Source organism: Lachnoanaerobaculum sp. ICM7, assembly GCF_000287675.1.
Classification (GTDB): domain Bacteria; phylum Bacillota; class Clostridia; order Lachnospirales; family Lachnospiraceae; genus Lachnoanaerobaculum.
The window spans coordinates 57,672-288,357 of sequence record NZ_ALJL01000016.1 but is presented as its reverse complement, the minus strand read 5'-3'; the positions used below and the strand labels follow the sequence as shown (position 1 = coordinate 288,357).

Genomic DNA, 230,686 nt, shown 5'->3' with positions numbered 1-230,686 from the left:
TCTTCCGCTGAATACATCAAAGATTACACTTGAACAAGGTGTGGATTTGATACTGGAGTACTTAAGAATCAGAGGTAAGTTGTAGAATGAAGGATAATTATATTGACAGCTTTTTGGCACAGGAATTCGGAAAGAGCCAAAATTATAATGAAATTAAGAACGGACTTTTTAGCGAATTCAATGTAAAAAAAGGTCTCAGAAATGAAGACGGTACCGGAGTAAGAGTAGGTCTTACAAAAGTATCCGATGTAGTGGGCTATGATATAATAGACGGTGTAAAAACAAATGTAGACGGCAAGCTTTACTACAGAGGTTACAGCTTAAACGACCTTGTAGACGGAAGTGCTAAGTCTACAAGAGGATATGAGGAAGTAATGTTCTTACTTTTATTCGGATTTTTACCTAATAAGGTGGAACTTGACAATTTCTCAAAGGTATTCAGAAGTATGTATACACTGCCAAGCAACTTCTTTGAAAGTGTGCTTCTTAGAAATCCCGGAAAGAATTTGATGAATGTGCTTCAAAATGCTGTACTTACTTTATACAACTATGATGAAGAACCTGACAATGTGGATGTTTATTCCACTCTTGTAAAAGGTATAAGAATATCGGCATCACTTCCTGTTATCATGTGTTATGCATACCAGGCGAAGAGACATTATTTTAATAATGACAGTTTGATAATACATTATCCTGATGAGAAGCTTTCAATGGCTGAAAATATATTGCAGATGTTAAGAGTTGATCAGAAATTTTCAAAGAACGAAGCGGCTCTTCTTGATACAATACTTATTCTTCATGCAGACCATGGCGGCGGTAACAACTCCACATTTACCAATGTAGTTGTTTCATCCACAGGTACAGATATATACTCAACTATAGCGGCATCTATAGGATCGTTAAAAGGACCTAAGCATGGCGGTGCAAATATTTCAGTTGTACAGATGATGAAGGCAATAAAGGACGAAATAGGTATAACTACTGATGAAAAGAAGATAAGAAATATCGTAAACAGACTGCTTGATAAAGACTTCTTTAATTGCAGCGGTCTGATATACGGATTCGGTCATGCGGTATATACTATCACAGATCCAAGAGCTGAGCTTTTAAGAGAATACTGTGAGACTGTAGCAAAAGATAAGGACAGACTGGACGAGTATCATTTCTACGAGGAGTTTGAAAAGACTGTAAAGAAGGTGGTATTTGAAAGAAAGGGAACTACAATTTCTTCAAATGTAGACCTCTACTCAGGATTTGCATACAACATGCTTGGTATTCCTGAGGATCTTTATACACCTTTATTTGTTATATCAAGAAATATAGGTTGGGTTGCTCATAATGTGGAAAACAAGCTTTATGACGGAAGAATAATGAGACCTGCAACAAAGTATGTGGGAGAATTAAAAGAATATACACCTTTTAAGGACAGATAAAAAAGAGAGGCCTAAGGCCTCTTTTTTATTTCTTATCTGTACTGCTCTCTAAAATATCATCAATCTTTTGTGCCAAGTCTTTTTTGTCCTCGTCGGAGTCCATTTCATAGAATTCAACTTCCACATCGGAATCAAGGTCATTTTCAACAACTTCGGATTTTTTGGTATCCTTTCCGAATTTGTCAAGTTGCTTTTTAGCCTTGTCAACTACAGGCTCAACACTTGATTTAGCTTTTTCAAACAAAGGCTTTGCATTGTCCTTTGCCACATCACCGGCTGCAGAAACATTATCTGTGATAATATTTGCCACATCCTTTAACATTTCCTTGGCTGCACTTGCCATACCTTTTGCACTGTTTGCGGTATCCTTTGCTGCCGTAACGAATTCATCTGTAGTAGACTTTAATGCTGTATACTTTCTGTTTGCGGTAGCATCTTCTGTTTTATAATCTGAAAGTTCGTCTTCAAAATCATTGAATTCGCCCTCCAATTCTCTTTGATATTCTTTATACTTCAGTATATATGACACTCCGGCTGCCGCAGCACCTGCAACAGTTGCCCAAAACATTAATTTTTTAAATCCTGCCATAATATCCTCCTTTACAATAGTAGTAATTACAGTGTAATATCTATTTATAAAAAGTACAAGCATTATTTGGAGAGTTTATGAAAAAAGTTATGTATTTATTGGGCTGTATAGTGGGATTTATCGTAGTCGCTTATATTCAAAGCCTATATGTAAATTTAGGAGTATCACATACAAGTGATTACTTTTTAAGTAAGAGCTATATTATATTATCCGTTTCAGCTCTTTTACTGATACTCGTATCCGGAATATATTTGAATATTACAAAATTCAGTATAGTGAAGATATATCCGTTTGTAATGCTTATATTAGGACTTGGATATATGTATGTTTTTCCTGCCATGTCTGCGCCTGATGAGATAGCACATTTTATTTCTGCCTATAAAATATCAAATAAGATGCTTGGAAAACAGGCAACCGTTAAAGACGGACATGTAATAATAAGAGCACAGGATCTTTGGATAGAAGATGTGGATGGAGAGTACACTTTTGATAAAAGTAAAAGTGAAGAAGAGAAAGTTTTAATACCTGAGGAGGGAAGTCATGGGAAAATTATTTCAAGCAAACTTGAAGAAACATCTTATAAGGTTTTTTATGCAGAGGGGAATATTCGCGGTACTGATAATTATATCAGTTTTGGTGGCAAAGATTATGAAAAGGCCCAGTCGTTACACGCGCCTGTAAATACAATACCGAGTGTATATTTTTTACCTGCAACGGGTATCACTGTAGCCAGAATAATGGGGCTTAACAGCATTTATCTTGTACTCTTTGGAAGAATGGCAAATCTTATTTTATTTATATTATTTGGTACTTTGGGTATATATTTCCTGCCAAAGTTTAAAGAATTTATTTTTTTGGTAAGCCTTCTTCCTACTACAATTGAGCTTGCGGCATCATATTCATATGATGCGGTTATGATATCAAGTATGATTTTTTTTGTGTCATATGTGTTTTTTTTGTCGCATGAAAAAAAGGAGTTTGATATAAAAGACTTGGTTATAGTTTCCCTTATTGCGGGACTTGTTTTACCATGTAAAATGGTTTACTTCCCTATGCTTTTAATGCTTTTTAGTATACCGCTGTATAAGTTTAAGTTTAGAGGTAAGGTGGACGGCAAGATAAAAAAAGAAAATATAGCTTTTTTTCTTGCTTCTGCAGTAGTGGTACTTTTGTCATGGGTGTTTGCAATGTATCTTGTCAACAGATCTACAGTAGCAGGATATTCTACAAGCAATACTTCAAGTCTTGAGTGGGCAGGTGAGGAGAGCTACACTATAGGTTATTTATTGCACAATAAATTAAAGGCTGTAAAGCTGTTTTATAATACATTGCTTTTGCAACTTGAATACTATCATAAGACAATGTTCGGAGCATATCTTGGACATGCGGATGATGTGGTGGGGATTCCGTATATAGGATTTTTGGTACTTAATATAGGAATGATATTTTCTGTTTTCGGGGAGGCGAAAGAAAAGCAGCTGTTGGTAAAAGAAAGGGTGCTTACAGGTATCAGTATATTCTTTGTCATATTTTTGGTACTTTTATCAATGCTTATAGCATGGACTCCTATAAGTTCGGAATTTATAGAAGGCGTGAGCGGAAGATATTTTATTCCGGTACTGTTACCTCTTCTTATGATATGTAGGAATAATAAGATAGCGATAAAGGATGAGACCAAGAGAAATATCATATTCCTGTTTATACTTATAAATGCCATATCTTTGCTGAAAATATTTAGTACGGTATGTATAAGACTGTAATAAAAAGGGCAAACAGACTTACTTATGATATAACAAAAATGTAAAAAAAAATTAACAAAGCTTTTTGGTAAATAAGTTATAATATATAAAGAAGGAGGCAAGATGAAAAGAAATAATTTAATAAAACTTGCATCTGCATTAGCTATAGTAACAATGCTTGGACTTGGATTACATGGTAATGCATATGCTCTTAGTGCAACATCAAATATTGAATCGGTTGTAATAGGAGAAAATAAATCTACTGTAGATATCACTATGAATAATTCAGGTGATATGGCAGGTACAGACGGTAACTTTTATCTTTTTGAATTACAGCCGTATGAGGAAGGAATCGGAAACAGAACCGACTATCTTGAAAAGGTAAGTGCAGGTAATGTTACAAAATCATATCAGCTTAATAAAGGCAGTGAAAACAGCAGATTGTACAACAGTTATGCGGTTGCTGTTTATGACGGATCAAAATATGTTCAGGTAAGTTCACTTAAATATATTACAAATCCTGAGGCTGTTGCGGCAAATACGGATGCGTACAAGGCACAGGCATCAAAGAAAGGCTTGCAGATCGAGCTTAAGATGCTTGATGATGCTTTTAACCTCGGTGTAAAGCATGCATCTACAAATATTGCCTTCAACCAGATTTTAGGAAGCGGTATAGATTACAATTATAACGGCAAGACATATCATTTCAATAAGGCGCTTATAGAAAGCTATGATAAGACAATAAGTGCTTTTTCAGGAAAAGATATGACTGTTACAGCTATTATTTTGAACGGTTATAATGAGGCTCATCCTGAGCTTATGTATCCGAATATGCCGAGAAGAGACAGCATTTTCTACTATATGTTCAATGCGTCATCAAAAGAGGGCACTGAGACCACTGAGGCTATAGCATCATTCCTTGCGGAAAGATACAACGGAAAAAATACCGCACATGGTAAGGTATCAAACTGGATTATAGGAAATGAGATCAACAATCAGCAGTGGAACTATATCGGAGATATGGATGTAAGAAGTTATACAAGAAAATATGAGAAGGCATTTAGAGTTTTCTACAATGCAATCAAGTCTACTTCTTCTACAGACAGAGTATTCTATTCACTTGATTATAACTGGAATAATGAGATAAACAATAAGAATAAATATGGTGGAAAGCAGATAGTAGACAATTTCAATTCTCTTGTACTTGAGCATGGAGATATTGATTGGGGACTTGCATATCACCCATATCCGGCACCTATGACAGATCCTGAGTTCTGGGATGATGCTCAAAAGACCGGATGGATAAAAGACAGTTTTGATTCACCTGTAATAAACTTTGCAAACTTAAATAAGCTTACAGATTATTTTGCACAGGATGCACTTAAAAAGCATGACGGCTCCGTAAGACATATTATGCTTACAGAGGAAGGTTTTACAGCTACAAATCCTGCAAGAGGAAATCTTGAAAATGAACAGGCGGCTGCATTTGCATATTCATATTATCTCGTGGATTCAAATCCGTATATCGAAGCATATATCTTAAGTCGTCAGGTGGATGCACCGCTTGAGGTAAGACAGGGGCTTTCATTCGGACTTTGGACATGCAGCATGAATGTAGGAGATGAAATTCAGGCTATATCAAAGAGAAAACTTTGGACAGTATACAGATATATCGACAAGTCAAAGTACACTCTTGACAATACCGATTTTGCAAAGAGCATCTTAGGTATAAGTAAGTGGCAGGAATTGGTTCCGAACTTCAGATGGGCGGCACAGGAAAACAGAAGATAAATTCTTTTAATTTAAATCCATGAAGAAGTAAAATCTTTTTCATGGATTTTTTAAATGTCCGGACATAATGCAATGGCTGTGTTTTCATGGTATAATAAGGGACATTATAAAAAGAAAGTAGCAAAGACGGGGAAGTTATGAAACATACATTTGTTATTTGCGCATATAAAGAATCACCATATTTAGAAAGCTGTATAAAATCTTTAAAGGCACAGATTGTAAAATCAGATATAAAGATTGCCACATCCACACCGAACGATCATATATATAATATTGCAAAAAAATATAATATCGATGTGTTTGTAAATGACAAGAAGAAGCCGGAGAATGTGTCAAATATCGGATTTGATTGGCAGTTTGCTTATAATACGGCGCAAACCGAGCTTGTAACAATAGCGCATCAGGATGATATCTATTTAAAAAATTATACTAAGGATCTACTTAAGTATAAGAAAAAATACCCTGATATGACTCTTTTTACAACAGCATCAATCACATTAAAAAACGGCAAGATAAAGCAATTCGGTAGGGTGGAAATTGTAAAAAAAATACTCAGATTACCACTTAGAGTAAATGCTTTAAATAATATATCTCTTGTAAAAAGACTTGCAATCACATTCGGTAATCCTATAATTGCACCAAGCTGTGCATATGATAAGAGACTTTGTCCTAAGGATTTATTTATATCGGAGCTTAAATTTGCACTTGATTGGGAGTGCCTTCTTAAGCTCTCCAAACTTGAAGGAAGAATTGTATTGTCTGAAAGACCCGGTATTTGCTATAGAATACATGACGAGGCTACAACTAAAAAAAGCATAATGGATAATTCAAGGCAGATGGAGGAAAGTATAATGTTTGATATTTTGCTGCCAAAGCCTGTTGCGGATATTTATAAGAAAATTTATCAAAATTCATATAATGCTTACTTTTAGGAGGATTTATGGCAATTATTAAAATTGAAGAAAAGTATGAGTATCTGAAGGATGTTCTGCTTTCAATACTTCTTATACGCATCGCATTTGTGATAAACGCCGGAATGAGCATAAGAGGGCTATATCAGGATGATCTGTTTATGTGGTCAACCAGAAGAGGTGTGGGATTTTTTAAATATGTATTTCCGGATCAAACAAGAAAATTCAGGCCGGTATATTGGATAGTTGCATGGATATATCAGGGTATTTTAAAAAACAATATTTACCTTATAGTACCTATAAATATAATTATAGCTGCAATTATAGCAATAGGAGTGTATTTCTTTGCCAAAGAAATGGCAAAGTCAAGAGGTTTGGCATTTACACTGGCTTCAATGTTTTTGATATCCAGGTTTTCATATTATAATATAGGGCAATTTTTAGGTGTGATGGAGGCCATGGCCTTAGTATTTGCACTGCTTATGTTATATTTTTTATATCTTTATATAAAAAACGGAAAAGGTATTTATTTTTATTATGCATGTGGATTTTATTTTTTAAATTGCTTTACGCATGAAAGATTTATGGTTCTTTTACCCATGCTTATATTTGCTGCAATTGTCGGGAAAAGAAGAAAAATTTTAAATGCCTTAATATCGATATCATTATTTGTACTGATAACCCTTATAAGACTTCTTGCACTGAAGTCATTTATGCCTGAGGGTACAGGAGGTTCAAAAGTCAGTGAGACATTTAATATTGCAGACTTTTTCCATTCAATGAGAATTGAAATATTGTATCTCTTAGGTATCAATACAGGACCTGAACATCTTAACGGAATAAATTTTCATAATGTAAATACGGCGCTAAAGCTTGTTATTATAATAGGGATATTGGCTGCATTTGCTTTTATAATAAAATTTATTTATTCGATAGCGGTATACAGTAAAAAAATTGAACTGTCGTGGATAAAAAATATTTTACTTTTCACAGGATTTATAATAGGAAGTATGGTGTCATCTGCCGTTACTATAAGGGTTGAGATGAGATGGGTATATGCACCGTATTTATTTATGCTTTTATTGATTTCATATATTTACGGGGCGGATAAAAGTATCATAGTAAAAAGGGTTAAGAGTAAAAAGATAAAAGCTTCACCGGGAAAGATTTTCCATGTATCATTTACAGCGGTAGTGTTACTTTTCGTATGGGCATTTTGCATGATAACAGCGGATATATATTATAGAGGGTATTATGATAATATATATATATTCATAGGTCAAAACAGAGCAAATTCGCTGGCAGATGAAACATATTATAAGTATGGTAAGGACTTGAGGGATAAAAGAATTTTTATAATAAAAAATGATTTTAAACTCAGTAAATTTGATTCACTTGAGTTTTTCAGAAGCTATGATCAGAATATCAGAGAAGATATCGTTACATTTATTGAAAGCTACAGATCCATAGGTCAGATTGATGATGATATGATAGTTTTATCTGAAGATTTGAAAAATAATTCATATCAGGATGTAACGGATTTCCTTAGAAATTTAAAGATTGAAAATGTATACGGGCATTATTCTGACGGTTGGACCGACGAAGAAGCTAAACTTAATGTGATGTCAGGAGAAAAAGGAGAGATTCACTTTGAGATAATGTATCCGGGTGAGCTTGACGGAGATGAAGAGATAGAAATAGAAGTCAATGGAGAAAAGGAGACACTGTATCTTGTATCAAATATAACACAGTATGAAATAGATAGCACTCCGAATTCATTGACAGCTATACATTTGAAAAGCAATTTTTACTTGCCTGATGCTTCGGAACAAAGAGGTGAAGACAGATTGAGTTATATTTTAAATATAAAAATAGATTAGAGAGTGTGTGAATGAAGAAGTTTTTAGCGTTTTTCATGCCGATATTCGGAGCTATATATTTGAGTGCATATATAAGAAGTGCAATGCTTGATGTGGTCTATACGGATTATATTAGGATAATAAATACCTATCTTAAGGATCCTTTTTCACCGAAGCCTTATTTTGGCAAGGATATACTTACAAGATTGCCTATAACATATTTTGAAAGAATGATAAATATAGCTTTTTTTAAATATTCAACAATGTTTGATATGGCTTTGGGAGTTATATTCCTTTCGCTTATGGGAATCATAATAGGGATATTTATGGCTAGCAAAAATTTAAATCTCAGATATTTTATCATTGTAATGATGCTTGTTTTTTCACTTTCTCAATGGGAAATGATAACTAACGGAACCGGATGGGTGCATTTTTTCACTTTTTTTCTGTTTGTATTGCATTTTTACATACTTGATTCATATATACAAAGAGAAACAAAAGTAAAGTTTTGGTTAAATATTATTTTACCTGTGTTTACGATATTGTTTGCGGCAGGCTCATATTCACTTGCATATGGAGTCACATTAATAATTACTTATGTTTTATATGCAATTCTAAAAAAGAAGAAAAATGCATTTACTCTTGCAATACCTGTGATACTTTCTTTGACTGCATTTATGTATTCATATGCAAATTCATATACGGAACATGCAGGTGCAACAACAGAAAGTCTGACTGCTGTATTTGGAAGAAATCCGGTGTACTTTGTGTTGTTCGGATTGAATACTTTTGCTTCGGATATTATAAGTATAGGAATTGTGGAAAGATATGAGATAGGTATCATTATAACAAGTACTATAGGTGCTGCAGTTGTATTTTTTTACCTATATGCTCTATATTTGAATTTTAAATATAAAATATATGAGTCTACAGCATTCCCGATGCTTATGCTTGTATCGGGACTTTTCAGCCATGCTATGGTTATTTTGACAAGATGGATTTTTTTAAATCCTCTTTATGCCATGAGTTCAAGATATGCACTTCAATTCGGTGCGGGGCTGATAGGTGTGATATTGACATTCGGTTATGTGAAAATACATATAAATAGAGAGAAACAAAGTATGTCACCATGGGCAAAGGTGGCTGTCTCATTGTTTGTATTGTTTGTATTTTTAGGAAATATTTCTACTGCAGGAAATGAGATCAGAATGGCAAAGTATCGTTTGGAAAGCTTTGAAGTGAAGATGGAAGTGGCAAAGAATTTTGAGAATGAAAGTGATGAGACTTTAAAAAAAGTCTTGCAATATCATAATCCGAAGAAGACAAGAGAAGCGCTCGGTATTATCAAGTCAAAGAAACTTAATATTTTTGCAAAATAGTGATATAAATATTGTAGTTTCCTGTTGATTTGTAAGTGATAAAGAGTGTAGAATGATGTAGTTAATATTTAAATATAAATATTTTTGAAAAGAGGCCTATAGATGGATAATTCTTACGGAATGTTGGCTTTGCAGAAAGCAAATCTATATATTTTACAGGAAATAGATAGAATATGTACAAAATATAAAATAAATTATACATTGGACTCGGGTACATTGCTTGGAGCTATCAGACATGGAGGCTTTATACCTTGGGATGATGATGCCGATATTGCAATGACAAGAGCAAACTTTGAGGCTTTCAGAAAAATTGTAAAAAGAGAATTATCGGATAAACTGGAATTTATTATGCCTAATGAATTTCAGGGAGGAAAGGTCTTTTACGATTTTACTCCAAGAATCATATATAAGCCCAGTATAAGACATAAAAAACAGGATAAAAAAGATCCATACGAAGGTAAACTCAACCATCTTTGGGTTGATATATTTATAATAGATAAGTTGCCGAACAGGAAAACATTAAAAAGATTTACACTCTTTACTCAAAAGCTGATATATCTTTTTTCCATGGGACATAGAAAGAAGCTTGATTTCAAGAAGTACAAGGGTACGATGAAAATTGCCATATTGTTTTTCTCTATCTTCGGTAAAATAATACCTATGAAATTCTTATTCGGTATACAGGATAAGATTTCAAAATTATTTTACAAAGGCAGAAAAAATGATACCTGGTATTACAGCAATTATCAACCGGATTATATCGACATAGAGGTAAACAGCAGATGGTATGAGAAATATATCAAAATTCAGTTTGAAGATATTTCATTATCAATCATAGATGATTATGAAAATGTATTACAGCTGGTTTACGGAGACTATATGACACCTCCTCCAAAAGCTGACAGAGTACCGACGCATGGAAGTACGGAGATAGAAGTATATGAGTAAGAAGATTTCAATTATTGTATCTGTATATAATGAAGAGGAAGTTTTATTTGAATTTTACAGAGAGACAATAAAGGTTCTTCTATTAATTGATAATCCATATGAGATAATTTTTGTAAATGACGGAAGCACAGACGGGTCAAGAAGTACTTTGTTTAAACTGTCAAGAGATGATGAGAATGTGAAGGTTATACATTTTTCAAGAAACTTCGGACATGAGGCGGCTATGATTGCCGGTATAGATTATGCAAGCGGAGACTATATTGTCTGTATGGATTCAGATTTACAACATCCTCCTACACTACTGCCTGAGATAATCAGGAAATTTGATTCGGGTTTTGATATTATAAATATGGTCAGAACCGAGAATAAATCGGCAGGTATATTGAAAAATATAACTTCGGCGGGATTTTACAAAGTCATCAATAAAGTAAGCGATATGAAGCTTGTAAGTAACGCATCCGATTTTTTCGGAATATCAAAAAGGGTTGCAGATATTTTACGAAATAACTACAGAGAGAAGACAAGATTCCTTCGAGGTTATGTTCAGAATGTAGGTTTCAATACCACAAATATAGAGTATGAAGCAAGAAAAAGATTTGCAGGAGAAAGTAAGTATTCAATAAGAAAACTTTTCAGATTTTCTATGAATACAATAATGACATTCTCAAATCTTCCGCTTAAGCTGGGTATGTATGCAGGTGGAATGGCGGCATTCTTAGCTATAATAATGATGATCTATACGGTAGTATCTTTTTTAAGAGTAGGTACACCAAGCGGTTACGCAACAATTATATGTTTGATATGTTTTATGTTCTCGGTGCTTTTCTTTATAGTTGGAATAATAGGAGAATATTTGGGACTTATATTGGCTGAGCAAAAGGACCGTCCTTTATATATAGTTGAGGAAAAAATTAATTTTTAAAAATAAAGAGCTGTGAAAACGGCTCTTTTTTTGATAGAATAAAAGTATATTTCTAAATTTAATTACATTTCTAAAATCGGAGAGCATATGAATATATCACAGGCAATTTCTAAAAGAATTATATTACTATGTTATGAGAAAAATATTACAATCTATGAGTTATCCAAAAGATCGGGCGTTCCCAAAACTACTATAAAAGACATCGTTTCAGGCAGAAGTAAAAATCCAAGTGTTTTGAGTATAGAAAAACTCGCCATAGGATTTTCAATATCCATAGGCGAGTTTTGGAATCACGAAATTTTCAGTTACCGTTAAGATACATATTAGCATCCTTAAAAAAGGAAATTATAAGTAAAAGCATTATAATTCCTATAGGGAATGCCGCAATAATGGACACAGTCTGAAGGTTTGACATGGAGTTGTCCGAAAAAATAAGTCCTATAGGCAGCAGTATCAAAAGTATTGACCAGTAAAGTTTTATCTTTTTTGAAGGCTCTTTATTTTCAAGGTCCTTATATGAATAAGATGCGGCTACAAGTGTTATGGAATCAAATGTAGTGGCATAAAATGTAATCATGGTAAGAATCAAAAGTATCATTGCTATAAAAGGCAGTGGAAGAGAGGATATTACTTCACCTATGGTTTGGTATAGGTTCTGACTTTCATTGTATATCTTTAATAAGTCTACCTGACCGAACACATTAAGTGCAATACCGTAGTTTCCAAGTATTATAAAGGACATAAATGTACCTGAAAGGCCGAATATATATCCGCCGAGTATAACCTCCTTTATAGTTCTGCCCTTTGATATACTACCTATGAAAAATGGAGTGGCTACACACCATACCATCCAGTAGGCCCAGTAAAATACTGTCCAGTCCTGTGCAAAAGTTGTCTGTCCGGTAGGATCAATATAAGTGGACAGTGAAAAGAAATTATTAACAAGGTTTCCAAGTGAATCGAAACCGAGCTCAAGAATAAACTTCCCATGTCCTCCGCCGAAGAACACATATATCAAAAGTGCAAAGAACAGATAAGTACAGCAGGATGCAAGTTTTGAAACACCTTCAATGCCAAGATAAGCACAGGCGGAATAAATAACACAGGTTACAATTAAAATAACAATAGTAAGTATATTATTATTTGAAACACCGAAAAGCTTGGCAACGGTTTGTGACAGAAGCGGAGTGGCAAGTGAAAATGTAGTAGCCGTACCGGCTATAAGTGCAAATACCGCTATCAAGTCCACAATTTTTCCCCAAATACCGTCAACTTTAGAACCCAGAAGTACTCTAAGTCCTTCGGAATATTTTGCCCTTGTTCTTTTCCTTACATGCAGCATAAAGCCGAAGCATGAAGCAAGTACAACATAAAATCCCCATGGAATAGGTCCCCAGTGAAATAAAGGATAGGTAGCCGACCAAAGTGTAGTATCACCGAGTGAACTGATTCTGCCTTCATTTGCATAAAGCATCCATTCACACAGTGAATAAAATAATATATCAGCCGCAAGTCCTGCGGTAAACATCATAGTGCCCCATGCAAAGTTTGAATGTTCCTTTTTGCCGCTTCCAAGCTTTATACTGCCGTATTTTGAAAATGCAATATATATGGATAATAATAATATAAACAAACCGAATATAAGGTAAAATATTCCCAGGCTGTTGTTTAATAAGCTCCTTATTTGTGCGAGTATATTTCCGGCTTGAGCAGGAAATATGAAAAATAACATTACAAGTGATATCACAAGTAAAAAAGGAACTATAGTGACAAAATAATCAATATCAGATTTTTTCATAACGCCTCCAAATGTTCAAAATCAAAATATTTACTAAGATATTGAACATGATAACATTTTTATAGCGATAAATCAAGATATAAAAAATATCTTAAAAAAAATGGAATAATCAAAAAAACACTACACAAAACAAAACCCTTTGATATAATATAAAAGTTAGTAAATGTCTAAGGAAAGGTATTCATGTATGATTAAATTTAAAAGACATATTATAGGAATTGTTTCTATAATATTTGCCTTATCTTCAGGAGCCTGTGCTAATTCGGATATAGTCGTCAGAGATTCCTCGATGAATAAAGAGGTGGATGAGCCTGTATTTGAAACTCAAAAAAATATAACTTTGGATTGGACTCAAATAAGAAGTGACGCAGAAGAGCAATTCAATGACAAAACTCTATACCCGATGAGTGATTATATTGATATGGCTTTTAAGGCTGATGAAAATAGGGTATTGCTTATATGGTCACTGTCAAATGAAATCAGTGATGATGAAGCATTGGCATACGGAACTGAATATATTAAAGCAGTAAATGATTATGCCGCAACTCAGGATTTTTCTATAGAAAAATCAAGCGAAAACTCTTATGGCGGACTCTTTGATAAGTATGATCTTGAGGTACAGCTTTTTAGAGAAGATGATATCATGGAAAACTCCAGATATATTGTGAATCAGGTTATTGAAGCAGGGACTAATACTAACTTAGAATTACAGAATAAAAAGGGGGATAAATGAAAATTCTAAAGAAAATTCTGATGGCGTCATTATGTTCATTGATGGTACTTAGTACAAGTATGACATCATTTGCAGGTGTTATAGGTAAGAGTTCATCAAAGTATCCTAAGGTTGTAATGGGTGCACCGGCAGATGCGGATACTTATTTAAACGGTGCCGAAATCCATATGCTCACCTCATCTACAAAGAGTCAGATGATGAGCTTTGTCATTAAGACAAAGAACGGCAAGATTATTGTAGTAGACGGAGGTCTTCCGGAGGATGAGCCACACTTGGTAGAAACTATAAAGAGTTTCGGTAATGAAGTAAGTGCATGGATTTTATCACATCCTCACAGCGATCACGGAGGCGCATTTACAAAGCTTGCAGAGAACGGTTTTGAGGGATTGCAGATAGATGCATTCTACTACAATATAAGAGAGCAGGCATGGTATGACAAATATGAAAGCTATAGAGCCGAGATGGTAAATACTATCAGAAACTCAATAGCAAAATTACCTGCAGGTGTATCTCATATGACAAGCAAGGGTGAGGTTTACTATGTAGACGGTGTAGCCATACATGTACTCAATGATCCTTATTGGATAGAGTCAAACTCTATCAACAATTCATCCGTAGTTTTCAGATTAGACTTTGACAACGGTACCAGAGTATTATTCTTAGGAGATATGGGACCTGCAGCAGGTGAGAGACTTAAGGCGGATGTACCTGCTTCAGAGTTAAAGGCTGATATCGTACAGATGGCTCATCACGGTCAGTACGGTGTAAACAAGGATGTATATGAGCTCATCGCACCTAAGGTAGCTATGTGGAATGCTCCTGAGTGGCTTTGGGACAATGACGGAGGTTCAGGTTACAATACCGGAAATTATAAGACTCTTGAGGTTAGATCCTGGATGGAAGAGTTGGGAACAAAGAAGAACTTTGTTATAAAGGACGGAGACCAGACCATCAAATAATTTAATACCCAAAAATGATGAACCGGTACAGGTGTTGTGGATTCAATACTTGTACCGGTTTTTGTTTTAATGATAAATAATATAGTGAATTTATGAAAATTGATAGTATAATAAAGATGTTGAAATAGATAGAAGAATGTTGAGGTATTTATGGTAAAGAAAATAGGAATAGTAAGTTTATCAAGCGGTGTATTAGGAGAAAGTTTTATTAAGCATGAACTTAAAATAGGTGTGGAAAGATTAAATAAATACGGTATAGAGGTTGAATTTTTGCCTAATGCACTTAAAGGTATGGACTTTATAAAAGAACATCCCGAAAGTAGAGCTAAAGATTTGATAAAAGCCTTTAAGGATGACTCTATTGATATGATTTTATGTGCAATAGGAGGAGTAGATACATATAAACTTTTGCCATATCTGTTTGAAAACAATGAGCTTAAGGCGGCTGTTAAACAAAAAATATTCTTAGGCTTTTCAGATACCACCCAAAATCATTTTATGTTAAATAAAGTGGGAATCAAAACATTCTACGGTCAGGCTTTTTTACCTGATATATGTGAGCTCTCAAATGAAATGTTGCCATATACAAAAAAATACTTTGAAGAACTTATCAAAACAGGGAAAATAAAAGAAATACGTCCAAGTGAGTTTTGGTATAAGGAAAGAGAAGACTTCAGTGAGAATTCTATAGGAGTTGATATGGAAAAATATAAAAATACCGGATTTGAATTACTTAGCGGCAAGCCGGTATTCAAAGGTAAGATTTTGGGCGGTTGTATTGATTCAATATATGATATATTTGATAATTCAAGATTTGAAGATACGGTATCTCTTTGTAAAAAATATGATTTATTCCCAAGTCTTGATGATTGGAAGAATAAAATTTTATTGTTGGAAACAAGTGAGGAAAAGCCTGAACCGAAGCTATATAGAAAGATGATCGGAGCTTTAAAGGAGTACGGAATATTTGATGTGCTCTCAGGTGTTTTAGTCGGAAAGCCTCAAGATGAGGTATATTATGAGGAGTATAAGCAAATTTTACTTGAGGAGATTGGCGATAAAGACTTATCCATTGTTTATAATATAAATATTGGACATGCAACGCCGAGGTGCATTATGCCTTTCGGAGTTGAAGCCAAGGTAAATGTAGATAAGCAGGTGATTACTTTTGATAATTAAATCGGATGATTGTTGCCGAAATGACTTAAGGAGGTTATATGTTTTTAAAATATAATAAAAATGAGAAGTTGGAATTCAATTATAAGAGGGCATGTGGCTTATGGTTAATTTTGGTAGCAACAGTTATTTTAGTGGCTACTTTTGCAGGTGGAAAACAAATTATAAATATGCAAATATTTTGCATCGGATATATTGTCAGCTTTTTTACAGTCAATATGAATAAAAGAGTATTAAATAAGCTGTCTGACGGAAGCTCGTCTGAATTTCAAAGAAAAGTATCATTATATGCAATTATTTTATTGCTTGTTTTAATGTCATTACTTGGCGGACCGTTTTTTGCCGATGAGAATTGGAGATTGATTTGGTTGGGAGCATTGATGGCGACTGCAATACACTTCTTTATGTATTATTTTGTACATGGAAATTCAATGATTTATTTAGGGATTATTTGTACTGTGAATGTTGCAGTGGGATATATTTTTCCTGAGATTCCCATACCCATAATTGCATATATTGATGCGGCGATTAAGCTCATATTCGGAATTTACCTGTTATTTTTTTCAAAGCCGTCAAAACAGAAATGAATTTTAGGGTATAGAGGTAAGTAAGTTGAGATATATACTTTTATTGCGTGGTATAAATGTTGGTGGAAAGAATAAAGTCTCTATGAGTGACTTGAAAGTTTTGTTAACTGAATTGGGATTTGAGGATGTCGCTTCCTATATCAACAGTGGGAATTTGTTTTTTAGCAGTGTGGAAAGCTATGAAAGTTGTATCCCCAAGATAAAACATTTATTGGAAACGAACTTTGACTTTTCAATCCCTCTTACTTTAATAAATAAAGAGGATTATTTAAAAGAAAAGGAAAATCTTCCTGAATGGTGGTATCAAGAAATGGCAAGAAGAGATGTTTTATTCTTTTCCTGTGATTTTGATAGAAGTAAAATCTTAGACTTTATAGATAAATCCACATTTCATAATGAGATAGTGTATATTGGGGAAAATGCTGTATTTTGGGGAAAGTATGATGAATCGGAATATCTGAAAACCACCTATCACAAAAAGCTGATAAAACAGGATTTTTACAAGCAGATAACGATAAGGAATGGAAATACATTTGAAAAGATAGCGGAGATTCTTGAAAAATAAAGGCCAGGTTATATGAATAGCTAAGGCCTAATTTTTCCAGTATTTATATCATTTAGATAATACAAAATAAATCTTAAGAAAATAATTTGTTGATTAATTGAAAAGTTAAATGTAATATTTTTATATATGAAGTAGGGTATTTTGTTAATATAAATATTTAAAGTGATAAATATAATATTAAAAATTCTGTGTATATTTATTACACTGATGAATATTGTAGTGGAGGGCAACAAATGAAAAAAAGAATACCCGTCTTCCGTCGAAGTACTATGAAAGATCCGACGTTTTAAATTTCTAATAACCTATTTGATTTTGCACAAATCTTTTAAATACTTTATTTTAAAGGCTTTTCTGACATAAAAAATATTTCAAAAAATTCGAAAAAATTTTTAAAGCGTGTTATAATAATAGTACTTCATAGTACTTTACTTTTATAGGTGTTTATGGCTTATTTTTTGAGAAAAGAAAAGAAGAAAAAAGGTACTTATCTTCAGATGTATGAATCATTTTGGGATAAGGATAAAAAGCAACCAAGAACAAAAAATGTAAAATCTTTTGGTTATGTTGAGGATTTGATTTCAGGGGAGATTCCAGATCCTGTTAAATTTTACAGCGACTATGTAAAAAAGCAAAACGAGAACAGAATAAAAGTTCTTTCTGAAGAATACCGTCCTCGTGTATTTTCCACCCCTGTTGAACTTAATATAGGACACTTCTTGCTCTACTCATTAATTGATGAGCTTGATGTTAAGGAAACTATTGATATACTTGCTTCTCAAATGCGTTTTCAGTTCTCTGTATTTGACTTAATTACTCAACTTATTTATGCAAGGGTTATATCACCATGCTCTAAGTCAAAGACAGCCTCTCATGTCTTTCCATACCTTTATGGCAGCTCAACAATCTCTGAAGACCAAGTATATGACGGGTGTTCTTTCATAGGAGAGTCTTATAAAAAGTACATTGATTTATTTAATCGCTCTTATGAAAGCTATTCTAAAAGGGATCTAAGCAATGTATTTTTTGATTGCACTAATTATTACTTTGAAATTGATATCCCTAGTGATGACAAGCAAAAGGGACCTTCAAAAGAGAATAGGCACTCCCCGATAATAGGGCAAGCTTTACTTTTAGATGCTGATCTAGTACCTGTCTCCATGCAAATGTATCCAGGAAATGAATCGGAAAAGCCATATATTAGAAAAGTTATTGAAGAAATGGAGCAACGACACAACGTATCAGGCAAGACGATTCAGGTGGCTGATAAATGACTTAATTGTGCAAGAAATATTTATGCTGCAGTTAAAGAAGCTAATGACGGCTATATATTTTCAAAATCAATACATGGTAAGAATCTAAGTGAAAAGGGAAAGAAATGGGTTCTACTTGAGAATGATACAAATGTCTTTTTTAATTACACTGATGAAAGAGGTAATATATCTTTTCGTCTTAAATCCTGTATTGACAGCTTTGATTACAGTTTTAAAGAGATTGATCCGGAAACAGGAAAAGAAATGGTTACAAAGTTTACTGTAAAAGAAAAACGTATTGTATCTTATAATCCCAATCTTGCAAAAAAACAAAGGCTTGAAATAATGAAGATGGTTGATAAAGCTTCAAAGTTTTCTACATACAAAAATATAGCAAAAGATGAACTTGGAGATTGTGCTAAATATGTAGATATCATAACTAAAGATAGTTCAGGCAAAACAATAAAGCCTATAATAGGTCTAAACAAATCCAAGATTGATGAAGATCTTAAATATGCAGGATATAATCTTTTAGTGACATCCGAGATAGATATGGAGCCATTACAGGTATATAAAACATACCATAGCCTATGGAAAATCGAGGAATCTTTTAGACTTACAAAATCATACCTGGATGCTAGGCCTGTTTATTTACAGAAAAAAGAAACAATCTATGGGCATTTTTTGATATGCTACCTTAGCTTGTTTCTTTTAAGAGTATTAGAAATCAAGTGCTTCAAAAATAAAATAAACTCTTATGACTTGATTAACTTTATGCGTGATTTTAGGGTGGTAAATAAAGGTGATAATACATATATAAATATATCAAGAGACCAGGCCGTTAACGAAAAGGTTAAAAAACTGGTTGGATTTAGCAACCTTGATGCCCTCTATTTAACCAAAGCTGAAGTCGACAATTTCTTTCAAAACTGCATGCTCTTGGATACCTAGAGTACTAGGTTTTGAGAGAAACGACGGAAGTCAGGTAATATAAATATTTAAAGTGATAAATATAATATTAAAAATTCTGTGTATATTTATTACACTGATGAATATTGTAGTGGAGGGCAACAAATGAAAAAAAGAATATGGTGTATTGCTTTAGTGTTAGGAATTGCGACAATTTTTAGCGGCTGTGGAGTTAGTTCTAATAAGAAAGATGCGGAAACAAATAAAACTGAAACATCCACATCTGCGAAAACATCTAAGAAAAAGTCAGTGAAGAATGAAAAAGATTTGATATATCCTACAAGACTGGGTTCTCTTGGTTGGATTGATTCGTCAACTGTAGGTGAACGTATATGTTTTGGGCCTATTATAGGAGCATTTAGCAATTATCAACGAGGAAGTGTAACAAATAAGGAAGAAAATAAATCTAAAGCTAGTGAAAATGGGTGGATAGATCCTTTTAATGCGTTACTTATCAGAGAGAGCTTTACTGAAGAAAGAGCAAAGGATTATGAACTTAAATATGCTGAAAAGCTTGAAGAAGTGCCGGATATTCTTAGGATACAAAAGTTTTGGGGAGATGCTTTAAGTGATTATGCGGGACTAGGTTCCGGAGACGATGATAAAATTGATATAGTTGTTGATAAATCTGACAAGGTTAATATAAATGGATTTGATTTTATAAGAGAAGAGGGACATATTAACTTTTTGAAAGCGGATAATAATAACCAGGACGTAAATAATGCCGCTTATTATGTAGGATATTATTATACAACTAAAGGAGTAGATCCTTCACTTCTTCAAGAGAATTCTGAGGAAATGATGGGAATGGCTATATTCGTAACTTTTAGGGAAGGCGTATATAAGTTTTACACAGGAGAAGAAAAAGATCGTGGAAAGGATATTACAGAAGAGCAAATAAAAGCTCTGCATAGTGGAGCTGATGCGATGATGAGCACTCTAAGAAAAGAAAGAGGACATGCTACTTTTGATGTATACTAGTTTTGGAATAACTGTATCTATAAAAGTGGTTACTATAGTATCTTTTCATAGGTCGAATATTAAATTATAAAAAGCTGTTTATATAATAGTGTTGAATGGCCCCGTGATAAGGGGCTATTTGATTTTTATATGTATATATTTTATGAAATATACTTATTAAAAAACAAAAAGAAGTAAACTTGTTTATATACGGAAAAACAAATAAAAACAGTTATTTTAAGTATTGTTGTATTTATAAATTTGTCGCAGTTTTTATTTTTTTAGAAAAAGGGTACAAAGTGGACAATATAATTATAAAAGAAGCCTCCAAAGGATGCTTTGGCGAGAATAGAATATTCAAAGAAGATAGGAGCAGAGACGGATAATCTGTCATTTGGAGCGGAAGGTTTTCCGATTTCCGTTGAAGGAGAGGCGGAATATATTGAATCTGTTTTGAAAGATGAAAGGTCATGCTCATTTTTTTGCATGGAGAGATGGTGAAATCATCGGAGATGTAAGCCTGAGCGGATTGCCAAGGCGAATGAATCATAGGGCGGAACTTGGTATTACGGTTTTGAAATCCGAATGGAATAAAGGTCTTGGAAGCAGATTGCTTAAAATGGCGATAGAGTATGCCAAGTCACATGGTATTGAGATAATAAATCTTGAAGTCAGAAGCGATAATTTTAGAGCGATCCATGTCTATGAGAAGTTCGGATTCAGAAAAATCGGTACATCTTTCGCATATTTTAAAATAGGAGATTCATATATAGATTTTGATATAATATATCTGGATTTGAGATAGAAAAATGCAGATTTGGAAGGATAGTATAGATAGATATGACCAATAAAGATTTGAAGTGCTTCAAAGAAAGACTGGATTCATTAGATTGGGACAGTGACTTTGAAAAGGCTGAAAAAGAAAATTATGAAGTTTTGGACAGCTTATGTGAATTTATAGAATCTGAATTTAGAGAAAATAAAAGCCAAGAAATGATATCAAAAGCCCTATTACTCCTTGCAGGGAATGTCGGATGTGCAGAGGATTTTGAAAGATACGAAGAAAATTTTGTGAGTAGACTTGAAAAAGAAGGTAAACTTACAAAAGAGTTGGCAGAGTTATTTTACAATAATACGAACAGAAGGCAGGGATAGTGATATATAATTTATGAAGAATGGATTGAGGATGAAGATAGCAGTAAGTACCTGTTTACTTGGAGAAAATTGTAAATGTAATGTTGAGAATTTATTTGAAAAGACATCTAAGATTATTGAGAAGGGAAGATAAATGGACAATATAATTATAAAAGAGGCATCTCCTGAGGATGCTTTGGCGAGAATAGAATATTCAAAGAAGATAGGTGCAGAGACGGATAATCTGTCATTTGGAGCGGAAGGCTTTCCGATTTCCGTTGAAGGAGAGGAAGAATATATCCGTTCTGTTTTAAAAGATGAAAGGTCATGCTCATTTTTTGTATGGAGAGACGGTGAAATCATAGGAGATGTAAGCCTAAGCGGATTGCCAAGGCGAATGAATCATAGGGCGGAACTTGGTATTACAGTTTTGAAATCGGAATGGAATAAAGGGCTTGGAAGCAGACTGCTTAAAATGGCGATAGAGTATGCCAAATTACATGGTATTGAGATAATAAATCTTGAAGTCAGAAGTGATAATTTTAGGGCAATCCATGTTTATGAAAAGTTCGGATTCAGAAAAATCGGTACATCTCCGGCATATTTTAAAATAGGTGACTCATATATAGATTTTGATATAATGTATCTGGATTTGAGAAACAATTAGAAGCTGTGCAGGTGGTTAATAAATGAGAACGAAAAGTGTCATGATTGAAAAATGGAATCCGAAATGGAAAGATGAATTTGAAAAGATAGTAGCTTCATTAGGTAAAGATATTATTTACAATTCAATCAAAATTGAACATGTTGGAAGCACATCTGTCGAAGGCCTGTCTGCAAAACCAATTATTGATCTTGATATTGTTATTGAAAATGATAATTTTGAAATTATAAAGAGATTGCTTAATGATAAAGGATACAAACACGAGGGAGATTTGGGTATTGAAGGTAGAGAAGCTTTTTCATACTCCGGAAAAGAAGAATTGATGACACATCATTTATATGTATGTCCGAAAAATTCCAAGGAACTTTTTAAACATATTACATTTAGAAATTTTTTGAAAAACAATCCTGCTTTAGTAGCTGAATATTCAAAGGTGAAAGAACAGGCTGCAGTACTTTATCCGGATGATATAGATAAGTATATGGAATTCAAATCGGAAATTATTGAAAAGATTTATAAGAAGTGTAGGTTATTAGAATGAAAATAGCGGTAAGTGCCTGTTTACTTGGAGAAAATTGCAAATATAACGGTGGAAATAATTACAGCAAAAAAGTAAGAGATTATACTAAAGGACATGAGGTAATACCTGTTTGTCCGGAAGTTCTTGGAGGGCTGTCTATTCCAAGAGAACCTGCAGAAATAGTAAACGGTATAGTAAGTCTCAAGGACGGCATATCTGTTGATAAAGAATTTCGTGAAGGAGCAAGGAGAGCACTTGAGACAGTAAAAGAGCAAAATGTCGATATCGTTATATTACAGTCAAGAAGTCCGTCATGTGGAGTAAATGCAATATATGACGGTTCTTTTTCAGGCAAGATTATATCAGGGCAAGGTGTATTCGCAGATTTATTAAGGAGAAACGGAATAAAGGTGATAGATGTCGAGGATTTATAGATAGACAGGGGGCTGCCGGCTTTCTTAATCAAAATATAGAGGTAAACAAATGAATGATTTTGATATATTATTTGATGAGATAAAACAACTTTCTAAAGCTGTTACAGAATCGAATTATTCTGATTACAGTAAGCAGGCGTATGATATGTTAATCGCTATACATGATTTGGGAATTTCAAAAGATTCTGTATATAATATGTTTTTTGAATATTATAAAAGCTTAGAGGAAGGATTATCAAAAGAGTGGTTTGCGGATATGCTTGATTATATATGTGGATGGTGCAATCCTGAAAAATATATTTGGAAAGATGAGTAATTTAGAGGGCGGCTTTTGGCTGTCTTTTTTGATTGACAAAAAATTTCAAATATTATATACTCAAAAATGTAAACGCTTACATTATTAGAGGGCAAAAAAGAAAATAAAGTCTGAAGATATGAAGCAAATATATAGATGTATAAAGCTAAGATGTGGAAGTGGAAAGATAACATTGAAGTAGGTAAGATTATTTCAATGATAACAGATTACTGACGGCAATGGCTGCAGTAGTTAATAAAAAATATTAGGAGTATAATATGAAGGCTAAAGAGAGAATCATCCAATTTGGTGAAGGCGGTTTTTTGAGAGGATTTGTAGACTATTTCTTCCAGAAATTAAATGATAAGGGCTTATTTGAAGGCTCTGTAGTTGTAGTTCAGCCTATAAAAACTGGTATGTGTGAGATGCTTGAAGCACAAAACTGTGAATACAATCTTTTCTTAAGAGGAGTTGATAACGGTAAGGTGGTAGATGAACATACTCATATAGATGTTATCAGCAGATGTATCAATCCATATGAGGACTATGAAGGATATTTGAGTCTGGCAAAGAATCCTGATTTCAGATTTATTGTGTCAAATACTACAGAAGCAGGAATTGTGTATGAAGATGATAATAAACTCTCCGACTCACCCGCAAACAGCTTTCCGGCAAAACTAACAGCACTTCTTTATGAAAGATTTAAAGCAGGATTGTCCGGATTTATTATACTTTCATGCGAACTTATAGATCACAATGGTGAAGAGCTTTTAAAATGTTGTAAGCAGTATGCTTCCAAATGGGAGCTTGGAGCGGATTTTGCTTCATGGCTTGAAAAGGAAAACAGCTTCTGCTCTACATTGGTAGACAGAATAGTGACCGGCTTCCCGAGAGATGAACATAAGGCACTTGAGGAGAGAATCGGTCAAAAGGACAATATGATGGATACAGCCGAGATTTTCCACCTTTGGGTAATACAGGGAAATCATGAAGATGAACTTCCACTGCAAAAGGCAGGCTTTAATGTAGTTTGGACCGACAATGTGGATCCTTATAAGAAGAGAAAGGTTCGTATACTTAACGGAGCACATACTTCAATGGTTTTAGCAGCAAGACTATATGGACTTGAGACAGTAGGCGAGTGCATGAAGGATGAAAAGGTATCATCACTTCTTAGAAAATCTGTGTTTGAGGAAATAATACCTACAATAGGAGATACCGAGGATAACAGAAAATTCGGAGAAGCTGTATTTGAGAGATTTTCAAATCCTTTTATCAAGCATCAGCTTTTATCAATTGCACTTAATTCAGTGTCAAAGTTCAGAGCCAGGGTACTTCCTACGATATTGGAGTATAAGGCTGAAAACGGAAAATATCCTGAGATACTGAGTTTTTCATTGGCCGCACTTATCGCATTTTATAAGACAGATGAAGCAAATGACGGTGAAGAGATTGTAAAGTTTATGAAGAGCGCTTCGGTAGCGGATATCTTAAAGAGAGAAGATTACTGGGGTGAGGACCTTAGCAATATGTATGATATCGTAAACAGATGGTTTGAAAAGATAGAAAAAGACGGTGTAGCGGCTTGCTATGATGAGCTCTTAAAATAAGTTGTTTAAAGGTGGAGGAAACTTCGCCTTTTTATTTTGTTCTAAAGGCTTTAGTGTTGGCTGCACATTCTTATCTCCGGGAAAGATATCAATTGAAAAAAATATAAAGAGTGATATAATTCAGTCAAGATATATAGACTGTGAAAATTAATTAGAATTAGGAAGGAGTTAATGGCGGTTATTTTGTATTATCACATACAAATACAGCTATTGGACGTGAGATACAGTTTAATCAAGAGTCGGAAGAAATAAATGGGGAAAATGCCTATGCAAAAAAAGTCGATTGAGCGGATTATAGCATTTGCTATATGCAGTATAGAATTTATTATAATAATTCTTATATTGTGTATTAATGGATATAATTCTATAAAAAAGCCAATAGGTAGTACATATTGTGCAGATAAAATTTTTGATGTAGTGAATTCAGATGCTATTTCTTTTTTTGGAACTGATTTATATGGAGATGGGACATATATGGACACAAAGACCCGTGAATATAGAAACTATACAATAGATCCCGGTGAGAGTTTTTGTACGATTACATTGGACAACGGCTCATATGCCATATATGATTATAAGAATACAGTTTGTGTTATTACACCCGGAGTAGGGATAAAATATTATACAAGAGTGGGAAATTTAAGCGGAGCATTTGTTCTACAAAAACATGATTAGGAGTAATCAATATTATTTTCACAGTCTATTGATATGAAGGACTCCAACTGGGTTGTGACAGAACATAAGCCATCAAATGAATATTTTGAGAGAGTACTTTCGTATGATAAAAACGGTAAGCTCTTTGAAGCCGAAAATTTAATTTATGAGGACAAAAATTACACAACAATCGCTCTGATGTCTGAGCTTTTAGGCGAACAATATAATACAGGAATGACAAATATCCTCTTGCTTGGGGCAGACAGAGCCACCCCCTTCGGCTCAGTATTGTTGGTGAAAGTTTTTGATGATGATTCATTAAAAGTAGGGGTCTTGGTCGATATTGAGAGAGATAAGATTTCTATAAGTAAGGGCTGGTATAGCTTTGATGAAATAAAAAAATTTATAGCTTTATATAATTCAGATAAAATCAGTGTAGGAAATTCAATCATATTATTAACCGGGGGATTAATCGCTGTTTTATCGGTAGGATTTATTTTATATAAAAAATACAGTATAAGATTTATTTTATAAACAAGTAGATTTTTTAAGTGTATTTTGGTGTATTTATATGATAAACTGGCATCAGTACAGATGAAAGGAGAAACAGCAAAATGAGAGTTGTTGTTGCCATTGATTCATTTAAAGGAAGTATGTCTTCTTTGGAGGCAGGTGAGGCTATATCAATTGGAATAAAGAAAGCACATAAGGATGCAGAAGTTGAAATAAGACCGCTTGCAGACGGTGGTGAGGGTACTGTGGAAGCTCTTTCTATCGGTATGGGCGGAAGACTTGTAAATGTTGATGTAACAGGACCTGTAGGGAGAAAAGTAAGCGCTGTTTACGGGATAGTTGATTCAAGTAAAACTGCTATAATAGAAATGTCACAGGCTGCAGGAATTACCTTGGTAAGCGGTAATGAAAAAAATCCCTTATATACTACAACATTCGGAGTAGGAGAGCTTATAAAGGATGCCATAAATAAAGGCTGCAGACATTTTGTAGTTGGAATAGGCGGTTCCGCTACAAATGACTGTGGAATAGGAATGCTTCAGGCACTGGGGTATGAGTTCCTTGATAAAGAAGGTAATCAGGTAGGATTTGGAGCAAGCGGTGTCAGAGATATTGTAAGCATAAGAGATGAGAATGTGATAAAAGAGCTTTCGGAATGTTATTTCAGAGTGGCATGTGATGTAAACAATCCTCTCTGTGGAGAGCTTGGATGCTCCGCAATATACGGACCTCAAAAGGGTGCTACCAAGGAAATGGTAGCCGATATGGACGGATGGCTTAAGAACTATTCAAAAATTGTAAAGGAAAAATATCCGGATGCAGACAGTGAATATCCGGGAACCGGTGCGGCAGGCGGACTTGGATATGCATTCTTTAACTTTACAAATTCAAAGCTTGAATCGGGAATAAAAATAGTCCTTGATGAGACAAAGCTTGAGGAATATGTAAAGGATGCTGATATTGTAGTTACAGGAGAGGGCAGACTCGATCATCAAACCGTTATGGGAAAGGCTCCTGTAGGTGTAGCAAATATTGCAAAGAAGTATAACAAAAAAGTTATAGCATTCTCAGGAAGTGTAACAGAGGATGCAGGAGTTTGCAATGAGCACGGAATTGATGCCTTCTTCCCGATACTTAGAAGAATAGTTACACTGGAAGAAGCAATGCAAACAGATACTGCAAAGCAAAATCTTACAGATACTGCGGAGCAGGTATTCAGATTATTGTAAAAATAAAATCCTCGGGATTTTGGAACTTACCAAATCCCGAGGATTATTTTATAATTTAAGATCGCCTGTCTTTACCAGTCCCATCTTTTTCACAAACATATGAATAACAGGTGCGATAACAGCCGGAAGAACAAATGATATAAATATAAGCCCTATCCAGTCAAATGAAGTAATAGAAGCTTTGCTTCCGTTTGCAATATCGCTTACCCAGCCGGTGTATACACCGATCTGCCCTACAAGACCGCATGTACCCATACCTGATGATACAGCCGCTCCGTTCATTTGCAGCTTAAATATACATGTAGCAATAGGTCCTGTAATCATTGATGTAATACATGGTGCAATCCAGATGCGTGGATTCTTTACAATATTGCCCATTTGCAGCATTGATGTTCCTATACCTTGAGATATAAGTCCGGACCATTTATTCTCGGGAAATGAGATAACAGCAAATCCGACCATCTGAGCGCAACAGCCTGCCAAAGCGGCACCACCTGCAAGTCCTGTGAGTCCAAGAGCCGCACATATGGCTGCCGATGAAATAGGAAGTGTAAGTGCCACACCGACAAGAAGTGAAACCAGTATACCCATAAGGAAAGGTTGAAGGCTTGTAGCCCACATAATCACTGTTCCAAGTTTCATAGCGGCTTTTCCAAGAGTTGGAGCAAGTATAGCGGATAAGAAGATACCGACAGATATCGTTACAAGAGGTGTAACAAGAATATCTATCTTGGTTTCTTTTGAAACCATTTTTCCGACTTCAGACGCTATAATAGCAACAAATAATACTGCCAATGGTCCGCCTGCACCCCCTAGTGCATTGGAAGCGAAACCTACAGTAATCAAAGAAAATAGTACAAGTGGCGGAGTATTGAGTGCATAGCCGATAGCAACAGCCATTGCCGGACCGCTCATAGCACTTGCCAGAGATCCTACCGTATATTCAACCCCTGCAATAGTAGCAACCGTACTCGTAAGAAAAGAAATTTGAAACTGCTTACCTACAGTATTTATAATAGTACCTATAAGCAGTGAACAAAACAGTCCCTGTGCCATAGCGCCCAATGCATCAATACCGTAACGCTTGGCTGAAATTACAATATCTTTCCTTTTGAAAAATAATTTTAGCTTTTCCATAGAAGTCCTCCATAGACGTGTATTTTTGTTTCAATGTTTATTCTAGAATTAAATTGAAATTTGTCAAGAAAAAATATTTATATATTGACGGTTATACTTGTATATGATAGAATACTAAGGATTAAGGATGCAAAGTCCTTTTTTTTTGGATTTTCAAGTCTAATTCGAACAATGGAGGTGGAGATTGTGCGTACAAAGATAACACTTGCTTGTACAGAGTGCAAGCAGAGAAACTATAATACGACAAAGGATAAGAAAAATCATCCTGACCGTATGGAAATTAAAAAGTATTGTAGGTTCTGTAGAACTCATACAGTGCATAAGGAAACAAAATAGGAGTAATTATGGCTGAAGGAAAAAGCGGAAAGATATCTGACTTTTGGAAGGGAATAAAGACAGAGTTTAAAAAGATAGTATGGCCGACAAAGGATGATATTGTAAAGCAGACTATTGCTGTTATTTCATCATCTATTGTACTTGGTATTATAATATCAATACTTGACTTTATCTTCAAATTTTTACTAAACTTTGTTCTTAAATAGGTGAAAATATGGCAGAGGCACAATGGTTCGTAGCCCATACTTATTCAGGCTATGAGAATAAAGTAAAAGTAGATATTGAAAAGACAATTGAGAATCGCGGACTTCAAGATCAGATACTTGAGGTTACGGTTCCTATGGAGACCATACTTGAAGTAAAAAATGGTGTCGAAAAATCGTCAGATAAAAAACTTTTCCCCGGATATGTTCTTATACATATGTATATGAATGATGAAACCTGGTATGTTGTAAGGAATACCAGAGGCGTTACAGGTTTCGTAGGCCCGGGAAGCAAGCCGGTACCACTCACCGAAGATGAACTTGTAGCACTTGGCTACAGCGGCAATGCCGCAAAGCCTGAAGCAAGACTTGAGGTTGACCTTAAGGAAGGCGATATGGTTACAGTCATCAGCGGAGCATGGAAGGATACCGTGGGAGTGATTACCGCTGTCAACGAAAAGAGGAAAACTGTTTCTATTAATGTAGAAATGTTTGGACGAGAGACAAAAGTAGAGCTCGAGTTCACAGAAGTTAAGAAAATGTAATTTATTACATAGTTGCATTTATTTAAATGCGTGGGAGGGAAATCCCCGAAATTACCACAAGGAGGTGCCATATGGCAAAGAAAGTTACAGGATATATCAAATTGCAGATACCTGCAGGTAAAGCAACACCGGCTCCACCTGTCGGTCCGGCTCTCGGACAGCATGGTGTAAACATAGTTGAGTTTACAAAGCAGTTTAATGCAAGAACAGCAGATCAGGGAGACTTAATCATCCCTGTTGTTATCACAGTTTATGCAGATAGAAGCTTTAGTTTCATAACTAAGACTCCACCGGCTGCAGTTTTACTTAAGAAAGCATGTAAAATCGCTTCAGGTTCAGGCGTACCTAACAAGACAAAGGTAGCTAAGATTACAAGAGCACAGCTTGAGGAAATCGCTACTCTTAAGATGCCTGATCTTAACGCAGCAAATATTGATTCAGCTATCTCTATGATAGCAGGTACAGCCCGCTCAATGGGTATCACAGTAGAAGACTAATTTAGGAGGTAATATACATGAAACACGGAAAAAGATATGTTGAAGCTGCCAAATTAGTTGATCGTAGCGTACAGTATGATGCAAGCGAGGCAGTAGCTTTAATTAAGAGGACAGCAGTTGCTAAGTTCGATGAAACAATAGAATTACATATAAGAACAGGTCTTGACGGACGTCATGCAGACCAGCAGATTCGTGGTGCGGTAGTACTGCCACACGGAACAGGTAAGACTGTTAAAATCTTAGTATTTGCAAAGGGACCAAAGGCTGATGAGGCTTTGGCTGCCGGAGCTGACTATGTTGGAGCAGAGGAGCTTATTCCAAAGATCCAGAACGACGGCTGGTTAGATTTTGATGTTATCGTTGCAACACCTGATATGATGGGCGTTGTAGGACGCCTCGGTAAGGTACTCGGACCTAAGGGACTTATGCCAAACCCTAAGGCAGGTACAGTTACAATGGATGTTACAAAGGCTATCGCAGACATCAAAGCAGGTAAGGTAGAGTATCGTCTTGATAAGACAAACCTCGTTCACGTACCTGTAGGAAAGGCTTCATTCAGTGAGCAGCAGCTTTTGGAGAACTTCCAGAGCATTATGGATGCTATCAATAAGGCAAAACCAAGCACAGTTAAGGGTGCTTATCTTAAGAGTGTAGTTTTAACATCAACAATGGGTCCGGGAATCAGACTCAACGTTGCTAAAATTACAGGCTAATAGCTAATATAATAAAGACGCGCAGACTGCCATGTACTCGTAAAGAGTATGTGGCAGTTTTACTGTATAGACAAAAATTTCAGATTGGAGAATATAATGGAAAAAGTTTTAGGTGTTATACTTTTATTTGTGATAGGTTTCGGACTTTGCTATCTAATGCGCATGCTTATGAGAGGTGCATTCAGATTAACATGTAATGCTGTTAGAAAGATAGCTAATAAAGGGAACAACAATAGAGAAGATCAAAACGATTCTGATAAGCCGGCGGCAAGGTATGTAGATTAAGACGGGAGTAATAGAAACAATGATACCGTTATAAAGTCATTGTTGCCCAAATTATAGTTAAAATAGATAATATAGTAAATTATGTAGATTACCACATATTCATAAAGGATGTGTGGTATTTTTATTGTTCATTTTTTATTTTGTATTGTATAATGAATATACTTATTTACGAGGGGTGTGATACTATGAATATTTTTGATAAGCACAAAATGACCGAAGAAGAGATTAAGTTGTATTATATAACTCCGGCTATTGCTAGAGGTTGGAATAATTATATTGGAATGGAAAATAAGATTACTGATGGTAGGATAAATGTTAGTGGGAATATTGCAAATAGGGGCAGTGCAAAATCTGCCGACTACGTTCTATACCTTAATGACGGTAAACCTATAGCCATTGTGGAAGCAAAATCCAATAAATATCCTGTATCACATGGATTACAGCAGGCAATGGAATATGCTAAGATGATGGATATTCCATTTGCATATTCTTCAAATGGTGATGCCTTTTTTGAACACGATTTTTTGACAGGTGAAGAAAAAAGGATTGAACTTGATAAATTTCCGACTCAGGATGAACTTATAGCCAGGTATTATAGTGAGATAAATGATGGAAATGGAATATCTGATGATGAAAAAAAGATTGTATCACAGCCATATTACTCATCTCAAAACACATTCCCGCCAAGGTATTATCAAAGAAATGCTGTAAACAGAACTGTAGAAGCAATTGCAAGAGGTCAGCAGAGACTGTTGCTTGTAATGGCTACAGGTACAGGAAAGACATACACAGCTTTTCAAATAGTATATCGACTACTTCGTTCAGGACTAAGGAAAAGAGTTTTATATCTGGCAGATAGAAATATTCTTGTGGATCAAAGTATATTACAAGATTTCGCACCTCTTGAAAAGACAATTTACAAAGTGAATTTTTCAGATAAAGAATGCCTTAGGAAAATTGCGTCACATGAAGTTAACTTTGCACTATATCATCAAATGGTTGGTCAAAATGATGAGGAGAATTTTAGACAAATACCTAAAGACTACTTTGATCTTATTATAGTTGACGAATGTCATCGTGGAAGTGCCAAAGAAGACAGCAATTGGAGAAAAGTACTTGAATATTTTTATGATGCAATTCAGATAGGAATGACAGCAACGCCAAAGGAAAGTGAAAAAATTTCTAATATTGATTATTTTGGGGAACCTGTTTATATTTACAGCTTAAAGCAAGGAATTGAAGACGGATTTCTTGCACCGTTTAAGGTTATTAATATAACAACTAATATAGGTGACGGTTGGAGACCTAGAAAAGGTCAGGTAGATATTGAAGGTAATCTTATAGAAGACAGAATCTATAATAATAGAGACTATGATTACAATATAGTAATAGAAGACAGAATCAGAGCTGTAGCTGAGGAAATAACGGAATATTTAAAAAGTACTGACAGAATGCAAAAGACAATAGTATTCTGTGCATCTGAGGAACATGCCGAGCGTATGAGAATAGCTTTAAATAATCTAAACAAGGATTTAATAAAAGAAAATTCTGATTACTGTGTCAGAATAACCGGTTCAGATGTATATGGAAAGTCTAAACTTGACTATTTTATTTCTGTGTCAAGTAAGTATCCGGTTATCGCAACAACTTCCGAATTGCTTTCAACAGGCGCAGACTGTAAAATGACTAAGCTTATAGTACTTGATAAGATGATTGAAAGTATGACTACGTTTAAGCAGATTATAGGTCGTGGAACTCGTATAAGAGAAAAAGAAGGCAAAACGCATTTTGTTGTAATGGATTTTAGAAATGTAACAAAGTTGTTTGCAGATCCTGAATGGGATGGTCCTATTGAACAAGATGAAGGCTTTCAAAAGGGAAGTACTACAACAAAAAATAATAGAGTAATAAAAGAGGAAGGAAAATATAATGTATTACGTCCGGTTGTCAATGACAAAGGTTGTAATGTGAAAATTATAAACAGAATAGTTTCAGTGTACAATCCGGATGGCAAATTGTTAAGACAGGAAGATATTATTGACTACACAAGGACAAATATAAAGGGTGAATATGCCTCTTTATCTGACTTTATTAAAAAGTGGAAAGATTCAGATAAAAAAAGAACTATTGAAGAATTGTTTTTGGAAAAAGGTGTTGACATAAAGGTATTAAAAAAAGACCAAGAAATGGAAGATGTAGATGATTTCGATTTTATCTGTTATGTGGCGTATGGAAAGAAGCCGTTGACAAGAAAAGAGAGAGCAAATAATGTGAAAAAGAGGGATTTCTTTAGCAAGTATTCATCTGATGCGCAGGAGGTACTCAATATATTGCTTGACAGATATATGAATCAAGGTATTACAGATGTTGAGGACATTAAGGTATTATCTTTATCAGATTTTGAAAATATCGGTAAGCCCGCAAAAATTGTAAAGTTGTTTGGTGGTAAGTCAGGTTATGAAGCAGCATTAAAAGAACTTGAAGATAATATATATGAGGTCGAGGTGGTTTAAATATGGCGATGAAGTCGGGGTTTATAAAAAGAATAAGAGATATTATGCGTATGGATGCAGGTATTAATGGAGATGCTCAAAGAATTGAGCAAATGGTATGGATACTTTTCTTAAAAGCATATGATTCAAAGGAAGATGATTGGGAGGTAAGTGAAGATAATTACAAGTCGATAATACCTGAAGATTTGAGGTGGAGAAATTGGGCAAAAGTGGACAGCAGCGGTCATGCTATGACAGGAGATACACTACTTGATTTTGTCAATAATAAATTGTTTCCGGTGTTAAAGGGTAATGATGTAAAAGATGGAGATAAGATACTGTATAGCGGAATCAGAGTTACACCTGATACACCTATGAAAAAGGCAATTGTATATTCCACGTTTGAAGATGCCAATAACTATATGAAAGATGGAGTATATTTACGTCAAGTGATAGATATTATTGACGAGATTGAGTTTGATGATGTAAAGGAAAGTCATGCTTTTGGATTTGTGTATGAGGAAATTTTGAGGGAGTTGCAGTCTGCAGGCTCATCAGGTGAATTCTATACGCCTAGGGCAGTAACTGATTTTATGGCAAGAATGATACAGCCTAAGCTTGGTGAAAAAATGGCGGATTTTGCCTGTGGAACGGGAGGTTTTATTACATCGTGGCTTAATGTATTATCAGAACAGGTAAATGATACTTTAGATAAAAGGATGATTGACAGCAGTATTTACGGTATTGAGAAAAAACCGTTTCCATATTTATTATGTGTGACAAATATGCTGTTACATGATATAGAGACGCCAAATATTTATCACACAAATTCTCTTAAACATAATCTGCTTGACTACACAGATGATGATAAATTTGATGTTATACTTATGAATCCACCATATGGTGGGCATGAAGATAAATCTATTCAAGGGTTCTTCCCTGACGATTTGGCAAGTTCTGAAACAGCCGACCTGTTTATGTCAGTTATTATGTATCGTTTAAAGAAAAACGGCAGAGCAGCAGTGATTGTACCGGATGGGTTCTTGTTTGGCTTGGATAATACGAAAGTAAATATTAAGAAGAAATTATTAACCGAATTTAATTTGCACACTATTGTAAGACTGCCAAATTCAGTATTTAGCCCATATACTTCCATTTCCACCAATTTGCTGTTCTTTGACAACAAAGAACCTAACGGTAAAACTTGGTTCTATAGAATAGATATACCTTCAGATAGAAAGCATTTTTCAAAGACAAAGCCGATGGAACTCAAACATTTTGATGAATGTATTGAGTGGTGGAATAATAGAAAAAGTGTTTCAGATGGAGAAAATTTTAAGGCACAAGAGTTTAGTACAGATTATTTGGTTAACGAACAGGGATGTAACCTGGATTTATGTGGATACCCACGTGAAGAAGAGGAAGTACTTGATCCGTTAGATACAATAAGAGAATACCAGGAAAAGAGAGCTACCTTGAATGCAGAGATAGATAAGGTACTTGCAAAGTTGGAAGTATTATTACCGGGAGGTATCATAGAATGACACCTGAACAGTTAAGATCAAGCATCTTACAGTATGCAATACAAGGAAGGTTGGTAGAACAAAGAGCTGAGGAAGGAACCGGAGAGGAACTGTATAATAAGATACAGTCAGAAAAGCAAAGACTGATAAAAGAGGGAAAGATAAAAAAAGAAAAGATACTGCCTGAGATAAGTGAAGATGAGGTTCCGTTTGATATACCTGAAAGTTGGAAATGGTGTTACATTGGTGATATATTTTTGCATAATACAGGAAAAGCACAAAATTCATCAGGACATACAAATGGGGTAAAAAGAAAGTTTATAACAACATCAAATCTTTATTGGGGAAGATTTGAATTTACAAAAGTAAAAGAGATGTATTTTACCGATAAAGAGGCAGAAAGATGTAGTGTAAAAAAAGGGGATTTGCTTGTTTGTGAAGGAGGTGACTATGGTAGATCAGCAGTATGGACATATGATGAAGAAGTGTGTATTCAAAACCATGTACATAGATTAAGACCATACTGCGAGATTGATGTTTATTTTTTCTATTATATATTTTATTTTTATAAAAACAATGGAAGAATAATTGGAAAGGGGGTAGGAATAAAGGGATTATCAAGTGAAGCTATTCATAAAATAATCGTACCTCTACCACCATTAGCTGAGCAAAAACGTATAGTTAATAAAATAGAAGAACTTATTCCATATGTAGATAGATATGCATTATCATATGAAAAACTTGAAAAGCTTAATGCCGGATTTCCAGATGATATGAAAAAGTCTATTTTACAGTATGCTATTCAAGGTAAACTTGTGGAACAAAGAGCTGATGAAGGGACAGGAGAGGAGCTATATAAAAAGATACAGGACGAGAAACAAAGACTTATAAAAGAGGGAAAGCTAAAAAAAGAAAAGATACTGCCCGAGATAAGTGAAGATGAAGTCCCTTTTGATATTCCTGAAAGTTGGAAATGGGTAAGACTTGGAGATGCAGTCTATAATCATGGACAGAAGAAACCTAATAAAAAGTTTTCTTATATTGATATTGGTTCTATAGATAATAAAAGTCAAAAGATTAATGAAGTTGAAAATATTGTTGAAGCAGAAAATGCACCATCTAGAGCAAGAAAAATAGTTAAAGATGGTGATATAATTTACGCAACAGTTAGACCTTATCTTCATAATATGTGTATTGTGGATAGTAGTAAATTTACATGTGAACCTATAGCAAGTACAGGCTTTGCAGTAATGTCTTGTTATGATGGGATATACAATAAGTTCATATTTTATTATTTATTGTCACCTTTTTTTGATTCTTTTGCCAATGATACAAATAACTCAAAGGGAGTAGCTTATCCATCAATAAATGATGATAAATTATTTAGAGGCTTATTAATGCTCCCTCCTCTAGCAGAGCAAAAACGTATAGTTTCAAAGATTGAGGAGCTGCTACCCTATGTAGATAGATTGACGAGAAAATAAGTTCATGGATACTTATATATAAGTTTTTTGTTGTTAATATTTATAGATTTAGACTTGAAAATATATTATTTTATAGTTTAAGTACAATAAATATGTTATACTTTATAGAATAACATATGATGTTGTGTGCAATAAAAAGGGGGATATATGGCAAAACAGAAATTCTATGCTGTAAGAGTTGGAAGAGTACCGGGGATATATCAGACATGGGGACAAGCTGAGGAGCAGATAAAAGGATTTTCGAGTGCTGAGTTTAAAGCGTTTGATAGGGAAGAGGATGCTTTAAAATACATTTCTGATACAAAGAATGAAAAACTGGACGTATCTGATGATAAAGATGATATTAATAATAAAGTAAAAATGGAAATACAAGGTTTACAAGATGGAGAAGTAATTGCATTTGTAGATGGAAGTTACTCGGAAGATGTAGACGGTAGAGAAAAGTATAGCTTTGGAGTGGTGCTTATAACTAATGAATCTGAGGATATATTATATAAAGCCTTTGTAAATGATGCTTATATGGGATCAAGAAATATTGCAGGTGAGATAGAAGGTGTTAAGCAGGCAATATTATGGGCTATTCAAAGTAATAAAAATAGTATAAAAATTTACTATGACTATGAAGGAATAGAAAAGTGGGCAAAAAAAGAATGGAAGGCTCAAAAGGATATTTCGAAAGAATACAGTAAGTTCTTTGATGAAAAATCAAATTTAATAAAAATATATTTCCAACATGTAAAGGCACATAGTGGGATTTTATATAATGAAAAGGCAGATGGACTTGCTAAAATGGCATTATTGTCGCAAGGATATAAGACATATGAAGATGGTTCGGTATATTTTATAGGTTTTGGTAAGCAAGATTGGATTTGCATTGTTAATAAACTTAATAAAGATATTGAATCTAAGAACATAAATAAAAAAATTACTATTTCTGAATCAAAACCAAAAGAGTACTGTGACAGATTGGAGTTTACTTGTAAAAAAGAAAAAGTTGTAATAAATTGTTACAGGGGAGATAAGTCTTATGTACAAGGCAAGCCAAGTACATTACTGCAAAATATTATCTCATCAGCGATAGAAAATTTGAAAACAGACGATGCAGTTATTGAGATATTAAAATCGTATCACGCTTTAACAGTTGAGAAAGAAGAGGTCGAAAATGCTTTTTCTTTGATATTACCGGATTTTTCAATAAAAAATAAAGATATAAAGCTTAGAAATACATTATTATCGGCAGTTTTTAATACATTAGTTGTTGGTTATATGCCTGATTATACCTGTCTAGTTACACCATTGTTTAGAGCTATGGAATTCTATTTGCACAGAATTTTGAGTGACAAACTTGGGAATAATACAACGAGATCTAATGGTAGCAATAATTTTTCTTATTTCAGCAAAGACAGTACATCGGGTGAATATAAATATAATTCATCAACTCAAAGCCTTAGAGGTGATCAGATTGATTATTTAAATGAGTTGTATAATAAATATAATAAGTTGAGACATCCATATTCACATTGGTCTGAGGATTCAGCAGATACACATGTCATAACGGATATTAAGACTGCTCATGATTGGCTTAATGAGGGGTTGCAAATTATAAATAAATATTATATACTATTCTAACTTAATTCATAGAACATAAAATTGAGAAGAGGAGGTATTTTAATGAAACAGTATTTGATAAATGATTTGCGACAAGATGGAATTGACTATATTATTACTTTGTTAGACTATGAAACTCAGATATCAAAATGTTTAAAATCTATTACAGTATCTCCATGCAGAGTCGGTAAAGTTTTAATAGATACTGCAATATGCTCAGGGTTAAATGAGTATCGTTTTATAGAAACTTATTTAAGAGAAGATGGAACTTTGGATTTGGGTGAATGTGAGTATGTAAGTGTAAGAGGTGATATATTAAAAGAAGCGAATGATATCTTAAGATGTCATCCTACTTTTCTGAGAAATTCTATATTGCCTGAGTCCCAGATAAATAAAATTGCGCAAGGTTAAAACTAGTTATATTAGATAAAGCACTTAAAGTATTTTAGGTGCTTTTTTATATCTATCAATTCTCAATAATATACTTGTTTGAACTTTCCAAATGTTGTATACTATTTCTACAAAAACATAGCTTGGTAGGAGGTTTATATGCCTGTAGTAGAGAGTCTGATTTGCAAAGAGGCGGATGGTAAACTTAGTTTTGGAAATTATATTCTTGGTACAAAATCAAAAGTAGAAGATTTTGCACATGAGGGGGACGTATATAAGGTAAAGACATTTAAGGAGATAACAAAGCTTGAAAGAAATTCGGCTTTTGTGTATGAATCGGTTCCGGGTAGTACAGTAATGGAATTTGAAACCACCCCAAATTTAACTACATTTAATATATACGGTTTTGGGGATACTCAAATAACTATTGGTTTGGAAGAAGATACAGAATATGAGGTTTATGTCGATGATGTAAGTATCGGAGGCATGAAGACCAATCTATCAGGTAAGCTTATATTTAGTGTTGAGCTAAGTGAGAACGGATCAAAGGTTTTAATCAAAAAAAGATAGTTGCATGGGCATACCGCTAAGCCGGATATGCCCATTTTAAATAGAAAGGTTTTTATGGCAAAAGCAAAGTCCAGTGCATTCTTTTGTAAAGAATGTGGATATGAGTCACCAAAGTGGTTGGGACAATGCCCTATGTGTAAGGCATGGAACAGTCTTGTGGAAGAGCCGGTGGCAAAGACAAAGACGGTAAGCAGAGGAATATCTGCAAATACATATAAAAAGCCTGCTAAGCTTTCTGAAATACAGCTGGAAGATGAAGACAGGTTTAAGACAGGTTTTGAGGAACTTGACAGAGTACTTGGCGGTGGAGTGGTAAGAGGTTCACTTGTTTTGGTAGGTGGAGATCCGGGAATTGGAAAGTCCACATTATTGCTTCAGGTTTGTAAGAATATATCGGATGATAACAGAACAGTGCTTTATATCTCAGGTGAGGAGAGTTTAAAGCAGATAAAGATGAGAGCAAAGAGAGTGGGAGAAATCACAGGAAATTTAAGTTTTCTGTGTGAGACCAATCTCAATATAATAAAAGAAACCGTGCTGAGTGAAAAGCCGGATGTGGTAGTCATAGACTCTATACAGACTATGTTTAATGAAGAGGTGGCGTCGGCTCCGGGAAGTGTAAGTCAGGTAAGAGAATCCACAAATCTATTAATGCAGGTGGCAAAGGAAAATAATATTGCCATATTTATAGTCGGACATGTAACAAAAGAAGGACAGGTTGCAGGTCCGAGAGTGCTTGAGCATATGGTAGATACAGTGCTTTACTTTGAAGGTGACAGGTTTGCTTCATACAGAATACTGCGTGCTGTCAAGAACAGATTCGGATCTACAAATGAGATAGGTGTATTTGAAATGCAGCAGGTGGGACTTATAGAAGTGAAAAATCCTTCAGAGTTTATGCTATCCGGCAGACCGCAGAATGCTACAGGAGCGGCCGTAGCATGTTTAATGGAGGGTACAAGACCGATACTGGTAGAAGTACAAGCTTTGGTAGTTCCTACAGCATTCGGACTACCTAGGAGAACTTCTACCGGAACAGATGTGAACAGAATAAATCTTTTGATGGCGGTCATAGAAAAAAGATGTGCACTTGCAATGAGCAGATATGATGCATATATAAATATTGCGGGTGGACTTAGAATAAATGAGCCTGCACTGGATTTGTCAATTATTATGTCGCTTATCTCAAGTATGAAAAACAGGACAATAGATGAAAAGACGGTAATATTCGGAGAGGTGGGACTATCAGGCGAAGTAAGAGCTGTAAGTATGCCTGAGATTAGGATTAGAGAGGCTATGAAGCTTGGATTTGAGATTTGTATTTTACCGATGGTATGCCTTGAGAAGATTTCATTTAAGGGAAATATAAAGCTTATAGGTGTAAGAAATATAAATGAAGCGGTCTCACTTTTAAATTGATAAAAGTTAAAGGAAAGAGAAAAAATGGATGAGAAAACAAATGTAATGAGACTTTTGGATCAAAAGAAGATAAAGTATAATCATTATTCGTATATAGATACTCCGGCTACAAATGGTGTAGAAGTTGCAAATCTCTTAAATCAGGATGAGAGAACGGTTTTTAAGACATTGGTAACAGTTGGAAAGAGTAAGGCAAACTATGTATTTGTAATACCGGTGGCAGAGGAGCTTAACTTAAAGGAGGCGGCAAAAGCTGTAGGTGAAAAATCTATAGAAATGTTGAAGTCAAAGGATTTATTGCCTCTTACAGGATATATACATGGGGGTTGTTCTCCGATAGGTATGAAAAAGAGATTTACCACTGTAGTTGATTCAACAGCTTTGAATTATGAAAATATTATATTCAGTGCAGGTAAAATCGGTTATCAGGTTGAGATGGATCCAAAGGAGCTGGAAAAATTTGTGCCTGTAAGTTTTGCCGCATTGACATAGGTTAAGTCCATGATAAATGTTGGTGTGTTGGCACATGTAGATGCCGGAAAAACTACATTGATAGAGGCGATACTCTACAAGACAGGAAAGCTTAGAAAAACAGGAAGAGTGGATTTCGGTGACAGCTTTTTAGATAATGATGAATATGAAAGAAAAAGAGGAATAACCATATTCTCAAAGCTTGCCAGAACAAGTATAGATGATATAGATATAAATATAATTGATACCCCGGGACATGTGGATTTCAGTGCCGAAATGGAAAGGACCATATCCATACTTGATATGGCTATTTTGGTAATCAGCGGAAGTGAAGGCGTACAATCACATTCACATACACTTTTCAGATTATTAAGAGAAGCAAATATACCTACTGTAATATTTGTAAATAAAATAGACAGTGACAAGTTTGACAAGGACAAAATATTGGAAGGCCTTAAAAAATCTCTTTCAAAAAATATAGTGGATTTTTCAAAGGAAAATAAGATGCTTTTAGAAGAGGTTGCAGCCTGTGATGAGAATCTTATAGAAAAGTTTATCGAAGGGGAAGAAATAACAAAATCGGATATAAGCTTTTGTATAGAGAATTCAAAAGTATTTCCTACAATATTCGGTTCCGGTCTTAAACTTATAAATATAGAAGGAATACTTGAACTAATAAAAGAGTATGTACATGAAAAGACTTATTCGGATGAAATTTCCGGAATAATATATAAGATAAAATATGACGAAAACGGAAACAGACTTTCCTTTATAAAACTTCTTGGTGGAAGTTTACAGGTTAAGGATACGCTATTTGATGAAAAGATAAATCAGATAAGAGCTTATGACGGTGAAAAATATATTGCAATCGATAAAGGAATTGCGGGTGATATTATTGCAGTAACAGGGCTTTCAAAAGTTCATGCCGGAGATACATTTGGAGATATAAAAAGACCTGTACAAAAGCTGTTACCGGTTTTAAGCTACAATATGGTTTTTCCGGATGATATAAGTATAAATCAAATATATCCTAAACTTTTACAGATATTTGACGAGATACCTGAAATAAAAATGGAGTATGACGAAGAACTTGCTAAAATTAAGGTAAACTTGATGGGAGAAGTTCAGATAGATCTTATAAAAAATATTATCGGTGAGAGACTTGGGTTAAACTGCGATCTTATAGACGGCGGTATTATTTATAAGGAAACTATAACCGGATATATTGAGGGTGTAGGGCACTTTGAACCGTTAAGGCATTATGCCGAAGTGCATATACTTATCAGTGAAGGAGAGCGAGGAAGCGGCATAGTATTTGTGAATGAAGTGTCTGATGATGAGCTTCCTAAAAATTATCAGAGTCAGGTAAGAAATATTGTTGAGACCTCAAAATTCAGAGGTGTACTTACAGGCAGTGAGCTTACTGATGTGGTGCTTACCTTGGTAGCAGGCAGAGCACATGAAAAGCATACCGAAGGCGGAGATTTCCTTGAAGCGGTAAACCGAGCTGTAAGGCATGGATTGATGTATGCCAAATCGATTTTATTGGAGCCGTACTATGATTTTGAAATAAACATACCTATGACTTCACTTGGTAGGCTTTTAAATGATTTAAACAATATGAATGCAGAGGATATAAGCTATGAGGGTGGAGAGACTCTCAGAGTGACGGGATATGCGCCTACCGTCAATATACAAAACTATGGAAGTACGCTTTTATCATATACAAAAGGTCTTGGACAGATAGGCTTCGGTCTAAGAGGATTTTTACCATGCCATAATGCGGATAAGATTATAGAGAGCAGTTCGTATATTGCAGAGTTTGATACAAAGAATACTCCGGACTCCGTATTTTGTTCTCATGGTGAGAGCTTTATAGTGCCATGGAGTGAAGTATTTAACTATATGCATTTGCCTTTAAAGAAGTTTGAGCTTGTAAAAGAAGAGGAAAAAATAGAGACAGTACGTTCCACCTATGATGCCACAAAAGCCGACAGCGAAGAGCTTATGGCCATATTTGAAAGAACATACGGTAAGGTGACTCCAAGAATAGGAGACTGGGATGCACCTGTAAAGAGGGCACCTGAAAGAGAGTATGTTTATAAAGAAAGAGCAAAAAAGAAACATTACTTGCTGGTTGACGGATATAATATTATTTTTGCTTCAAAGTCGTTAAATGAACTTGCACAGATAAATATAGATGCGGCAAGAGACAGACTTATAGAGCTTTTGATAGATTACAAGGCTTATAAGGATTACGAAATAATTGCAGTATTTGATGCCTACAGACTTGTAAATCATCCTACGGAGGTACAGAATTTCTCGGGTGTATATGTGGTATATACAAAGACAGCTGAAACAGCCGATCAGTATATAGAAAAGACAACACATGAAATGATAAAAAGATATGATGTCACTGTAGCTACATCAGACGGTATAGAGCAGATCATTATAAGAGGTAAGGGGGCAATACTTATCTCTGCAAGGGAGTTTTTAAAGGATCTTGAGGATACCAAAGAGGCTTTCAGAAAAGAACATATAGAAAAAGCCTCAATCACAAACAGATTGTTTGATTCTTTAGAGGGAGAGTTAAAAGAGAAAATCGAAAACATCAGACTTGGTATAAAAGAAGAGCCCTAGCAAATGCCGGGGCTCTTTCTTTTAATTGGATTCAAATATTTGAATAAAGAATCAGGTATGACAGCTGCCTGAGCAACCGCCACATCCTCCACCACAAGAGGACTTCCCGTTTTTCTTATCTTTATAAATTGATCTTATAATAAGACCTACTACGCCGACCAATGCAGCTGAAATAACAACTGTTGCTGCCATAATGATCTCCTTTCTTTAATAAAACAATTTATGCGTAAGCTTTTAGAATATATTATTTTTCTTCAGAAGGCTTGCGCACAAGACCGTAAATAATAGCTGCGATTCCGATAAATCCGAAGATTGTACCGATACCGAACTTACCTGTAATTACAAGTGATCCTACCTGATATATAATCATAGCTACTATATATGCAAAAATACATTGATATCCTACAGCAGTCCAGAACCATTTTATACTGCTCATCTCTCTTCTGATAGCACTCATCGCTGCGATACAAGGAGCACACAGAAGGTTGAATACAAGGTATGAATATGCTGAAAGAGGTGTGTAGTCGGCACGTAAAAGCTGCCAGATACCCTCACCGGTATCCTTATTGAAATCGGAAACATGGTATAGAATACCGAATGTACCTACTACATTCTCTTTTGCCATAAGTCCTGTGATGGCTGCAACTGCAGGCTTCCATGTACCCCATCCGAGAGGAGCAAAGATCCAAGCAAAAGTATTACCGATATGTGCAAGTAGCGATAGATCCATCTGATCTTCAGCAAGATATGTAAATGAACCGTCTACAAATCCGAAATAGCTGAGGAACCATATAAGGATAGTTGCAAGTGTAATAACGGTACCTGCCTTCTTTACGAAGCTCCAACCTCTTTCAGCCATTGATCTGATGATTGAACCTGCTGTAGGAAGGTGATATGCAGGAAGCTCTATAACGAACGGTGAAGGATCGCCTGAAAACAGCTTGGTCTTCTTAAGCATGATACCTGAGACGACAATAGCGGCAATACCTACAAAGTAAGCTGATGAAGCAACCCACGCGTCATTATTAAACAATGCACCTGATATAAGTGCTATAACAGGAAGCTTTGCAGAACATGGAATAAATGTGGTTGTAATAATCGTCATTCTTCTGTCATGCTCACTCTCAATAGTTCTTGAAGCCATAATTCCCGGAACACCGCAACCTGTACCTATAAGAATAGGAATAAAGCTCTTTCCTGAAAGTCCGAATCTTCTGAATACTCTGTCCATAACGAATGCAATTCTCGCCATATATCCACAGCCCTCTAAGAAAGCGAGGAAGAAGAAGAGTGTAAGCATCTGAGGAAGGAATCCGAGTACGGCACCTACACCGGCAATAATACCGTTTACAATAAGACCGACAAGCCACTCGGCAACGCCGGCAGATTCAAGGAAACCTTGAACACCGGGCTGAATAATTTCTGCAACCAAAACATCATTTACCCAGTCGGTCATTGTTGTACCTACAGTAGTAATTGAAATATAATAAACGACAAACATGATAGCTGCGAATATCGGAAGACCCAAAATTCTGTTTGTAACTATTTTATCAATCCTATCTGAAAGACTTACATAGTCTTTATTTTTAACCTTATAAAAACTTGCAATAACTGTTGAGATATAATTGTATCTCTCAGATGTAATAATACTTTCGGCTTCATCATCCATAGTATCTTCACATTTTGTTATAATCTTTTCAATTTCAGCCAATGTGCTGTCTGAAAGATTTAACTGCTCCATAGCCTTGTCATCTCTTTGGAACAACTTAACACCGTACCATCTTCTTTGAAGCTCAGGTACACTGCTTGGAAGAAGAGCAATGATATCTTTGATAGCTTCTTCTACATTCTTATCAAACTCATGCTTTTCCTTTGGAAGAGTATGACTCTTAGCTATTTCAATAGCTTTTTCTGCAGCTTCCATAACACCTGTACCCTTAAGTGCGGATATTTCCACAACAGGACATCCAAGCTTTTCACTCATCTTATCAAGGTCAAGCTTGTTTCCGCTCTTTTCAAGTACATCGAGCATGTTTACCGCGATTACAACAGGTACACCTAACTCTGTAACCTGTGAAGTAAGATATAAGTTTCTCTCAAGGTTTGTACCGTCAATGATATTAAGTATCGCATCAGGCTTTTCATTGAGAACATAGTTTCTTGCTACAACTTCCTCCAATGTATATGGAGAGAGAGAATAAACACCCGGAAGGTCTGTAATAATAACATCTTTATGTCCTTTAAGCTTTCCTTCCTTCTTTTCAACAGTAACACCCGGCCAGTTTCCAACTGTCTGGTTTGAACCTGTCAAGGCATTAAATAAAGTAGTTTTACCGGTATTAGGATTTCCGGTAAGCGCAATTCTGATTGCCATATTAGCTCCTTATCTGTTTATTTCAATTTTTTCCGCATCTTCTTTTCTAATAGAAAGCTCGTATCCTCTAACTGTAACCTCGATAGGGTCACCAAGAGGAGCTACCTTACGAACATGAATTGATGTGCCTTTTGTAACACCCATATCCATGATTCTTCTCTTTACAGGACCTTCGCCATGAACTCTGGCAACAGTAACAGTCTCACCGATTTTTACATCTCTTAAAGTATCCATTCCATTCTCCTTTCCGCATTATAATAAGTGATTTCTGAAAACATACAATGGAAATTCCATTGGCGAATGTAAATAAGCTGCTTACATTCTACTACCTAAAATTGTCAGGCAACTTAGATCATTATTTTTGAGGCCAATTCCTTGCTGATTGCTACTCTTGAATCCTTGATATTAACTATCAAGTTTCCTGCCATAGCATTGACAACAGTGATTTTGCCGTCTACAACAAAGCCAAGGGTTGCTAAAAAAGTCTTATCTTTTTCACGACCTCCAATTTGCTTTATTGTGTATTCTTCACCTAAGTTAGCCATAAGTAATGGCATCATAACTCCTCCTTTTCATGAAACATGTCTAATACATTCTATAGGTTAGCATACACTAACATTAAATGCAAGATTTTTTTAAGGAAAAGTTAGAGTTTACTTACTGAATTTGCCAAATATTAGCAAAAACTAACTAAAAAGTATTTAATAAAATACAATATTCACGTGGAAAAGCCTTGTTTTGGGGTAAATTTTCTATTTACAAGAATTTAAGTTTATGCTATATTATTACCGTAATAAATTTTATAAAATATAATTGTTAAATTTAGTTAAAGCTAACTTAAGGAGGTTAATATGTTTTTACTTAATGGTTTTGGATGGAAGAAGTTCGGTTTGTTTGCAGCAGGTACACTCTTTGGTACAGCAGGAATTAAGTTGCTTTCAAGCAAGGATGCTAAGAAGGCATATGCACAGGGTACAGCAGCAGTGCTTCGTATGAAGGAATGTGTAATGGATACAGTTTCATGTGTACAGGAGAATGCAAGTGATATTTTAGCAGAGGCTAAGGATATCAACGAAGAGCGTGCAGCAAAGGAAGCTGAAGGTAACATCGAAGAGTAATTTCTCTTATCAGTAATATAAAGTTTTTAGTATAAGGAAGAGTCTGACTCTTCCTTAAGTTATAAGAAGATGTAGAGGGATAAAAAGTGAATTGTAGAATTTTGCATGAGTCAAACAGAAGAATGCGTGTGCGCATGGCTCAAAAAAGAATGTCGGTAAAAGAAGCGGATTTGCTTCAGTATTATTTGGAAGGCTTTGATTTTATCAGAAAAGCCGTTGTATATGAAAGAACCTGCGATGTCGCTATTTATTATAAGGATAATACAAGAGATGCAGTTATAAATAAACTTAAAAAATTTGATTATAATAATCCTAAGCTCCTTGAGAGTATGCCAAGTACTTCAGGAAGACAGATAACAAGAGATTTTCAGGAGAAGATGGTGGGAATGCTCATGTTTACAGGCGTGAGAAATATGTTTTTCCCAAATATAATCAACAATATTTATACAATTGTTAAGGCTGCTCCTTACATATATAAAGGACTTAAGTGTTTGTTTAAGTTAAAGTTTGAGGTTGATTTGCTTGATGCACTTTCAATAGGAATATCTATTGCACAGGGTAATTTCTCAACAGCAGGTTCACTTATGCTTTTGCTTGGTGTAGGTAATGAGCTTGAGGACTGGACACATAAGAAGTCTGTAGACGACCTTGCGAGAAGTATGTCATTAAATGTAGATAAGGTATGGCTTGTAACAGATGACGGCGAGGTTTCGGTTCCTATTTCACAGATTCAGTCAGGTGACATAATCAGAGTACATACAGGAAATGTAGTGCCTGTTGACGGAGAGATGGTAAGTGGTGAGGCTATGTTAAATCAGGCATCTCTTACAGGTGAATCCGTTCCTGTGGAAAAAAGAACAGGATCAAGAGTTTATGCAGGAACAGTAGTAGAAGAGGGAGAATGTCTGTTAAAGGTAACTGTTACTACAGGACAGAGCAGATATGATAAAATCGTATCTATGATTGAGGAGAGTGAAAAGCTTAAATCAAATACTGAAAATATGGCAAACAGACTTGCAGACAGACTTGTACCTTATTCATTACTTGCAACAGGACTTACATATCTGTTTACAAGAAATGTAACAAGAGCATTGTCTGTTCTTATGGTGGATTTCTCATGTGCATTGAAGCTTTCCATGCCTCTTGCGGTACTTTCTGCAATGAGAGAGGCCGGAAATAGTAAAATCACTGTAAAGGGTGGAAAGTTCATGGAGGCAATTGCAAATGCGGATACTATAGTATTTGACAAGACAGGTACTCTGACTTATGCTTGCCCAAAGGTAGAAAGAATTATCGGAATTGACGGAGATGATGAGAATCAGCTCTTAAAGATTGCTGCATGTCTTGAGGAGCACTATCCTCACTCTATTGCAAATGCTGTGGTAAAAGAGGCTAAAGAAAGAAAGATTCGTCATAAAGAGATGCATTCAGAGGTGCAGTATATAGTTGCACATGGTATTGCAAGTAAAATAGAAGGTGACAAAGTTGTAATAGGAAGTTATCATTTTGTAATTGAGGATGAAAAAGCTTTTCTTAGTGAAGATGCTAAGAAAAAGCTTTCAGAGCTTGATCACAGATATTCACATCTGTTTATGGCTATTGCAGGAAGACTTGCAGCTATTATTGAGATTGCAGATCCTCTAAGAGCTGAAGCAAAAGATGTTTTAAAGAAATTAAAAGCTCTCGGAATTAAAAAGACAGTTATGATGACAGGAGATAATATCCACACGGCCGAAGCTATTGCAAAAGAGGTAGGAGTAGATAAATTCTATGCGGAAGTATTGCCTGAGGATAAGGCAAGCTATGTGGAGAAAGAAAAGGCAAAGGGCAGAACCGTAATAATGATCGGTGACGGTATAAACGACTCACCTGCATTATCGGCTGCAGACTGCGGTATTGCAATCAGTGAAGGTGCGGCAATTGCCAGAGAGATAGCTGATGTATGTATATCAGCTGATGATTTAAATGATCTTGTAAGATTAAAAGAACTTTCAAATAAGCTTACAAGAAGAGTTCACTCAAACTTCAGATTTATTATGGGATTTAACGGTTCTCTGATAGGTCTTGGTATTTTGGGAATACTTGCTCCGGGAACATCATCACTGCTTCACAATTTGTCAACTGTAGGTATATCACTTTCAAGTATGACAAATCTCTTACCGGAGAATTAAGAAAAATGATTTTAATATATTCGGACATCTTTTGATGTCCGATTTTTACAAAGATAACCAAAAAAGTTGCAAATATTTGATAATTGTGACATTTTTATGTATAATATCAGTATAAACAGTAAGTGGGAATTCAATAAAGAAGGAGGTAATTATGGTTATACAGGAAGCTGCCGAGATGTATCTGGAGACAATTTTAAGTTTAAAGAAAAAGACAGGCGTGGTAAGGGCAGTTGACATTGCAAGAGAGATGGGATATTCAAAACCTACAATAAGTGAGCAAATGAAAAAGTTCAGAGAAAACGGATATATTGAAGTGGACGATGATGGACATATCACATTGACTGAAAAGGGATTGGAGATTGCAGAATCTACACTTGAAAGACATATAGCTTTGGGTGAGATTTTACAAAAGATGGGTGTAAGCAAGGAAACTGCAATAGAGGATGCATGTAGAATAGAGCATTATATCAGTGAAGAGACATTTGAATGCTTTAAGGAATATTTTAAAGATAAGTAATTTAAGTAAAGCCTATAAATCTGTTACAGATTTATAGGCTTTTGTCAAAAAAATATCTAAATGTATTTTATCAGATACTTTATTGAAAAATATTTATTTACACTGTAAACTTAACCCGATTTATATTAAGTTAGTTGGAAGTAAGAGGTAAAATATGGGATTACATATAGTAAATGAGGCCAATAAATGTCTGCAATGTAAAAAGCCGCTGTGCAGCAGTCATTGTCCTATAACAACATCAATACCACAGGTTATATCACTTTTTAAAGAAGGAAAGATAATGGAAGCCGGAGAAATTCTTTTTGAAAACAATCCTTTATCTTTGGTTTGCTCCATAGTTTGTGACCATGAAGCACAGTGCCTGGGCAATTGTATAATGAACAGAAAAAATAATCCGGTAAGATTTTGCGATATAGAAAAGTTTATATCGGACTTCTATCTGGACAGAATGGAATTTGTTAAAAAGCCGAGAAAGAATGTTATGGTCGCAGTCATAGGCGGTGGTCCTGCAGGTATGACTGTAGCGATTAAGATGATAAAAGAAGGCTATGATGTAACTATTTTTGATGAAAAAAATACAATAGGTGGAGTGCTTCAGTACGGTATTCCTGATTTCAGATTGCCTAAGTCTTTAATGCAAAGATACTATGACAGGATGGAAAAAATGGGGATAAAGATAAGGAATAATACTGCGGTAGGTGGGGCCTTGGAAATAAAGGATCTTTTCAGAGACGGTTACAAGGCCGTATTTGTAGGTACCGGAGTGTGGAGAGCCAAGACTCTTGGTATTGCAGGTGAGAGTATGCCGAATGTACATTTCAGTGTGGATTATCTGGCAAATCCTGACGGACATAAGCTTGGAGACAGTGTTGCTATAATCGGTATGGGAAATGCCGCAATGGATGTGGCAAGAACAGCTCTTAGGAGAGGTTCAAGAACGGTAAAGCTCTATGCCAGAAGTAAAAGAGTTGCAGCAAACTCTGTAGAGGTGGAGGCTGCCAAATACGAAGGTGCAGAATTTATCTTCGGTAAGGCGATTGAAGCCATTACATATGACGGTCCTGTATTTAAGACTGCAATATTTGATGAAGAAGACAATGTAATCGACTATGAAAAAGAACTCGACTATGTAGATGCCGATTCCACAATAATATCGGTAAGTAACGGACCTAAGAATAAGCTTGTTCTTACAACAGACGGACTTAGAGCATCTGATAAAGGGCTTTTGATAGTAGATGAAAACTGTATGACAACTGTTGAAGGTGTTTTTGCTGCAGGTGATGTGGTTCACGGCTCAAAAACTGTAGTTGATGCAGTCGCTCAGGCCAAGGTTGCCGTAGAAGGTATGCTCAATTATTTGGAGAATTTATAAATAAAATTTATAAATAAAATATACTGAGACCTTGACAAAGGTAAAATCAAGTAATATTATATTGTGCATAAACGAAGAAGAGAAAAGTAGCATATTTGGAAATTACAGAGAGAGTTGGAGGCTGAGAGCAACTTATGGAAATATATGTGAAGACCGTCTCGGAGTGGCTTTAATACAGCACGTTGATTACGTTATAATCAAATGAGGGGTATATTTATATATCTGAATTAAGGTGGAACCGCGTCAATCGCCCTTAAACGAAAGTTTAGGGGCGATTTTTTATTATTGGAAATGGAGGAAATATGAAGATAACATTAAAAGACGGCTCAGTAAAAGAATATGAGAGCAAAAAAAGTATTATTGATATTGCTAAGGACATCAGTGAGGGTTTGGCAAGAAATGTGGTTGCCGGTGAAGTAAACGGTGTTATGCATGATTTAAGAGATGAACTTGAAGCTGATTGTGAGCTCAATCTTATTACACTAAAGGATAAGGAAGGACTTTCAGTTATAAGACATTCAGCATCACATGTACTTGCAGAGGCTGTAAAAAGAGTTTTCCCGGATGCCAAGCTTGCTATCGGACCAAGCATTGCGGAAGGATTTTACTATGATTTTGATCATGAGCCTTTCTCAAGAGAAGATCTTGACAAGCTTGAGGCCGAAATGAAAAAGATTATAAAAGAAGGTGCTAGTATAGAAAAATTTGAGCTTCCAAGAGAAGAAGCTATCAAGTTTATGGAAGAAAAAAATGAGCCTTATAAGGTAGAGCTTATAAAAGATTTACCGGAGGGTGAGAAGATATCTTTCTATAAGCAGGGAGACTTCACTGATCTTTGTGCCGGACCTCATCTTCAAAGAACAAAGGATATAAAGGCATTTAAACTTATATCATCATCAATGGCATATTGGAGAGGAGATTCAAATAAGGCAAAGCTTCAAAGAATATACGCTACAGCTTATAATTCAAAAGAGGAGCTTGAGGCACATTTAAAACATCTTGAGGATATTAAGCTTAGAGATCACAACAAGCTTGGAAGAGAGATGGAACTCTTTACAACTGTAGATGTAGTGGGTCAGGGACTCCCTCTTATGCTACCGAAGGGTACAAAGATGATTCAGAAACTTCAAAGATGGATTGAAGATCTTGAGGACAATGAGTGGGGCTATGTAAGAACAAAGACTCCTCTTATGGCAAAGTCGGATCTTTATAAGATTTCAGGACACTGGGATCACTATCAGGACGGTATGTTTATTTTGGGAGATCCTCAGCATGACGGAGAAATCCTTGCACTCAGACCTATGACATGTCCGTTCCAGTACTATGTATACAAGAATACTCAAAAATCCTACAGAGACCTTCCATATCGTATGGGTGAGACTTCAACACTTTTCAGAAATGAAGATTCGGGAGAAATGCACGGACTTACAAGAGTAAGACAGTTTACTATTTCCGAAGGTCACAATGTAATAAGACCGGATCAGGCTGAAGAAGAGCTTCAAAGCTGTCTTAACCTTGCAATATATGTACTTGAAACACTTGGTCTTAGAGATGATGTAACATTCAGACTTTCAAAGTGGGATAAGAATAATAAGGAAAAATACCTTGGAGATGAGGCGTATTGGGAAGGAACACAGGCTGCACTTAGAAATATTCTGGTAGAAAAGGGACTTCCTTTTACAGAGGCTGACGGTGAGGCTGCATTCTACGGACCTAAGATTGATATTCAGGCAAAGAATGTTTACGGCAAAGAGGATACAATGATCACAATTCAGCTCGATGCCGCTATTGCAGAAAACTTTGACCTTTACTATATAGACCAAAACGGTGCAAAGGTAAGACCTTATATTGTACACAGAACATCTCTTGGATGCTATGAGAGAACACTTGCATGGCTTATAGAAAAATATGCGGGAAAGTTCCCTACATGGTTATGTCCTGAGCAGGTAAGAATTCTTCCTATATCAGACAAGTATGCAGACTATGCAAACTCCGTTTTGAAAGAACTTAAGAGAAACGGTATTGACGCTACTGTTGATACCAGAACGGAGAAGATAGGATTTAAGATAAGAGATGCAAGACTTTCAAGACTTCCATATATGCTTGTAGTAGGTGAAAAGGAAGAAGCTGAAGGAAGCGTATCTGTAAGAAGCAGATTTGCAGGAGATGAGGGAAGTAAAAAGCTTTCAGATTTCGTCGATATGATCTGCAAAGAGATAAGAACAAAAGAAATCAGAAAAGAAGAAGTAACTGAATAAAATGTGAATTTAAAAGATGGCAAAGACCTTTAAAAGATCTTTGCCATCTCTTTATTTTTGTTTATCAAGTGCATTTTTCAATAAATGAAGCGGGAAAGGCGGTGAGGCCAAAGGTTTTACGGCAATCGACATCAAAAGTACAGGATTGTCGTCCGCGGCGCTTCTGTTAGTGTTAAGCTTACCGCATTTTTTACATCTGTGAACTATTGCCCATTCACCCTTATCCTTAACCCAGATAGAAATAGGCTCCATAATGCCTTTGCAATCGCTTTTCCTATCGCCGGGTTCATTGTCCACATGAATGGAAGATAGGCAGTAGGGGCAATGGTTTCTGTGATGTGTACCTGCACCCTCAGGATTTATCATCTTACCGCAATTGGCACAGGGGAAAGAGTCGTTGCATGCTTCATATCTGTAGTCGGGTTCTATCTTTACGGCATTTTTCTTTTTGACTGTACCGGTTTTCTTGTGTGATGAAGGGGCGCTGTTAAGGTTTTTTAGAGCCTCTTCCAAATCAAATTTATCTTGACTCATATTTTCTTCTCCATTGTCTATTTCTTACAATATACTTCATTTGGTTTAATCAAACAGGCACTTTGAATTGCCTGATGTGTCTGATATAATTATATTGTATAAAAGTTATATAGATACTTGTTTTTGTATTATACCCAAGAAATTTACATATGTAAAATATATTTTTACAGTGTTGATTACTATATATTTTAATGGATTTCGGATGAGATGTAGGAGAAAAAATGAAGAAGAGATTAGTTGTTTTGGCGGCGGCTTTGTCAATGAGTATGGGACTTTCCATGGTCTCGTATGCAGGAAGTTGGCAGCATGATTCAAAGGGGACATGGTATTTGACGGATGATTACAAATATCCCGTATCACAGTGGAAAAATATCGACGGAAACTGGTATTATTTCAATACAAAGGGATATACTTTAACAGGCTGGCAGTGGGTGGACGGTAAAGCTTATTTCTTTAATGACGGAAGAAACAGCACTTTTCCGCAAAGTGCAATGCTAAGGAATACCAAATCACCTGACGGATATGATTTAAACGGAGAGGGTGCCTGGACGCAGAACGGAATTGTAATGACAAAATCCGGACAGGCAGGACTTGATGTGGCAATGCATATCACAGGAGAGAATACAGGTGAAAGAGCGGAGCTTTTCATTAAGTTAAATGAGTACAGAAAAAGCAAGGGATTGCCTGAAATGGTGATAAGCAGTGAACTTATGGCTGCGGCACAGCAAAGAGCAAAGGAGAGTGCGGTATCGTTTGCACATACCAGACCTGACGGACAGGCTTTTTATACTGTGAACAATATAACGAATAATTATATCGGAGTATCTGAGATATTGACAATGGACAATTCCTCATCTACAGATATAAAGATTACATCATTTAAGAATTCACCAAAGCATAATGAACTTATGCTTCAAAGTGAGGGGTTTATAGAAAATCTGCCGGCATCTACAATATATGCCGGAGTCGGATATTATTACAGCAACGGATTTTATTATGTAGCAATGCTTTTCGGACATCAGAAATAAAAAAAGCCGCCACAGGTATATACTTACAGCTATATATCGATGGCGGCTTTTTTTAAATATTTACTTTTCTTAAATCGTCAAAAAATCCCGGATATGATATTTCAACACAGTTTTTATTATCAAGTTTTATTTCACCGTCTGAAATAAGCCCGAGAATTGCAAATGTCATTGCGATTCTGTGATCGTCATGAGTAGATATGGTGACATTTCCCAAAAGCTTGTTTGTTCCCTCAATCTCCATACCGTCTTCGGTTTCAACTACATTTACACCGAGTTTTGAAAGTTCCTCACACATTACCTTTATTCTGTTGGATTCTTTTACTTTAAGCTCTGTAGCATCCTTTATAATCGTTTTACCTTCGGCCATTGAAGCTACGGCGGCAAGTAAAGGCAGTTCATCTATAAGAGTCGGTATAATATCTCCTCCTATAGTAGTTGCATGAAGCCTTGAATAAGATACTTTGATATCGGCTACAGGCTCAAACTCATCATTTGAATTGATTATTTCTATATTTGCACCCATATCTTTTAAAACTTTTATTACACCGTCTCTTGTAGGGTTTATACCTACATTCTCAAGTATAAGCTCGGAATCCGGAACCAAAGTGGCGGCAGCCATAAAAAATGCCGCTGATGATATATCGGAAGGAACGTCTATATCGGTCGCAAAAAGTTCCTTACATGGATTTATTGTAGCGGAAGTTTTTGTCGTATATAAATCTGCACCGAATTTTTTTAGCATCAATTCGGTATGGTCTCTTGATTTTGCAGGCTCAATCACAGTAGTCGGAGAATCTGCATATAATCCTGCAAGAAGTATGGCGGATTTTACCTGCGCACTTGCAACATGAGAGTTATATTCAATTCCGTGAAGTGAGCTTCCTGTGATGGTAAGAGGTGCAAAACCGTTATTACTTTTAATATCGGCTCCCATCAATGTCAGAGGAGCTATAATTCTGTTCATAGGCCTTTTTTGTATGGATTTGTCACCTGTAAGGACAGAAGTGAAATTTTGTGCGGATAAAATGCCGCTGACAAGTCTGGTTGTAGTACCGCTGTTGCCGCAGTCAAGTATTTCTCCCGGGTTACTTAGGCCGTAAAGCCCCTTCCCCTTTACTGTAACGGCAGTATTTTGTATTTCTATATCAATTCCAATTTTTTTAAAAATTGATATTGTTGAGATACAGTCGGCACCTGTTAAAAAACCTTTTATATTTGTAATACCCTTTGATATGGCTCCGAACATTACAGCTCTGTGAGATATTGATTTATCGCCGGGAACCCTTAATCTACCTTTTATCATATTTCCTCCGTTAAATAATTTTATAATTATATTCCTTCAATAATTTGCCTGCCATTTCACAGGAATCGGCATCATAGAAAGAAATATTTAATGCACCTTCGCCCTTTTCTCTGTTGTGATTGATACCGATATTTTTAATACTTATAGAATTTGCGGCCAGGATGGCGGAGATAACGGAAATTGCTCCGGGTTTATCCTGAATATGCACGCTTAAATCATGTTTTGAAATAATAAGTCCCTGAGAGTTTGTATCAAGAGAGTTTCTATACTCACCGGATTTTGCAAACATATTGTTGATATATGTACTTGACTTGGCAGACAAATGTGAGTATACATCCTCTAAAGTATCTATATATTTGCGAAGCATCATATTTATAGGCTCGGAATTAAGCATACATATCTGTTCCCACATGATTGGAGAGGCCGAGGCTATTCTTGTAATATCCTTAAATCCTCCTGCAGCAACTCTTTTCATTACTTCGTCATCATAGTCATTTTCACTTACCAGATTTACAAGTGTAGCCGCAATAATATGAGGTAAATGGCTTATAGTGGCAACAACTTTATCATGCTTTTGATAATCTATTACAAAGGGTATAGCCTTTATTGATTCGATTATTCCTGAAAATACCTTTAATTTTTCGACATTTATTTTTGAAGACGGAGTGATCATATAATAAGCGTTTTCCAAAAGGAGTGCATCCGAAGCGTCATATCCTGTTTTTTCAGAACCGGCCATAGGATGTCCGCCTATAAAGACATCCTCAAGTTCAAGTTCTTTTGCAAGACTGTGAATCGAGGACTTTGTAGAACCCACATCCGTTATGATCGCATCCTTCCTTATATAAGGCTTTATATCTTTGAGATATTTATCATTGAACTCTACCGGAGTACATAAAAACACTATATCACAGTCTGAAAGAGTATTGTCTATACCTTCAAGAATAATGTCTATAATCCCGTCGCTTTTACCTTTTAACAGCTCGGAACGGTTGTTTGTATAGGCATAAATTCTTGATTCGGGTCTGTATTTTCTTATTGCTTTGGCAATCGATCCCGCTATAAGTCCAAAGCCTATAAAAGCCATATTATTGTATTGCATAATTCTCCGTTCCGACATTACGTCAATTTTAAATATAAAAAGTCTAGTACATTTGGTGTCATTAGTCAATTACTTTTGCTTTAATAATTTAAAGCGACATAGTAATACGGCTTTATTATGACTATTTATCTTTACTAAAACAGTCTATTTATACAAAAACTTTATAAAAATATATTACGATTTAACTATAATAAAAGTGTAAATTACATTGTCTAAATTGAATATAAAACTTGAAATTTTATCGTATGTTTAGTAAAATATCTTTATCAGAAAAGTCTATTGACTAAAAAGGAGGGATACTCTTATGAAGGTTTATGAAACTAAACAGATTCGTAACGTCGTACTGCTTGGCCATGGAGGCTCGGGTAAGACTACAGTGGCAGAGGCCATGAGCTTTGTTGCAGGAAATATTTCAAAGATGGGAAGTATTTCAAGCGGAAATACCATCAGCGACTATGACAAAGAAGAAATTAAAAGAGGTTTTTCCATCAGTACATCTTTAGTTCCGGTAGAATATGAAGGAGATACCGGAAGTGTAAAGATAAATCTCTTGGACACTCCGGGATATTTCGACTTTGTAGGCGAGGTGGAAGAAGCCGTATCAGCTGCAGACGCTGCCATTATTGTAGTCAATTGCAAGGCCGGAATTGAAGTGGGTACGGTAAAAGCATGGGAGTTGTGCGAAGAATACGGTTTACCGAGAATATTCTTTGTAACAAATATGGACGATGACAAGGCAAGCTATCGTGAATTGCTTTTGAAGCTTGAAACACGCTTCGGAAGAAAAGTTGCACCTTTCCATCTTCCGATCAGAGAAAATGAAAAGTTCGTGGGATTTGTAAATGTTGTGAAGATGAAGGGTAGAAGATTTACAAACCTTTCAGACTATGTAGAGTGTGAGATACCTGATTATGTTGAAGCCAACTTAAAGATTGCAAGAGAGGCCTTGATGGAGGCCGTTGCCGAGACAAGCGAAGAATACATGGAAAGATATCTTTCAGGTGAGGAATTCAGCGATGATGAAATTTCAACAGCACTCAAAGAAAATATTTGCAACGGAGATATTGTGCCTGTAATGATGGGTTCAGGAGTGGACGCACAGGGATTTAAGGCACTTATGATGGCAATTGAAAAGTATTTCCCGTCACCTGATTATAAAGAGTGTGTGGGAGTGGACGTAAGCAACGGTGAGCATTTTACAGCAAAATATAATAAAGAGGTTTCATTATCTGCAAGAGTATTTAAGACAATCGTGGATCCTTTCATAGGAAAATACTCATTAGTTAAGATTTGTACAGGTACACTGAAGCCTGACAGTGCAATCTACAATGTAGGTAAGGAAACAGAGGAGAAATCCGGAAAGATTTATGTACTCAGAGGAAAGAACGCTATAGAAGTACCTGAGCTTGTTGCCGGTGATATCGGCGCTATGGCTAAGCTTAATGTAACAACTACAGGTGATACTATTGCGTTAAAGAATGCACCTATCCTTTATCATGGACCAAAAATCTCATCACCATATACATGTATGAGATATAAGATAGTAAACAAGGGAGAAGAGGATAAACTTTCATCAGGTCTGTCAAAGCTTATGGAAGAAGATTTGACATTAAAGCATATGAATGATACTTTAAACAGACAGACTCTCATTTACGGAATAGGTGATCAACAACTTGAAATCGTAGTTAGCAAACTTTTAGATAGATATAAAGTAAAGATAGAACTTTCAAGACCTAAGGTAGCTTTCAAAGAGACTATCAGACAAAAGGTTGAGGCTGCCGGAAGATATAAGAAGCAATCAGGTGGACACGGTCAGTTCGGTGATGTAAAGATGAGCTTTGAACCTTCAGGAGATCTTGAGAAGCCATATGTATTTGAAGAGACTGTTTTCGGAGGTTCTGTACCTAAGAATTATTTCCCTGCAGTTGAAAAAGGAGTGGCTGAGTGTTGTGTTAAGGGACCTTTGGCCGCATATCCTGTAGTAGGTGTAAAGGCAGTACTTTTGGACGGTTCATATCACCCTGTTGATTCTTCCGAAATGGCATTTAAGATGGCTGCCACAATCGCATTCAAGGACGGATTTATGAAGGCCGCTCCTGTACTCTTGGAGCCTATTTATACAGTAAGTGTAATAGTTCCCGATAAATTCACAGGTGATGTTATGGGAGATCTTAACAAGAGACGTGGTAGGGTTCTCGGTATGGAGTCAATCAATCACGGAAAACAGCTTATAAGAGCCGATGTTCCTATGTTGGAACTTTTCGGATACAATACCGAGCTTCGTTCAATGACCGGAGGTATGGGTGTATTCAGCTATGAATTTGCAAGATATGAGCAGACACCCGGAGATATCCAAAAGAAGGAAGTGGAAGCAAGAGCAAGTAAGCTTGAGAATGATACAGAGTAATAAATATATTATTAAGAAAATATGTTCAATTGTAAGAAATCTTACTATAGTTTTACATATTGACTAAAGTGCTTGAAAATTTTTTCATAAGGTTATATATTAGCTTCATCAAGAAACTTATATGAAAAAGGAGATATCATATCATGCATTTATCAATAATTAAAAAAACAGTTTTATCATTAACATTGGCTTTAGGTTTAGTTTCAGGTAGTATAGTTGCTTTTGCCGCACCTTCACAGATAATTGTTCCGGGAAAACCTGCAGATGCTGCAAGTGCACAGGTTATTAATGAGGGAAACGTAACTCGTATTATAGGAATAGAGGGAGAGAAGGCACCTTCAAAGATTATTATACCGGGTACTTCTACAGTTGTAGTAAGATCAACAGCATCTAATGCAACACCATCTATAGCTACTTATTCAAACTCTACAGCGTCAAGCAGCAGAGGCGGTTCATCTAGAGGCGGTTCATCAAGCAGCTCATCAAGAAGTGGAAGTTCAAGAGCTGTTACTGCAACAACAGTACCTACAAATACTCCTGCTTCAAACTACGGTCCTGCACCTTCAAACACATCTGCTCCTGCAACTAATGTAGGTCCTGCAGCAGGAAACACAAATGTTTCTACTAAGGGTGATGTGACAGCAGCTAAGCGCGGAAAATTAAATGTACCTAAGACAGCTGATGCTTCAGCAATGGGACTTTATGCAGCATTACTCGGTCTTTCAACTGTAGCAGGCGCATTTGTAATTGCAACAAAGAAGAAAGAGAACTAATCTTAAGTTAAATTAAATAAGACATTTTACGGCAGGCTGTACAGTCTGCCGTTTTTGCGCTTTTTTTAATGCAATTTTGTATGTTTCTTATAAAAAACAAGAAATTGATAAAAAAATAACAATATGCCTTTATTTTATTTTTTAAATATAGTATTATATCATTGCTCAGTATAGAAGACGGTTTTAGAAATACTGAAACTATTGTCACTATAAACGGAAAATTTTTTTAGTGGAGGAAAATTGTGAGAGGTGTTGAAACAAGAATTCAGGAAATAAGACATAGAATCTTTAGAGAAGTTGCCAGAATGGCTTATCACACAGAGTGGCCGGTAGATAAAAGAATAGAGGAGCTTCCTTATAAGATTATTCCCGGTGAAGTGGGAAATTTCAGAAACAACGTTTTCCTGGAAAGAGCTATAGTAGGTGAAAGACTCAGACTTGCTATGGGATTGCCTTACAGAAGTGCAGCTAATCATGCTCCCTTATCTGAGGGAATAGAACTTGCGGATAAGGCGGAGACATATTATACACCACCGTTAATCAATATAATTAAATTTGCATGCCATGGTTGTGTTGAAAAGAGAGTATATGTAACTAACGGTTGCCAGGGATGCCTGGCACATCCATGTTCGGAGGTTTGTCCTACAGGTGCTGTAAAGATAGATAAAGAGAGCGGATTCTCAAGTATTAATCAGGAAAAATGCATCAAATGTGGAAGATGTGCAAATGTTTGTGCATATAATGCAATCATTATTCAGACAAGACCTTGTGCGGCTTCATGCGGTATGGATGCAATATCTTCAGATGAAAACGGCAAAGCCGATATTGACTACGATAAATGTGTATCATGTGGACAGTGTCTTGTAAACTGTCCGTTCGGTGCTATTTCAGATAAATCACAGATCTTCCAGACTATAAGAGCTATTCAGTCTGGAGACAGAGTATATGCGGCTATTGCTCCTGCTTTCGTAGGTCAGTTCGGTCCTAAGGTTACTCCCGGAAAACTTCGTGCGGCAATGAAAGCGCTCGGATTTGCCGATGTATTTGAGGTTGCTATCGGTGCCGATCTTTGTGCCACACAAGAGGCGTTTGACTTCCTTGATGAAGTGCCTGAGAAATTACCTTTTATGGGTACATCATGTTGTCCTTCGTGGTCATTGATGGCAAAGAAAGTGTTCCCGGATCAGGCTGAATGTATATCAATGGCACTTACACCTATGACACTTACGGCAAGACTTATAAAGAAACAGCATCCGGACGGAAAAGTGGTATTTATCGGACCATGTTCCGCAAAGAAGCTTGAGGCTATGTGGACAGAGGTAAGAAGTGAAGTGGACTTTGTGCTTACATTTGAAGAGATGGCCGGAATATTTGATGCAAAACATATAGATATTGAAAACCTTGAAGAAGATCCGAACGGTGTCAACGATGCATCTACAGACGGAAGAAACTTTGCGGTATCCGGAGGAGTTGCAAAGGCGGTTGTAGGAGTTATTAAGAGTCAGTATCCTGACAGAGAAGTAAAGGTAATGAATGCGGAAGGCCTTGCAGATTGCAAAAAGATGATGACAATGGCTAAAGCAGGAAAGTATCCGGGATATCTTCTTGAGGGAATGGCATGTCCGGGAGGCTGCGTGGCAGGACCGGGAACAATGCAGAATATCAAGAAATCCCAAGGTGCGGTAAATCAGTATGCGGCTAAGGCAACACATGGTATTGCTATTGAGACTGAATCTGTAAAAGAGCTTGATAAGTTGGTTAAATAATACATATAAAAAAGATTGTTGGCACTCATATTAGGTGAGTGCCAATTTTTTATTGACTTTTATATTTTCATGGTTATAATAGTTATAGCAAAGCAAATAATATATTTGCAAATTTATTAGAGAGGTGATGAAATGAAAAAGGGAAACTTATCAATAAACAGTGAAAACATATTTCCGATTATAAAGAAATGGTTGTATTCAGATCATGATATATTTGTAAGAGAATTGATTTCAAATGCAACAGATGCTATAACAAAGTTGAAAAAATTAAGCCTTGCAGGAGAGTTTACAAAGCCTGAAGGAGATGAATATAAGATAAATGTGGAAGTCAGCCCTAAACAAAAACTTATACGTTTTATAGATAACGGTATAGGTATGACTGAAGAAGAGGTGGAAAAGTATATAAATCAGATTGCCTTTTCAGGTGCAGTTGATTTTATAGAAAAATATAAGGATAAGACAAATGAGGAGCAGATAATAGGTCATTTCGGTCTTGGATTTTACTCCGCATTTATGGTAGCGGATAAGGTAAGTATTGATACTCTTTCATACAAAGAAGGTGCAAAGCCTATACATTGGGTAAGTGACGGCGGTCTTGAGTTTGAGATGGGAGAAGGCAACAGAGCTTCAAGAGGAACTGCTATTACATTATACCTTAATGATAATTGTCATGAATTTGCAAACGAGTTCAGAGTAAGAGAAATACTTAACAAGTACTGTTCATTTATGCCGGTAGAGATATTCTTAAAGGATATAGATGCGGAGGAAGCGACTGAAATCATAGAAAAGGATGAGCTTTTAGAGAGCGATACCGTAATAGAGACTATAATTGAGCCTGCAAAGACAGAGGAAAAAGAAAAAGAAGACGGCACTAAGGAAGAAGTTGAAATAGAGCCTGCAAAGGAAAAGATAAAGATTAAAAAGCGTCCTGTAGCGATAAATGATATACATCCGCTTTGGACTAAGCATCCTAATGAGTGTAGTGATGAAGAATATATCGATTTCTACAGAAAAGTCTTTATGGATTATAAGGAACCGCTCTTCTGGATTCATTTAAATATGGATTATCCTTTTAACTTGAAAGGAATTTTATACTTCCCTAAGATAAACACGGAGTATGATTCTATAGAGGGAACTATAAAGCTTTACAATAATCAGGTATTTATAGCAGATAATATAAAAGAGGTTATTCCGGAGTTCTTATTACTGTTAAAGGGTGTAATAGACAGTGCGGATATTCCGCTTAATGTTTCAAGATCCGCATTACAGAATGACGGTTCTGTAAGAAAAATCTCAGAGTATATTGCAAAGAAAGTTGCAGACAAGCTTTCAGGAATGTGCAAGACAGAGAGAGATAAGTATGAGAAATATTGGGATGATATTGCTCCGTTTATAAAGTACGGTTATCTTAAAGATGAGAAGTTCGGTAAAAAGGTAGAGGATTATATATTATTTAAAAATATAAATGATAAATACCTTACATTAAACGAGCTTGTTGATGAAAGTAAAAATTCCGAGGATAAGGTTGAAACTTCTGCAGATGAGAATATTGAGAACTCTGAAGAGAAAAAAGAGGTTGAAAAAACTCAGATATTCTATGTAAATGATGTAAAAGAGCAGAGCCAGTATGTAAATATCTTTAAGTCTGCCGGAAAGGATGCTGTAGTATTGCCACACAGCATTGATGTACCTTTTATCTCAACTCTTGAGATGAAAAGAGATGATGTAAAATTCCTTAGAATAGATTCCGATATGACGGATGATATGAGAAGTGAGGAGGTAGCTGAAGATACAAAGGCTTCATATGATGAGTTGTCAAAAAAGGTAAAGACTGCTCTTCATAATGACAGATTAAAAGTTTCAGTACAGCTTTTAAAGAGTGATGAGATTTCATCGGTGATTACAATATCCGAAGAGAGCAGAAGAATGCAGGAGATGATGAAGCAGTACGGAATGATGGGTATGGATCCTTCAATGTTTGGAGGAGAGGGTGAGACTTTGGTTCTCAATGCAAATCATCTGCTTGTAAAGGAACTTCTTGAAAACAATCATGAAGAGTTGTTTGATATGATCTGTGAACAGTTGTATGATCTTGCTTCAATATCACATAGCCCGCTTTCACCTGAGAGAATGAGTGCATTTATAAAAAGAAGCAATGAGCTTATGCTTAAGTTAAAATAATAAAATAAAAACAGCCGACACTTAACGACTTAAAATCGTAAGTGCCGGCTTTTTAATATTTTACTCAATGCCTACCATTACTGAAGTAGCCTTGATGACAGCATAAGCTTCTTTACCTACGGCAAGTTCAAGCTCTTTTACAGCATTCTTTGAAATTGTGGCTGAAACTACACCAAGCTTTGTCTCAATAGCTACGATGTCATTAACAGCACCTTCATTAATGCTCTTTACAACACCTTGGAACTTGTTTCTTGCAGAAATCTTTGGAAGCTCTGTAGCAACCATAACCTCTGTAGCTTTGATAACAGCGATTGCGGCAGCTCCATCCTTTAAGCCGAGCTCCTTGATAGCATTAACTGAAATAGTAGCCGAAACAGCCTCTCCGTTTACTTCAATAGTAACGATGCCGTTAACAGCACCTTCATTAACATTCTTTACAATTCCTTTGAATTGATTTCTTGCACTTAATTTCATTGTGTAAAAACCTCCGGTCAAAAATATTTTGCTTAAAAAACTTAAGCAATACTATAGATTTTAGCATAAATTTTAATTATAGCAAGCGGTATTTATAGAGGAGGTGTAGGAGAAGGTTTGAGAGCTTGTAGTTAATTAGACTTTCAATAATAATATTTATTAAATGAAAATAATCACTTGTTCTATAAAAAACACTAAATGATAGTTATTACAATTATACCAAATATAAAAATATGTATTTTTATATTGACATTTATATAAAAATTTTAGAAAATATTTATAGTATATAATCGTGGTTAATTTTAAGTTGCAACTGAATAAAAGAGTTTAAATTGGGATAAAAATGAAGAATATTAAAAAATACTTAGTCATATTACTATTTTTTTTAGTGCTTTGGATTGCTTATCTTACATTTATTAATTGGAAGTGTAGGATAATAATTAAAGACAATGTTTTTATAGGTATAAAAAGTGGAATTACTGAAAAAAAAGAAGATTTAAAAGTAGTGGAAATACCGTATGGCGTGAGTGAAATTGGAGTTTTTGCTTTTGCAGACTGCGTGAATTTAGAGATGGTTACATTGTCCGACGGAATTAAAGAAATTGAAATGGGAGCTTTTTATAATTGCCCAAATTTAAAAGATATCAAATTACCTGAAAGATTAGAAGTTATACGAAATGGTGCATTTTTAAAATGTAAATCATTAACAGAAATAGATATTCCTAATGATGTTAGAGTAATAGAGGAAGGTGCATTTTCAGAATGTAGTTCTCTGACAAACGTACAGCTACCCAATACTATAACTGAAATAAAAGAAAAAACATTTAGTGATTGTATAAATCTAAAGAGCATATATTTACCGGATAGTTTAAAGATTGTCGGTGCCTCTGCCTTTTATAATTGCAGCAGTTTATCTACAGTGAGAATGTCAGAAGGAATTGAAAGAGTAGAAGAAAATGCGTTTTGGGGAACAGAATTCTTAAAAAGCGGAATGGCTGATGAATATGGATCGGTATACCTTGGAAAAGTGCTTTTATATAATAAAGGTTTAAATAGTACTGTCATAGTTAAAGATTCTACAAAGGTAATTGCAAATGCTGTATTTATAAATAATTCCAAGCTAAGAGAGATTGAACTGCCTGAAGGAATAATTGAAATTGGAGACAATTGTTTTGAGAATTGTATTGCATTGAAAAAGATAAATATTAAAGAAGGGCTGAAAAGAATCGGAATAAATGCCTTTTCTCATTCAGGTTTGGAAGAAGTTAAATTGCCTGAAAGTATAATTGAAATTGGCAATGGAGCATTTAATAATTGCAAGGACTTGTACGATATTAATTTACCGTCAGGAATAGAAAGTATTGCTGGGTACAGTTTTGAGAATACAAAGTATCTAAATAATATAAAACCTGACGAATGTGGATGTAAGTATGTAGATAATATACTTTTAGCTTCTGAAAATAATAATGGAAGTTCAATAATACATATTAAAGCAGGAACCAGATTAATTGCTGAACAGGTTTTTGAAAATAGAAAGGATATTGAAGAGATTTATATTCCTAAAAGTGTAGAAATAATCTGTTCAGAGGCATTTTTTCTATGTTCAAATTTAAGAAAAGTGGATTTTGAAGATGATATAAAATTGAAAGAAATTAATTATTTTACATTTGTCGGGTGTTCAAAGATAGAAAATATTGATTTACCCGACAGCTTAAAAGCAATATATGCATACTCGTTTGGAGATTGTTCTTTCACTAAAATAAAAATACCTGAAAATGTAGAATATCTGGATTCATTCGCTATCAGAGAATGCTATTCATTAAAGGAGATTGAATTGCCTGAGAGATTGAAGGGTGAATATCACTGGATTGAGACCGATGGAATTAAGACACCTAAACTTGTATTTTACTAGAAAACTATGTACAAGCTCTACGATCATAAAAAGGATGAACCTGAAAAATATATATTATTAAAAGAAGAGATATGTAAAATGAAAGAGCTGTGTGGGAATATATGAATAAGCGAAATGATGAAGGCATTATATATATTAATGAACTTGACATAGTTGGACATGACAGAACAGGTCGACCGGGAAAGTTTATATATGATTACGGAAATGGAAAAATTAAAAAAATATCAACTAATAGAATAGGCTGATTTGATTTATTTAAAGACAAGTATAAAGATTGGTCATAAGGAGAAGCTTATGGTCCGGATAAAGAGTAGACTAAAGTTTATGTGTAGTTTATCCAGTCATTTGAAGAAATTGTATGATGCTATGAAAAAGGAGATTATATACAAATGAGGAAAAAAAACAAGCTAAGGTTGTCAATATTATTCACATTATTTTTCATTATTATTTTTATAACAGTATTGATATTTTTTGTATTGCCTAAATTCGACTTTATGTATATATCCGCAGACAAGCATTGGCAGAAGGAAAAGATTGGGGACGTGGATGAAAAGACAGGTGGAACTGAAAAAGAAAAAGTAAAGCAGGGGACAAACGGCATATACTTTGTATATAAAGACAAACTAATGTATATGGATGAAGCGAATGAGCAGGTTAGAGAAATGTGCAAACTGCAAAGTGGAATTATAGGTATTATAGTAAAAGATGATACTGTTTTTTTTCGTAAACGGGATGAGTATGATTATGGCTTTTATAAAGTTGATTTAAGTGGGAAAATAGTAAAACTTTTTGATGCTTCAGGAACATCAAGTATTGAAGGGGAAAATATATATATATTGGATGGAGAACCCAGTTTAAGAAAATATGATTTTAATGGAAGAAAAATTTTTGAAAATAAAGTTAAATCCGGTTTTATATCAAGTGGAATGATATTTGATAATTATATTTTTTTCATAAGATATAATTTTGATATTAGTGATGATGGTGTAGAAGTTAGTATACCTAAGTATTATCTTTTTGATGCCAACAAAATAAATTATAAGACAAGGAAATTAAAACTTTCAAGATATTATATGCAACCTGAAGCCGGAAATACGTATTGGAAAGAGGATGTTATACCCTATGATTCTGTTGCTAAAGAAGTGGATAAAACAGTAAGGGAAGGGGAAATATTTGATGATACTACTGAGAAAAATTTGGATGATTATGAACTGCAAAGCGTAGAGCTGCTTCCTTGGTCTTTTTCAGAAGTACAAGATGGATATATTTATCTTTATGGAGAACAGAGAGTTACTTATAGAGATAAGAATTATAAAGAAAAAATGTCGGTTATTAAAGAAGGATGGGAAAGTGAAAAAATAAAAAAAGTAACATATACAACCATAGCAAGAGTACTATGCAGAATTAATATAGAGGATATAAAAGATACTTCTGAGGATACTTACATTAATTATGAATTGGTATGTTATGATCTGAATAAAAATTGGGGAGGATTTATTATTAACAATAAGAATGCATATGTATTAAAAGAAGACGAATATTTTGACAGTAGCAAAGAGGATAGAAATATATATGTGTATTCTATGGATGTTGATACAGGTTTATATAAGGAGATTTATAGAAAAGAAAGATTTTTTATCGGAAATTATTACAGTGAAATGTTTGTGACAGATAAATATATTTTCATTTATGAAGGTAGTGAATATGGCGTAAAGAAATGCATTACAAGGATTGACAGAGATGGTAACAACCCTATATTGGTAATGGATGAAAACGGTGAAGTAGTAATGCAAGCGTTGGAGAAATAGAATTATGAGAAAAATAATATTCACATGGGTAGTAGTGGTTGCTATAGTATTGCCTATATTTGTTTTAATATTTTACACATTGCCTAAAATTGACTCCATGTATATCTCATCAGATACATATAAACAGAAAAATAAATCAAATCAGGATGGAAAAAACGGTGTAAAAGTAATCAGTAAAGTGGAGCAGTCAGAAAACGGTATATATTTTGTATATAAAGGCAGACTTATGTATATGGAAAACTCTGATGGAAATATAAATGAAATCTGCAAAATACCAAGTGAAATTGTGGGTGTTTTAGCAAAAGATAATACTGTTTTTTTGCGTGAATGTGATGATATTGCGAGTATTTATAAGGTGAATTCAAATGGAGAAATAGTAAAAATTGCCAATGATTCAGGCAAGATGTATATGGAAGGTGAAAATATATATACATTAAATGTGAGACACGGATTAAGAAAATATGATTTCAGTGGAAAGATGATTTTTAGCAATAAAGAGGCATTGGATTTTACGACAAGTAATACTATATTTGATGATTACATTTTTTATAAATGGTATCAAAATGAACGTATAGCTCTTAGTGTTCCGCAATATTACAGACTTGATGTAAATAAGATAAAGTATCTTCTACATGAGGTAAAGTTTTCAAGGTACTATTTAGAACCGGAGGAATGGGACTCATATAATAGAGAAAATGTTATAGAATATGATGATTTGGCAAAAGAAGTGGATAAAGAAGTAAGAAGCGGAGGAATGTATGGACAAGTAAATGGGAAAGATCCGGATAATTATGACTTACAGAGTATAGAATTATCTGTTTGGAATTTTTCGGATGAGGTAGACGGATATATTTATCTTTATGGAAACCAGAAAATCACTTATCTGGACAAGGAATATAAAAGAAAGTCGGAAGAAATTACGTTGGAAGAACAAGATAATAACAGAGAGAAGTTTACCTACCAAATTAATGTAAAAGCGGTATTTAGAATCAGTATAGATGAAATAAAAAACAGCTCTAATGAAACTTATGTAAACTATGAGAGAGTAAGTGAAAGCCCGGATATATCGGGAGATTGGAGCAGATTTATTGTTGACAAAAACAATGTATATGTAATAAATGAGGATGAATATACAGATAAAGAAGCATATAGAAATCTATATATTTATTCTATAGATGTTGACACCGGCTTGAATAAGGAAGTTTATAAAAAGAAGAGGTTTTTCCTTGGGAATGACTCATCTGAAATATTTGCTACAGATAAATACATATTCATATATGAGTATGGTGATTATGGTGAAAAACAATGTATTACAAGGATAAATCGTGACGGAAGCAACCCTGTATTAGTAATGGATGAAAACGGTGAAGTTGTTATGAAACATGTTCAATAAATATATGGAAATTTTTATTTATTTTTTGAAAAAATTTTTCATCACAATTTATATTAACAACAGAATCGGATGGAATGGAGACTTTCAATATGAAAAAGAAATGGATTATATGTGTAAGTATAATTGCTATAGCATATTTTGTTCTTTCATTATGTGATTTTATGTATATCCCTGCTGACAAATATCCGGCGGTTATTAGGAAAAAATTTTTTACAGATAATAAAAATATTACTGTAAAGAGTATGGGTAATGTATGTCAGGTGGAAGACGGTATATATTTTGTGTATCATGGTAGACTAATGTATATGGATAATGAGGGCAAAGCAGTAGATGAGGTATATTCAGGCTCAAATTATATAGGCTCAATTATGGAAAATAATTCGGATATCTTTTTCCTTTGTAAAGATATATTCGGAATATGCAAGATGAGTAGAGATATAGATAAAAAGCAATTGGAAAATATAAATGGTGGGATAAAGCCTGTAATTAATGGAGAGGGAGACAGAAACTATATAGATGGCAAGTATATATACTTATTTAATGGAGATATACTTAGTAAATATACTTTAGATGGTATAAAGATTTATTCATCTAAGATTTATTATGATCAAATAAGATTGGGAGGAGTCGGCAGTGTTGTATTTAATGAATACAGCATGCGTATAATAAGAGAGGCAAGTTATGGGCCAGGTATAGGAGTAGATGTCCCATATCATTATCTGCTTGGATGGAATAAAGTAAAATATAAGCAAAAAGAGCTGACTACATTTAAGTATTATAAAGAAGCTTCAAGCTGGGATCGTAACAATACAACTAATATAGTAGAGACTTATGATATATGGGCAAAAAATCTGGATGATAAAATAAGGAGTAATTCAGACAAGTGGGATATAATGAAAGACAGAGATATGGGGGAATATGATTTAGTAAGTATAGGTTTATTTAGAGAAAATCCTAATTATTACAGAGTATTAAACGGATATATATACTTTTACCAACCTATGGAGTTTTTGTACAGAGATAAGAATTATATAGATAAAATTAAGTTTAACGATACAGGAAGCGTAAGTAGAGAAGAAAAAGATAAAGTAGAGTTTATGGTTCATATGTATGTGATGCTTAGGATAAAAGCAGAAGATATAGAAAAGGCGAAAGACGGCTCAAATATTGACTATGAAATAATCAATACGCCAAGGTATCCTATAGATTATGATGCTTATATAGAAAATTATGAAGTAAATGACAACTTTTTATATAGTGTATCTAATGGAGAGTCAATTATGGATGAAGAAGAAAGAACTAAGCTCTTTATTACAGATATGAACACAGGCACTATAAGATTGATATACAGTAGAATTAAGGATTCTGAAAGTGCCTACATACCACAATTATTTTGTAGTGATAACTATGTTTTTTTATATGAATATAGTTATATAGCAGGAGAAGATAAACAACGTATAACAAGATTTGATAAGGATGGTAAAAATCCGATGCTTGTTGTAGATTATACAGGAGAAGTCGTAATGAAACCGGTGGATCCGGTTCAATAATTGTATATGTAGATGTAAAAGCTGAGGATGTATTTATAAAGTTTTCCATGGACAGCGGTTTGGAAAAGAAAAGATATAGACTTGAGTGGCTACCCGTTACAGGCAACGTCATGTATTGTACACCTGAAGTAGGAGCAAAAGCAAAAGTATATTTTGGAGACAGGGATGAAAGTAAAAATGTATTTGCCATAGAGTGTGAAAATATATCAGTTTTTTTCAATGAAATAAAGGGTATAGTTACAAAAGACGGTAAAACAATGTATATAAAAGATAACGGAGTAGAATTAAAAGCGGATAATAAGGTGAGTACATCCGGCAAAAACATGACATTTAGTTCATCTGATTTATTGATAATGTCAGCAAGAAAGAAAGTAAAAATTAAATTCGAAATGGTGGAAATAAATGCAGACGGGGATGTAAGTATCCAAAAGAATTAAACAATTTACTAAAAGAGGTAATAGAACTTATGGAATATTATGATGAGCATATAGTTGAGGCACTTCAAATATAAAGGAGGGATACTTTCGGCAGTATAGATGAGGGTTTATATATAAATAATGAGTTAATTCATTTTAATAAAACCCTGCTTTTTAATGACAGAGTAAGTGTCATGTTACCGGAAAACTTTGTTCCAATGTTACCCGAGATAGTAGAGGTTAAGTATTTCTCAGGAAAAAGACCTGATGAGATTTATACAAGTCTTGATATGTCTGTAAACTTCACTTTTACAGATCTTGGAATTTATGGAAATGACCAAGATACAAGGCTGGCAACCGGACTTATAAAACAGATTATAAAAAATGCCAACCCAAGTTATGAGTTTTTTGAAGAAAATGAAGACGTGGAAAAAGATGTCATCATACACAGATTTGACTTTCAAAGTTATGGAATAGATGATGAGGCTTATAACATGATGGAAAGTGGTACTATTTTGACGGTAGTGGTTATATGTCAACAGGTTGGCGTTCTGTAGATGGAAAAATTCATTATTTCTATAGCAGCGGTAATATGGCAGAATCTGAATGGATACAGGATAAAACAAGTAAAAAATGGTATTACTTAAGAAGTAGTGGGGAATTGGCTGTATCTCAAATGAGAGTAACAAATGGAAATAGCTATTATCTTGGAAAAGACGGTGCTATGGTTACCAGAGGTGAGATTGAATGGGAAGGAAAATCATACTATGTAAAAAGTGATGGCATCTGTGGAGAAATTAAAAATATAATTACAAAGAAAAATTTAATAGATATAGGTTGGAGTGAAAATGTGATTACTGATAATATAATTCTTAAATTAAATTCAGCAATGACAGAATATGATATTACCAATATCAATAGTATACGACATTTTTTAGCTCAATGTAGTGTTGAAAGTGGTTGTGGAGAAATTTTAGTGGAAAGGTATGGTAGGGATTATTCATCGCCTGAAGAATATTATAGCTCAAGAGATTTTAAAGAAGGAAACAATGCTCCAGGAAGTCCTGCTAAGGAAAATGATGGTGCTAAATACAGAGGAGCAGGATATATACAATTAACATGGAAAGAGGACTATTATAAATTTGCAAAATATATAGGTGATGATGATATATTAAATCAAGGTTGTAGTTATGTGTCAAACAATTATCCATGGGAATCTGCAGGATGGTATTGGAGTAAACTCAAAAAAATAAATAATAAGATAAATGAAAATCCAGATTTTTCTGTTGAAGAAGTAACAAAAATTGTAAATGGAGGAGATAATGCCTTAGACGAAAGGAAAAAGGCTTATAAAAAGTGCTGTGAAAAGATTAAAGAGTAGGTTACTACAGATAACTGTGATATTTTTAGTGATAATAGTTAGTACATCTTGTAAGAATGGCAATATAAACAGAGATACATATATATCAAAAGAAGAACAGGCTATTAATAGTGTTTCCAAATATAGGATAATAAAAGATAAATTTATTTTAAACACTACTAATATGGAGATGCATATAGAATATCCTAGTATTTCTGATATGTCGGACATTGAAAAGCAGGAGCGGATCAATAAACTGATTTTTTTAACATCAGTGGGACTTTATTATAATACATATGTACATAATAAGCTTAAAACAAATAGTAATTATACAATTATTCATAATGATGATAAGTATATCAGTGTTAAGTATGAAGGTTTTACTACAGTAGAGGCGAGAAGACCTAATTATGATTGCTTTTGTTTAAATATAGATTTAATAAAGGGTGAAGTAATAGGATTGGAAGATGTAATAGACATAGAAAAATTGAGAGTTAAATTTAAAAAAGATAATTTTACAGTAGTAAAGGGGCTTGATGAAAATATTCCTTTAGATGAGAGTGGATGGGGAGAACTATTTGATCATTATTTGGAATATCATGTGATATCTGGTGATGAACTTCATAATTATGATTTTTATTTTACAGATAATAAGATAGGGTTAATTATAAGTGTTCCGATAGATGCAGGAGGGTCATATATTATTCTTGAAAGTAGTGATAATCTGAGGATGGATGATATAAAAAAGTAAAGTTTCGCAATGCCGTAATGAAATGGGAAGGAGGTAATAGGAATTAATGAGAATTAAAATTATGGTAATATAGATTTTATGTACCTTCAGGTTGTTGCCAAGGATGATGAGGATACGGATGAGATAGGTATCAGCTTTATGATGTTTTCACCTGAGATTTGGCAGATCACTATGGATGACAGCAACAGAGGATATTATCTTTGGGTAGACAATCCGTTTTGGGCAGACTATGTAGACCCAGATGATGTTATGACTACAGAAAGTGAAAAGTAATACTATTATTTAGAGCCACTATGTGAAAAGGCATGGGGGTTCTTTTAATATATAAAAATATTGAAATATTGCAAAAATATTTATAAAATAAATATATAATAATAACTGAAATGTACGTGATTTTAAACAGGAAGGAGAATTAAAATTATTATAGTTTGTTTAATAGTATGTTTGCTTACAGGATGTACCTCGGTAGTTGAGATTGCAAGGTATATACATGACTCTGATAAATTAGATAACTACATATATTATGAGGCTACAGTAGTAAATAAGTATGTAGAAAAAATAGTAGAAGCATTTAAAATAATATGGTAAGTCTGCAAGAGAAGTTTAACGGAAAGAAAATATGGAAATGAATTATACATTATCATTTTACTTGGGAATATTTACAATAATATGCATGATTGTGGTAAGCAGAATAGCTTTTTTTAAGGATGAGGAGTTTCTCAGAGCTGTAAGAGATACTATGGGTAAAAATCGTATGTCTCTGGCATATAAAAGAGAGAAGCCTATCAAGGGTATCATTTGGAAAAAGGATTTAAAGAATATGAACTTCTTATCAATCAATTTTAATGATTACCATGTTAAGGATGTAAGTGACCTTGAATATTTTAAGAATGTTGAGACAATTATCTTGACATATATTGGCGATAATGAGGAAGATATCGGTATGTATGATGAGGAACATGTCCTTGATAATCTAAATAAAGTAAGGGATTTTAATAAGCTTAGAAGGGTATAGTTATATCATCTGAACGCAGATAAGAGTGTGAAGAACGAATGTCCGAGAGCAATAGTTTTTATAGACTAGTTTTTACGGTTAGGAGAGACATAGATGAAATTAGAGTATAAAAAGCGTATATATTGGTTGCTTAGGTTTATACTTATTGTATGCGTAGTCAATGTGTTGACAGGATTCTATGAGATGTGTAGTACAAGCAAAAACGCAAATGCAAACCAAATCATATGGAAAGGCAAGAGATATAATAGGGACGAGACCGGATATAACAGTATAGATGAGATTAAATATTTGGTGGATATACCGACAGATTGTGATGTAAAAGATATTTGGGCGGTGGCAGGTTATTATGCAAAGGATGACAGTGAGTGTGATACAAGACTGAAAGAACTTAAGAATATATATGATGAAGGGGGAGTAAAGGCTATAGTAGATGAAAGAGTTATTTATAAATAGCAAAGGGGGTAATATTAAATATGATTATAAGGACAGAAGGGAAGGAGAGGCACAATTATTTACTAAATAGAAAAAAAATCTCACTTTTAATATTTGCTTTGTTTCTAATATTTTCTAGTACTATGGTATCAAATTTGATTAATAAAACAAATACTCAATGGGAGTGGGTAATCAAACCAAGTTTATATAAAGATATAAGTTTTTTAGAGGGGAACTTATTTAAATTTTATAAGAACAGTGGAGAAGTTTGTATTATTGATGCAAGTACCAAAGATATCTATGAGTATCCGCTTTTTGATGATATTGATTTTGATAGAGAAAATGTATTTATTGCGAATAAAAATTCTTCTTTTTTCTATGTTGACAAAGCAGGTAACAAGTTATCGGATAAAACTTATGAAAACATATATTCTTTTAAAGATGGTTTATCAGCAGTTAAGCTTAAGGGTTTGTGGGGATTCATAGATAAAAACTTCAATCAGGTTATTGATTTTAATTTTTATGATGTACATTTATTTTATGAAAATTATGCTGCGGTTATGGATAAGGATAATAAATGGGGGTTTATAGATATAAATGAAAATATAGTAATAGACTTTCAATATGATGAAGTAATGGATTTTCATGAGGGCTTGGCAGCTGTTAAGCAGGGGGATAAATGGACTTTTATAAACAATAAAGGAATTGTAGTAACAAATACTTTTTATGATGAAATTAGTGATTTACATGAAGGTTTTGCTGCTGTAAAAAGGCAAGATAAATGGGGCTATATAGACAAAAATGGTAAAGAGGTCATTGAGTGCAAATATGATGATGCACATAATTTTAGTGAAGGTCTTGCTGCTGTTGCAATTAATAATTATTTGGATGACGGTTATATTGCATGGGCCTACATAGATACTACGGGAGACATTGTGATTCCTTTTTACTCATACAGTGCTATAAGTGGAGTTTCTTTAATTATTGGTGAATTTCATGATGAAAAAGCCTTTGTAACAAAAGATTTAGTATCTGTTATAGGGAAGACTGGAGAAAATATTTTTCGAGGTAATTCCTTGTTTTTTGTTTCAAAAGCAAAATATTATAAAGAACATTCAGCAATGATTGGCTACATTTACTCAGATTCAAGTATGAAGATTAGAAAGTACGGTCTTTTGAATTTAGAGGGAGAGGAAGTATTAAAACCAATATTTGATTACATAGAAGATATATATGGAGAATATATGATAGTTGCTGACATAAAGAATGGAACAGATATGAACTATGGCATAGTTAGAATAAAATGAAATATATTATGGCTATCTATGACTACGGAAATGGAAAAGAAAAAGTAATAAAAGAATATGGGAAAATATATTTTAGAAAATTATTTGATGTATTTTAGTGTAAGTATTATCACTCGGGATATTATTTGAGAATTATCTTAAACAAACCTTGCCGGAGATGTAAATCTAGGCATTAACCTTCTTAAAGTCGGCAAAGACATGGAAATAATAAAGGATAGAGATCGATATGAAGAGTAATATTAAATTTCCGGGGTTATTTTTAGTATTATGTATATTAATATCAGGATGTATGGGCTCCTCATTTAATAAAAAAATAAATATCAATAATATAAAAAGTGATCTAAATGGATTTTATAAAAAATTTTCAACTGATTATTTAAATGAAGAGATAACAGTTGTTAATAAAGACATAATAGGCTGGGATGGGGAAGTAGTAAAATATATAGATGCAAATAATAAAGTGTCAAGATGTACTGTAATAATTTACGGAGAAGATGAAAAATTAACTTCAGAATATTATTTTATAGATGGTTATACATATGTAACAATATTAAAAGAATACTATGCATATCATATATATTATTCATATAACAGACCGATATATATAATGTACAGAACATTTGATGAGGTAGTTATTTATGATAGCATGCTTTATAAGCTTGTAAATGGAGAATTTATCAAAAAAATATAGAAGATATAAAAATGCCTTATACATCATTACAGGAGATAAATGAAGCGATAGGTGAGTGAGATGAGAAATGTATCAATACTTTCATAATCAGTATGTCAGCATACTTGACTTATAATAAGTATATTACTATAATGGATGTAGTTTTAAAAACTACATTAAACGGAGTTGAAAAATATGACATATAGATTAATTGGGGATAGTTGTACGGATTTGGATGAGAATCTAAAAAAGGATGAAAATATAAAAATTGTTCCGCTTACACTTGAAATCGGGGACTATCAGGTTATAGATGACGAGAAGTTTGATCAAAAAGACTTTATAAAGAGAATGGCCGAATCGAAAATAGGACCAAAAAGTGCCTGCCCGTCACCGGATGCTTTTAAAGAGGCCTTGGAATGTGATACGGATATGGCATTTATCGTTACTCTTTCAGAGCATCTTAGCGGAAGTTATCAGAGTGCCGAGATCGGAAAGAAACTTTACGAAGAGGAATATGAAAAAAAGAATATTTTAGTGCTTTCGTCAAGGTCGGCATCTGCAGGGCAGTATAGACTTATGCTTGAGCTTGATAAATTATGTAAAGAAGGTCTTAGCTTTGAAGAGATTTCAAAGAGAATGATTAAGCTTAGAGATGAGATGAAGACATATTTTGTTTTGGAGTCTCTTGATACACTTAGAAAAAACGGAAGGCTTTCGGCGGTGAGTGCATTTATAGCCTCAGCTTTAAATATCAAGCCTATTATGGGTGCCGTAGACGGTGTGATAGTAAAAAAAGACCAGCAAAGGGGTATGCAGAAAGCTTTAGCAAAAATGGTTGAGCTTGCTATATCTGAAGCGGGGGAAAACACATCTGAAAAGGTTGTATGCATTACTCATATAAATAATGAAGAAAGAGGCGAGAGTGTAGCTAAGCTTTTCCGTGACAGCAATAAATTTAAGGATGTTAAGGTTGTAAACGGTGCAGGAGTTGCCACTTTGTACGCAGGTGACGGCGGAATAGTTCTTGCAATCGGATAGGTCAAAAATAAACTGAAGTACACAATAATAAATTGTGTACTTTTTTTGGATTTATGATAAACTTACTTTATAATGTATAGATATTAGAACGATATGTATGCTTTAATTAAAATATTAAGCGAGGGGTATATGAATTTACTTGAGGCAAGGGATGTATTGGAGAAAAGAGGTCAAAAGTTATTAGAGGAACTTTACGGAAAATCCGGAGTTGATGATAATTTAAAGAGATATGAAGCTGTTTTAAATGGATTTTTAAAGGAATTTGGAGAAAAGGATGTTAAAATGTTTTCATCTCCCGGAAGAACCGAGATTTCAGGAAACCATACGGACCATAACAACGGCAAGGTACTTGGAGGAAGCATAAATCTTGACTGTGTAGCGGCGGCGGCAAAAAACGACTCCGACTTTGTTAATATAATAAGTGAGTCGTTTTCACAGAAGTTTAGAGTGAATATAAAGGATATTGAGCCGGGAACAGATAAGATAGGTACAATAGAACTTTTGAAGGGAATACTGGCAGGATTTGAACAAAGGGGTGCAAGTATCGGCGGTTTCGATGCCTATATTACAAGCAATGTAATTTCAAGTGCAGGGGTAAGTTCCTCAGCCGCATTTGAAACTTTGATTTGTCAAATAATAAATACTTTATTTAATGAAGGAAAACTTTCAAAAACAGATTATGCCTATATCGGAAAATATGCGGAGAACAATTATTGGGATAAGGCAAGCGGACTGCTTGATCAGATGTGTTGTGCTTATGGAGGGCTTATAAGCATAGACTTTGCAAATCCCGATTTACCGAAGGTTGAAGAGATTGATTTTGACTTTGCGGGAGCAAAGCATGATCTTATAATCGTACAGACAGGAAGAGGACATGCAGATCTTTCAGCCGACTATTCTTCAATACCTGCAGAAATGAAAAAGGTGGCGGAGTTTTTCGGAAAGTCTACATTATCTGAAGTGGATGAAAATGAATTTTATAAAAATCTTCCAAAAATAAGAGCTTTTGCAGGTGACAGAGCTGTACTTAGAAGTATTCATTTCTTTGATGAGAATAAGAGAGTCGATAATGAGATAAAAGCATTAAAGAGCAGTGATTTCGATTCTTTCTTAAAGAATATAACAGACAGCGGAAACTCGTCATGGAAATATCTTCAAAATGTATATACAAATGCCGCACCGAATGAACAGGGGATTACAGTGGCACTGGCTTTATCCGAGAGATTCCTTAAAGAAAAGAATGTTGGGGCAACCAGGGTTCACGGTGGAGGATTTGCAGGGGTTATTATGGCGATGGTTCCTGAAAATTACAGTGATGAGTATGTTTCATATATGGATAAATTCCTTGGGAAAGGATCAAGTTATAAGATGAAAATCAGACCTTACGGGTCTATATGTTTGGATGAAATGATTTAAAGGAGGATAAATGAACGAAGAACAATATTCGATAGCATGTCTTATTGTCGGAATACTGAGCTGTGTACTTTGTTGCATGTGTTTCGGACTTCCGCTTGGAATAGTAGGTATAGTACTTTTTGTTTTGTCGACAAGGAACGGACATGGAATAGATGTAAAGGCGGGTATAGGACTTGCTTTATCTATTCTGGGCTTTATACTTTCAATTGTTGCGGCATTTATAATAATAATAGGATTGTTATCCTCATATGATAACGACTACAGCAGCTATCGTGATAACAGTAATCCTTTTGAATATTTTATTGAAGAGTATGGTGATTCATTGGATTATGATGACAGTGATGAATATCAGAATCTTCCATACTATTTTGATGAAAATGAAGATGAACAAATAAATGAACTATAATATGGATAAGGAATAAACTTATGAAATGCCCTTTTTGCCAGGCGCAGGATACAAAGGTTATTGACTCTCGTCCTGCGGATGACAATTCTTCAATAAGAAGAAGAAGGCAGTGTGAGAGCTGCAATAAGAGATTTACCACATATGAAAAACTTGAGACTATTCCTCTTATGGTAATTAAAAAGGATGACAGTAGAGAAAACTTTGACAGGTCAAAGATAGAGTATGGCATCATCCAAAGTTGTCATAAGAGACCGGTCTCCACTGTTGTAATAAGAAAAACGGTGGATGATATAGAAAACCAAATCTATTCTATGGAAGTCAGTGAGATACCTACCAGAAAGATAGGTGAGCTTGTGATGGAAAAATTAAAGGAACTGGACGAGGTTGCATATGTAAGATTTGCATCTGTATACAGGGAGTTTAAGGATGTAAATACTTTTGTAGATGAGATATCAAAGCTTTTAAAGAAATGATTTTTATGAATAAACTTTTTCCGGATTTACACAAGAAAGATATATATGAGATAGACTATAGGGGGCTTTATAATAAGGGATTCAGAGCTGTTCTTTTTGATATAGACAATACCTTGACCACTCATGGAACAAAGGCTGACAGGTCAAATGTTGAGTTTTTTAAATCTCTTAGGGAAATAGGATTTAAGACCTGTCTTATTTCAAACAATAAAGAAAAAAGAGTTTCACCGTTTGCAAAGGCGGTCGGATCGCCTTATATATATAAGGCTGACAAACCTTCAAAAAAGGGCTATATAAAGGCAATAAATACTTTGAATGTAAAAAAAGAACAGACTTTTTTTGTTGGAGATCAGATTTTTACGGATATATGGGGAGCAAATAATGCAGGGGTTTACTCTGTTCTGGTGGATCCGATAAGCCCGAAAGAAGAGATACAGATAGTCATAAAAAGGTTCTTTGAAAGAATTGTACTTTTCTTTTATAAAATTAAGATAGATAAGGTGAAAAAGAATGATTAGTGCTGATACAAAAGTTTACGGCATCATAGGAAATCCCGTTTCACACAGCCTTTCTCCGATTTTACAAAATACTTTGGCTAAAGAAATGAATATAGATATGAGCTATTCGGCATTTCATGTGACTGAAAATATCAAAGAGGCCATAAAAGGCGCTTTTGCATTGGATATTAAGGGTTTTAATGTAACTATTCCATATAAAAAGGACATGCTTGATATAGTTAGCGATATTGATGAAAGGGCTAAAAAAATAGGTGCAATAAATACTCTTATAAAGACTGAAAAAGGTTATAAGGGATACAATACGGATATTATCGGGCTTGGAATGAGCCTTTATAATAATAGTCTCAGTATAAAGGGTAAGGACATAATTATTTTGGGTGCGGGAGGTGCCGCAAAGGCTGTACTTTATCTGGCAATAGAAGAGGGTGTAAAATCAATTACTCTTGTAAACAGAAATATTTCAAAGGCAAAGGAACTGAGGGCGGAGGTCGGTATTAAAGATATTTCCGTTATTTCTTTGGATGATTTGAAGTCAAATATAAATCTTTTGGATAAGGATAATTATTTTGTATTTCAGACCACGAATGTAGGTATGCATCCGAATGTTGAAGATTGTATAATAGAAGAAGAGGCATTTTATGAAAAATGCAACTCGGGTATCGATCTTATCTATACGCCTTTTGAGACTACATTTATTAAGAAGATGAAATCAAAAGGAAAGATTTGTATAAACGGTCTGGATATGCTTATTCTTCAAGGCGTTGCAAGCTTTGAGATATGGAATAATATTAAAGTGAAAAAAGATACTATAGAAAAAGTAAAAGTATTGTTGACAGAGAAACTTAGAGAGAGAATGCAATGAAAATTTTGGTGATAAACGGTGTGAATATGAATTTCCTCGGAATAAGAAATAAGGAGGTTTATGGAAACAAGGACTACAGCTATCTTTTGAAAATGATTGATAAAAAGGCAAAAGAACTTGGCGTAGATGTGGAATGCTTTCAGAGTAATCACGAGGGTGCCATAGTTGACAAGCTTCAAGAGGCATATTTTGAAAAACCTGCAGGAATAGTTATAAATCCTGCAGCATTTACGCATACAAGTGTAGCTATAAGAGATGCTCTTGAAAGTCTTGATTGTATTAAGGTAGAGGTACATATATCAAATATTTCAGAAAGAGAAGAGTTCAGGCATAAGTCACTTACACAGCCTGTATGCACAGGGCAAATAGCAGGACTTGGGCTAAGCGGATATACTCTTGCAATGGAGTACATAATAGAGCAAACTAAGTCTTGATTTGACATCAAAATTGTTATAAAATAGTTCAAGTATCGCATGAAAGTTTTTAGGAGGAAATATTAATGGTTTCAGCAGGTGATTTTAAAAATGGTTTGACATTGGAGATTGAGGAAGGACAGGTTTTTCAGATTCTTGAATTCCAGCATGTTAAGCCGGGAAAGGGAGCTGCATTCGTTCGTACAAAAATCAGGAATGTAATTACAGGTAGCGTTGTTGAAAGAACTTTCCGACCTACTGAGAAATTCCCACAGGCAAGAATAGACAGAGCCGATATGCAGTATTTATATGCAGACGGAGATATGTTCAACTTTATGAATGTTGAGACATATGATCAGATCGCACTTAATGCAGACAAGGTTGGAGATGCGTTGAAGTTCGTAAAAGAGAATGAGATGGTTAAGATATGTTCATTCAACGGTAATGTATTCTCTGTAGAGCCACCTTTATTTGTAGAGTTGGAGGTTACAGATACAGAGCCGGGATTTGCAGGAAATACAGCACAGGGCGCTACAAAGCCGGCAACAGTGGAGACAGGTGCAGTTGTTTATGTTCCATTGTTTGTAAATCTTGGTGATAAGATTAAGATTGATACAAGAACAGGTGAGTATTTATCAAGAGTTTAAAATTTTCAATGTTTGACGGTCATCTTGACCGTCTTTTTTGTAGTTGAGTTGCACAGTATAATGCATAAAAATAAATTATACAGACTGGAGATATATGAAGACAATTATTGAATTGATTTCCGATGAGCTTAAGTCTGCATTTGCAAAATTGTCATATGATGAAAAGTACGGAAAGGCCAATATTTCAAACAGACCTGACCTATGTGAGTATCAATGCAACGGCGCAATGGCGGCAGCTAAGGAATATAAGAAAAAACCTATTGATATAGCAAATGAGGTTGTTGAAATTCTAAAGGAAAGTGAGAGCTTTGAAAAAATTGAGGCTATTATGCCGGGATTTATCAATATAAATATAAGCAATACTTTTATAGAGAAGTATGTGAGAGAAATGTCAAACTCACAGAAGTATGGTATAGAACTTGATAATCCTGCAAAGAAAATAATAATCGACTACGGCGGTGCAAATGTTGCTAAGCCGCTTCATATCGGTCATTTACGTTCGGCTATAATCGGTGAGAGCTTAAAAAGAATGGGAAGATTCTTCGGTAATGAGGTAATTGCGGATGTGCACTTAGGTGACTGGGGTCTTCAAATGGGGCTTATAATAGAAGAGCTTAGAGAGAGAAAACCTGAGCTTGTTTATTTTAAGGAAAACTATGACGGAGAGTACCCAAAGGAAGCGCCTTTTGGTTTAAACGATTTGGAGGAAATATATCCTGCAGCTTCAAAAAAGTCAAAGGTTGATGATAATTTTAAGCAAAGAGCACAGGAAGCTACTTTGGAACTTCAAAAAGGTTACAGACCGTATAGGGAGATTTGGAAGCATATAATTAACGTATCTGTAGAAGACTTAAAGAAAAACTACAGCTCACTTTTGGTAGACTTTGATCTCTGGAAGGGTGAGTCTGATGCAGATCCTTATATACCGGATTTGATTAAAGATCTGGAAGACAGAAAAATTGCAAGAATTTCTGAAGGTGCCTTGGTAGTGGATATAGCTATGGAAGGCGATAAGAAGGAATTGCCGCCTTGTATAATAAGAAAATCAGACGGTGCGGCACTTTATGCCACATCGGATCTCGGTACTTTGGTGGAAAGAGAAAAGCTTTATTCACCTGATGAATATATCTATATTGCGGATAAGAGACAGGAACTTCACTATACACAGTTTTTCAGAGTATCAAGAATTGCAGGAATAGTTCCTCCAAATCACGAGCTTAAATATATAGGTTTCGGTACAATAAACGGTAAAGACGGAAAGCCTTTAAAGACCAGAGACGGCGGTGTGGTTCGTCTTGAGACTGTAATTAAGGATATTGAGGATGCAGTATTTGCAAAGATAAAGGAATCAAGAGACGTATCCGATGTGGAAGCAAGAAATACCGCCAAAATCGTAGGACTTGCGGCTATTAAATATGGAGATCTCAGCAATCAGGCTGCAAAGGATTATATATTTGATATCGACAGATTTATATCATTTGAAGGAAATACCGGACCTTATATTTTGTATACAATAGTCAGAATAAAGTCCATACTTGAAAAGTATTATGAAAGCGGTTCAAGGCAGGTCAGTCTTAATGACTTGAGTGTTCCGGTAGAAGATATACATAAAAAGCTTTATATGGAATTGTCGCAGTTTAATGAAGTTATGAAATCTGCATGGAATGAACTTGCACCACATAAAATATGTCAGTATATTTATGCGGTTTCAAATACATTTAACTCATTCTATCATGAAATAAAGATACTTTCTGAGGCTGATGAGAAAAAGAAAAAAGGATACCTTGCAACAATTCTTCTTACAAAAGAATTGTTGGAGTCCGCTATAAATTTGCTTGGAATAGAAGCACCGGATAAAATGTAACATTTGCTCCTACCGAATTCTGAATTTGGTAGGAGTTTTTTTATTTGGCAAAAAAAATATTTTTGCTATATTATTTTTATTTAGATTGAATTTTTCTGTATAAAATTATAGACTGGAAGTAACATATTAATGCAGAGATAGAGAGAATTTTATTAATAAATATTTGTAAAAAATCCTTGCTTTCCGTAATGCAAAAGGATGTATACAAAAAAATACAATATAAATTCTTGAAAATCGTCTGTAACTTTGTACAAATATGGTATAATAAAAGAAAATAAGGGTGGAAAAATGCTTCAAACGGCAGTATACCGAAAGACTAAGAATTGCTTTGGTTTCTTGGTTTATTTGTGCGTCAGGAGATTATGTATCGCTTTAAAATAATCTGAAAATTGACAATTGATTTGACTTGTTTTACACAAATTACTGCCTGGTTTCTTACATTTGTTTACCCGGATAGAAGAGGAGAAAAATATGGGATTAGCTACATTTATTGGTGGTGTACATCCATATGAGGGCAAGGAACTCTCAATGGAACATCCGATAACGGTACTACAACCAAATGGAGTTGAAATGGTGTTCCCGTTAAGCCAACATATCGGTGCACCTGCAAAACCCTTGGTGGCTGTCGGAGATGAAGTGCTGGTCGGACAAATCATCGCAGAGGCGGGGGGATTCATATCAGCCAATGTGGTAAGCTCGGTGTCCGGAAAAGTGAAAAAGATCGAACCCAGAAGAGTGGCAAACGGTTCAATGGTAAATTCTATTATCATTGAGAATGATAAGGAATATCGTGCCGTAGAAGGTTTTGGGAAAAAAAGAGACTATACAAAACTTTCTAAAGATGAAATCAGAAAAATAGTGAAAGATGCAGGTATTGTCGGACTCGGAGGAGCCGCTTTCCCTACGCATGTGAAGCTTTCACCAAAGAACGAAAATGAGATTGATTACATCATTGTAAACGGTGCGGAATGTGAGCCTTATCTTACAAGTGATTACAGACTTATGATGGAAGAACCTGAAAAACTGGTAGAAGGCTTAAAGATTATACTCAGGCTTTTCCCGAATGCAAAAGGTATTATAGGTATTGAAAATAACAAACCTGAAGCTATTGCAAAAATTAAAAAACTTGTACAAAACGAATCAAAAATAGAGGTTGTGGAGCTGTATACAAAGTATCCGCAGGGTGGTGAGCGTTCACTGATTTTTGCTTGTACAGGAAGAAAGCTAAACTCAAGTCTTTTGCCTGCAGATGTAGGCTGTATTGTCGACAATACGGATACGGTCATTTCGATATATAATGCGGTAGCCGAGTCTACACCTCTAATCAGAAGGATTGTAACTATAACAGGTGATGCCGTTACTACTCCACAGAACTTTAAAGTAAGAACCGGTACAAATTATCAGGAGCTTATTGAAGCGGCAGGAGGTTTTAAGACCGAGCCTAAAAAGGTGCTTTCAGGTGGTCCTATGATGGGACAGGCTTTGTTTACTCTTGATATTCCTGTTACCAAGTCATCATCTTCAATTACAACTTTTGTGGAAGATGAAGTTGAGGAAAATCCTGAAACACCATGTATCAAATGTGGAAGATGCATTGATGTGTGTCCAAGCTATCTTGTGCCTGTTCTTATGATGGATAAGGCGTTAAATGACGATACTGAAGGGTTTGAAAAGTTAAACGGTATGGAATGTGTTGAATGTGGCTCATGTGCTTATGTATGTCCTGCAAAGAGACCACTTACTCAAGGATTTAAATATATGCGTCAGGCTGTTGCAGCAAAGAGAAGAGCTGAAGCGGCAAAGAAGGAGGGGAAATAATGGCAGGCAAATTTAATGTTTCATCATCTCCTCATGTAAGGGATAATTCATCCACAGCAAATATCATGAAGGATGTTTGTATTGCAATGATACCTACTTTGGCATTCGGTTGCTTCCAGTTCGGTTTATCTGCGCTTATCGTGGTTATATGTACAGTTCTTGCATGTGTACTTGCTGAATATTTATACGAAAAAATAATGAATAAGCCTGTAACTATCGGAGATTTTTCCGCTGTGGTTACCGGACTTATATTGGCTCTTAATATGCCGCCTCAGATTCCTGTTTGGATGCCTATACTTGGCGGTGTATTTGCAATAATTGTTGTAAAGCAGCTTTACGGCGGACTTGGACAAAACTTTATGAACCCGGCTTTGGCTGCAAGATGCTTTATGCTTATATCATTTGCAGGAAGTATGACAAATTTCAGCTCTGTGGCTATGAAATATGATTCATCATCTACACCTACGCCTCTTGCTTTCTTAAAGGCAAAGGGAATTACAGATGCACTTGAGCAGTATAATCTTGTAAATATTTTTCTCGGTAGGATACCCGGAACAATAGGAGAGGTTTCAACTATCGCTTTACTTATCGGTGCAATTTATCTTGTGGTAAGAAAGGTTATTTCTCTTAGAATACCGCTTATATATATTGCGACAGTGGCTGTATTTGTATTCTTATTCGGTGATCATAATCCTACAACTGTTTTATACCATGTGCTCAGCGGAGGTCTTATATTCGGTGCGTTCTTTATGGCAACAGATTATGTAAGCAGTCCTGTTACAAAAATGGGACAGGTGTATTTTGCGATATTTATAGGTATACTTACAGGTTTATTCAGATTATTCGGCGGCAATGCGGAGGGAGTTTCCTACGCTATCATCATAGGTAATGTGGTGGCTCCGCTTATAGAGAAGGCAACATTGCCGAAGGCATTTGGAAGGGAGGCAAAGAAGGCATGAAAAAACAATCAGGATTTGTAAAAGATGCGATTATTTTATTTGCTATAACCCTTATTTCGGGCCTTGTACTGGGATTTGTATACGATATAACAAAGGCTCCTATAGCGGCTGCGGCAAAAGCGGCAAAGAATGAAGCTTATGCTGTTGTTTTCCCGGAAGCCAAAGACTTTGAAGAAAATGAGGCCGATACGGCAAAGATTGCAGAAACTGCAGATGAGATTGCAGGTAAGGGCTTCGGACATTCAAATATTGATGAGGTTGTTACCGCAAAGGATGAGTCCGGAAACAATATAGGCAGAGTTATAACATCAACATCAAAAGACGGATATAACGGTACAGTACAAATATCCGTAGGTATAAAGTCTGACGGTACTGTGGTCGGAATAACATTCCTCACACTGGAAGAGACACCGGGTCTTGGTATGAGAGCGGCGGAAAAGTCTTTCTACGGTCAGTATGCAAATAAAAACACAAAAGAATTCAAGCTTGTAAAGGGTGCTGCAAGTGCAGATGATGAGATATCGGCTATAAGCGGATCTACCATCACAAGTACAGCTGTTACCAATGCTGTCAATGCGGCACTTTACTTTAACTCAATATTGGAATAAGGAGGAAATATGAACAAGAGTTTAGAGCGTTTATATAACGGTATATTCAAAGAAAATCCTACCTTTGTTCTGATGTTAGGTATGTGTCCTACACTTGCGGTTACAACATCTGTAGTAAATGCTATTGGTATGGGACTTTCTACAACAGCCGTTTTGATGTTTTCAAATTTAATTATTTCTGCAATGAGAAATATAATTCCCGACAGAGTAAGAATCCCTGCGTTTATAGTTATCGTTGCATCTTTGGTTACGGTGGTACAGCTTTTGATGCAGGGTTACACACCTGAACTTTATAAATCACTCGGTATTTATATACCGCTTATAGTTGTTAACTGTATTATTCTTGGTAGAGCGGAGAGCTATGCTTCAAAGAATCCTGCAATTCCGTCTTTCTTTGACGGAATTGGAATGGGAATCGGATTTACGCTTTCACTTTCCTGCATAGCTTTTGTAAGAGAGCTTATCGGTGCCGGAACTATATTTAAGGGACTTATTGCTTTACCTAACAACAATCAGATAATACCTACCGATTTTACTATTTCAATACTTGTACTTGCTCCGGGTGCGTTCTTTGTACTTGCACTTTTATCTGCTTTACAAAATTACTTTAAGGCACCCAGTGCAACAAATACAGGTATGTCATCCGATATAGCTTGTGGCGGAAACTGTTCGGCATGCTTTGGTGAAAGTAAGGCACACAATCACAATGCTATTGATAAGGATATAGAAGAAAAGGAACTTGAGGCAAAGAGAAAGAAAGAAGAGGCTCTTGCTAAGGCAAAGACTGAGAAGGAAAATGCAGCTAATGCAGGGGAGGGTAAATAATGACTCAACTGATTTTACTTTTAATTAGTGCGGCACTGGTAAACAATGTGGTGCTTAGCAGATTTTTGGGACTTTGTCCTTTCCTCGGTGTATCAAAAAAGACTGAGACTTCTGTAGGTATGGGAGCAGCGGTTATATTCGTTATCACTCTCTCAAGTATGGCGGCCAGCCTTATTTATACACATATTTTGATTCCGCTTAAACTTGAGTATTTACAGACAATTGTATTTATTCTTGTTATAGCGGCTTTGGTACAGTTTGTTGAGATGGTATTAAAGAAAAATATGCCTTCACTTTATGAGGCTCTAGGTGTATACCTTCCTCTTATTACAACCAACTGTGCGGTTTTGGGTGTTGCTCTTGACAATGTTGCAAAGGAATACAATTTTGCACAAAGCCTTGTATACGGCGTAGGTACTGCAAGCGGTTTTGCTTTGGCGATAGTATTGCTTTCAGGTGTCAGAGAGAAAATTGAAAATAATGATATACCTCATGTAGTATCAGGTATGCCTATTGTACTTATTACAGCAGGTCTTATGGCAATTGCCTTTACCGGATTCTCGGGACTTATTTAGGAGGAAAGAATATGAATGGAGTAATTATTGCGGCGGCAGTAGTTGGTATAGTCGGTATTCTTATTGGTCTCCTACTTGGTGTTGCCAGTGAGAAGTTTAAAGTTGAAGTGGATGAAAAAGAAATAGCCGTAAGAGATGCATTGCCCGGAAACAACTGCGGTGGTTGCGGATATCCCGGTTGTGACGGTCTTGCAAAGGCTATTGCGGCAGGTGAAGCACCTGTAAATAAATGTCCTGTTGGAGGAGCGCCGGTTGCAGATATTATCGCAGAGATAATGGGTGTGAGTGCAGGTGAGTCTGTAAAGCAGGTTGCATTTGTAAAGTGTAAGGGAACATGCGATAAGGCAAAACAAAACTTTACATATTTCGGTATTACAGATTGTAATTCAGCTATGAACGTACCGGGACAGGGCGGTAAAGCCTGCAGCTACGGATGTATGGGATTCGGATCATGTGTAAAGGTGTGCGAATTTGATTCTATACATATAGTGGACGGTATTGCGTTGGTGGACAGAGAGAAATGTGTAGCATGTGGAAAATGTGTTGAAGCCTGTCCTAAGAAGCTTATAGACTTGGTACCGTATGAGACATTTACTTTTGTACAGTGTAATTCACAGGATAAGGGTAAAGCTGTAAAAGAGGTATGTGAGGTTGGTTGTATTGCATGTACAATGTGTGTAAAGGCATGTGAGGATGACGCAATACATATGAACGGAAATGTAGCACTCATAGACTATTCCAAATGTACAAATTGTGGAAAGTGTGCGGCAAAGTGCCCAACTAAGGTTATTCAAGTTGTTGACGGCAAAATTGCAATGACTGCATAATATTGATTTAAAAAGGGGAGTTTAGATATCTAAGCTCCTCTTTTTTAGTGCAGCATTAGAATTGTGAAAATACTTTCAATATTTTACTGCATTTAGTATATTAAAATAGCTTTATTTGATGCTTCAAACATAAAAAAACCACCTTGGGAATAGGTGGTTTTAACATTTTTAGGGGGGCCGGACAGTTAAACTGTCCGGTATGAGTATGAAAAAGCTTTGTAGTTCCAGTAATTCTGAAACCTGCACTAGCCATCGCTAATGCTCTTATAATATAAAAAATAATTGTGTCTATAATATGGAAAAAATATAAAAAAAATATAAAGAAAGGAAATAATAAATAAAAAACAAAGCTAATATATTTATAAAAAATTTAGGTTACAAAAACACGGATTTTAGACAAAAATTTCTGTTTATTATTCAGAAAAAATGGAATGGATGATATAACTAATATGCATAGCTATGCTGTCACAATGTTTTATAAATGAATTAGACATATATTTATATATGGATTATGATATGAAAGTATTAATTGAGAGGAGAATAAATATGCCGATAGGAATAATAACCGATTGCTTATGTGTATTTATTGGCGGAATTATCGGAACTGTTTTTGGAAAGCATATGAGCTTGGATTTTAAGGAAAAGCTCAATATGATCTTTGGAGCTTGTGCTTTTGCCATCAGTATTTCAAGTATCATACTGATGAAAAATATGCCTGCAGTTATACTGGCTGTAGTAATAGGAAGTATAATAGGTATATTGATGCATTTTGGTGATCTGGTAACGAAGCTTGGAATGGGTATGAAAAGTATTATTTTCAAGTTTATGAAGGAAAAGGAAAGTGATATATCCGATGAGGAATTTGACAGCACTTTACTTACTATTATATTATTGTTTTGTGCAGGAGGAACCGGTATTTACGGTGCAATGGTCTCAGGTATGAGCGGTGACCATACAATACTTATTGCTAAAGCAATACTGGATATCTTTACAGCAATGATTTTTGCATGTCTACTTGGTCCTGTGGTATCATTTATTGCAATACCTCAGTTTATTCTATATATTATTTTATTTATATGTGGCGGTCTGATTGTTCCATATACTACACCGGTAATGATAGATGACTTTAAGGCCGTAGGCGGAATAATACTTTTGGCTATAGGATTTCGAATGTTAAGACTTAAAGATTTCCCTACAGGAGATATGATACCTGCTTTGATCATAGCAATGCCGGTAAGTTATATCTGGACTAATTTTATTGTGCCATTACTCTGATTTAGCTTATTTAAAGCCTTTGTGCCATTGACATAATATATACAAGTGATTATAATATTAACCGGTTATAAAATAAAAACGAAGACGGAGAGAGTAATCCTTGGCAGAAGTTTCAGCGAGTCGGTGACGGTGTGAGACCGATACGGAGCGATGGATGAAAATCACTCCTGAGTTGCAATCTGAATTAAGAGTAGGATGTGCCGGTTTCCCCGTTATAGGAACACATATGATAGTATGTTGTAAAGGTGGTATATAAGTTTTGGCTTGTCCTGTTACAGGGCAGGCTTTTTTTATATAATCATCTTACAAAGAAAGGATTTTTTATGTATAAGAAAGTGCCTACAGACCTTAAATTTGTAGAGAGAGAAAGAGAAGTTGAAAAGTTTTGGCGTGAAAACCATATTTTTGAGAAGAGTATTGAAGACAGAAAAGATGCTCCTACATATATGTTCTATGACGGACCGCCAACAGCAAACGGAAAGCCGCATATAGGACATGCCTTAACCAGAGTTATCAAGGATATGATTCCAAGATACAGAACTATGAAGGGCTATAAGGTTCCAAGAAAAGCAGGTTGGGATACCCACGGACTTCCTGTAGAGATAGAAGTTGAAAAAGAGCTTGGAATTAACGGAAAAGAGCAGATAGAAAACTACGGTGTTGCACCTTTTATAGAGAAATGTAAAGAGTCGGTTTGGAAATATAAGGGCATGTGGGAGGAATTCTCAGATGTTATAGGTTTTTGGGCTGATATGAATGATCCATATGTTACATATCATGACTCATATATAGAGTCTGAGTGGTGGGCTCTAAAGCAGATTTGGGATAAGGGACTCCTTTATAAGGGATTTAAAGTAGTGCCGTACTGTCCAAGGTGTGGAACACCGCTTTCCAGCCATGAGGTAGCACAAGGCTATAAGGATGTAAAAGAAAGATCGGCAATAGTAAGATTTAAGAAAAAGGATGAGGATGTATACTTCCTTGCATGGACAACAACACCTTGGACATTACCAAGTAATGTGGCTCTCTGTGTAAATCCGGAAGAAGACTACGTTAAGGTAAAACATGGCGATTACACCTATGTTCTTGCAAGTGCATTGGTTGAAACTGTTTTAAAAGAGGACTATACTGTACTTGAAACTTACAAGGGTAAGGAACTTGAAGGTATTGAGTATGAGCCTCTTTGGAGTGGACTTAATGTAAAGGGTAAAGCATGGTTTGTAGTATGTGACAGCTATGTTACTCTTACAGACGGTACAGGTATAGTACATATAGCACCTGCATTCGGTGAGGACGACTCAAGAATAGGTAGAAACTATGATCTTCCTTTTGTTCAGCTTGTAGATGCACAGGGTAATCTTACAAAGGAAACAAAGTGGGAAGGCGTATTCGTAAAGGATGCCGATAAACTGGTATTAAAAGATCTTGAAGAGAACGGAAAACTCTTTGATGCACCTGTATTTGAGCACAGCTATCCACACTGCTGGAGATGTAATACACCGCTTATCTACTATGCAAGAGAGTCTTGGTATATCAAGATGACTGCGGTTAAAGAAGACATAATAAGAAATAATAATACAATTAACTGGATCCCTGAGAGTATCGGAAAGGGAAGATTTGGTGACTGGCTTGAGAATATTCAGGACTGGGCAGTATCAAGAAACAGATATTGGGGTACACCTCTTAACGTATGGATTTGTGAATGTGGACATATGCACAGTATCGGAAGTATTGAAGAGTTAAAGTCTATGTCAAAGAATTGTCCTGACAATATAGAGCTTCACAGACCTTATATTGACGCTGTGACAATCACCTGTCCGGAGTGCGGTAAGGAGATGAAAAGAACTCCTGAAGTACTTGATGCTTGGTTTGATTCAGGATCTATGCCTTTTGCACAGCATCATTATCCTTTTGAAAATCATGAGAAGTTTGAGGCGCAGTTCCCTGCCGACTTTATTTCAGAGGCTGTAGACCAGACAAGAGGTTGGTTCTATTCACTTCTTGCCATATCTACACTTATATTTAATAAGGCTCCGTACAAGAATGTTATTGTTATGGGACATGTACAGGATGAAGACGGTCAAAAGATGAGTAAGTCAAAGGGAAATGCCGTAGATCCTATGGATGCACTTAACAAGTTCGGTGCAGATGCTATCAGATGGTATTTCTATGTGAATTCGGCACCATGGCTTCCAAACAGATTCCATGACAAGGCCGTTGAGGAAGGACAGAGAAAATTCCTCGGTACACTTTGGAATACATATGCATTCTATGTGCTTTATGCAGATATCGACAGCTTTGACCCTACAAAGTACAGCTTGGAGTATGACAAGCTTAGTGTAATGGATAAGTGGCTTTTATCAAAGCTTAATACATTGGTAAAGACAGTTGATGACTATTTAAATAACTATAAGATAACAGAGACTGCAAGAGCACTACAAAGCTTCACAGATGATATGAGTAACTGGTATGTTAGAAGATGTAGAGAGAGATTCTGGGCAAAGGGAATGGAGCAGGATAAGGTAAATGCTTATATGACACTTTACACAGCTCTTATAACTCTTTCAAAGATAGCTGCACCTATGATACCTTTTATGACAGAAGAAATCTATCAAAATCTTGTAAGAAGCGTAGATAAGAATGCTCCTGAAAGTATCCACTTGACAGACTTCCCGACTGTCAATGAAGAGTTTATCGACAATGACCTTGAGATAAGCATGGACGAAGTACTTGACATAGTAGTACTTGGTAGAGCTGCAAGAAATTCAGCTAATATAAAGAACCGTCAGCCTATCGGAAATATGTATGTTAAGGCTGAGACTGTACTTGATCCGTTCTATGTAGAGATTATAGAGGATGAGTTAAATGTCAAGGCTGTAGAGTTTAAGGATGATGTTGAAGAATTTGTTAGCTACTCATTTAAGCCACAGTTAAAGACAGTAGGTCCTAAGTACGGTAAACTCTTAGGTAAGATAAAAGAGGCACTTGCTTCACTTGACGGACATGCGGCTATGAAGTCTTTGAATGAAACCGGAAGTGTAGACTTTGATTTTGACGGTGAAAAGGTAAGCCTTGGAAGAGAAGATTTGCTTATCGAAACTGCAAAGAATGATGACTTTGTAACTGAGGCAGACAATAAGACTACAGTTGTACTTGATATAAGACTTGATGAAGCACTTATTGAAGAAGGTTTTGTAAGAGAGCTTATTTCAAAAATTCAGACAATGAGAAAGGAAGCGGGATTTGAGGTAGTTGATCATATCGTGCTTTCACAGACAGGAAATGAGAGAATTGCTGAAATAATAAAGAAAAATGAAGCAGTAATCAAGAACGACACATTGGCAGATGAGATAGTATATAACAATGTAGAGGGATACACTAAGGATTGGAACTTGAACGGAGAAAATACATCCCTTGGAGTAAGTAAGAAAGGTTAGATATACTTACGATGATGAACGCTAAGGAATTAAAAAAAGCTATAGAGGATAATGTAAAGGTATTATACAGAAAAACTATAGATGAGGCGAGTAAAGAGCAGGTTTTCTATGCTCTTTCCTACGCCATAAAAGATACCATTATAGATGAGTGGATAGCTACACATAAGGCTTATGACGCTCAGGATGCAAAAATTCTATACTATCTGTCAATGGAGTTTTTGATAGGTAGGGCCCTCGGCAACAATATAATAAATCTCGGTGCAAGAAAAGAAGTTGCACAAGTTTTAAATGAGCTGGGATTTGACCTGACAGATATAGAGGATCAGGAAAGTGACCCTGCTCTTGGAAACGGCGGTCTTGGAAGACTTGCCGCATGCTTCCTTGATTCTCTTGCAACTCTTAATTATCCTGCATACGGTTGCGGCATTAGATACCGCTACGGTATGTTTAAGCAAAAAATAGAGAACGGATATCAAAAGGAAGTGCCGGATAACTGGATCAAAAACGGATATCCTTTTGAAATAAAGAGAAGTGAATATTCTTATATTGTAAAATTCGGTGGAAATGTTAGAGTAGAGAATGTAGACGGTAAGGAGAAGTTCATACAGGAAAACTACGGTTCTGTAAGAGCAATTCCTTATGATATGCCTGTACTCGGATATGAGAACGGAATGGTAAATTCACTTCGTATCTGGGATGCCGAGGCTATTACAAACTTCAGCCTTGAGCAGTTTGATAAGGGAGATTATCAAAAAGCGCTTGAGCAGGAGAATCTTGCAAAGACATTGGTAGAGGTACTTTATCCAAATGATAATCACTATGCAGGTAAGGAACTTAGATTAAAGCAGCAGTATTTCTTTATTTCAGCCAGCCTTCAAAGAGCGCTTGACAAGTTTAAAGAAAATCACAGCGATATACATGATTTACCGAAGAAGGTGGTATTCCAGTTAAACGATACTCATCCTACAGTAGCAATACCTGAGCTTATGAGACTCCTCTTAGATGAGGAAGGATTAAGCTGGGATGATGCCTGGAAGATAACTACAGAGTGTATGGCATATACAAACCATACAATAATGGCGGAAGCACTTGAAAAGTGGCCTATCGACTTGTTTAAATCACTGCTTCCAAGAGTTTATCAAATAGTAGATGAGATAAACAGAAGATTTGTAGAGCAGATAAGAGCAAGATATCCGCACAACTTTGCAGAAAAAGAAAAGAACATGGCAATACTTTATAACGGACAGGTAAGAATGGCATATATGGCTATTGTAGCAGGATTTTCCGTAAACGGTGTTGCAAGACTTCATACAGAAATCTTAAAAAATCAGGAGCTGAAAGACTTCTACGAGATGATGCCTGATAAGTTTAACAATAAGACTAACGGTATTACTCAAAGAAGATTCCTTGCTCATGCAAACCCTCTCTTAACAGATTGGATTACAAAGAAGCTTGGAACAGACAAGTTTATTACTGATTTACCGCTTTTGGCAGGTCTTAAGGATTATTTGGATGATGAAACAGCTTTGGCCGAGTTTATGGAGATAAAGTATCAAAATAAATTAAGGCTTGTAAAGTATATCAAGGAACATAACGGTATAGATGTAGACCCCGATTCTATCTTTGATGTACAGGTAAAGAGATTACATGAGTATAAGCGTCAGCTTTTAAATATTTTACACGTAATGTATCTTTATAATAAGCTTAAAAATGATGATAATTTCGATATGTATCCGAGAACATTTATATTCGGTGCCAAGGCGGCGGCAGGATACAGACGAGCAAAGCAGACAATTAAGCTTATAAACTCTGTTGCTGATGTTATCAATAACGATAAGAGTATAAATAATAAGATAAAGGTTGTATTCATAGAGGATTACAAGGTATCAAATGCCGAAATAATCTTTGCTGCGGCTGATGTCAGTGAACAGATTTCTACTGCAAGTAAAGAGGCTTCAGGTACCGGAAATATGAAGTTTATGCTTAACGGTGCACCTACTATAGGAACTATGGACGGTGCCAATGTTGAGATAGTTGAAGAAGTAGGTCATGAGAATGCATTTATCTTCGGACTTTCTTCAGATGAAGTTATTGCATATGAGAAGAATCATGAATATGATCCGATGGTTATTTTTAACAGTGACAGTGAGATTAGAACAGTACTTATGCAGCTTGTAAACGGATTCTATTCTCCAAACAACACTGAGGAGTTTAGAGAGATTTATGATTCACTCTTAAAGAATAGCGGTCATGACAGAGCCGATACATATTTCATATTGAAGGATTTCAGAAGTTATGCCAAGGCTCATGAAGAGGTTGACAGAGCTTACAGAGATAAGAAGAGATGGGCAAAGATGGCACTTACTCAGACTGCAAATGTAGGTAAGTTCTCATCCGACAGAACTATAGAAGAATATGTAAGAGATATTTGGCATTTGAGTAAATTAAGGTTGGATAATGCAAAATAAAAAGATTTTCAGTTTTGATATTGATATGACATTGCTTAATCATAAAGACTATAAGATAACCCCATCAGCTCTTTTAGCTATAGAAAGCTTAAGAGAGCAAGGGCATATCATAGTCCTTGCTACAGGTAGAAACCCGGAAAATAGTGACAGCAGGCAATTCGTTGATATAGTAAAGCCTGATGCTGTGATCGGTCTTAACGGTACCTTGGTAAAGGTGGGAGAAGAAAAAATCTTTGAACATTTCTTTGATAAGGATGTTTTAAGAGGCCTGGCAAAATATGTAGAAGGCAGGGAATGCTCTATAGGGCTTACCCTTGAAGATAAGGATTATTTTTTCAATCCGCATATAATTGATGCATATGATATTAAAAGATGGGGACAACATTTCAGAAAGTTTTATCCGGCTGAAGAATTATTTGACCTGCCTATAAGAACATTGACTTATATAGGACCGGTTGAAGGTGCAAAGGATATAGAAAAGAAATTTCCTACTTTGAAACTGCCTCTCTTTGCCGGAATGTTCGGAGCCGATGTTGTAGAAAAGGTTGCAAGCAAGGCGGAAGGACTAAAACGCCTATGTAATTACTTTGATATCGATTTAAAAGATACGGTTTCATTCGGAGATTCTATGAATGATAAAGAGATATTAGAGGAATCCGGTCTGGGTATAGCCATGGGCAATTCAATAGAGGAGTTAAAAGGATATGCAGACTACGTTACCGACAATATAGCGGATGACGGAGTCTTTAATGCATTGGCAAAATTTGGCTTTATAAATACTTAATATATATAAGTAAAAGCTCTGTAATATACAGAGCTTTTACAAAAGGAGCATTATGAAACAGACAATTGTTGATTTAAGAAAAGTAATGCAAAGAGAGGGGATAGACGCATGGATATCCCCTTCTTCTGATGCACATCAAAGTGAATATCCTACAGAATATGACAAATGCAGGAGATTTTTAAGCGGTTTTACAGGAAGTGCGGGTACACTCCTTGTAATGAAGGAAGAAGCTTATCTTTGGACAGACGGAAGATACTTTTTACAGGCGGAAAGTGAGCTCAAAGACAGCGGAATAACTCTTATGAAAATGGGAGAGCCGGGAGTAGCTAATCTTGATGAACTTTTGGAAGAAAAGATGAAAAAAGATGAAGTACTCGGATTTAACGGTTCACTTCTAAGCTTCTCGGAAGGAAAGGTCATTGCAAACAAGGTTGTAAAAAACGGAGTTAAGCTTGCAATCGGCAAAGAAATCACCGATGAGGTTTGGACTGACAGACCGGAGAGGCCACATACAAAAGTGTTTATACTTGAAGAAAAGTATGCCGGAAAATCAGCGGCAAAAAAGATTAGTGAAGTAAGAGAAAGGATGAAGGGTAGAGATCTTTTGATAGTATCTTCATTATCCGATATTGCATGGCTAACTAATCTTAGAGCCTTTGATATAAAATGCAATCCGCTTTTCCTGTCTTATTTTATACTTGAGAGTGACAAGGCTACATTATTTATTCAGGAAGAGGCGCTAAGTGATGAGGTAAGAACATATCTGGTAGGTAACGGAATAGATATAAAGCCATATGACAGTTTTGATGAAACTGTGGCAGATATCGAAAATAAGCAGATAATGTTTGATGAGGCGGATGTCAGCTATAAGACATTTATTTCAATAAGCAAAAAAGAAAATGCAAATAAACTTTACAGTGTATTAAGCCCTGTGACATATCTGAAAAACATCAAAAATGATGTTGAAGTTTCAAATATGAAGAAATCTCATATCAGAGACGGTGTATATATGGCTAAGTATATGTATTGGATAAAGCAGCAGATGAAAAACGGTGCTAATCTCACAGAAAAGACCGCATCAGATTATCTTGACAATTTAAGAAGAGAGGATAATCTCTTCCTTGATTTAAGCTTTCCAACCATATCAGGATATGCAGAGAACGGTGCGATAGTTCATTATGAAGCGGAGTATGAGACTGCAAAAAAACTTGAAGCAAAGGGACTTTATCTGTTTGACTCGGGTGCTACATATAAGGACGGTACCACAGATGTAACCAGAACAATTTCTCTTGGAGAAAATACCTATGAAGAGAAGCTTCATTATACTTTGGTAACCATCGGTATGCTTAGACTTTTAAATACTACATTTAAGAGAGGTGCTATAGGTTTATGCCTTGATATAAAGGCAAGAGAAGCACTTTGGGAGCATGGACTTGATTATAATCACGGCACCGGACATGGTGTTGGCTTTGTAAATACTGTACATGAGGCACCAACATCTATAAGAAACAAGATAAACAAAGATTTATTTAGAAATCTTGAGTTTGAGCCGGGTATGATAATGAGTGATGAGCCGGGAGTATATATAAGCGGTAAGCATGGTATCAGAATGGAAATTTTGATGAATGTGGTGGAAAAGCAGGAAGGTTTCCTCGGATTTGAGAGTCTTACCATGGCACCTATTGACAGCGAGCCGCTCTTAGTGGAAGTGATGACAAAGAAGGATATTGAATTTTATAACAAATATCAGAGAGAAGTCTACGAGGCTATATCCTATGGACTTAATGAAGAAGAGAAAGCATGGCTGAAGGAATTAACAAAAGAAATATAAAAGCTTCTAAGGAGCTAAAATGCGCAGTCGCCAAAAAATGTGGCGGCTGCGATTATATAAACAGTTCATATAATAAGCATGTCAAGGAGAAACTTGACACAGCAAATTCATTGATAAAAAAATATGGCAAATTTGACGGGATTGTCTCCATGAGCAATCCCTATCATTATAGGAACAAAGTAAGTGCGGTTTTCGGCTTTGAAAACAAGAAAATCATTGCAGGAACTTATGAAAAAAACTCGCATAGAGTGGTGGATACAAAAAACTGTCTGATTGAAGATGAGAAGGCGGGAAGTATCATACAGACCATCAAAAAGATGTGTGTTTCATTTAAAATAAAGGCATATGACGAGGACAGCGGCTTCGGCTTCTTGCGCCATGTACTGATACGTGTAGGAAAGAAAAGCGGTCAGATCATGGTGGTTTTGGTGACCTCAAATGTAATATTCCCAAATAAGAATGCCTTTATAAAGGTACTTAGAGGAGAACATCCCGAGATAACCACAATAGTTCAAAATATAAACAATAAAAACACCAGTATGGTACTTGGTGACAGGGAAATAGTGATGTATGGCAAGGGCTATATCACAGATGAACTCTGTGGACTTACATTCAAAATCTCACCGAAGTCATTCTATCAGGTAAACAGAGAGCAAACCGAAAAGCTGTACTCTCAAGCGATAGAGTATGCCGGTTTGCAGGGCAATGAGATACTTCTTGATGCTTATTCGGGAATAGGAACTATCGGGCTTATAGCTTCAAAATCTGCAAAGGAAGTTATATCTGTTGAGCTTAACAAAGATGCCCACAAAGATGCAATCACCAATGCCAAGATAAATAATATAAAGAATGTGAAGTTTTATAATGCAGATGCAACACACTTTATAAACGATTTGGCAGCAGCAGGGGAGAAGATAGATGTGGTGATCTTAGATCCCCCAAGAACAGGCTCTACAGAGGAGTTTATAGCTGCGATAGGTAGGTTAAAGCCAAAGAAGGTTGTATATGTTTCATGTAACCCTGAGACACTGGCGAGGGATTTGGAAAGCTTTAAAAGGCAGAGGTATGGATTTGAGAAGGGGATGGTGTTTGATTGCTTTTGTCATACGAGGCATGCGGAAGGGGTGTGCTTGCTGACAAGAAATTGAGTAGAGGTATGTAAAAATGTGTAATTTTGTTTTAGAAAAACACTTTGACAGGATCAAGGCGGCTTACGAAGCATGTGTGTTCACCAATGGTATCCGACCGGAGCCTGAAGATAATATAAAGAAGTTTGAATCAAATTATGTTTTCATACCGTCAGAGTATCGTTGGCTACTTCTTAATCTGGGAGGCTGCTATTTGGCGGAACCGTGGATTTTTGACTTGAAGGAGCTTGAAGAAAACTATACATTCTTTGAAGAAGCATACGAGGAGTATATGAGCGAATGTGAACATGGGCAAGCATTTCCTATCGGAGGTTTAGGTGATGGAAGCATAGTATTCATAGACTTGGAAAGCGGTAAGGTACGTGGATATAATAATGACTATGCTGACTTTGAGGAAATTGCAGAGAGCTTTTCTGAGCTTATATTAGATTTGGTAGAACAGGTGGAAAGTTATTCTTGATATAAGAGCTGCTATAATTGATATAAATTTAACCTAAATTGTTCGTAGTAACACTATGAAAGTGTTCATTATTACTGTGTTTTTACCCAATATTACAATTTGCTTATTAAGTGAATGATAAAGAGCGTCCATTTGTGGTAAAATCAAGGTGACAAAACTCAATAAAATCATACAAGGGAGCCATATATGATAAAGTAAGAGACAATTAATTTCATAGTAAAAACACTCTAAAAGTGCTATAATATATTGGAATGTTTTTTGAAAAGGAGGTATTATGCAGCTTTTAGATATAAAGAGAATAGCTCATAACATTCTTGAAAACCAAAACATAGAAAGCAGTTTTATCGAATATAAAAAGTCGGCAAATTTTAAAGATAAAATTCTAAAAACTGCTTGTGCCTTTGCCAATAACTATATGAACAATGAGATAGGCTTGTTGTTTGTTGGAATTGAAGAAGTTTATAATAAAGAAACGGGAGAAAAGGCAATTCCTAAAAGACCGATAGAAGGTATAAAAGAATCTAAAATTGAAGGTATTGAAAATGAATTAAAATCTCTGCTTTCCAATATCCACCCTAAAATAAACTATCACATTATTACGGACAAAATTGATGATGAATATTATATTGTCATTGCAGTAGAGAGTGGTAGTAACGGACCGTTTCAAACGAGTGAAAGGGCGGAAAAGGATAAAGAAATTAGGCTAAAGGCAGGAAGATATATCAGAGTCGGCAGAGATTCAAGACTACCAAACCCAACCGAAGAATTTGAACTTTTGAAGAAATTTGCAAACTTTTCTTTTAGCTCCAATTTGAACGGTACAGCTACCATAGATGATTTAAGCTATGAATATATGAAAGAATATCTGCTTCAGACGGGAGCGAAGAAAGATATTAGAGAAATGTCTAAGCTGGATATGGCAAAGAGTATGGGACTTGTCAGTGAAAGTGAGTATGGTGGTTATAGAGCTAAAAATTTTGCTGTGCTGATGTTTGCGGAAACACCAAATAAATTTATTCCAAACGCCCATGTTGAAATCATAAGAGAAATTGACGGAACGGATAAAATGGAATCAAAAAGATTTGATGGGCCGGTTTGGATACAGGCAAAACAAGTCAGCAAGTATTTTGAAGATAATATTATGGCTTCATACACCATAAGGGAAGCTGATAAAATTGAGCATAAGATTATCTACAACTATCCGCTCACAGCATTTGAGGAACTTGCTACTAATGCTATTTTGCATAAAGAATATGATACGCCTGAATATGTAGGAATATATATTTACAAGGATAGAATTTCTTTTGTAAACCATAACAGACCACTTCCTCCTGTAACTATCGAAGCTCTTAATAGGGATAGAAGTTTTGATAGACGGCAGTATCTTAATAAAGAACTTAAAGATATGTTCTTTTCATTAAATTTGATAGAGTCTTACGGATCGGGCATAAGGCGAGCAAAAGATGCACTATTAGAAAATGGTTCTCCTGAACTTAAGTTTTATCCGGACAATGAAGAAGATAACTATACTAACGCAGTTATGGGTATAAATTCAGAGTTTTTAAAGGTGTTTAATGGTAGTACTACCCAAGAAACTACCCAAGAAACTACCCAAGAAATAAAAATTGAGAAATCCGTATCGAATAGAATTATTGAATTGATGATGATGGAGCCAAATATTACAGCAAAACAAATTGCGGAACATTTAAATGTTTCTTTTGACGGAGCTCGTTATCACATAAAAAAATTAAGAGCAGACGGTAAGATTAAAAGAGAAGGCTCTACCAAATCAGGTAAATGGGTTGTAATGAAATAGAATAAACAAGGTTATAGAATCAAAAGGTGATTAGAGTAAAATCTAACCGCCTTTTTTGTTTGGAGAAAAGAAGAAGGTAAAAATGCAAATAAATGATTTTCATAACATTTTGTAGCTTGTAAAACAAGATAGTTTGCGTAGTGAAGCAGAATATCTAAAGCTCTTAAAGTTTGTCGAAAACAATCAGAGATATGACTTTAGAAGTCAATTAATGTTTATTGTAAAATAAAAATGTAGAAAGTTGCAGACCTAAAATGTAGGTGATTACAACCACATTTTGCAGGTTATTGCAGTTTGTAATTGTATTATGGGAAAGGTAGTTACCGAGAAATATGGAACCACTTAGTCGAATATGAAAAAGATCCATTGCAGACATACAGACAATTATATATCCTTGAAGTGTTATGCTAAAAAATACTACAATAGGTAATTGCGAAACTCGCTGATTTCGTGCGTAATCCTTAGTGCATTGGATAAACTCTATGATGCTTATATGTACAATGACAGCCTTAATTTACTGCATGAGGAATTTGATTATATGATTGACTACACCGGCTATTTTTCTGCATATTTCCTTTCTGCATGTTTGAGTTCGATTAAGAAGAATATATTTATGAAAAAAGTATATTTTATGGTATAATACAATAAATAAAGTTTTCTTAAACAGAGGATAAGAATGAGGATTTTTAGTTATAAAAGATTGTTCAAAAAACTCATTGATTTAGATATGACAAATAATGAATTGATGGAAAAGGCAAAAGTGAGTAAAAGTACATTTTACAAAATGAAGAACGGGCAAAATGTAACTACGGATGTTTTGCTTAGAATTTGCAATGCTTTGGATTGTGATATTGAAGAAATAGTGGAATGTATAAAAATTTAATATGAGGAGATTATATTTTGAATAAAATTACAGGTATTACAAGACGAGATATTTTTGATTTATTCAAAAAAGGAATAACAGAAGATAATTGGTTAACAACAGAGACTATATATTATCCTTATTATGGTCGTTTTGAAATTGTAGATTTTTTAAAAAGACTGTATAACCTAGCAGATTGGGAAAGCCAAGATTCTAGAGTTGATAATGCAGAAAAAGAAATTACAATGCATATACATAATGGCGATTATCCAGATAACTGGATATTTGAAGACGAAAGATTTCAACTGTTTGATGGTGAAGATTATATTTTACTTAATTTTATTTGCGAAGTATTTCATCCGGAAGTAAGAGATGAAAATGGGATTTGGGAAAGATATTTAGAAAGAATAAATGCTTTACTCAAAGAAGATGGATATGAGATAGCTGCCACAAGCAAATTATCAGGAAGAGATGTGTTTAGCTGGAGAACATATATTAAGAAACCAAGTATGTATATTCCTTTTTCAGAAAGGAACAAGGCATTAATAACTGGCAAAAAAAACAGTATTAAGCTTCCTAATGCAGCGAGATATCAACTTTTTAAGGTAATGAATGAATATAGCGAAATATTCATGTTTACATCTGAAACCAATTTTAATTATTACAAATCAATAAATGACTTAGTTTTAGAGGATATTACTAAGTTTTATATTCCAAAACATTATGTGGGAAGTGAACTTGTAGAAATAAATGAATTTAGTGATTTTAAAGAAGGTACTTCACCATTCACTGTGTTTGATGTTATTGAAAGTTTTAATAGGCACACTACAAAATCTTCACAATTTGGAAATGAGATAAATGCCATTTTTAAATTAAATAATATCAATGTAGAGCTCAGAAATGGAGAAGTACATTCTACAAGCAATAAAGCAATCGGACTCGATGATTCAACAAATATTAATGAAGCTGGTATTGAAGAGTTAATAAGGATAGCCGAAGATTTATACAATAAAGGCGAGTACTCCTATGCTGTTGAAAAAATCTGGGATGCGTTTGAGAGAATTAAGACTTATTATTCTACTTTGGATAAGAAAAAATCAGCAGAAAAAATCATTAATGATATAAGTTACGGGAATGAACATATCAAAAAAATGTTTGATAATGAATTTAAATTATTGACGGATACAGGGAACTCGTATCGAATAAGGCATCATGAAATTAATAAAATAGATATCATCAAGGAATTGCATTATAAATATTTCTATAAGAGATGTTTGGCATTAATTTCTGTAATAGTAGAAAGTTTACAGTAAGGGGAATAAATTTTTTTTTGATATAGGTAAGAAAATAGGAATATCACGAGTCAGTAAAATAGAAACTGAAAAAACAATTCCTACATTAAAAATTGCAAACGATATAGCAAATGCTTTAGGAGTTTGTATGTATCAAGTTTTTGATTTGGATGGAAAAGAAAGTTATAGGTGTTCCGCTTGCAATAGTGGAAGACCATTATAAAGAAAGTAAGGAGGTGGAATTTATGAACTATAACAATCCTCAGAGGTATAAAAACTGAGAAAATTTTCAGAGTTATTAGGACATGAAATGTTTTTAAATTTGAATTATAAAAAGTATATTAGAGGAGGAGTAATATGAAGAAGTTGACTAAATTTTTTACAAGTGTTTTGATGGTTCTAGTTATGCTATTTAGTTTTAGCTTTTCAGCTTTTGCGATGGAGAATAAATCTGATAATAATGACCAATTAATGGTGGCGAGTGACGATAATTACAATCTTGTCCCGGAAAATTATGAGATGGTGACTTCCGGGTACTTGGAATTAAATTCAGATGGAAGCGTTAGGATTACTGATAAGTATGTAGATTATGTACAAAAAAAGATGGAAGAGAGAGGCGTTTATGCTAGCGTTTTAGCTGATGGTGACACTATAACAATTGTTGAAAATACTCCGGCAATGTTTATGAGAAGTTCAAATAGTGGTGTAACCAAAGTAAAGTGGCTTTCATTTAACCTTTTTGAGATATATTTAGATAATAATTTAAGTAATAAAGTAGTGGCAGGAACAGGTATTGGAGTTGCATTGTCTACTTGGATACCTGAACCGCTTGTTTCTAAAATTGTAGCAACAGCTTTAGGTGTATCTGCAGAGTTGATTGCTTTAAAAAATGAGGGGAGAGGTGTAATTATAAGGGGAATATACACATTAGTACCACAACCATTAGCGACTTTTTATTGGATAAAACCACAGTAAGGTTAGGGATATTATGTTGAGAATAATAGTAAGTGTATCATGGCTTATAACGGTAGTATTTATGTGGTTACCTAATGTGTACAAAAATCAGCTTATGAAAGATAATGAACGACAAATAATCAAAATACTAGCTATAATTTCTGCTGTTTTGTCAGTATGTAACGTTTTTCTTGGATGAATGAGAAAATATAAATAACAAAGAAAAGGCCATTTATCTATCAATATATTTTGGCCTTTTTGAATATAAATAATATCTGTATGGAAAGAACAGAGTGAAGGAATAATTAGTAAGAAAAAACAACAGTGAAAAGTAGAACGGATCATGATAAGGAAAACCCCTTTTATATTTGCAATATTTTGTCAAAAAATATCGGAAATAAATATCAATTTGGACTTGTCTTGTCAGTTGTATTCCCATTTCATTTTTGGAGAAACAAACTTTATTGTAGACAGCTTGCTCCTTAAATGGGATTTACTTCCTTCACGTTTCATCGGAAGTGAAGAATCAGGAGGGCGACAATGAATACCATTTTCATTGAATGTATATTTAATATTATCCATTGAGAGCTTAACTTTTAAAGAAATAAATACTTTTTGGAAATTTAAATCTTAAAAAAGTGATTTGTAAATCTCAATGGTATCAAAGGCTGCATCACCAAGGAATATATATGGTTTAATACCTGGATGCCTTGTTTTAAAATCCTTTAAGGTAGGAAGTAAAGCTTTGGAATCAGCAAGCGATTTGTCTTTATCCGGAGACTTTGCTTTCTTTTCAACTACAATGTCAGGATGGTAAGCAAGATAATCCTTATCATAGAAATAAATGGAACGAACAATTCCAAGTCCATTGGTAATAATACCGAACTTGTAAGCGTAGCAGAAATGTCTGTTAATGTACTGCTGTTTAACCTCATGGTTTGATGAAGCTGATGTGGGCATAGAAGCGTATGCTACCTTATAAGGGTCATAAGAACTATCAAAATTCATAGATTTTGCATAGGATTTAAGCTGCTTGATAATGCGATTGGCATATTTAGGATTATTTTCGGTTACATAAGCTTCAACACCAGAAGTGTCAAACAAAAGAATAGAAGCAAGGTTGCTATCAATAGCTTGACATATCGGTTCAGTTATATCAACAAGCTTATCAAAAACAGATTGTAAGTACAATAAAAAATCCTGCTTAAAACGAGTTATTTTAGAGGCATCAGGAACTTTGGTAAAGCTGCAGAATTCTCTAAGATGTCTGGAATAATGACGGAAGACCGGTAAAAGAGAATCAGTAGGAATAGAAAACAGGCGTTGAATGATTAAAGCTCAAAGCATAGCAGTCAAAGGATATTTTCGATTTCTACCTGTGGCTGCATAATAATGATTGTAAAAAGAAAACGGAATAATTTCATCAAGGTCAATGTGATTTTCGAGCAGGGTAAGAAAATGAGGTTTGTCAGATTCAAAAATATCTTTACAATCTTCAAAAATATCTGCCAAAGAGAGTTGTTTTTGTGATATTATAGTAATGTCTTCTTTAGGGATGTGATTTATGTTTGTTGCAACTCCATTATATCACAAGTCTAGAGGAGATTTTTATATTCAGTAACAAAAAAGTGTCGTATTTATAAGGCTTTTGGCGTTTCGCAAACGCCTAATAAAATTATAAAATAGACAGGAGGTTCTATTAATGAACGTGAATACTGAGAATTCGGTTTCCATCATGGAAGCAAACCGGAACTTTTCCTGTATAGCTCGTATGGTCGATGAGAAAGGTTCAGTAGTGATTCTTAAAAACAATTCTCCGCGATACCTTTTGATTGAGTATAATCAGGTACTGAGAGAACAGTTTGTATCAGATGAAGATATTCTTGCGCTGTCAAAGCGCCTCATTGAAAAGAACCGCGAGGCGTATGAGGTGCTTGCCAAATGATTACTCTCTCCAAAAAACAGGTTATTCTTTTTTACGCGCATTTATCCTGCTCCTTACTTTTCCAAAGACCTTCGAAGCAGAATAACGGACGTCGGAATTCTCTGCGACCTCATCTGCTTCATCAAGTTTATGCTCGATGTAGTTTATGATTGCAGAGTATTGTTTGATATTATTTTTGAGATCGGACACTGGGCGAATATTAATCATAATGCCACCTCCTTTTATATCGTTGTTTTATCATAATTTTATCATAAAAACAATGTAGAGCGGTCGAAATTGCTATAACTTATTCGGGAGGTATCATGAAAGTAATTATTATGCGACATTCAAAAGTAGAATATATATGGAAAAAATGGTATACCTCAGACGAATTTGATAATGCTTGTAAAGAATACGATAGGGCTTTTGTCGAACACACTGAGCAAAATTTCCCGCATTTTAATCATCAAAATATTTATATAAGTACATTATCAAGAAGTAGAGAGACTGCTATAAGTATATTCGGACAAACCCACCTTAGACAAACAGGATTGATAGATGAGGTACCTTTAAGGTCTGCTTTTGATTCAAAGATTAGATTGCCATTGTGGTTTTGTAATTTTGCAGGACGGCTTCAGTGGTTTTTTAATATTGAAAGACAGATTGAAGGCAGATTTAATACTAAAAAACGTGCAAAAAGTTTTGTAAATATACTTTGTAGGGATGGGGAAGATGCTATAGTCATAACACATGGATTTTTTATGCATACTCTATTGAATGCCTTTAAGGATGAGGGTTTTAGGTATGATAAGTCAAAGGTACATTATAAAGGCGGAAGTTATGTTGTGGTAGAGAAATAATTAATACAATAGTTTTATGAGAAAATGGAGGTGCTACTATGACAGATAAATCTATACTGTTATCTGTTGCTACAATGACTGGAGAGCAACTCGATACTCAACTGAATAAAGGATATGCTTCTATAAAAGCAGAAAGAGTGTATTCTGTAGATGAAGTCGATATCTTACTTGCAAAATAATTTGACCTATAATTTACACCAACAAAAAAGGAGACTACATGCCCCCAATAACTGTTTTGATTAAGCCTGCATCAGGTCTATGCAATATGTACTGTGAGTATTGTTTTTACTGTGATGAGGCAAGTAAGCGTTTGCAACATTCCTATGGATTTATGTCTGAAAAGACTTTGAAAAATACAATCAGAAAAACAATGCTTAGGGCGGAGGGCAGTATACATTATGCTTTCCAGGGAGGTGAGCCGACCTTATGTGGCATTGATTTTTTCAAAAAAGCATTGGCATACCAAAAACAGTACAATAAAAATAATATAGAAGTAACTAATGCCCTTCAGACAAACGGTTTTGCACTTACAGATGAATGGTGTTCTTTTTTTAAAGAAAACAATTTTTTAATAGGATTATCGGTAGACGGTACAAGAGAAATACACGATTCTTGTAGACATACAAAAACAGGAGACGATACTTTTGACAGAATAATAAATTCGGCGAAACTACTTGATAAGCATAAGGTGGATTATAATATTCTCACTGTAGTTACATCTAAGGTTGCAAAGAATATTTCAGATATCTACAGGTTTTATAATAAACAGGGATGGAAATACCAACAATACATAGCCTGTCTTGACCCGATAAATGAAGTGCGTGGGGCTGAGCCTTATTCCTTAACACCAAAAGTTTATGGAAAGTTTTTAATTGAATTATTTGATCTGTGGTATAAAGATTATAAAAATGGAAAAGATCCCTATAACAGGCAGTTTATAAATTATATAAATCTTGCCGGAGGGTATATGGCGGAATCCTGTGAGCAGAATGGAGTATGTGGAATTCAAACAGTAGTGGAAGCTGACGGAAGTGTCTATCCATGTGATTTCTATGCAATGGACGAATATCGCCTTGGGAATTTTAATGAAAACAACTTAAGTGAGATAGACGAAAAAAGATCTGAAATATGCTTTATAGAAAAGTCATTTAAGCTGGATAGCGGATGCATGGAATGCAAATATTACAGAGTATGTAGAGGAGGATGTCAGCGCAATAGAGATTTAAATCCTGATACAGGACTATACAGTAATTATTTTTGTGAAGCATATAAGATATTTTTTGATGCCTGCTATGACAAAATTATTGATATAGTGGAAAGTTTAAGATAAAAATGATTGAAAATGGCTGTCGTTTTATTGATTGAAAAATCGTGAAGCGACAGCTTTTTTGCTCAAATTCATTTTATACAACTTAAATAAAAATATTGACATAAAAGCAATTTAGGTATATACTTACCACATAAGTAAACGGTTACGCAAACGATAATTCGACTTAATATCCGGCTTTGATTTTAAAAGATTGGAGATAGATTATTTATGAAAAAAGCTTTAGGCAAGGTAACCATAAAGGATATATCAAATGAACTTGGTATATCGGCTGTTTCGGTTCACAGAGCACTTAGAGGAAAAGAAGGGATAAGTAGTGAACTTCGCTCTAAGATTTTGGAAACGGCAAAAGAAATGGGGTATGTGGAAAATTATGCCGCCGCCTCCATTAAGAGAAAAACCAGTAAAGTTGCGGTAGTACTGCCAAAGGACAAATGGGAGAAAAAAATTTACTTTGATTACTTATGGCTCGGTATTAATAAAGGTGCGCAGGAGCTTAAAGGGCTAAATATAGAAATAAGTCCTTTTGTATGCGATAACGAAGAAGAGCAACTTGCGCAGTTAAAAGAGATTGCCGATAAGGGGCCCGGTGAATATGGCGGTGTTATAACAATTTCTTTTACAAGAGCATCAGAGGTGCTTATGCAGTTTCAGAGAATGTTGGCAAAGGATATGAGGGTGCTGGTTATAGATGATCACATCGAAATTCCTGAAGGCCTCATAAGCATTCCACCTAGGGAAATACAGGTGGGTAAAGTGGCGGCTGAGCTTGCAGCACTTATTACTCAAGGTAAAGGAAGAATACTTGTTTCTTGTGGGCGCAAAGATTCAAAGATACATGAGGGGCGTTTGGAAAGCTTTTGTAATTATATAAAAGAAAACAAACCGGAGTTGATAATAGAACTTGTGACAGGATATACAAGGAATATGGATCATAGAGGAGAACTCTATAAAAATGCATGTGAGGCACTTGGTAAGTATAGTGATATATGTCTTATATATGCTCTTACCTCTCATGATAACAGGGCGTTTGTTGAAGCTCTTGAAAAACATGGTAATAATAAAAAAGTTGCCATAATAGGAACAGATTTAAATGAAGAAACCTTGGAATTTTTAAAAAAGAAGAGAATGTCGGCGGTTATAGACCAAAATCCTTATGATAAAGGATATATGGCTTTTAAGATCATGGTGGACTGCTTAATAAAAAACATATCTGTACCTGATGTTATACCATGCAGAATTGATATCGCTCTTGAAAATAATGCGGATCTCTATGCGGATTAATTGTTTTAGAACTATATTTGCTGTTTTCCGAAGCGGAATGCAGTTTAATAAAATATGTAAAATTTATATGTGAATATTCATATTCAAGGAGGATTATATGAAGAGAAAGTTTTTACAAAAAGTTGGAGTTGCAGTAATTTCCGGTGCAATGATTATGTCGGTACTGGCAGGTTGTGGTAACAATACAGCCAAGGAAAGTACTACAGCCGCTCAAGCATCAAGCGAGGGTACAAGCGGGGAATCAAAGGATGATACGGCTAAAGGTCCTGATTACAGTGGAGTAAAGCTGGTATACTGGTCAAACTGGGAAGCTACAGAGCCACAGGGAATTGTTATTGCCGAGGCCATAAAAGCTTATGAAAAAGAAACCGGTGTAGAAATTGAAGTAGAGTTTAAGGGACGTAAAGGAATTAAAGAAGGTTTGATTCCGGCACTTGATGCAAAACAGCAGGTTGACTTCTTTGACGGACAGGGAAACAAGAGCAATTACGGTGATCGTATTATAAGTCTTGAGGATTTGGTTAAAGAAAGTGATTATGAGTCTCGTTCCAACCCTACAATGATGAATCTTTTCAGAAGCTATAATGAAGGTGTACTTAAGGAGATTCCATATCAGTTTAAGGCAAATGCTTATCTTTACAATAAAAAGCTTTTCAAAGAAGCAGGTATTGATAAGGTACCTGCAAACTGGGATGAATTCCTTGCTACATGTCAAAAGCTTAAAGATGCCGGAATAACACCGATTACTACTGATGATGCATATGTACCACAGGCTTTTGGTATGCATCTTGGAAGACTTGTAGGAAGTCAAGGCTTAAAGGAAACTATTAACAATAATGAATGGGACAGACCTGAAGTTTTACAAACAGCTAATGATTTGGCAGAGCTTGCATCAAAGGGATATTTCTCAGAGCTTGTGGCTTCAAATGTATTCCCTACAGGACAGAATACAGAATTTGCTACAGGTAAGGTTGCAATGTATGCTGTAGGAACATATGTTGTTAACGAAGTTAAAAATATTACAGGACCTGATTTTGAATGGGGATTTTTCGGATATCCTGAAGTTAATAACGGAATTAACGGCACAGAAGCTATGATGATTGGTGGACAGAGCTTTGCTATTACTTCAGTATGTAAGAATAAAGAAGCTGCATTCGGATTTATTGAGAAGATGACAAGAGGTGAATATGACGAGAAGCTTGCCAAGGAGAGTATAAGTCTTCCTGCAGATTCACAGAATCCTTCATGGCCTGAGCAGTTGGCTGATGTAAAGCCATACTTTGATAACTGCACAGAGATCATGGGTGGTGCGGAAAGCAATCCGGAGATCACACCGGCATTAAAGGAGAATTTAATTAAACTTTACTCAGGTAAGATTACAGGTGCTGAATTTGTTGAAAATATGAAAAAGGCAGCAGGAAAATAAAGTCTAAATGAACAAAAGAGGGCAGGCGGGTAACGAGGTCGTTATTTGACCTGCCTTTTTTAACCGGTGAAATTGCTGCCTTTAAGATACTAATCTAAAAGTCAGGCTCTTGCCTGTTTCAGAAGGGAAAATATTTATGAAACGCAATAAAAGTATGATTTGGGCATTTACTATTCCCGGAACAATATTGTTTCTTGGAGTATTTATTTACCCTATAATAAGAACCGTAATTATGAGCTTTTTTAAGATAGTGGAAATTACGGATCCGATAAACAAATGGGAATTTAGAGGCCTTGGAAATTACGTAGATCTGTTTAATGCCCCGTTGTTTATACAGTCGCTTATTAATATAGCAAAGATATGGACAATCGGAGGCATAGTTACACTTTCAATCTCTTTACTTATAGCTATCATTTTGACAAGCGGAATAAGAGGAAAGGGATTTTTTCAGGCGGCAATATATTTGCCGAATGTAATCAGTGCGGTAGCTATGGCTACAATGTGGATTCAATATGCCTTTAATTCCTCCTATGGATTTTTTACAACTTTCTTTAGAATGATCGGTTTGGAGAGTTTGGCAAAAATACAGTGGCTTGATGCGGAGCACAAATTCTATGCACTTTTATTTTCTTACTGCTTCGGAATGATAGGACATCATATGCTTATATGGATCAGCGGCATTGAAAGAATAAGTAAGGAATACTATGAAGCATCAGGAATAGACGGTGCAAATAAGGTCCAACAGTTTTTTCATATAACACTGCCTCTTTTAAGAGGAATTTTAAGAACAAATATTATTATGTGGTCAATAAGTATTGCAGGATTCTTTATATGGTCACAGCTTTTCTCACCTTTAACTGCAGATACCTCAACAGTAGTTCCTATGGTATATATGTATACCAAAGTATTCGGAGCTGAAACTGCCGATATGATTTCTCGTGATGCGGGTGCAGGTGCGGCAATAGGTATAATTCTTTGCGCTTTGGTAATAATTATATTTAGAGTTGCCAATAGGGTTCTTAAAGATGATGATTTGGAATTTTAAGAAAGGTTAGATTATGAAAATGCTGAAAAACAAAGAAAAATCCGCACCTTTTAATTTATCAAAAGAGATTAAACTGTTACCGGGATATATAATACTGATACTTTGGGTTGCTTTTACTGCGGTGCTTTTAGGCTGGGTAGTGGCTGCAAGTTTGTCTACTACCGCAGATATATTTTCAGGGGATATTTTAGGATTTAAAACAGGACTTCATTTTGAGAATTATGCTAAAGCATGGGTATCATCAAATGTTTCCGTGTTTTTTGTAAACTCACTTATTTATGCGGTTTTATCCTGTGTATTTATTATTCTGGTATGTGCCCCATATGCTTATGTTTTACAAAGATTTGAATTCAAGGGAAGAAAATTTCTTACCTCCGCACTGGCAGGAACTATGGGTGTTCCTCTTATAATGGTAATAATACCTTTGTATACATTGGTGGCGGGAGCCGGATTACTTGGTAATGCTTTTTCAAACAGAATTGTACTTATAGTTTTGTTTGTAGCTATAAAAGTACCTTATACAACTACCTTCCTTATGGCATACTTTGCCAATATTTCAAGTGCCTATGAAGAGGCGGCGGCTATAGACGGATGTCATCCGATAAAGGCTTTTTGGATGATTGTATTTCCACTGGCTCAAGGCGGAGTTGTAACGGTAACAATTTTTAATTTCATAGCAATATGGAATGAATATTTCCTTTCACTTTTATTTGTAAATTCAGAGAAACTAAGACCTGTAGCGCTTGGGTTATTCTCAATGATAAACGGAATGAAATACAGTGGTGACTGGTCAGGTCTATTTGCTTCTGTAATAATTGTATTTATTCCGACATTTATACTTTATATTGGACTTTCAAAGAAGATAATCGGTGGAATAACCGGAGGTGTAAAGGGATAGGAAGGAAGCACAATATGAATTTATTGTTTGTTTTTGCAGATCAATGGAGAGCCGGAGCTATAGGATATGCAAAGGAAGATCCGGTTAAAACCCCGAATATGGATAAGTTTTGCAAAGAATCAACCTATTGCGATCATACTTTCAGTACTTTTCCGGTTTGCTCTCCTCACAGAGCCAGTCTTATGACCGGAAAATACCCACTGTCATCCGGATTTTTTACAAACTGTAAGAAGGGATTATCTTTAAGATTAAAAGATGAAGAGATTTGTGTAGGTCAGGTGCTGAAAGAAAACGGTTATGAAACCGCATATATAGGCAAATGGCATTTAGATGAACCTGAACAAAATCACAATGAGTTTCCAAAATCAGGTGCAAGAGATTGGGATGCATATACTCCGCCGGGAGTAAGAAGGCATGGGTTTGACTATTGGTATTCATATGGTACTTACGATATGCATTTATCACCACATTATTGGCATGACAGTGATGAGATGATTAAAGTAAACAAATGGTCACCTGAGCATGAAACTGATAAGGCAATAGAATATCTGTCTAAAATACGGGACAAATCAAAGCCTTTTGGCATGTATATATCTTGGAATCCGCCACATAGCGTATACAGTGAAGTGCCGGATGAATATTTAAAACTGTATGATAATGTGGAGTTAAAGGAAAATGTTATCTTTGAAAATATTCATCATCATACCGGGGAAAATGCCGCAATGAGTGAGGAAGAACTAAGGCTTACCACAAAGCAGTATTATGCGGCTATAAGCGGTCTTGACAAGCAGTTTGGAAGGTTGATTGACTATCTGAAAGAAAATAATCTGTACGAAGATACTCTTGTTATCTTGTCGGCGGATCATGGAGATATGATGGGCTCGCATGGGCTGATGGGCAAGCATGTCTGGTATGAGGAGTCAATAAAAATTCCTTTTGTAGTACATTTACCGGGAAACAAGAATAAAAGATGTTCTACCTGTATGGGAAGTCAGGATATGATGCCTACAGTTTTAGGACTTTTGGGTTGCGATATACCGGAAACAGTTGAAGGAGATGACTGCTCCAAATTTATTAAAGGTGATGAGAATGAGGATAGAGTAAGCTTTATTATGGCATGCCCGGGCAGAGCCGATTTTGTGGAAAAATTTAAAAAAGCGGGTAAGAATCCTGCCGATTATGGGTGGCGTGGGGTTAGAACAAGAAAATATACCTATGTTATGGAGCTGGGTTACGATGTTATATGTAATCCTAAAAGATATCTTTATGATATACAAAATGATCCGCAGCAAAAAAATACGCTTGATTTAGATAATGAAGAGAATAAACAGCTTGCTAAAACGATGGAAGAAGAAGTTATTAAATGGATGAAGCATCAAAATGACGGTTTTTATAAGAACTGGAACAGTAAACTATGAATAATTTAGATTTGTTGTGGGATGATTTTAAAGAACGTTTTTCATTCAAAAAAGACGAATATATAAAAATTGCGGACTTTTGTAATAAAAACTGCAAAGAGATGAGGGATATTATTCTTCAAACCGCAGATGAGCTGACAGAGAATACATTTCTTTTCAGATTACCCTGGGATATGGAAGCCACAAATGAACCGGTAAATTTTGCTGAGAAAATAAAGTGGAATTACTCCTTTAATGAAGACGAAGAATTTATTTTTCAATTAAACAGACACAGGTACTTTATATGTTTGGGACAGGCATTTTGGATTAAACAAGATGATATATATGTAAAGACTTTTCTAAATCAGTTACTTGATTGGATAAATGAAAATATAGATATTAAAAATGCCGACTCAAAAGTTTGGAGAACACTTGAGACAGGTCTTCGTGCAGACTACTGGGTAAGGGCAATGTCTTTTTTCACATCTCATCCTCTTGTTACGGATGAAATAAAAGAAAAGTTTTTCCTGGCATTATCCGTACATGCAAATCATTTGGCAACAAATCCTAAAGAGGGCTTTTCCATAAAAAGTAACTGGGGTGTTATGGAGTATGCAGGTTTATATGTAATTTCACAGGTGCTAAAAAATGATGAATATAGAAAAAAAGCAATTTATTTTCTAAAAATGGCACTTCATACACAGATACATGATGACGGAATGCAATGGGAAGCATCTACAATGTATCACAATGAAGTATTGGATGCATATTTTGAAGTTTTAAGAGTGGCAAAGCTTTATAATGATAAAGTTTTTTCGGAAGATGAAAAAAATATTATAAAAAATATGGCATTTGCTACTTTATATCATACTTATCCAAATCATCATCAAATCTTGACAGGAGATTCTGACGATACCGATGTAAGAGATCTGTTAAGCAGGGCGGCATTATTATTTAAAGACAGTTCGCTTAAATTTGCAGGCTATAAGGAGCTTGACTTTGAAAGTGCATGGCTTTTTGGAACTGAGGGAATAGTATTCTATGAAAAATTAGAAAGTAAAAGACTCTCCGGAGGCCTTGTAGCATGCCATGAAAGCGGTGAAGCGATATGGAGAGACTCCTATAATGAGAGTTCAGACTTTATTTATTTTAGAAACACAAGCCTTGGAGGAGGACATGGACATCAGGACAAACTTCATATGGAACTTTGGTTTGAAGGTGAGGAAATACTTAGGGACAGTGGACGTTTTACATATAAAGATGTAGAGGAAAGATACAGACTTAAAGGTAGTCAGGCCCACAATGTGCCAATTATAAATAACAGTGAATATGCGGAATGCAAGGACTCATGGATTTATAAAAGTTTACCTCCTTCCATGGGAAATACTTTTGTTTTTAAGAAAAACCGGCTGTTATTTGAAGGTTTTCACTGTGGGTATATAGATTTGAATGTAATTCTTAGAAGGCGTGTTGTAGCACCGACATCCGATATCATTATTATAAGTGATGAAATTATAGGAAATAAGGAAAATAACTTATCGCAGCATTTTGCCTTCGGAAAGAATATAAGTCTAAAAAAGGAAAATAATGTGATAACAGGGCAAGGGGAAAGATGTGAGTTTAGTGTAATGTGCTTTGATGAAAAAGGTGAATTATTACCTGAAATTACAAATTCTTTGCTTTCAAGACATTATAATCAAATAGAAGAAACGTTTGCTCTTAAAGTAAATACAACAGGTTCATACTTTTTAACTACAGTGATTGTAAAAAATAGAGAAAATAAAAAGATAGAGATCGTAAAAGAAGATGTATACAATTTTGCTTATGATGTTATGCTTTCAAAGGATACAGCCCAAGGATATGTAATTACAAGAAACAAGGAGAAATACAGTGTGGTTCTCATTAAAAATGATGTTGGAAATCATAGTGACTTAAACGGTATAAGAGGAGTATATGGACTCGGACAAACTATGGTTGCCGAATTACATAAAAATCCCGAATATATGACAGTACTTAAATGGTAGTATTAAAAGGAGATTAGTTAAGTGGATAAATGGATTGATATTAATTTATTGGAAAAATACCCGGAAGCCACAGACAGTATGATTAGTGAGGCTCTTGATATGTGCATGGAACAGGTAAAGAATAATTTACCTGCATTTGAAGAGCATTTTCCGGCTGCAAACAGTGAGGGGAATTTTTATACACCGGGTATTAATACCGACTGGACAAGCGGTTTTTGGACAGGAGAAGTGTGGCTTTCCTATGAAAATGCAAAGAATGAGAAGGACAAAGAATTATTTGAAACGGCGGGAAAAAAACAGGTGGATTCTTTTTTAGAGAGAATAAATATAAGACATTATATAGATCACCATGATATGGGATTTCTTTATATACCTTCCTGTGTGGCAGCTTACAGCCTGATTTCTTATGAAAATGCAAAGGAGGCGGCAATAAAGGCGGCAGATCAGCTTTGCAGCAGATATCGTCCTGAAGGTAAGTATATACAGGCGTGGGGAGAAATGTGGGCAAGAGATAATGCCAGACTTATCATAGACTGTATGTTGAATGTGCCGCTACTCTACCGGGCAAGTGAATTGACAAAGGATGAGCATTATGCCGAGATTGCCAAAAACCATATAATTACTACAATGAAGTATATAATAAGAGATGATGATTCTACCTGGCATACGATATTCTTTGATCCGGATACCGGAGAATTTTCTCACGGCGCAACCTGCCAAGGATATAAGGATGCCAGCGCATGGGCCAGAGGACAGGCATGGGGAATTTATGGAACTGCCATTGCCTATAAGAATACAGGAGATAAGGAATATATAAAATATTTTGAGAGAGTATCAAAGTATTTCCTAAAGCATCTGCCTAAAGATCTTTGTCCATATTGGGATCTAAGTTTCGGTGACGGAGATGAAAATGAACAGCCAAGAGACTCATCATCAGCTGCAATAGCTGTATGCGGATTTTTGGAAATGAGTAAATATCTGGATGAAGAAAGCAGAGCCTACTATACTTCTGTTGCAAAGAAAATCATGTATTCTCTTATAAATAATTATCAGGTTAAAGATAAGAGTATATCAAACGGTCAGCTTTTACATGGAACATATGCAAAGAAAACACCTTATAATACCTGTAAAAACAGCGGAGTAGACGAGTGTGTGATTTGGGGAGATTATTTCTTTATGGAGGCTCTTACAAGACTTTCAAGACCTGATTGGAAAATGTATTGGTAAAAACAGTGACTTTTGTACTTTAATAGGAGTAGATATGATTAAACTTAAAATAGTAGGTAAGGGAGAGATAGAAAGAGCCTGCGGCTTTGAGGGAGATAATAAGGCTGAACTTGTATATTGCAGTGAATATATGGATGGAGACAGAATAGTACTTGATACGGATAAAGCCGGAAGATACTGTGTAGTACGTTTTGAGGACAGTATGAGAGAGGCATTTATCTATATTCCCGGTAGAAGTATTGAATTTTTCATTCCTCCTGCAAATAACAGACCGAATTATTCACCGAAGAGCTTTACAGGAGCGACTCACTATATTGAAGCAAGATATGCTACCGATGAGGAGATAAGTAAAGTAAAAAACCTTGCATTAAATGTTTATGACCAGCATGAGAATAATACATTTTATCCTCATGCCTCAGCCAATGTGGAAACCAGAGGTGAGGCGGTATTTGCGGCAAGAAATGCTGTAGACGGAATGTATGCAAACTCATCTCATGGTAAATATCCTTATCAGAGTTGGGGTATTAACAGAGATCCAAAAGCAGCTCTTACCTTAGATTTTGGAAGAGAAGTACTTGTAAATGAAATAAGGCTTACTCTTAGAGCGGATTATCCGCATGATAATTATTGGGTAAGTGCAGATATTAATTTTGATGACGGCAGCAGTGAAACTCTAAAACTTGAGAAATCCGAAAAGCCGCAGTGTTTTTTGATAAAGGAAAGAAAAATAAAAAGCCTTGTGCTTGAGAATCTTATAAAGGCGGAGGGAGAATCTCCGTTCCCGGCACTTACACAAATTGAAGTCCGGGGAGTTGAGGCTTAGATTGAAGAAATTTAATATTGGTTTTAAATGTAAGAGTGGGTTGATTTTAATCCACTCTTATTTGTAAATAATAACAATAAGTTGTATTATGGTATTATATAAAATAAAAGTTTAATTATATAATCAAAGAGGAAAATATAAATATGGAATTATTGGATTATTTAAAATGGAGAAATGATATAAGCTTATCGATATCACCTTTTAATGATATAGATAATGTAATACTGTCATATATATCTTATATGGATTTTGATGAGTTGTTTTCTGATACTGAAGGAATATACAGTATTGAAGAAGTACTGAAGACATTTTGTGAGAAATATTCTTTGGATGAAATAAAAGATAAAGGACAATTTACAGAGCGGTCGCCTCTTTTACTTGAACAGATGGTAGCGGGGGAGCGATTTAGGGAGACAAGGATTGGATATTATAGAGAAATTTTTGATAAAGAAAAAATAAAACAATTTTCTGCAGTAACATTTTTTCTTCCTGATAAAACTAATTATATAGCTTTTCGTGGCACTGACAGCACTATAACAGGCTGGAAAGAAGATTTTATGATGAGTTGTATGTCGGAAACGGAGGGAACAAAGGAAGCGCTTGATTATTTAAATGATGTATCAAAGCTGATTAAAGGTGATTTTATGCTTGGCGGACATTCAAAAGGTGGAAATTTTGCAATGTATGCAGCAGCTTTTTGTAATGATGAAATAAAGAAGCGTATTACTAAAATATATAATAATGACGGCCCGGGATTTAGGGAGGAGATTATTAATACAGAAGAATATAAACAGATTGTTAATAAAATATACAGTATAGTACCTCAGACATCAATAATAGGTCAATTACTTTCAAATGAGGGTGAGCAAAAGGTAGTAAAGAGCAGTGCAAAAGGTATTTTTCAGCATGATGCTATGACCTGGGAAGTAATGAGAGATGAATTTGTTGAGTCTAAACTGGATGATATGAGCAATTTTATAAATGTTTCATTGGGAACATGGCTTGAAAAAACTGATGATGAAACGAGGGAGTCTTTGGTCTCTACAGTGTTTGCTCTGATTGAAGAGACAGAAGCAAAAACATTTAAAGAATTTGGAGGGAACTTATTAAAAAATGTCGGGATAATTATAAAGAGCCTGGCTAAACTTCCAAAGGAAAAGAGAGATGAATTGATAAGTGCATTTAGCGGTGTATTGCAGGCAGGTGGGGAAGCGGTTATTGATAATATATCCATAAGTAAAAACAAAGGATAAAACAAGTATTATAATTTTAAGTTCTCTTACTTATATTAAAATATTAAATATTGTACATAGATAGAAACATTATATTTGATATTATTCCGATAATAAAGTATACTCATTTTCGTATAGAGTAAGGGATGCATACCTGCATAAAATCATTGCGAAATATATGTATAAAAAGGAGAAATACTATGTCAAAATACAATATAAATACAATCTGTGTACAGGGCGGTTATGAGCCTAAAAACGGTGAGCCCAGAGTGCTTCCGATAGTGCAATCTACAACCTTTAAATATGAGTCTTCACAGCAGATGGGAGATTTGTTTGACTTAAAGGAAAGCGGATATTTTTATTCAAGACTTGAAAACCCTACAAATGATGCCGTAGCAAGAAAGATTTGTCAACTTGAGGGTGGTGTAGCGGCTATACTTACATCATCAGGACAAGCGGCAAACTTTTATGCGATACTTAATATAGCAGGTGCAGGGGATCATGTCATTGCTTCTTCAGCTATCTATGGAGGAACATATAATCTTATAGCCAACACAATGAAAAATATGGGTATTGAGTCTACATTCGTGGATCCTGATATTTCAGCGGAGGAACTTGCTACTAAATTTAAACCGAATACAAAGCTTGTATTTGGCGAGACCATAGCAAATCCGGCACTTAGAATTTTGGATATTGAAAAGTTTGCAAAAGCTGCACATGAGCATGGTGTACCGCTTATAGTTGATAATACATTCCCTACACCGATTTTTTGCAGACCTTTTGAATGGGGAGTTGATATCGTAACACATTCAACATCAAAATATATGAACGGTACTGCCAATGCACTTGGCGGTGTTGTGGTAGACTCAGGAAACTTTGATTGGACTAAGTATAAAGATAAATATAAAGGGCTTACAACTCCTGATGAAACTTATCACGGAATAGTGTATACAGAAAGTTTCGGCAAGGGGGCATACATTACAAAGATGACAACAAATCTTATGCGTGACCTCGGAGCGATTCCTTCACCTCAAAATTCATTCTATCTTGGAGTTGGACTTGAAACATTGCATTTAAGAATGCCGAGACATTTTGAGAATGCACTTGCTATTGCAAAGCATCTTGAAAAACATCCTAAGATATCATGGGTATCATTCTCAGGACTTGAGAATGACAGTCAGCATGAGTTGGCTAAAAAATATCTTCCAAACGGCTCATGTGGTGTTATATCATTCGGAATCGCAGGAGGCAGAGAAGCGGCAGTTAAGTTTATGGACTCTTTGGAGCTTATTGCAATCGTTACTCATGTGGCGGATGCAAGAACCTGTGTACTTCATCCTGCATCTACAACACATAGACAGATGAATGATGATGAACTGAAAGCGGCAGGAGTATCACCTGATCTTATCAGAATGTCTGTCGGAATAGAAGATGTCCGTGACTTAATAGCAGATATAGAGCAGGCATTGGAAAAGTAAATTCAAGGGAGTAATCTTCCAAATAATGTATAAAAATTTTAGAATAATACTTCATATATGAATACTAGGAAAAGTGTTTATTTAAATTTCCGGTATAAATAAAGGTATTATATTGACATGGTTGATTGCTTATGCTAACATAGTAACATCAACAGTAAGTCCTCTTTAAGTGCCGTTTTCTAGGTAAGCGTCATGTGTTGGCGTCACTATTAGGCTATTGATTATTTTTAAGACTTAAGATCAGCTAAAGAGGCTGGTCTTTTTATTTTATAAATAGTGTAGCAATTGTAAAATTTGTGAATGTTTTTAAAGAAAGGAAACTATGAATACAAAAGAAAAACTAAAAAAGTATCAGGACTGGTTATTTAAGTGTTCTGCATACCAAATGGCATTAAATATTATCGGAATTGATAAGCAGACAGTTGCACCAAGTGCAGGAGCTGCTTATAGAGATGAGAGATCTGCCTATTTGGCAGGAGAACTTTTCAGCTTGGAAACAGATAAAGAAATAGTTGAGCTGTTGAAAGATTTAAAAGATGATCCTGAGGTAAATGATGAAGATAGACGTGCTATAGAGCTCTATTATAAGAAAGCACTTGATACCGTTTGCATACCTAAGGAAGAATTTGTGGCATTTAAAAAGCTTTGCGATGAGTCATTTGATGCATGGATACTTGCAAAATCTAAGGCTGACTATTCTATATTTGAGCCATACTTGAAGAAAGTAATAGAGAGCCAAAAAAAGTTATACGGTTATAGAAGCAGTGATAAGAGTATTTATAATCAGATGCTTGATGATTATGAGCCGGGCATGGACGAAGAAAAATATGATGCGTTCTTTAATGCTTTAAAAGAGAGATTGGTTCCGCTTATCGGAAAGGTAACAAGGGCAAAGCAGATCAATGAGGATTTCCTACATCAAAGCTTTCCTATTGAAGAACAGAAAAAGTTTATGGATGATTTATTGAAGTATGTACATTTTGATTCTTCATGGGGTTATCAAAATGAGTCTGAGCACCCATTTACCTCTTGGACTTGTGAGAATGATTGTCGTACAACTACAAAATATATAGAAAATAATGTAGCTTCAGCCATCCTTTCAACAGTACATGAAGTTGGACATGCATACTACGAGCACAATATAGATCCGAAGTATGACGGAATGATTTTATCAGAGGGTGTTTCTTCGGGAATGCATGAGTCACAGTCACGTCTATGTGAGAACTACCTTGGACGTACTATGGCTTTTTGGAAATACAATTATCCTAAGTTACAGTCATATTTCCCTAAGCAACTTGGTAATATAAGCCTTGAAGATTTTTATAAAGCAATCAATGTATCAAAGCCTTCATTTGTTCGTACGGAAGCTGATGAGCTTACCTATCCTTTGCATGTTTTGATTCGCTATGAGATAGAAAAGGGATTATTCAACGGTACTATTTCTACAGAAGGCCTTGATAAAACATGGAATGCAAAGTATAAGGAATATCTTGGTGTAGATGTACCAAATGATAAGCTTGGTATCTTACAGGATGTGCATTGGTCAGACGGAAGCTTTGGTTATTTCCCGACCTATGCACTTGGAACAGCATTTGCGGCACAGTATGTACATGCAATGAAAAAGGATTTGGATGTAGATAATTTACTTGAAAATAACAAGTTTGATATAGTAATGAACTGGTTAAAGGAAAATATTCATACCTACGGTTTCCGTTATGAGGCGCCTGAGCTTATGAAGATGGTAACAGGAGAAGCATTTAATGTAAATTATTTCCTTGATTATATAGAAGACAAATATACAAAATTATATCAGCTTTAATTTTTGCGGGGTGTGAGAACATGAAGAGATTTCTAAGCATCTTGGTTATGGGAATCGTATACGCAAGCATACTCTTAGTTTGTGAGATAGGACTTGGGCTCAACGGCAGACAAATTTTTGTAATTTATATAGTGTCGGCTGTAATCATTTTTGTGGGAGCTATATTGTTTAATCTAATCTACAATGTAGTACATATAAAGAAAATAAATAAGCTCGTGTCGCTGTTTGATGAAGGTAAGTTTGATGAGTGCATTGATAAATTGAATGCTATGGAGAAGACTACAAAATCAAAACATATCAAAAATATGGCAAAGCTGAACATGGCTTGTGCATTTATGAAAAAGAAGGATTATGTTGAGGCAAAATATATATTTGAGTGTTTTGGAAGTTCGCTTGAAAAGATGCCTGAAGTGGAGATGACAAGAAGGTTGAATTTGTGTCTTTGCTATTTTCATCTTAAAAAATATGAGAAAGCACAGGAATTGTATACAGACAGCAAGCCTTTTTTTGACAAGTACAGAGAGACGGATGATTACTATGAGTATTTTATACTACTTGATGTGTTCATGTATGTAGTTTTTAATAAAGACGCCACAGAGGCAAGGAAACGTTTACATGAAGCAAGGCTTTTGTGTAAAGATGAGGAGTTTGAAGAGGATTTTGAGTGTCTGGAGTCGATTATAAATTTTCCCAATTCTGTTTGATGCTATAGCTGATATAACTATGTCAAGTGTTTTAGTGGGTTGAGTTTTTCAACCCACTTTTTATATTTTTATACCTTTTTTACCTGTCTGTTATCAATCTTATATATAGTAAGTAAATCAAAGAGTAGATTGCTGTCTTTAGGGTAGGATAAATATCTTGCATCCCAAGCAGGAGCGAACTTTTCCTTATATTTTCTAAGACCGCCGAAGGAATAGAAACGATTTGTGAAGCTGTAAACTAAAAATGTAAGTTTCTCATTTAAAAAGCTGTGGTCATACTGACCGACATTTGAAAGTGGAGCCATTCCAAGGTCAAAGTATCTGACATTATTTTCCTTCATATAAAGAAAAATCCGGACAAAAAGATAGTCCATAATACCGTTTCTTTCCGTTTTAGGATCGTAGCGCATAAGGTCTATACTTGACTCATTATCATTATTACATACCAAAAAGTTTGCAAATGCCTGAATATTTCCGGAATCATCAAGTACACAGGCAATGGGGGCAAGTGAAAGATAATCTCTGTCAAAATACCCTAAAGAAAAGCCCTTTTCCTGTCTTCCCAAAAGCCAGTTGTCAGAAATTTTTTTTAATTCATCTAAAAAATTATTTGAAAAAGGTGGAAACTCTACTTTAAAGGAATATCCGCTGTTTTCTCCACGATTTGTAATGGCACGAAACTTTCTTCCGGCTTTTCCTGTCAAATCGAATTCATCAAGATTAACTTTTGCTGTTTCACCAAATTTCATAAAATCATAGCCGAAATTATGCAGGAGTAAAGTGATATCCTGACTTATTTCGTAAAAGAGCGGTATAAGATTTTTGTCTTCGGCATCTTTTATAAATGCAGATACAGCTTTATTAAAATATTCACTTCTACCTATAGGATCCCCCATAACAACAGCCTTACCGTCTTCTAAGGCAAACTGAAAAGCTACGAGATCTTTTTCATCTTCAGTGTAATAATAGATAAGTTTATCACCTAAAAATGCAAGAGAAGCATTTAAATTGGTATTATCAAAACTTTCCAAAAACGCTTTATAACGAGATTTTTCAAATTTTTCTCCAAATGTAAAATGTCTGTCCTTTGCCATAGATTCTACTGCAATATAAAAGAATGCAATAATCAGTAAGTAGACAAAAAGGTGTAAAAAATGAATGAAAAAGCCGTTAAAAAAATGGATTCCCATAGAAGCTCTTGAGAGGAAACCGTTATGATGAAAGAGCTGAAAACCCAAACTGTTGCCAGCTGTATTTCCCCTTGATACATACAAAAGAAATACAGTGACTATAAAGCTGGAAACTATATATCCTATATCTTTTATTCTGTCTTCCAAAGGATAGAAAAATGCCTTTCTGTTTAAGCTGTTTCTCTCAATATATAAAAGCATTAAAAATACAAGTATATAAAGACTGCCAAAAACGGAGTAGTCGCCAAGATTAATATAAATCAGGCTTATAAGGCAAAGTACAATTGAAAATGGTTTTGTAAATGCAGAATGTCTTTTTATCAATCTTCCAAGCAGGAAGAAAAGGCTTCCAAGCAGGAAACTTGGAAATTGAAAGAGCAGTTGTCCGTGTATGGGATCCATTTTTCCTATAATAGGTATATTATGAATCTCATCGGGAAGTATTGCACTTGCCATAAGGAAAAAACCGAAGAAGTTTGCCATAAAGTGAAGCATTCCACGGCTCATTATATTTGAGAGCTTCCCGGGTAAGCCAAGAAACTTGTCATTTATTTGTCCTCCCATACTTTTTATAAATAAAATCAATCCTATAAAGAAAGGAATAAAATAATAAAAAATACGAAAAAGCAAAAGCCAGCTTGCAGCTTCATTATGGTTTAATGAAAGATGTAGCAGACCTCCAATCATTATCAGATCAAAACTTCCGAGACTGCCGGGTATCATTGATACGATACCTATACAAATGGAGATGCAATATAAAGGAATTATATTTACAAAAGAAACATTGTAACCGAGCACTTTGCCTACATAGAAGAAAAAACCGGATACAAACAGCCAATCCAAAAGAGAGGTACCTATTAGAGCAAGTATTTTCTTCATGCTTAAATTGCCAAAGTAGTCCAGATTCTTTCTGGTAGAAAGGAAAAGCAGTACCGGAAGTATAAGAGAGGCAAGTGCAAGTACAAAACTGTATGTCTTTAAAGTATTATTCTTATCATGAGAAAACAGCAATAACAATGATACAAACGACAATAAAGAAAGGCCCGACATAAAGTACGGCATTACCTTTGATATACTTTGCATTGTTTTACCTTCCTGTTCTTCTTCCGAAAAATAGCTGTATCTAAGTCCGACATCCACAAGTCCCGCAAAGCCTATAAGATTATTTAAACTGTTTATAGTCCAACTGTTTTCAATAAGCTTAAATACAGAAATTTTCTTTCCAAGTTCTTTTGTCAGTATATAGTCATACAGCATCATAGGAGAGACTGCAAGAATACCGAAAATAAAAAGGCTAAAAATCTGTAAAACAGACAAATGTCGAAGTATATCCTTTACGGCACTGAAAGAAACAGTCTTTCTCATATGTGAAAATTCTATCAGAACCAAGATAAGTATACTGACAAACAAAATGCCTTTAATAACATTTTTGTATTTTTTAAAAAAAGAGATTATCTTTTGCATTTTTACCTCCTTGAAGAATGCAAATCACATAGTGCAACTTTGTATATAGCTTACCATTTTTGAAATAGTCTTGTTAAAGTAGTTACTGTCCTTTTTTGGAATATTGTGTCCTTGGTTTTTTCTCTCTATAAACTTTCCCTTAGGGAAAAGATCGGCAATAGCCTTGCTGTGCGCCCTTTTGATCATATCATGGTCTCCAACCAGAACTATTACAGGATAGTTTGATTTAGAAAAAACTTCCTTAGGAATATTCAAATCTTCACGCAAGAGTGGAGAAACTTTTGCTCTCCTTTTAAAAAAGGGGAAGATTATACCCAGAGTTTTATATAAGACTTCTTCAAAATAACAAGCGTATCCCGGGAGAAATTTCAGACCTTTAAAAGCAATATTACCGCTGTTTGCCAAGATACCGGCAACTCTTTCTTGGTGAAGCGCCGCATACTTTATGGCAAGGTTTGCACCGTCACTATGTCCTACCAGCAGACATTTTTCTATATTAAGATATGAAAGTAGCTCATCAAGACTGTCTGCCAGATAAGAAAAGCTTATTTTCCCCAAAATATCTCCTGATTTACCATGTCCTAAGCTGTCTACAAAAATAAGCTTATAGTACTTGCTCAAAACCCTTTGCTTTTTAAAATAACCGCTTTCCAGATTGTTTCCGTGTAAGAAGACAACCGGAAAGCCTTTTCCTATGATTTCATAATGGATTCTTTCTCCGTTATTACGATAAAATTCCATATCATCACACTTTCAATATTTTATTTGTATCAAGTTCTAGCACAATGAAAATGAATTGTCAAATTAAATTTGGATAAAAGAAATACTTGTTGTTGGAAATATTGATTGGAACCATGATATGTCACCATGGTATATGCCTTCAATCTATTCTAAAGAAAAATCTTTTAGCGGCGGTGCAGATGAGTATCTGAGATTGCTTATAGATGAGATTTTGCCAAAGGCAAAGGAGATGATAGAGGGAGAACCGGGATTTACAGGAATAGCAGGATATTCACTTGCAGGTCTTTTTGCCGTTTATGCTATGTATAAAACTGATGCATTTGACAGAGTGGCAAGTATGTCGGGCTCACTTTGGTTTTATGACTTTATGGAATATTGTAAAAGGAATAATTGTAGAAAGTTACCGGATAAAATCTATTTTTCTCTGGGGGATAAAGAGGCAAATACACGCAATCCTATATTAAAAACTGTAGATGATAATACTAGAGAGCTTTCAGAATATTTTAAGAAACTTGGGAGTGAGGTAATATTTGAATTAAACAATGGTAATCATTTCACAGATACAGTTCCTCGCAGTGCAAAGGGAATAAAGGCAATTTTATAGTTTTTATTAAAAGAACAAAGAAATTATTCAAGAGTTGTATTAAATTATACTAATATTATTGCATATTAGTATGTACGCTCAAGTATTTGTACCTGCATGAAATGTGGGAATATTTACATACGAATAGCTTGGAATAACCAAGGAAAGAAATCAATTGTATGGAGATGCCACACAAGGGAGAAAAGGGGAGCATCATATTGTTCTGCACCGACAGTGCAGGAGGAAGAACTTAAACATGCAGTTATCGATGCCATGAATGCTGTTTTGGAAAACTTCCAAGATATGATAGATATCCTGGAAGAGAATATTCTGGAAGTTATCAGACAAGATAATTCTGTTGAAATAGAGAAAATTAATAATACTATTGCAGAAAAACAGAAGAAACTCTTGGATTTGGCATATGGAAAAAAGACTATTCTAAATGCTCTGATGAAAGGGGAGATCTTAGACAGCACAAGCAGTTACTTTTGGTAGAGCATGCTCAGAGAAGGCACTAGACAACGAATCAATGAACTTGCAGCCTATGTTAAAATGAATGATACTCAGATAATAGAGTATGATGATAAGCTAGTTAGAAAATATATCGAGCAGATACAGATCTATTATGATAAGCTTATGGTCTATTTTAAAGCAAAGATTGAAACCAATGTTTTAAGGTAAAATTTAAAGAATCAGTAGCGTCCAGAGGAAAGTCCGGGCGTTTTAATTTGCAAATAATTATAATATATAAAAAATAATATTGAAATAAATACGATATATTGACATATAGAGTAAAAATATGTAAAATAAAATAAAAATATAAGATCAGGAGAAAAATATGGCTGAATCAAAACATGATAAATTTATTAGAGTTGCTGAGTCTAGAACAAATAAAATCATCGATATGATTCGACTTTTAAGTAACTGCTCTAATACAGCAACATACGAATACACAGATGAAGACGTAAAAAAGATTTTCTCTGCATTAGAATCAGAATTAAAAGCTTGCAAAAGTAAGTATCAAGATATTAGCAATAAGGAAAATAAATTTACTTTGAGGTGATTTAGATGACTATAGAGTGGAAATTTCCGCATAATGGGTTTGGACAAGTGCGTGGAGTGTCAGATGCAGGTATTGAAACATTTACAGGAACAGAGATTCAGTCATTGGCAAGAGAAATTTGTCAGAACTCATTAGATGCAACGGTGGAAGGCAGTAATGCAACCATTAAAGTTGATTTTGAACAGTATAGAATTCCTTCTTCTGATATTCCTGGATATGAGCAGTATGTTTCTAAAATTCAGAAAGCTTATAATTATTGGTCGAAAAAGAATAGCGAAAAGACTATTAAGGTACTGAAAAAGGCATTAAATGCAATTAAGATGCCTACTACAGTTGTTTTGCGAATTAGCGATTTTAACACAACTGGACTTAGTCATCCATATGAGGATAGTGACGAAGGCTGGAATGCATTGACAAAACTTGATGGTGGTGCGACAAAAACTGGTGATAAAGCTGGAGCCTTTGGGATAGGAAAGAATGCACCATTTACAAATTCGGATTATAGACTGGTCTTTTATAGAACTCTGAATGAAGATCAAGAGACTGCTGCACAGGGAATGTCACGATTTATATCTTTTCCGGAGAATTTAAGCAATAGTATGAATACAATGACAACCGGAATTGGTTACTATGGAAATCCGGAAGGTAACTTACCTGTTGATTCTATCAGTGAGTTGGAAAAACTATATCAGAGATCTGAGATTGGTACAGATGTTTTTGTGTATGGATTTAATGCGGGATATGAATGGAATATCGATGTAATTAACGAGGTTCTGGAAAACTTCTTAATGTCTATTCACAAAAATTTATTAAGTGTAACGGTTGCCAATAAAGCAATCAATAGTTCTACGCTTGCAAGTTATCTCAGCACATATAATGCAAAAATAAAAAACGCATATTGGTACTACCAAGTGCTTGTTCGACCTGAAACAAAAGTATTCAAAAGAGACTTTTATGGGATGGGGACTCTAAAACTTAGCGTTTTAGTCGATCCTTCGGAGAAGTTGAATAGAAAAATTCTGATTACGAGATCTTCGGGAATGAAATTATTTGCATTAGGTAATGTGTCGAGAATTATTTCATTTTCCGGTGTGCTTGAAATGGAAGGTAAAGAGCTTAATGAGTTCTTTAGAGAAATGGAAACTCCGGCACATGATAAATGGTTGCCAAGCAGACACTCAACTAACGTGCCCCTAGCAAAAGAATATAACAATGAGTTAAAAGATTGGATAAGAGAATGTGTTCAAACGTTGGGTGAGCATTCTAGTGATGATGAAATTGAAGTCGCAGGTTTGGCAGGTGTTCTTCAGAAGGAATCAGATAAGACTGATCAGCAAGGAGATGACAGCAATAAGGAAAGTCTCCAGGATACAATTGGATCCATTACAATTCAATCTCGAACATCAAAAACGAAGCTAAAAGGGTTGTTTTACGGAAGTGAAGGGAATGGAAAGTCGAAGAAGATGGATACAGAAGGAACCATTGGAATTGATGGTGGTGATCCAACAACACGTAATTTAGGCGGTACTAGGCATCGAAGCGAAAAGGATACTCATAAAGGCAGAGTTACTGCAGGTGGACATGATACCGTACATAAAAGGTATGGTGGAGATATAAATCAGGAACTTAAAAATGTCAGAGTTATTAAGACATCGAGAAACACCTATAGAGTTTCCTTTATTTTGCCACGCGATATTCGTACAGGACATGTTGAGATTGTTACAGTCGGTGAAAATGGTAAATCGAATCGACTTGCAATCGATTCTGCATCTGAGTTGATGGGATGCACAGGAATAATAAAGAGTTCTGAAGGTGTAAGTTTTTCCAGTATGAAGGGAAATGAAAAAGTCCAGTTTGAAATTGCTTTGTTGGATAACCGGGATTATGCGATGGAGGTAAATGTATATGAACATAACTAAAAGATTATATACATATCCGGTTCTAAGTGAAGAAAGAGATGATTACATGGATTCTGTCTTTGATGCAGATGTGCAGTATAAAATGAATGGTGTTAATAATCTGTTGTTTGATTTCGATATAGAAATGGATAACAAAGAACTTCATAAAATGATTCTGGAAGGTAATGCTGAATATGTGATTCATATTGAATGTGCAAACACATCATATAGAACTACGATTCATGATATTTCCAATCATGTAAGCAAAGAAATTCCGATTGGAAGAATCAACGGAAGAATAGAAATTATAGTTTTAATAGTGATAAAAAAATATGTTAATCATTTTGTGAATTCTAATTGGAACGATGATTACCAGGGGCTGTCATTTGAACTGTCGAAAGGAAGTATTCTTGCGTATAAAAATATACCAGCAATTGAGATTGTAAAGAATTACGAGGAATTTAACAGCACAAGTTCTATTTTTAAGGTGTATAAGAGATTAACAACTGAACCAAAGCCAATGGAAGTGGAACTTTCGACTCCGCAAATTGGTATCGGCTTAGGATTGGAAGAATATGAGATTTATTCTCGTTTCTGTGCTAAAGAAGAATTCCAACCGATATTGAACTCTATGATGGTATTCCCTGCATTGGTATACGTTTTTGAAGAGTTAAAACAAGAGAATGGAATTGACAACTACGCAGGTAGAAATTGGTATATTTCTTTATCAAAGGCTTATGAGAAACGTGGAGTAGACTTGGAAAATGAACTGTTATATTCTGATAAGACTTCTGTGCAGTTAGCACAAGAAGCAATGGAATTACCGTTGAATGCTGCATTGAGAAAATTCGCAGATCTGTTCGAAGCTGGTGAGGAAGAGGAGGATGCTTAAATGAAATTATATTTTATGAAAAAAGAAGCATTGGACATCCTTAAATCCAATCTTGATATTGTTTACAACATGTATTTCACGGAAAAGGATAATAAATGGCTTTGGAAAGTCTGTGGAGGAGATCCGTTTATCGAATTTAAGGAGATACAAGATTTCCAGTTGGCTCCAATTGATTCTGACTTGTCAAAAGGTGAAGTTGAGTTTGCAAACTGCAAGATTATTTATCAGCACTTGTCATTTTTGACAGAGTCGCAGGCTTGTGACGAAAGGTTGTGGGCGGGACTATGTCATTCGGTTTATTATGGTTACCTTAGAAAAAGATGGGATTATAATGCAAAATCACCTAAAACGCAGAAAGAGGCTGTATCAAATATAAAATCGAGATTCTTCTTTTCAGGTGGTACAAGAGCCGGATTATTTAGAAATTCAGTAGCCAAGTGTTGGTGGGTTGGAAGAAATACTTATGATCCAAGTAATGTAACAAATCCATTTGAAAAACTGGATATTATAGGCAGCAACGATATTAGTAGTAAGATTTCAGACATTTTTTACAGTAATAATTTTTCTGCGAATCCGATTATTTTGAATGGCATTGTTAAGGCGTTCAAGAACTTTAAAGAGGAAAATACACAGCTTTCACTCAAGGAGCATATAAGACCATCATTGCAATTTTTGAACGCAGTAGGTGGCGGAGTAGTTCTCGATTGTCTCGATGAGGACGAGATTGCAGACATGCTCATTGATAATATTTATGGCATCTTACAAGGTGATGAGCAAGGTGTAGAGATCGAGGATGAACCAGAAGAGTACGAAGATATGGATCTTGATGGCAATGAAGTGCCAGAAGATGAAAGTACGGAAGACAGCGCTGAAGATGAGTATATAGTTATTGGTCAAAAAGTGAATGTTCGTATTAAGGAAACTGATGAACCAAAAAAGATACTGGTAAATTATCTTCAGAACTCCACAAAGATTCCTCAATTGGCAAAAAGTCTTTTAGGTTGCCGAATTGGCGATGAGGTTTCCTTCCAGGGAAAGACTTATGTTATCGAAGCGATTCAAAAGTAAAGGGGGTAAGAATACAAAATGTCTAAAATACTAACTGAGCAACAAGTAAAAGATGCTCTGCAAATTGATTCATTTAGAAATTTATCAAAAGAAAAAATCATTGAGTTTGCTTCTTTAATACCTAATATGGATAAAGATGTTGCAATAAGTATCATCAATCAGTTTCCGGCATATGCCGAGTCTAGCAGAAAATTGTTGGAACAGTTTAAGAATGTGTGTGATAAGGCTCTGGAAAATAATAAAGATAGTCAGAAGGATGCAATCATGGCATACAAAAAAATCCTTGATGACTTGGGCGAAGTTTTAAAGAAAGAGGAAGTTACGCCTTTGGAAAGAAGTCGTATAATTGAGCAAATGCTTGAGGTAGCAGATAGAATATCTGCAAAAGATACTGAAAATAAACAGTTTATATATAATCTTGTCAAATACGGAACTCAGTTAACTGCAGGTGCACTTTTATTGGGAGCAGTAATACTAGGAGTAAATGTAAAGGGTATTAATCTGCCTAAACTTAAAAAATAAGAAAATAAAAACTACCTAATGTTTAAACTTTTTAATGATAGCTTAGACCAATCTTAAAAGGGTTCATGAATATGTCCTTAAATACTAAGGCAAAATCTGAAATTTATAGGGAGTTGTATTTTCATTTGGAGGGGGATTGATGACAAGAAAGTAATAAGAAAAAGTGTAGAAAAGTCTTGAGAGTAAATGGCTTAGATAAAAAATACAGAAGTTTGTAAAATTGGTTTACTCTATTATTTTAGAGCGATTGATAATGGTATTGACTACTGGAAATCGGTGGTTGTGGAGGTAGAACTACTTTTTTACTTGACAAAATAATAGTACTATTATTTTGGGGGCATTCTTAGGATATGTGGCAATAGAATTTTGTCAACAATTAAAAAAGTATTTTAATAAGGAGCCTATAAGAGAGTGATATCGAAAGAGCAATTTGAAGACGATCAACTTGAAATAGATCTTTATAGCATATTAGAAATCAATGAAAAACCTATACCCTAATAATAGTTAGGGTATAGGAAAAATTTATATAAAATCAGACACTTCTTTTATAAAAGATTTTATTCTACTAATAATATTTTTTTCTCTCAGCTTTACTTCATTGTAGTCCCATTTATCAAGCTTTGATAAATCTTTGATATCCGCAAACTTTGACTCTTTGTAGGCTTTCTTTTTCTTTTTAAAAAATTCATTACTTGCACTTATATTTAGTTTTTTCTCAAACGGTGCAAGGTTGCCTAAAGTTTCCATTACTTCTTTTGCTTTCTGTTCATCCCAGTCATTATTATCAGACCACTTTCTTGGTAAGATATGCTCTATTTCTATATTAGAATTTAAAATTAAGTCATAAAAATCTTCAACACTCTGTGATTCATTTAAAAATCCACTTAGTAAGATAATTCCTCTTTTACATCTACCCAAATCTGCACTTTCAAGTTTATTATAGAATATTTTTAAATCATTACACATATTTTCCATATACTCAGATAGGTAATTATCACAATGTTCTATTTTTGCACATACCTTAAATGTTGTATCTTTTACAGTATTAACAGAATTATATACAACACCCTTTATAAAATAATATGCTGTCGTTAACATTACCAGCTTCTTATATTCTTCATAATGTTCTTCAGGTAAGAATAACTCACCGTCTTTTTTCCATATTAGATATTTATGCAAGAATACATATAAAGGATATCTCCAATATTGATTAGGGTAACTTTCCAAAATATTCCATAATGAATCATTATAGATACCTGTTTTTGTATCTATTATTGCATTTATTTTTTTTAGAGAAGCCATTACATTGCCTGTATTCTGTAGTCTACCTGTTTTAGACGAAAAATAAGACCTTAGTCCCTTTTCCCTAGAAATATCATTTTCTTGAGCCCTACAGATGTACATTAAAATACGAAACAGGTCTTCTTGATCATCTAAGTCATTCCATTCGTCAATAAACTCCCCACGTTTAGAACTATCAATTCCGGCATAAAGCTTTGACTTAAATATATCTGCATCGCTTAATGATAGACCTCTGTTATTTATAGTCTCAAAAATATTTAAAGCATCATCTTCAGTTTCACATAATATCGGTAATAATACTACATTATCTAAAAATGTCAAAATAAGTTTATTTAATTCATCAGAAGTTTTTCCTTGTTTCCAATCTGAAATTTTATTCTTGAACATATCATAATTTATATAAAGTCTTGAATTTTTATCATCGCAATGGCCTTGTAAGATAATTTGTTCAAGATTTTTCTTATCATTTTCAATAACATCTGAATTTAATCTTATATTATTTGTGAGCTCTGAACTTAGCTTGTCTTTTGTCTTTAAACATTCCTCCAATGCCTTTACTGTACCAGCATTATCAAAAAGTGCTCTGATAAGTAAAAGAAGTGTTGTCAGTCTTTGCTGCCCATCTATAACTGAAAACTTCTCATTTTCATCAATTGGATGTACTACAATATTTCCTAAAAAATATTTATCTTTCTTATCGTTTTCATTATGAAAATCAATTAGATCATCCCAAAGAGTCTCGCATTGTTCCTGTTCCCATGAATATTCTCTTTGGAACATTGGAATCTGATATTCCCTAGAAAATATTGTTCTGATATCTTCAGGCTTTGCTGTTATAGTTTTCATTACCGTTTCTCCTTATATTTCATACAATAAAGCACTTATTATTTGAGTTCAGATTATAAACATTAATATTTTGAATTGCATGTAAAAATTTCTAAATTAAGGTTCAAATCACAAAACAGCATTAGATAAAGTGCCTATATGAACTGTATAAATATGATTCTATGTATTTATGATATAAAAGTCAATATTAAATAACATACTATAATACTGTTCATTTGGATGAAGCATGAAATTTTAAGATAGAGATTTAATTATATGTGAGAAAATGCTATTATTATGTACAGTGAAGTTAAAGTATAAATTTATAAGACGGATAATGTATAATTGGTAATATTATTAATTGATTTTATGGAGTTAAAATGCTTTTATGGGCTATTCAACATAAGGCTGCTTATGATATTTTACTTGAGACAGGTAGACTTATAGCAAATGAAAAATATTTATCGTTTGATGGTGGATTACGTTATTATTATGAATGGATTGCCGAACAGATGAAAAAACGTATCGGAATGCCGCCAAATGATGTAATATACCCTGTATGGGCTTGGTATCAATGGGAAGGTGTAAGAAAACGTCCTGATATGAGGATTCATAGATATGGAGGTAAGAAGGGAACACCTGTAGTTTTGCTAACTATAGATATACCTGACAATATGGTTTTACTGTCAGACTTTGATATGTGGCATGTTATATTAAATGACGGATATTTACCGTTATATGAAAAAGATGATATTGAAGATCCAAGTGAAGATGAAATATTGAAAAGCTGGGAAAATGTTTTTTGTATAGATGAAGTAACCGACTGTTGGTATGTACCGAAATCTACTCAAGCAACATTTTGGGAGTTAAAAAAGGAATGGGTTTTGAAGGCGGAGCATTTTGTTTTAGCAGGATAAATATAATTTAAGGCCTGTGGTAGGAGGTATAGGTGATAACAAATAATAATAAAGAAAAATTCAATATAAAAGATAAAGAATTCACCCTATACAAGTCCCCTGATACAAATGCTCCTTTGATTGTTTTTAATACTTTTGAAGGTGATGGCGAAGATGTATATCAGGCATTGCATAACATGGGCTGTACTTCTTTTAATTTACTTGTTGTTGGAAATATTGATTGGAATCATGATATGTCACCATGGTATATGCCTTCAATCTATTCTAAAGAAAAATCTTTTAGCGGCGGTGCAGATGAGTATCTGAGATTGCTTATAGATGAGATTTTGCCAAAGGCAAAGGAGATGATAGATGGAGAACCGGGATTTACAGGAATAACAGGATATTCACTTGCAGGTCTTTTTGCTGTTTATGCTATGTATAAAACTGATGTATTTGACAGAGTGGCAAGTGTGTCGGGCTCACTTTGGTTTTATGACTTTATGGAATATTGTAAAAGTAATGATTATAAGAGGTTGCCTGATAAAATTTATTTTTCTCTGGGGGATAAAGAGGCAAATACACGCAATCCTGTATTAAAAACTGTAGAGTATAATACAAGAGAGCTTTCAGAATATTTTAAGAACCTTGGGTGTGAGGTAATATTTGAATTAAATCCGGGTAATCATTTCACAGATACAGTTATTCGCAGTGCAAGGGGAATAAAGGCAATTTTATAGTTTAAAAAAAATAAAGGGATTTTAATTATTCAAAAATGAAAGAGAAAAAGTGGGATTCGGAAGTCTAAACAAAACATATGGATTTTCTAAACGAATGTAACTGATAATGTTTGAGTAGGCGATAGGAAGTTTAATCGGTCATGGGAAAAGTCCGGTATAATACAGTATGTTCTCTGACTGATATGATTAATAAGAAAGGAATTTGAGCTATGAATGATCTTAGAGAAGATATTAATGATTTAATAAAGAAAATACCGGTGCTTATCCTCCAGTTTGGTTCGGATACATGTGGCCCCTGCCATGCCATTCGGTATAAGCTGGAACAGTGGATGAGTGAGCATAAAGAGGTAGAAGCCCGATATGTAGATATAGAAAAAAACATGGAAATCAGTTCACAGATGGGCATTTTCTCCGCACCGACTGTGCTGGTATATATGGACGGTCAACTTGTTGCACGAGAGAGCGGTTATTTCAGTCTGGATGCACTGCTTGGAGATATTGAGCGTTATCTCGAATTGAGGAAATAAGGATGCAGAAGTTGAAGGCGGAGCATTTTGTTTTAGCAGGATAAATTTAGAAATATTATTGATATTTTGAGAATAAAAGGAAACACAAAATGGGAGAATATAAACCACCGTTTCATATGACGGACAGAATTACAAATCTTGTAGCTGCAATTAGTGAGCAGGTTGGAAGAATTACAGTACTTTCACATGGAAAGCTGAATCCACATTTAAGAAAAGAAAATAGAATAAGAACAATTCATTCTTCACTTGCTATAGAGCAAAATTCACTTTCTTTAGAACAGGTTACTGCTATACTTGACGGAAAGAGAATTCTGGGAAATCCTAATGAAATACGTGAAGTTAAGAATGCTTATGAAACATATGAGTTAATGCTTTCACTGGATCCTAATTCAGTAAAAGATTTACTCAAAGCACATCGGGTTATGATGGAAGGGTTGATTCCTGAGAATGGAACATTTAGAAGTGGTGGAGTAGGAATTTTTGATGGTGATGTTGTTGTACATATGGCTCCACCTGCTAAATTTGTACCTATGCAAATTCAAGAACTGTTTGACTGGTATAAAAATTCAGAAATGCACCCACTGATTAAAAGTGCTGTTTTTCATTATGAATTTGAGTTTATTCATCCTTTTGCGGATGGAAATGGGCGTATTGGAAGGATGTGGCACAGTTTATTACTTGGTAAATGGAATGAACTGTTTTATTGGCTGCCAATTGAAGAGTTGATACGAAGCAGACAACAAGATTATTATGATTCACTTGGAAAGTCGGACAAAGAAGCTGACAGTTATGCTTTTGTAGAATTAATACTTGAGATTATACTTACAACTCTTGAAGAGACAGTTGTGGTTGGAGAAGTATAAGATGCCTTGAAAATGAAGACTATTCAAGAATTCCCTTTATGATGATAGGCTTTGGTGATTTGTTTTACTTTAGGGATTTTGGTGACGCATCCACTCATCAGTGGCTATTGTTTGAATGGTAAATTAAAATAACTTTCACATATACAAGTTTAGCCTTGTGAAATGTGAAAGTCATTTATATTTTTAATTAAAATTTATAGGGGCACTGTTTTTAGGTCTTAAAGAGATTGCGGCTCCTATGGCACCGGCATATCTTCCGAGATGATGTGTATGGATTTTTTTGCCAAGTTTTTGTGACATCAATTCTATAAAATACGTAGTGTAGCTAAGTCCGCCTGTAAGCATGATTTCACCCAGGAGACCATGCTTTTGAGCGAGATTTATAACCTTATTGGCTACTGAATCTATTACTCCGGCAGCTATATTTTCTCTTTTTTCACCGGATCCTATATAGCTTATTACCTCTGATTCTGCAAAGACTGTACACATGGAGCTTATAGAAAGTGAATCACCCATGGATGCGAGGGCATAAAGCTCTTCAAAGTCGGTGCCAAGTCTGTTTGCCATAACTTCGATAAATTTACCTGTACCTGCCGCACATTTATCATTCATTAGAAAGTCTCTTACCATACCGTTTTCAAGGCTGATTATCTTTGTATCTTGACCACCTATATCTATTACGGTTCCGTCAACTCCAAACAGTGCATAGGCACCTTTTGCATGGCAGGTTATTTCTGTTATAACTTTATCGGCATAATCCACACAGATTCTTCCATATCCTGTTGCGGCACAGCTCATATTTTCAGAAAGTCCGTCATCTTGTAGCCTTTGTAATATGCTTTTTGCAGTTTCCTTGCTGTTCCAACCTGTAGGTATACAAAAAGATTTGACAAGTTTTTCATCATCAAGTACTACCACTTTTGAAGCGGTGGATCCTATATCTATACCTACATAATATTGTTTATCCATTTGTTAAGTTTGTCCTCTCGTTATACAGCTACAGTTTCAAGGAAGGCTTCAAGCCTTGTGTTAATCTGTCCGACATCAGCCTTTGAATAATCTGTTTCTATCTTCAGATAAGGTACACCCTTGGCAACTACAGCCTTTTTAACATTATATGATTCTATGGAGAAGGTATGCAGGCCTGAAGTATTATTTCAACGACTCCATCCACCTGATATTCATCTATCATATCTGTTATAAAGCCAAGTCTGCTGTCATTTGGGCTCATTACGGAGCAATTGATATTGAGATATTTTTTTGCAAGTGCTCTCGCTACAGGTAGAGTAGTATCTACTTTTTCTATTTTTTCTCTGTTTGTACTGCAGTTATCAAATGCAACTACATCGGCACCAAGCTCCTCCAAAACTTTAATAGTTTTATCTCGTACGCCGCCGTTTGGACATCCGGTTATCAATATTCTCGGTTTTCTTGCGATTTTACCCTTATAATTTGTCTCCCAATCGGCCTTTACTTCATCAATTCTTTTCCTTATCTGCTTACAACGCTCTTCCATACTTGGTATAAAACTAAGTGTATCAAGTTTTGTGCCGATTTCATATCCTGAGATAGGAGATGGATTGAGCTTTCCAAGTTCAAGATATTCAAGTACCAGATCTCTTTCGGAATTTTTTAATAATATTGCTTTTTTAACATCTTCTTCGGTAATTGTTACACCATAAAAGTCTTCAAGCTTTTTCCAAAATTTATGTATTTCCGCCTCCCACATATTAAGGGCAATTTCATCTCTTGAAGACGGAAGTTGCATAACATAGGTTTCCTTCAAATCATTCATAAGCTCAAACATTTTCTTTTTTCCGTCACAGGTGGTTTCACCTACTATAAAGTCGGAAAAATAAAAATATGGGCAGGTATCGGTAAGAGCAAAACCATAACTTGCCTTTATCAATGGACAAAGATTTGAGGGCAGATGTGCTTCTGCAGCACTTATAGGTTCTTCACTGGTTGCGCAAAGCGATACGGGTATGGCTCCCGCAGCTATAATCAGCTCTGTGGGAACAAATGAGCAATAAGTTCCGACAATTTTTCCACCATTGTCTTTGTGTTCCTTCATTTTTATAAAGCCGGCTTTTCTTGCATCTGTAAAAGACTCGAAGTTATCCGGAAGTCGTAACATAATGAAATCCTCCTAATTTATAAAATATCACTATTTCAATAAAATATATAGGTAAATTATATAAAAAATAGGCTAAATCCTCAATATATCTAGTGATTTGATTTTTCAATATGTGAATGGCATTATTCGATTTAATGAATAAATACGAATATATTTAGAGCAAATATAAAAAAGCCGGCAAAATCCGGCTTAAATCAAGTTTATTATTACTTATGGCTTATTATTTCTTTTACCCAGTCAGAAAGATTTTCTTCCTGCTCTTTTGTATCGGTTGTTATAACAAACTCCTGTCCACGGGAGGCGGTTTTTAATATTGATGAATCACCTTTGATAACGGGATGAGTATGACCTTGCCAAGAAATAGCAATACCTTTCTCTGCAAAGAATGAAGGCAATTGCCACACACTCCTGCGTGGCTGATCTTTTTGCGTAAGTACCAGTGCATCATCATAATGAAAGGTAGAGCATTTCTTTGAAATATATATACGATTGTTGGTATAGAAAGGTGCTATACTATGTGGGTGCCAATTGTACTTGCTTGCAATTTCTTTGTCATCTTTTATAACTTCACCAATTTCCATATACCCGTAGATTATATGGCGGATAGGAGCACCCTTTATGTAGGATAACTTTCCATTTTTAATCTCAGTTTGTCTAAACATTCCATAAAAAAGAAAAATATCACCGACATCAACGCATGATTTATCAAGATGTGTTGCCGCTACTCCCCATTGTCCAAATGCCGGAACCCAGTCAACAGGTCTATCATTAATATCTTCATATATATCAGGATCCAGATGACAGGTAGGATAACTTTCAAAATCAAAATCCGGATGAAGCTGAGTTATAATATCTCTATAGTTTTGTCCTTTATACTGTATGTCTTCGTATTTTTTCTTGCTTTTTCGATCGGGTATAGGGAGTGATAGTAAAGTACCGTCAGGAAGTATTGGACTTGCCACTCTTCCGGATTCGCTATCCATTCCCTTTCTACTCAATATTACTTTCATGTCGTCCCTCCTTGTGATATAATTTTAACATATACTATAAATAAAAACAAAGCATTTATAAACTTTAGAAATATATATAATGAATCGAGGACAATAATTTGAAGAAGTACTTACTGCCTATACTGATGTTTTCTATATTTGAAACAATTGCTGTCGTGCTTTGGTTGGCATTGGATAATTTATTTTATTTTTTTAATTTCAGTTATATAGGAATATCAATATCATTTGGTATTTTTTTGTTTATAAAAGAATATAAGTATGCAAGAAGAGTGGTACAATTGCTTGTAGGGCTTTATATACTTATATATTTAGGAATCATAAAGAATGAAAATATGCAAATAGAAGGTTTTTGGTACTATCTTTTTACAGGAGTTTTTGAGGCTGCAACTATTCACTATGTGGTGGCAAAGATATTTGGGCCGATCATATTTGGAAGAGGATGGTGTGGATATGCATGTTGGACGGCAATGATACTGGATTTTTTACCATATAAGATTCATAAGCATGAAAGAAAAAATATTGAATGGATAAGATATATAGTGTTTTTACTTTCATTAGGTTTTGTTGCAACACTCTTTATTGCAAAGGTAAAGCATCTTGATAGAATTATGTTCGTATCATTTATAATAGGTAATTTAGTCTATTATATAGTAGGTATAGCACTTGCCTATATATTTGAAGATAACAGAGCATTTTGCAAATATATCTGCCCGATAACAGTTTTTTTAAAGCCTATGAGTTATTTCTCTTTGGTCAGAATAAAATGTGATACAGATAAATGCATTTCCTGTAATAAATGTAAAAAGGTATGTCCTATGGATGTTGATATGACGGACAATTCAAGAAAAAGAAAAAATGGCACGGAGTGTATTCTATGTATGGAATGTGTCAGGAGTTGTCCTAAGGATGCATTGTAAGTACAAATGAGGTATGATATGAAAAACGGTATAAGATTTCACAGCATATATTATAGATGGATATTGTTTATATTTATCTTTGCCACTATGGTGATTTATTTCATAGGTGAAGGCAAAGATATGTATTTTGAAGGGCATTTATTTAATTCAAAAAAACTTTGTACAATACTGAACATTGTATGGCTTGTAATGTTTGTTGTTTTTTCATTTGTGGTGACAAAATGTGTTATCTCAAAGGACGGTATTTATTTAAAAAAGATAGATTTGACGGTTCCATGGGAGGATATATCAAATATTACATATACATGGATAAACGAATTTAGCTTATATCAACATGAATGCTCATTTTATAATGTAAAAACCATGGTAATTTATAGATATGATTATAAGCCCATATGTATTACGAATATTTCAGTACTGTCTTTATTTGCCGTTAAGTGCTTTTCACCACGTACCAAAGTGGATATAGTATTTCCGGTACTTACTACATTATTTAATGTGGTCTTGAATGTAGGTGTATTGTATATAGGATATACTACAAAAATACTTACTATCAGGGTAAAACCTGAGTTGTTTCTTACTTTTTTAGCATTATACTGTATAAAGTCTATTATATTTCCTATCGTGATGTTAAAAATAACAAACATGAAATATGGAAATTACCTAAGGCATGAAAACTTGAGTAAGGGTAGAAACCCAAATGTAATACATATATAAAAATACAAAAACTCTCAAACCGGTTTTGCCGGAATGAGAGTTTTTCTTTACAATACTTTTCTTTATATTACTTCTTTGGATAGAATCCGCTTGGATTCTCGTCAAGCTTGATAAGCATATTCTTCATCTGTGTATAGTGATCAAGGATTACCTTATGTGTTTCTCTACCGATACCTGATGTCTTATACCCTCCAAACGGAGCTCCTGCAGGGATTGCATTATAGGTATTTACCCAAACTCTACCTGTTTCAATACTTCTTGAAACACGGAATGCACGGTTAAGATCCTTGGTCCAAACACCGCCGCCAAGACCGTATACACTTTCATTGGCATATTTGATTACTTCATCTTCAGTCTTAAACTTTATGATAACTGCTACAGGTCCGAAGATTTCTTCCTGTGCAGCATAAGAATCATTGGTTACATTTGTTATAAGTGTAGGCTTGTAGAATGATCCGTTTGCAAGCTCACCTTCTGTATAGCGTGAACCACCACATGCAACAGTAGCACCGTCGGCTACGGCTCTGTCTACACATGCCTGAATCTTTGCTACCTGACCTTCATTTATCTGTGAACCCATCTGAGTATTAATATCAAGAGGATTTCCTACAACAATCTTGTTAAACTGATCTACAGCTCTCTTTACAAACTCATCATAGATACCTTCCTGTACAAAAACTCTTGAACCTGCACAGCAAACCTGGCCCTGATTAAAGAGGATACCAAGCTGAACACCGTCAATGGCAAGGTCAAGATCACAGTCGTCAAAGAATATATTTGCTGATTTTCCACCAAGCTCAAGTGTTGCCGGTATAAGTTTTTCAGCTGCAGCCTTTGCTACTGAATAGCCTATCTCGGTAGAACCTGTGAAGGCAAGCTTTCTAAATCCGTTGTGATCGAGGATATACTGTCCGGACTTGCTTCCTGCGCCTGAGATAACATTAAATACACCCTTAGGAATAATATCCTTTACAAGTTTTGCAAGCTCAAGTATTGAAAGAGGAGTAGAAGAGCTGCTCTTTAATACTGTACAGCATCCTGATGCAAGTACAGGTGCAAGCTTCCATGCCGCCATAAGGAACGGGAAGTTCCATGGAACTATCTGTCCAACTACACCGATAGGCTCTCTGAATACAAGAGAGAGTGTCTTTGAATCCAGGAAGTTTGAAGTATCTTCCTCTGTACGAATAGCGGAAGCAAAATATCTGAAATGATCTGCCGCAAATGGTATATCTACATTTAATGTCTCACGAAGAGGCTTACCGTTGTCAAGACTCTCGATATAAGCGAGGTCCTCTTTATTTGCATCTATAACATCAGCGATTTTTAAAAGAATTTCAGCTCTTTTTATTTTATCAAGATTCTTCCAAGAATCAAAAGCTGCCCAAGCAGCGTTTACAGCATCATCTACATCTTCTTTAGTAGCCTCGGCTACACTTGCGATTTTTTCTTTGGTAGCAGGAGAGTATGTATCAAAAAACTTACCGTCTTTTGAATCTCTAAACTCACCATTTATAAAAAGTCCATATTTTTCGTCCGGTTTCTTTGCCATAATTAAATTACTCCTTTCGAGTTGTTAATCTATAGTAAAATACTATAGATTGATTCTAGCATAAAAGAAAATAAATTGCTATATTTTTCTAAAAAGTAGATAATTTAACAATAAGATTACAGATTTCAACTGCCTATGGTTACAATTATTACATCTAAAACGATTATAATACTGATTTATTCGTCTTGTTTTTATTTAGAAACATAGTGGATTGATAAATTTTATTTACAAGACATTGTAAAAAATAATTATAATATGGTACTTATGAATGGATATTCTTCAAAAGTACGACAAATTTTCTATATCTGTTTAATGTTTTGTAACTAGTAATTTTTTTCAAAGTATCGTATAGTTGTGAAAGAGTTTTTCAACGGAGGAAGATATGCAAAAGAAATATGTTTTAGGAGTAATGACACTGTCAGCATGTATTATACTGACACAGGTAATACCTGCCTTTGCAGGAATAATAGGACACAGTTCGGCAAGTTATAAGGCCGCGCAGACAGAAAGTGTAGTACAAACTACAGATTTTACATTTTTAAGCACAGATATGTATACATATCAAAAGATGGAAAGTGATATAAATCTATTTAAGCAAAAGTACGAAGGTGTTAAATCAGATTCAATAGGAACTACACCTGACGGAAGAAATATATACAGAATAGTAATAGGAAACAAAGATGCTTCAAAAAAGATTCTTGTAATAGGAGCAATTCATGCCAGAGAATATATTACAGCTTCAGTAGTAATGCGTCAGGTAAAGGAAATGCTTGATAAGAGAGCGGAGGGAGATAAGAGTCTGGACTCAGTATGTATACAATATATTCCTATATTAAATCCTGATGGAGTAGCAATATCACAAAGCGGTATGGCAGGACTTAATAAAGAAGAGTCAAAGAAGAAATTACAGGAGATAATTGACAGCTGGTCAGAATGGGGACTTAAAGAAAATCAGGATAAGTATAACTGGTTTTTAAATAAATGGAAGAATAATTTAAACGGTGTTGATATCAACCATAATTTCCCTACTCAAGGATGGAATCAAAGAGCAGACAGTAGGAAAAAACCTTCAAATGAATATTATAAGGGAGCAAGTGCAGGTTCTGAAAGTGAAACACAAGATCTTATAAAACTTGTAAATAATGAGAATTTTTCGGCTGTTCTTAACTATCATACTCAGGGACAGATAATTTTTTGGTCAAATCAACATGCTTCAGCAGAAGTTTTGACAATGGATAAGGCTATGGCTGATATAGTGGCTGCTCATACAGGCTATAGGCTTGTCTCACCTGAAGCAGACGGATCAAAGTACGGTACAGGCTTTAAAGACTGGCTTGATTGGGAGAAGGGTATTCCAAGTGTTACGGTTGAGGTTGGAATCGGAACTTCACCGGTACCTGAAACACAGATAGAAACAATTTGGCAGCAAAATGCAGGAGTTTTACCTGATATTGTAAATTATATTATAGGAAAGTAAATAAAAAAGCCTTTAGGTACACAAAAACACCTAAAGGCTTTCGTTTGTTAATAATTCCAGTTTATAAGCAAATATATCAGTGATGAACCGAACATATCAGTAAGTGCATGCATAAGGAAGAAAGGCAACAAATTCTTTATTACTTTCTTGTACATGAAATAATAGAATAGTCCGTATACCACACCTATTACCAATGACCAAAGAAGGCCTTGATAAGTGTGGAATGATACTCTGACCAAAGTTGAAAATGCAAGTACATACCATTTATGTTCATCTTTTACAGAGGTCAAAAGACCGAGAAAGAAAAATTCCTCATAAAATCCGTTTAAGAAAGCATATCCGATTGCAAGCGGTGAAAGTGCCAGGAATTTATTTAATGCTTCCATCGGATTTATGTCTTGAAGCAATGAAGGATCAAAATAGTTGTAGTCGCCGCTCACTGTAGTAACAAGGTCGCCGAAGAGACCAATGATTGAAAATAGTACCGGAACCCAAATAATTACAGACCAATGTAATCTTATTTTCAATTGCTTAAAATCAAAATTTCTGATAAGTAAGTACAGTAACGCAATAATTAAAAGAATAGACTGTAATGTAAAATTTCCGGTATAGGCCGCACCGTCTGAGGCAATATCCATAGATTCCGCTGAATCTTGTATAGCCTGTGGATCAGACTGAAGTAATCCTATAAATATTTGTGTCGATGTTATGATAAATATACCGAACATAATACAGGTAACAATAAGGATATCAAACCATCTCAAATACTTAAGCTTTTCTTTCGGTCTGATTTTTTCTAAAAAATTCATTTTTATATCTCTCTTTCTTCTATATAATATATTTCTAAAGCAAGAATATTTGCTTGAACATTTGGTACCTAGAATAATATAAACTATATATATGAAAAATCAATGTATAAAATAAATGAAATTTTTGAAATTTTAGGATACAATATAAAAAAGGAGGATGATAATACATGAAATTAAAAAGACTTAGAGATATCTTTCTTATGTTTATGGCATGTGCATTCCTTGGATGGATTTATGAAGTACTGGTTGGACTTTTGGAAACGCATGTCGGATATGTAAATCGTGGATTTTTATTCGGTCCGTATTTGCCGATTTATGGTTTTGGGGGAATAATATTAATAACACTTTTGATGCCGATAAGAAATAAGAAAATACATTTAGGAAGAATAAGTATATCTTTTGTTTTGGTATTTTTGTCAACTATGCTTATAACTACAATACTTGAACTTATCGGTAGCTATTTTATGGAGCTTATAATGGGTGACTGGTTGTGGGACTACAGTAATTATTTCTGTAATTTTGAAGGAAGGATTGCTCTATGGAGCAGTGTGAAATTCGGACTTGGAGGACTGATAATAATATACCTGATAGAACCGGCAATCAGATTTTGTATTGAAAAATCAAATCAAAAAAATGTAAATATATTTACTGTAATACTTGGTATTATGTTTATTGTAGATTTGGGACTCAGACCTTTTTTGGGAAGCAACTTTATAGGGAAATAATTTTTAGGAGGTAGACAATGGATAGAGTTCCTTTTTTAAGTATGGTATTTATGGTTATATCCTGTATAGCCGGATTTGCAATTCCAATTATACTCTTTATTTATTTCAGAAAGAAGAAGCGTGCGGATATATCTCCGTTTTTTATAGGCGGTATTGTATTTGTTGTATTTGTAATGTTTCTTGAAAGCTCGGTTCACAGAGCTGTTTTTGCTTTACCGTTTGGCGAGACTATAAAAAATAATGTAATACTTTACGCACTGTACGGTGGACTGATGGCTGCAATATTTGAAGAAACGGGAAGATTGATTGCATTCAAATTTATTCTCGGGAAGAATAAAGATAAAAATATAAATGCATGTATGTATGGAGCCGGGCATGGAGGTTTTGAGGCCGCATCTGTTTTGGGATTGACTATGATAGGCAGTCTGGCTCTTTCGGTTTCAATAAACAGTGGACTTATATCAACTATTTTGGACAATGTAGGAGGAAATGATCTTACACAGCTTAAAGACACTGTAAACACATTGACCATGTCACCTCCATATGTATTTTTACTTGGTATAGTTGAGAGAATATTTGCAGTGATATTACAGATATCACTTTCGGTTCTTGTATGGTCAAGTGTTAAGGGGAAAAGATATTTATTTATTGCTGCACTTTTGATTCATTTTTTGGCAGATACTTTGATAGTTATATTAAACGGATTTCATGTACCTTTGATATTTGTAGAGCTTATCTTTGGTGTGGTTTCAATAATAGTTGCGTTATTTTCACGAAAGATATATGTAGAAGAAAGTTAAGATGTGTTTTTAAAAATGCTATGATATAATTATAAAGTTAAAATAAATAATAGCGATCGAAAGGAGAATGACTATGAGGAATACAATGAATAATACAATAAGTGGAACTATAAACTACAGAGGCATAGTTGTTCGCTGTCTATTATTCTAAAACTTTTTTATTAGAGAATGAACGATAAAGCCTTTGAAACAGAAGAAAACAGAGGTTTTTATTTTGATACAATTAAATGGAAAATACGCACAGGCGTATATTATGTGTGATGAAACTATGGAAAAGTCCATGGTGGAAGAAGTGGCAAAGTCTCAGGTGAAAATGATTTGTGATAATGAAGTATCACAGGGAGCAAAGATTAGGGTAATGCCTGATGTTCACCCGGGAAAGGTAGGTCCTATAGGTCTTACAATGACTGTGGGTAAAAAGATTTTACCCTCTTTAGTGGGAATAGATATCGGTTGCGGTATGCTTGCGGTAAAACTTGGTAAAATAAGGAATGATTTTATGAAGCTGGATACCGTAATCAGAGATAATGTTCCGGTAGGATTTGCTTTAAGAAAAGATGTACATGCATATGCAGACAGAATTGAGTTAAATAATCTTAAATGCTTTTCACATATAAGATCTGAAAAAGCGTTGCTCAGTCTTGGTACTTTAGGTGGTGGAAATCATTTTATTGAGCTGGATGTAGCAAAGAACGGAGAAGTTTACCTTATAGTACATACGGGAAGCAGACATCTTGGAAAAGAAGTGGCTGAGTACTATATGAAAGCCGGACAGGATGAGCTGAAAGGAAAAGGTATAAATGATATTCCTTTTGAAATGACCTACCTTAGCGGTAATTTGATGGAAGATTATCTGCATGATCTAAAAATAGTTGAAGAGTATGCAATATTAAACAGAAAAATAATTGCTGCTGAGATTATAAAAAAGATGAAGTGGAAGGCAATAGAAGAAATTTCATGTTCTCACAATTATGTGGATTTTTCAGGAAATCAGTCTATATTAAGAAAAGGTGCCATTTCAGCGAAGTTGGATGAGAGGGTAATAATTCCTATAAATATGAAGGAAGGTGTTTTACTTGGAAGGGGACTTGGAAACGAAGAATGGAATAATTCGGCACCGCATGGGAGCGGAAGAGTACTTTCAAGAGGAGAAGTAAATTCTTCGCATACGGTTTCCGAGTTCAAAAAAGAGATGAAGGGTATCTATACAAGCTGCATATGTAAGGATACTTTGGACGAAGCACCTTTTGCATATAGAGGAATTGACTATATAAAAGAAGTCATAAAAGATACCGTAGAGGTGGAAAATGTTCTTACTCCTATATTTAACTATAAGGGAGGGGACAGAAAATGATTTTACAAATAAGTGCAGGTATGGGTCCGGTGGAATGTCAGAGGGCTGTATTTGGTATATGTAAAGCTTTAATGAGGGAATTTCAGTCTTTAGAGATTTTAAGTTATGTAGAGGGGGAGAGAAAAGAAACTTTTTACTCAGTGATGCTCTCATCTGATGAAAATTTATCATATCTTGAAGGTACTATGCTTTGGATCTGTAAAAGTCAGTACAGAACAGAGCATAAAAGAAAGAACTGGTTTGTAGACGTGAGTATTATTCCGGAAACGGTAAATGTAGATGATAACTTCTCTGAAGCGGATATTATAGTGGAGAAATTTCATGCAAGTGGACCGGGAGGTCAAAATGTAAACAAGGTGGAAACCGGAGTGAGAGTTATACATATACCTACAGGAATAAGGATAAGTTCAACAAGGGAAAGAAGTCAGCTTATGAATAAGAAGGATGCCCTTAGAAAACTCGCCATTGTTTTAAAAAATAAAAATACTTCACAAATTGAACAAAGTAAGAATAATGCATGGAGCAAGCATACGGATATAGTTAGAGGAAACCCGATAAGAGTATATGAGGGTGAAAGATTTAGGCTAAAAAAATAAACTTGAGGTAATATTATGGGTGATGGAAAAAATTACAATCTAGAAGAAGATATCAGTATAAGCAAAGAGGCTGTAGATAGTGAAAATAAAAGTATGAAAAAATATCCGTGGCTAATATCAATACTTTATATTTTGGTATTGTATGGGTGGATCGGTTTTGTTATTTCCGGAATGAAGTACTTTAATTTGAACAAGTGGTTATTTCTAGGTTTTAATATAGCATTTCTTATGGCGTTTATAACACTTCTGACAGTTCAGATCAGTAGAGTATTGCCTGAGATAAGAAGTGGGAATATAGACTATTGTATAAAGAGATTTTTGTTTTTTAAATATACCATTTTACCTTCTACATTGTATTTTATTTTTCTGGCACTTGTTATATTTGTGGGTGGACTGAGTATTTCAATTTTAGCCCTTGTTTTACCTCAAATGCTTTTTCTTGCGCCGTTTATACTTATGGTGGCTTTTATATTGCCGCCGATATTGTTGGCAATCTCTTTTATAGCCGCTTTACCGGGATTTGTTTTGGCAGTAGGCACTGTAATTATAAGTAGAAAACAAAAAGAGATGAAACTTGGTAGCTGCGTTTTACATATACTCCTACAGTTTGTTCCGGTAGTGGATTTGATAGATGCATTATATATTTCGCTACATTATTGGAATAGGGCAAAGAAATTGGCTATAATTACAGCTGTTTCTGCCGGTATACTTATAGTTGCAAGTATAATTTTACATATAATAGGCTAAGAAATAAAAAGTCTAAAAAGGAGATATAGTGATATGGAAAATGATTTTATATTAGAAAAAGACTGTATTATAAATGAGGAATCTCCACAAAAGCATTTCCCATGGATTTTAGGCATAATATATAATATAGTAGTTTACAGATGGGCATATGTTATTATATCTCAGTTAAACAGCACAGAAAAAAAGGAATTTGATATTTTACCTCATATAGTATATCTTATCTTACTTTTAATACCGCTTATATTGCAAATCATAAGCGTGAACAGAGCTATAAAAAGAAATGATATAAATTATTGTATTGACGGAGCGCTTTTTTACGGATACGCAATGTTTCCGGTTTCTCTGTTATGTGCACTATGTATTCTTGGTGTAGCTGTGGGCGAAATATTTATATTGATTGCATGTATGGTAGTACCGGCAACGATCTTTATCGTACCGTTTATTGCAGTACCATGTATTATATTTTTGATGATAATGATATTGTTGTACTATGTTTTATTGTCACCGGGAATGTTAATGGCCGGTTATCTGGTCCGCTGTTATAAAGATGAATATGGTCTAAGTAACAACAAATATAACAGGCATAAGGTTTTTCGATTTATACCCGGAGTAAATTTAATTGATATTTTGTATATTTCAAATAAATACAGGGATAGAGGAAAATCACAAACCGTAATTATAGCAGTTTCCTTAATATTGATGATTCTAACAATCGTTGCGGCAATAGCAATCAGTAGAATATTATAGGTATATAAATGAAATCAAAGAAACTTTTTAGAATCATTGCTGCATGTATTATTTTATATATAATAGGTTAAGAAATAAAAATTCTTAAAAGGAGATATAGTGATATGGAAAATGATTTTATATTAGAAAAAAACTGTATTATAAATGAGGAATCTACACAAAAGCATTTTCCTTGGATTTTGGGTATAATATATAATATAGTGGTTTACAGATGGGCATATGTTATTATATCTCAGTTGAACAGCACAGAAAAAAAGGAATTTGGTATTTTACCTCATATAGTATATTTTATCTTACTTTTAATACTGCTTATATTGCAAATCATAAGCGTGAATAGAGCCATAAAAAGGGAGGATATAAATTATTGCATCAATGGAGCGCTTTTTTATAGATACACTATGTTTCCGATTTCTCTGTTGTGTACAATATGTATTTTTGTTATAGCTATAGGTGAATTAGCTTTATTTATTGCATGTATGGTGGTACCGGCAACAATTGTTATGGCACCGTTCATTGGAATAATATTTATTATATTTTTGGTGATATTAATATTGTTGTATTTCGCTTTATTGTCACCGGGGATGTTAGCGGCATGTTACCTTATCGGTTATATTAAAGATAGACATAAAGTAAAACTGGCTAAATTTACTATGCATATATTACTTCAATTTATACCGGGAATAAATATAATTGATACATTGTATATTACTAATAAATATTGTAAGCGTGGAAAGATATTAGCTATAGGTACAGCAGTTGTCACATTAATAACAATTGTTGCAGCCATAATAATAATTAGAATAGTATAGGTATATAAATGAAATCAAAGAAACTTTTTAGAATCATTGCTGCATGTATATTGCTTGCAGTAATGATTTTACTGATGTTTACAAGACTTTATCATAGAGGTACTTCTGTAAAGAGACCTAAGAATGCTTATAAAAGACATATAGAGCAGTTTAAGAGCAGTGTTGATATGGATAAAGACGGAATTGATGATCAAAGCGATATATTAAACAGTGCTCTTTACTATATACAGACAAAACCGAAGTATGAGAGCAGATACTATATTGGCGGAACACCAAATGACGGTTATGGTGTTTGTACGGATGTTGTAGCTGCGGCACTTTTCGGCGCAGGATATGATTTACAAAAACTTGTGTCTGAGGATATAAATGAGCATCCGCAAAATTATGATATACAATCCCCTGATAAAAATATTGACTACCGTAGAGTAAGAAATCTGCAGGTGTATTTTAAAAATAATACAAAAAGTCTTACTACAGATCTTTCTGAAATAGAAGAGTGGCAGGGTGGAGATATTGTTATTTTTAAAAAGCATATCGGAATAGTATCCGACAGAAGAGATAAAAACGGAGTTCCATATATTATTCATCATGGAAGTAAATATCAAAGAGCATATGAGCAAAAATATCTGAAAAGTAAGTCTGATGAAATAGTCGGACACTACAGATGGGAATTGGAAAGTAAAAATTAAGTTGACACTATGGATGAGATACGAGAGGTAGATAATAACATTATCGGATTAACAGGTAGTGAAGTAGAACAAAGAATTGCTCCGGGTTTAACAAATAAAATAAATACAAACACTGATAAAACAACTTTGGAAATAGTATTGTCAAATGTATGTACATACTTTAACCTGATATTTTTAATTATTTCGATATTACTGATTGTGGTGAGTTCGTTTAGGAATCTTACATTCCTGCCTGTTATTGTCGGAAATACAGTTATAGGTATAGTACAAGAATTGCGTGCAAAAAAGACGCTTGAAAAGATGAAATTTTTAAGTGCACCTCATAGTGATGTGATAAGAGACGGAGTACTTCAAAATGTTTTGTCAGAGGAACTGGTAAAAGATGATATTATTCTTTTAACAGCCGGTAAACAGATTTGTGCCGATGCTTTTGTCATATCCGGAAGCATTCAGGTTAATGAATCACTACTTACAGGTGAGTCTGATGAAATAGAAAAAAATACAGGCAGTAAGCTTTTGTCCGGAAGTTTTGTAGTATCCGGAGAATGCTATGCAAAACTTGAGAAAGTGGGAGAAGAGTCATATATCTCAAAACTCAGTACACAAGCAAAAACTATGAAAAGTAAAGAACAATCGGAGATGATAAGACATATCAATTTGATTGTTAAGGTTGTAGGTATTGTGATCATACCTATAGGTGCGGTTTTATTTTTACAAAGCTTTTATGTAAATGGGGATACTCTTAGAAAAAGTGTAACTTCAACAGTTGCTGCCGTACTTGGAATGATTCCTGAGGGATTGTATTTGCTGACCACAGTTGCGCTTGCCATAAGTACTATGAAACTTGCAACAAAAAAGGTACTGCTTCATGATATGAAAAGTATTGAAACTTTGGCAAGAGTTGATGTGCTCTGTGTTGATAAAACAGGTACGATTACAGAACCTGATATGAAAGTGGAAGATGTGTTCTTATGTAAAGGTGCAAACAGTTCTATAGATTATTCGGATTTTGAAAAATTATTGTTTTCATATGCTCTTGCTTCAAAAGATAATAATGCAACTATGCAGGCTTTAAAAGAATATGCAAATAAGAAAGGTATTAAAGGGGCTGTAGATGCTACTGTAAAGGTACTGCCTTTTTCTTCATCTCTTAAATACGGTAGTATTACATTTGAAGACGGATGTTACATTCTTGGTGCGCCGGAAATTATTTTGAAAGACAATTTTGTTTCTTTTGAAAATGAGATTTTAGACTATACTGAGAAAGGAAGTCGTGTTTTACTTTTTGCAAAGTATGACGGAAGTGATATTGAAGACGGTATAAACGGAAATGTAACTCCTATAGGTTTTATAGCTTTTGAAAATCCTATTCGTGAGAATGCTGTAGATACATTTAACTATTTCAAATCTCAAGGTGTAGATATAAAGGTTATCTCAGGGGATAATCCTTTAACTGTTTCACAAATTGCCTCTCAGGCAGGAATTGAAAATGCCGAAAATTATATTGATGCAAGCCTGCTTGATACCGATAAAAAGATACAGGAGGCAATATCTTTTTATACTGTCTTCGGTCGTGTTACACCTAAACAAAAACAAAAGCTTGTAAAAGCTTTACAGGCAGACGGCCATACTGTTGCCATGACAGGTGACGGTGTAAATGATATTTTGGCAATGAAGGATGCAGACTGCAGTGTGGCAATGGCATCAGGAAGTGAAGCCGCCACTCATGCCGCACAAGTTGTACTACTTGATTCCGACTTTGCACATATGCCTGACCTTGTATATGAGGGCAGGAGAGTTGTTAATAATATAGAGCGCTCTGCAAGTTTGTTTTTGGTAAAAAATATTTTCTCATTGCTTTTAGCCGTATTATCGGCGGTTTTTATGTTTACATATCCACTTGAGCCTGCACAGATTTCTTTTGTAAGTATGTTTACGATTGGAGTACCGGGATTTTTATTGGCTCTTGAGCCGAATAAAAATAGGATAAAGGGAAGTTTTCTTAAAAATGTGCTGATAAAAGCATTGCCGGGCGGACTAACAGACGTTATAGCGGTATTTGCACTTGTGGTATGTGGAGAAGTTTTTGAGATATCCACAGACAGCATCGGAACTGTTGCGACCATGGTTATGTCGGTAGTCGGATTCATGATTTTGATCAAGATAAGCTATCCACTTGATCTTAGAAAATATATAATAATATTTTTAAATATTGCAGGTCTTATATTTACAGGTATATTCCTTAGAAAATTGTTTGCACTTACCGATCTTTCGGGTATAAGTATTCTTCTTATGTTTACTTTTGGTTTTGCTGCGGAATCATTATTTAGAAATATGACGGTTTTGGTAGAAAAAAATCAAATATTACTTGAAAAAATAAGAATAAAACTTGAACAAAAGAAAAAATAAGATATAGTATAAGTAGTAAGTAAAAACTTTGTTTTATGGAGTTGGTTATGAGAGAGTATAGTCCGCTTTTTAACATGAGCGATAGAATGATAAATTTATTGACGGAGATAAGTGAAGAAGTCGGAAGGGTCAGTGTTGTCCTTTCAGGTAAGATGAATCCTTTACTCCGAAAGGAAAACATAATAAAAAAAGTATATGCCTCTTTGGCAATGGAAGAAAGTGATATTTCATTTGAACAGATAAGAGGTTTTATATACGGAGAAAATGTTATTGATAATCACAAGGATATGAGAGTTGTAAAAAATCTATATGAGGCCTATGATATGTCATTTAAATTAAATCCGTATTCAATAAATGACTTGTTCTTTGCACAAAAAATGATACTTAGCGGATTTACTATAGAGTCTACTGAGTTTAGAGAAGATAAGATAGAAAATAACGGCAACGGAATATTTGACAGTAATATAATTCCTTCAAGATTTATTCCGGGAGCTGTAAGAGATATATTTGAATGGTATAAAAGAGACAATCTGCATCCTGTAATAAAATGTGCAATAGTATATCATGAATTTGAACTTTTACAGCCTTTTGCGGCAGGTAACGGCCCTCTTTCAAGATTATGGTTGGATCTTTTGCTTTGTAAGTGGAAGGATATTTTCTTCTGTATGTCTGTTGAGAGCGAGCTTTATAATAGGATACAGGAATATAAGGAGCTTACATACAGTATAGGAAGACCCGGAGAAAGTAATAAGTTTATAGAATTTATTCTTGAGACTATTCTTTTTACATTAAAGAAAGCACAGATAGAAGAGAAAATACCGGTTTGGGGGATGGAATCCGATGCTTCATTTACAAATGGAGACAGTATAAAGCGGGAAAATTCTTTAGGTAGCGGTATGACAGGTAATGCCAAAATGACGGTTGGAAAAGAAGTATCAGGTGGTATAGACGTATCAGGTGACAGTAAAAATACCGCTGTGAGTACAAATAACAAGACAAGTGAGAATACATTTGCAAAAAGACTTGTAAATGTACTTGGGAATGAAGTTCTTACAACAAATGAGATAATGCTTAGGCTTGGCATGACACATAAGCCTACCTTTAGAAAAAATTATCTAAATCCTGCAATAGAGATGGGATTGGTAGAGATGACCGTACCGGGCAAACCAAGAAGCAGGTATCAGAAGTACAGAAAGATATCATAGTCGCAAGATATAGAATAAGATAAAAGAGTGAAGACTATGTTGCCTATAATTAGACCATGATAGACCAAGAAGAGCAAGATATACGATAAACGACTAAGATAATAAGAAACTATGGACTATGATGCAGGCGGTTTCAAAGTAGAAATTTGTATAGCTGTAAGTAATGGATGTAAATGCTCTTGCGCTTCTGTTTTATAAATACACTGAAATTTTACACGCTGCTGCCGTATATTTATTTGAAATACATATTGACGAATCTGTACTTTATGGTATAATGATATAGATTTTGAATTTCACAACCGGAGGGAGGTTAGATCTTAGATGTCAAACGTGATTGTGAAAGAAAACGAGAGTCTTGACAGTGCACTTAGAAGATTCAAAAGAAATTGTGCTAAGGCAGGCATTCAACAAGAAATTCGTAAGAGAGAGCATTACGAGAAGCCAAGCGTAAGACGTAAGAAAAAGTCTGAAGCAGCTAGAAAGCGTAAGTTTAATTAATTGCGTGTTTTCACAACCTCGGTCATTTGACCGGGGTTTTCTTTTTAAAGAAAACTTTTAAGGAGAACAATTTGAGTATAATTGAAAATATTATAGATATACCTATGGAGCATGAAAGGAATGTCTGTGGTGAGTTTGATGTATATTTGAAGAAAATAGAGAGAACGCTGAAGGTAAGTATGATTGCCAGAGACGGCAGTATAAAGATAATAGGCCCGAAACCTTATGTAGATAAGGCGAAATCTGTTTTCAACAATCTTATAGAACTTTCTAAAAGAGGGAATCAAATCACCGAGCAAAATATAGATTATGCCCTTTCATTGTCATTTACACTTGAAGATGACAAGATTCTTGAAATCGATCAGGATGTGATAGCAAGAACTATCCTGGGTAAGCCGATAAAGCCGAAGACTCTGGGTCAAAAACAGTATGTAGATCTTATCAGAGAAAAGATGATAGTTTTTGGTGTAGGCCCTGCAGGAACAGGAAAAACGTATCTTGCTATGGCAATGGCGATACAGGCTTTTAAAGAAGGAAGTGTAAACAGAATTATCCTTACCAGACCTGCAATAGAAGCCGGAGAAAAACTCGGATTTTTACCGGGAGACTTGCAAAGTAAGATTGATCCGTATTTAAGACCTTTATACGATGCGCTGTATCAGATAATGGGTGCCGACAGCTTCTTACACAATCAGGAAAAAGGATTAATTGAAGTTGCACCTCTTGCGTATATGAGAGGTAGAACTCTTGATAATGCATTTATAATTCTTGATGAGGCACAAAATACCACGCCTGCACAGATGAAGATGTTTTTAACAAGAATCGGATTCGGTTCAAAGGTGATAGTGACCGGAGACCAAAGTCAAAAGGACCTTCCTCAGGGGCAGACTTCAGGACTTGACAGTGCACTTAAGATTTTAAAAAATATAGATGATATAGGTATATGTATGTTGACCAATAAGGATGTGGTACGACATCCTTTGGTTCAAAAGATTGTGGAAGCCTATGATATATATGAAAAGAAAAATATATCAAAGGATGATAAAAAGAGATTTAGGAAATAAATACAGCCTTTTTGGCGGATGTTATAATGGTGAGGGAGTATGACTATAGAGATAAGCTATGAGTCTAAAACAAATCTGGATATACCATATGAAGAGATAATAGAAAAGATGGTAGTAGCATCGCTTGATTTTGAAGATTGTCCTTATGAGGCGGAAGTTTCGGTGACAATTGTGGATGATGAGGAAATAAGAAGGATAAATAATGAGTACAGAGGCATTGATAAGTCTACAGATGTGCTTTCATTTCCTTTTAATGAGTTTTCCGCCCCCGGAAATTTTGATGATATTGAAGAAAATATAGATGCATTCAATCCGGAAACCGGAGAATTACTTCTTGGAGATATTATACTTTCTACAGAGCATATACTGGAACAGGCCAAGGAGTACGGACATAGTAAGACCAGAGAGCTGGCTTTTTTGGTGGTACATTCTATGCTTCATCTAATGGGTTACGATCATATGGAAGATGACGAAAGAATGGTTATGGAAGATAGACAAAGAAAAATTTTAGAGCTTGAGGGGATTAGCAGATAATGCCGGAAAAAACAACAAAGAAAGAATCTAATAATTTTTTGGTGCAGGGAGCCATATTGGCTGTTGCAGGAATTTTGGTCAGACTTATTGGACTTGCCTACAGAGTACCTCTTCTTAGAATAATAGGAAGTAAGGGTATGGGATATTATTCCACTGCATATAATCTGTATGCGATTATTCTTTTGCTTTCTTCATATTCATTGCCACTTGCGGTAAGTAAGATGGTTTCTTCAAGAATTGCAAAGAATGAATATAGGAATGCAAATAAAATACTGAGGGCTGCCCTTATATATGCAACAATAGTGGGAGGCCTTGGTTTTGTTATCGTTTTTTTCGGAGCAAACTTTTTTGCAAGTAATCTTTATCAAATGCCTTTAGCAAAGTATGCGCTTCAAAGTCTGGCGCCTACTATATGGATCATGGCATATCTGGGAGTGCTTCGAGGATATTTCCAAGGTCACTCCACCATGGTGCCTACTGCACTTTCTCAAATTTTTGAACAGATAATAAATGCGGCCGTATCGGTAGGTGCTGCTTATTATTTGTGTGAGATGGCATTAAAGCAGGCAAAGGGAGAAAATGTAAAGGCGGCTTACGGTGCGGCAGGAGGTACAATAGGTACAGGCGCAGGTACAGTTATAGCCTTGCTTGTAATGCTTGCATTCTTTTTTGTGACTGCAAATGTGAGAAGAAAGAATATTGTAAATGATAAAACTCTAAGAAAAGAAAGTTTTTCTACAATTACAAGAGTATTGATACTTACGGTAATACCTGTAATAGCGTCTACAGCTATTTATAATATAAATTCTGTTCTTGACGGTATGGTATTCGGACAGAGTATGAAAGCCTTAGGACTTGAAGAAGAGACCTCAAGACTTTACGGAATATATACAGGAGGTTATCTTGTACTTGTAAATGTTCCTGTAGCTATAGCAAATGCAATGTCTTCATCTCTTATTCCAACGATTTCAAGGAGTTTCAGTAAGGGTGAAAGAGGTGATGTAAACTCAAAGATATCAATGGTTATAAGATTTGCCACCATTGTAAGTTTTCCATGTGCAATAGGACTTGCAGTTATTTCAATGCCTGTAATGGGGATATTGTTTAATTCGATGGAAGATGCCATGTTGGCTGCATATTTGATGATATTGGGATCTGGAGTTGTTGTATTGTATTCCGTTTCAACAGTTACAAATGCTGTACTTCAGGGAACCAGTCTCATAAATAAGCCGGTTAAGAATGCTTTTATATCACTTATAATACATTTTATTATACTGTATATACTGTTATTTACATTTAAATCAAATGTAATAGGTTTGGTATTCGGAAATATGGTCTTTGCTCTTTCGATGTGTGTTCTAAATGCGAGAAGTATAAGAAGAAATCTATCCTATAAACAGGAGCTTATAAAGACTTATCTTATGCCTTTTATTTGTGCGGGATTAATGGGAATAGTTGTATATATTGTATACACATTTATTTTAAAATTCAGCAGCAGTAGAGTAATACTTACATTGATACCTATTATGGTTGGAGCACCTGTTTATGCAATACTTTTGATCGGTACAAGAACCATATCAAAGAATGAGATATTGCAGATGCCAAAGGGCAGAAAAATAGTAAATATTTTACAGAAAGTCAGGCTTTTGAAATGAAAGTTGGGATTGTAGGCGGTGGAGCAGCAGGTATTATGTCTGCTCTATTTGCGTGTAAGGGAAAGGATGAAGTTACTGTTATTGAGCACAATGACAAGCTTCTAAAGAAGATACTTTCTACCGGAAACGGAAAATGTAATTTTACAAATACAAAATTAGAGCCTTCAAATTATCACAATAATGAAAGGGCAATAAAGTTTATAGAGAGATTTAATCAATTTGATACTATAAAGTTTTTTAACAGTATAGGGGTAATAGAGTATATAAGAGACGGGTATACTTATCCAAACTCGGAACAGGCGGCTTCTATCAGAAACTCACTTTTAATGGAGCTTGAAAGATATGATGTGAATATACTTTTAAATACCTATGTAACAGATATATCTAAGGATGAAGATGTATTTACACTTTGTGTTTGCAATGCAAATGATAAAAGTAAATCAAAGCTTTATTTTGATAAGATTATTATTGCTACAGGTTTAAAAGCCGCACCGAAGCTTGGAAGTGACGGATCCTTTTTCCATATTTTAAAAAAACTTGACATAAAATATAAGCCTGTTTTGCCTGCACTTTGCGGTATCAGTTTGGAGGGTAAAAACTTCTTTAAGATAACATCAGGTGTAAGGGCAAAGGGAAAAATATCGGTTTCTGTTAAGGATGTGGAAGTTGCAAGTGATTTTGGAGAACTACAGTTTGGTGATACAGGTATATCCGGGATACCTACATTTCAAGTAAGCAGATATGTAAGTATTGCTCTTGATAAAAAAGAAGAAGTTAGAGTTTCTCTTGATATGTTTTCACATCTTGGAAGTATAGAAAACATATTAAATGCGAGAAGGAAAATACCTTCATTTGTTACTATGGAGGATATAGGAAACGGACTTATAAACTCCAAACTTTGGATTGGAATACTTGGTTTGGCAGATATACGTGCCGATTTAAAAATAAAAAAATGTGATAATAAGAGTTTTGAAAGATTAATTTCTATTTGTAAAGAGATAAATTTTAATGTTAAAGGTACCGGAGATTTTGACAAGGCTCAAGTTTGTACAGGTGGTATTGCCTTAGATGATGTGGATGATAATCTGATGTATAGGGATATTAAAAACTTGTACTTTGCAGGTGAAATACTTGATGTTGACGGAATTTGCGGAGGCTACAATTTGCAGTGGGCATGGACATCCGGATATATAGCCGGTGTCACAAGATAAGGAAGATAAAATGTTACATATAAATTCTTTACAGCTAAATGTACATCATGATGAAAATGATTTAAAGAAAAAAATTGCCAAGACTATTGGCTGTAATATAGACGAGATAAAAGAATATGAAATAAGGAAAAGATCAATAGATGCAAGAAAAAAGCCTGACATCTCTTATTCTTATTCCATAGATGTCGGCCTTTTAAATGAGGCTAAATATTTAAACAAAAATAAAGCTTTGAGCATTGCAAAGCCGGTAGTTTATGCTTATGAAGATGCCGGGAAGCTTGAAATACAGGAAGAGAGTAAAAGACCTGTGGTGGTCGGATTTGGCCCTGCGGGTATATTTGCCGCACTTTTACTTGCAAGATACGGTTTAAAGCCTATAGTAATAGAGCGAGGTGGCTGTGTTGAAGACAGAACCCTGAGTGTAAATAAATTCTGGAGTGAAGGAAAGCTTGACACAGAGTCCAATGTTTCTTTTGGAGAAGGAGGAGCAGGTACATTCTCGGACGGAAAATTAAATACTTTGGTAAAAGATACTTTCGGTAGAAATAAATTTGTATTAAAGTCTTTGGTGGAATATGGAGCACCAAAGGAAATTTTGTATGATAATAAGCCGCATATAGGTACAGACCTTTTGACAGGCATAGTAAGAAAGATAAGAGAAGAAATAAAGGAGCTTGGCGGAGAGGTAAGATTTGATACCAAGCTTATAAATATAGAAAATATAAAAGATAATAAAAAGAAGATAGAAGCAGTAAACAATAGAAATGGTGAACATGAAATAATAGAATGTGAAAATATAATACTTGCACTTGGACATAGTGCCAGGGATACCTTTAAAGCTTTAAAGGAAATGGGAGTTTATATGGAGCCGAAGTCCTTTGCACTTGGTATAAGAGTTTCTCATTCACAGCATTTGATAGATGTCTCACAGTATGGCAATAAAGAAGCAAAGTTTTTATCGCCTGCACCTTATAAACTTACATTTAAGTCAAGCTTTGATAGAGGTGTGTATTCATTTTGTATGTGTCCGGGCGGATTTATAGTAAATGCTTCTACAGAAGCCGGAAGAATTGCTATAAACGGTATGAGCTATCATAAGAGAGATTCGGGAGAGGCAAATTCCGCTATTATTGTAAGTGTATCTGAAGAAGATTTTGATAAATACGCAGATTCTAAAGATCCTCTAAAAGGTATCGAGTTTCAAAGAAGACTTGAAGAAGAAACCTTTAATATGGGTAAAGGAAAAGTTCCTGTACAAAAACTGGTAGATTTCCTTGCAGGAAGAGAGAGTAGCGGATTTGATAATACAAATTTAAAGATAAAGGGAAATACTACTATTGCCAGAGTGGACAAGCTCTTCCCAAAAGAAATATACGAGAGTATGAAAGAGGCATTTTCAGATTTTAACCGTAAGATAAAAGGATTTATAAATGAAGATGCCTATGTAGCAGCCATAGAATCAAGAACTTCATCACCGATAAGAATAAACAGGGATGAGTCTTTACAAGCGAATATTTCCGGAATATATCCATGTGGTGAGGGTGCCGGATATGCGGGCGGCATAATGAGTGCTGCCATGGACGGATTAAAGGTTGCGGAAAGAATTATTGAAAAGTATAAGGAGTAGTATGGATATAAGACAAAAGGTAAAAGATGCAAAAAGAATTGTAATAAAAATCGGTTCTTCAAGTATCACTCATTCTGAGACAGGCGAGCTTCATCTTTCAAAAATAGAAAAACTGATAAGACAGATAGCAGATCTTAGAGGAGCCGGAAAGGAAGTTGTATTGGTTTCATCAGGTGCTATTGCAACAGGAAGACATTCTCTTGGTATAAATGAAAAACCTTCCACACTGTCAGGGAAGCAGGCTCTTGCAGCTATAGGACAGGCCAGACTTATTATGGAGTATAGAAAGCTTTTTTCAGAGTACAATCTTAGAATAGCTCAGATTTTGATGACAAAATCAACTATAACCAATGAGATTTACCGTGAAAATGCAAAGGCTACTTTTACTCAGCTGCTTGTATATGGTGCGGTACCGATTGTAAATGAAAACGATACCATATCTACCTATGAGATTCAGTTTGGTGACAATGACAGATTGTCGGCACTTGTAAGTGCACTTGTGGAGGCTGACCTTCTTATACTTTTATCTGATATTGACGGACTTTATACCGATGATCCGAATACAAATAAGGATGCAGAGTTTATAAGCTTTGTAGAGGATGTAGACAAATATATGGATATGGGAAAAGCTACATCAAAGTCCGGTCTTGGAACAGGTGGAATGTATACAAAACTTTTGGCGGCACAGATTGCAACCAATTCAGGCTGCGATATGGTAATTGCAAGTGCAGAGGATATGAGTATAATAGAAAATATTGCAAATGGTGAGGAGATAGGGACTTATTTTCCGGCCAAGAGCAATAAGGATTTTGACATGTTAGATTGTTTGGAAGAGTAGGTGGAAAATGGATAATACAAAAATAGATAGAATAAATACATTGGCTAATAAGCAAAAGAGTGTAGGACTTACAGAAGAAGAAAAGATAGAGCAGGCAGAGCTCAGAAAAGAGTATATCGAATCAATAAGAGCAAGCTTAAGAGCAAATCTTAATAATATTTCAATACAAGAGGCTGACGGTAGTATAACAGACCTTGGGGAGAAGTTTGGAAAGAAGAATGGATAAGGCTGAGCTTAGAAAGTACTTATTGGAAAAGAGAAATTCACTCTCAAGAGAGGAAGTCTTATCTGCAAGTGAGAGTATAATAAGAGAAATAGATGCTTTAATAAAGAAAAATAAAAGTATTGTACTCTTAGGATTTATGCCGCTTGGAAATGAGATAGACCTAAGAGCATTATACAAAAAGATACTTGCCGGATACTACAAGGAAAATTTTGATATAGATATTATATTGGGACTTCCAAGAGTATGCGGTAAGGAAATGAGATTTTTTAAGATAGATTCACTTGATAATCTTGAAAAATCGAAGTTCGGTATAATGGAACCAAGGCTTAACAGTGAAGAAATCATTGCAAAAAATGCTCATGTAATGGTTCCTCTTATAGGACTTGATAAAGATAAGAGAAGGCTTGGCTTTGGCGGCGGATTTTATGATAAATATTTTGGAAAACATAAAGATAATAAATTGTATGGTTTAGTTTATGATTTTCAGATGAATATTGATTTTGAAGTAAATGAATATGATATTGCAATGGATCATATATTTATGGCGAAAGTTGGATAAGTTATCGGGAGATTGCGTGACGTATTCTAAGTTAAAGATATTAGAAAGAGGATTATGGAGAATTTAATACCTAATGAAGAACCGTTAAGACAGGAATATTTCATGTCTGAGGTCAATGATATAATACATGCAAAGGCAATTGAAAGGGGAGTATATCCGACTTATAAGGTGGTGACCTTTGGTTGTCAGATGAATGCAAGAGATTCCGAGAAGCTTTCAGGAATACTTACAGGAATCGGATATATGGAAGCTGAGAATGAGGAGGATGCAGACCTTGTACTTTTTAATACCTGCACTGTAAGAGAGAATGCAAATGACAGACTCTATGGTAGAGTGGGACAGCTCAAAAAAAGCAAGGAAAAAAATCCGGATATGATAATCGGTATCTGCGGATGTATGATGCAGGAAGCTGAAGAGGTTGAAAAGATCAAAAAATCCTACAGACATGTGGATCTTGTTTTTGGAACCCACAATATATATAAACTTGCAGAGATACTTTTTGAGCATCTTACGACTAAAAAGCAGGTTGTAAATGTTATGGAAAGCGCCGAGATGATTGTGGAGAAACTTCCGAATAAGAGAGAGTTTGCCTTTAAATCAGGTGTAAATATCACATTTGGTTGTAATAACTTTTGCAGTTATTGCATAGTGCCATATGTAAGAGGCAGGGAAAGATCAAGAAAGCCCGAGGAGATAATAGATGAGATTAGGGGTTTGGTGGCTGACGGTGTAAAGGAAATTATGCTGCTTGGGCAAAATGTGAACTCATATGGCAGAGGACTGGAAGAAGAGATAAGTTTTGCGACTCTATTAGATAGAATTGCACAGATAGACGGTTTGGAGCGACTAAGATTTATGACACCACATCCTAAGGATCTTTCAGATGAAGTCATAGAGGTGATGAAGAATAATAAAAAGATTTGCAAACATTTACATCTCCCGCTGCAGTCGGGAAGCTCTGCGATTCTTAAAAAAATGAATCGAGTATATACTAAAGAGGGTTATCTTGACCTGGTAAGAAGAATAAAGGCGGCTATTCCGGATATTTCACTTACAACAGATATTATAGTGGGATTCCCTGGAGAAACTGAGGAAGATTTCCTTGATACTTTAGATGTGGTAAAAGAGGTTAGATATGACTCTGCATTTACATTTATTTATTCAAAGCGTTCAGGAACACCTGCTGCAAAGATGGAGGATCAGATAGATCCTAAGGTTATCAAGGACAGATTTGACAGACTTTTAAAAACCGTACAGGATATTGCGGCGGAAAATACAAAGAAAAATGAAGGAAAATGTATGCCTGTTTTGGTAGAGGGCAAGAATGATCATCTTGAGGGTTATCTTAGCGGAAAGCTTGAGAATAACTTAACAGTACATTTCAAAGGTCAAGAAAGACTTATAGGTGAAATAGTGGATGTTATCTTGGATGAAGCAAAGGGATTCTACTATATGGGACATATAAAGACAAGTGAGGCATAAATGGCACTATCTCCTATGATGTCAAAATATCTGGAGACTAAGAAAGAGTATCCGGATTGTATACTTTTTTATCGTCTGGGCGATTTTTATGAAATGTTTTTTGAGGATGCTACTGAAGTGGCAAGGGAGCTTGAACTTACCCTTACAGGTAAGGATTGTGGACTTGAAGAGAGAGCACCTATGTGCGGTGTGCCATATCATGCTGCGGAAACTTATATAAACAGACTTGTACAAAACGGTCATAAGGTTGCGATTGCGGAGCAGATGGAAGATCCTAAGCTTGCAAAGGGACTTGTAAAAAGAGAAGTTGTTAGAATTGTTACTCCGGGTACTATTACAAGTACCGGAGTATTAGCTGATGATAAAAATAATTATATTATTTCTATTTTCTATATTGATGAGAGATTCGGGCTTGCAATATGTGATATTTCAACCGGAGATTTCTTTGTTACAGAGCTGGTTTCCATAAGAGAACTCTTTGATGAGATACAAAAGTACCAGCCAACAGAGATTATATGTAATCATGCTTTTGAGATCAGCGGTATTTCACTTGAGGAACTAAAGAAAAAATATAATATTACAATAACATCTCTTGATAATACATATTTCAGTGAGAAAAACAGTATAGATATATTAAAGAGACATTTTGCGGTTTCAAGTATTGAAGCATTGGGACTTTCAGAGTTTTTGGATGCGACCATCTCATCAGGAGCAATGCTTAGATATCTCTATGAGATGCAAAAGAGCTCCTGTGCACAGATAGTTGGAATAAGTGCATATAAAAACGGAGACTATATGATAGTGGATACAAGCTCAAGAAGAAATCTTGAGTTGGTGGAAACTATGAGAGAGAAAAAGAAAAACGGCTCACTTTTGGGTGTACTTGATAAGACAAATACAGCTATGGGTGCCAGAATGCTTAGAGGTTTTTTGGAGCAGCCGCTTGTAAATAAAGAAAGAATAATAAACAGGCAGGAAGCCGTGGCGGAACTCTTTGACAGATATATTGACAGAGAAGAGCTCAGAGAATATTTAAATCCGATTTATGATTTGGAAAGACTGATGTCAAGAGTTGTAACAAAGAATGCCAATACCAGAGATCTTCTATCATTATCTGCTTCTATGAAGATGATTAGTCCGATAAAAGAGGTTTTAAAGACTTTCGAGTCTGAAGAGATTAAAAAGACAAATAATAATCTCGACAGGCTTGAAGATATTATTGATATTATAGACAGGGCTATAAATGAGGACAGTCCGCTTTCATTAAAAGAGGGTAATATCATAAATACCGGATATAATAATGAGATAGATAAGCTTAGGCAGGCAAAAACCGAGGGTAAGAACTGGCTGGCTTCTTTGGAGTCTGAAGAAAAAGAAAAAACCGGAATAAAAAATTTGAAGGTGAAGTTTAATAAGGTATTCGGATATTATTTTGAGGTAACCAATTCATTCAAAGATATGGTGCCGGATTATTTTATACGAAAGCAGACTCTTACCAATGCTGAAAGATATACCACAGATAAGCTTAAAGATTTGGAAAATATAATACTTGGAGCTGAGGATAAGTTAAACAGTCTGGAGTATGAAGTTTTTGTTGAAATCAGAGATGAGATTGCAAAGAATGTAAACAGAATACAATCAAGTGCCAAGGCGGTTGCTTATATAGATGCCATATGTTCATTGGCCACAGTTGCTTATAACAATAACTATGTAAAACCTGAAATAAATACTACAGGCATTATTGACATAAAGGATGGCAGGCATCCGGTAGTAGAGACAATGCTAAATGATGATTCGTTTATTGCAAATGATACATATCTTGATCAGAATAAGAAAAGAATGTCTATTATTACCGGACCGAATATGGCAGGTAAGTCAACTTATATGAGACAGACAGCTCTAATTTGTATGATGGCTCAGATTGGAAGCTTTGTTCCTGCAAAACAGGCAAATTTATGTGTTTGTGACAGAATATTTACCAGAGTGGGTGCTTCAGATGACCTTGCAAGCGGTCAGTCAACCTTTATGGTGGAGATGACTGAGGTTGCAAATATTCTTAGAAATGCTACCAGAAACTCTTTGGTTATTTTAGATGAGATAGGAAGAGGTACATCTACTTTTGACGGTCTTGCTATTGCCTGGGCGGTTGTAGAGCATATTTCAAATATAAAGCTGATAGGTGCAAAAACTCTTTTTGCAACACATTATCATGAGCTTTCTGAGCTTGAGGGTACACTTCCGGGTGTAAATAATTACTGTATTTCCGTAAAGGAAAACGGTGATAATATAGTATTTCTTAGAAAGATAATCACAGGTGGTGCTGATAAGAGCTACGGTATACAGGTAGCAAAACTTGCAGGAGTACCCGACAGTGTGACAAACAGAGCAAAGGAGCTTATAGAGGAGCTTTCAAGCGCTGATATTGCGACCAGAGCCAGAGAGATTGCAGAAGCCACACCGGCGGTTTCAAAGAGAAAACCTGTAAAGAAGATGAGTGAAGTGGAGGCGGGCCAGCTTTCACTATTTGATGCAATAAATAATGATACGATTATTAAGGAAATTTCAGAAATTGATATTACTTCAATGACTCCTATGGATGCCTTGAACACATTGTATGCTTTGCAGAATAAGATAAAGAACAGGATATAAGTATATGATTAACATACTGGATAAGGGGACTATTGATAAGATTGCGGCAGGTGAGGTGGTTGAGAGACCTGCATCAATAGTAAAGGAACTTTTGGAAAACTCAATAGATGCGGGAAGTTCTTCCATTACAGTAGAGATAAAAAATGGTGGAATTGACCTGATAAGAATAACGGATAATGGCTGTGGAATTGACTCAAAAGAAGTAAAAACGGCCTTTTTAAGGCATGCCACATCAAAAATAGTAAGTGATAAAGATCTTATCTCTATAAAGAGTCTGGGATTTCGTGGTGAAGCACTTTCAAGTATTGCTGCGGTTTCAAGATGTGAGATAATCACAAAGACAAGAGATGAGCTTACAGGTGTTCGCTACTATATGGAAGGTGGTGTAGAGGTTGAATTTGAGGAAATCGGAGCACCGGATGGCACCAGTATAATTATCAGAGATATTTTTTATAATACTCCTGCCAGAAGAAAATTCCTGAAAACCTCATCTACAGAAGGGGCACATATAAGTGAGCTTGTAGAGAAGATGGCTATGTCAAATACAGACATTGCCTTTAAGTTTATATCAAATAATCAGGTGAAGCTACAGACAAATGGAAACGGAAATCTGAAGGATATTATATATCAGCTCTATGGAAAGGAGATTTCCAAGGCCTTATGTGCGGTTGATTACGAAAAAGATGGAGTAAAAATAAAAGGTGTTATTGCAAGACCTGAAGTTACAAGAAGTTCCAGAAGCCTTGAAAATATTTTTGTAAACGGAAGATATATAAAGGACAATATTATATCAAAGGCTATTGAAGACGGTTTCGGCGACAGACTTATGCAACATCAGTATCCTTTTTGTGCTCTCAGCTTTTATTTGGAAGGTGTGGATGTAAATGTTCATCCGAGAAAAATGGAAGTAAGATTCTCTGACGGAAATCATATTTACAATTGTACAAAAGAGGCTGTGGAGGAGATTTTTAAATTACAGAGCAGTATCAGAGAAGTGCCTGTGGGTAAAGCTGCTGCCAATGAAAAGAAAGTGTTTACAAATACACCTGAGCCTTTTGAGAACAGAAGAAGGGATATTGAGTCGCAAAAGCCCAAAGATAATTCAAGTGATGAAATACAGTGGACTATACCAAAGGAGAGCAATTACAATCCTGAAAATGACTATGCACTTTTAAAGGATGATATTTCAAGAGATTCATCTGATGAATCAAAATATTATAAGGGTTCTAATGCTTTGTACAGTTTAAATAATAATATTGCAAGCCTGGTAGATGACGAAAAAACTCCTGCAATGGACCGGGAACAAGAGTTTTTGGATAATTCAAATGCTGTTAATATAGATACTGAAGAAACTCTTGTAGGTCAAAAAAACAAGGCATCACAGCTTTCATTTTTTGATACAGAAGCAAAAAAGTATATAAAGGTAATCGGTCAAGTTTTTGATACTTACTGGATAGTGCAGCTGGAGAATGAGATGTATATAATAGACCAACATGCGGCACATGAAAAGGTAATGTATGAGAGACTTTTAAAAGAAAGTAGGGATAATAAGATCTCTGCACAGATGATAAATCCTCCTATTATAGTTACTTTGACTGATTTGGAGCAGGATGTTTTAAATAAGCATATGGACGAGTTTAAAGCTGCAGGATTTGATATAGAGGAGTTTGGAGGAAAAGAATATAAGATAAATTCGATTCCAAATATTTTTCCTTCAATACCAAAGGCGGAGCTTTTTAATGAAATGCTTGCAGACAGCACAAATTATGATATTATATCCCCGTCAGAGCTTATTTTGGCAAAGACGGCATCTATGGCTTGCAAGGCGGCTATAAAGGGAAATATGAGAATCTCTCTTGTTGAGGCAAATGATCTTTTTGATGAGTTGCTGTCACTGGATAATCCATACAATTGTCCACATGGAAGACCGACTATAATAAAAATGAGCAGGCAGGAAATTGAAAAGAAGTTTAAAAGGATAGTATGACAAAGAATAAATTGATCATTCTTGCAGGACCTACCGCATCGGGTAAAACCTCAGTATCCATTGATTTGGCGAAAAGACTTGGGGGAGAGATAATAAGTGCGGACTCCATGCAAGTATATAAATATATGGATGTGGGAACTGCAAAAATATCAGTAGAAGAGATGCAGGGTGTAAAACATCATTTAATAGATGTACTGGATCCAAAGGAAGATTTCAATATCGTAAAGTTTCAAAACATGGTAAAATGTTCTATAGAGGAAATAGTAAAGAACGGACATATACCTATATTGGTTGGAGGAACAGGTTTCTATATACAATCTATTATTTATGATATTGATTTTAATAATGAGGATGATAACAGCTCTATAAGAAAAGAACTTGAAGAAGAATATGATACTTTCGGTGCGGACTTTATGTATGAGAGACTAAAAAAAATTGACATGGTTTCTGCGGATAGTATACATAAGAACAATAAAAAGAGAATAATTCGTGCAATAGAGTATTTTATGATAAATAATACACCTATTTCTTTACATAATGAAGCACAAAGAAAAAAGTCTTCTCCATATGATTACAGATTTTTTGTGCTGAATCCGCCAAGAGATATTCTATATGAAAGAATTAATCAAAGAGTAGATATAATGGTGAGAAAAGGTCTTGTGGATGAGGTAAAATCATTAAAAGAAAGAGGCCTCTCAATGGCGAATATATCCATGCAGGGCATTGGATATAAGGAAATACTTGAGTATCTGGAAGGTGATACCACTCTTGAGACTGCTATAGAGAATATTAAGCAAAATACAAGGCATATGGCAAAAAGGCAGGTGACTTGGTTTAAGAGAGAAAAAGATGTGATCTATGTGGATCCTTTCTCATTTGAGAGCAATGAAAAAATAGTTGATTATATGATTGAGAAAATTAATTTAGAAAGAATAGATAATGAGTGATTTAAATAATATTTATGCGGAATTCGGTATTTCAAAAAAAGTGGTAGATCTGTCAGAGAAAGTTTTAGCATCTTTAGAAGAAAGATTTCTTGAGATAGATAAGAATGCCGAGTTTAATCAGATGAAAGTGCTTGCTGCAATGCAAAAACATAAGGTAAGTGATATACATTTTGCGGCTACTACCGGATACGGATACAATGATTTGGGAAGAGATGTCTTGGAAGATGTATATGCGACAGCATTTAGGGCTGAGGCTGCTTTGGTCAGACCACAGCTGGTAAGTGGAACACATGCACTTCATGTAGCGCTTTCAGGAAACTTGAGACCGGGTGATGAACTTTTATCACCTGTAGGAAAGCCTTATGATACTTTGGAAGAGGTTATCGGTATAAGAGATTCAAGAGGATCGCTAAAAGAATATGGTGTTACCTATTCACAGGTGGATCTGCTCAGTGACGGATCATTTGACTTTGAAGGAATAAGAAAAGCTATAAATGAAAAAACCAAGCTTGTTACAATACAAAGATCAAAGGGCTATGCCACAAGAAAAACATTATCTGTGGAGCAGATAGGTGAACTTATAAAATTTGTAAAATCAATAGATCCTAAGATCATATGTATGGTAGACAACTGCTACGGTGAGTTTGTAGAGAGGATAGAGCCTATTGAAGTAGGTGCAGATATGATAGTAGGTTCTCTTATAAAAAACCCCGGAGGCGGATTGGCTCCTATAGGCGGGTATATTGTCGGAACTAAGGAATGCGTGGACAATGCTTCGTATAGACTTTCGGCTCCGGGACTTGGAAAAGAAATAGGTGCAAGTCTTGGAATGAATACAAGCATGTTTCAGGGATTTTTCCTTTCACCTACTGTAGTTGCAGGAGCACTAAAGGGTGCTATATTTGCGGCAAATCTTTATGAGAGCTTAGGATTTGACTGCCATCCGAATGCTACCGAGCCAAGATTTGATATTATTCAGGAGATCACTTTAAGAGATCCGAAAGCTTTGTGTGCTTTTTGTGAGGGTATACAGGCGGCGGCACCGGTGGATTCTTATGTAAAACCTGAACCATGGGCGATGCCCGGTTATGACAGCGATGTAATAATGGCGGCAGGTGCTTTTGTAGGCGGTTCTTCTATAGAACTTAGTGCAGACGGACCTATGAAGGAGCCATATTCGGTATTTTTCCAAGGTGGACTTACATGGTATCATGCAAAACTTGGAATAATGCTGTCTTTGCAGAAGATATTTGATGCAGGATTGCTTTAGAACTTTACAAAATATTAATTAATTACTTTTATATTTTGTGATAAAATAAAATTACCTTTCATGCTTGGAGAGCGGAAGGGGATTTATGGGAAAAATAAAGGAATTACCACTTGAACAAAGACCATATGACAGAGCGCTGGAGTATGGAGTGGAATCGCTTACAGATGTGGAACTTTTGGCTGTGCTTCTTAGAAGCGGTACAAAGGATGTCAATGTAGTAAATCTTGCATATAATATTCTTGAGGGTAATGGTGAAGGATTTGGAATACATAGTATTTTTCATCATAATATTGATAAATTGATGGCCATCAAGGGCGTAGGCAAGGTGAAGGCTGTACAGATACTTGCACTTGGAGAGTTTTGTAAAAGAGCTTGGGAGAGAAAAAACACAAGAAAAAGTATTTCTTTTTCTTCTCCTGATGTGGTTGCAAATTATTATAAGGAGAGTATCAGACACTTGGAAGTTGAGGAACTTAGAATAATCTTCCTTGACACAAGACAGAGGCCGATTTCAGATATGGTGATTTCTGTTGGAACTGTGAATGCTTCGTTGGTTTCGGTCAGAGAGATTTTGATAGAAAGCTTAAAGCATTTGGCGGTAAATGTTATTTTACTGCACAATCATCCAAGTGGTGACCCGTCGCCGAGTAAGGCGGACATAGATATAACAAAGGATATTAATAAAGCGTTGGATAGTATAGGGATAGAACTTATAGACCATATAGTTATAGGCGATAACTGCTATTACAGCTTTAAGGAACAGGGGATTATTTAATGGATTCTAGAAACCGACTTGTACTGATAATTTTAAGTATAATTAGTATCATTCTTATAGGAATAACTTCATTCAATGATTCTATTATTTCGCCTTTAAGACAGGCTGTAGGAATTGTATTATTGCCGGTTCAATCAGGCGTAAATACTGCAGGTAGGGCGATATATGACAATATAGAAGAGCAAAGAAAGTTACATGACGCAATCAATGAAAATACCTTGCTCAATAAAAGAATCGATGAGCTTACGGAGGAAAATACAAAGTTGATGGCGGATAACGGAGAACTTGCAAGACTCAGAGAACTGTATAAGCTTGATGAAAGTTATTCGGACTATGAGAAGGTTGGAGCCAGAGTAGTGGCAAAGGACAGTACAAAGTGGTTTTCTACTTTTACTATCGACAAAGGCAGTGATGACGGAATAGCGGTAGACATGAATGTTATAGGCTATGGCGGACTGATCGGAATAGTGACTGATGTAGGGAAAAATTATGCAAATGTACGTTCAATTATAGATGATATATCAAGAGTAAGTGCAATGTCTCTAAGAACAGGTTCACTTTGCAGAGTTGACGGAAATCTTGAACTTTATAATGACGGAAGATTGATTTTAAAAGATGTCAAGTCGGATGCGGATATCTCCGAAGGTGATATGATAGTTACATCAAATGTATCAACCAAGTATTTGCCGAATATTTTAATCGGCTATGCCAGAGATTTAAAGGAAGATTCTTCAAGGCTTACAAAGAGCGGATATATAATACCGATAGTGAATTTTGATACTATATCTGAAGTTCTTGTAATAACCAAAAAGAAGGAAGTGAGTGATTAAATGAGAAGAATAATAGTGAATATAGCTTTTATTATATTTGCATTTGCACTTCAGATATGCATTTTCCCGTTCATACCGTTTTTATATGCCTCGCCGAACTTACTTATAATACTTACATTCACTTATGGATTCAGTCTCGGTGTGGAAGAAGGAATGCTCTACGGTGTGTTATGCGGAGTTTTGATGGACTTGTACTTTGCAGGTCCTTTCGGATTTTTTACTTTATTATTTATATGGATAGGGTATATTAACGGTAGGCTTTCAGTCTTCTTTTATGATGAATATATAGTTTTACCCTTCATAGTGTGTACGATAAGCGAAATTATGTACAATGTGTTTATTTATGTTTTCAGATTCCTGATAAGGGATAAATTTGAGGTTCTATACTATTTGAAAAATATTGTAATACCCGAGGTAATAATAACGCTTATATTTACATTGTTATTATACAGGTTTTTACTTTGGTACAATAAAAAACTCAGGATATTGGACAGTAGAGGAATTAATTAGTGATAAGGGATTTTAAAGATTTTTTAGGGGACTTTTTTGAAAAGATAAAATCCTCCAGACTATTTATACTTAGTGTAATATACGCCTTCATGGTATTTATCCTTGGATCTAAACTTTTCACCATGCAAATGGTAAACGGAAAAGAGGCACAGGATAAGTATGTTCAAAAAATAAAGAAAACGGTAGCCACTACAGGTGCAAGAGGAAATATATATGACAGAAACGGCAATCTCTTGGCCTATAATAAGTTGTCATATACGGTAACTATCACAGATGGCGGATACTATAAAAAAGTAAATGATAAAAATAATATGTACTACAGGCTGGTGCAGATTTTAAGAAAACATAACGAGAATATCGAAGGAGATTTTTTGGTAGCGGTAGATGAAAACGGTGATTTCTACTATACCACAAAATCAGAAAGTGCCAGACTGAGATTTATTGCAGATATGTACGGCTTGAAATCATTGGATGAACTTGATGATAAGGCCGGAAAGTATCCTTCAAATATCAGTGCGCAGGAGATGGTTGATAAAAAACTTAAAACCTACGGACTTGATAAAATGACTGACAGTGAAGGTAATATTTACAATTTGTCCGGTCAGGACAAAATAGATTTGATAAATATAAGATATGAGATGGGTAAAAAACTTTACAGAAGGTATGAGCCCACTATTATATCTACAAATATATCTGAGGAAGCAAAGATTGATATTATGGAAAATACAGCATCCTTGATAGGTGTTGATGTAGAAAATGACACCCTAAGAGTCTACAATGATGCGGTTTATTTTTCAGATATAATCGGATATACCGGAAAAGTTCCGGATGAAAAGCTTGATGAACTTTTAAAGGAAAGACCTGATTATACATTAAACGATATTGTAGGAAGAATCGGTATAGAAGAGAGCATGGAGACCACATTGCAGGGTACAAAGGGCTCAAAGACTATGATAGTTGACAATGTGGGAAGGATTATAGAGACCATAAGTGAAGTTGAATCAAGTGCCGGAAATGATGTATATCTTACTATTGATAAGAATTTGCAAATAGCTACCTATCGCCTGGTTGAGCAGCAGCTGGCAGGTGTTTTGGCAAGCAAGATTGTAAATGAGGACAATCCGAATACGGATTCAACAGATTCAACACATAGACTTATACCTGTAAAAGATGCTTACTATCAGCTTATAGGTAACAATGTACTTGATACGACTCACTTTGCAAAAGCGGATGCATCCGCAACGGAGCAAAGCTTGAATGCAAAGCTTACAGCACAAAAGGAAAATATTTTAGTATCAATAAATAACGAGTTGACTTCAAGTGCCCCTACGGTAATGGGTGGATTGCCTGAAGATACAAAGGCATATTTAAACTATATACATTCCGCACTTACAAAGAAGGGTATAATAAAGAAGGATAATATAGATACAAAATCAGAGGTTTATCAGGCATGGAAGAATGAGACCACTTCGCTTAGAGATTATTTGTTTATAGGAATATCAAGCGGTTATATTGATACTACGATATTCTTTAACGACAGTAATTATTCAAGTGCTGAAGATATATACAGCAAGCTTGTAGAGGATATTCAAAATATGCTTAAGGATGATGCTGATTTTGATAAGCTTGTTTATAAATATTTGATCAGAAACAATGTGGTCACAGGAAGAGAACTTTGTCTGGCACTTTTCGATCAGGGAATACTCAATATGGATGAAGCCGCATATGCCCAATTGGCTGCAGGAAATGAAGGCTTTGCTTTTCCTTTCTTTATTGATAAGATTTCAAGGATAGAGATAACGCCGGCACAGCTTGCGCTGGATCCTTGTTCTGCCGGAGCGGTGGTTACAGATGTAAATACGGGTGAAGTAAGGGCGTTGGTATCGTATCCGGGTTATGACAATAACAGATTGGCAAACTCTATGGATGTTGCATACTTTAACAAATTACTGGATGACGAAAGTTTGCCGCTATATAATAATGTGACTCAAACCAAGAAGGCGCCGGGTTCAACTTTCAAGCCTATTACAGCAATTGCGGGTCTTGAAGAGCATGTTATAAATGCAACGGACACGGTAGTGTGTACAGGTATTTACGATACTATAAATCCTGCTATAAAATGTTGGATTTATCCGGGAAGTCACGGCCCCGATTCTGTAGTAAAAGCCATACAGGATTCATGTAATGTATATTTTGCCGAGACGGGACACAGACTTTCAACAGACGGTAACGGTGAGTATTCATCAGAACTTGGTATAGAGAGACTTAAAAAATATGCTACAATGTTCGGACTCGATCATAAATCGGGAGTTGAAATAGTGGAAAATGAACCACAGATTTCAGATATCAACCCTGAACAGTCATCTATCGGTCAGGGTAATCACTCATTTGCAAATATTCAGCTTGCAAGATATGTAGCGACTATTGCAAATCAGGGAACTGTTTTTGAACTGAGTCTTTTGGATAAGGTTTGTGATCAATACGGAAATGTTGTACAGGATTACACCCCTGTTTCAAATTCTCATGTGGATATCAGTCAGGATACATGGAATAATGTTCGAGAGGGTATGTACAGGGTTATAAAAGAAGGTTCAGCAAGGAAAGTATTTACCGATCTTAATATTAATATTGCGGGAAAAACAGGTACTGCACAGGAGTCAAAGACGAGAGGAAATCATGCTTTCTTTATCTCTTTTGCACCTTATGAAAGTCCTGAGATAGCCGTTACGGTAAATATCCCTTACGGATATTCCTCTACAAATGCGGCAGTTATCGCTAAGAATATTTATAAGTATTATTATAATCAAATTAGTTTGGATTATATATTGAATAATAGTGCACTTGATGTAAGTGATGTAAGAATTGGCGACTGATTTTAGAGGAAAATATGTTAATTTTCAAAAAACACTGGATTTTTTTGCTAAATTCGTGTAGAATTTGGAGAGTAGAGAATGTTAGACGGTTTTAAGCTTAGATATTATCCGTTCAGACTGTTGGTTTATATTATAGTTTTAAATACTATAGGTGTATTGGTTATTTCCAGTGCCACAGGCGGAGACAAAGGAATGGTGGCCAAGCAGATATTTGGCGTGGTCCTCGGACTTGTGCTTGTGGTATTGATATCACTTATACACTACAGAAAATTGATGGAACTGATGTGGATAGTGTATGGAATATGTATTATCTTGCTGCTTGCAGTGTTACTTTTCGGTTATGAGCCGGAGGGTGCAGGAGCGGTGAGATGGATTAAGGTACCGGTTATTGGACAGTTACAGCCTTCTGAAATAGTCAAAATAGGTATGATTTTATTTATTGCCGCTTTTTTGGGTAAACATCAGGAGGATATCGACAGAATTTCATTTTTACTTGTATTTGCCGTAGTTGCTGCTATACCATGTATTTTAATACTGAAAGAGCCTGATTTATCAACTACAATTGTAGTTTTTGTTATGATAATAAGTATGCTGTTTATCTCAGGAATCAGCTATAAATGGGTACTTGGCAGTCTTGCATTTTTAATACCATCAGCAGTAATATTTATATTTTTATTACAAAGTAACACAGTTCCCTTCTTAAGGGGATATCAAGCAAATAGAATACTTGGATGGATATATCCGGATAAGTATGCAGACATAAATGTACAGCAGGATAACTCGATTATGGCTATTTCATCAGGTCAGTTGATGGGTAAGGGACTGAATAATAACACTTTTGCTTCGGTTAAGAACGGAAACTTTTTGTCCCAGGAGCAGACGGATTTTATATTTGCGGTTATTGGAGAGGAACTGGGATTTGTAGGCAGTATGGTGGTAATAGCGCTTTTTGCGCTTATAGTTGTTGAATGTTTTCACCTTGCTTCTAAAGCAAAAGATTTAGAAGGTAAGTTGGTTTGTGTAGGTTTTGCCGCATTGGTCGGATTTCAGAGCTTCACAAATATATCGGTTGCAACAGGACTTTTTCCTAATACCGGATTGCCGCTTCCATTTATAAGTTATGGGGTGAGCTCGCTTTTAAGCTTATTTTTAGGTGTAGGACTGGTTGCAAGTGTGGCTGTAAGACAGGGTAAGAACTAAAATTTGGAGGTAAAGATGAATATAGGTTTGATCGCACATGATGCTAAGAAAAAGCTCATGCAGAATTTTTGTATTGCATATAGAGGTATTTTATCAAAACATAATTTATCAGCGACAGGAACCACAGGAAGATTGGTGGAAGAAGTTACCAATCTTAATATACATAGATATTTGGCCGGACATCTTGGCGGTGAACAGCAGCTTGGTGCCCAAATAGAAAATAATGATATAGATTTGGTAATCTTCTTAAGAGATCCCCTCACAAAGAAGAGCCATGAGCCGGATGCCGACAAGGTTATGAGACTTTGTGATACACATAATATACCCTTGGCAACAAATCTTGCTACAGCAGAGCTTCTTATAATGGCACTTGACAGAGGTGACTTTGAGTTTAGAGAGGCATATAGATAGTCTGATGGCGGATTATACCAAAAGAGGAAAAAAGCCGGTAAATAAAATATACTTAATTATTCCTATTATTATAGTGATAGCGCTTTTTCTTGGAGGAGCATACTATTATCAGTTTATGATGACCGAGTACGACTTCTCCGGGAGACTTTCAAGTCTTGATATTGACACAAAAATTTCACCGCTTGCGGCAAATCTTGCATTGCCCGTTGAGGACAATGTTGACGTAGATGATATTTCTTCGGAAAGTGTCATATTGGCAGGAGGTGAGGGGAGTCTTTTGGCATCGAAAGACGCTACAAAACAGATGTATCCTGCAAGTACAACCAAAGTTATGACAGCATTGCTGGCGCTTAAATACGGAAATCTTTCAGATGAGGTAACTGTGACTGACGACAGTGTTATAACTGAGGCCGGAGCAAGTCTGGCAGGAATTAAGCCCGGAGATAAGTTGACACTTGATCAACTTCTATACGGACTCATGTTGCCTTCGGGAAATGATGCGGCAAATGCCATCGCAGTACATATCGGAGGCAGTGTAGATAATTTTGTAAAGATGATGAATGATGAGGCAAAGAGAATTGGAGCTGTGGATACCAATTTTGTTAATCCCAGCGGTCTTTCCGACAGCAATCATTATACAACGGCATATGATCTTTATTTAATATTTAATGAAGCTATGAAAGACAGCAGATTTATAAATTATGCGGGGGCTCCGTCTTATAATGTATCATATACGGCAGCTGACGGAACTCAGATTACAAAAAGTTGGAAAAACGGAAACAGATATATAACAGGTCAAGCGGCCGCACCGAGAGGTATAGTGGTAGATGCCGGAAAAACCGGAACTACTTTGGCGGCAGGTAGTTGTCTTGTGATTTGCAGTGAGAATGCTGAGGGAAAAAGATATATTTCTGTTGTATTGAAGTCAAAAAACAGAGCGGACTTGTACGACAATATGTCTAAACTTCTTTCAAAAATCAATAAATAGCATTGCACTATTCCTATTAATATTTTATAATATCATTATATTATTTTATATTTGATAACAGTAAGTTTAAGGAGGACGTTACCATGGTTTCTATTATTGCAGGAGAGAAGGGTAAGGGAAAAACAAAGATTTTACTTGAAAGAGCCAATGAAACTGTTTCAAAGGCAAACGGCTCAGTCATTTATCTTGACAAGAGTTCTAAGCATATGTATGAACTTAATAACAAGATAAGACTTATTAATGTTAGTGAATTTCCTATCATGTCAGCAGACGGTTTTGTAGGATTCCTGGCAGGACTCATTTCATCCGATCATGATATTGAAGCTATATTCCTGGACAGCTTTTTAAAACTGGCAGTACTTGAAGGAGCAGACATTACTTCAACAATCGATCGTATAGAGACATTGGGAGAGAAATATGGAATTACATTCGTTTTAAGTGTTTCAACGGATGCATCAAATCTACCTGAAAATGCAAAGAAGAATGTTTCTGTAGCATTATAATAAAGAAAATATCATATAATTTTGTACGTGAATTATCTGATTTAATAGATAAAGGCAGACTCGATTTTGAGGTCTGCCTTTTTAAATTTAATTGAAAAAAATACTACTGTGCAGTATAATGTAGAGAATTGTATTTATGCAGGCAATGATTGCTTGCTTTTTTAAGGAGAATAAAATTGGCTGATTCTAAAAAAATTATTCCCTATAGAAAAAAAAGAACTTTTAATGTGGGTGTTATAATATTCCTGTCCTTGCTGATTTATATAATATTCAGTTCCTTCAAAGGAGCTACAAGAAAACAGATAAGATATAATGAAGTGGTTGAGGGAAGCATGTCCGAGAATAAGACGCACACCGGACTTATACTAAGAGATGAGAGTGTTCAAGTTTCACCGGATGGAGGATATATAAATATATATATGAGAGACGGTAAAAGGGCGGCTGTAGGAAGCAGAGTATACTCTCTTGATGCTACCGGAGATTTAAAGAAACTTATGGAGGCTTCGGCAGGAAAAGAAGATACCATATCGGATTCGAGTGTTATTGAAATGAAAAAGAAGCTTTCAAATTTCGCTTCGAACTATTCGGATTCTGATTTTGAGTATGTCTATGATACAAAATACTTATTGGACAATGCCGCAAGTGAATATTCGAATTTAATAAACATAGAAAATATTGATAATATTTCAAATGAAAACGGTTTGAGTCTTAATGTGATTACCTCACCTTATTCCGGAGAAATATCGTATGCTATAGATGATATTGCCGAGAAAAAAGAGGAAGATCTTACAAAAAGTGATTTTGATACATCAAAACATCCTATAAGCTATATAAAGAATGAACAGCTTATAGAGGCGGAAACAAAGGTTTATAGGATTGTAAACAGTGAATCATGGAGTATATATTTTGAATTTGAAAAAGGTGAGGAAGAGCTATATACTGAAAAGAAAACTTTGACTGTAAAATTTAAATCAAATGGTCTGACACTTACAGGAGATTACTCTGTTGTAGAAACAAAAGACGGATATAGTCTGGGAAAATTGACATTTGATAAATATATGGTACAATTTATTTCAAACAGATATGCGGAGTTTGATATACAGTCATCAGTTGTAAACGGCTTAAAGATTCCGTCCAAATGTGTGCTTGAAAAAGACTTCTATACTATACCTGTTGAATATATGGCAAAGGGTGGAGACGGTGTAAGCGACGGATTTTATAAGCAGGTGGATAAAGACGGTACGACTTCAACGGTTTTTGTGCCGGAAGATATAATCAAGATTACGGATGCAAATTGCTATATCAGTACAGAAAATAAAGATATAGTATCCGGTGATAAATTGATAAAACCTGATTCAAATGATATCTTTGAGGTTTCGAATAAGGAAAAATTGTTGGGGGTATACAATATAAATAAAGGGTATACAGTATTTAAGAATATAGATATACTTGGATCGAATAAGGAATTCTATATTGTAGATAAGGGTACAAAATACGGTTTAAAGGTATATGATCATATTTTATTGAATCCTGACGGTTTTAAAGAAGGAGAATTTATTTATCAATAGGAGAAACTATGGTTAAGGAAAACTTACAAAATGTTATAGACGATATGAAAATCGCCTGTGAAAAAAGCGGCAGAAATATAAATGATGTAACTCTTATTGCTGTAAGCAAAACAAAACCGAATGAACTTATTATGGAAGCTTATGAAAGCGGAGTAAGAGATTTCGGAGAAAATAAGGTGCAGGAGCTTTTAAGAAAAAAAGAGGAACTGCCAAAAGATATCAGATGGCATATGATCGGACATCTTCAGACAAATAAAGTCAGACAACTTTTAGGTAATACCGTACTGATACATTCTATAGACAGTATAAGACTTGCCGACACTATAGATACGGAGGCAAGAAAAAAAGGCATTCATGTTGACGGATTACTTGAAATCAATATCGCAAAAGAGGCTTCAAAATACGGTTTCCTGGAAGAAGAACTCGATGAGATATTACCGATATTTGCAAGATATAAGAACTTACATATCAAAGGATTGATGACAATTGCCCCAAATGTAGAAAAATCGGAGGAAAATAGAAAAAATTTCAAGAAAATAAAGAAAATATCTGTTGACATAATTGAGAAAAACTATGATAATATAGAAGTAGAATTTTTATCAATGGGAATGTCTGGCGATTATACTGTAGCGCTTGAAGAGGGTGCAAATTTGGTAAGAGTTGGTACAGGAATATTTGGGAAAAGATAAAAAAGATTGGAGAGAACACGTGAAGATGGAATTTTTTGATAAGATCAAAAGGTATTTACGAGTGAATGATAGCGATGATGAATCTTATGATGATGATATTATCGAAGTCGATGAGTATGAAGATGATGAAGATGATACAGACATCAAAAACGCAAGCGAGCAGGTAGAAGAAGAAGAGCCTATGAGGCCTAAAGTTGCGAGCAGAAATACTAAGGTTAACAAAGTTATTCCTATCAGAAAAGATATGGAAGTTACTATGTTCAGACCTACATCTGTAGAAGAGTCAAGAAATGTGGTTGACAGCCTTAAAGAAGGTAAGACGGTTGTTCTTAACCTTGAAGATGTAAGAATTGCTGTTGCACAGAGAATAGTAGATTTTATTTGCGGTGCTGCTTACGATATGGAAGGAAATCTTCAGAGCATCTCTGACAGTATTTTTATCGTTACACCTTCAAATATAAGCTTGTCAGGTGAGTTTGTCGATTTACTTGGTGGCTCAGGAAGTATAGAACGCAGCAGTGCAGACGCTTCAGGATATGGTATGAGGTTATAATTTTGGAAAAAGAAGAACTATTTCTAAGAAATAAGTTTTTAGATTTAGCAAGAAACGCATATTTTAAGAACATTGTTATGTATTCCATGTTCTTGAATTTAAATGAGCAGACAATTTTTGAAACAATTCAGAAGGATCTCCCGAATATAAGATATGTTATGTTTGGCGGTTATTCTGAAGCGGAAAGAAAAATTGTCTGCTTTTATTGTGATAATATTCCTGAATTTGATATGCTGGAATATATTAAGATTTCTCCTGTTAATAAAAAGTTTGCAGACGATCTTACTCATCGTGACTTTTTGGGTGCATTGATGAATCTGGGCATTGAAAGGCATATGGTGGGTGATATATGTATAGTAGACAATACAGCACATATAATTACGTTTAAGAGTATGTCGGAAACTATAATAAGCGAGCTTACTACGGTTAAACGCACAAAAGTCGTATTGGAGAGAGAAAGTGCGGATGAATTGAAGGCGGTAAACAGAGTGGAATATAAAAAGATAAATATTCCTTCCGAGAGATTGGACTCAATAATAGGTTCGATATACAATATTTCACGAAGTAAGGTTAATTTGTATATTGATGCCGGTAAGGTGTTTATAAATTCAAGACAATGTTTTTCACATTCATCAAAAATAAAATCAGGGGATATTATAACGGTACGAGGGCTTGGTAGAGCAAAATTTTTGGGCATAAGTGCTTTATCCAAAAAAGGCAGACTGTTTGCGGAAACGGAAATTTTTAAATAAGGATTAACAAATGTATTTAAACAGATTAGAAGTTAAATTTGAAAATAAGCCATGTTATGACATTGTTATTTATGATGACTTTTCTGACTTAAAAAATGAATTAAGTAAATTTGATATAGAAAACAGAAAAATTTGTATTGTCACAGACTCAAATGTGGCTGAAATATATCTTGATAAGGTAAAAGAAGAACTTGACGGACTAAAAGTATTTACGCATATATTCGAAGCCGGAGAACAGAATAAACATCTTGAAACTGTTTCAGGAATATATGATACTTTGATTTTTAATAAGTTTGACAGAAAAGATATCTTACTTGCTCTGGGTGGAGGTGTGGTAGGTGATATCTGCGGATTTGCTGCAGCCACATACCTTAGAGGAATTGATTTTGTGCAAATTCCGACAACTTTAGTTTCGCAGGTGGATTCAAGTATCGGAGGTAAAACCGGAGTTGACTTCAAGCATTTCAAAAACATGGTTGGAGCGTTTTATATGCCGAAGCTTGTATACGTAAATATAAATACTTTAAATACTTTGCCTGAAGCGGAATTTTCTTCAGGTATGGGCGAAGTTATAAAACATGGTTTGATATTTGACAAAGATTATTATTACAGTCTTTTTGAAAATCATAAAAAAATATTGTCGGGTGATATAAAAGCCTTGGCCGATATGGTACTTACAAGTCAGAAGATTAAAAAAGAGGTTGTGGAAAACGACCCTTATGAAAAAGGTCAAAGAGCTATATTAAACTTCGGACATACTTTGGGTCACGCTATTGAAAAAGAAAAGAACTTCAGCCTTTCACATGGAGCATGTGTGGGGCTTGGAATGCTTGCTGCTTTTGATATCTGTATAAAAAAGAATAAACTCGGTGTAGATGACAGAAAGTTTCTTAGTGATTTGATGGAAATTTATTCGCTTGAAACCGGAACGGATATAGATGTAGATAAAGTTTTTGAAGCTACATTTAATGATAAAAAGATGGAAGCCGGACAAATAAAGTTTATTCTATTAAATAAAATAGGAGATGCATATATAGACAGAAGTGTTAATAAAGAAGATATGGTGGAGGCGTTGAAGAGCATATGCAAAGAAATATAGTTTATAAGTTTGCATCATTTTTTATTATGGTTGCAATATTGGTGGGAGTTGACCAGTGGAGTAAATATGAAGTTATGATGAAATTAAAAGATGCTCCTGCTTATCCTCTTATAGATAATGTATTGTATTTCTGGTATTCGGAAAACTCCGGTGCGGCTTTCGGTATATTGCAGGGAATGCATATTTTCTTTTATATAATTACCGTAGCGGTTTTACTGGGTATAATCTATCTGCTTTTTAAGTTGCCTTCAGATAAGCGTTATTATCCTTTGCTGTTTTGTGGAGACTTGATTTTTGCAGGTGCAATCGGTAATTTTATTGACAGAATAATAAGAAGTTATGTGGTCGACTTTATTTATTTTAAACCTATTAATTTCCCTATATTTAATTTTGCGGATATCTGCGTAACAGTGGGTACATTTGTACTTTTTCTTTGCCTCGTATTTGTATATAAAGAAAACGAATTGGAATTTTATAAAAAATAATTTTAGTTTGGAGATAAATGGATAACTTTGAAATAAAAGTGGAAGAATCTGATATTAACAGAAGAATAGATGTATTTCTTGCGATGAATCTTGAGAGTTTTTCAAGATCGTATATTCAGGATTTAATCAAGAAGGGTAAGGCTTGTGTAAACAAAAAAGCCGTAAAGGCAAATTACAGGCTTAGAGACGGTGATATTGTAGATCTTGCCATACCCAAGCCCGAGCCGCTTGAAATTCTCCCTGAAAATATACCGCTTGATATAGTATATGAAGATGACGATGTAATACTTATAAATAAGCCGAAGGGTATGGTTGTACATCCGGCTGCAGGGCATTACAGTGGAACTTTGGTAAATGCTCTTTTATATCATTGCAAGGATAATCTCTCAGGAATAAACGGAGTGCTAAGACCCGGAATAGTGCATAGGATAGATATGGATACCACAGGTATAATAATTGCATGTAAAAATGATAATGCACATCAGCATATTGCAAAACAATTGGCCGAACACAGTATTACCAGAAAATATGTTGCTATAGTTACAGGCAATATTAAAGATGATGAGGGGACTGTGGACGCTCCGATAGCCAGATCGAAAAATGACAGGATGAAGATGGCTGTGGACAAAGACGGAAAGAGAGCGGTGACTCATTATAAAGTCCTTGAAAGATTGAATAACTATACATATATTGAATGTGTACTTGAAACCGGAAGAACTCATCAGATAAGAGTACATATGTCATATATACATCATCCTCTGCTTGGTGATGAAGTGTATTCCGGAAAAAAAGAAAATATGAAGCTGGAGGGACAATGCCTTCATGCAATGGTACTTGGTTTTATACATCCTCGAACAAATGAATATATGGAATTTGAAGCGCCTGTTCCGGATTACTTTAATGAAATATTAAGAAAATTTAGAAAGAATTAAATATAAAACAGCATAAACATTAGCTAAAAAGTGACAATTGAAAGACAGATATATATACATTCTGCTTTTTTTGTTATATAATAATACATATAAATTATCTGTGTTTACATTTTTAGTATTGTGAAAAATATGTAGACGGAAATTGATTATTTAGGAGGTAGGTATGGACAATAGATTGGTTATTACCATAGGTAGACAGTGCGGAAGCGGTGGAAGAAGGATCGGTCAGATGCTGGCTGAGCAATTGGGTATAAAATGCTATGATAAAGAAATACTCAACAGGGCTGCTAAAGAGAGCGGACTGGCTGCAGAGTTGTTTGAGACTCATGATGAGAAGCCGACAAGTTCATTTTTATACTCTCTTGTGATGGATACTTATTCTTTAGGATATACATCTTCATCCTATATGGATATGCCTATAAATCATAAGATTTTTTTGGCACAGTTTGACACTATTAAAAAGCTTGCATCCGAGGAGTCATGCATTATAGTCGGAAGATGCGCAGATTATGCTTTGGCTGACGATCCGAATGCATTTTCAGTATTTATTACAGGAAATGATGAGGACAAGATTAAGAGAATTATGGAAACCAACAATATTGAAGCCAATAAAGCAAAGGATATTATGGTAAAGACAGACAAGAAGAGGTCAAGCTATTATAACTATTACTCAAGTAAGAGATGGGCAGACTCAAGAAGTTATGATTTGACTGTAAACAGTTCAACACTCGGACTTGAAGGAAGTGTAGAACTTATTAAAACATTTGCAAAGATAAAAGGTTTATTATGAGATTAAAGTTTATTTGTCAGGCTATGCTTATAGCAGGAGTTTTGACGGCGTGTGGCGGTAATAATTCAAGTACTAAGAATACGGTTGAAACTTCATCCGCTGTAAGTGTGGAAAGCAGTGCGGACGGAAAGGTAGTGCAGACAGATGTCGTAAGAAAGGTGACAAGGAGCAACAAGGATTCAACAACTGCACAGAGCTCTAAAGAGCCTGAGAGCAGTACTGAAGTTACTTCGACAGCTGCCTCAAATACTACCGTGTCGGAGACCTCCGCTGTAGAAGAAACTACAACAGTCAAGGAAGCTCAAGCTGAAACTAAAGCACAAAAGTCTGAGGTAAAAGAAGCTGGAGAAATAGGACTTGATCCAAGTTGGCAGTATGCATCATTTTCAAAAATAAATTCAGGTAAAAGCGTGCTCTATAAGCCGAGTGAAAACGGTAACGGCATCACTATAGCCGTAAATGCCGGACATGGTACAAAGGGAGGCTCTTCACAAAAAACACAATGTCATCCTGACGGAACCCCAAAGGTAACAAGCGGTACCACAAAAGCCGGAGCCACCACAGCTATTGCCGTTTCCGAGGGTATGACATTCGCAGACGGCACACCTGAAAGTACCGTAACATTTGAGATGGCAAAGATACTGAAAGACGAGCTTTTATCCAGAGGATATAATGTGTTGATGATTCGTGACGGCAGTGATGTTCAGCTTGACAATATTGCAAGAACGGTAATAGCAAATAATGTTGCCTCTGCGCATATAGCATTGCATTGGGATTCCACAAATGCAGATAAAGGGGCGTTTTATATGGGTGTTCCTGAAGTGGACTCATACAGAAGTATGGAACCTGTAGCTTCAAACTGGAAAAAGCATGAAGCCCTCGGTAAGTCTTTGATAAACGGATTGTCTTCAAACGGAACAAAGATTTTCAGTAAGGGAAGAATGGAGATGGATCTTACACAGACATCTTATTCAACTGTTCCGTCGATTGATATTGAATTGGGAGATAAAACATCGGATCACGGAAAAGATGAACTGAAAAAACTGTCAAAGGGACTTGCTGACGGTATTGACAGTTATTTCGGAAGATAAAATCAAGCAAAAATTTAGGGAGTATTATGAAAAATAAATTAAAATATCTTATATGTATATTGGCATTTTTGCTTCTTACAGCATGTGGCGGTGTTGTTAAAACAGATATGAATTTTGATGATTCCTTTGCCGGAAGCAGAGTTATGACATATACAATATCAAATTCGGACTATACATCATATGTTCAAAAAGATTTTGCAACCGTAGCGGCAACATTGAAGGCGCTTTGTCCTGAAGATATTGAAATCACTTCCGTTACACAGGATGATTCAAATATTGTTGCTGTATTTACTATAAATTTCTCATCAAAAGATGACTATGAGAAAAAGGTTGGAAATATATTAAAAGCTGTCGGAAGCGACATAGAACCGAAGGTAACACTTTTAAGATCAAATACCGCATTTGCAAAGGGAGTTGCATTTCAGGAAAATTTCGGCACTGAAGACCTTCTAAAATGGATGCGTGACGGAATGATGAATAATGAATATATTACATCTTCATATGAGATTTATATATTCTCTACAAGTCAGGTCAGCCTTAGTATATCAGGTGAGGAATATGAAAAAGATGCCAATATGAGCATAATAGATGTAAATACTACAAAGTATTTGCCTATTAACGGTATCGAGTTCAATACAGTTATAAACAAAGACGGAAGTATTGACAGAAGTATTGCTATAGATATTCCGAATACCAGCTATGATCAGGCTAAAGATGATATAGATAAATTTATGGCTGAAAGATCGGGTGAAGTCGGAACAGGAACATGGTCGGAAGCAAATAATTCACATATTTTCACTGTTGAGGGTAAGGCTTTAAGTGCAGATGACTGTAAAAAGATGACTGAAAAGTTTACCGGAAAAAGTCTTGACAGTACGACCGGTTCAGTTGCAAAGGATACTCAAGTCTCAGAGGAGACTCAGGTGGAGTCTGAGAGTAAAGAAAGTACCGAGGAGAGCACTGAAGCCACATCCGATACATCGGATGCTGTAGATAAAAGACATTTGTTTTCTAAAAATTATACTCTTAATGAGTATATAAATTTGGAAGACTATATCAGTAATTACAATAATGCCGTAAGCTTTGATTATTATGTAAATCCTGAGAATAATTATGAAGGAACTATAACAGACGGTACAGGATACTCATCTACAGTTTTACGTTCTGCAATAAGCGGTGACGCAAATACTTTGCTTTACAGCGGTTACAGTTCAACTTTTGATATAAAGCTGGATGTGAATATTTTGCCAAATGTAAGCAAATACAAGCATATCGTTGAGATTACTCCTACAGGTAAGATAAAAAGAGATATTACCGTGGTTTTCAGTGAGTCTTTCAACGAGGATGATGCAAAGTCTCTTGAGGAAAAACTTAAGAATGTTCTTTCTGACAGCAAGATAAAGCTTGATAAAGTGTCTTTAAACGGTAAGGATCTTGAAGTTAAGATATCTTCTTCCGGTACTATTGAAGAAGATGCCAAGATGTGGGAAGAAACTACAGGATATACCGGATCAATCAGCAGCTTGGACGTAGATAAGAAGGGCCTTTTTGTAACAAAGCAGAGAATTTCATTTATGGATGACTTTAATCCTGAGATTTTCACATCCGGAAATGTTGATTCATATGAATACATAGTTAAAAATGCCGGTAAGCCTGTAGATAAGGATTTATACTTGGCAGGAAGTTTTGAAAACGCAGAAGCAAAGTTTAAGGGCAATAACTTCATTGTAAAGGGTGAGAATGTTATGATGTCAAATTACAGTTCTCCATTCTTTGTGAGCGTTCGTACAAACTTTACTATATATATTATCTTTGCAGCTGTTGCATTTGTATTTATTTTGATAATAGCTATACTTCTTCTGATTTTGTTTAATAAATCCAAGAAGAATAAGAATGATGTAAAGGTTGCAGATGCACCCGTTAATACAACAAGCAATACGGTAAGTATTAAAAAGGATGATGTTAAGGAAGCTGTAGTAGCGGATAAAACTCCTGAAAATACACAGGATACGGAAGTTGTGAATGAAACAAAGGATGAGGTTAAATTAAATACTGTTGTATGTGACAGTTGCGGCAATGAGTGTCCTGAAACTTCAAGTTTTTGCACTAAATGCGGGCACAGCCTTGAAGATGCGAAAAAGGCTAAAGAAGCAACATCTTCCTATGTAGATGAGGCTGCAAAGCTTGCAAGAGAGATGGCATCAGATGATACGGAATCAAAAGGAGTATCACTTTCTAAATAAAATATTAAGAGATAGCGTTTAATACTTTAAGGTGGGCTTTTGCCCGCCTTTTTTATAGAAATATCACTTATTATTCTATTTTTCTTAGTGTATATTGTTTTCATCTATGATAGAATATATAGAAGTACTTCTTGAAAGGAGCATTACTCCAAAATGAGAGATGATGATTTTTACAGAGAACTTAGTGAAGCTGACAGTGAAGATCTTGAAAAATACTTAAAAGATTTAGCTAAGCTTAAAAAAATTAGAGAAGAAGAAAAACTTAAAGAAGAAAATAAAAAACTGCTTAAAACATTAAGTGAAAACAATAAGAAACTTGAAGAAATCGGACAGAATATAAGAAAAGTGGAAAAGAAACCGGATAAGATAAATATCATAGGTTCAAAGAAATCTTCAAAGATAAAGAACGGAAGAAATATAAAAAGTAATACTAACGATGATGAGGAAACCGGCGGAATAAAAATTCCTTTGCCAAAAAGCAGTCAAAAAGCTGTAGTAAGAAGGGATGATGTATACAGAACTCAGACCGTTCAAAGAGAAGAGACACCTAAAAAGGTGGTTAAAAAGAAGGTTACAAAGCCTGTTACCAAAAAGATCGTTAAAACTAAAAAAGTTACGAAAAATGTGAATCCAAGGACTGTGAAAAAAGTCGAAAAAGAAAAAGTTAAAAAACCTAAAAAGAAAAGAGGTTTTTTGACAAGGCTTTTCCTTTTGGTATTACTGTTTACAATAGTCGGAGGAGGAACTTATTTTGCATTCCACTATGTTAAAAATCAAAAGGGTTACTATACCGTGGCAGTTTTCGGTGTGGACTCAAGAGACGGAAATGTGGAAAAGGGTGCATTAAGTGATGTGAATATGATTGTCAATGTAGACAGAGAAAGCGGAGATATACAGCTTATATCAATCTATAGAGATATGTATTCAATGATAGATGAGGACGGAAAATTCCATAAGTTCAATCAGGCCTATGTAGAAGGCGGACCTGAGCAGGCGCTGGAGACTCTAAACAGAAATCTTGACCTTGATATAAAGGATTATATAACGGTGAACTGGAAGGCGGTAATTGACGCCATAAATATACTCGGTGGAGTAGACCTTGAAATAACGGATGCAGAGTTTAAATATATGAATTCATTTATTGCAAAGACTGTAGAGGCTACAGGCGTGGGATCATATGAGCTTGAGCATGCGGGAATGAATCACCTTGACGGAGTCCAGGCTGTAGCATATGCGAGGCTGCGACTTATGGATACCGATTTTAACAGAACGGAGAGACAGAGAAAGGTTGTAAGCCTTGCTTTTGATAAGGCTAAGAACGCGAATTTCTCTACTTTGTACAGTATTTTGGTGGCTGTTCTGCCTCAGACCTCTACTAATGTAGGAATAGATAATCTTATACCTTTTGCAAAGGATATATCAAAATATCATTTGAGTGAAACAACAGGATTCCCTTTTGATAAAGATACAAAGAAAATGCATAAGAGAGATTATGTTATTCCGATAACATTGAAATCAAATGTTATAGCTCTTCATGAGATGCTTTACGGTAAGATACCGGGATACAGCTATACCCCGAGTGAAATGCTGAACAAGATAAGCAATAGAATTATCAAGGATACAGGTATGGGAGCCGATAAAGAGAATACCGATATAACTCTGGATTCCAATTTGGACGGTGCCATAGGAATAAGTCCTCATAAGAGTGAAGGTGAGGAGCATCATGAAAATAATGAGGGTGAGCATCCTGATGAGACACAGGAACATGAGTCACATGAAGAATCACATGAAGATACACAACCTGAAGAGAATATAACTGAAGCTGCAATTGAAGGTGAAAGTGAAACAAGCAGTGAATAAAAGGAGAATATAATGGCGGATACAAATATTTTAGTAGTAGATGATGAAAAGGAGATTGCTGACCTTGTTGAAATTTATCTGGTCAGTGACGGATATAAAGTTTTTAAAGCAAACAGTGCGGAAGACGGATTGAAGATAATAGAGAACGAAGATATACATCTTGCAATACTTGACATAATGATGCCCGGTATGGACGGACTGGAGATGTGTAAGAGGATAAGAGAAACACATAATTTCCCTATAATACTTCTAAGTGCAAAGAGTGCGGATCTTGATAAGATACTTGGACTTGGAACAGGTGCTGATGACTATGTTACAAAGCCTTTTAATACTTTAGAGCTGACGGCAAGAGTTAAATCACAGCTTCGCAGATATACTCAGCTTAATCCGAACAGTACAGTTTTGGAAAAGGACGATCCTAATGAGATAAGACTTAAGGGAATGTCTATAAACAAAGATAATCATAAGGTAGTCATAGAGGGAAAAGAAGTTAAACTTACACCTATAGAGTTCGATATCTTATATTTGCTTGCAAGTAATGCCGGAAGAGTATTCTCAACAGATGAAATCTTTGAAAAAGTATGGAATGAAAAGGTATATGAGGCCAATAACACAGTAATGGTTCATATAAGAAGACTTCGCGGAAAAATGAATGAAGATGAAAGAGAAAACAAGATTATAACTACTGTATGGGGTGTTGGATATAAAATTGAGAGATGATTTGGAAAAGAAATTTCAGACTAAAGTAATAATTAACATACTATTCAGTCTGGTGATTTCTATTTTGGTAGAAACTCTTTTGCTCAGCAATATTTCGATGTTCTCAGGATTGCATATAATAAATCGTGAAAATGATACTCTTTTGATAAGGGGTAACGGAAGCGACCTGGTTGTTATTCTGATTTTACTTGTATTCGGCATAGGAGTATTTGCACTTTCGTTTTGGATTTTGCAAAGAAAGTCATTTGAGTATATAGATGACATACTTCTGGCAATAAAGAAGATTTCGGCCGGAGATTTGAATACAAATATTGATGTAAAAGGCGATAACGAGTTTTCAGAGATAGCCGCAAGCATTAATAAGATGGCTGAGGAGATCAGAGTTTTGATGGAGAGTGAGAGACATAATGAAAAGTCAAAAAATGAGATGATTACAAATATTGCTCACGATCTTAGAACTCCGTTGACATCAATACTCGGATATCTTGATTTGATAAATAAAAGAGATTTGTCTGAGGAGACCAAAAAAGAGTATTTGAAAATAGTTTATGAAAAGTCAAAGAAGCTGCAGGATCTTATTGAGAGTCTTTTCAGCTTCACAAAGACAAATTCATCAAAACTTGTATTGAAAATAGATAAAATAGATATTATAAAGCTTTTATGTCAGCTTATGGAGGAATTTTATCCTAATTTTGAAAATAAAGGTATTACTTGCAGTGTAAATACAAATGAGGATTCATGTGTAATAGACGGAGACGGTACTTTATTGGCAAGATTGTTTGATAATCTTATTAATAATGCCATCAAATACGGTGCTGACGGAAAAAGAATAGATATAAAAATTTCTGTTGAAAAGAAAATAGTAAAGATTGCGGTAATTAACTATGGTAAAGTTATTCCGGCAAACGAGTTACCTCTTATTTTCGGCAAATTCTACAGAGTGGATCAGGCCAGAAATTCTAATACGGGAGGAACCGGACTTGGACTTGCCATAGCAAAAAATATCACAGAGCTTCACCATGGAATTATTGATGTAAGCAGTGATTTGAGCGGAACAATATTCAGCGTAACATTACCAAAGGAGTTAGATGTTGAAAGGGAAAATTTTAAGAGGACTGAATAAAATACTTTTATTATCATTGGTATTATTTTTACTGTCTGCAGTACAATTTCCTATAAACACATTATCTGCAACTGAACAAAATAAGGAAATAACTATAGATATAAGCTACGGTTACGGGAATATAGCAAAGGGAGGGAGATACCTCCCTATTCATGTATATTATAAAAATTTCACAAATGATAATTTTACCGGAAAAGTATCTATTGAATTTAATGAGGCGGATAATAAAAAATATGCTTATGAGTACAATGTAAATCTTGAGCAAAAGAAGAGTTATTTGGCTGATTATTACGTAAGAATCAGCAATGAAGTGAATAAAATTGTAGTTGTACTGAAAGATGAAAATAAAAAAACAATAATAGAAAAAGAAGTATCTTTGAATATGGAAGCCAACCGTTCAAAAATAATGGTTGGCTTACTTAGTGACAGTCAAAATAAGCTGGATTACTTTGACGATGTGGCAATAAATTTCGGCCTTTTAAATTTGAATACGGTAAATTTGGCTGCAGGATCATTTCCGAAGTCAAGTTCAGGGCTTGAACAGCTGGATATGATTATAATCAGTAACTTTAGAATAAGAGATTTGTCAACGGAACAGTCCAGAGCATTGATGAATTGGGTAAAACAGGGAGGAGTCCTTGTAATGGGTACAGGTCAAAGAGCTGATGATACGATCGGAAGATATGCTCCTGAGCTTTTGGAGGACATATATGATTCTCCGAAGATGAATACTTTGAACTTTACATTTAACAATGAAAGTAAAAGTATCGACCTCTACACTACATCAATAAATATGCATGGAGGAAATGTTCTTCTCTCAGACGGAGATTTTCCTCTTATAACTTCTGTAAATAAGCAAAAAGGATTGATAGCGGTTGCAGGTTTTGACTTTTGTGATTTAAATGATTTTGCGGCAGAGAACACTCAGTTTGCAAGATATATTATTTCGACCGTTCTGGGAGATGAGAGGATAGAGACTTTTTCAAAGCAAAGTGAAGTGTCAGATGATACATTCCAAAATATTGAGCCTATATTAAATTCGTCGGAAACCAATAAGTTGCCGCCTATGACTGTCTATACCTTGATATTTATTGCTTATGTACTTTTAATAGGACCTATTTCTTTTATATATTTAAAAGACTATGGACTTGCAATATATTACAGGAAGATAGTAGTGCTTATGTCCTTATTATTACTTGCGGTAATTATTATATATAACGGCAGGACAAGGTTTACCACAACATTCTACAACTACGTTACGGTTTATGAAGCCGGAGATCTGGATGTATCGGAATCCACATATGTAAATCTTAGAAACCCTTATAATAAGCCTTACAATGTGGTTATAGATTCAAATTACTCTGTTATACCGGTAATAAGAGACAGGTCGGATGTGGACGACAGAAGAGTTTTAAATAAGTCTACATCTGTAAATATTGATAATGAGGAGTACACAAAAAATATTTCTCTAAATCATGTAGGTGCATTTGCTTCAAATATCTGGAAGCTGGATAAAACAATAGAGAATTTGAACAACGAAGGATTTACAGGTGAAATAAATTTCTTTAACGGAAGTTTAAGTGTTGAAATTACAAATAATTATGATTATAAGGTAAAAAATGCCACCCTTATTCTGTATGGGAAAATTGCGCTGCTTGGAGATTTTGATAAGGGAGAGACAAAGCAGATAGATAATTGTCAGTTTATAAATATACCTTTGACAGACTTTGATATTACTTCAAGAATTATTACAGGAATGGTTGGAGAAACTACGATAAATCAAAACGGCAGTGTGAACGGTATGGACACCGAGAAATATATGCAGCTTTTAAATGTCTCAAATTTCCTTTCATTTTATCTTGGAGAAAATTCCAACGGATATACTGCAGATGCAAGAATTATCGCATTTTCGGATACGGCGCTCTCAAATCCTATATTTTTTAATAATACCATGGAGGGTAGCGGACTGACATTACTTACATCTGTTATACCTGTAAATTCTATTGAAGACGGAAAACTTTACAGACAGTCGCTTTTAAAGATGCCTATAGTGCTTAGCGGAGATTATTCTTATATAGACAATGCACTAAAGAGCAATGAAGCTACGGTACTTGAGTATTTCTTGGGGGAAAATATAAACATCGCACAAGTAAAATTTGAGCAGATATCAGATATATTTTCAGATGCAAGATACAGTGACAGTGTGAAGGTCTTTAAGGGAAATATTGCTTTGTATAACTTTAAAACCGGAAACTTTGATTATATTTCAAAGAACAATTTCTCTATATTGGAGTTATTGACATATCTGTCGGATACAAATACTATCAGAGTAAGATATTCAAATATAGAAAACGGGAATTTGGAAACCGCTTTGCCGATGGTAAGTGTTTTAGGTGTGGAAAAATAGATGTTAGAAATAAAAAATATAAGTAAATCATATGGAAGACATCCGGCATTATCAAATCTTTGCCTAAGAATACCGGATGGAGCACTTTACGGACTTGTCGGTCCAAACGGTGCAGGTAAGACAACCGCTATAAAGATTATTTCGGGAATTATATATCCTGATAAAGGGAGTATATTTTTTGATGATATAAATCTATGTGACGATCGGAAAAATTCAAAGGAAACGGTAGGTTACGTTCCGGATGTGCTTGGAATTTATGATGATATGACGGTATTTGAATATATGATGTTCTTTGCTTCTACATACGGTCTGACCGGGTATCTTGCAAGAAAGAAGTCGGAAATTCTTTTGGAGCAGGTCGGTATGACTGATAAGAGAGAGTTTTATTTGAACGAGCTTTCAAGAGGAATGCAGCAAAAACTTTGTATAGCAAGAGCATTAATACATGATCCCGCACTTATCATTATGGATGAGCCTGCAAGCGGACTTGATCCGAGAGCCAGATACGAGCTTAAGGAACTTTTACAGGAGTTAAACGCCGCAGGTAAAATGGTGATTTTAAGCTCACATATTTTATCGGAGATTTCAGAAATCTGTACGGACATAGGAATTATAGAAGGCGGAAAGATGATAATATCCGGAAGTGTTGAAGAAATACTGGCAAAAGTTGAGGGGGCAAACCCTATAAAAATAAAGGTATTAAATAATGAAAATTTAGCACTTGAAATATTAAAAAATAATAAAAATGTCAGATTTTTATCTGTAGATAACAGCTATTTTATGGTATACTTTGAGGGTAAAAAGATAGATGAAGCCGGATTGTTGGCGGAACTTATAAGAAACAATGTTTTAGTAAGTGAATTTATAAGAGAACCGGGAAGTCTGGAATCATATTTTATTAAGGTTACAAACCATTCAAATGAAAGCGTGATTTTTAGCAATGAATATTAATCCGATTTATGAAAGGGAACACAGAGTAAGTACAAGAAGTATGAAACTCTCAATTGCTATTCTTGTATTTAACTTTATTGTGGCGGCAGTTACTCTGATAGAGATGAATGATGTTGTAGACTTTGCAAGGAAAACATCGTTTATAGACTATACTTCTTTTTTACAAATATTCAGAATAGTTATATTTGTTCCTGCGCTTTTACTTATATTTGTGGCACCAAGTTTTATAGCAGGTGCAATAAGTGATGAGAGACAAAGAGGAACACTTGAAATATTACTGACTACAAAGATGACCGCAGAAAATATAGTCTTCGGTAAGTTTTTGAGTTTATTTTCCTCGATTATGCTTATACTGATATCACAATTACCGATTATGGCAATTTTATTTTTATATGGCGGAATAACTGTTCCCGATATTATAAAACTTGTTATAAACTTTGTTGTGTTTGTAGTACTTATTATTTCAATGGGGATATTTTGCTCAAGTATATCTATGAGGACAAGTGTTGCAACAGCTCTCCTGTATTCGGGAGTTTTAGGGCTGTTTATAGGAACATTGATATTATATTTTTTATCTGCAAATTCATTTGTAACGGATGAGAGCGGATTTTTCGGAATTGTTTTTATCAGATTCAGTAAGTTTGTTTTGTTGTTTAATCCTTTAGTCAGCATAGATTTTTTGTTATCGAAGATTATGGGAGAAGACAGTTTGGATATATTGGTAAGCCTTTTTTGGTATAATAATTGGTTTTACATAAATATGTTTTTGGATTCGGTATTGTCAATTGTATTTTTGGCATTGTCTGTATTGAAAATTAAACCGCATGGTAAGACTTGGAGGAAGCATGGCAACAGTAATTTATAAATGTAAAAATTGTGGCGGTCCGGTAAAGTATTCTGCGACACTTGGGAAGTTTAATTGTGAATATTGTAATACGGTTTATACGGAGGAAGAGGTAAAAAACTTAAGCCTTATGTCTCAAGATGAAGATGTGGTGGAAGACGGAGACAATGGTGAGTATCTTGAATATCACTGTCCAAGTTGCGGCGCAAATATTGTAACGGATGAGACTACCGTAGCAACCACATGCTATTATTGTAAAAATCCTATAGTGATGTCCGGAAAACTTGAGAAATCACAGATGCCTACAAAAGTTATACCTTTTAAGGTGGACAGAACAAGAGCCCTTGAATCTTTTGAAAACTGGATGAAGACAAAGAAATTTGTGCCGAAGAGTTTTTTCAATGACAAAAAAGAAATCGAAGAAATAAACGGAGTATATTTCCCATACTGGCTGTATGACACAAATGTAATTGTAGATCTTGACAGAGAGGGAAGCAGGACATATTCAAGAACTGAAGGAAATTACAGGGTGACTTATGAAAAGCATTTCAGAATTATAAGAAAAGGAGATGTGGATATTAAAAATCTCCCGAAGCTTGCACTTGCCAAGTCAAACAAAGTTCTTGTAGAGTCTGTATATCCTTTTGATTTTAACGGTGCGATAGATTTTGATTCTTCATATTTAAGCGGATTTGTAGCGGAAAAAAAGGATATAGAAAAAGAAGCCCTTATGTCATCGATAGAAGATGATGTATATAGATACTCTGCAAAGGTTGTAAGAGATTCTATGACGGGAGAAAGTGTAAATGTGGTAAACAATGATTTCACCATAGGTCAGGGAAGCTTTAAATATGCCATGTTGCCGGTTTGGGCAATATCGTATAATGATAAAGACAGTGATAAGCACTTTTTCTTCAGTGTAAACGGACAGACCGGAAAGGTAGTGGGTAAATTGCCTCTTGATATGGGAAAACTTTATCTGTCCGGACTTATGTATGTTTTACCGATATTTGCAATAATCATGGCAATACTTTATTTTACAAATAATTTACAGAGCAATATTTTTTGGTTTACCTTGGTGGGAAGTATAGTGGGATATTTTCTCTATATATCCAAAGTTGCGGCTGACTACAATATGACTTCCGCAAGTGTAAAAAACCGTGGTATAAACCAGATAGATTTCAATAATAATTATTCTGAGAAGATTGAGTATTGTAAGGATATAGACCTGGGTACAAGAATAATCGGAAGGTCGAGAATAGAAAGCAGAAAATAAACTTTATTATTTTTAATATATATGTTATAGTTTAGACAATCTAGAAATAGGAGTTTAGAATGGAATTCATAAAGTATAAAAGTACCAGAGGCAAAGAGACCGGAGTAAATGCGTCGGAAGCTATTCTTAAAGGATTGGCGGATGACGGCGGACTGTTTATGCCTGAAAAATTTCCGAAGTTCGATTTTTCTTTGGAAGATTTAAAGGGGAAAAGATATCAGGAAGTTGCCTATGAGGTAATGAAGCTTCTTTTGAGTGATTATACAAAGGAAGAATTGACGGATTGTATAGAAAAAGCATACGACGAAAAGTTTGATACGGAAGAGATTGCACCGCTTGTAAAGGCGGGAGGGGCGTATTTTCTGGAACTTTTCCACGGTGATACTATAGCATTTAAGGATATGGCTCTTTCAATATTGCCTCATCTGCTCACAACAGCCGCCAAGAAAAACGGTATAAAGAATAAAATAGTTATTCTTACAGCTACAAGCGGTGATACCGGTAAGGCCGCAATGTCGGGATTTTGTGATGTTGAGGGTACAGGCATTATAGTATTCTATCCTAAGGACGGTGTCAGCAATGTACAGAGATTGCAAATGGTGACACAAAAGGGTGACAATACGGATGTAGTAGCAATACACGGAAATTTTGATGATGCACAAAGCGGAGTAAAAAAGATATTTTCCGATAAAGAGTTTGCGAAAAAACTTTCAGAAAACGGAATACAACTTTCCAGTGCAAACTCTATAAATATAGGACGTCTGGTACCACAGATAGCTTACTATGTATATGCATATGTAAAGCTGTTGGAAAGTGGTGATATAGCTGCAGGCGAAAAGATAAATGTATGTGTTCCTACAGGGAATTTCGGCAATATACTTGCGGCATACATCGGAAAACAGATGGGATTACCTGTGGATAAACTCATATGTGCTTCAAATGAAAATAAAGTTTTATTTGATTTCTTTGAGAATGGGGTTTATGATAGAAATCGTAAGTTTGTTTTAACATCTTCACCGTCTATGGACATACTTATTTCAAGCAATCTTGAAAGATTGATTTATTTAAGCTGTGGAAGTGACGGAGAGTATGTTTCAAAGCTTATGAAAGATTTATCGGCAGGCGGTAAATATGAAGTTACCGAAGCTATGAAGGATTTTATGAAAGACTTCATCGCCGGATTTGCTGATGAAAAGAAAAATTTTGAAGGTATAAAATCTCTGTATGACAGTACAGGTTATATTATAGATACACATACCGGAGTGGCATTCTCAGTATATGAGGATTATAAAAACGCCACAAAGGATATGACAAAGACGGTCATAGCATCCACAGCAAGTCCATATAAGTTTGCTGACAGTGTACTTGAAGCAATCTTTAGACAAAAGCAGGATATGGGAGATTTTGAAGTCATTGACAAATTGCATGAGATTGGAGCACCTGAAATTCCGAAGGCAATATTGGAGATAAAAGATGCAAAGATTCGACATACAAGAGAATGTGACAGTGCAGATATGCAAAAAGAAGTAGAAGATATTCTATTCAACAACAGGAGGTAGATATGTTAGTATCAGCAAAAGAAATGCTTGATAAGGCAAAAGCCGGACATTATGCGGTAGGACATTTTAATATCAACAACTTAGAGTGGACAAAGTCTATTTTGTCGGTAGCTCAGGAGATGAATTCACCTGTAATCCTTGGAGTTTCAGAGGGTGCGGGAAAGTATATGACAGGCTATAAGACAGTAGCTGCAATGGTAAAGGCAATGATAGAGGAGATGGGAATTACAGTTCCTGTAGCACTTCACCTTGACCACGGTTCATATGAGGGATGTAAGAAGTGTATTGAAGCAGGATTTTCTTCAATAATGTTTGACGGTTCTCATTTCTCAATCGAAGAAAATATTGAAAAGACAAAGGAGCTTGTAGCTTTGGCACATGCAAACGGAATGTCACTTGAGGCCGAGGTAGGATCAATCGGTGGCGAGGAAGACGGTGTTGTAGGTGCAGGTGAGTTTGCAGATCCTAATGAGTGCAAGATGATTGCAGATCTCGGAGTAGATTTCCTTGCAGCAGGTATCGGAAATATTCACGGTAAGTATCCTGCAAACTGGCCGGGTCTTAACTTTGACGTTTTGGCAAAGGTACAGGAGAAAACAGGAAACCTTCCATTGGTTCTTCACGGTGGTACAGGTATTCCTGCAGAGATGATTCAAAAGGCAATTAACCTTGGTGTATCAAAAATCAATGTTAATACAGAATGTCAGCTTTCATTTGCAGATGCTACAAGAAAGTATATTGAAGCAGGTAAGGACCTTGAAGGTAAGGGATTTGACCCGAGAAAGCTTTTAGCTCCGGGTGCTGAGGCTATCAAGGCAACTGTAAGAGAGAAGATAGAGCTTTTCGGTTCAGCAAATAAGGCTTGATTTATTAAGATAAAATTTTAGGGCGTCACATTTGTGATGCCCTTTTTATATGTCTATTTTTCAAATTTATAATTTATACATGATAATATAAATATCAGTATTGCATTTACAATCAGCATAAATACTGCAGTACTCATATTAAAGGTATTGGAAATAACGCCCAAGATATATGGTGTTATGATTCCGCCGATTGCTGTAAGTGCTGTAAACATTGTCATTGCAAATGCTGAGCCGTGCAGTGATTCCTTTGAAACAGCATAACTTAGCGGAAATACCGGTGCCATAAAAAGTCCTAAAATAAATAATGATATTACAATAATGAAAACATTTTTGGTTGAGATAAGCATAATAAACCCTATCAAAAGTCCAAGTGAGTCAAATATCATTATTTTTTTCGGAGATATATTTTGACTTATTTTTGCTATAAAAAGTCTTGAAATCAAAATGGCAATCCAGGTAATCGAAACAAGGGTGGTTGCAAGTGAAACGCTCATAATACCTGTATCCTTCAGATAAGTGATAAACCATCCGTTTACACTGTATTCAAATCCCAGGTAGAAAAATAAAAGTACGGTATTTATATAAAACTTTTTATCTTTAAAAAATTCAGTATCTTTATTTGTTCCGTTTGCAACCGAGCCTTTGGCATTATTTTTATAAAAAAGAAGAGTCTCATTATCGGTTGTAAAAAATCCGGCTACGACCAAAGCTGCAATAATTGCTATTAGTCCCAGAATATATCGCCAATTAAATCCCAGATAAAGAATAAATGACAGCAGGAAAGGTGATATAAACGCACCTATTGCGAACATGGCGTTAAGTATTGCACCCTTGGGAGCGGGATTTTCATACATATTATTTACATAGTAATTATTAAAAAGTGTAATTGATCCCTTTGTAAGCCCGAGGATAAGCATTAATATATTAATGATTATCAGGGGAGGTGTATTTATTAAAATAACAAAACTAAGGAATGACAAACAGGTCATAAGTGTTATACTGAATTTATCACCAAGTTTTGCAGACAGTGCGGTATATAAGAAACTTCCGAAAAAATTTCCGATATAAAAGAAAGTCAGTATACTGCCTGCACCTATGTAGTCAAGTCCTATTTCGCTCATAAGATGGGGCAAAGTTGCTCCGATGATAAGAGTTGCCATGCCGCTGAAAAAATAGCCAAGGCAACATCTTAAAAAAATCTGTTCACGATTCTTTTCCATAAATTATCCTCAATAAATTAAATATAATACTATATTCTATCATATTACTTTATAAATTAATAACTCGATATTTGACATTTGGAAAAAATGTGGTAAAGTAGTGGTAACAACCTACATGGAGAAAAAATGGACTTATTTGATTATATGAAAGAAGTTAATGAAAAAGAGGATGCCCCGTTAGCTTCAAGATTAAGACCCGATTCTTTAGATTCGATAGTAGGGCAGGAACATATTTTGAGTAAAGACAAATTCTTATATAGGGCGATAAAGGCTGATAAACTGAGTTCGATTATATTCTTTGGTCCTCCGGGATGTGGAAAAACAACTATTGCAAAGATCATTGCAAATACCACCAAATCAAATTTTAAGCAAATTAATGCCACTACGGCCGGAAAAAAAGAGATGGAAGAGGCAATATCTGAAGCTAAAATATCCTTTTCAATGTATAAGAAAAAAACTATTTTATTTATCGATGAAATTCATAGATTTAATAAATCTCAACAAGACTACCTGCTGCCTTTTGTAGAAGACGGTACTGTAATTTTAATCGGAGCAACAACGGAAAATCCTTTCTTTGAGGTAAATAAGGCTTTGATTTCAAGATCAAGACTTTTGGAATTGAAACCGCTTTCATATCAGGATATAGAGACCATTTTAGATAGAGCAATTAAAGACAAAGAAAGAGGGATGGGAAGGTATGAAGTAGAAATTTCTAAAGAGGCTGTAGAATTCCTTTCTAAAAGCGCGGACGGTGATGCAAGAAGTGCATTGAATGCTTTAGAACTGGCAATTCTTACAACAGATATTTCAGAAGACGGAAAAATTCATATTGATACAAATATCGTAAGTGAATGTATTCAAAAAAAGATAGTGAAGTATGATAAGGACGGAACAAATCATTATGATACCATATCGGCATTTATAAAAAGTATGAGAGGCTCGGATCCCGATGCGGTTATGTATTATCTGGCAAAAATGCTCTATGCAGGTGAAGATATAAAGTTTATAGCCAGAAGAATCATAATATGTGCGGCCGAGGATGTAGGCCTTGCAGATCCGAATGCTTTAAGCATTGCGACCAATGCCTTTTTGGCAATTGAAAGAGTCGGTATGCCTGAGGCAAGGATAATTTTGGCTCAAGCGGCAAATTATATTGCTTGTGCACCTAAGTCAAATGCATCATATCTTGCTATAAATGAAGCATTAAGATTTGTGAAGGAAAACAGTGATTTTGAAGTGCCAAAGCATATCAGAAACGCAAATTTTACGGGGGAAAAAGATATAGGAATAGGTGTGGGCTATAAATATGCTCATGACTATGAAAATCATTATGTTAAACAACAATACCTGCCTGATGAGATAAAAGATAAGGTGTTTTTTAATCTTACAGATATGGGATTTGAAAAATCAATCAAGGACTATTTTAATAAAATAAAAAAGGACAGATAATATATGCGAGAAAAGTTACAAACTTTATCATTGGTACAGTTGAAAGAGATTGCAAAAGAGCAGGGCTTTAAAGGAGTCAGCAATTTAAATAAGGCAAATATAATAGAGTTGTTAGTGGAGTTTTCCGAGAACCGAAGTAAAGAGGTTTCAAACAGTGAAGGAGGCTCGCCTGATATGACCGGAAAAGATAATTCATATCAAAGAGACGGATATGCCGGACAAAACTATTCCGGTCAGAGTAATTATACAGGTCAAAGCAGAAGTACATATAACAGTGCACAAAGAAGCACTTCAAATCAAAGCAGAAATAACGGATATAATAATACATATCAAAACGGACAAAGGTATAGTCAGGTAAGTGCTCAAGGCAATATGCCTAATTATTATCAAGGCCAGTACAATAATCAAAACCAGTATGTAAATTCAAATCAATATGTAAATCAGTATCCTAACCAGTATCCGAATCAATATCCTTTACAAAATCAACCGGGATATAGAAATGAATACTATGATAATCGCTTCGGAGCGGGTTTTTCAAGAGATTATCCTACAGACATAAGAGATCTGGATTCAGGTGAGATTGCGGAGGGTATACTTGAGGTAATGCCTGACGGTTTCGGATTTATAAGATGTGAAAATTTCTTACCGGGTGATAATGATGTGTATGTTTCTCCTGCACAGATTAAAAAGTTCAGAATGAAAACGGGTGATGTGGTATCAGGAATAAAAAAGATAAAAACAGCTACAGAAAAGTTTGCGGCACTTTTATATATAAATACTGTAAACTCCTTCCCTCCTGAGACTTTGGAAACAAGACCTAATTTTGAGGATTTGACACCTATTTTCCCAAACAGCAGAATACATTTGGCAAATGATGATTCCGCATCAAAAGCTATGAGAATAGTTGATTTGCTCTCACCAATAGGCAGAGGACAAAGAGGTATGATAGTTTCACAGCCAAAGGCAGGTAAGACTACGCTTTTAAAGGAAATAGCAAAGTCTATTACAACAAATCAAAAGGATATGCATCTTATTATTCTGCTTATAGATGAGAGACCTGAAGAGGTTACAGATATCAAAGAGGCAATAGTAGGAGAAAATGTGGAAGTTATATATTCCACATTTGATGAACTTCCTGACAGACATAAGAGAGTTTCCGAGATGGTTATTGAGAGAGCAAAAAGACTTGTGGAGCACGGAAAGGATGTAATGATATTGCTGGATTCCATTACAAGACTTGCAAGAGCTTACAATCTTACAATAGCACCAAGCGGAAGGACACTTTCAGGAGGACTTGACCCTGCGGCACTTCATATGCCTAAGCGTTTCTTCGGAACGGCAAGAAATATAAGAGAGGGCGGAAGTCTCACAATACTTGCAACAGCTTTGGTAGATACCGGAAGCAGAATGGACGATGTTGTATTTGAGGAGTTTAAGGGTACAGGAAATATGGAACTTGTACTTAACAGAAAGCTCTCTGAAAAGAGAATTTTCCCTGCTATAGATGTTTTAAAGAGCTCTACAAGAAGAGATGATTTATTATTGAGCAAGGAAGAGGCCGAAGTGGTAAGTATAATCAGAAAGTCCACAGATTTGGCAAAGCCTGATGAAGTGGCCGAAAGAATTATCGAAGAATTCAATTCAACAAAAAACAATGAAGAACTTGTTGAAAAAATATTGGCGAACGGCCAATTGATGTAAAATAAAGTATGAATGTAACAGTTTGGTTTTGCCGGACTGTTACATTTTTGTAAAAGTGAGGTTTTATGCAGGACTATAATGCAGGCAGTATTACAGTACTTGAAGGACTTGAGGCTGTTAGAGTAAGACCGGGTATGTATATCGGTGGAGTCGGTGTAAAGGGATTAAACCATCTTATTTATGAGATAATGGATAACTCTATCGATGAACATTTGGCCGGATTTTGTAAAAATATATGGGTGACTTTAAATGCGGACGGCTCATGTACCGTGAAGGATGACGGTAGAGGAATACCGGTTGAGATGCATCAAAAAGGTATTTCAGCGGAAAGAGTTGTATTGTCCACCTTGCATGCAGGCGGAAAATTTGATAATGAATCATATAAAACCAGTGGTGGATTGCATGGTGTAGGTTCATCAGTGGTTAATGCTTTGTCCAATTTCCTTGATATAAAAATATCAAGAGACGGATTTATACATCATGACAGATATGAAAAGGGTATACCTACAGTAGAATTAAAAAACGGACTTTTGCCAACTATAGGAAAAACAAGAAATACAGGTACTGAAATTACATTTCTACCTGATGATACTATCTTTGAAGTTACTAAGTTTAAGGCTGACTGGTTGAAATCCAGAATGCATGAAAGTGCATACTTAAATCCCGGCCTTATGTTGCATTTCAAAAACTTAAGAGATAATGAACATGAAGAAACAGTTTTCCATGAACCCGAAGGCATCGTTGCATATGTAAAAGAGCTAAATAAGGGCAAGGAAGTAATGCATGCTCCTATACTTTACAAAGGAGTATGTGACAATATAGATGTGGAAATAGCCATACAGTTCGTGGATGCATTTGAGGAGAATATACTGGGATTTTGTAATAATATATTTACTCAAGAAGGCGGTACACATATAGCCGGATTCAAGACAAAGTTTACAGGTCTTATAAATACCTATGCAAGAGATCTCGGTATATTAAAGGATAAGGACAGCAATTTTACCGGTGCGGATACCAGAAACGGTATGACCGCCATTATCAGTGTAAAGCATCCGAATCCTATGTTTGAAGGACAGACAAAGACAAAACTTGCATCGGCCGATGCCACAAGGGCTGTGCTTACGGTTACAGGGGATGAGCTTACAAGGTTTTTTGACAGGAATGTAGATGTGGTAAAAGCTATAATTTCCTGTGCGGAAAAATCCGCCAAGATAAGAAAGGCTGAGGAAAGAGCCAAGACAAATATGCTCACAAAATCAAAGTTTTCATTTGAGTCAAACGGAAAACTTGCAAACTGTGAGTCAAAAGATCCAAGCAAATGTGAGATATTTATAGTAGAGGGAGATTCTGCCGGCGGTTCAGCAAAGACTGCAAGAAACAGAAATTTTCAGGCTATTTTACCTATAAGAGGTAAGATTTTGAATGTTGAGAAGGCTTCTATAGATAAGGTACTTGCAAATGCCGAGATAAAAACAATGATAAATACTTTCGGTTGCGGATTTTCTGAAGGCTATGGCAATGATTTTGATATTTCAAAACTTCGTTATGACAAGATAATACTTATGACCGATGCGGACGTGGACGGAAGTCATATAGATACTTTGCTTTTGACCTTCCTCTACAGATTTATGCCTGAGCTTATATATGACGGACATGTATATATTGCAATGCCGCCACTTTTTAAAGTGGTACCTAAAAGAGGTGAGGGCATTTATCTATATGATGAAAAAGCATTGGAAGATTATAAAAAGAAACATAAGGACAATTTCACTCTGCAAAGATATAAGGGACTTGGAGAGATGGATGCCGAACAGCTTTGGGAGACAACTCTTGACCCTGAAAGAAGAGTGCTCAAAAAAGTTGAAATAGAAGATGCAAGACTTGCAAGTGAAGTAACTGAGCTTTTAATGGGGTCCGATGTGGCTCCGAGAAGAAACTTTATACATGAGCATGCAAGAGAAGCGGTAATTGATGCATAGGAGGGTATATGGCTGAGAAGATATTGCGAACGGAATATTCGGAGGAAATGCAAAAATCCTATCTGGATTATTCTATGAGTGTTATAACCGCAAGGGCTATACCTGATGCGAGAGACGGTCTAAAGCCTGTACAAAGAAGAGTTTTATATGATATGAGTGAACTGAGAATATTCAGTGACAGACCACATCGTAAGTCTGCAAGAATAGTCGGTGATACCATGGGTAAATATCACCCGCATGGTGACAGTTCTATATATGAAACTTTGGTTGTTTTGAGTCAGGACTTTAAAAAAGGAATGCCTTTAATAGACGGGCACGGAAACTTCGGATCTATAGAAGGTGACGGAGCGGCCGCTATGAGATACACGGAAGCCAAACTTGCAAAATTTGCGGAAGAAGTGTATTTAAAGGATCTTGATAAGACTGTTGAATTTATTTCAAATTATGATGAGACCGAAAAAGAACCTGCGGTTTTACCTGTTAGAGTACCTAATCTTTTGATAAACGGTGCGGAGGGTATTGCAGTAGGTATGTCAACCTCAATTCCTACACATAATCTGCTTGAAGTATGTAATACCTGTATTGCCTATATTAAAAACAGAAATATAGATACTAAAGGACTTTTGGAAGTACTGCACGGTCCGGATTTTCCTACAGGCGGAATTATTGCAAATAAAAAGGATTTGCTCGATATCTATGAAACAGGTAACGGAAAGTTAAAGCTGCGAGGAAAGATAGAAGTAGAACTTGGAAGGAAAAAAGCCGACAAGGACAAGCTGATAATTTCTGAAATCCCGTATACTATGATCGGTGCGGGAATAAACAAGTTTTTAGTGGATGTGGCAAATCTTGTAGAGAGTAAAAAACTTCCGGATGTGGTGGATATAAGCAATCAATCCGATAAAAACGGTACAAGAATAGTTCTGGAGCTTAGAAAAGACGCAGATATTGAAAAGATAAAGAATATCCTGTACAAAAAGACAAAACTTGAAGATACATTCGGAGTAAATATGCTTGCGATTGTAGACGGAAGGCCTGAGATACTTTCATTAAGAGATATTTTAAAAAACTACCTTGAGTTTCAGTATGAAATCACTACAAAAAAATACAATATACTCTTAAATAAAGAACTTGAAAAGAAGGAAATACAGGAAGGACTTATAAAGGCTGTAGACGTTATCGATTTGATTATTGCCATACTTCGAGGTTCTAAAAATCTGACTCAGGCAAAAAAATGTCTTACTTCAGGTGATACTACAGGTATAAACTTCAAAGTTAAGGCACTTGAAAAGGATGCTAAGAAGCTTTCGTTTACCGAGAAGCAGGCGCAGGCGATTCTTGATATGAGACTGTATAAGCTTATAGGTCTTGAGATAGAGGCTCTTTTAAAGGACAATGCAACCACTCTTAAAAATATAGAGGAATACGAAAATATCCTAAAAGATCATAAAAATATGGATAAGCTCTTTATAAAAGATCTGGAAAAGATTAAAAGAGATTTTGCCCTTCCAAGAAAAACTTTGATAGAGGATGCAAAGGAAGCCGTATATGTTGAGGAACCAATGGCAAGTGAAGAGGTTATATTTGTTATGGACAAATTCGGATATTGCAAGATACTTGACAGAAATACTTTTGATAAGAATGCGGAAACAGTGGAAAGTGAAAATATCTATGTATTTCCTGTGATGAATACCGACAAAATATGTATTTTCTCAAATGCCGGTATTTTATACAAATTCAAAGTTATGGATCTGGGTATTTCAAAACTTAGAGATAAGGGCACACCTGTTGACAATCTTACAAAGTTTGACAGCAGTAATGAAGAAATCCTTTTGGCTGTAAGTGAAGACGGCATGAATGGCGGCTTTATATTGATGCTTACAAAGAACGGTTATATAAAGAGAGTTTCCGGAGAGGAATTTAAGACCAACAATAAACAGGTAGCCTCTACAAAGCTGAATAATGATGATGTGCTTATAGGTGTAAAAATGCTTGGTGCGGCATCAAATACAGATTTATGTATTGTAAGTGATGCAGGATATATTTTAAGATTTAATGTTTCAGAGGTAAATGAATTTAAAAAGAGTACCAGAGGAGAGAAGGCAATTACACTTGGATATAATGAATTTGTTGAGAATTTGTATCTTACAAACGAGGTTGGACTTGCAAGTGTATCCGGAAAAGAAGTTAATTTAAGTAAAGTTAAACTTAGTCATAGAGGTTATAAGGGGCAAAAAATCAAATAATATTTTGTGAAAACAGACAAGCAAAATGAAATGTCTCTGACAGACGTACAAATGTGCGCCTGATGCGAAAAAAGACTTGCAATATTATTCATAGTGTACTATGATTGCAACCAGTTAAAAATAATAGTCCACAAGATTTATGAACTGTTATTCAAAATAAACAGATATGGAGAGATAATATGGATAAGAAATTAAAAGTTGGTGTCCTCGGTGCAACAGGCATGGTAGGACAGAGATTTTTGTCATTACTTGAAAATCATCCTTGGTATGAAGTTGTAGTTGTAGCAGCAAGTCCAAGCAGTGCGGGAAAAAGATATGAGGATGCTGTAGGAAGTCGTTGGAAAATGACAACTCCTATGCCTGAGGCTTACAAAGACCTTATTGTAATGAATGTAAATGATGTTGATGCGGTTGCCTCAAAGGTTGACTTTGTATTCTCAGCTGTGGATATGACAAAGGAAGAGATAAAGGCTATTGAGGAGGCTTATGCAAAAACAGAGACTCCTGTGGTTTCAAACAATTCGGCACATCGTTGGACAAAGGATGTACCTATGGTAGTTCCTGAGATAAATCCTGAGCATTTTGCAATTATTGAGTCACAGAAGAAGAGACTGGGAACAAAGAGAGGATTTATTGCGGTAAAGCCTAACTGTTCTATACAAAGCTATGCTCCTGTGCTTAATGCATGGAAAGAATACGAGCCGTATGAAGTTGTAGTTACAACATATCAGGCTATATCAGGTGCAGGAAAGACTTTCAAGGATTGGCCTGAGATGGTTGAAAACATTATTCCGTTTATCGGCGGTGAGGAAGAAAAGAGTGAGAAAGAGCCTCTCAGAATCTGGGGACATATTGAAGGTGATGAGATTGTTCCTGCAACTTCGCCGAAGATTACTTGCCAATGTGTAAGAGTACCGGTACTTAACGGACATACAGCCGCGGTATTTGTAAAGTTTAAGAATAAGGCTTCCAAGGAAGAGCTTATAAAGAAGCTTGTAGAGTACAAGGGAGAGCCTCAGGAACTTAACCTTCCTTCAGCACCGAAGCAGTTTATACAGTATCTCACAGAGGATAACAGACCACAGGTAAATCTTGATGTTAATTTTGAGAACGGTATGGGTGTTTCAGTAGGTAGACTTAGAGAAGATTCAATGTATGACTATAAGTTTATCGGACTTTCACATAATACTTTAAGAGGTGCCGCAGGCGGTGCACTTCTTTGTGCGGAGTACCTTACAGCAAAGAATTTTATAACAGCAAAATAATTATTAATGAGGCATTTGCATTGCAGATGCCTTTTTAAATTTCATATATTGAAGCAATTATCATGCTATGGTAATATTTACACTAAGTCTTGCAAGGGAATGGAAAAATTTGTATAATATAGTATAATAGCTGTCACGTAGAGCTGTGATGGCTTTTTCTTTGTAAAGTGAGGAAAAACATGGGTATTAAGACAACTGAATTTGGGAAAACAAAAGACGGTAAGATTGTAAATTTATATACTCTGACAAATAAAAACGGAGTAAGCGCATCTTTTATCGATCTTGGAGGTACTTGGGTAAGTATGATGGTACCTGATAAGGACGGAAAGTTTGAAGATGTATGTCTTGGATATGATACTGTAGCCGGATATGAGAATAATATTCCGCATTTCGGTTCTATTATAGGCAGATATGCAAACCGTATACCGGAAGGAAAGTTTACAATTGACGGCAAGGAATTTCAACTTGCTCTAAATAACGGAAACAATGCACTGCACTCAGGACCTGACTATTGGCATGACAGAATCTGGGAAGTGGGTACATTTGAAGACGAAGACAGAGATATGATAACATTTATGCTTATAAGTCCTGACGGTGATCAGGGATTTGGCGGAGAAGCAAGGGTAAATGTAAGTTATGTTTTGTCTGATGATAATTCACTTACAATAGGTTACAGCTTTGTTTGTGATAAAAAAACGGCTGTTAATTTAACAAATCATGCATATTTTAATCTTGCCGGACAGGACAGTAAGAATATATATGATCAGGAAGTTATGATTTTAGCAGACAGTTTCCTGCCATGTGATGAAAACTCCGTACCTACAGGTGAGATTAGAAAAGTAGAAAATACTGCAATGGACTTTAGAAAATACAAAAAGATAGGTAAGGAAATCGACTCTGATTATGATGCTGTAATACAGGGCGGTGGATATGACCATAACTGGGTAATAAAAGACTACAACGGTGAACTTAGACTTGCTGCAAAAGCAAAAGATGAGAACAGTAAGAGAGTTATGGAAGTTTACACCGATTTACCGGGTGTGCAGTTTTATACAGGTAATTACCTGACAGAAGAAATAGTCGGAAAAAGAGGTGTAACATATCCGAAGAGAAGCGGATATTGTTTTGAAACACAGTTTTTCCCTAATGCGGTAAATATGCCGGAGTTTATACAGCCGGTAGTAGATGAACTTGAAGAGTTTATCAGTGAAACGGTATATAAGTTCAGTGTAGAAAGAGATTAATGAAGAAACTTTTTATAGCGGAAAAGCCAAGTGTAGCGACCGAGTTTGCAAAGGCTCTGAAAGTACCTACAGGAAGAAAAAACGGATATCTGGAAGGCGATGATATTATAGTTACATGGTGTGTAGGACATCTTGTAACTATGAGCTACCCTGAAAAGTATGATGAGAGGCTGAAAAGATGGTCACTTGATACTTTGCCTTTTTTACCTAAAGAGTTTAAATATGAGATAATTGACGGTGTTAAAAATCAGTTTACCATAGTCTCAAATCTTTTAAACAGGGAAGATGTTGATACGATATATATTTGTACCGACTCGGGAAGAGAGGGAGAATATATATACAGACTTGTAGATATGATGGCGAATGTGCAGGGAAAGATTAGAAAAAGGGTATGGATAGACTCTCAAACCGAAGATGAGATACTAAGAGGAATAAGAGAAGCAAAAGATTGGTCTGAGTATGACAATCTTTCTGCAGCCGCATTTCTTCGTGCAAAAGAAGATTATCTTATGGGAATCAACTTCTCCAGAATACTAACTTTAAAATACAGCAGAAATGTTGCAAGTTTTTTAAAGCTTGACAGAGCTGTACTCAGTGTGGGAAGAGTAATGACCTGTGTTGTGGGAATGGTGGTAAACAGAGAAAGAGAAATAAGAAACTTTGTAAAGACTCCCTTCTTTAAAGTTTTGGGTAAATTTGAAAATCAGGGATTGAGTATAGACGGAGAGTGGAAGGTAAATGAGAAGTCAAAATACTTTAATTCTCCTGTTCTATACAAGGATAACGGTTTTAGAGAAAAGATATATGCCGAAGAACTTATATCACATATAGAAAAGATTGCCGATGAAAACAATAGGGAGGTAGTTGTAGTTTCAAACGAGAAAAAGAAAGAAACAAAAAATCCTCCTTTACTTTTCAATCTGGCAGAGATACAAAATGAATGTTCAAAGAGATTTAAAATAAGCCCTGATGAAACATTAAAAATAATTCAGGAATTGTATGAAAAAAAGCTTGTTACTTATCCGAGAACGGATGCAAGAGTGCTTTCCGGCGCAGTAGCAAAGGAAATAGACAAGAATATAAAGGGACTTTGTAAGTTTTCGGCACTTGCGGATTTTGCAAATAATATTCTTGAAAAGGGTGCATATAAAAATATTTCAAAAACAAAGTATGTTAATGATAGTCAAATCACCGACCATTATGCTATAATACCTACCGGGTTTGGAAATATGAATTCACTGAGTAAATTGTCATTGTCTGTATATGAACTTATATGCAGAAGATTTCTTAGTATATTTTATCCTCCGGCAATATATCAAAAGTTTGCCATACGTTTCGGTATAGGAGATGAGATATTTATTGCAAATACAAAAGTATGTGTTGAAAGAGGATTTTTAGATATATTAAGCCCGGTAAAAACAGAGGGCGAAGATGACGAAACCGGTGACGATCAAAATCCTGAGTATATAAAGATGATTTCATCACTCAGAAAGGGTTCAAAGCTTACAATTGACTCTTTGAGTATTAAAGAGGGTGAGACGGTACCTCCAAAGAGATATTCGTCAGGCTCTATTATACTTGCAATGGAGAATGCAGGACAGCTCATAGAGGATGAGGAGCTTAGAAGTCAAATAAAGGGAAGCGGGATAGGTACTTCCGCTACAAGAGCCGATATTTTGAAAAAATTATTTTCGATAAAGTACCTGGCTTTAAATAAAAAGACTCAAATAATTACCCCTACACTTTTTGGTGAAATTGTATATGAAGTAGTAAATTGCTCTATTTCACAACTTTTAAACCCGGAGCTGACTGCCAGCTGGGAAAAGGGACTTACGATGGTGTCAAACGGTGATATTACATCTGAAGAATATATGACAAAGCTTGAAAGATTTGTAGGTATTCGATGTCTTAATGTGAAGCAACTTAATAACCAATATAGTTTAAATGCCGTATTTGAAGAGGTTTCAAAAGAATATAAGGGCATGAAAGGATAGAAAATGAAAAAAATCGATGTAAAAACAAAAAAACTTTTTGATTTGGAAGAAACTATAGCAAAGTCTCTCTTCGAAAAATACACATATCCTTGGGAAGTATTTAAGGAACTTGGAAGTTTTATAGAAGAAATCGGTGCTACATTACCTGATACGGAGTATTTAAAAATCGGAAAGAATATCTGGGTTCATCGTTCAGTAAAGATAATGCCTACAATTGCGCTTGCAGGTCCGCTTATTATCGGAAAAGATGCAAGTATTCGTTCATGTGCATTCTTCAGAGGTAATGTAATCATAGGTGAAGGTGCAGTGGCAGGAAACTCTTGTGAGTTTAAGAATGCTATACTTTTTAACAAAGCACAGGTACCTCATTTCAGCTATGTTGGAGATTCGATTATCGGTTATAAGGCTCATCTCGGTGCTTCCGCAATTACTTCAAATCTTAAGAGTGATAAGTCGGATGTTGTACTTCATTTAGAGGATGCGGAGCTTGAGACAGGACTCAGAAAACTTGGAGCTATAGTAGGTGATGAAGCTGAAGTAGGTTGTGGATCGATATTGAATCCGGGAACTGTTATAGGAAAGAACACTACAATATATCCGCTGTCAAGTGTAAGAGGTTGTATCGGCAAGTCATCTATTTATAAGAGTGCTGACGATATTGTAACAAAGGCAAAGAAAAAGCCGGCAGCTGCAAAATTATAAAATTTATGCGTATGGGTTTTCCCATACGCATTTTTTATCTAGTCGGATTTGTTTTTTAATATATTTTCTAAAAGTTCAAACGGAATCTTTAAATCACCGTATCCTCTACCTATTTCAAGACCCGGTTTGTTTTCTCCATGAAAATCGCTGCCACCTGTGGGAAAGAGCTTGTATTTATCAGCCAATAGCACAAGCTTTTTAATATCTGAAGCTGAATGGGTGGAATGATATACCTCTATACCGTTTAATCCAAGTTCAATCAAATGTGATATAAGAGCATTCAAATCCTCATCAGAGAATTTGTATTGAAAAGGATGTGCAAGTGAAATAAAGAAATTATGTTTTTTTAAAAATTCCATACATCTTGTTGTCGTGATATTCTTAACCGGTATATATTTACCGCCATATTCAAGATACTTATCAAAAGCCTCGGCCTTATTTTTTACAAGTCCAAGCTTTATAAGAGCATTTGCAAAATGTGCTCTTGTTATCTGGGCGTTTTGATTTGAGTTGTTCAAATCATTTTCGAGAATTATTATTCCGTCATTTTTAAATCTCCTGATTATTTCAGCATTTCTTTCAGCTCTTTCCTTTGCAAAAAAGCTCAAATCATCAAATATTTCTTTTGGAATATTCAATTCTCTCTCGGAAATTGAAGGAGGCAACAGATAACCCAGAATATGTATTTCTTTTTCTTTATATACACAGCTCATTTCCACTCCGGCTATTACGGATAAATCAAGCTCCAATCCTTTTTTAAAACATTCTTTTACACCTGACATAGTATCATGGTCAGTAAGTGCAATAATGCTCAGAGAAGCTTTCTTTGCCGATATGGCAACCTCTGTGGGAGAGCATGTACCGTCTGAAGCGCTAGAATGTGTATGAAGGTCTATATATTTAAAATTTTCTTTCATAAATCACCTTAAAAAACTTTTTTCATATATTACATATTTACTCTGATAAGTCTAGCACAATAAATTTTGTAAAGCAAATATTGATAAGATAATGTAATTGTTTTAAAATCATATTATTGGTATAATTTAATTCCAAGGTATGTTTTTATCAAAAAAAGCATAAAGGCATTTTATTAATACATCTTTTAAGGAATTGAAATGTTAAATAAACAAAACAGCAGTAAAAAAACAGGCTCGGAAAGAGTAAGAGAAGCAAGAAAGAGATCGCAAAAAAGGGGCTATATGGCTGATATAAATATGAGAGCGGTAGCTGTTCTTGTTGCGGCATTTATTATATTGGTATTGATTGCCATATCGGGATTACAAAAAGTCGGAAAGTTTTTGAAGTCATCAAAAGTTGACGGCACTGAGGTGACTACGGAAATTGCAGACGAAAAATTAAAAAAACAGATAACTATTGATGAGATAGATATTACCGGAATGAAAATGTCGGAGGCAAAAGCGGCCATAGATAAAGTATATCCGTGGAAATTAACTGTACATATCGGTGATGATTTAAGTGACAGTTTGGTACTTGACAATATTTTGGATACAAAGGTAACAAAACTTTTAAATGAGATATATGCAGATGTTGACAATGCTGCTTCACATTACGAGATAAACTTTGATGATGTTGATATTGATTCATTGGTGGAAAAAGCTAAGGAAAAATGGAATATCAATCCTGTAAACGGATCTATATCAGGATTTAACAAGGAGACAAAGAGTTTTACATATGCTGATGAAAGTGACGGCTACCTTATTGATGAAGAGAGACTTAAGTCGGATCTTAAGTCATATGTGAGTCGTAAGAATTTTGAGGCTGATATTTCAGTTGTCAGAAATGAAGTAAAAGCAAGTATTTCGGCCGCAAAAGCAAAGGAGATGTACAAGGTAATAGGTACATTTACTACAAAGACTACAGATAATAAGGACAGAAATACAAATATTTCACTTGCATCCGAAGCACTTGACGGACTTATAATAAAGCCCGGAGAGGAATTTTCTTTCAACAATACTACAGGTAACAGAACACTTGAAAGAGGATATAAGCCTGCAGGAGCCTATGTAAACGGTGTTTTATCGGAAGAGCCCGGAGGCGGTGTATGTCAGGTTTCATCAACTCTTTACAATGCGGTTATTTTCTCAGGACTAAAGACAACTGAGAGACATGCACATTCATTTGAACCAAGTTATGTAACACCGGGTGAAGATGCTATGGTAAGCTATGACGGATATGCAGGTCCGGATATGAAATTTATAAATACATCCGACACTGCTATTGCTATTCGAGCAGTACTTACCGGACAGACACTTACATGTTCAATTATAGGAATACCTATTTTGGAAGAAGGTGTTACTATTGAAATGTCATCAAAAAAGATATCGGATTTAAATCCTCCTGTTCCTGAGTATATTGAAGATAAGAGTTTGAAAAAGGGAAAGCAGGTTGTTGTAACCGAGGCAAAAAAAGGCTCAAGATGGGCAACTACATATATTGTAAAAAAAGACGGTGTGTTGGTAAAGGAAGAGCCTTTCCACAATTCAACATATAAGGGAAAACCTGCCAAGATAAAGGTGAATTCAGAGAGCGAGGAAACATCCGCTTCAAAGAGCAATGAAAGTAGCGTATCAAGTACGGAAAGTACATCAAGTGCTCATGTAAATCAAACTACAAGTGCAGTTTCAACTCAGGCTGAAAGCACCGGGGAAAAGACTGCAGAGAGTACAACAAAGAAAAAGGATTCAGGAAGCAGTGAAAGCACAGTAGAAAAGTTAAGTACCGAAGAAAAGTCTACTAAGGCAAAGGAAACTAAGGAGAGTGCTAAGCCGGCGGAGACTTCGGCTAAGCCTAAAGAAAGCACCAAAGCAAAGGAAAGTACTAAAGCAAAAGAGAGTACAAAGGCGAAGGAAACCACGGCTGAACCTACTGTTGAGAAGCTGACTACAACTGAGGCTGCAAAAACTGAAGAGACTGTGGAGAAACTGGAAAATTAATATAATACGGGGGGATAATTTATGAATAGGGATAAGGAAAATTTAAAGTATTTAAAGCTTCTGAAACAAAATTATTCGTCAAGTCAGGCGGTTATAAGAGAGATTATAAATCTGTCTGCAATAACAAATCTGCCTAAGGGTACAGAGTTCTTTTTAAGTGATATACATGGAGAATATGAAGCTTTTTTGCATATAATGAATAATTGCTCAGGAGTAATAAAAGAAAAAGTTGATGTTATATTCGGAGAAACGTTGTCAGAGTTTGACAGGCAGGAACTATGTACTCTCATATATTACCCAAGAGAGAAAATGACTATGCTTGCAGAAATTGACAGAATAGATAATGACTGGTATTCGATGACGCTGAATTATCTTATAATGCTTGCAAAGTTATTATCATCTAAATATACGAGATCAAAAGTTAGAAAGGCATTGCCGGAGGATTATGCATATATCATTGATGAGCTTTTACATGCACAAAAAAATGAAGACACAAATAAAGTAAGCTATCACAGACATATATTGCAGACCATTATAGATCTTGATGATGCCGATGAATTTATAATTGCACTTTCTACACTTATAAAAAGACTTGCAGTCGATCATCTTCATATAGTAGGTGATATTTTTGACCGTGGCGGTAATGCGGACAAGATAATAGATTTACTTATGAATTATCATTCTCTTGATATTGAGTGGGGAAATCATGATATTCTTTGGATGGGGGCCGCATGTGGAAATGATGCATGTATTTGTAATGTTATCCGGAATAATTTAAAGTACGGAAATGTAGAAATTCTTGAGAATGCTTACGGTATCAGCTTAAGACAGCTTATGCTTTTCGGAATGTCAAAGTACGGTATTGAAGACGGAATACAGGCTGCACTTGCCGCAATAAAAGTGATGCTTTTTAAGCTGGAAGGCCAACTTATAAAAAGGCATCCTGAATACGGTATGGATGACAGACTGCTTTTAGAGCATATAGACCTTGATGAAGGATTTGTAACTGTTAACGGAGAGAATGTAAAACTGAAAACAAATATATTCCCGACATTAAATAAGGAAAATCCTTATGAACTTACCTCTGAGGAAAATGAAATTATGCTGAAGCTGCATAGAAGTTTTGTATCCGGTCAGAGATTAAATAAACATATAAAGTTTTTATATGATAAAGGCGGTATGTACAATGTTTACAACAGGAATCTTATATATCACGGTTGTGTTCCTGTTGATGAAAACGGAATATTTGATATGCTTTGTATAAACGGCAAATGTTATCATGGAAAAGCATTGTTTGATATATGTGATGAAAAAGCCAGAGCCGCTTACACGGATAATCCGAGTCAGGATGATGTTGATTTTATGTGGTTTTTATGGGGTGGTGAGAAATCGCCTTTATGCGGTAGAAAAGTAAAGACTTTTGAGCGTGATTATATTGAAGATAAGAGCTTTTGGAAGGAAAAATCAAATCCATATTACAGCAAGTACTATGATGAAAGCTTTTGTATTCAGATTTTACACGAGTTCGGTCTTTATGATACGCATTCACATATTATAAACGGACATACACCGGTTCATGCGATTGACGGTGAACATCCTGTACGTGCAAATGAAAGACTGTTTGTAATAGACGGAGGATTCTGTCGCTCTATGAATAAAACTACGGGAATTGCAGGATATACTTTGATATTTAATTCTCACGGACTGAGATTGAAAGCGCATACACCTTTTACTTCGGTAGAAGATGCCCTGATAAACAACACCGACATTAAATCGGAATCGGAGATAGTTGAAAAGGATGTATATCGAATGTTTGTAAAGGATACGGATATAGGAAAGAAATTACTTGAAGATATTGCCGATTTAAAAATGTTATTGGATAATTACAGGAAACTGTAAGATAAAAAGTATGTAAGCCTAAAAGCTGAAAGCTTACATACTTTTTGATTTTTTAAACAAATTTAACGGAAAGGTGGTGAGATATGAGTACTGGTACGGGCAATCACAGAAAAAGGAATTACAGCCTTGATATATTTAAAGGTGTATTGATTTTTCTTGTGGTATTCGGACATTTTCTTTTGCCTGTAAATGAAAGAGAATATACGCTTTTTAATAAACTTTTTTTATTCATTTACAGTTTTCATATGCCTGCATTTATATTTTTATCCGGATATCTTTATTATGATTCATGGAAAAGTAGGGGGACTAAATTAAAATCTGTTATTCCTCTTATAATGTTATTTTTTTTAATGAAGATATTATTGCATATAAGTGATATGTTATTCTATGGAGACAGGAATATAATTCCCGATTTTTTACATGAATCATCTACACCTTGGTATATCTCGGCGCTTATTTTCTTCAGATTATCACTATATCCTTTGGAGTTATTTTTGAAGCTGAATAAGAAAAAAACAAGTCGAATTAAAAGAGAACAATTTACTTCTGATGCTGTTACAATATATGTAACGGTATTGATAATATTTTTTACATTTTTTTCAATGCTTAACATGAATTGGCAGGTGAAAATACGTGATTTTTTATCTTTAGACAGGGTAGTATCTTTTGCTCCGTATTTTTATATCGGTGTATTGTATAAAAAATACTCATCTTTAAGTAAGACTTCAATTTTTGAAGAAACAAATATGCGCCTCTTTGCAATGGGAGCTTTTTGTGTATTGGGATTTTTTGTTTTCTTTAAATATGTCAGATTTTATACTTGGATTTTTTATGGACCTTGGGGATATCGCATAGCTAAAGGAAATATATTGCCTATATTTAAAGGTGTATTAAATCCGCTTAGAATTATATATATGCCTTATGCCTTGAGTACTTCTTATTTTATATTTGCAGTAACATCATTAAAGAAGAATTTCTTGACAAATATATTCAAAAGATTCGGTGTATACAGTTTGCCGATATTTGCATTTCACAGAATTATAAGAGATGCCTTTTCACATTTGTTACTCGATAATTTTATATGGCCTGCATTTGGTAAAATAACTATATTGATTATACTTTTAACAATCTCTTTTTTGACATGTATGATATTAGGTAATGATAAGGCAAACAGATTTTGCAGATTTAAATAATATAAGACTCATACTTATTGAAAACCGTTTTCAGAGTATGAGTCTTTTTGTATGTAAAAATATGCAATAATTCGTGCAAATTATTGTGGTATTGGAATTGATATTTTCAAAGTTCGTGTTATAATTCCTTGTATACAGTGATAAAGTTTTATCAATATGTATTGAAGTTTGGCTATGATCGGTATTTAAAGTTTAAATATAATTAAGCTTTACTATATCGATGAAGATAGTGCAGTAAATAAAGGAGAAAGTATGGGGAAAAGGGGTTATATATTTTTACCCGGTGGATTCAATAAAGTAATTGAGGAATTATCAAAAAGCTACCGTATTTATGCACCTGTGCTCAAGGTGGGTGAAGGAAGATTTACAGATACCGATGTAGTAAGATATGATTTTGTAAAAGAGGCTTCAGAGATTGAGCTTGATAAAAAATCCGATTATTCATTTAAGGAGATTTTGACACCTCTGTCACAGACATTGTTTTTCTTTACGGAAAATGATGTAAAGGAGTCTGAAATAGATGAGAGAGAGGTTTTGGTCTTTTTAAGAAGCTGTGATCTTAATGCGTTAAAAAGGCTTGATCAGATATATCTTCACAATGGAAGAGAAGAAGATTATTTTTATGCCAGGATTAGAGATAAAGTGAAATTTGTTCTTATGGGTTGTGCTCATTCATATGAGGACTGTTTCTGTGTAGATATGGGCACAAATCGTGCAGATGATTTGGATTACAGTTTTTCAGTGGATTATATAGACAATCAGTTTCACTGTCAGTTAAAAGATAATGTTCTTGAAGATATATTTACAAATAACGCCTTAAAAGAGCAGGATATTACTCCAAGATTTGTAACTGAAAATGAAACAAGAGTAAAGTTGCCTGACAGCGTGCCTCTTTCAATATTTACATCAGATATGTGGGAGGAATATAACACAAGATGTATAGGATGCGGAAGATGCAATTATGTGTGTCCTACATGTACTTGTTACACAATGCAGGATGTATATTATACAGATAACGGTAGAGTCGGAGAAAGAAGAAGAGTCAATGCTTCATGTATGGTAGACGGATATACAAATGTTGCAGGCGGTGGAGAATACAGGAAGAAGCATGGTGAGCGTATGAGATTTAAAACTATGCATAAGATATATGATTTTAAAAAAAGATTCGGCTACAATATGTGTGTAGGATGCGGAAGGTGTGACACAGTATGTCCTGAGTATATCTCATTTTCAAATATAATAAATAAAGTAACAGCTAAGACATTGGAGGTGCAGAATGAGAAATAATCCTTATATTCCTTTCCCGTCAAAGATTTTAGATGTTATTAAACATACAGAGAAAGAATACACATTCAGACTTGAGTTTAAAGGTGATGTAAAGCCGGGACAGTTCTTTGAAGTTTCAATTCCAAAATTCGGTGAGGCACCTATTTCCGTAAGCGGAATAACGGAAAACAGTATAGATTTGACTATCCGTAAGGTGGGAAGAGTTACTGATGAGGTATTTGAAAATTATATCGGCGATACTTTGCTCCTTCGAGGGCCGTACGGTAACGGATTTGATGTTGATAAATATATTAATGGAGAATGTGTGGTTGTAGCCGGAGGTACAGGAGTTTCACCGGTGCGTGGTGTTATAAATGCACTGGGTGAAAGTAAAGACTCAAAGGACAAGCATGTGATACTTGGATTCAGAAGCCCTGATGATATGTTGTTTAGAGATGATATTATCAGATGGGAATCTCAAATGGATCTTATTTTAACAATGGATAAGGAAGCAGAAGGCTATACCGGAAATGTCGGTCTTGTAACAAAGTTTATTCCGGAACTCAAATTAAAAGATATTGAAACCGCACAGGCTGTGGTAGTAGGACCTCCTGCGATGATGAAGTTTTCCGTAATAGAACTTTTAAAGCTTGGCTTTAAAGAGGAGAACATCTGGGTTTCATATGAGAGAAAGATGTGCTGCGGTATCGGTAAATGCGGACATTGTAAGGTTAATGATACTTATATTTGTCTTGACGGACCGGTATTTAACTATGTTGACAGCAAGGCTTTGATTGATTAGTGAGGTAAAGATGGATATTAATGTAAAAAAGCTTAAAAAAAATGCCTTTCGTGTTTCTAAGGTACGCGGTGAGACAGCTTCGAGAATAAGAATGCCCGGTGGTTATGTTGATGCCGAGAGTTTAAAGAGAATTGCAGAAGTTGCAGATAAATACGGAAACGGAAGCATTTTTCTTACAAATCGCCAGGGCGTTGAGATTCCGGGTATCAAAATATCGGATATGGATGCCGTAAATAAAGAAATACAGCTTATTATCGATAATGAAGGTACGAATCAGGAAAAGAGAGATACGGGATATGCGGCTTCAGGAACAAGAAATGTAGTTGCCTGTCCGGGTAAAAGACTTTGTCCTTATGGAAATTATGACACTACAGAGTTTGCAAGAAAAATGGAAAAGCAGATTTTCCCTAATAATCTGCATTTCAAGGTTGCATTTACAGGTTGTTCAAATGATTGCGCCAAGGTTCGCATGAATGATTTCGGCATTATGGGTATGACGGAACCGCAGTATGACTCTGACCGCTGTGTTACCTGTGAGGCATGTGTAAAGGGATGTAAGTCTAAAAGTGTGGATGCCCTTAAAGTTGTTAACGGTAAGATAGTAAGAAACACGGAAAAATGTATAGGATGCGGTGTATGTATTACAGTCTGCCCGACAAGAGCATGGACAAGAAGCAAGGAGAAGTACTACAGACTGGTTTTACTTGGCAGAACCGGAAAAAAGAATCCGAGAATGGCCGAGGACTTTATCAAATGGGTGGATGAAGACAGCATTCTTAAGATTGTAAAAAATGCATATTCATATGTTGAAAGATATATCGATCCGAATGCACCTGACGGTAAAGAGCATATAGGATATATAGTTGACAGAACCGGCTTTGAAGAGTTTTATAAATGGATTATGGAAGGCGTTACTCTCGGACCTAAGGCGGAAGTTGCGAAGACAATGTATTGGGGCGGTAAGCACTACGACCATGAATAACAGGCCTGAAAATAAGATATTGAAGGTTTTATTGTTTTAAAACGGAAACAAAAGTTATTGTACTAAGAATAGTACACAAAATACATACATAATTATTTGCAAATATTTTTTAAATTGGTATAATGAGATACGAAAAACTAATATTTTATTATTATAAATATTATAAAGAATTACTTAGTAGGAGGAATTAAATGGCTAAGAGACAAATGAAGACCATGGATGGTAATCAGGCAGCTGCTCATGCATCATATGCGTATACTGATGTTGCTGCAATTTATCCGATAACACCATCATCTGTCATGGCAGAGCACACCGATGAGTGGGCAACAGAGGGTAGAAAGAACATTTTCGGCCAGACTGTACAAGTTACAGAAATGCAATCAGAGGCAGGTGCTGCAGGTGCAGTTCATGGTTCTCTTTCAGCTGGAGCTTTAACTACAACATATACAGCTTCACAGGGCCTTCTTCTTATGATCCCAAATATCTATAAGATAGCAGGTGAGCAGCTTCCGGCAGTTATTAACGTTTCTGCACGTGCTATTGCAACACATGCGCTTAGTATTTTCGGTGATCATTCAGATGTTTACGCTTGTCGTCAGACAGGTGCAGCAATGCTCTGTTCATCATCAGTTCAGGAGGTTATGGATTTAACACCTGTTTCACACTTATCAGCGCTTAAGGGTAAAGTACCTTTCATCAACTTCTTTGACGGATTCAGAACATCACACGAGATTCAGAAGATTGAAGCTTGGGATTATGAGGACCTTAAGGACATGGCAGATATGGATGCTATAGCGGCTTTCAGAAAGAATGCGCTTAATCCTAATCGTCCTGTAGAGAGAGGTTCAGCACAGAACCCTGATATCTTCTTCCAGGCAAGAGAAGCAAGCAACCCTTATTATGATGCATTACCTGCAATCGTTCAGGAGTACATGGATAAGGTTAACGCTAAGATCGGTACAGATTATAAATTATTTAACTACTATGGTGCTGCTGATGCTGAGACAATCATCATCGCTATGGGTTCAGTTAACGATACAATAGAAGAGACAATCGATTATCTTTTAAAGCAGGGTGAGAAGGTCGGTGTTGTTAAGGTTA

Annotated in this window: 206 protein-coding genes, 8 pseudogenes and 1 other annotated feature (2 of these 215 only partly in view); of the genes and pseudogenes, 191 read left to right on the top strand and 23 right to left on the bottom strand. The window is 35.2% G+C overall.

Going from position 1 to position 230,686, the window contains the following annotated elements:
• Both HMPREF1140_RS04065 and HMPREF1140_RS04060 read left to right on the top strand, forming a co-directional pair.
• Positions 1-85 carry the 3' portion of an AAA family ATPase gene (locus HMPREF1140_RS04065; protein ID WP_009662547.1) on the top strand. It extends 548 nt beyond the left edge of the window, so only the last 85 of its 633 coding nucleotides appear in the window; its start codon lies off the left edge, out of view; it ends in the stop codon at positions 83-85.
• A 1-nt stretch (position 86) separates the two neighbouring features.
• Entirely contained in the window at positions 87-1,433 is a 1,347-nt protein-coding gene (locus HMPREF1140_RS04060; protein WP_009662526.1) for a citrate synthase, read from the top strand.
• A 25-nt stretch (positions 1,434-1,458) separates the two neighbouring features.
• Here the strand turns inward: HMPREF1140_RS04060 and HMPREF1140_RS04055 are convergent, their stop codons facing one another.
• Entirely contained in the window at positions 1,459-2,022 is a 564-nt protein-coding gene (locus tag HMPREF1140_RS04055) for a hypothetical protein (protein WP_009662675.1), read from the bottom strand.
• A gap of 77 nt (positions 2,023-2,099) precedes the next feature.
• Between HMPREF1140_RS04055 and HMPREF1140_RS04050 the strand changes: the two genes are divergently transcribed.
• From HMPREF1140_RS04050 to HMPREF1140_RS04015, 8 genes are all read left to right on the top strand, one after another.
• Entirely contained in the window at positions 2,100-3,782 is a 1,683-nt protein-coding gene (locus HMPREF1140_RS04050; RefSeq protein ID WP_009662588.1) for a DUF2142 domain-containing protein, read from the top strand.
• A gap of 102 nt (positions 3,783-3,884) precedes the next feature.
• The gene (locus HMPREF1140_RS04045) at positions 3,885-5,552 is read left to right on the top strand and encodes a DUF5722 domain-containing protein (protein ID WP_009662604.1); all 1,668 of its coding nucleotides are present in this window, start codon (positions 3,885-3,887) and stop codon (positions 5,550-5,552) included.
• Positions 5,553-5,689: 137 nt separating this feature from the next.
• On the top strand, positions 5,690-6,484 hold the full coding sequence (locus HMPREF1140_RS04040) for a glycosyltransferase (RefSeq protein ID WP_009662701.1): 795 nt from the start codon (positions 5,690-5,692) through the stop codon (positions 6,482-6,484).
• An 8-nt stretch (positions 6,485-6,492) separates the two neighbouring features.
• Positions 6,493-8,343 (top strand): glycosyltransferase family 39 protein, encoded by a 1,851-nt coding sequence (locus HMPREF1140_RS04035; protein ID WP_009662610.1) that lies wholly within the window; start codon positions 6,493-6,495, stop codon positions 8,341-8,343.
• 11 nt (positions 8,344-8,354) lie between these two features.
• The gene (locus HMPREF1140_RS04030; RefSeq protein WP_009662471.1) at positions 8,355-9,701 is read left to right on the top strand and encodes a hypothetical protein; all 1,347 of its coding nucleotides are present in this window, start codon (positions 8,355-8,357) and stop codon (positions 9,699-9,701) included.
• Between the two features lie 102 nt (positions 9,702-9,803).
• The gene (locus tag HMPREF1140_RS04025; protein WP_009662542.1) at positions 9,804-10,649 is read left to right on the top strand and encodes a LicD family protein; all 846 of its coding nucleotides are present in this window, start codon (positions 9,804-9,806) and stop codon (positions 10,647-10,649) included.
• Positions 10,642-11,571 (top strand): glycosyltransferase family 2 protein, encoded by a 930-nt coding sequence (locus HMPREF1140_RS04020; protein ID WP_009662475.1) that lies wholly within the window; start codon positions 10,642-10,644, stop codon positions 11,569-11,571. Before HMPREF1140_RS04025 ends, HMPREF1140_RS04020 begins: the two co-directional genes overlap by 8 nt.
• 87 nt (positions 11,572-11,658) lie before the next feature.
• Positions 11,659-11,886: a helix-turn-helix domain-containing protein gene (locus tag HMPREF1140_RS04015; RefSeq protein WP_009662707.1), complete on the top strand. Its 228-nt coding sequence runs from the start codon at positions 11,659-11,661 to the stop codon at positions 11,884-11,886.
• Here the strand turns inward: HMPREF1140_RS04015 and HMPREF1140_RS04010 are convergent.
• A complete protein-coding gene (locus tag HMPREF1140_RS04010) occupies positions 11,873-13,369 on the bottom strand; it encodes a BCCT family transporter (RefSeq protein WP_009662466.1) in 1,497 nt (498 codons plus the stop codon). The genes HMPREF1140_RS04015 and HMPREF1140_RS04010 overlap by 14 nt on opposite strands.
• Positions 13,370-13,556: 187 nt before the next feature.
• Here HMPREF1140_RS04010 and HMPREF1140_RS04005 point away from each other — a divergent pair, with 187 nt between their 5' ends.
• From HMPREF1140_RS04005 to HMPREF1140_RS03925, 17 genes and pseudogenes are all read left to right on the top strand, one after another.
• The gene (locus tag HMPREF1140_RS04005; RefSeq protein ID WP_009662573.1) at positions 13,557-14,102 is read left to right on the top strand and encodes a hypothetical protein; all 546 of its coding nucleotides are present in this window, start codon (positions 13,557-13,559) and stop codon (positions 14,100-14,102) included.
• Positions 14,099-15,061, top strand: coding sequence for a ComEC/Rec2 family competence protein (locus tag HMPREF1140_RS04000; protein ID WP_009662508.1), 963 nt, complete (start codon positions 14,099-14,101; stop codon positions 15,059-15,061). Before HMPREF1140_RS04005 ends, HMPREF1140_RS04000 begins: the two co-directional genes overlap by 4 nt.
• Positions 15,062-15,211: 150 nt before the next feature.
• Positions 15,212-16,240, top strand: a complete 1,029-nt coding sequence (locus HMPREF1140_RS03995) for a S66 family peptidase (RefSeq protein WP_009662397.1) — start codon at positions 15,212-15,214, stop codon at positions 16,238-16,240.
• Positions 16,241-16,278: 38 nt separating this feature from the next.
• Positions 16,279-16,824 carry a DUF6609 family protein gene (locus tag HMPREF1140_RS03990; protein WP_009662537.1) on the top strand — a complete coding sequence of 182 codons (546 nt, stop codon included), beginning with the start codon at positions 16,279-16,281 and terminating at the stop codon, positions 16,822-16,824.
• 25 nt (positions 16,825-16,849) lie between these two features.
• Positions 16,850-17,389: a DUF1697 domain-containing protein gene (locus HMPREF1140_RS03985; protein ID WP_009662652.1), complete on the top strand. Its 540-nt coding sequence runs from the start codon at positions 16,850-16,852 to the stop codon at positions 17,387-17,389.
• Between the two features lie 443 nt (positions 17,390-17,832).
• A pseudogene (locus HMPREF1140_RS14110) lies at positions 17,833-19,590 on the top strand (IS1634 family transposase).
• Positions 19,591-19,713: 123 nt separating this feature from the next.
• The gene (locus HMPREF1140_RS03975) at positions 19,714-20,589 is read left to right on the top strand and encodes a hypothetical protein (RefSeq protein WP_009662481.1); all 876 of its coding nucleotides are present in this window, start codon (positions 19,714-19,716) and stop codon (positions 20,587-20,589) included.
• Positions 20,590-20,867: 278 nt separating this feature from the next.
• A pseudogene (locus HMPREF1140_RS03970) lies at positions 20,868-21,373 on the top strand (GNAT family N-acetyltransferase).
• A gap of 35 nt (positions 21,374-21,408) precedes the next feature.
• Positions 21,409-21,723: a hypothetical protein gene (locus HMPREF1140_RS03965; RefSeq protein ID WP_009662645.1), complete on the top strand. Its 315-nt coding sequence runs from the start codon at positions 21,409-21,411 to the stop codon at positions 21,721-21,723.
• 133 nt (positions 21,724-21,856) lie between these two features.
• On the top strand, positions 21,857-22,369 hold the full coding sequence (locus HMPREF1140_RS03960) for a GNAT family N-acetyltransferase (RefSeq protein ID WP_009662658.1): 513 nt from the start codon (positions 21,857-21,859) through the stop codon (positions 22,367-22,369).
• 22 nt (positions 22,370-22,391) lie between these two features.
• Positions 22,392-22,907 (top strand): GrpB family protein, encoded by a 516-nt coding sequence (locus HMPREF1140_RS03955; protein WP_009662614.1) that lies wholly within the window; start codon positions 22,392-22,394, stop codon positions 22,905-22,907.
• Positions 22,904-23,320, top strand: coding sequence for a DUF523 domain-containing protein (locus tag HMPREF1140_RS03950; RefSeq protein ID WP_009662482.1), 417 nt, complete (start codon positions 22,904-22,906; stop codon positions 23,318-23,320). The genes HMPREF1140_RS03955 and HMPREF1140_RS03950 overlap by 4 nt, the downstream gene beginning before the upstream one ends.
• A 49-nt stretch (positions 23,321-23,369) precedes the next feature.
• Positions 23,370-23,636: a hypothetical protein gene (locus tag HMPREF1140_RS03945; RefSeq protein ID WP_009662421.1), complete on the top strand. Its 267-nt coding sequence runs from the start codon at positions 23,370-23,372 to the stop codon at positions 23,634-23,636.
• A 257-nt stretch (positions 23,637-23,893) separates the two neighbouring features.
• Positions 23,894-25,225: a tagaturonate reductase gene (locus tag HMPREF1140_RS03940; protein ID WP_009662600.1), complete on the top strand. Its 1,332-nt coding sequence runs from the start codon at positions 23,894-23,896 to the stop codon at positions 25,223-25,225.
• Positions 25,226-25,699: 474 nt separating this feature from the next.
• Positions 25,700-25,900, top strand: a complete 201-nt coding sequence (locus tag HMPREF1140_RS13695) for a hypothetical protein (RefSeq protein WP_009662711.1) — start codon at positions 25,700-25,702, stop codon at positions 25,898-25,900.
• Positions 25,901-25,954: 54 nt separating this feature from the next.
• Entirely contained in the window at positions 25,955-26,413 is a 459-nt protein-coding gene (locus HMPREF1140_RS03930) for a hypothetical protein (protein ID WP_009662452.1), read from the top strand.
• An 80-nt stretch (positions 26,414-26,493) separates the two neighbouring features.
• The gene (locus tag HMPREF1140_RS03925) at positions 26,494-27,621 is read left to right on the top strand and encodes a glycerate kinase family protein (protein ID WP_009662596.1); all 1,128 of its coding nucleotides are present in this window, start codon (positions 26,494-26,496) and stop codon (positions 27,619-27,621) included.
• A 48-nt stretch (positions 27,622-27,669) separates the two neighbouring features.
• Here HMPREF1140_RS03925 and HMPREF1140_RS03920 read toward each other — a convergent pair whose 3' ends face one another.
• The gene (locus tag HMPREF1140_RS03920; RefSeq protein WP_009662661.1) at positions 27,670-28,758 is read right to left on the bottom strand and encodes a PTS transporter subunit IIC; all 1,089 of its coding nucleotides are present in this window, start codon (positions 28,756-28,758) and stop codon (positions 27,670-27,672) included.
• A 171-nt stretch (positions 28,759-28,929) separates the two neighbouring features.
• On the opposite strand from HMPREF1140_RS03920, the gene rpmG reads away from it, so the two are divergent.
• From rpmG to HMPREF1140_RS03845, 15 genes are all read left to right on the top strand, one after another.
• A complete protein-coding gene (gene rpmG, locus HMPREF1140_RS03915; RefSeq protein WP_278321299.1) occupies positions 28,930-29,094 on the top strand; it encodes a 50S ribosomal protein L33 in 165 nt (54 codons plus the stop codon).
• Between the two features lie 8 nt (positions 29,095-29,102).
• Entirely contained in the window at positions 29,103-29,300 is a 198-nt protein-coding gene (gene secE / locus HMPREF1140_RS03910; protein ID WP_007591298.1) for a preprotein translocase subunit SecE, read from the top strand.
• Between the two features lie 8 nt (positions 29,301-29,308).
• On the top strand, positions 29,309-29,842 hold the full coding sequence (gene nusG, locus HMPREF1140_RS03905) for a transcription termination/antitermination protein NusG (RefSeq protein WP_007591300.1): 534 nt from the start codon (positions 29,309-29,311) through the stop codon (positions 29,840-29,842).
• A 71-nt stretch (positions 29,843-29,913) separates the two neighbouring features.
• Entirely contained in the window at positions 29,914-30,339 is a 426-nt protein-coding gene (gene rplK, locus HMPREF1140_RS03900) for a 50S ribosomal protein L11 (protein ID WP_009662424.1), read from the top strand.
• Positions 30,340-30,356: 17 nt separating this feature from the next.
• Positions 30,357-31,052 carry a 50S ribosomal protein L1 gene (gene rplA / locus HMPREF1140_RS03895; RefSeq protein ID WP_009662493.1) on the top strand — a complete coding sequence of 232 codons (696 nt, stop codon included), beginning with the start codon at positions 30,357-30,359 and terminating at the stop codon, positions 31,050-31,052.
• A 96-nt stretch (positions 31,053-31,148) separates the two neighbouring features.
• Positions 31,149-31,337 carry a hypothetical protein gene (locus HMPREF1140_RS03890; RefSeq protein WP_009662599.1) on the top strand — a complete coding sequence of 63 codons (189 nt, stop codon included), beginning with the start codon at positions 31,149-31,151 and terminating at the stop codon, positions 31,335-31,337.
• A 185-nt stretch (positions 31,338-31,522) separates the two neighbouring features.
• Positions 31,523-33,850, top strand: a complete 2,328-nt coding sequence (gene hsdR / locus HMPREF1140_RS03885) for an EcoAI/FtnUII family type I restriction enzme subunit R (RefSeq protein WP_009662677.1) — start codon at positions 31,523-31,525, stop codon at positions 33,848-33,850.
• A 2-nt stretch (positions 33,851-33,852) separates the two neighbouring features.
• Positions 33,853-35,373 (top strand): class I SAM-dependent DNA methyltransferase, encoded by a 1,521-nt coding sequence (locus tag HMPREF1140_RS03880; protein WP_009662628.1) that lies wholly within the window; start codon positions 33,853-33,855, stop codon positions 35,371-35,373.
• Complete coding sequence (locus HMPREF1140_RS03875) at positions 35,370-36,836, top strand: restriction endonuclease subunit S (protein ID WP_009662422.1); 1,467 nt, start codon at positions 35,370-35,372, stop codon at positions 36,834-36,836. Before HMPREF1140_RS03880 ends, HMPREF1140_RS03875 begins: the two co-directional genes overlap by 4 nt.
• Positions 36,837-36,983: 147 nt before the next feature.
• Positions 36,984-38,465 carry a ribonuclease H1 domain-containing protein gene (locus HMPREF1140_RS03870; protein WP_009662497.1) on the top strand — a complete coding sequence of 494 codons (1,482 nt, stop codon included), beginning with the start codon at positions 36,984-36,986 and terminating at the stop codon, positions 38,463-38,465.
• Between the two features lie 42 nt (positions 38,466-38,507).
• Positions 38,508-38,855 (top strand): type II toxin-antitoxin system RnlB family antitoxin, encoded by a 348-nt coding sequence (locus HMPREF1140_RS03865; RefSeq protein ID WP_009662568.1) that lies wholly within the window; start codon positions 38,508-38,510, stop codon positions 38,853-38,855.
• A gap of 138 nt (positions 38,856-38,993) precedes the next feature.
• Positions 38,994-39,404, top strand: a complete 411-nt coding sequence (locus HMPREF1140_RS03860) for a hypothetical protein (protein ID WP_009662531.1) — start codon at positions 38,994-38,996, stop codon at positions 39,402-39,404.
• Between the two features lie 54 nt (positions 39,405-39,458).
• Positions 39,459-40,823 (top strand): DNA repair protein RadA, encoded by a 1,365-nt coding sequence (radA, locus tag HMPREF1140_RS03855; protein WP_009662444.1) that lies wholly within the window; start codon positions 39,459-39,461, stop codon positions 40,821-40,823.
• Between the two features lie 24 nt (positions 40,824-40,847).
• A complete protein-coding gene (gene ybaK, locus HMPREF1140_RS03850; RefSeq protein ID WP_009662685.1) occupies positions 40,848-41,315 on the top strand; it encodes a Cys-tRNA(Pro) deacylase in 468 nt (155 codons plus the stop codon).
• A gap of 9 nt (positions 41,316-41,324) precedes the next feature.
• Complete coding sequence (locus HMPREF1140_RS03845; RefSeq protein ID WP_009662440.1) at positions 41,325-43,934, top strand: translation factor GTPase family protein; 2,610 nt, start codon at positions 41,325-41,327, stop codon at positions 43,932-43,934.
• A 51-nt stretch (positions 43,935-43,985) separates the two neighbouring features.
• On the opposite strand, the gene HMPREF1140_RS03840 is transcribed toward HMPREF1140_RS03845, so the two are convergent.
• The 4 genes from HMPREF1140_RS03840 to HMPREF1140_RS03825 all read right to left on the bottom strand — a co-directional run bounded on the left by HMPREF1140_RS03840 (position 43,986) and on the right by HMPREF1140_RS03825 (position 46,868).
• Positions 43,986-44,126 (bottom strand): FeoB-associated Cys-rich membrane protein, encoded by a 141-nt coding sequence (locus HMPREF1140_RS03840; RefSeq protein WP_009662523.1) that lies wholly within the window; start codon positions 44,124-44,126, stop codon positions 43,986-43,988.
• 52 nt (positions 44,127-44,178) lie between these two features.
• On the bottom strand, positions 44,179-46,308 hold the full coding sequence (gene feoB, locus HMPREF1140_RS03835) for a ferrous iron transport protein B (protein ID WP_009662684.1): 2,130 nt from the start codon (positions 46,306-46,308) through the stop codon (positions 44,179-44,181).
• Positions 46,309-46,317: 9 nt separating this feature from the next.
• The gene (locus tag HMPREF1140_RS03830; RefSeq protein WP_009662413.1) at positions 46,318-46,542 is read right to left on the bottom strand and encodes a FeoA family protein; all 225 of its coding nucleotides are present in this window, start codon (positions 46,540-46,542) and stop codon (positions 46,318-46,320) included.
• A gap of 113 nt (positions 46,543-46,655) precedes the next feature.
• Positions 46,656-46,868, bottom strand: a complete 213-nt coding sequence (locus HMPREF1140_RS03825) for a FeoA family protein (RefSeq protein ID WP_007591319.1) — start codon at positions 46,866-46,868, stop codon at positions 46,656-46,658.
• Between the two features lie 291 nt (positions 46,869-47,159).
• Between HMPREF1140_RS03825 and HMPREF1140_RS03820 the strand changes: the two genes are divergently transcribed.
• The 5 genes from HMPREF1140_RS03820 (at position 47,160) to thrS (ending at position 53,744) form a co-directional block, all read left to right on the top strand.
• Entirely contained in the window at positions 47,160-47,426 is a 267-nt protein-coding gene (locus HMPREF1140_RS03820) for a DUF6110 family protein (protein ID WP_007591321.1), read from the top strand.
• Positions 47,427-47,560: 134 nt separating this feature from the next.
• Positions 47,561-49,597 (top strand): heavy metal translocating P-type ATPase, encoded by a 2,037-nt coding sequence (locus HMPREF1140_RS03815; RefSeq protein WP_009662584.1) that lies wholly within the window; start codon positions 47,561-47,563, stop codon positions 49,595-49,597.
• Positions 49,598-49,748: 151 nt separating this feature from the next.
• The gene (locus HMPREF1140_RS03810; RefSeq protein WP_009662657.1) at positions 49,749-50,114 is read left to right on the top strand and encodes a metal-dependent transcriptional regulator; all 366 of its coding nucleotides are present in this window, start codon (positions 49,749-49,751) and stop codon (positions 50,112-50,114) included.
• Between the two features lie 154 nt (positions 50,115-50,268).
• Entirely contained in the window at positions 50,269-51,486 is a 1,218-nt protein-coding gene (locus tag HMPREF1140_RS03805; RefSeq protein ID WP_009662423.1) for an FAD-dependent oxidoreductase, read from the top strand.
• Between the two features lie 65 nt (positions 51,487-51,551).
• Positions 51,552-51,744: a binding site (T-box leader), on the top strand.
• Between the two features lie 44 nt (positions 51,745-51,788).
• A complete protein-coding gene (gene thrS / locus HMPREF1140_RS03800) occupies positions 51,789-53,744 on the top strand; it encodes a threonine--tRNA ligase (protein WP_009662477.1) in 1,956 nt (651 codons plus the stop codon).
• A gap of 51 nt (positions 53,745-53,795) precedes the next feature.
• On the opposite strand, the gene HMPREF1140_RS03795 is transcribed toward thrS, so the two are convergent.
• Entirely contained in the window at positions 53,796-54,278 is a 483-nt protein-coding gene (locus tag HMPREF1140_RS03795; RefSeq protein WP_009662460.1) for an RNHCP domain-containing protein, read from the bottom strand.
• Between the two features lie 221 nt (positions 54,279-54,499).
• Here HMPREF1140_RS03795 and HMPREF1140_RS03790 point away from each other — a divergent pair, with 221 nt between their 5' ends.
• Entirely contained in the window at positions 54,500-55,306 is an 807-nt protein-coding gene (locus tag HMPREF1140_RS03790) for a CAP domain-containing protein (RefSeq protein ID WP_009662644.1), read from the top strand.
• A 52-nt stretch (positions 55,307-55,358) separates the two neighbouring features.
• Here HMPREF1140_RS03790 and aroA read toward each other — a convergent pair whose 3' ends face one another.
• On the bottom strand, positions 55,359-56,609 hold the full coding sequence (aroA, locus tag HMPREF1140_RS03785) for a 3-phosphoshikimate 1-carboxyvinyltransferase (RefSeq protein ID WP_009662561.1): 1,251 nt from the start codon (positions 56,607-56,609) through the stop codon (positions 55,359-55,361).
• Between the two features lie 10 nt (positions 56,610-56,619).
• Positions 56,620-57,711: a prephenate dehydrogenase/arogenate dehydrogenase family protein gene (locus tag HMPREF1140_RS03780; RefSeq protein ID WP_009662445.1), complete on the bottom strand. Its 1,092-nt coding sequence runs from the start codon at positions 57,709-57,711 to the stop codon at positions 56,620-56,622.
• A 304-nt stretch (positions 57,712-58,015) separates the two neighbouring features.
• Here HMPREF1140_RS03780 and HMPREF1140_RS03775 point away from each other — a divergent pair, with 304 nt between their 5' ends.
• The 4 genes from HMPREF1140_RS03775 (at position 58,016) to htpG (ending at position 64,838) form a co-directional block, all read left to right on the top strand.
• Positions 58,016-60,118: an elongation factor G gene (locus tag HMPREF1140_RS03775; RefSeq protein ID WP_009662709.1), complete on the top strand. Its 2,103-nt coding sequence runs from the start codon at positions 58,016-58,018 to the stop codon at positions 60,116-60,118.
• A gap of 143 nt (positions 60,119-60,261) precedes the next feature.
• Positions 60,262-60,891 (top strand): sortase B protein-sorting domain-containing protein, encoded by a 630-nt coding sequence (locus tag HMPREF1140_RS03770; protein WP_009662611.1) that lies wholly within the window; start codon positions 60,262-60,264, stop codon positions 60,889-60,891.
• Positions 60,892-61,133: 242 nt separating this feature from the next.
• Complete coding sequence (locus HMPREF1140_RS03765; protein WP_009662580.1) at positions 61,134-62,657, top strand: 4Fe-4S dicluster domain-containing protein; 1,524 nt, start codon at positions 61,134-61,136, stop codon at positions 62,655-62,657.
• A gap of 132 nt (positions 62,658-62,789) precedes the next feature.
• Positions 62,790-64,838 carry a molecular chaperone HtpG gene (gene htpG, locus HMPREF1140_RS03760; protein ID WP_009662662.1) on the top strand — a complete coding sequence of 683 codons (2,049 nt, stop codon included), beginning with the start codon at positions 62,790-62,792 and terminating at the stop codon, positions 64,836-64,838.
• A 60-nt stretch (positions 64,839-64,898) separates the two neighbouring features.
• Here the strand turns inward: htpG and HMPREF1140_RS03755 are convergent, their stop codons facing one another.
• Positions 64,899-65,312: a TOBE domain-containing protein gene (locus HMPREF1140_RS03755; protein ID WP_009662620.1), complete on the bottom strand. Its 414-nt coding sequence runs from the start codon at positions 65,310-65,312 to the stop codon at positions 64,899-64,901.
• Between the two features lie 343 nt (positions 65,313-65,655).
• Between HMPREF1140_RS03755 and HMPREF1140_RS03750 the strand changes: the two genes are divergently transcribed.
• The 42 genes and pseudogenes from HMPREF1140_RS03750 (at position 65,656) to HMPREF1140_RS03555 (ending at position 107,523) form a co-directional block, all read left to right on the top strand.
• Positions 65,656-67,224: a leucine-rich repeat domain-containing protein gene (locus HMPREF1140_RS03750; RefSeq protein WP_035619824.1), complete on the top strand. Its 1,569-nt coding sequence runs from the start codon at positions 65,656-65,658 to the stop codon at positions 67,222-67,224.
• Between the two features lie 101 nt (positions 67,225-67,325).
• A complete protein-coding gene (locus tag HMPREF1140_RS13500) occupies positions 67,326-67,469 on the top strand; it encodes a hypothetical protein (RefSeq protein WP_009662668.1) in 144 nt (47 codons plus the stop codon).
• 144 nt (positions 67,470-67,613) lie between these two features.
• Positions 67,614-69,032, top strand: a complete 1,419-nt coding sequence (locus tag HMPREF1140_RS03745) for a hypothetical protein (protein ID WP_009662589.1) — start codon at positions 67,614-67,616, stop codon at positions 69,030-69,032.
• A gap of 4 nt (positions 69,033-69,036) precedes the next feature.
• A complete protein-coding gene (locus HMPREF1140_RS03740; protein ID WP_009662519.1) occupies positions 69,037-70,425 on the top strand; it encodes a hypothetical protein in 1,389 nt (462 codons plus the stop codon).
• An 89-nt stretch (positions 70,426-70,514) separates the two neighbouring features.
• Positions 70,515-71,975 (top strand): hypothetical protein, encoded by a 1,461-nt coding sequence (locus tag HMPREF1140_RS03735; RefSeq protein WP_009662686.1) that lies wholly within the window; start codon positions 70,515-70,517, stop codon positions 71,973-71,975.
• A gap of 59 nt (positions 71,976-72,034) precedes the next feature.
• Complete coding sequence (locus HMPREF1140_RS03730) at positions 72,035-72,412, top strand: hypothetical protein (RefSeq protein ID WP_242822860.1); 378 nt, start codon at positions 72,035-72,037, stop codon at positions 72,410-72,412.
• Positions 72,413-72,923: 511 nt separating this feature from the next.
• Positions 72,924-73,772, top strand: coding sequence for a glycoside hydrolase family 19 protein (locus HMPREF1140_RS03720; protein ID WP_009662425.1), 849 nt, complete (start codon positions 72,924-72,926; stop codon positions 73,770-73,772).
• 28 nt (positions 73,773-73,800) lie between these two features.
• Positions 73,801-74,502 (top strand): hypothetical protein, encoded by a 702-nt coding sequence (locus HMPREF1140_RS03715; RefSeq protein WP_207635012.1) that lies wholly within the window; start codon positions 73,801-73,803, stop codon positions 74,500-74,502.
• Between the two features lie 78 nt (positions 74,503-74,580).
• Positions 74,581-74,775 (top strand): hypothetical protein, encoded by a 195-nt coding sequence (locus HMPREF1140_RS03710; RefSeq protein ID WP_009662694.1) that lies wholly within the window; start codon positions 74,581-74,583, stop codon positions 74,773-74,775.
• 138 nt (positions 74,776-74,913) lie between these two features.
• A pseudogene (locus tag HMPREF1140_RS14015) lies at positions 74,914-75,075 on the top strand (DUF5104 domain-containing protein); the annotation flags it as partial.
• 52 nt (positions 75,076-75,127) lie between these two features.
• Positions 75,128-75,586 (top strand): annotated as a pseudogene (locus tag HMPREF1140_RS03705) (hypothetical protein).
• Positions 75,587-75,610: 24 nt separating this feature from the next.
• Positions 75,611-75,952 (top strand): annotated as a pseudogene (locus HMPREF1140_RS03700) (hypothetical protein); the annotation flags it as partial.
• Positions 75,953-75,990: 38 nt separating this feature from the next.
• Complete coding sequence (locus HMPREF1140_RS03695; RefSeq protein ID WP_035619818.1) at positions 75,991-77,256, top strand: WG repeat-containing protein; 1,266 nt, start codon at positions 75,991-75,993, stop codon at positions 77,254-77,256.
• Between the two features lie 226 nt (positions 77,257-77,482).
• A complete protein-coding gene (locus HMPREF1140_RS03690; RefSeq protein ID WP_009662406.1) occupies positions 77,483-77,947 on the top strand; it encodes a hypothetical protein in 465 nt (154 codons plus the stop codon).
• A gap of 174 nt (positions 77,948-78,121) precedes the next feature.
• On the top strand, positions 78,122-78,964 hold the full coding sequence (locus tag HMPREF1140_RS03685; protein WP_009662608.1) for a DegV family protein: 843 nt from the start codon (positions 78,122-78,124) through the stop codon (positions 78,962-78,964).
• Positions 78,965-79,093: 129 nt separating this feature from the next.
• Complete coding sequence (locus HMPREF1140_RS03680; protein ID WP_009662670.1) at positions 79,094-80,380, top strand: galactokinase; 1,287 nt, start codon at positions 79,094-79,096, stop codon at positions 80,378-80,380.
• A 10-nt stretch (positions 80,381-80,390) separates the two neighbouring features.
• Positions 80,391-80,786 carry a DUF4190 domain-containing protein gene (locus tag HMPREF1140_RS03675; RefSeq protein ID WP_009662705.1) on the top strand — a complete coding sequence of 132 codons (396 nt, stop codon included), beginning with the start codon at positions 80,391-80,393 and terminating at the stop codon, positions 80,784-80,786.
• A 20-nt stretch (positions 80,787-80,806) separates the two neighbouring features.
• A complete protein-coding gene (gene nrdR, locus HMPREF1140_RS03670; protein WP_007591373.1) occupies positions 80,807-81,259 on the top strand; it encodes a transcriptional regulator NrdR in 453 nt (150 codons plus the stop codon).
• A complete protein-coding gene (locus HMPREF1140_RS03665; protein ID WP_035619816.1) occupies positions 81,256-81,777 on the top strand; it encodes a YqeG family HAD IIIA-type phosphatase in 522 nt (173 codons plus the stop codon). The genes nrdR and HMPREF1140_RS03665 overlap by 4 nt, the downstream gene beginning before the upstream one ends.
• Entirely contained in the window at positions 81,770-82,639 is an 870-nt protein-coding gene (gene aroE / locus HMPREF1140_RS03660) for a shikimate dehydrogenase (protein ID WP_009662713.1), read from the top strand. The genes HMPREF1140_RS03665 and aroE overlap by 8 nt, the downstream gene beginning before the upstream one ends.
• The gene (aroQ, locus tag HMPREF1140_RS03655; protein WP_009662636.1) at positions 82,636-83,073 is read left to right on the top strand and encodes a type II 3-dehydroquinate dehydratase; all 438 of its coding nucleotides are present in this window, start codon (positions 82,636-82,638) and stop codon (positions 83,071-83,073) included. The genes aroE and aroQ overlap by 4 nt, the downstream gene beginning before the upstream one ends.
• A 65-nt stretch (positions 83,074-83,138) precedes the next feature.
• Positions 83,139-83,699: an elongation factor P gene (gene efp / locus HMPREF1140_RS03650; protein ID WP_007591379.1), complete on the top strand. Its 561-nt coding sequence runs from the start codon at positions 83,139-83,141 to the stop codon at positions 83,697-83,699.
• A 94-nt stretch (positions 83,700-83,793) separates the two neighbouring features.
• Complete coding sequence (argS, locus tag HMPREF1140_RS03645; RefSeq protein ID WP_009662660.1) at positions 83,794-85,563, top strand: arginine--tRNA ligase; 1,770 nt, start codon at positions 83,794-83,796, stop codon at positions 85,561-85,563.
• 471 nt (positions 85,564-86,034) lie between these two features.
• On the top strand, positions 86,035-87,381 hold the full coding sequence (gene rsxC / locus HMPREF1140_RS03640; protein WP_009662513.1) for an electron transport complex subunit RsxC: 1,347 nt from the start codon (positions 86,035-86,037) through the stop codon (positions 87,379-87,381).
• Positions 87,381-88,340, top strand: coding sequence for an RnfABCDGE type electron transport complex subunit D (locus HMPREF1140_RS03635; RefSeq protein ID WP_009662483.1), 960 nt, complete (start codon positions 87,381-87,383; stop codon positions 88,338-88,340). Before rsxC ends, HMPREF1140_RS03635 begins: the two co-directional genes overlap by 1 nt.
• Positions 88,337-88,948 carry an RnfABCDGE type electron transport complex subunit G gene (locus HMPREF1140_RS03630; protein ID WP_009662426.1) on the top strand — a complete coding sequence of 204 codons (612 nt, stop codon included), beginning with the start codon at positions 88,337-88,339 and terminating at the stop codon, positions 88,946-88,948. The genes HMPREF1140_RS03635 and HMPREF1140_RS03630 overlap by 4 nt, the downstream gene beginning before the upstream one ends.
• A 9-nt stretch (positions 88,949-88,957) precedes the next feature.
• Positions 88,958-89,773 (top strand): electron transport complex subunit RsxE, encoded by an 816-nt coding sequence (gene rsxE / locus HMPREF1140_RS03625; protein ID WP_009662572.1) that lies wholly within the window; start codon positions 88,958-88,960, stop codon positions 89,771-89,773.
• Positions 89,773-90,348: an electron transport complex subunit RsxA gene (rsxA, locus tag HMPREF1140_RS03620; protein WP_007591387.1), complete on the top strand. Its 576-nt coding sequence runs from the start codon at positions 89,773-89,775 to the stop codon at positions 90,346-90,348. Before rsxE ends, rsxA begins: the two co-directional genes overlap by 1 nt.
• Before the next feature lie 11 nt (positions 90,349-90,359).
• On the top strand, positions 90,360-91,175 hold the full coding sequence (locus tag HMPREF1140_RS03615; RefSeq protein ID WP_009662533.1) for an RnfABCDGE type electron transport complex subunit B: 816 nt from the start codon (positions 90,360-90,362) through the stop codon (positions 91,173-91,175).
• 516 nt (positions 91,176-91,691) lie between these two features.
• Positions 91,692-92,450, top strand: coding sequence for a DUF554 domain-containing protein (locus tag HMPREF1140_RS03610; RefSeq protein WP_242822859.1), 759 nt, complete (start codon positions 91,692-91,694; stop codon positions 92,448-92,450).
• Positions 92,451-92,773: 323 nt separating this feature from the next.
• Positions 92,774-95,887, top strand: coding sequence for an isoleucine--tRNA ligase (ileS, locus tag HMPREF1140_RS03605; RefSeq protein WP_009662499.1), 3,114 nt, complete (start codon positions 92,774-92,776; stop codon positions 95,885-95,887).
• Positions 95,888-95,898: 11 nt separating this feature from the next.
• On the top strand, positions 95,899-98,355 hold the full coding sequence (locus tag HMPREF1140_RS03600; protein ID WP_009662402.1) for a glycogen/starch/alpha-glucan phosphorylase: 2,457 nt from the start codon (positions 95,899-95,901) through the stop codon (positions 98,353-98,355).
• On the top strand, positions 98,345-99,139 hold the full coding sequence (locus HMPREF1140_RS03595; RefSeq protein WP_009662431.1) for an HAD family hydrolase: 795 nt from the start codon (positions 98,345-98,347) through the stop codon (positions 99,137-99,139). Before HMPREF1140_RS03600 ends, HMPREF1140_RS03595 begins: the two co-directional genes overlap by 11 nt.
• Before the next feature lie 52 nt (positions 99,140-99,191).
• Positions 99,192-100,970 carry an aminopeptidase P family protein gene (locus tag HMPREF1140_RS03590; protein ID WP_009662688.1) on the top strand — a complete coding sequence of 593 codons (1,779 nt, stop codon included), beginning with the start codon at positions 99,192-99,194 and terminating at the stop codon, positions 100,968-100,970.
• The gene (rlmD, locus tag HMPREF1140_RS03585; protein ID WP_009662575.1) at positions 100,940-102,118 is read left to right on the top strand and encodes a 23S rRNA (uracil(1939)-C(5))-methyltransferase RlmD; all 1,179 of its coding nucleotides are present in this window, start codon (positions 100,940-100,942) and stop codon (positions 102,116-102,118) included. The genes HMPREF1140_RS03590 and rlmD overlap by 31 nt, the downstream gene beginning before the upstream one ends.
• 16 nt (positions 102,119-102,134) lie before the next feature.
• A complete protein-coding gene (locus HMPREF1140_RS03580; RefSeq protein ID WP_035619813.1) occupies positions 102,135-102,578 on the top strand; it encodes an SMI1/KNR4 family protein in 444 nt (147 codons plus the stop codon).
• 274 nt (positions 102,579-102,852) lie between these two features.
• Positions 102,853-104,394 carry an AlbA family DNA-binding domain-containing protein gene (locus HMPREF1140_RS03575; RefSeq protein ID WP_009662698.1) on the top strand — a complete coding sequence of 514 codons (1,542 nt, stop codon included), beginning with the start codon at positions 102,853-102,855 and terminating at the stop codon, positions 104,392-104,394.
• A gap of 463 nt (positions 104,395-104,857) precedes the next feature.
• Positions 104,858-104,941, top strand: a pseudogene (locus HMPREF1140_RS13485) (DNA-binding protein); the annotation flags it as partial.
• A gap of 129 nt (positions 104,942-105,070) precedes the next feature.
• Positions 105,071-105,277 carry a helix-turn-helix domain-containing protein gene (locus HMPREF1140_RS03570; protein ID WP_009662651.1) on the top strand — a complete coding sequence of 69 codons (207 nt, stop codon included), beginning with the start codon at positions 105,071-105,073 and terminating at the stop codon, positions 105,275-105,277.
• Between the two features lie 17 nt (positions 105,278-105,294).
• Positions 105,295-106,569 carry a hypothetical protein gene (locus tag HMPREF1140_RS03565; RefSeq protein WP_009662567.1) on the top strand — a complete coding sequence of 425 codons (1,275 nt, stop codon included), beginning with the start codon at positions 105,295-105,297 and terminating at the stop codon, positions 106,567-106,569.
• A gap of 22 nt (positions 106,570-106,591) precedes the next feature.
• The gene (locus HMPREF1140_RS14010) at positions 106,592-106,771 is read left to right on the top strand and encodes a helix-turn-helix transcriptional regulator (RefSeq protein ID WP_083846504.1); all 180 of its coding nucleotides are present in this window, start codon (positions 106,592-106,594) and stop codon (positions 106,769-106,771) included.
• Between the two features lie 134 nt (positions 106,772-106,905).
• On the top strand, positions 106,906-107,523 hold the full coding sequence (locus tag HMPREF1140_RS03555) for a hypothetical protein (protein ID WP_009662430.1): 618 nt from the start codon (positions 106,906-106,908) through the stop codon (positions 107,521-107,523).
• Between the two features lie 405 nt (positions 107,524-107,928).
• On the opposite strand, the pseudogene HMPREF1140_RS03550 reads toward HMPREF1140_RS03555, so the two are convergent.
• Positions 107,929-109,038: pseudogene (locus tag HMPREF1140_RS03550) on the bottom strand (transposase); the annotation flags it as partial.
• A 166-nt stretch (positions 109,039-109,204) separates the two neighbouring features.
• Here HMPREF1140_RS03550 and HMPREF1140_RS03545 point away from each other — a divergent pair.
• Positions 109,205-109,447 carry a hypothetical protein gene (locus tag HMPREF1140_RS03545; RefSeq protein ID WP_035619811.1) on the top strand — a complete coding sequence of 81 codons (243 nt, stop codon included), beginning with the start codon at positions 109,205-109,207 and terminating at the stop codon, positions 109,445-109,447.
• 21 nt (positions 109,448-109,468) lie between these two features.
• Here the strand turns inward: HMPREF1140_RS03545 and HMPREF1140_RS03540 are convergent, their stop codons facing one another.
• Complete coding sequence (locus HMPREF1140_RS03540) at positions 109,469-109,654, bottom strand: hypothetical protein (RefSeq protein WP_083846502.1); 186 nt, start codon at positions 109,652-109,654, stop codon at positions 109,469-109,471.
• Between the two features lie 95 nt (positions 109,655-109,749).
• On the opposite strand from HMPREF1140_RS03540, the gene HMPREF1140_RS03535 reads away from it, so the two are divergent.
• From HMPREF1140_RS03535 to HMPREF1140_RS03465, 15 genes are all read left to right on the top strand, one after another.
• The gene (locus HMPREF1140_RS03535; protein WP_009662404.1) at positions 109,750-110,286 is read left to right on the top strand and encodes a histidine phosphatase family protein; all 537 of its coding nucleotides are present in this window, start codon (positions 109,750-109,752) and stop codon (positions 110,284-110,286) included.
• 38 nt (positions 110,287-110,324) lie between these two features.
• Positions 110,325-110,465 (top strand): hypothetical protein, encoded by a 141-nt coding sequence (locus tag HMPREF1140_RS13390; RefSeq protein ID WP_009662671.1) that lies wholly within the window; start codon positions 110,325-110,327, stop codon positions 110,463-110,465.
• Between the two features lie 38 nt (positions 110,466-110,503).
• The gene (locus tag HMPREF1140_RS03525; protein WP_009662678.1) at positions 110,504-111,616 is read left to right on the top strand and encodes an anaerobic sulfatase maturase; all 1,113 of its coding nucleotides are present in this window, start codon (positions 110,504-110,506) and stop codon (positions 111,614-111,616) included.
• A gap of 207 nt (positions 111,617-111,823) precedes the next feature.
• Positions 111,824-112,897 carry a LacI family DNA-binding transcriptional regulator gene (locus HMPREF1140_RS03520; protein WP_009662543.1) on the top strand — a complete coding sequence of 358 codons (1,074 nt, stop codon included), beginning with the start codon at positions 111,824-111,826 and terminating at the stop codon, positions 112,895-112,897.
• A gap of 97 nt (positions 112,898-112,994) precedes the next feature.
• Complete coding sequence (locus HMPREF1140_RS03515) at positions 112,995-114,323, top strand: ABC transporter substrate-binding protein (RefSeq protein ID WP_009662624.1); 1,329 nt, start codon at positions 112,995-112,997, stop codon at positions 114,321-114,323.
• A gap of 136 nt (positions 114,324-114,459) precedes the next feature.
• Complete coding sequence (locus HMPREF1140_RS03510) at positions 114,460-115,368, top strand: carbohydrate ABC transporter permease (RefSeq protein WP_009662680.1); 909 nt, start codon at positions 114,460-114,462, stop codon at positions 115,366-115,368.
• A gap of 13 nt (positions 115,369-115,381) precedes the next feature.
• A complete protein-coding gene (locus tag HMPREF1140_RS03505; RefSeq protein WP_009662473.1) occupies positions 115,382-116,266 on the top strand; it encodes a carbohydrate ABC transporter permease in 885 nt (294 codons plus the stop codon).
• A gap of 14 nt (positions 116,267-116,280) precedes the next feature.
• A complete protein-coding gene (locus HMPREF1140_RS03500; protein ID WP_009662500.1) occupies positions 116,281-117,684 on the top strand; it encodes a sulfatase family protein in 1,404 nt (467 codons plus the stop codon).
• The gene (locus tag HMPREF1140_RS03495; protein ID WP_009662478.1) at positions 117,681-119,687 is read left to right on the top strand and encodes a heparinase II/III family protein; all 2,007 of its coding nucleotides are present in this window, start codon (positions 117,681-117,683) and stop codon (positions 119,685-119,687) included. The genes HMPREF1140_RS03500 and HMPREF1140_RS03495 overlap by 4 nt, the downstream gene beginning before the upstream one ends.
• 21 nt (positions 119,688-119,708) lie before the next feature.
• Entirely contained in the window at positions 119,709-120,914 is a 1,206-nt protein-coding gene (locus HMPREF1140_RS03490; RefSeq protein ID WP_009662708.1) for a glycoside hydrolase family 88 protein, read from the top strand.
• Between the two features lie 34 nt (positions 120,915-120,948).
• Entirely contained in the window at positions 120,949-121,737 is a 789-nt protein-coding gene (locus tag HMPREF1140_RS03485; RefSeq protein WP_009662455.1) for a carbohydrate-binding protein, read from the top strand.
• A gap of 143 nt (positions 121,738-121,880) precedes the next feature.
• Positions 121,881-122,990: an Mbeg1-like protein gene (locus HMPREF1140_RS03480; protein ID WP_009662617.1), complete on the top strand. Its 1,110-nt coding sequence runs from the start codon at positions 121,881-121,883 to the stop codon at positions 122,988-122,990.
• A gap of 179 nt (positions 122,991-123,169) precedes the next feature.
• On the top strand, positions 123,170-124,447 hold the full coding sequence (locus HMPREF1140_RS03475) for an O-acetylhomoserine aminocarboxypropyltransferase/cysteine synthase family protein (protein WP_009662504.1): 1,278 nt from the start codon (positions 123,170-123,172) through the stop codon (positions 124,445-124,447).
• A gap of 322 nt (positions 124,448-124,769) precedes the next feature.
• Positions 124,770-126,266 carry a carboxypeptidase M32 gene (locus HMPREF1140_RS03470; protein WP_009662441.1) on the top strand — a complete coding sequence of 499 codons (1,497 nt, stop codon included), beginning with the start codon at positions 124,770-124,772 and terminating at the stop codon, positions 126,264-126,266.
• Positions 126,267-126,286: 20 nt separating this feature from the next.
• The gene (locus HMPREF1140_RS03465) at positions 126,287-126,970 is read left to right on the top strand and encodes a tetratricopeptide repeat protein (RefSeq protein WP_009662396.1); all 684 of its coding nucleotides are present in this window, start codon (positions 126,287-126,289) and stop codon (positions 126,968-126,970) included.
• A gap of 68 nt (positions 126,971-127,038) precedes the next feature.
• Here the strand turns inward: HMPREF1140_RS03465 and mprF are convergent, their stop codons facing one another.
• Both mprF and HMPREF1140_RS03455 read right to left on the bottom strand, forming a co-directional pair.
• Positions 127,039-129,624, bottom strand: a complete 2,586-nt coding sequence (gene mprF, locus HMPREF1140_RS03460) for a bifunctional lysylphosphatidylglycerol flippase/synthetase MprF (RefSeq protein ID WP_009662632.1) — start codon at positions 129,622-129,624, stop codon at positions 127,039-127,041.
• 24 nt (positions 129,625-129,648) lie between these two features.
• The gene (locus HMPREF1140_RS03455; RefSeq protein WP_009662443.1) at positions 129,649-130,365 is read right to left on the bottom strand and encodes an alpha/beta fold hydrolase; all 717 of its coding nucleotides are present in this window, start codon (positions 130,363-130,365) and stop codon (positions 129,649-129,651) included.
• Between the two features lie 67 nt (positions 130,366-130,432).
• Between HMPREF1140_RS03455 and HMPREF1140_RS03450 the strand changes: the two genes are divergently transcribed.
• From HMPREF1140_RS03450 to HMPREF1140_RS03420, 8 genes are all read left to right on the top strand, one after another.
• Positions 130,433-130,969, top strand: a complete 537-nt coding sequence (locus HMPREF1140_RS03450; RefSeq protein ID WP_330370047.1) for an alpha/beta hydrolase — start codon at positions 130,433-130,435, stop codon at positions 130,967-130,969.
• 84 nt (positions 130,970-131,053) lie between these two features.
• Entirely contained in the window at positions 131,054-131,443 is a 390-nt protein-coding gene (locus HMPREF1140_RS13190; RefSeq protein WP_255347562.1) for a recombinase zinc beta ribbon domain-containing protein, read from the top strand.
• Between the two features lie 3 nt (positions 131,444-131,446).
• Complete coding sequence (locus tag HMPREF1140_RS13060) at positions 131,447-131,629, top strand: hypothetical protein (RefSeq protein ID WP_051000436.1); 183 nt, start codon at positions 131,447-131,449, stop codon at positions 131,627-131,629.
• Between the two features lie 157 nt (positions 131,630-131,786).
• On the top strand, positions 131,787-132,011 hold the full coding sequence (locus HMPREF1140_RS03440) for a hypothetical protein (protein ID WP_035619808.1): 225 nt from the start codon (positions 131,787-131,789) through the stop codon (positions 132,009-132,011).
• A gap of 5 nt (positions 132,012-132,016) precedes the next feature.
• A complete protein-coding gene (locus HMPREF1140_RS03435) occupies positions 132,017-133,930 on the top strand; it encodes a hypothetical protein (protein WP_009662492.1) in 1,914 nt (637 codons plus the stop codon).
• A complete protein-coding gene (locus tag HMPREF1140_RS03430) occupies positions 133,917-134,801 on the top strand; it encodes a hypothetical protein (RefSeq protein ID WP_009662566.1) in 885 nt (294 codons plus the stop codon). Before HMPREF1140_RS03435 ends, HMPREF1140_RS03430 begins: the two co-directional genes overlap by 14 nt.
• Positions 134,802-135,869 (top strand): DUF6339 family protein, encoded by a 1,068-nt coding sequence (locus HMPREF1140_RS03425; protein WP_009662716.1) that lies wholly within the window; start codon positions 134,802-134,804, stop codon positions 135,867-135,869.
• A gap of 18 nt (positions 135,870-135,887) precedes the next feature.
• On the top strand, positions 135,888-136,391 hold the full coding sequence (locus HMPREF1140_RS03420; protein ID WP_009662462.1) for a hypothetical protein: 504 nt from the start codon (positions 135,888-135,890) through the stop codon (positions 136,389-136,391).
• Between the two features lie 522 nt (positions 136,392-136,913).
• Here the strand turns inward: HMPREF1140_RS03420 and HMPREF1140_RS03415 are convergent.
• On the bottom strand, positions 136,914-138,539 hold the full coding sequence (locus tag HMPREF1140_RS03415; protein ID WP_009662618.1) for a DUF262 domain-containing protein: 1,626 nt from the start codon (positions 138,537-138,539) through the stop codon (positions 136,914-136,916).
• Between the two features lie 359 nt (positions 138,540-138,898).
• Between HMPREF1140_RS03415 and HMPREF1140_RS03410 the strand changes: the two genes are divergently transcribed.
• The 4 genes from HMPREF1140_RS03410 (at position 138,899) to HMPREF1140_RS03395 (ending at position 141,544) form a co-directional block, all read left to right on the top strand.
• Positions 138,899-139,435 carry a DUF3841 domain-containing protein gene (locus HMPREF1140_RS03410; protein WP_009662576.1) on the top strand — a complete coding sequence of 179 codons (537 nt, stop codon included), beginning with the start codon at positions 138,899-138,901 and terminating at the stop codon, positions 139,433-139,435.
• 32 nt (positions 139,436-139,467) lie between these two features.
• Positions 139,468-140,154 carry an alpha/beta hydrolase gene (locus tag HMPREF1140_RS03405; RefSeq protein ID WP_009662667.1) on the top strand — a complete coding sequence of 229 codons (687 nt, stop codon included), beginning with the start codon at positions 139,468-139,470 and terminating at the stop codon, positions 140,152-140,154.
• Between the two features lie 209 nt (positions 140,155-140,363).
• The gene (locus HMPREF1140_RS03400; RefSeq protein WP_035619806.1) at positions 140,364-140,681 is read left to right on the top strand and encodes a thioredoxin family protein; all 318 of its coding nucleotides are present in this window, start codon (positions 140,364-140,366) and stop codon (positions 140,679-140,681) included.
• Positions 140,682-140,770: 89 nt separating this feature from the next.
• The gene (locus tag HMPREF1140_RS03395) at positions 140,771-141,544 is read left to right on the top strand and encodes a Fic family protein (RefSeq protein WP_009662464.1); all 774 of its coding nucleotides are present in this window, start codon (positions 140,771-140,773) and stop codon (positions 141,542-141,544) included.
• Between the two features lie 183 nt (positions 141,545-141,727).
• Here HMPREF1140_RS03395 and HMPREF1140_RS03390 read toward each other — a convergent pair whose 3' ends face one another.
• From HMPREF1140_RS03390 to HMPREF1140_RS03380, 3 genes and pseudogenes are all read right to left on the bottom strand, one after another.
• Positions 141,728-142,513, bottom strand: a complete 786-nt coding sequence (locus HMPREF1140_RS03390; RefSeq protein WP_009662569.1) for an acyl-CoA dehydratase activase — start codon at positions 142,511-142,513, stop codon at positions 141,728-141,730.
• A gap of 20 nt (positions 142,514-142,533) precedes the next feature.
• Positions 142,534-143,618, bottom strand: a pseudogene (locus tag HMPREF1140_RS03385) (double-cubane-cluster-containing anaerobic reductase).
• A gap of 269 nt (positions 143,619-143,887) precedes the next feature.
• A complete protein-coding gene (locus tag HMPREF1140_RS03380) occupies positions 143,888-144,691 on the bottom strand; it encodes a hypothetical protein (protein ID WP_009662527.1) in 804 nt (267 codons plus the stop codon).
• A gap of 125 nt (positions 144,692-144,816) precedes the next feature.
• Between HMPREF1140_RS03380 and HMPREF1140_RS03375 the strand changes: the two genes are divergently transcribed.
• The gene (locus tag HMPREF1140_RS03375) at positions 144,817-145,608 is read left to right on the top strand and encodes a 4Fe-4S binding protein (protein ID WP_051000437.1); all 792 of its coding nucleotides are present in this window, start codon (positions 144,817-144,819) and stop codon (positions 145,606-145,608) included.
• A gap of 18 nt (positions 145,609-145,626) precedes the next feature.
• Positions 145,627-146,325, top strand: a complete 699-nt coding sequence (locus HMPREF1140_RS03370) for a hypothetical protein (protein WP_009662695.1) — start codon at positions 145,627-145,629, stop codon at positions 146,323-146,325.
• Positions 146,326-146,392: 67 nt separating this feature from the next.
• Here HMPREF1140_RS03370 and HMPREF1140_RS03365 read toward each other — a convergent pair whose 3' ends face one another.
• Positions 146,393-147,877, bottom strand: a complete 1,485-nt coding sequence (locus tag HMPREF1140_RS03365) for an aldehyde dehydrogenase family protein (RefSeq protein ID WP_009662506.1) — start codon at positions 147,875-147,877, stop codon at positions 146,393-146,395.
• A 382-nt stretch (positions 147,878-148,259) separates the two neighbouring features.
• On the opposite strand from HMPREF1140_RS03365, the gene HMPREF1140_RS03360 reads away from it, so the two are divergent.
• Complete coding sequence (locus tag HMPREF1140_RS03360) at positions 148,260-149,354, top strand: M14 family zinc carboxypeptidase (RefSeq protein WP_009662544.1); 1,095 nt, start codon at positions 148,260-148,262, stop codon at positions 149,352-149,354.
• A 47-nt stretch (positions 149,355-149,401) separates the two neighbouring features.
• Here the strand turns inward: HMPREF1140_RS03360 and HMPREF1140_RS03355 are convergent, their stop codons facing one another.
• The gene (locus HMPREF1140_RS03355; RefSeq protein ID WP_009662407.1) at positions 149,402-150,163 is read right to left on the bottom strand and encodes a CPBP family intramembrane glutamic endopeptidase; all 762 of its coding nucleotides are present in this window, start codon (positions 150,161-150,163) and stop codon (positions 149,402-149,404) included.
• Positions 150,164-150,330: 167 nt separating this feature from the next.
• Between HMPREF1140_RS03355 and HMPREF1140_RS03350 the strand changes: the two genes are divergently transcribed.
• From HMPREF1140_RS03350 to fba, 51 genes are all read left to right on the top strand, one after another.
• Positions 150,331-150,888, top strand: a complete 558-nt coding sequence (locus HMPREF1140_RS03350) for a putative ABC transporter permease (RefSeq protein WP_009662633.1) — start codon at positions 150,331-150,333, stop codon at positions 150,886-150,888.
• Positions 150,889-150,905: 17 nt separating this feature from the next.
• A complete protein-coding gene (locus HMPREF1140_RS03345) occupies positions 150,906-151,688 on the top strand; it encodes a YhfC family intramembrane metalloprotease (protein WP_009662529.1) in 783 nt (260 codons plus the stop codon).
• Positions 151,689-151,941: 253 nt separating this feature from the next.
• Entirely contained in the window at positions 151,942-153,042 is a 1,101-nt protein-coding gene (locus HMPREF1140_RS03340; RefSeq protein ID WP_009662507.1) for an RtcB family protein, read from the top strand.
• On the top strand, positions 153,039-153,638 hold the full coding sequence (prfH, locus tag HMPREF1140_RS03335; protein WP_009662400.1) for a peptide chain release factor H: 600 nt from the start codon (positions 153,039-153,041) through the stop codon (positions 153,636-153,638). The genes HMPREF1140_RS03340 and prfH overlap by 4 nt, the downstream gene beginning before the upstream one ends.
• A gap of 15 nt (positions 153,639-153,653) precedes the next feature.
• The gene (locus tag HMPREF1140_RS03330) at positions 153,654-154,385 is read left to right on the top strand and encodes a hypothetical protein (RefSeq protein ID WP_009662419.1); all 732 of its coding nucleotides are present in this window, start codon (positions 153,654-153,656) and stop codon (positions 154,383-154,385) included.
• Positions 154,386-154,418: 33 nt separating this feature from the next.
• A complete protein-coding gene (locus HMPREF1140_RS03325; protein WP_009662629.1) occupies positions 154,419-155,132 on the top strand; it encodes a hypothetical protein in 714 nt (237 codons plus the stop codon).
• 104 nt (positions 155,133-155,236) lie between these two features.
• Positions 155,237-155,941 (top strand): hypothetical protein, encoded by a 705-nt coding sequence (locus tag HMPREF1140_RS03320; RefSeq protein ID WP_009662591.1) that lies wholly within the window; start codon positions 155,237-155,239, stop codon positions 155,939-155,941.
• A gap of 8 nt (positions 155,942-155,949) precedes the next feature.
• Positions 155,950-156,630: a DUF1287 domain-containing protein gene (locus HMPREF1140_RS03315; protein WP_009662479.1), complete on the top strand. Its 681-nt coding sequence runs from the start codon at positions 155,950-155,952 to the stop codon at positions 156,628-156,630.
• 9 nt (positions 156,631-156,639) lie between these two features.
• The gene (locus tag HMPREF1140_RS03310; RefSeq protein WP_009662410.1) at positions 156,640-159,039 is read left to right on the top strand and encodes an HAD-IC family P-type ATPase; all 2,400 of its coding nucleotides are present in this window, start codon (positions 156,640-156,642) and stop codon (positions 159,037-159,039) included.
• 47 nt (positions 159,040-159,086) lie between these two features.
• Positions 159,087-160,244 carry a Fic family protein gene (locus HMPREF1140_RS03305; protein WP_009662638.1) on the top strand — a complete coding sequence of 386 codons (1,158 nt, stop codon included), beginning with the start codon at positions 159,087-159,089 and terminating at the stop codon, positions 160,242-160,244.
• 321 nt (positions 160,245-160,565) lie between these two features.
• The gene (gene rpsU / locus HMPREF1140_RS03300) at positions 160,566-160,742 is read left to right on the top strand and encodes a 30S ribosomal protein S21 (protein ID WP_005539624.1); all 177 of its coding nucleotides are present in this window, start codon (positions 160,566-160,568) and stop codon (positions 160,740-160,742) included.
• Between the two features lie 71 nt (positions 160,743-160,813).
• On the top strand, positions 160,814-161,806 hold the full coding sequence (locus tag HMPREF1140_RS03295) for a PhoH family protein (RefSeq protein WP_009662491.1): 993 nt from the start codon (positions 160,814-160,816) through the stop codon (positions 161,804-161,806).
• A gap of 39 nt (positions 161,807-161,845) precedes the next feature.
• On the top strand, positions 161,846-162,340 hold the full coding sequence (gene ybeY, locus HMPREF1140_RS03290) for an rRNA maturation RNase YbeY (RefSeq protein ID WP_009662538.1): 495 nt from the start codon (positions 161,846-161,848) through the stop codon (positions 162,338-162,340).
• Entirely contained in the window at positions 162,340-163,995 is a 1,656-nt protein-coding gene (locus tag HMPREF1140_RS03285) for a putative polysaccharide biosynthesis protein (RefSeq protein ID WP_009662560.1), read from the top strand. Before ybeY ends, HMPREF1140_RS03285 begins: the two co-directional genes overlap by 1 nt.
• Positions 163,992-165,206 carry an NAD(P)/FAD-dependent oxidoreductase gene (locus HMPREF1140_RS03280; protein WP_009662552.1) on the top strand — a complete coding sequence of 405 codons (1,215 nt, stop codon included), beginning with the start codon at positions 163,992-163,994 and terminating at the stop codon, positions 165,204-165,206. Before HMPREF1140_RS03285 ends, HMPREF1140_RS03280 begins: the two co-directional genes overlap by 4 nt.
• 10 nt (positions 165,207-165,216) lie before the next feature.
• Entirely contained in the window at positions 165,217-166,833 is a 1,617-nt protein-coding gene (locus HMPREF1140_RS03275) for an NAD(P)/FAD-dependent oxidoreductase (RefSeq protein WP_009662467.1), read from the top strand.
• A 1-nt stretch (position 166,834) separates the two neighbouring features.
• Positions 166,835-167,671: a glutamate 5-kinase gene (gene proB, locus HMPREF1140_RS03270; protein WP_009662665.1), complete on the top strand. Its 837-nt coding sequence runs from the start codon at positions 166,835-166,837 to the stop codon at positions 167,669-167,671.
• A gap of 7 nt (positions 167,672-167,678) precedes the next feature.
• On the top strand, positions 167,679-167,897 hold the full coding sequence (locus HMPREF1140_RS03265; RefSeq protein WP_009662571.1) for a DUF896 domain-containing protein: 219 nt from the start codon (positions 167,679-167,681) through the stop codon (positions 167,895-167,897).
• A complete protein-coding gene (locus HMPREF1140_RS03260) occupies positions 167,878-168,456 on the top strand; it encodes a 5-formyltetrahydrofolate cyclo-ligase (RefSeq protein ID WP_242822857.1) in 579 nt (192 codons plus the stop codon). The genes HMPREF1140_RS03265 and HMPREF1140_RS03260 overlap by 20 nt, the downstream gene beginning before the upstream one ends.
• A 54-nt stretch (positions 168,457-168,510) precedes the next feature.
• The gene (gene miaB / locus HMPREF1140_RS03255; RefSeq protein WP_009662597.1) at positions 168,511-169,938 is read left to right on the top strand and encodes a tRNA (N6-isopentenyl adenosine(37)-C2)-methylthiotransferase MiaB; all 1,428 of its coding nucleotides are present in this window, start codon (positions 168,511-168,513) and stop codon (positions 169,936-169,938) included.
• Positions 169,939-172,587, top strand: a complete 2,649-nt coding sequence (gene mutS / locus HMPREF1140_RS03250; protein ID WP_009662512.1) for a DNA mismatch repair protein MutS — start codon at positions 169,939-169,941, stop codon at positions 172,585-172,587.
• Between the two features lie 4 nt (positions 172,588-172,591).
• Complete coding sequence (mutL, locus tag HMPREF1140_RS03245) at positions 172,592-174,574, top strand: DNA mismatch repair endonuclease MutL (protein WP_009662590.1); 1,983 nt, start codon at positions 172,592-172,594, stop codon at positions 174,572-174,574.
• On the top strand, positions 174,571-175,521 hold the full coding sequence (miaA, locus tag HMPREF1140_RS03240) for a tRNA (adenosine(37)-N6)-dimethylallyltransferase MiaA (RefSeq protein WP_009662634.1): 951 nt from the start codon (positions 174,571-174,573) through the stop codon (positions 175,519-175,521). Before mutL ends, miaA begins: the two co-directional genes overlap by 4 nt.
• On the top strand, positions 175,514-176,791 hold the full coding sequence (locus HMPREF1140_RS03235) for a methionine gamma-lyase family protein (protein ID WP_009662461.1): 1,278 nt from the start codon (positions 175,514-175,516) through the stop codon (positions 176,789-176,791). Before miaA ends, HMPREF1140_RS03235 begins: the two co-directional genes overlap by 8 nt.
• An 85-nt stretch (positions 176,792-176,876) precedes the next feature.
• Entirely contained in the window at positions 176,877-177,566 is a 690-nt protein-coding gene (gene radC / locus HMPREF1140_RS03230; protein ID WP_034212413.1) for a RadC family protein, read from the top strand.
• Complete coding sequence (gene mreC / locus HMPREF1140_RS03225; RefSeq protein ID WP_009662605.1) at positions 177,566-178,396, top strand: rod shape-determining protein MreC; 831 nt, start codon at positions 177,566-177,568, stop codon at positions 178,394-178,396. Before radC ends, mreC begins: the two co-directional genes overlap by 1 nt.
• On the top strand, positions 178,397-178,906 hold the full coding sequence (gene mreD / locus HMPREF1140_RS03220; protein WP_009662672.1) for a rod shape-determining protein MreD: 510 nt from the start codon (positions 178,397-178,399) through the stop codon (positions 178,904-178,906).
• Positions 178,906-181,779 carry a penicillin-binding transpeptidase domain-containing protein gene (locus tag HMPREF1140_RS03215; RefSeq protein WP_009662593.1) on the top strand — a complete coding sequence of 958 codons (2,874 nt, stop codon included), beginning with the start codon at positions 178,906-178,908 and terminating at the stop codon, positions 181,777-181,779. Before mreD ends, HMPREF1140_RS03215 begins: the two co-directional genes overlap by 1 nt.
• Positions 181,780-181,857: 78 nt before the next feature.
• On the top strand, positions 181,858-182,979 hold the full coding sequence (locus tag HMPREF1140_RS03210) for an FtsW/RodA/SpoVE family cell cycle protein (RefSeq protein ID WP_007591594.1): 1,122 nt from the start codon (positions 181,858-181,860) through the stop codon (positions 182,977-182,979).
• 15 nt (positions 182,980-182,994) lie between these two features.
• A complete protein-coding gene (locus tag HMPREF1140_RS03205; RefSeq protein ID WP_007591595.1) occupies positions 182,995-183,390 on the top strand; it encodes a methylglyoxal synthase in 396 nt (131 codons plus the stop codon).
• 4 nt (positions 183,391-183,394) lie between these two features.
• Complete coding sequence (locus HMPREF1140_RS03200) at positions 183,395-184,378, top strand: D-alanyl-D-alanine carboxypeptidase family protein (RefSeq protein ID WP_009662631.1); 984 nt, start codon at positions 183,395-183,397, stop codon at positions 184,376-184,378.
• Between the two features lie 83 nt (positions 184,379-184,461).
• On the top strand, positions 184,462-184,881 hold the full coding sequence (locus tag HMPREF1140_RS03195) for a hypothetical protein (protein ID WP_009662563.1): 420 nt from the start codon (positions 184,462-184,464) through the stop codon (positions 184,879-184,881).
• Between the two features lie 176 nt (positions 184,882-185,057).
• A complete protein-coding gene (locus HMPREF1140_RS03190; protein WP_009662505.1) occupies positions 185,058-186,449 on the top strand; it encodes an HlyD family efflux transporter periplasmic adaptor subunit in 1,392 nt (463 codons plus the stop codon).
• Positions 186,450-186,457: 8 nt separating this feature from the next.
• On the top strand, positions 186,458-187,138 hold the full coding sequence (locus HMPREF1140_RS03185; RefSeq protein WP_009662458.1) for a YggS family pyridoxal phosphate-dependent enzyme: 681 nt from the start codon (positions 186,458-186,460) through the stop codon (positions 187,136-187,138).
• A gap of 25 nt (positions 187,139-187,163) precedes the next feature.
• Positions 187,164-187,691: a cell division protein SepF gene (locus tag HMPREF1140_RS03180; protein WP_035619863.1), complete on the top strand. Its 528-nt coding sequence runs from the start codon at positions 187,164-187,166 to the stop codon at positions 187,689-187,691.
• A gap of 2 nt (positions 187,692-187,693) precedes the next feature.
• Complete coding sequence (locus HMPREF1140_RS03175; protein WP_009662681.1) at positions 187,694-188,443, top strand: YlmH family RNA-binding protein; 750 nt, start codon at positions 187,694-187,696, stop codon at positions 188,441-188,443.
• A 10-nt stretch (positions 188,444-188,453) separates the two neighbouring features.
• Entirely contained in the window at positions 188,454-189,542 is a 1,089-nt protein-coding gene (aroB, locus tag HMPREF1140_RS03170; RefSeq protein ID WP_009662640.1) for a 3-dehydroquinate synthase, read from the top strand.
• On the top strand, positions 189,527-190,027 hold the full coding sequence (gene lspA / locus HMPREF1140_RS03165) for a signal peptidase II (RefSeq protein ID WP_009662577.1): 501 nt from the start codon (positions 189,527-189,529) through the stop codon (positions 190,025-190,027). Before aroB ends, lspA begins: the two co-directional genes overlap by 16 nt.
• Before the next feature lie 17 nt (positions 190,028-190,044).
• Positions 190,045-190,959 carry an RluA family pseudouridine synthase gene (locus HMPREF1140_RS03160; RefSeq protein ID WP_009662548.1) on the top strand — a complete coding sequence of 305 codons (915 nt, stop codon included), beginning with the start codon at positions 190,045-190,047 and terminating at the stop codon, positions 190,957-190,959.
• 163 nt (positions 190,960-191,122) lie between these two features.
• Positions 191,123-191,749, top strand: a complete 627-nt coding sequence (locus tag HMPREF1140_RS03155; protein ID WP_007591627.1) for an AAA family ATPase — start codon at positions 191,123-191,125, stop codon at positions 191,747-191,749.
• Positions 191,746-192,840 (top strand): N-acetylmuramoyl-L-alanine amidase family protein, encoded by a 1,095-nt coding sequence (locus HMPREF1140_RS03150; RefSeq protein ID WP_009662655.1) that lies wholly within the window; start codon positions 191,746-191,748, stop codon positions 192,838-192,840. Before HMPREF1140_RS03155 ends, HMPREF1140_RS03150 begins: the two co-directional genes overlap by 4 nt.
• Positions 192,841-192,866: 26 nt before the next feature.
• Positions 192,867-195,083, top strand: coding sequence for a zinc ribbon domain-containing protein (locus tag HMPREF1140_RS13680; protein ID WP_009662414.1), 2,217 nt, complete (start codon positions 192,867-192,869; stop codon positions 195,081-195,083).
• A gap of 153 nt (positions 195,084-195,236) precedes the next feature.
• Positions 195,237-196,943: an LCP family protein gene (locus HMPREF1140_RS03140; RefSeq protein WP_009662487.1), complete on the top strand. Its 1,707-nt coding sequence runs from the start codon at positions 195,237-195,239 to the stop codon at positions 196,941-196,943.
• A gap of 12 nt (positions 196,944-196,955) precedes the next feature.
• Positions 196,956-197,663 (top strand): response regulator transcription factor, encoded by a 708-nt coding sequence (locus HMPREF1140_RS03135; RefSeq protein WP_007591633.1) that lies wholly within the window; start codon positions 196,956-196,958, stop codon positions 197,661-197,663.
• On the top strand, positions 197,653-198,786 hold the full coding sequence (locus HMPREF1140_RS03130; RefSeq protein WP_035619860.1) for a sensor histidine kinase: 1,134 nt from the start codon (positions 197,653-197,655) through the stop codon (positions 198,784-198,786). Before HMPREF1140_RS03135 ends, HMPREF1140_RS03130 begins: the two co-directional genes overlap by 11 nt.
• Positions 198,752-201,193 (top strand): hypothetical protein, encoded by a 2,442-nt coding sequence (locus tag HMPREF1140_RS03125; RefSeq protein ID WP_035619799.1) that lies wholly within the window; start codon positions 198,752-198,754, stop codon positions 201,191-201,193. Before HMPREF1140_RS03130 ends, HMPREF1140_RS03125 begins: the two co-directional genes overlap by 35 nt.
• Entirely contained in the window at positions 201,194-202,144 is a 951-nt protein-coding gene (locus tag HMPREF1140_RS03120; protein WP_009662521.1) for an ABC transporter ATP-binding protein, read from the top strand.
• Positions 202,134-203,009: an ABC transporter permease gene (locus tag HMPREF1140_RS03115; protein WP_009662673.1), complete on the top strand. Its 876-nt coding sequence runs from the start codon at positions 202,134-202,136 to the stop codon at positions 203,007-203,009. The genes HMPREF1140_RS03120 and HMPREF1140_RS03115 overlap by 11 nt, the downstream gene beginning before the upstream one ends.
• Positions 202,990-204,264 (top strand): zinc ribbon domain-containing protein, encoded by a 1,275-nt coding sequence (locus HMPREF1140_RS03110; protein ID WP_009662405.1) that lies wholly within the window; start codon positions 202,990-202,992, stop codon positions 204,262-204,264. Before HMPREF1140_RS03115 ends, HMPREF1140_RS03110 begins: the two co-directional genes overlap by 20 nt.
• A 59-nt stretch (positions 204,265-204,323) precedes the next feature.
• Positions 204,324-205,823, top strand: a complete 1,500-nt coding sequence (thrC, locus tag HMPREF1140_RS03105) for a threonine synthase (RefSeq protein ID WP_009662476.1) — start codon at positions 204,324-204,326, stop codon at positions 205,821-205,823.
• 2 nt (positions 205,824-205,825) lie between these two features.
• The gene (fba, locus tag HMPREF1140_RS03100; protein ID WP_009662420.1) at positions 205,826-206,689 is read left to right on the top strand and encodes a class II fructose-1,6-bisphosphate aldolase; all 864 of its coding nucleotides are present in this window, start codon (positions 205,826-205,828) and stop codon (positions 206,687-206,689) included.
• A gap of 53 nt (positions 206,690-206,742) precedes the next feature.
• Here the strand turns inward: fba and HMPREF1140_RS03095 are convergent, their stop codons facing one another.
• A complete protein-coding gene (locus HMPREF1140_RS03095) occupies positions 206,743-207,909 on the bottom strand; it encodes an MFS transporter (RefSeq protein WP_009662647.1) in 1,167 nt (388 codons plus the stop codon).
• 126 nt (positions 207,910-208,035) lie between these two features.
• On the opposite strand from HMPREF1140_RS03095, the gene HMPREF1140_RS03090 reads away from it, so the two are divergent.
• The 8 genes from HMPREF1140_RS03090 (at position 208,036) to HMPREF1140_RS03055 (ending at position 220,489) form a co-directional block, all read left to right on the top strand.
• Positions 208,036-209,358, top strand: a complete 1,323-nt coding sequence (locus tag HMPREF1140_RS03090; RefSeq protein ID WP_007591657.1) for a replication-associated recombination protein A — start codon at positions 208,036-208,038, stop codon at positions 209,356-209,358.
• A 3-nt stretch (positions 209,359-209,361) separates the two neighbouring features.
• On the top strand, positions 209,362-211,059 hold the full coding sequence (rho, locus tag HMPREF1140_RS03085) for a transcription termination factor Rho (RefSeq protein WP_009662450.1): 1,698 nt from the start codon (positions 209,362-209,364) through the stop codon (positions 211,057-211,059).
• 65 nt (positions 211,060-211,124) lie between these two features.
• Entirely contained in the window at positions 211,125-213,038 is a 1,914-nt protein-coding gene (locus tag HMPREF1140_RS03080; RefSeq protein WP_009662517.1) for a DNA gyrase/topoisomerase IV subunit B, read from the top strand.
• Positions 213,039-213,046: 8 nt separating this feature from the next.
• Complete coding sequence (locus tag HMPREF1140_RS03075; RefSeq protein WP_009662679.1) at positions 213,047-215,284, top strand: DNA gyrase/topoisomerase IV subunit A; 2,238 nt, start codon at positions 213,047-213,049, stop codon at positions 215,282-215,284.
• Positions 215,285-215,463: 179 nt separating this feature from the next.
• Entirely contained in the window at positions 215,464-216,549 is a 1,086-nt protein-coding gene (asd, locus tag HMPREF1140_RS03070; RefSeq protein ID WP_009662663.1) for an aspartate-semialdehyde dehydrogenase, read from the top strand.
• A 179-nt stretch (positions 216,550-216,728) separates the two neighbouring features.
• The gene (locus HMPREF1140_RS03065) at positions 216,729-217,793 is read left to right on the top strand and encodes an aldose epimerase family protein (protein WP_009662582.1); all 1,065 of its coding nucleotides are present in this window, start codon (positions 216,729-216,731) and stop codon (positions 217,791-217,793) included.
• Complete coding sequence (locus HMPREF1140_RS03060; protein WP_009662480.1) at positions 217,793-219,787, top strand: DNA topoisomerase; 1,995 nt, start codon at positions 217,793-217,795, stop codon at positions 219,785-219,787. The genes HMPREF1140_RS03065 and HMPREF1140_RS03060 overlap by 1 nt, the downstream gene beginning before the upstream one ends.
• Positions 219,788-219,790: 3 nt before the next feature.
• Positions 219,791-220,489: a UDP-N-acetylglucosamine pyrophosphorylase gene (locus HMPREF1140_RS03055; protein WP_009662447.1), complete on the top strand. Its 699-nt coding sequence runs from the start codon at positions 219,791-219,793 to the stop codon at positions 220,487-220,489.
• 38 nt (positions 220,490-220,527) lie between these two features.
• Here the strand turns inward: HMPREF1140_RS03055 and HMPREF1140_RS03050 are convergent, their stop codons facing one another.
• Positions 220,528-221,406, bottom strand: a complete 879-nt coding sequence (locus HMPREF1140_RS03050) for a PHP domain-containing protein (RefSeq protein WP_009662449.1) — start codon at positions 221,404-221,406, stop codon at positions 220,528-220,530.
• Between the two features lie 198 nt (positions 221,407-221,604).
• Between HMPREF1140_RS03050 and HMPREF1140_RS03045 the strand changes: the two genes are divergently transcribed.
• The 7 genes from HMPREF1140_RS03045 to nifJ all read left to right on the top strand — a co-directional run.
• Positions 221,605-223,443 (top strand): VanW family protein, encoded by a 1,839-nt coding sequence (locus HMPREF1140_RS03045; protein WP_009662690.1) that lies wholly within the window; start codon positions 221,605-221,607, stop codon positions 223,441-223,443.
• A gap of 21 nt (positions 223,444-223,464) precedes the next feature.
• Positions 223,465-225,342 (top strand): fructose-bisphosphatase class III, encoded by a 1,878-nt coding sequence (locus HMPREF1140_RS03040; RefSeq protein ID WP_009662496.1) that lies wholly within the window; start codon positions 223,465-223,467, stop codon positions 225,340-225,342.
• 83 nt (positions 225,343-225,425) lie between these two features.
• Entirely contained in the window at positions 225,426-226,535 is a 1,110-nt protein-coding gene (locus HMPREF1140_RS03035) for an acyltransferase family protein (RefSeq protein WP_009662518.1), read from the top strand.
• Positions 226,536-226,787: 252 nt separating this feature from the next.
• Positions 226,788-227,822 (top strand): anaerobic sulfite reductase subunit AsrA, encoded by a 1,035-nt coding sequence (gene asrA / locus HMPREF1140_RS03030; RefSeq protein WP_009662586.1) that lies wholly within the window; start codon positions 226,788-226,790, stop codon positions 227,820-227,822.
• Entirely contained in the window at positions 227,812-228,603 is a 792-nt protein-coding gene (gene asrB, locus HMPREF1140_RS03025; RefSeq protein ID WP_009662635.1) for an anaerobic sulfite reductase subunit AsrB, read from the top strand. The genes asrA and asrB overlap by 11 nt, the downstream gene beginning before the upstream one ends.
• A gap of 10 nt (positions 228,604-228,613) precedes the next feature.
• Positions 228,614-229,585, top strand: a complete 972-nt coding sequence (asrC, locus tag HMPREF1140_RS03020; RefSeq protein ID WP_009662594.1) for a sulfite reductase subunit C — start codon at positions 228,614-228,616, stop codon at positions 229,583-229,585.
• A 191-nt stretch (positions 229,586-229,776) separates the two neighbouring features.
• Positions 229,777-230,686, top strand: partial view of a pyruvate:ferredoxin (flavodoxin) oxidoreductase gene (nifJ, locus tag HMPREF1140_RS03015; RefSeq protein ID WP_009662442.1) — the start only. The gene runs 2,618 nt beyond the window's last position; 910 of the gene's 3,528 nt are visible here — the first part of the coding sequence; it begins with the start codon at positions 229,777-229,779; its stop codon lies beyond the right edge, outside the window.

What these genes read in the sequence shown, in the direction of transcription:
- asrA (WP_009662586.1), top strand. Translation starts at nt 226,788, where the DNA reads ATGGGGAAAAGGGGTTATATATTTTTACCCGGTGGATTCAATAAAGTA.
- HMPREF1140_RS03515 (WP_009662624.1), top strand. Translation starts at nt 112,995, where the DNA reads ATGAAGAGAAAGTTTTTACAAAAAGTTGGAGTTGCAGTAATTTCCGGT.
- aroB (WP_009662640.1), top strand. Translation starts at nt 188,454, where the DNA reads ATGTATTTAAACAGATTAGAAGTTAAATTTGAAAATAAGCCATGTTAT.
- HMPREF1140_RS03320 (WP_009662591.1), top strand. Translation starts at nt 155,237, where the DNA reads ATGGAAAATGATTTTATATTAGAAAAAAACTGTATTATAAATGAGGAA.
- HMPREF1140_RS03590 (WP_009662688.1), top strand. Translation starts at nt 99,192, where the DNA reads ATGAAACAGACAATTGTTGATTTAAGAAAAGTAATGCAAAGAGAGGGG.
- HMPREF1140_RS03790 (WP_009662644.1), top strand. Translation starts at nt 54,500, where the DNA reads ATGAAGAAGAGATTAGTTGTTTTGGCGGCGGCTTTGTCAATGAGTATG.
- secE (WP_007591298.1), top strand. Translation starts at nt 29,103, where the DNA reads ATGGCTGAAGGAAAAAGCGGAAAGATATCTGACTTTTGGAAGGGAATA.
- hsdR (WP_009662677.1), top strand. Translation starts at nt 31,523, where the DNA reads ATGAATATTTTTGATAAGCACAAAATGACCGAAGAAGAGATTAAGTTG.
- HMPREF1140_RS03155 (WP_007591627.1), top strand. Translation starts at nt 191,123, where the DNA reads ATGGACAATAGATTGGTTATTACCATAGGTAGACAGTGCGGAAGCGGT.
- HMPREF1140_RS03860 (WP_009662531.1), top strand. Translation starts at nt 38,994, where the DNA reads ATGCCTGTAGTAGAGAGTCTGATTTGCAAAGAGGCGGATGGTAAACTT.
- HMPREF1140_RS03710 (WP_009662694.1), top strand. Translation starts at nt 74,581, where the DNA reads ATGTACCTTCAGGTTGTTGCCAAGGATGATGAGGATACGGATGAGATA.
- HMPREF1140_RS03890 (WP_009662599.1), top strand. Translation starts at nt 31,149, where the DNA reads ATGGAAAAAGTTTTAGGTGTTATACTTTTATTTGTGATAGGTTTCGGA.
- HMPREF1140_RS03695 (WP_035619818.1), top strand. Translation starts at nt 75,991, where the DNA reads ATGATTATAAGGACAGAAGGGAAGGAGAGGCACAATTATTTACTAAAT.
- rplK (WP_009662424.1), top strand. Translation starts at nt 29,914, where the DNA reads ATGGCAAAGAAAGTTACAGGATATATCAAATTGCAGATACCTGCAGGT.
- HMPREF1140_RS03795 (WP_009662460.1), bottom strand. Translation starts at nt 54,278, where the DNA reads ATGAGTCAAGATAAATTTGATTTGGAAGAGGCTCTAAAAAACCTTAAC.
- radC (WP_034212413.1), top strand. Translation starts at nt 176,877, where the DNA reads ATGGGAAAAATAAAGGAATTACCACTTGAACAAAGACCATATGACAGA.
- HMPREF1140_RS04025 (WP_009662542.1), top strand. Translation starts at nt 9,804, where the DNA reads ATGGATAATTCTTACGGAATGTTGGCTTTGCAGAAAGCAAATCTATAT.
- HMPREF1140_RS03400 (WP_035619806.1), top strand. Translation starts at nt 140,364, where the DNA reads ATGAATGATCTTAGAGAAGATATTAATGATTTAATAAAGAAAATACCG.
- mprF (WP_009662632.1), bottom strand. Translation starts at nt 129,624, where the DNA reads ATGCAAAAGATAATCTCTTTTTTTAAAAAATACAAAAATGTTATTAAA.
- HMPREF1140_RS04020 (WP_009662475.1), top strand. Translation starts at nt 10,642, where the DNA reads ATGAGTAAGAAGATTTCAATTATTGTATCTGTATATAATGAAGAGGAA.
- HMPREF1140_RS03050 (WP_009662449.1), bottom strand. Translation starts at nt 221,406, where the DNA reads ATGAAAGAAAATTTTAAATATATAGACCTTCATACACATTCTAGCGCT.
- nusG (WP_007591300.1), top strand. Translation starts at nt 29,309, where the DNA reads ATGGCAGAGGCACAATGGTTCGTAGCCCATACTTATTCAGGCTATGAG.
- HMPREF1140_RS03805 (WP_009662423.1), top strand. Translation starts at nt 50,269, where the DNA reads ATGGGATTACATATAGTAAATGAGGCCAATAAATGTCTGCAATGTAAA.
- htpG (WP_009662662.1), top strand. Translation starts at nt 62,790, where the DNA reads ATGAAAAAGGGAAACTTATCAATAAACAGTGAAAACATATTTCCGATT.
- HMPREF1140_RS03485 (WP_009662455.1), top strand. Translation starts at nt 120,949, where the DNA reads ATGATTAAACTTAAAATAGTAGGTAAGGGAGAGATAGAAAGAGCCTGC.
- aroE (WP_009662713.1), top strand. Translation starts at nt 81,770, where the DNA reads ATGATTAGTGCTGATACAAAAGTTTACGGCATCATAGGAAATCCCGTT.
- HMPREF1140_RS03995 (WP_009662397.1), top strand. Translation starts at nt 15,212, where the DNA reads ATGGTAAAGAAAATAGGAATAGTAAGTTTATCAAGCGGTGTATTAGGA.
- HMPREF1140_RS03535 (WP_009662404.1), top strand. Translation starts at nt 109,750, where the DNA reads ATGAAAGTAATTATTATGCGACATTCAAAAGTAGAATATATATGGAAA.
- HMPREF1140_RS03150 (WP_009662655.1), top strand. Translation starts at nt 191,746, where the DNA reads ATGAGATTAAAGTTTATTTGTCAGGCTATGCTTATAGCAGGAGTTTTG.
- HMPREF1140_RS03065 (WP_009662582.1), top strand. Translation starts at nt 216,729, where the DNA reads ATGGGTATTAAGACAACTGAATTTGGGAAAACAAAAGACGGTAAGATT.
- HMPREF1140_RS03040 (WP_009662496.1), top strand. Translation starts at nt 223,465, where the DNA reads ATGAATAGGGATAAGGAAAATTTAAAGTATTTAAAGCTTCTGAAACAA.
- HMPREF1140_RS03180 (WP_035619863.1), top strand. Translation starts at nt 187,164, where the DNA reads ATGGAATTTTTTGATAAGATCAAAAGGTATTTACGAGTGAATGATAGC.
- HMPREF1140_RS03380 (WP_009662527.1), bottom strand. Translation starts at nt 144,691, where the DNA reads ATGAAAGTAATATTGAGTAGAAAGGGAATGGATAGCGAATCCGGAAGA.
- HMPREF1140_RS03185 (WP_009662458.1), top strand. Translation starts at nt 186,458, where the DNA reads ATGGTTAAGGAAAACTTACAAAATGTTATAGACGATATGAAAATCGCC.
- HMPREF1140_RS03880 (WP_009662628.1), top strand. Translation starts at nt 33,853, where the DNA reads ATGGCGATGAAGTCGGGGTTTATAAAAAGAATAAGAGATATTATGCGT.
- mreC (WP_009662605.1), top strand. Translation starts at nt 177,566, where the DNA reads ATGGATTCTAGAAACCGACTTGTACTGATAATTTTAAGTATAATTAGT.
- HMPREF1140_RS04060 (WP_009662526.1), top strand. Translation starts at nt 87, where the DNA reads ATGAAGGATAATTATATTGACAGCTTTTTGGCACAGGAATTCGGAAAG.
- HMPREF1140_RS03115 (WP_009662673.1), top strand. Translation starts at nt 202,134, where the DNA reads ATGAATATTAATCCGATTTATGAAAGGGAACACAGAGTAAGTACAAGA.
- HMPREF1140_RS03080 (WP_009662517.1), top strand. Translation starts at nt 211,125, where the DNA reads ATGCAGGACTATAATGCAGGCAGTATTACAGTACTTGAAGGACTTGAG.
- fba (WP_009662420.1), top strand. Translation starts at nt 205,826, where the DNA reads ATGTTAGTATCAGCAAAAGAAATGCTTGATAAGGCAAAAGCCGGACAT.
- HMPREF1140_RS03960 (WP_009662658.1), top strand. Translation starts at nt 21,857, where the DNA reads ATGGACAATATAATTATAAAAGAGGCATCTCCTGAGGATGCTTTGGCG.
- HMPREF1140_RS03055 (WP_009662447.1), top strand. Translation starts at nt 219,791, where the DNA reads ATGAAAAAAATCGATGTAAAAACAAAAAAACTTTTTGATTTGGAAGAA.
- rplA (WP_009662493.1), top strand. Translation starts at nt 30,357, where the DNA reads ATGAAACACGGAAAAAGATATGTTGAAGCTGCCAAATTAGTTGATCGT.
- rsxA (WP_007591387.1), top strand. Translation starts at nt 89,773, where the DNA reads ATGACTCAACTGATTTTACTTTTAATTAGTGCGGCACTGGTAAACAAT.
- HMPREF1140_RS03280 (WP_009662552.1), top strand. Translation starts at nt 163,992, where the DNA reads ATGAAAGTTGGGATTGTAGGCGGTGGAGCAGCAGGTATTATGTCTGCT.
- HMPREF1140_RS03750 (WP_035619824.1), top strand. Translation starts at nt 65,656, where the DNA reads ATGAAGAATATTAAAAAATACTTAGTCATATTACTATTTTTTTTAGTG.
- miaA (WP_009662634.1), top strand. Translation starts at nt 174,571, where the DNA reads ATGACAAAGAATAAATTGATCATTCTTGCAGGACCTACCGCATCGGGT.
- aroQ (WP_009662636.1), top strand. Translation starts at nt 82,636, where the DNA reads ATGAAAATTTTGGTGATAAACGGTGTGAATATGAATTTCCTCGGAATA.
- HMPREF1140_RS04040 (WP_009662701.1), top strand. Translation starts at nt 5,690, where the DNA reads ATGAAACATACATTTGTTATTTGCGCATATAAAGAATCACCATATTTA.
- HMPREF1140_RS03435 (WP_009662492.1), top strand. Translation starts at nt 132,017, where the DNA reads ATGACTATAGAGTGGAAATTTCCGCATAATGGGTTTGGACAAGTGCGT.
- HMPREF1140_RS03410 (WP_009662576.1), top strand. Translation starts at nt 138,899, where the DNA reads ATGCTTTTATGGGCTATTCAACATAAGGCTGCTTATGATATTTTACTT.
- feoB (WP_009662684.1), bottom strand. Translation starts at nt 46,308, where the DNA reads ATGGCAATCAGAATTGCGCTTACCGGAAATCCTAATACCGGTAAAACT.
- HMPREF1140_RS03125 (WP_035619799.1), top strand. Translation starts at nt 198,752, where the DNA reads ATGTTGAAAGGGAAAATTTTAAGAGGACTGAATAAAATACTTTTATTA.
- HMPREF1140_RS03415 (WP_009662618.1), bottom strand. Translation starts at nt 138,539, where the DNA reads ATGAAAACTATAACAGCAAAGCCTGAAGATATCAGAACAATATTTTCT.
- HMPREF1140_RS03480 (WP_009662617.1), top strand. Translation starts at nt 121,881, where the DNA reads ATGGAATTATTGGATTATTTAAAATGGAGAAATGATATAAGCTTATCG.
- HMPREF1140_RS03375 (WP_051000437.1), top strand. Translation starts at nt 144,817, where the DNA reads ATGTTTTCTATATTTGAAACAATTGCTGTCGTGCTTTGGTTGGCATTG.
- HMPREF1140_RS03095 (WP_009662647.1), bottom strand. Translation starts at nt 207,909, where the DNA reads ATGGAAAAGAATCGTGAACAGATTTTTTTAAGATGTTGCCTTGGCTAT.
- HMPREF1140_RS03340 (WP_009662507.1), top strand. Translation starts at nt 151,942, where the DNA reads ATGTGTGATGAAACTATGGAAAAGTCCATGGTGGAAGAAGTGGCAAAG.
- HMPREF1140_RS03205 (WP_007591595.1), top strand. Translation starts at nt 182,995, where the DNA reads ATGAATATAGGTTTGATCGCACATGATGCTAAGAAAAAGCTCATGCAG.
- HMPREF1140_RS03370 (WP_009662695.1), top strand. Translation starts at nt 145,627, where the DNA reads ATGAAAAACGGTATAAGATTTCACAGCATATATTATAGATGGATATTG.
- HMPREF1140_RS03310 (WP_009662410.1), top strand. Translation starts at nt 156,640, where the DNA reads ATGGATGAGATACGAGAGGTAGATAATAACATTATCGGATTAACAGGT.
- HMPREF1140_RS03840 (WP_009662523.1), bottom strand. Translation starts at nt 44,126, where the DNA reads ATGGCAGCAACAGTTGTTATTTCAGCTGCATTGGTCGGCGTAGTAGGT.
- HMPREF1140_RS03330 (WP_009662419.1), top strand. Translation starts at nt 153,654, where the DNA reads ATGGGTGATGGAAAAAATTACAATCTAGAAGAAGATATCAGTATAAGC.
- rlmD (WP_009662575.1), top strand. Translation starts at nt 100,940, where the DNA reads ATGGCTGAAGGAATTAACAAAAGAAATATAAAAGCTTCTAAGGAGCTA.
- HMPREF1140_RS03845 (WP_009662440.1), top strand. Translation starts at nt 41,325, where the DNA reads ATGATAAATGTTGGTGTGTTGGCACATGTAGATGCCGGAAAAACTACA.
- HMPREF1140_RS03815 (WP_009662584.1), top strand. Translation starts at nt 47,561, where the DNA reads ATGGCTCAAAAAAGAATGTCGGTAAAAGAAGCGGATTTGCTTCAGTAT.
- HMPREF1140_RS03120 (WP_009662521.1), top strand. Translation starts at nt 201,194, where the DNA reads ATGTTAGAAATAAAAAATATAAGTAAATCATATGGAAGACATCCGGCA.
- HMPREF1140_RS13060 (WP_051000436.1), top strand. Translation starts at nt 131,447, where the DNA reads ATGCTCAGAGAAGGCACTAGACAACGAATCAATGAACTTGCAGCCTAT.
- HMPREF1140_RS03350 (WP_009662633.1), top strand. Translation starts at nt 150,331, where the DNA reads ATGAAATTAAAAAGACTTAGAGATATCTTTCTTATGTTTATGGCATGT.
- HMPREF1140_RS03865 (WP_009662568.1), top strand. Translation starts at nt 38,508, where the DNA reads ATGAAACAGTATTTGATAAATGATTTGCGACAAGATGGAATTGACTAT.
- rpsU (WP_005539624.1), top strand. Translation starts at nt 160,566, where the DNA reads ATGTCAAACGTGATTGTGAAAGAAAACGAGAGTCTTGACAGTGCACTT.
- HMPREF1140_RS03305 (WP_009662638.1), top strand. Translation starts at nt 159,087, where the DNA reads ATGAGAGAGTATAGTCCGCTTTTTAACATGAGCGATAGAATGATAAAT.
- HMPREF1140_RS03440 (WP_035619808.1), top strand. Translation starts at nt 131,787, where the DNA reads ATGGCTGAATCAAAACATGATAAATTTATTAGAGTTGCTGAGTCTAGA.
- HMPREF1140_RS03940 (WP_009662600.1), top strand. Translation starts at nt 23,894, where the DNA reads ATGAAGGCTAAAGAGAGAATCATCCAATTTGGTGAAGGCGGTTTTTTG.
- rpmG (WP_278321299.1), top strand. Translation starts at nt 28,930, where the DNA reads ATGGAGGTGGAGATTGTGCGTACAAAGATAACACTTGCTTGTACAGAG.
- HMPREF1140_RS03780 (WP_009662445.1), bottom strand. Translation starts at nt 57,711, where the DNA reads ATGCAATACAATAATATGGCTTTTATAGGCTTTGGACTTATAGCGGGA.
- HMPREF1140_RS03615 (WP_009662533.1), top strand. Translation starts at nt 90,360, where the DNA reads ATGAATGGAGTAATTATTGCGGCGGCAGTAGTTGGTATAGTCGGTATT.
- HMPREF1140_RS03160 (WP_009662548.1), top strand. Translation starts at nt 190,045, where the DNA reads ATGGATAACTTTGAAATAAAAGTGGAAGAATCTGATATTAACAGAAGA.
- HMPREF1140_RS03495 (WP_009662478.1), top strand. Translation starts at nt 117,681, where the DNA reads ATGAATAATTTAGATTTGTTGTGGGATGATTTTAAAGAACGTTTTTCA.
- HMPREF1140_RS03555 (WP_009662430.1), top strand. Translation starts at nt 106,906, where the DNA reads ATGAAGAAGTTGACTAAATTTTTTACAAGTGTTTTGATGGTTCTAGTT.
- HMPREF1140_RS03465 (WP_009662396.1), top strand. Translation starts at nt 126,287, where the DNA reads ATGAAGAGATTTCTAAGCATCTTGGTTATGGGAATCGTATACGCAAGC.
- HMPREF1140_RS03060 (WP_009662480.1), top strand. Translation starts at nt 217,793, where the DNA reads ATGAAGAAACTTTTTATAGCGGAAAAGCCAAGTGTAGCGACCGAGTTT.
- HMPREF1140_RS03830 (WP_009662413.1), bottom strand. Translation starts at nt 46,542, where the DNA reads ATGGATACTTTAAGAGATGTAAAAATCGGTGAGACTGTTACTGTTGCC.
- HMPREF1140_RS03140 (WP_009662487.1), top strand. Translation starts at nt 195,237, where the DNA reads ATGAGAGATGATGATTTTTACAGAGAACTTAGTGAAGCTGACAGTGAA.
- HMPREF1140_RS03035 (WP_009662518.1), top strand. Translation starts at nt 225,426, where the DNA reads ATGAGTACTGGTACGGGCAATCACAGAAAAAGGAATTACAGCCTTGAT.
- HMPREF1140_RS03610 (WP_242822859.1), top strand. Translation starts at nt 91,692, where the DNA reads ATGAAAGTATTAATTGAGAGGAGAATAAATATGCCGATAGGAATAATA.
- HMPREF1140_RS03680 (WP_009662670.1), top strand. Translation starts at nt 79,094, where the DNA reads ATGAATTTACTTGAGGCAAGGGATGTATTGGAGAAAAGAGGTCAAAAG.
- HMPREF1140_RS03920 (WP_009662661.1), bottom strand. Translation starts at nt 28,758, where the DNA reads ATGGAAAAGCTAAAATTATTTTTCAAAAGGAAAGATATTGTAATTTCA.
- HMPREF1140_RS03990 (WP_009662537.1), top strand. Translation starts at nt 16,279, where the DNA reads ATGTTTTTAAAATATAATAAAAATGAGAAGTTGGAATTCAATTATAAG.
- HMPREF1140_RS13680 (WP_009662414.1), top strand. Translation starts at nt 192,867, where the DNA reads ATGAAAAATAAATTAAAATATCTTATATGTATATTGGCATTTTTGCTT.
- HMPREF1140_RS03365 (WP_009662506.1), bottom strand. Translation starts at nt 147,877, where the DNA reads ATGGCAAAGAAACCGGACGAAAAATATGGACTTTTTATAAATGGTGAG.
- HMPREF1140_RS03955 (WP_009662614.1), top strand. Translation starts at nt 22,392, where the DNA reads ATGAGAACGAAAAGTGTCATGATTGAAAAATGGAATCCGAAATGGAAA.
- HMPREF1140_RS03520 (WP_009662543.1), top strand. Translation starts at nt 111,824, where the DNA reads ATGAAAAAAGCTTTAGGCAAGGTAACCATAAAGGATATATCAAATGAA.
- HMPREF1140_RS03200 (WP_009662631.1), top strand. Translation starts at nt 183,395, where the DNA reads ATGGCGGATTATACCAAAAGAGGAAAAAAGCCGGTAAATAAAATATAC.
- HMPREF1140_RS03470 (WP_009662441.1), top strand. Translation starts at nt 124,770, where the DNA reads ATGAATACAAAAGAAAAACTAAAAAAGTATCAGGACTGGTTATTTAAG.
- radA (WP_009662444.1), top strand. Translation starts at nt 39,459, where the DNA reads ATGGCAAAAGCAAAGTCCAGTGCATTCTTTTGTAAAGAATGTGGATAT.
- HMPREF1140_RS03505 (WP_009662473.1), top strand. Translation starts at nt 115,382, where the DNA reads ATGAAAATGCTGAAAAACAAAGAAAAATCCGCACCTTTTAATTTATCA.
- HMPREF1140_RS03265 (WP_009662571.1), top strand. Translation starts at nt 167,679, where the DNA reads ATGGATAATACAAAAATAGATAGAATAAATACATTGGCTAATAAGCAA.
- HMPREF1140_RS03235 (WP_009662461.1), top strand. Translation starts at nt 175,514, where the DNA reads ATGAGTGATTTAAATAATATTTATGCGGAATTCGGTATTTCAAAAAAA.
- HMPREF1140_RS03425 (WP_009662716.1), top strand. Translation starts at nt 134,802, where the DNA reads ATGAAATTATATTTTATGAAAAAAGAAGCATTGGACATCCTTAAATCC.
- HMPREF1140_RS03575 (WP_009662698.1), top strand. Translation starts at nt 102,853, where the DNA reads ATGCAGCTTTTAGATATAAAGAGAATAGCTCATAACATTCTTGAAAAC.
- HMPREF1140_RS03740 (WP_009662519.1), top strand. Translation starts at nt 69,037, where the DNA reads ATGAGAAAAATAATATTCACATGGGTAGTAGTGGTTGCTATAGTATTG.
- thrS (WP_009662477.1), top strand. Translation starts at nt 51,789, where the DNA reads ATGAAGATAACATTAAAAGACGGCTCAGTAAAAGAATATGAGAGCAAA.
- HMPREF1140_RS03595 (WP_009662431.1), top strand. Translation starts at nt 98,345, where the DNA reads ATGCAAAATAAAAAGATTTTCAGTTTTGATATTGATATGACATTGCTT.
- ileS (WP_009662499.1), top strand. Translation starts at nt 92,774, where the DNA reads ATGTATAAGAAAGTGCCTACAGACCTTAAATTTGTAGAGAGAGAAAGA.
- HMPREF1140_RS03870 (WP_009662497.1), top strand. Translation starts at nt 36,984, where the DNA reads ATGGCAAAACAGAAATTCTATGCTGTAAGAGTTGGAAGAGTACCGGGG.
- HMPREF1140_RS03360 (WP_009662544.1), top strand. Translation starts at nt 148,260, where the DNA reads ATGCAAAAGAAATATGTTTTAGGAGTAATGACACTGTCAGCATGTATT.
- HMPREF1140_RS04000 (WP_009662508.1), top strand. Translation starts at nt 14,099, where the DNA reads ATGAAAATTCTAAAGAAAATTCTGATGGCGTCATTATGTTCATTGATG.
- HMPREF1140_RS03775 (WP_009662709.1), top strand. Translation starts at nt 58,016, where the DNA reads ATGAAGGTTTATGAAACTAAACAGATTCGTAACGTCGTACTGCTTGGC.
- HMPREF1140_RS04005 (WP_009662573.1), top strand. Translation starts at nt 13,557, where the DNA reads ATGATTAAATTTAAAAGACATATTATAGGAATTGTTTCTATAATATTT.
- HMPREF1140_RS03525 (WP_009662678.1), top strand. Translation starts at nt 110,504, where the DNA reads ATGCCCCCAATAACTGTTTTGATTAAGCCTGCATCAGGTCTATGCAAT.
- HMPREF1140_RS04050 (WP_009662588.1), top strand. Translation starts at nt 2,100, where the DNA reads ATGAAAAAAGTTATGTATTTATTGGGCTGTATAGTGGGATTTATCGTA.
- HMPREF1140_RS03635 (WP_009662483.1), top strand. Translation starts at nt 87,381, where the DNA reads ATGGCAGGCAAATTTAATGTTTCATCATCTCCTCATGTAAGGGATAAT.
- HMPREF1140_RS04045 (WP_009662604.1), top strand. Translation starts at nt 3,885, where the DNA reads ATGAAAAGAAATAATTTAATAAAACTTGCATCTGCATTAGCTATAGTA.
- HMPREF1140_RS13695 (WP_009662711.1), top strand. Translation starts at nt 25,700, where the DNA reads ATGGACACAAAGACCCGTGAATATAGAAACTATACAATAGATCCCGGT.
- HMPREF1140_RS03325 (WP_009662629.1), top strand. Translation starts at nt 154,419, where the DNA reads ATGGAAAATGATTTTATATTAGAAAAAGACTGTATTATAAATGAGGAA.
- HMPREF1140_RS03110 (WP_009662405.1), top strand. Translation starts at nt 202,990, where the DNA reads ATGGCAACAGTAATTTATAAATGTAAAAATTGTGGCGGTCCGGTAAAG.
- HMPREF1140_RS03770 (WP_009662611.1), top strand. Translation starts at nt 60,262, where the DNA reads ATGCATTTATCAATAATTAAAAAAACAGTTTTATCATTAACATTGGCT.
- HMPREF1140_RS03210 (WP_007591594.1), top strand. Translation starts at nt 181,858, where the DNA reads ATGTTAGACGGTTTTAAGCTTAGATATTATCCGTTCAGACTGTTGGTT.
- HMPREF1140_RS03875 (WP_009662422.1), top strand. Translation starts at nt 35,370, where the DNA reads ATGACACCTGAACAGTTAAGATCAAGCATCTTACAGTATGCAATACAA.
- thrC (WP_009662476.1), top strand. Translation starts at nt 204,324, where the DNA reads ATGGAATTCATAAAGTATAAAAGTACCAGAGGCAAAGAGACCGGAGTA.
- asrB (WP_009662635.1), top strand. Translation starts at nt 227,812, where the DNA reads ATGAGAAATAATCCTTATATTCCTTTCCCGTCAAAGATTTTAGATGTT.
- HMPREF1140_RS03195 (WP_009662563.1), top strand. Translation starts at nt 184,462, where the DNA reads ATGGTTTCTATTATTGCAGGAGAGAAGGGTAAGGGAAAAACAAAGATT.
- HMPREF1140_RS03455 (WP_009662443.1), bottom strand. Translation starts at nt 130,365, where the DNA reads ATGGAATTTTATCGTAATAACGGAGAAAGAATCCATTATGAAATCATA.
- HMPREF1140_RS03675 (WP_009662705.1), top strand. Translation starts at nt 80,391, where the DNA reads ATGAACGAAGAACAATATTCGATAGCATGTCTTATTGTCGGAATACTG.
- HMPREF1140_RS03045 (WP_009662690.1), top strand. Translation starts at nt 221,605, where the DNA reads ATGTTAAATAAACAAAACAGCAGTAAAAAAACAGGCTCGGAAAGAGTA.
- HMPREF1140_RS13500 (WP_009662668.1), top strand. Translation starts at nt 67,326, where the DNA reads ATGAATAAGCGAAATGATGAAGGCATTATATATATTAATGAACTTGAC.
- HMPREF1140_RS03945 (WP_009662421.1), top strand. Translation starts at nt 23,370, where the DNA reads ATGAATGATTTTGATATATTATTTGATGAGATAAAACAACTTTCTAAA.
- asrC (WP_009662594.1), top strand. Translation starts at nt 228,614, where the DNA reads ATGGATATTAATGTAAAAAAGCTTAAAAAAAATGCCTTTCGTGTTTCT.
- argS (WP_009662660.1), top strand. Translation starts at nt 83,794, where the DNA reads ATGAAGACAATTATTGAATTGATTTCCGATGAGCTTAAGTCTGCATTT.
- rsxC (WP_009662513.1), top strand. Translation starts at nt 86,035, where the DNA reads ATGGGATTAGCTACATTTATTGGTGGTGTACATCCATATGAGGGCAAG.
- HMPREF1140_RS03135 (WP_007591633.1), top strand. Translation starts at nt 196,956, where the DNA reads ATGGCGGATACAAATATTTTAGTAGTAGATGATGAAAAGGAGATTGCT.
- mreD (WP_009662672.1), top strand. Translation starts at nt 178,397, where the DNA reads ATGAGAAGAATAATAGTGAATATAGCTTTTATTATATTTGCATTTGCA.
- mutS (WP_009662512.1), top strand. Translation starts at nt 169,939, where the DNA reads ATGGCACTATCTCCTATGATGTCAAAATATCTGGAGACTAAGAAAGAG.
- HMPREF1140_RS03630 (WP_009662426.1), top strand. Translation starts at nt 88,337, where the DNA reads ATGAAAAAACAATCAGGATTTGTAAAAGATGCGATTATTTTATTTGCT.
- ybeY (WP_009662538.1), top strand. Translation starts at nt 161,846, where the DNA reads ATGACTATAGAGATAAGCTATGAGTCTAAAACAAATCTGGATATACCA.
- HMPREF1140_RS03500 (WP_009662500.1), top strand. Translation starts at nt 116,281, where the DNA reads ATGAATTTATTGTTTGTTTTTGCAGATCAATGGAGAGCCGGAGCTATA.
- HMPREF1140_RS03345 (WP_009662529.1), top strand. Translation starts at nt 150,906, where the DNA reads ATGGATAGAGTTCCTTTTTTAAGTATGGTATTTATGGTTATATCCTGT.
- HMPREF1140_RS03275 (WP_009662467.1), top strand. Translation starts at nt 165,217, where the DNA reads ATGTTACATATAAATTCTTTACAGCTAAATGTACATCATGATGAAAAT.
- HMPREF1140_RS03820 (WP_007591321.1), top strand. Translation starts at nt 47,160, where the DNA reads ATGTTTTTACTTAATGGTTTTGGATGGAAGAAGTTCGGTTTGTTTGCA.
- aroA (WP_009662561.1), bottom strand. Translation starts at nt 56,609, where the DNA reads ATGATAAAAGGTAGATTAAGGGTTCCCGGCGATAAATCAATATCTCAC.
- HMPREF1140_RS03600 (WP_009662402.1), top strand. Translation starts at nt 95,899, where the DNA reads ATGATGAACGCTAAGGAATTAAAAAAAGCTATAGAGGATAATGTAAAG.
- HMPREF1140_RS03720 (WP_009662425.1), top strand. Translation starts at nt 72,924, where the DNA reads ATGTCAACAGGTTGGCGTTCTGTAGATGGAAAAATTCATTATTTCTAT.
- HMPREF1140_RS04010 (WP_009662466.1), bottom strand. Translation starts at nt 13,369, where the DNA reads ATGAAAAAATCTGATATTGATTATTTTGTCACTATAGTTCCTTTTTTA.
- nrdR (WP_007591373.1), top strand. Translation starts at nt 80,807, where the DNA reads ATGAAATGCCCTTTTTGCCAGGCGCAGGATACAAAGGTTATTGACTCT.
- HMPREF1140_RS04055 (WP_009662675.1), bottom strand. Translation starts at nt 2,022, where the DNA reads ATGGCAGGATTTAAAAAATTAATGTTTTGGGCAACTGTTGCAGGTGCT.
- HMPREF1140_RS03395 (WP_009662464.1), top strand. Translation starts at nt 140,771, where the DNA reads ATGGGAGAATATAAACCACCGTTTCATATGACGGACAGAATTACAAAT.
- HMPREF1140_RS03090 (WP_007591657.1), top strand. Translation starts at nt 208,036, where the DNA reads ATGGACTTATTTGATTATATGAAAGAAGTTAATGAAAAAGAGGATGCC.
- HMPREF1140_RS03925 (WP_009662596.1), top strand. Translation starts at nt 26,494, where the DNA reads ATGAGAGTTGTTGTTGCCATTGATTCATTTAAAGGAAGTATGTCTTCT.
- ybaK (WP_009662685.1), top strand. Translation starts at nt 40,848, where the DNA reads ATGGATGAGAAAACAAATGTAATGAGACTTTTGGATCAAAAGAAGATA.
- HMPREF1140_RS03745 (WP_009662589.1), top strand. Translation starts at nt 67,614, where the DNA reads ATGAGGAAAAAAAACAAGCTAAGGTTGTCAATATTATTCACATTATTT.
- HMPREF1140_RS03355 (WP_009662407.1), bottom strand. Translation starts at nt 150,163, where the DNA reads ATGAATTTTTTAGAAAAAATCAGACCGAAAGAAAAGCTTAAGTATTTG.
- prfH (WP_009662400.1), top strand. Translation starts at nt 153,039, where the DNA reads ATGATTTTACAAATAAGTGCAGGTATGGGTCCGGTGGAATGTCAGAGG.
- HMPREF1140_RS03975 (WP_009662481.1), top strand. Translation starts at nt 19,714, where the DNA reads ATGAAAAAAAGAATATGGTGTATTGCTTTAGTGTTAGGAATTGCGACA.
- HMPREF1140_RS03755 (WP_009662620.1), bottom strand. Translation starts at nt 65,312, where the DNA reads ATGAAATTAAGTGCAAGAAATCAATTCAAAGGAATTGTAAAGAATGTT.
- HMPREF1140_RS03430 (WP_009662566.1), top strand. Translation starts at nt 133,917, where the DNA reads ATGAACATAACTAAAAGATTATATACATATCCGGTTCTAAGTGAAGAA.
- HMPREF1140_RS03825 (WP_007591319.1), bottom strand. Translation starts at nt 46,868, where the DNA reads ATGATGCCATTACTTATGGCTAACTTAGGTGAAGAATACACAATAAAG.
- HMPREF1140_RS03315 (WP_009662479.1), top strand. Translation starts at nt 155,950, where the DNA reads ATGAAATCAAAGAAACTTTTTAGAATCATTGCTGCATGTATATTGCTT.
- HMPREF1140_RS03810 (WP_009662657.1), top strand. Translation starts at nt 49,749, where the DNA reads ATGGTTATACAGGAAGCTGCCGAGATGTATCTGGAGACAATTTTAAGT.
- proB (WP_009662665.1), top strand. Translation starts at nt 166,835, where the DNA reads ATGGATATAAGACAAAAGGTAAAAGATGCAAAAAGAATTGTAATAAAA.
- HMPREF1140_RS04030 (WP_009662471.1), top strand. Translation starts at nt 8,355, where the DNA reads ATGAAGAAGTTTTTAGCGTTTTTCATGCCGATATTCGGAGCTATATAT.
- asd (WP_009662663.1), top strand. Translation starts at nt 215,464, where the DNA reads ATGGATAAGAAATTAAAAGTTGGTGTCCTCGGTGCAACAGGCATGGTA.
- efp (WP_007591379.1), top strand. Translation starts at nt 83,139, where the DNA reads ATGGTTTCAGCAGGTGATTTTAAAAATGGTTTGACATTGGAGATTGAG.
- mutL (WP_009662590.1), top strand. Translation starts at nt 172,592, where the DNA reads ATGATTAACATACTGGATAAGGGGACTATTGATAAGATTGCGGCAGGT.
- HMPREF1140_RS03545 (WP_035619811.1), top strand. Translation starts at nt 109,205, where the DNA reads ATGAACGTGAATACTGAGAATTCGGTTTCCATCATGGAAGCAAACCGG.
- HMPREF1140_RS03285 (WP_009662560.1), top strand. Translation starts at nt 162,340, where the DNA reads ATGCCGGAAAAAACAACAAAGAAAGAATCTAATAATTTTTTGGTGCAG.
- HMPREF1140_RS03570 (WP_009662651.1), top strand. Translation starts at nt 105,071, where the DNA reads ATGAGGATTTTTAGTTATAAAAGATTGTTCAAAAAACTCATTGATTTA.
- HMPREF1140_RS03965 (WP_009662645.1), top strand. Translation starts at nt 21,409, where the DNA reads ATGACCAATAAAGATTTGAAGTGCTTCAAAGAAAGACTGGATTCATTA.
- HMPREF1140_RS03390 (WP_009662569.1), bottom strand. Translation starts at nt 142,513, where the DNA reads ATGGATAAACAATATTATGTAGGTATAGATATAGGATCCACCGCTTCA.
- HMPREF1140_RS03690 (WP_009662406.1), top strand. Translation starts at nt 77,483, where the DNA reads ATGAAGAGTAATATTAAATTTCCGGGGTTATTTTTAGTATTATGTATA.
- HMPREF1140_RS03075 (WP_009662679.1), top strand. Translation starts at nt 213,047, where the DNA reads ATGGCTGAGAAGATATTGCGAACGGAATATTCGGAGGAAATGCAAAAA.
- HMPREF1140_RS13390 (WP_009662671.1), top strand. Translation starts at nt 110,325, where the DNA reads ATGACAGATAAATCTATACTGTTATCTGTTGCTACAATGACTGGAGAG.
- rsxE (WP_009662572.1), top strand. Translation starts at nt 88,958, where the DNA reads ATGAACAAGAGTTTAGAGCGTTTATATAACGGTATATTCAAAGAAAAT.
- HMPREF1140_RS03580 (WP_035619813.1), top strand. Translation starts at nt 102,135, where the DNA reads ATGTGTAATTTTGTTTTAGAAAAACACTTTGACAGGATCAAGGCGGCT.
- HMPREF1140_RS03510 (WP_009662680.1), top strand. Translation starts at nt 114,460, where the DNA reads ATGAAACGCAATAAAAGTATGATTTGGGCATTTACTATTCCCGGAACA.
- HMPREF1140_RS04035 (WP_009662610.1), top strand. Translation starts at nt 6,493, where the DNA reads ATGGCAATTATTAAAATTGAAGAAAAGTATGAGTATCTGAAGGATGTT.
- HMPREF1140_RS03685 (WP_009662608.1), top strand. Translation starts at nt 78,122, where the DNA reads ATGACATATAGATTAATTGGGGATAGTTGTACGGATTTGGATGAGAAT.
- HMPREF1140_RS04015 (WP_009662707.1), top strand. Translation starts at nt 11,659, where the DNA reads ATGAATATATCACAGGCAATTTCTAAAAGAATTATATTACTATGTTAT.
- lspA (WP_009662577.1), top strand. Translation starts at nt 189,527, where the DNA reads ATGCAAAGAAATATAGTTTATAAGTTTGCATCATTTTTTATTATGGTT.
- HMPREF1140_RS03950 (WP_009662482.1), top strand. Translation starts at nt 22,904, where the DNA reads ATGAAAATAGCGGTAAGTGCCTGTTTACTTGGAGAAAATTGCAAATAT.
- HMPREF1140_RS03665 (WP_035619816.1), top strand. Translation starts at nt 81,256, where the DNA reads ATGATTTTTATGAATAAACTTTTTCCGGATTTACACAAGAAAGATATA.
- HMPREF1140_RS03735 (WP_009662686.1), top strand. Translation starts at nt 70,515, where the DNA reads ATGAAAAAGAAATGGATTATATGTGTAAGTATAATTGCTATAGCATAT.
- HMPREF1140_RS03420 (WP_009662462.1), top strand. Translation starts at nt 135,888, where the DNA reads ATGTCTAAAATACTAACTGAGCAACAAGTAAAAGATGCTCTGCAAATT.
- HMPREF1140_RS03540 (WP_083846502.1), bottom strand. Translation starts at nt 109,654, where the DNA reads ATGATTAATATTCGCCCAGTGTCCGATCTCAAAAATAATATCAAACAA.
- HMPREF1140_RS03475 (WP_009662504.1), top strand. Translation starts at nt 123,170, where the DNA reads ATGTCAAAATACAATATAAATACAATCTGTGTACAGGGCGGTTATGAG.
- miaB (WP_009662597.1), top strand. Translation starts at nt 168,511, where the DNA reads ATGGAGAATTTAATACCTAATGAAGAACCGTTAAGACAGGAATATTTC.
- rho (WP_009662450.1), top strand. Translation starts at nt 209,362, where the DNA reads ATGCGAGAAAAGTTACAAACTTTATCATTGGTACAGTTGAAAGAGATT.